194 protein-coding genes, 9 tRNA genes, 5 rRNA genes, 1 pseudogene and 1 riboswitch (2 of these 210 only partly in view) are annotated in these 230,686 nt (G+C 54.2%); of the genes and pseudogenes, 119 read left to right on the top strand and 90 right to left on the bottom strand.

The genetic code is table 11. The features are described from left to right. The 5 genes from ACMYSL_RS28695 to rhaB form a co-directional block, all read right to left on the bottom strand. A protein-coding gene (locus ACMYSL_RS28695) for a sugar ABC transporter ATP-binding protein (RefSeq protein ID WP_434660914.1) crosses the window boundary here: on the bottom strand, positions 1–234 show its start. The gene continues 1,278 nt to the left of window position 1, outside the view; 234 of the gene's 1,512 nt are visible here — the first part of the coding sequence; its start codon is at positions 232–234; the stop codon falls past the left edge of the window. A gap of 107 nt (positions 235–341) precedes the next feature. Beyond that, entirely contained in the window at positions 342–1,328 is a 987-nt protein-coding gene (rhaS, locus tag ACMYSL_RS28690; protein WP_110276125.1) for a rhamnose ABC transporter substrate-binding protein, read from the bottom strand. A gap of 81 nt (positions 1,329–1,409) precedes the next feature. After that, positions 1,410–2,240 (bottom strand): rhamnulose-1-phosphate aldolase, encoded by an 831-nt coding sequence (gene rhaD / locus ACMYSL_RS28685; RefSeq protein ID WP_181484227.1) that lies wholly within the window; start codon positions 2,238–2,240, stop codon positions 1,410–1,412. Positions 2,241–2,538: 298 nt separating this feature from the next. Beyond that, the gene (rhaA, locus tag ACMYSL_RS28680; protein WP_434660912.1) at positions 2,539–3,798 is read right to left on the bottom strand and encodes an L-rhamnose isomerase; all 1,260 of its coding nucleotides are present in this window, start codon (positions 3,796–3,798) and stop codon (positions 2,539–2,541) included. Further along, positions 3,795–5,261, bottom strand: a complete 1,467-nt coding sequence (rhaB, locus tag ACMYSL_RS28675; protein WP_434660910.1) for a rhamnulokinase — start codon at positions 5,259–5,261, stop codon at positions 3,795–3,797. The genes rhaA and rhaB overlap by 4 nt, the downstream gene beginning before the upstream one ends. 311 nt (positions 5,262–5,572) lie before the next feature. Here rhaB and rhaS (ACMYSL_RS28670) point away from each other — a divergent pair, with 311 nt between their 5' ends. Then, positions 5,573–6,409, top strand: a complete 837-nt coding sequence (rhaS, locus tag ACMYSL_RS28670; protein WP_110276129.1) for an HTH-type transcriptional activator RhaS — start codon at positions 5,573–5,575, stop codon at positions 6,407–6,409. Between the two features lie 73 nt (positions 6,410–6,482). Continuing rightward, positions 6,483–7,331, top strand: a complete 849-nt coding sequence (gene rhaR, locus ACMYSL_RS28665; RefSeq protein ID WP_434660909.1) for an HTH-type transcriptional activator RhaR — start codon at positions 6,483–6,485, stop codon at positions 7,329–7,331. Between the two features lie 418 nt (positions 7,332–7,749). Here the strand turns inward: rhaR and ACMYSL_RS28660 are convergent, their stop codons facing one another. Then, on the bottom strand, positions 7,750–7,884 hold the full coding sequence (locus tag ACMYSL_RS28660; protein WP_434660907.1) for a hypothetical protein: 135 nt from the start codon (positions 7,882–7,884) through the stop codon (positions 7,750–7,752). A gap of 64 nt (positions 7,885–7,948) precedes the next feature. Between ACMYSL_RS28660 and ACMYSL_RS28655 the strand changes: the two genes are divergently transcribed. The 6 genes from ACMYSL_RS28655 to ACMYSL_RS28630 all read left to right on the top strand — a co-directional run bounded on the left by ACMYSL_RS28655 (position 7,949) and on the right by ACMYSL_RS28630 (position 17,565). Then, a complete protein-coding gene (locus ACMYSL_RS28655; protein WP_110276132.1) occupies positions 7,949–8,263 on the top strand; it encodes a PTS fructose transporter subunit IIB in 315 nt (104 codons plus the stop codon). Continuing rightward, the gene (locus ACMYSL_RS28650) at positions 8,256–9,383 is read left to right on the top strand and encodes a PTS fructose transporter subunit IIC (RefSeq protein ID WP_110276133.1); all 1,128 of its coding nucleotides are present in this window, start codon (positions 8,256–8,258) and stop codon (positions 9,381–9,383) included. Before ACMYSL_RS28655 ends, ACMYSL_RS28650 begins: the two co-directional genes overlap by 8 nt. A 95-nt stretch (positions 9,384–9,478) precedes the next feature. Beyond that, positions 9,479–12,076, top strand: coding sequence for a glycoside hydrolase family 38 C-terminal domain-containing protein (locus tag ACMYSL_RS28645; RefSeq protein ID WP_434660905.1), 2,598 nt, complete (start codon positions 9,479–9,481; stop codon positions 12,074–12,076). Between the two features lie 4 nt (positions 12,077–12,080). Beyond that, positions 12,081–14,567 carry a phosphoenolpyruvate--protein phosphotransferase gene (ptsP, locus tag ACMYSL_RS28640; protein ID WP_434660904.1) on the top strand — a complete coding sequence of 829 codons (2,487 nt, stop codon included), beginning with the start codon at positions 12,081–12,083 and terminating at the stop codon, positions 14,565–14,567. A gap of 173 nt (positions 14,568–14,740) precedes the next feature. Further along, positions 14,741–15,448 (top strand): oligogalacturonate-specific porin KdgM family protein, encoded by a 708-nt coding sequence (locus tag ACMYSL_RS28635; RefSeq protein ID WP_434660903.1) that lies wholly within the window; start codon positions 14,741–14,743, stop codon positions 15,446–15,448. Positions 15,449–15,477: 29 nt separating this feature from the next. Continuing rightward, complete coding sequence (locus ACMYSL_RS28630) at positions 15,478–17,565, top strand: metallophosphoesterase (RefSeq protein ID WP_434660901.1); 2,088 nt, start codon at positions 15,478–15,480, stop codon at positions 17,563–17,565. Between the two features lie 34 nt (positions 17,566–17,599). On the opposite strand, the gene rhaT is transcribed toward ACMYSL_RS28630, so the two are convergent. Then, positions 17,600–18,634, bottom strand: a complete 1,035-nt coding sequence (gene rhaT / locus ACMYSL_RS28625) for an L-rhamnose/proton symporter RhaT (RefSeq protein ID WP_110276138.1) — start codon at positions 18,632–18,634, stop codon at positions 17,600–17,602. Positions 18,635–18,926: 292 nt separating this feature from the next. Here rhaT and sodA point away from each other — a divergent pair, with 292 nt between their 5' ends. The 5 genes from sodA (at position 18,927) to ACMYSL_RS28600 (ending at position 23,566) form a co-directional block, all read left to right on the top strand. After that, positions 18,927–19,547, top strand: coding sequence for a superoxide dismutase [Mn] (sodA, locus tag ACMYSL_RS28620; protein WP_110276139.1), 621 nt, complete (start codon positions 18,927–18,929; stop codon positions 19,545–19,547). A gap of 71 nt (positions 19,548–19,618) precedes the next feature. After that, positions 19,619–20,293, top strand: coding sequence for a 6-hydroxyaminopurine reductase (gene yiiM / locus ACMYSL_RS28615; RefSeq protein WP_434664311.1), 675 nt, complete (start codon positions 19,619–19,621; stop codon positions 20,291–20,293). 228 nt (positions 20,294–20,521) lie between these two features. Next, positions 20,522–21,226, top strand: coding sequence for a UTRA domain-containing protein (locus ACMYSL_RS28610; RefSeq protein WP_434660900.1), 705 nt, complete (start codon positions 20,522–20,524; stop codon positions 21,224–21,226). Between the two features lie 8 nt (positions 21,227–21,234). Then, complete coding sequence (locus ACMYSL_RS28605; protein WP_434660898.1) at positions 21,235–22,191, top strand: sugar phosphate isomerase/epimerase family protein; 957 nt, start codon at positions 21,235–21,237, stop codon at positions 22,189–22,191. 124 nt (positions 22,192–22,315) lie between these two features. Further along, positions 22,316–23,566 (top strand): MFS transporter, encoded by a 1,251-nt coding sequence (locus tag ACMYSL_RS28600; protein WP_434664309.1) that lies wholly within the window; start codon positions 22,316–22,318, stop codon positions 23,564–23,566. Positions 23,567–23,606: 40 nt separating this feature from the next. On the opposite strand, the gene cpxA is transcribed toward ACMYSL_RS28600, so the two are convergent. Next, a complete protein-coding gene (gene cpxA / locus ACMYSL_RS28595; RefSeq protein WP_110276143.1) occupies positions 23,607–24,980 on the bottom strand; it encodes an envelope stress sensor histidine kinase CpxA in 1,374 nt (457 codons plus the stop codon). Beyond that, a complete protein-coding gene (gene cpxR / locus ACMYSL_RS28590) occupies positions 24,977–25,675 on the bottom strand; it encodes an envelope stress response regulator transcription factor CpxR (protein ID WP_110276144.1) in 699 nt (232 codons plus the stop codon). Before cpxR ends, cpxA begins: the two co-directional genes overlap by 4 nt. Before the next feature lie 149 nt (positions 25,676–25,824). Between cpxR and cpxP the strand changes: the two genes are divergently transcribed. The 3 genes from cpxP (at position 25,825) to pfkA (ending at position 28,549) form a co-directional block, all read left to right on the top strand. Beyond that, a complete protein-coding gene (cpxP, locus tag ACMYSL_RS28585) occupies positions 25,825–26,328 on the top strand; it encodes a cell-envelope stress modulator CpxP (protein WP_181484219.1) in 504 nt (167 codons plus the stop codon). A gap of 158 nt (positions 26,329–26,486) precedes the next feature. After that, positions 26,487–27,383, top strand: a complete 897-nt coding sequence (fieF, locus tag ACMYSL_RS28580; RefSeq protein ID WP_112216337.1) for a CDF family cation-efflux transporter FieF — start codon at positions 26,487–26,489, stop codon at positions 27,381–27,383. A gap of 203 nt (positions 27,384–27,586) precedes the next feature. Next, positions 27,587–28,549: a 6-phosphofructokinase gene (gene pfkA, locus ACMYSL_RS28575; RefSeq protein ID WP_182235499.1), complete on the top strand. Its 963-nt coding sequence runs from the start codon at positions 27,587–27,589 to the stop codon at positions 28,547–28,549. Between the two features lie 60 nt (positions 28,550–28,609). On the opposite strand, the gene rraA is transcribed toward pfkA, so the two are convergent. From rraA to priA, 7 genes are all read right to left on the bottom strand, one after another. Beyond that, on the bottom strand, positions 28,610–29,095 hold the full coding sequence (gene rraA / locus ACMYSL_RS28570; protein ID WP_181484216.1) for a ribonuclease E activity regulator RraA: 486 nt from the start codon (positions 29,093–29,095) through the stop codon (positions 28,610–28,612). 92 nt (positions 29,096–29,187) lie between these two features. Next, positions 29,188–30,114 carry a 1,4-dihydroxy-2-naphthoate polyprenyltransferase gene (menA, locus tag ACMYSL_RS28565; RefSeq protein WP_182235500.1) on the bottom strand — a complete coding sequence of 309 codons (927 nt, stop codon included), beginning with the start codon at positions 30,112–30,114 and terminating at the stop codon, positions 29,188–29,190. Positions 30,115–30,306: 192 nt separating this feature from the next. Continuing rightward, positions 30,307–31,641 carry an HslU--HslV peptidase ATPase subunit gene (hslU, locus tag ACMYSL_RS28560; protein ID WP_110276150.1) on the bottom strand — a complete coding sequence of 445 codons (1,335 nt, stop codon included), beginning with the start codon at positions 31,639–31,641 and terminating at the stop codon, positions 30,307–30,309. A gap of 9 nt (positions 31,642–31,650) precedes the next feature. Next, the gene (gene hslV / locus ACMYSL_RS28555) at positions 31,651–32,181 is read right to left on the bottom strand and encodes an ATP-dependent protease subunit HslV (RefSeq protein ID WP_110276151.1); all 531 of its coding nucleotides are present in this window, start codon (positions 32,179–32,181) and stop codon (positions 31,651–31,653) included. A 90-nt stretch (positions 32,182–32,271) separates the two neighbouring features. Next, positions 32,272–33,243, bottom strand: a complete 972-nt coding sequence (ftsN, locus tag ACMYSL_RS28550; RefSeq protein ID WP_182235501.1) for a cell division protein FtsN — start codon at positions 33,241–33,243, stop codon at positions 32,272–32,274. A gap of 91 nt (positions 33,244–33,334) precedes the next feature. Next, on the bottom strand, positions 33,335–34,363 hold the full coding sequence (cytR, locus tag ACMYSL_RS28545; RefSeq protein WP_110276153.1) for a DNA-binding transcriptional regulator CytR: 1,029 nt from the start codon (positions 34,361–34,363) through the stop codon (positions 33,335–33,337). A gap of 150 nt (positions 34,364–34,513) precedes the next feature. Further along, a complete protein-coding gene (gene priA / locus ACMYSL_RS28540) occupies positions 34,514–36,709 on the bottom strand; it encodes a primosomal protein N' (RefSeq protein ID WP_181484212.1) in 2,196 nt (731 codons plus the stop codon). Positions 36,710–36,950: 241 nt separating this feature from the next. Between priA and rpmE the strand changes: the two genes are divergently transcribed. Next, complete coding sequence (gene rpmE, locus ACMYSL_RS28535; protein ID WP_110276155.1) at positions 36,951–37,166, top strand: 50S ribosomal protein L31; 216 nt, start codon at positions 36,951–36,953, stop codon at positions 37,164–37,166. 46 nt (positions 37,167–37,212) lie between these two features. On the opposite strand, the gene ACMYSL_RS28530 is transcribed toward rpmE, so the two are convergent. From ACMYSL_RS28530 to metJ, 3 genes are all read right to left on the bottom strand, one after another. Beyond that, complete coding sequence (locus tag ACMYSL_RS28530; protein WP_434660894.1) at positions 37,213–37,878, bottom strand: TIGR02117 family protein; 666 nt, start codon at positions 37,876–37,878, stop codon at positions 37,213–37,215. A 6-nt stretch (positions 37,879–37,884) separates the two neighbouring features. Beyond that, complete coding sequence (locus tag ACMYSL_RS28525) at positions 37,885–38,493, bottom strand: YiiX family permuted papain-like enzyme (protein ID WP_434660893.1); 609 nt, start codon at positions 38,491–38,493, stop codon at positions 37,885–37,887. A 188-nt stretch (positions 38,494–38,681) separates the two neighbouring features. Then, positions 38,682–38,999, bottom strand: a complete 318-nt coding sequence (metJ, locus tag ACMYSL_RS28520) for a met regulon transcriptional regulator MetJ (RefSeq protein ID WP_004869405.1) — start codon at positions 38,997–38,999, stop codon at positions 38,682–38,684. 266 nt (positions 39,000–39,265) lie between these two features. Between metJ and metB the strand changes: the two genes are divergently transcribed. Both metB and ACMYSL_RS28510 read left to right on the top strand, forming a co-directional pair. Continuing rightward, a complete protein-coding gene (metB, locus tag ACMYSL_RS28515; RefSeq protein WP_110276157.1) occupies positions 39,266–40,426 on the top strand; it encodes a cystathionine gamma-synthase in 1,161 nt (386 codons plus the stop codon). Between the two features lie 2 nt (positions 40,427–40,428). Then, a complete protein-coding gene (locus ACMYSL_RS28510) occupies positions 40,429–42,861 on the top strand; it encodes a bifunctional aspartate kinase/homoserine dehydrogenase II (RefSeq protein ID WP_182235504.1) in 2,433 nt (810 codons plus the stop codon). Here ACMYSL_RS28510 and ACMYSL_RS28505 read toward each other — a convergent pair. Continuing rightward, a complete protein-coding gene (locus ACMYSL_RS28505) occupies positions 42,836–43,972 on the bottom strand; it encodes a cytoplasmic protein (RefSeq protein ID WP_434660891.1) in 1,137 nt (378 codons plus the stop codon). The two genes, ACMYSL_RS28510 and ACMYSL_RS28505, sit on opposite strands and share 26 nt — an antisense overlap. A 136-nt stretch (positions 43,973–44,108) precedes the next feature. Here ACMYSL_RS28505 and ACMYSL_RS28500 point away from each other — a divergent pair, with 136 nt between their 5' ends. Further along, complete coding sequence (locus ACMYSL_RS28500) at positions 44,109–45,665, top strand: bifunctional metallophosphatase/5'-nucleotidase (protein WP_434660889.1); 1,557 nt, start codon at positions 44,109–44,111, stop codon at positions 45,663–45,665. 37 nt (positions 45,666–45,702) lie between these two features. Here the strand turns inward: ACMYSL_RS28500 and ACMYSL_RS28495 are convergent, their stop codons facing one another. Next, positions 45,703–46,074 (bottom strand): carboxymuconolactone decarboxylase family protein, encoded by a 372-nt coding sequence (locus ACMYSL_RS28495; RefSeq protein WP_434660888.1) that lies wholly within the window; start codon positions 46,072–46,074, stop codon positions 45,703–45,705. Between the two features lie 91 nt (positions 46,075–46,165). Between ACMYSL_RS28495 and ACMYSL_RS28490 the strand changes: the two genes are divergently transcribed. Next, on the top strand, positions 46,166–47,074 hold the full coding sequence (locus ACMYSL_RS28490; protein ID WP_434660887.1) for a LysR family transcriptional regulator: 909 nt from the start codon (positions 46,166–46,168) through the stop codon (positions 47,072–47,074). Positions 47,075–47,078: 4 nt separating this feature from the next. On the opposite strand, the gene malI is transcribed toward ACMYSL_RS28490, so the two are convergent. The 3 genes from malI to ACMYSL_RS28475 form a co-directional block, all read right to left on the bottom strand. After that, positions 47,079–48,089 carry a Mal regulon transcriptional regulator MalI gene (gene malI / locus ACMYSL_RS28485; protein WP_110276161.1) on the bottom strand — a complete coding sequence of 337 codons (1,011 nt, stop codon included), beginning with the start codon at positions 48,087–48,089 and terminating at the stop codon, positions 47,079–47,081. A 91-nt stretch (positions 48,090–48,180) separates the two neighbouring features. After that, positions 48,181–49,680: a PTS transporter subunit EIIC gene (locus ACMYSL_RS28480; RefSeq protein ID WP_112216352.1), complete on the bottom strand. Its 1,500-nt coding sequence runs from the start codon at positions 49,678–49,680 to the stop codon at positions 48,181–48,183. Continuing rightward, entirely contained in the window at positions 49,562–49,999 is a 438-nt protein-coding gene (locus ACMYSL_RS28475; RefSeq protein WP_434664336.1) for a hypothetical protein, read from the bottom strand. The genes ACMYSL_RS28480 and ACMYSL_RS28475 overlap by 119 nt, the downstream gene beginning before the upstream one ends. A gap of 76 nt (positions 50,000–50,075) precedes the next feature. On the opposite strand from ACMYSL_RS28475, the gene metF reads away from it, so the two are divergent. Further along, the gene (gene metF, locus ACMYSL_RS28470; protein ID WP_181484205.1) at positions 50,076–50,963 is read left to right on the top strand and encodes a methylenetetrahydrofolate reductase; all 888 of its coding nucleotides are present in this window, start codon (positions 50,076–50,078) and stop codon (positions 50,961–50,963) included. 136 nt (positions 50,964–51,099) lie between these two features. Further along, positions 51,100–52,005 (top strand): DMT family transporter, encoded by a 906-nt coding sequence (locus tag ACMYSL_RS28465; protein WP_434660885.1) that lies wholly within the window; start codon positions 51,100–51,102, stop codon positions 52,003–52,005. A 163-nt stretch (positions 52,006–52,168) separates the two neighbouring features. Here the strand turns inward: ACMYSL_RS28465 and nagE are convergent, their stop codons facing one another. The 9 genes from nagE to ACMYSL_RS28420 all read right to left on the bottom strand — a co-directional run bounded on the left by nagE (position 52,169) and on the right by ACMYSL_RS28420 (position 63,645). Continuing rightward, positions 52,169–54,184, bottom strand: coding sequence for an N-acetylglucosamine-specific PTS transporter subunit IIBC (nagE, locus tag ACMYSL_RS28460; RefSeq protein WP_434660884.1), 2,016 nt, complete (start codon positions 54,182–54,184; stop codon positions 52,169–52,171). A gap of 272 nt (positions 54,185–54,456) precedes the next feature. Then, the gene (nagA, locus tag ACMYSL_RS28455) at positions 54,457–55,599 is read right to left on the bottom strand and encodes an N-acetylglucosamine-6-phosphate deacetylase (protein ID WP_434660882.1); all 1,143 of its coding nucleotides are present in this window, start codon (positions 55,597–55,599) and stop codon (positions 54,457–54,459) included. 9 nt (positions 55,600–55,608) lie between these two features. Further along, complete coding sequence (nagB, locus tag ACMYSL_RS28450) at positions 55,609–56,346, bottom strand: glucosamine-6-phosphate deaminase (RefSeq protein ID WP_434660881.1); 738 nt, start codon at positions 56,344–56,346, stop codon at positions 55,609–55,611. A 9-nt stretch (positions 56,347–56,355) separates the two neighbouring features. Further along, complete coding sequence (locus ACMYSL_RS28445; RefSeq protein WP_304254873.1) at positions 56,356–57,270, bottom strand: glycyl-radical enzyme activating protein; 915 nt, start codon at positions 57,268–57,270, stop codon at positions 56,356–56,358. Between the two features lie 12 nt (positions 57,271–57,282). Beyond that, positions 57,283–59,706 carry a glycyl radical protein gene (locus ACMYSL_RS28440; protein ID WP_434660879.1) on the bottom strand — a complete coding sequence of 808 codons (2,424 nt, stop codon included), beginning with the start codon at positions 59,704–59,706 and terminating at the stop codon, positions 57,283–57,285. Between the two features lie 161 nt (positions 59,707–59,867). Next, on the bottom strand, positions 59,868–60,617 hold the full coding sequence (locus ACMYSL_RS28435) for a DeoR/GlpR family DNA-binding transcription regulator (protein WP_112216359.1): 750 nt from the start codon (positions 60,615–60,617) through the stop codon (positions 59,868–59,870). 136 nt (positions 60,618–60,753) lie between these two features. Beyond that, the gene (gldA, locus tag ACMYSL_RS28430; protein ID WP_110276170.1) at positions 60,754–61,857 is read right to left on the bottom strand and encodes a bifunctional L-1,2-propanediol dehydrogenase/glycerol dehydrogenase; all 1,104 of its coding nucleotides are present in this window, start codon (positions 61,855–61,857) and stop codon (positions 60,754–60,756) included. A 56-nt stretch (positions 61,858–61,913) separates the two neighbouring features. Further along, complete coding sequence (gene fsa, locus ACMYSL_RS28425; protein WP_112216360.1) at positions 61,914–62,576, bottom strand: fructose-6-phosphate aldolase; 663 nt, start codon at positions 62,574–62,576, stop codon at positions 61,914–61,916. Between the two features lie 205 nt (positions 62,577–62,781). Further along, a complete protein-coding gene (locus ACMYSL_RS28420; RefSeq protein WP_434660876.1) occupies positions 62,782–63,645 on the bottom strand; it encodes a helix-turn-helix transcriptional regulator in 864 nt (287 codons plus the stop codon). A gap of 151 nt (positions 63,646–63,796) precedes the next feature. On the opposite strand from ACMYSL_RS28420, the gene zinT reads away from it, so the two are divergent. Next, on the top strand, positions 63,797–64,444 hold the full coding sequence (gene zinT / locus ACMYSL_RS28415; RefSeq protein WP_304254881.1) for a metal-binding protein ZinT: 648 nt from the start codon (positions 63,797–63,799) through the stop codon (positions 64,442–64,444). 190 nt (positions 64,445–64,634) lie between these two features. On the opposite strand, the gene ppc is transcribed toward zinT, so the two are convergent. Beyond that, positions 64,635–67,286 carry a phosphoenolpyruvate carboxylase gene (gene ppc, locus ACMYSL_RS28410; protein ID WP_181484195.1) on the bottom strand — a complete coding sequence of 884 codons (2,652 nt, stop codon included), beginning with the start codon at positions 67,284–67,286 and terminating at the stop codon, positions 64,635–64,637. A 256-nt stretch (positions 67,287–67,542) separates the two neighbouring features. Continuing rightward, complete coding sequence (gene argE, locus ACMYSL_RS28405) at positions 67,543–68,694, bottom strand: acetylornithine deacetylase (RefSeq protein WP_181484194.1); 1,152 nt, start codon at positions 68,692–68,694, stop codon at positions 67,543–67,545. A 184-nt stretch (positions 68,695–68,878) separates the two neighbouring features. Here argE and argC point away from each other — a divergent pair, with 184 nt between their 5' ends. The 4 genes from argC (at position 68,879) to oxyR (ending at position 73,318) form a co-directional block, all read left to right on the top strand. Beyond that, positions 68,879–69,883, top strand: a complete 1,005-nt coding sequence (argC, locus tag ACMYSL_RS28400) for an N-acetyl-gamma-glutamyl-phosphate reductase (RefSeq protein ID WP_434660873.1) — start codon at positions 68,879–68,881, stop codon at positions 69,881–69,883. 6 nt (positions 69,884–69,889) lie between these two features. After that, positions 69,890–70,666 carry an acetylglutamate kinase gene (argB, locus tag ACMYSL_RS28395; protein ID WP_110276177.1) on the top strand — a complete coding sequence of 259 codons (777 nt, stop codon included), beginning with the start codon at positions 69,890–69,892 and terminating at the stop codon, positions 70,664–70,666. A 90-nt stretch (positions 70,667–70,756) separates the two neighbouring features. Beyond that, entirely contained in the window at positions 70,757–72,130 is a 1,374-nt protein-coding gene (gene argH, locus ACMYSL_RS28390) for an argininosuccinate lyase (protein ID WP_182235518.1), read from the top strand. A 270-nt stretch (positions 72,131–72,400) separates the two neighbouring features. Continuing rightward, a complete protein-coding gene (gene oxyR, locus ACMYSL_RS28385) occupies positions 72,401–73,318 on the top strand; it encodes a DNA-binding transcriptional regulator OxyR (protein WP_112216369.1) in 918 nt (305 codons plus the stop codon). Here oxyR and sthA read toward each other — a convergent pair. Continuing rightward, a complete protein-coding gene (sthA, locus tag ACMYSL_RS28380) occupies positions 73,301–74,701 on the bottom strand; it encodes a Si-specific NAD(P)(+) transhydrogenase (RefSeq protein WP_182235519.1) in 1,401 nt (466 codons plus the stop codon). The two genes, oxyR and sthA, sit on opposite strands and share 18 nt — an antisense overlap. 196 nt (positions 74,702–74,897) lie before the next feature. Here sthA and fabR point away from each other — a divergent pair. Then, a pseudogene (gene fabR, locus ACMYSL_RS28375) lies at positions 74,898–75,532 on the top strand (HTH-type transcriptional repressor FabR). A gap of 15 nt (positions 75,533–75,547) precedes the next feature. Next, entirely contained in the window at positions 75,548–75,907 is a 360-nt protein-coding gene (locus ACMYSL_RS28370; protein ID WP_181484189.1) for a YijD family membrane protein, read from the top strand. Positions 75,908–75,955: 48 nt separating this feature from the next. Here the strand turns inward: ACMYSL_RS28370 and trmA are convergent, their stop codons facing one another. After that, positions 75,956–77,056 (bottom strand): tRNA (uridine(54)-C5)-methyltransferase TrmA, encoded by a 1,101-nt coding sequence (gene trmA / locus ACMYSL_RS28365; RefSeq protein ID WP_434660870.1) that lies wholly within the window; start codon positions 77,054–77,056, stop codon positions 75,956–75,958. 116 nt (positions 77,057–77,172) lie between these two features. Continuing rightward, a riboswitch (cobalamin riboswitch) is annotated at positions 77,173–77,354 on the top strand. Between the two features lie 67 nt (positions 77,355–77,421). On the opposite strand from trmA, the gene btuB reads away from it, so the two are divergent. The 9 genes from btuB to ACMYSL_RS28320 all read left to right on the top strand — a co-directional run bounded on the left by btuB (position 77,422) and on the right by ACMYSL_RS28320 (position 85,904). Beyond that, positions 77,422–79,305: a TonB-dependent vitamin B12 receptor BtuB gene (gene btuB / locus ACMYSL_RS28360; RefSeq protein ID WP_434660869.1), complete on the top strand. Its 1,884-nt coding sequence runs from the start codon at positions 77,422–77,424 to the stop codon at positions 79,303–79,305. Next, positions 79,250–80,101: a glutamate racemase gene (murI, locus tag ACMYSL_RS28355; protein WP_182235522.1), complete on the top strand. Its 852-nt coding sequence runs from the start codon at positions 79,250–79,252 to the stop codon at positions 80,099–80,101. Before btuB ends, murI begins: the two co-directional genes overlap by 56 nt. A 381-nt stretch (positions 80,102–80,482) precedes the next feature. Then, positions 80,483–82,022, top strand: a 16S ribosomal RNA gene (locus tag ACMYSL_RS28350). A gap of 70 nt (positions 82,023–82,092) precedes the next feature. Then, positions 82,093–82,169, top strand: a tRNA-Ile gene (locus tag ACMYSL_RS28345). Between the two features lie 109 nt (positions 82,170–82,278). Continuing rightward, a tRNA-Ala gene (locus tag ACMYSL_RS28340) sits at positions 82,279–82,354 on the top strand. A gap of 200 nt (positions 82,355–82,554) precedes the next feature. Further along, positions 82,555–85,460 (top strand): 23S ribosomal RNA (locus ACMYSL_RS28335). A 66-nt stretch (positions 85,461–85,526) separates the two neighbouring features. After that, positions 85,527–85,642: ribosomal RNA gene (rrf, locus tag ACMYSL_RS28330) — 5S ribosomal RNA — on the top strand. Together the 16S, 23S and 5S rRNA genes with 4 tRNA genes alongside form the textbook arrangement of a ribosomal RNA operon. Before the next feature lie 56 nt (positions 85,643–85,698). Then, a tRNA-Asp gene (locus ACMYSL_RS28325) sits at positions 85,699–85,775 on the top strand. Between the two features lie 53 nt (positions 85,776–85,828). Further along, positions 85,829–85,904: transfer RNA gene (locus ACMYSL_RS28320), tRNA-Trp, on the top strand. Between the two features lie 92 nt (positions 85,905–85,996). Here the strand turns inward: ACMYSL_RS28320 and hdfR are convergent. Continuing rightward, positions 85,997–86,818 (bottom strand): HTH-type transcriptional regulator HdfR, encoded by an 822-nt coding sequence (gene hdfR, locus ACMYSL_RS28315; RefSeq protein WP_182235523.1) that lies wholly within the window; start codon positions 86,816–86,818, stop codon positions 85,997–85,999. A gap of 118 nt (positions 86,819–86,936) precedes the next feature. Here hdfR and ACMYSL_RS28310 point away from each other — a divergent pair, with 118 nt between their 5' ends. Next, the gene (locus ACMYSL_RS28310; protein ID WP_110276913.1) at positions 86,937–87,275 is read left to right on the top strand and encodes a DUF413 domain-containing protein; all 339 of its coding nucleotides are present in this window, start codon (positions 86,937–86,939) and stop codon (positions 87,273–87,275) included. A gap of 24 nt (positions 87,276–87,299) precedes the next feature. Here the strand turns inward: ACMYSL_RS28310 and ACMYSL_RS28305 are convergent, their stop codons facing one another. Continuing rightward, positions 87,300–88,820: a YifB family Mg chelatase-like AAA ATPase gene (locus ACMYSL_RS28305; RefSeq protein ID WP_304254902.1), complete on the bottom strand. Its 1,521-nt coding sequence runs from the start codon at positions 88,818–88,820 to the stop codon at positions 87,300–87,302. A gap of 351 nt (positions 88,821–89,171) precedes the next feature. Between ACMYSL_RS28305 and ilvL the strand changes: the two genes are divergently transcribed. The 7 genes from ilvL (at position 89,172) to ACMYSL_RS28270 (ending at position 96,537) form a co-directional block, all read left to right on the top strand. Continuing rightward, positions 89,172–89,270, top strand: coding sequence for an ilv operon leader peptide (ilvL, locus tag ACMYSL_RS28300; RefSeq protein WP_001311244.1), 99 nt, complete (start codon positions 89,172–89,174; stop codon positions 89,268–89,270). Between the two features lie 139 nt (positions 89,271–89,409). Then, positions 89,410–91,056 (top strand): acetolactate synthase 2 catalytic subunit, encoded by a 1,647-nt coding sequence (gene ilvG, locus ACMYSL_RS28295; protein ID WP_434660865.1) that lies wholly within the window; start codon positions 89,410–89,412, stop codon positions 91,054–91,056. Beyond that, entirely contained in the window at positions 91,053–91,310 is a 258-nt protein-coding gene (gene ilvM / locus ACMYSL_RS28290; RefSeq protein WP_110276910.1) for an acetolactate synthase 2 small subunit, read from the top strand. Before ilvG ends, ilvM begins: the two co-directional genes overlap by 4 nt. A 17-nt stretch (positions 91,311–91,327) precedes the next feature. Next, positions 91,328–92,257, top strand: a complete 930-nt coding sequence (locus ACMYSL_RS28285; RefSeq protein WP_181484182.1) for a branched-chain amino acid transaminase — start codon at positions 91,328–91,330, stop codon at positions 92,255–92,257. Positions 92,258–92,318: 61 nt separating this feature from the next. Next, on the top strand, positions 92,319–94,169 hold the full coding sequence (gene ilvD / locus ACMYSL_RS28280; RefSeq protein WP_110276908.1) for a dihydroxy-acid dehydratase: 1,851 nt from the start codon (positions 92,319–92,321) through the stop codon (positions 94,167–94,169). A gap of 2 nt (positions 94,170–94,171) precedes the next feature. After that, positions 94,172–95,716 carry a threonine ammonia-lyase, biosynthetic gene (gene ilvA / locus ACMYSL_RS28275; protein ID WP_434664308.1) on the top strand — a complete coding sequence of 515 codons (1,545 nt, stop codon included), beginning with the start codon at positions 94,172–94,174 and terminating at the stop codon, positions 95,714–95,716. 119 nt (positions 95,717–95,835) lie between these two features. Further along, positions 95,836–96,537 (top strand): DUF2461 domain-containing protein, encoded by a 702-nt coding sequence (locus ACMYSL_RS28270; protein ID WP_182235528.1) that lies wholly within the window; start codon positions 95,836–95,838, stop codon positions 96,535–96,537. A gap of 3 nt (positions 96,538–96,540) precedes the next feature. On the opposite strand, the gene ilvY is transcribed toward ACMYSL_RS28270, so the two are convergent. Further along, positions 96,541–97,449 (bottom strand): HTH-type transcriptional activator IlvY, encoded by a 909-nt coding sequence (gene ilvY / locus ACMYSL_RS28265; protein WP_434660864.1) that lies wholly within the window; start codon positions 97,447–97,449, stop codon positions 96,541–96,543. 151 nt (positions 97,450–97,600) lie between these two features. Here ilvY and ilvC point away from each other — a divergent pair, with 151 nt between their 5' ends. The 3 genes from ilvC (at position 97,601) to ACMYSL_RS28250 (ending at position 100,070) form a co-directional block, all read left to right on the top strand. Beyond that, positions 97,601–99,076, top strand: a complete 1,476-nt coding sequence (ilvC, locus tag ACMYSL_RS28260) for a ketol-acid reductoisomerase (protein WP_434660862.1) — start codon at positions 97,601–97,603, stop codon at positions 99,074–99,076. 192 nt (positions 99,077–99,268) lie between these two features. Next, entirely contained in the window at positions 99,269–99,712 is a 444-nt protein-coding gene (locus ACMYSL_RS28255; RefSeq protein ID WP_182235530.1) for an RrF2 family transcriptional regulator, read from the top strand. After that, positions 99,705–100,070, top strand: coding sequence for a DUF1360 domain-containing protein (locus ACMYSL_RS28250; RefSeq protein WP_434660859.1), 366 nt, complete (start codon positions 99,705–99,707; stop codon positions 100,068–100,070). The genes ACMYSL_RS28255 and ACMYSL_RS28250 overlap by 8 nt, the downstream gene beginning before the upstream one ends. A gap of 43 nt (positions 100,071–100,113) precedes the next feature. Here ACMYSL_RS28250 and ACMYSL_RS28245 read toward each other — a convergent pair whose 3' ends face one another. The 7 genes from ACMYSL_RS28245 to ppiC (ACMYSL_RS28215) all read right to left on the bottom strand — a co-directional run bounded on the left by ACMYSL_RS28245 (position 100,114) and on the right by ppiC (ACMYSL_RS28215) (position 106,040). After that, positions 100,114–100,752 carry a GntR family transcriptional regulator gene (locus ACMYSL_RS28245; RefSeq protein ID WP_000205685.1) on the bottom strand — a complete coding sequence of 213 codons (639 nt, stop codon included), beginning with the start codon at positions 100,750–100,752 and terminating at the stop codon, positions 100,114–100,116. A gap of 164 nt (positions 100,753–100,916) precedes the next feature. Beyond that, complete coding sequence (locus ACMYSL_RS28240; RefSeq protein ID WP_434660857.1) at positions 100,917–101,855, bottom strand: sugar kinase; 939 nt, start codon at positions 101,853–101,855, stop codon at positions 100,917–100,919. 63 nt (positions 101,856–101,918) lie between these two features. Further along, a complete protein-coding gene (locus ACMYSL_RS28235) occupies positions 101,919–102,575 on the bottom strand; it encodes an RraA family protein (RefSeq protein ID WP_434660856.1) in 657 nt (218 codons plus the stop codon). Positions 102,576–102,606: 31 nt separating this feature from the next. Further along, a complete protein-coding gene (locus ACMYSL_RS28230; RefSeq protein ID WP_434660855.1) occupies positions 102,607–103,566 on the bottom strand; it encodes a C-terminal binding protein in 960 nt (319 codons plus the stop codon). A gap of 112 nt (positions 103,567–103,678) precedes the next feature. Next, positions 103,679–105,016: an MFS transporter gene (locus tag ACMYSL_RS28225; RefSeq protein WP_434660854.1), complete on the bottom strand. Its 1,338-nt coding sequence runs from the start codon at positions 105,014–105,016 to the stop codon at positions 103,679–103,681. Between the two features lie 409 nt (positions 105,017–105,425). Then, complete coding sequence (gene ppiC / locus ACMYSL_RS28220) at positions 105,426–105,707, bottom strand: peptidylprolyl isomerase PpiC (protein ID WP_110276900.1); 282 nt, start codon at positions 105,705–105,707, stop codon at positions 105,426–105,428. A gap of 51 nt (positions 105,708–105,758) precedes the next feature. Next, positions 105,759–106,040 (bottom strand): peptidylprolyl isomerase PpiC, encoded by a 282-nt coding sequence (ppiC, locus tag ACMYSL_RS28215; RefSeq protein WP_110276899.1) that lies wholly within the window; start codon positions 106,038–106,040, stop codon positions 105,759–105,761. A gap of 194 nt (positions 106,041–106,234) precedes the next feature. Here ppiC (ACMYSL_RS28215) and ACMYSL_RS28210 point away from each other — a divergent pair, with 194 nt between their 5' ends. The 4 genes from ACMYSL_RS28210 (at position 106,235) to rep (ending at position 110,561) form a co-directional block, all read left to right on the top strand. Further along, entirely contained in the window at positions 106,235–106,939 is a 705-nt protein-coding gene (locus ACMYSL_RS28210) for a Crp/Fnr family transcriptional regulator (protein ID WP_434660852.1), read from the top strand. A 26-nt stretch (positions 106,940–106,965) separates the two neighbouring features. Continuing rightward, a complete protein-coding gene (locus tag ACMYSL_RS28205) occupies positions 106,966–107,715 on the top strand; it encodes a nucleoside phosphorylase (RefSeq protein WP_434660850.1) in 750 nt (249 codons plus the stop codon). After that, complete coding sequence (pnuC, locus tag ACMYSL_RS28200; RefSeq protein WP_182235538.1) at positions 107,715–108,443, top strand: nicotinamide riboside transporter PnuC; 729 nt, start codon at positions 107,715–107,717, stop codon at positions 108,441–108,443. Before ACMYSL_RS28205 ends, pnuC begins: the two co-directional genes overlap by 1 nt. A gap of 99 nt (positions 108,444–108,542) precedes the next feature. Continuing rightward, positions 108,543–110,561 (top strand): DNA helicase Rep, encoded by a 2,019-nt coding sequence (gene rep / locus ACMYSL_RS28195; protein ID WP_434660848.1) that lies wholly within the window; start codon positions 108,543–108,545, stop codon positions 110,559–110,561. Positions 110,562–110,564: 3 nt separating this feature from the next. On the opposite strand, the gene ACMYSL_RS28190 is transcribed toward rep, so the two are convergent. From ACMYSL_RS28190 to ACMYSL_RS28180, 3 genes are read right to left on the bottom strand one after another with little or no spacing between them, the layout of a single operon-like run. Then, positions 110,565–111,527, bottom strand: a complete 963-nt coding sequence (locus tag ACMYSL_RS28190; protein ID WP_434660847.1) for a PfkB family carbohydrate kinase — start codon at positions 111,525–111,527, stop codon at positions 110,565–110,567. Continuing rightward, a complete protein-coding gene (locus ACMYSL_RS28185) occupies positions 111,511–112,926 on the bottom strand; it encodes a purine-cytosine permease family protein (protein ID WP_434660846.1) in 1,416 nt (471 codons plus the stop codon). Before ACMYSL_RS28185 ends, ACMYSL_RS28190 begins: the two co-directional genes overlap by 17 nt. Before the next feature lie 18 nt (positions 112,927–112,944). After that, the gene (locus ACMYSL_RS28180; protein ID WP_434660844.1) at positions 112,945–113,961 is read right to left on the bottom strand and encodes an ADP-ribosylglycohydrolase family protein; all 1,017 of its coding nucleotides are present in this window, start codon (positions 113,959–113,961) and stop codon (positions 112,945–112,947) included. A gap of 220 nt (positions 113,962–114,181) precedes the next feature. Here ACMYSL_RS28180 and ACMYSL_RS28175 point away from each other — a divergent pair, with 220 nt between their 5' ends. Next, positions 114,182–114,934: a GntR family transcriptional regulator gene (locus tag ACMYSL_RS28175; RefSeq protein WP_434660842.1), complete on the top strand. Its 753-nt coding sequence runs from the start codon at positions 114,182–114,184 to the stop codon at positions 114,932–114,934. 63 nt (positions 114,935–114,997) lie between these two features. Here the strand turns inward: ACMYSL_RS28175 and ACMYSL_RS28170 are convergent, their stop codons facing one another. From ACMYSL_RS28170 to rhlB, 5 genes are all read right to left on the bottom strand, one after another. Then, positions 114,998–115,720: a DUF554 domain-containing protein gene (locus tag ACMYSL_RS28170; RefSeq protein WP_434664307.1), complete on the bottom strand. Its 723-nt coding sequence runs from the start codon at positions 115,718–115,720 to the stop codon at positions 114,998–115,000. 75 nt (positions 115,721–115,795) lie between these two features. Next, the gene (locus ACMYSL_RS28165) at positions 115,796–116,794 is read right to left on the bottom strand and encodes an amidohydrolase family protein (protein WP_434660841.1); all 999 of its coding nucleotides are present in this window, start codon (positions 116,792–116,794) and stop codon (positions 115,796–115,798) included. A gap of 138 nt (positions 116,795–116,932) precedes the next feature. Continuing rightward, positions 116,933–117,853: a LysR family transcriptional regulator gene (locus ACMYSL_RS28160; protein WP_434664305.1), complete on the bottom strand. Its 921-nt coding sequence runs from the start codon at positions 117,851–117,853 to the stop codon at positions 116,933–116,935. Positions 117,854–117,871: 18 nt separating this feature from the next. Further along, on the bottom strand, positions 117,872–119,380 hold the full coding sequence (gene gppA / locus ACMYSL_RS28155; RefSeq protein ID WP_181484169.1) for a guanosine-5'-triphosphate,3'-diphosphate diphosphatase: 1,509 nt from the start codon (positions 119,378–119,380) through the stop codon (positions 117,872–117,874). Between the two features lie 125 nt (positions 119,381–119,505). Continuing rightward, a complete protein-coding gene (rhlB, locus tag ACMYSL_RS28150; RefSeq protein WP_110276892.1) occupies positions 119,506–120,771 on the bottom strand; it encodes an ATP-dependent RNA helicase RhlB in 1,266 nt (421 codons plus the stop codon). Between the two features lie 340 nt (positions 120,772–121,111). On the opposite strand from rhlB, the gene trxA reads away from it, so the two are divergent. The 19 genes from trxA (at position 121,112) to ACMYSL_RS28055 (ending at position 138,225) form a co-directional block, all read left to right on the top strand. Continuing rightward, positions 121,112–121,441, top strand: coding sequence for a thioredoxin TrxA (trxA, locus tag ACMYSL_RS28145; protein WP_004097507.1), 330 nt, complete (start codon positions 121,112–121,114; stop codon positions 121,439–121,441). 331 nt (positions 121,442–121,772) lie between these two features. Then, positions 121,773–123,032 carry a transcription termination factor Rho gene (gene rho / locus ACMYSL_RS28140; RefSeq protein ID WP_110276891.1) on the top strand — a complete coding sequence of 420 codons (1,260 nt, stop codon included), beginning with the start codon at positions 121,773–121,775 and terminating at the stop codon, positions 123,030–123,032. Positions 123,033–123,275: 243 nt separating this feature from the next. Further along, complete coding sequence (gene wecA / locus ACMYSL_RS28135) at positions 123,276–124,370, top strand: UDP-N-acetylglucosamine--undecaprenyl-phosphate N-acetylglucosaminephosphotransferase (protein ID WP_110276890.1); 1,095 nt, start codon at positions 123,276–123,278, stop codon at positions 124,368–124,370. Positions 124,371–124,391: 21 nt separating this feature from the next. Then, positions 124,392–125,438, top strand: coding sequence for an ECA polysaccharide chain length modulation protein (gene wzzE, locus ACMYSL_RS28130; RefSeq protein ID WP_182235546.1), 1,047 nt, complete (start codon positions 124,392–124,394; stop codon positions 125,436–125,438). A 56-nt stretch (positions 125,439–125,494) separates the two neighbouring features. Beyond that, positions 125,495–126,625 (top strand): non-hydrolyzing UDP-N-acetylglucosamine 2-epimerase, encoded by a 1,131-nt coding sequence (wecB, locus tag ACMYSL_RS28125; protein ID WP_112216131.1) that lies wholly within the window; start codon positions 125,495–125,497, stop codon positions 126,623–126,625. Continuing rightward, positions 126,622–127,884: a UDP-N-acetyl-D-mannosamine dehydrogenase gene (gene wecC, locus ACMYSL_RS28120; RefSeq protein ID WP_434660837.1), complete on the top strand. Its 1,263-nt coding sequence runs from the start codon at positions 126,622–126,624 to the stop codon at positions 127,882–127,884. The genes wecB and wecC overlap by 4 nt, the downstream gene beginning before the upstream one ends. Beyond that, positions 127,881–128,948 (top strand): dTDP-glucose 4,6-dehydratase, encoded by a 1,068-nt coding sequence (gene rffG, locus ACMYSL_RS28115; RefSeq protein ID WP_434660836.1) that lies wholly within the window; start codon positions 127,881–127,883, stop codon positions 128,946–128,948. The genes wecC and rffG overlap by 4 nt, the downstream gene beginning before the upstream one ends. 17 nt (positions 128,949–128,965) lie before the next feature. Next, a complete protein-coding gene (gene rfbA, locus ACMYSL_RS28110) occupies positions 128,966–129,847 on the top strand; it encodes a glucose-1-phosphate thymidylyltransferase RfbA (RefSeq protein WP_182235549.1) in 882 nt (293 codons plus the stop codon). Next, positions 129,825–130,499 carry a dTDP-4-amino-4,6-dideoxy-D-galactose acyltransferase gene (gene rffC / locus ACMYSL_RS28105; RefSeq protein ID WP_434660834.1) on the top strand — a complete coding sequence of 225 codons (675 nt, stop codon included), beginning with the start codon at positions 129,825–129,827 and terminating at the stop codon, positions 130,497–130,499. The genes rfbA and rffC overlap by 23 nt, the downstream gene beginning before the upstream one ends. 4 nt (positions 130,500–130,503) lie before the next feature. After that, positions 130,504–131,634: a dTDP-4-amino-4,6-dideoxygalactose transaminase gene (rffA, locus tag ACMYSL_RS28100; RefSeq protein ID WP_110276883.1), complete on the top strand. Its 1,131-nt coding sequence runs from the start codon at positions 130,504–130,506 to the stop codon at positions 131,632–131,634. A 1-nt stretch (position 131,635) separates the two neighbouring features. Then, the gene (wzxE, locus tag ACMYSL_RS28095; protein ID WP_304254969.1) at positions 131,636–132,886 is read left to right on the top strand and encodes a lipid III flippase WzxE; all 1,251 of its coding nucleotides are present in this window, start codon (positions 131,636–131,638) and stop codon (positions 132,884–132,886) included. Then, a complete protein-coding gene (locus ACMYSL_RS28090) occupies positions 132,883–133,962 on the top strand; it encodes a TDP-N-acetylfucosamine:lipid II N-acetylfucosaminyltransferase (RefSeq protein WP_434660832.1) in 1,080 nt (359 codons plus the stop codon). The genes wzxE and ACMYSL_RS28090 overlap by 4 nt, the downstream gene beginning before the upstream one ends. Further along, on the top strand, positions 133,959–135,305 hold the full coding sequence (wzyE, locus tag ACMYSL_RS28085; RefSeq protein ID WP_434660830.1) for an ECA oligosaccharide polymerase: 1,347 nt from the start codon (positions 133,959–133,961) through the stop codon (positions 135,303–135,305). Before ACMYSL_RS28090 ends, wzyE begins: the two co-directional genes overlap by 4 nt. An 11-nt stretch (positions 135,306–135,316) precedes the next feature. Then, positions 135,317–136,057 (top strand): lipopolysaccharide N-acetylmannosaminouronosyltransferase, encoded by a 741-nt coding sequence (gene wecG / locus ACMYSL_RS28080; protein WP_181484160.1) that lies wholly within the window; start codon positions 135,317–135,319, stop codon positions 136,055–136,057. Between the two features lie 241 nt (positions 136,058–136,298). Continuing rightward, on the top strand, positions 136,299–137,684 hold the full coding sequence (thrP, locus tag ACMYSL_RS28075; RefSeq protein WP_182235555.1) for a bifunctional threonine/serine APC transporter ThrP: 1,386 nt from the start codon (positions 136,299–136,301) through the stop codon (positions 137,682–137,684). A gap of 102 nt (positions 137,685–137,786) precedes the next feature. Then, positions 137,787–137,863, top strand: a tRNA-Arg gene (locus ACMYSL_RS28070). 55 nt (positions 137,864–137,918) lie between these two features. After that, positions 137,919–137,994: transfer RNA gene (locus ACMYSL_RS28065), tRNA-His, on the top strand. A 22-nt stretch (positions 137,995–138,016) separates the two neighbouring features. Beyond that, a tRNA-Leu gene (locus ACMYSL_RS28060) sits at positions 138,017–138,103 on the top strand. A 45-nt stretch (positions 138,104–138,148) separates the two neighbouring features. Continuing rightward, a tRNA-Pro gene (locus tag ACMYSL_RS28055) sits at positions 138,149–138,225 on the top strand. A gap of 457 nt (positions 138,226–138,682) precedes the next feature. Here ACMYSL_RS28055 and hemY read toward each other — a convergent pair. Genes hemY through hemC form a run of 4 tightly spaced genes read right to left on the bottom strand, consistent with a single transcriptional unit; the run spans position 138,683 to position 142,770 of the window. Next, on the bottom strand, positions 138,683–139,879 hold the full coding sequence (gene hemY / locus ACMYSL_RS28050; protein ID WP_182235556.1) for a protoheme IX biogenesis protein HemY: 1,197 nt from the start codon (positions 139,877–139,879) through the stop codon (positions 138,683–138,685). A gap of 3 nt (positions 139,880–139,882) precedes the next feature. Continuing rightward, the gene (gene hemX, locus ACMYSL_RS28045) at positions 139,883–141,070 is read right to left on the bottom strand and encodes a uroporphyrinogen-III C-methyltransferase (protein ID WP_304254979.1); all 1,188 of its coding nucleotides are present in this window, start codon (positions 141,068–141,070) and stop codon (positions 139,883–139,885) included. A gap of 21 nt (positions 141,071–141,091) precedes the next feature. After that, the gene (gene hemD, locus ACMYSL_RS28040) at positions 141,092–141,832 is read right to left on the bottom strand and encodes a uroporphyrinogen-III synthase (RefSeq protein ID WP_434660827.1); all 741 of its coding nucleotides are present in this window, start codon (positions 141,830–141,832) and stop codon (positions 141,092–141,094) included. Continuing rightward, the gene (hemC, locus tag ACMYSL_RS28035; protein ID WP_434660826.1) at positions 141,829–142,770 is read right to left on the bottom strand and encodes a hydroxymethylbilane synthase; all 942 of its coding nucleotides are present in this window, start codon (positions 142,768–142,770) and stop codon (positions 141,829–141,831) included. The genes hemD and hemC overlap by 4 nt, the downstream gene beginning before the upstream one ends. Positions 142,771–143,116: 346 nt before the next feature. On the opposite strand from hemC, the gene cyaA reads away from it, so the two are divergent. Next, positions 143,117–145,666, top strand: coding sequence for a class I adenylate cyclase (cyaA, locus tag ACMYSL_RS28030; protein ID WP_110276873.1), 2,550 nt, complete (start codon positions 143,117–143,119; stop codon positions 145,664–145,666). Positions 145,667–145,795: 129 nt separating this feature from the next. Here the strand turns inward: cyaA and cyaY are convergent, their stop codons facing one another. The 4 genes from cyaY to ACMYSL_RS28010 form a co-directional block, all read right to left on the bottom strand. Beyond that, the gene (cyaY, locus tag ACMYSL_RS28025) at positions 145,796–146,116 is read right to left on the bottom strand and encodes an iron donor protein CyaY (protein WP_182235560.1); all 321 of its coding nucleotides are present in this window, start codon (positions 146,114–146,116) and stop codon (positions 145,796–145,798) included. 46 nt (positions 146,117–146,162) lie between these two features. Continuing rightward, positions 146,163–147,746 carry an MFS transporter gene (locus ACMYSL_RS28020; RefSeq protein ID WP_434660824.1) on the bottom strand — a complete coding sequence of 528 codons (1,584 nt, stop codon included), beginning with the start codon at positions 147,744–147,746 and terminating at the stop codon, positions 146,163–146,165. A gap of 85 nt (positions 147,747–147,831) precedes the next feature. Further along, positions 147,832–149,508, bottom strand: a complete 1,677-nt coding sequence (locus tag ACMYSL_RS28015) for an MFS transporter (RefSeq protein ID WP_434660823.1) — start codon at positions 149,506–149,508, stop codon at positions 147,832–147,834. Between the two features lie 78 nt (positions 149,509–149,586). Continuing rightward, complete coding sequence (locus tag ACMYSL_RS28010) at positions 149,587–151,233, bottom strand: amidohydrolase (RefSeq protein ID WP_434660821.1); 1,647 nt, start codon at positions 151,231–151,233, stop codon at positions 149,587–149,589. Positions 151,234–151,364: 131 nt separating this feature from the next. Here ACMYSL_RS28010 and ACMYSL_RS28005 point away from each other — a divergent pair, with 131 nt between their 5' ends. Beyond that, entirely contained in the window at positions 151,365–152,825 is a 1,461-nt protein-coding gene (locus ACMYSL_RS28005) for a PLP-dependent aminotransferase family protein (protein WP_434660820.1), read from the top strand. A 150-nt stretch (positions 152,826–152,975) separates the two neighbouring features. Here the strand turns inward: ACMYSL_RS28005 and ACMYSL_RS28000 are convergent, their stop codons facing one another. The 4 genes from ACMYSL_RS28000 to ACMYSL_RS27985 are packed head-to-tail and all read right to left on the bottom strand — an operon-like array spanning position 152,976 to position 158,458. Continuing rightward, positions 152,976–154,370 (bottom strand): hypothetical protein, encoded by a 1,395-nt coding sequence (locus tag ACMYSL_RS28000; protein WP_434660818.1) that lies wholly within the window; start codon positions 154,368–154,370, stop codon positions 152,976–152,978. Between the two features lie 4 nt (positions 154,371–154,374). Further along, positions 154,375–155,697 (bottom strand): DKNYY domain-containing protein, encoded by a 1,323-nt coding sequence (locus ACMYSL_RS27995; protein WP_434660816.1) that lies wholly within the window; start codon positions 155,695–155,697, stop codon positions 154,375–154,377. Beyond that, entirely contained in the window at positions 155,694–156,968 is a 1,275-nt protein-coding gene (locus ACMYSL_RS27990) for a DKNYY family protein (protein ID WP_434660814.1), read from the bottom strand. The genes ACMYSL_RS27995 and ACMYSL_RS27990 overlap by 4 nt, the downstream gene beginning before the upstream one ends. 29 nt (positions 156,969–156,997) lie before the next feature. Beyond that, positions 156,998–158,458, bottom strand: coding sequence for a DKNYY family protein (locus ACMYSL_RS27985; RefSeq protein WP_434664303.1), 1,461 nt, complete (start codon positions 158,456–158,458; stop codon positions 156,998–157,000). A gap of 183 nt (positions 158,459–158,641) precedes the next feature. Between ACMYSL_RS27985 and lptM the strand changes: the two genes are divergently transcribed. The 8 genes from lptM to corA all read left to right on the top strand — a co-directional run bounded on the left by lptM (position 158,642) and on the right by corA (position 165,564). Continuing rightward, positions 158,642–158,845 (top strand): LPS translocon maturation chaperone LptM, encoded by a 204-nt coding sequence (lptM, locus tag ACMYSL_RS27980; RefSeq protein ID WP_110276916.1) that lies wholly within the window; start codon positions 158,642–158,644, stop codon positions 158,843–158,845. Positions 158,846–158,874: 29 nt separating this feature from the next. Next, the gene (gene dapF / locus ACMYSL_RS27975) at positions 158,875–159,699 is read left to right on the top strand and encodes a diaminopimelate epimerase (RefSeq protein ID WP_434660812.1); all 825 of its coding nucleotides are present in this window, start codon (positions 158,875–158,877) and stop codon (positions 159,697–159,699) included. Beyond that, on the top strand, positions 159,696–160,403 hold the full coding sequence (locus tag ACMYSL_RS27970; RefSeq protein WP_181484145.1) for a DUF484 domain-containing protein: 708 nt from the start codon (positions 159,696–159,698) through the stop codon (positions 160,401–160,403). The genes dapF and ACMYSL_RS27970 overlap by 4 nt, the downstream gene beginning before the upstream one ends. After that, positions 160,400–161,302: a tyrosine recombinase XerC gene (gene xerC, locus ACMYSL_RS27965; protein WP_304254989.1), complete on the top strand. Its 903-nt coding sequence runs from the start codon at positions 160,400–160,402 to the stop codon at positions 161,300–161,302. The genes ACMYSL_RS27970 and xerC overlap by 4 nt, the downstream gene beginning before the upstream one ends. Beyond that, the gene (yigB, locus tag ACMYSL_RS27960) at positions 161,302–162,018 is read left to right on the top strand and encodes a 5-amino-6-(5-phospho-D-ribitylamino)uracil phosphatase YigB (protein WP_181484143.1); all 717 of its coding nucleotides are present in this window, start codon (positions 161,302–161,304) and stop codon (positions 162,016–162,018) included. The genes xerC and yigB overlap by 1 nt, the downstream gene beginning before the upstream one ends. A 77-nt stretch (positions 162,019–162,095) precedes the next feature. Then, positions 162,096–164,258 carry a DNA helicase II gene (gene uvrD, locus ACMYSL_RS27955; protein WP_181484142.1) on the top strand — a complete coding sequence of 721 codons (2,163 nt, stop codon included), beginning with the start codon at positions 162,096–162,098 and terminating at the stop codon, positions 164,256–164,258. A 148-nt stretch (positions 164,259–164,406) separates the two neighbouring features. Continuing rightward, on the top strand, positions 164,407–164,463 hold the full coding sequence (ysgD, locus tag ACMYSL_RS27950; RefSeq protein ID WP_350494802.1) for a YsgD/CorL family protein: 57 nt from the start codon (positions 164,407–164,409) through the stop codon (positions 164,461–164,463). Between the two features lie 150 nt (positions 164,464–164,613). Continuing rightward, complete coding sequence (gene corA, locus ACMYSL_RS27945; protein ID WP_110276862.1) at positions 164,614–165,564, top strand: magnesium/cobalt transporter CorA; 951 nt, start codon at positions 164,614–164,616, stop codon at positions 165,562–165,564. A gap of 27 nt (positions 165,565–165,591) precedes the next feature. On the opposite strand, the gene rarD is transcribed toward corA, so the two are convergent. Together rarD and yigI are read right to left on the bottom strand one after the other, a co-directional pair. Beyond that, the gene (gene rarD, locus ACMYSL_RS27940) at positions 165,592–166,485 is read right to left on the bottom strand and encodes an EamA family transporter RarD (protein WP_304254994.1); all 894 of its coding nucleotides are present in this window, start codon (positions 166,483–166,485) and stop codon (positions 165,592–165,594) included. 49 nt (positions 166,486–166,534) lie between these two features. Continuing rightward, positions 166,535–166,999 carry an acyl-CoA thioesterase YigI gene (yigI, locus tag ACMYSL_RS27935; RefSeq protein WP_181484139.1) on the bottom strand — a complete coding sequence of 155 codons (465 nt, stop codon included), beginning with the start codon at positions 166,997–166,999 and terminating at the stop codon, positions 166,535–166,537. A 154-nt stretch (positions 167,000–167,153) separates the two neighbouring features. Here yigI and pldA point away from each other — a divergent pair, with 154 nt between their 5' ends. From pldA to rhtC, 3 genes are all read left to right on the top strand, one after another. After that, positions 167,154–168,026: a phospholipase A gene (pldA, locus tag ACMYSL_RS27930; protein ID WP_434660808.1), complete on the top strand. Its 873-nt coding sequence runs from the start codon at positions 167,154–167,156 to the stop codon at positions 168,024–168,026. A 67-nt stretch (positions 168,027–168,093) separates the two neighbouring features. Then, positions 168,094–169,920, top strand: coding sequence for an ATP-dependent DNA helicase RecQ (recQ, locus tag ACMYSL_RS27925; protein ID WP_434660806.1), 1,827 nt, complete (start codon positions 168,094–168,096; stop codon positions 169,918–169,920). A 61-nt stretch (positions 169,921–169,981) separates the two neighbouring features. Next, complete coding sequence (gene rhtC / locus ACMYSL_RS27920) at positions 169,982–170,602, top strand: threonine export protein RhtC (RefSeq protein ID WP_182235565.1); 621 nt, start codon at positions 169,982–169,984, stop codon at positions 170,600–170,602. Positions 170,603–170,644: 42 nt separating this feature from the next. Here rhtC and ACMYSL_RS27915 read toward each other — a convergent pair whose 3' ends face one another. Together ACMYSL_RS27915 and rhtB are read right to left on the bottom strand one after the other, a co-directional pair. Continuing rightward, a complete protein-coding gene (locus ACMYSL_RS27915; protein WP_434660804.1) occupies positions 170,645–171,565 on the bottom strand; it encodes an Rpn family recombination-promoting nuclease/putative transposase in 921 nt (306 codons plus the stop codon). Between the two features lie 162 nt (positions 171,566–171,727). Continuing rightward, entirely contained in the window at positions 171,728–172,348 is a 621-nt protein-coding gene (gene rhtB, locus ACMYSL_RS27910; RefSeq protein ID WP_434660802.1) for a homoserine/homoserine lactone efflux protein, read from the bottom strand. 108 nt (positions 172,349–172,456) lie between these two features. On the opposite strand from rhtB, the gene pldB reads away from it, so the two are divergent. The 3 genes from pldB (at position 172,457) to ACMYSL_RS27895 (ending at position 175,281) form a co-directional block, all read left to right on the top strand. Next, positions 172,457–173,449, top strand: coding sequence for a lysophospholipase L2 (gene pldB / locus ACMYSL_RS27905; RefSeq protein ID WP_182235568.1), 993 nt, complete (start codon positions 172,457–172,459; stop codon positions 173,447–173,449). A gap of 43 nt (positions 173,450–173,492) precedes the next feature. Continuing rightward, complete coding sequence (gene yigL, locus ACMYSL_RS27900; RefSeq protein WP_434660801.1) at positions 173,493–174,293, top strand: sugar/pyridoxal phosphate phosphatase YigL; 801 nt, start codon at positions 173,493–173,495, stop codon at positions 174,291–174,293. Positions 174,294–174,381: 88 nt separating this feature from the next. Beyond that, entirely contained in the window at positions 174,382–175,281 is a 900-nt protein-coding gene (locus ACMYSL_RS27895; protein ID WP_434660799.1) for a carboxylate/amino acid/amine transporter, read from the top strand. On the opposite strand, the gene metR is transcribed toward ACMYSL_RS27895, so the two are convergent. After that, complete coding sequence (gene metR / locus ACMYSL_RS27890) at positions 175,169–176,122, bottom strand: HTH-type transcriptional regulator MetR (protein WP_434660797.1); 954 nt, start codon at positions 176,120–176,122, stop codon at positions 175,169–175,171. The two genes, ACMYSL_RS27895 and metR, sit on opposite strands and share 113 nt — an antisense overlap. 117 nt (positions 176,123–176,239) lie before the next feature. On the opposite strand from metR, the gene metE reads away from it, so the two are divergent. The 9 genes from metE (at position 176,240) to lacA (ending at position 190,379) form a co-directional block, all read left to right on the top strand. Next, positions 176,240–178,501, top strand: a complete 2,262-nt coding sequence (metE, locus tag ACMYSL_RS27885; RefSeq protein ID WP_434660796.1) for a 5-methyltetrahydropteroyltriglutamate--homocysteine S-methyltransferase — start codon at positions 176,240–176,242, stop codon at positions 178,499–178,501. Positions 178,502–178,737: 236 nt separating this feature from the next. Continuing rightward, entirely contained in the window at positions 178,738–180,153 is a 1,416-nt protein-coding gene (locus ACMYSL_RS27880; RefSeq protein WP_182235572.1) for a PTS transporter subunit EIIC, read from the top strand. Positions 180,154–180,175: 22 nt separating this feature from the next. After that, entirely contained in the window at positions 180,176–181,921 is a 1,746-nt protein-coding gene (locus ACMYSL_RS27875) for a sulfatase (protein WP_434660794.1), read from the top strand. 43 nt (positions 181,922–181,964) lie between these two features. Next, on the top strand, positions 181,965–182,687 hold the full coding sequence (locus ACMYSL_RS27870) for a GntR family transcriptional regulator (protein WP_182235574.1): 723 nt from the start codon (positions 181,965–181,967) through the stop codon (positions 182,685–182,687). Between the two features lie 40 nt (positions 182,688–182,727). Further along, positions 182,728–184,023, top strand: coding sequence for an anaerobic sulfatase maturase (locus tag ACMYSL_RS27865; protein ID WP_434660792.1), 1,296 nt, complete (start codon positions 182,728–182,730; stop codon positions 184,021–184,023). A 123-nt stretch (positions 184,024–184,146) separates the two neighbouring features. After that, positions 184,147–185,229, top strand: a complete 1,083-nt coding sequence (locus ACMYSL_RS27860) for a LacI family DNA-binding transcriptional regulator (protein ID WP_434660790.1) — start codon at positions 184,147–184,149, stop codon at positions 185,227–185,229. Between the two features lie 120 nt (positions 185,230–185,349). Further along, complete coding sequence (locus ACMYSL_RS27855) at positions 185,350–188,433, top strand: beta-galactosidase (protein ID WP_434660788.1); 3,084 nt, start codon at positions 185,350–185,352, stop codon at positions 188,431–188,433. Between the two features lie 51 nt (positions 188,434–188,484). Beyond that, positions 188,485–189,738, top strand: coding sequence for an MFS transporter (locus ACMYSL_RS27850; protein WP_182235578.1), 1,254 nt, complete (start codon positions 188,485–188,487; stop codon positions 189,736–189,738). A gap of 29 nt (positions 189,739–189,767) precedes the next feature. Continuing rightward, a complete protein-coding gene (gene lacA / locus ACMYSL_RS27845; protein WP_434664300.1) occupies positions 189,768–190,379 on the top strand; it encodes a galactoside O-acetyltransferase in 612 nt (203 codons plus the stop codon). Positions 190,380–190,461: 82 nt separating this feature from the next. On the opposite strand, the gene ACMYSL_RS27840 is transcribed toward lacA, so the two are convergent. The 13 genes from ACMYSL_RS27840 to ACMYSL_RS27780 all read right to left on the bottom strand — a co-directional run bounded on the left by ACMYSL_RS27840 (position 190,462) and on the right by ACMYSL_RS27780 (position 205,143). After that, complete coding sequence (locus ACMYSL_RS27840; RefSeq protein ID WP_181484123.1) at positions 190,462–191,307, bottom strand: fumarylacetoacetate hydrolase family protein; 846 nt, start codon at positions 191,305–191,307, stop codon at positions 190,462–190,464. After that, the gene (locus ACMYSL_RS27835; RefSeq protein WP_434660785.1) at positions 191,307–191,930 is read right to left on the bottom strand and encodes a hypothetical protein; all 624 of its coding nucleotides are present in this window, start codon (positions 191,928–191,930) and stop codon (positions 191,307–191,309) included. Before ACMYSL_RS27835 ends, ACMYSL_RS27840 begins: the two co-directional genes overlap by 1 nt. 184 nt (positions 191,931–192,114) lie before the next feature. Beyond that, a complete protein-coding gene (locus tag ACMYSL_RS27830) occupies positions 192,115–193,416 on the bottom strand; it encodes an oxaloacetate decarboxylase subunit beta (RefSeq protein ID WP_434660783.1) in 1,302 nt (433 codons plus the stop codon). 15 nt (positions 193,417–193,431) lie between these two features. Further along, positions 193,432–195,198 (bottom strand): sodium-extruding oxaloacetate decarboxylase subunit alpha, encoded by a 1,767-nt coding sequence (gene oadA, locus ACMYSL_RS27825; protein ID WP_434660781.1) that lies wholly within the window; start codon positions 195,196–195,198, stop codon positions 193,432–193,434. A gap of 15 nt (positions 195,199–195,213) precedes the next feature. Then, positions 195,214–195,465, bottom strand: coding sequence for an oxaloacetate decarboxylase subunit gamma (locus tag ACMYSL_RS27820; protein ID WP_434660779.1), 252 nt, complete (start codon positions 195,463–195,465; stop codon positions 195,214–195,216). Between the two features lie 131 nt (positions 195,466–195,596). After that, positions 195,597–198,194 (bottom strand): bifunctional aconitate hydratase 2/2-methylisocitrate dehydratase, encoded by a 2,598-nt coding sequence (gene acnB / locus ACMYSL_RS27815; RefSeq protein ID WP_434660777.1) that lies wholly within the window; start codon positions 198,192–198,194, stop codon positions 195,597–195,599. An 11-nt stretch (positions 198,195–198,205) separates the two neighbouring features. Further along, on the bottom strand, positions 198,206–199,120 hold the full coding sequence (citG, locus tag ACMYSL_RS27810) for a triphosphoribosyl-dephospho-CoA synthase CitG (RefSeq protein WP_434664297.1): 915 nt from the start codon (positions 199,118–199,120) through the stop codon (positions 198,206–198,208). 2 nt (positions 199,121–199,122) lie between these two features. Then, the gene (gene citF / locus ACMYSL_RS27805; RefSeq protein WP_434660775.1) at positions 199,123–200,616 is read right to left on the bottom strand and encodes a citrate lyase subunit alpha; all 1,494 of its coding nucleotides are present in this window, start codon (positions 200,614–200,616) and stop codon (positions 199,123–199,125) included. 6 nt (positions 200,617–200,622) lie between these two features. Further along, complete coding sequence (gene citE / locus ACMYSL_RS27800; protein ID WP_112217086.1) at positions 200,623–201,519, bottom strand: citrate (pro-3S)-lyase subunit beta; 897 nt, start codon at positions 201,517–201,519, stop codon at positions 200,623–200,625. Continuing rightward, a complete protein-coding gene (gene citD, locus ACMYSL_RS27795) occupies positions 201,519–201,812 on the bottom strand; it encodes a citrate lyase acyl carrier protein (protein ID WP_181484115.1) in 294 nt (97 codons plus the stop codon). Before citD ends, citE begins: the two co-directional genes overlap by 1 nt. After that, positions 201,809–202,867: a [citrate (pro-3S)-lyase] ligase gene (citC, locus tag ACMYSL_RS27790; protein ID WP_434660772.1), complete on the bottom strand. Its 1,059-nt coding sequence runs from the start codon at positions 202,865–202,867 to the stop codon at positions 201,809–201,811. The genes citD and citC overlap by 4 nt, the downstream gene beginning before the upstream one ends. A 22-nt stretch (positions 202,868–202,889) precedes the next feature. Continuing rightward, complete coding sequence (locus ACMYSL_RS27785; RefSeq protein WP_434660770.1) at positions 202,890–204,191, bottom strand: SLC13 family permease; 1,302 nt, start codon at positions 204,189–204,191, stop codon at positions 202,890–202,892. A 157-nt stretch (positions 204,192–204,348) separates the two neighbouring features. Beyond that, the gene (locus ACMYSL_RS27780) at positions 204,349–205,143 is read right to left on the bottom strand and encodes an amidohydrolase family protein (RefSeq protein WP_434660768.1); all 795 of its coding nucleotides are present in this window, start codon (positions 205,141–205,143) and stop codon (positions 204,349–204,351) included. A 145-nt stretch (positions 205,144–205,288) separates the two neighbouring features. Between ACMYSL_RS27780 and ACMYSL_RS27775 the strand changes: the two genes are divergently transcribed. Continuing rightward, the gene (locus ACMYSL_RS27775; RefSeq protein WP_434660766.1) at positions 205,289–206,014 is read left to right on the top strand and encodes a GntR family transcriptional regulator; all 726 of its coding nucleotides are present in this window, start codon (positions 205,289–205,291) and stop codon (positions 206,012–206,014) included. Between the two features lie 141 nt (positions 206,015–206,155). Continuing rightward, positions 206,156–206,827 (top strand): transporter substrate-binding domain-containing protein, encoded by a 672-nt coding sequence (locus ACMYSL_RS27770; protein ID WP_434660764.1) that lies wholly within the window; start codon positions 206,156–206,158, stop codon positions 206,825–206,827. 87 nt (positions 206,828–206,914) lie between these two features. On the opposite strand, the gene ACMYSL_RS27765 is transcribed toward ACMYSL_RS27770, so the two are convergent. Then, a complete protein-coding gene (locus ACMYSL_RS27765) occupies positions 206,915–207,727 on the bottom strand; it encodes a dienelactone hydrolase family protein (protein WP_304255015.1) in 813 nt (270 codons plus the stop codon). A gap of 270 nt (positions 207,728–207,997) precedes the next feature. On the opposite strand from ACMYSL_RS27765, the gene udp reads away from it, so the two are divergent. From udp to tatD, 9 genes are all read left to right on the top strand, one after another. Beyond that, positions 207,998–208,759, top strand: a complete 762-nt coding sequence (gene udp / locus ACMYSL_RS27760; protein WP_003828923.1) for a uridine phosphorylase — start codon at positions 207,998–208,000, stop codon at positions 208,757–208,759. 138 nt (positions 208,760–208,897) lie between these two features. Further along, positions 208,898–210,346 carry a DNA recombination protein RmuC gene (gene rmuC, locus ACMYSL_RS27755; RefSeq protein WP_434660761.1) on the top strand — a complete coding sequence of 483 codons (1,449 nt, stop codon included), beginning with the start codon at positions 208,898–208,900 and terminating at the stop codon, positions 210,344–210,346. A 70-nt stretch (positions 210,347–210,416) separates the two neighbouring features. Further along, positions 210,417–211,172 carry a bifunctional demethylmenaquinone methyltransferase/2-methoxy-6-polyprenyl-1,4-benzoquinol methylase UbiE gene (gene ubiE, locus ACMYSL_RS27750; protein ID WP_110277498.1) on the top strand — a complete coding sequence of 252 codons (756 nt, stop codon included), beginning with the start codon at positions 210,417–210,419 and terminating at the stop codon, positions 211,170–211,172. A 13-nt stretch (positions 211,173–211,185) separates the two neighbouring features. Beyond that, the gene (ubiJ, locus tag ACMYSL_RS27745; protein ID WP_434660759.1) at positions 211,186–211,791 is read left to right on the top strand and encodes a ubiquinone biosynthesis protein UbiJ; all 606 of its coding nucleotides are present in this window, start codon (positions 211,186–211,188) and stop codon (positions 211,789–211,791) included. Then, entirely contained in the window at positions 211,788–213,428 is a 1,641-nt protein-coding gene (gene ubiB, locus ACMYSL_RS27740) for a ubiquinone biosynthesis regulatory protein kinase UbiB (RefSeq protein ID WP_434660757.1), read from the top strand. Before ubiJ ends, ubiB begins: the two co-directional genes overlap by 4 nt. A 77-nt stretch (positions 213,429–213,505) precedes the next feature. Continuing rightward, complete coding sequence (tatA, locus tag ACMYSL_RS27735) at positions 213,506–213,757, top strand: Sec-independent protein translocase subunit TatA (RefSeq protein ID WP_434660755.1); 252 nt, start codon at positions 213,506–213,508, stop codon at positions 213,755–213,757. A gap of 3 nt (positions 213,758–213,760) precedes the next feature. Further along, on the top strand, positions 213,761–214,297 hold the full coding sequence (gene tatB / locus ACMYSL_RS27730) for a Sec-independent protein translocase protein TatB (protein ID WP_434660753.1): 537 nt from the start codon (positions 213,761–213,763) through the stop codon (positions 214,295–214,297). A gap of 2 nt (positions 214,298–214,299) precedes the next feature. Then, a complete protein-coding gene (gene tatC, locus ACMYSL_RS27725; protein ID WP_181484099.1) occupies positions 214,300–215,073 on the top strand; it encodes a Sec-independent protein translocase subunit TatC in 774 nt (257 codons plus the stop codon). A gap of 30 nt (positions 215,074–215,103) precedes the next feature. Next, on the top strand, positions 215,104–215,898 hold the full coding sequence (tatD, locus tag ACMYSL_RS27720) for a 3'-5' ssDNA/RNA exonuclease TatD (protein WP_434660750.1): 795 nt from the start codon (positions 215,104–215,106) through the stop codon (positions 215,896–215,898). Positions 215,899–215,906: 8 nt separating this feature from the next. Here the strand turns inward: tatD and rfaH are convergent, their stop codons facing one another. Further along, positions 215,907–216,395, bottom strand: a complete 489-nt coding sequence (gene rfaH / locus ACMYSL_RS27715; RefSeq protein WP_110277484.1) for a transcription/translation regulatory transformer protein RfaH — start codon at positions 216,393–216,395, stop codon at positions 215,907–215,909. Between the two features lie 177 nt (positions 216,396–216,572). Here rfaH and ubiD point away from each other — a divergent pair, with 177 nt between their 5' ends. Both ubiD and fre read left to right on the top strand, forming a co-directional pair. After that, positions 216,573–218,042 carry a 4-hydroxy-3-polyprenylbenzoate decarboxylase gene (gene ubiD, locus ACMYSL_RS27710; protein ID WP_434660748.1) on the top strand — a complete coding sequence of 490 codons (1,470 nt, stop codon included), beginning with the start codon at positions 216,573–216,575 and terminating at the stop codon, positions 218,040–218,042. 55 nt (positions 218,043–218,097) lie between these two features. Then, complete coding sequence (gene fre / locus ACMYSL_RS27705; RefSeq protein WP_181484096.1) at positions 218,098–218,799, top strand: NAD(P)H-flavin reductase; 702 nt, start codon at positions 218,098–218,100, stop codon at positions 218,797–218,799. Positions 218,800–218,843: 44 nt separating this feature from the next. Here fre and ACMYSL_RS27700 read toward each other — a convergent pair whose 3' ends face one another. From ACMYSL_RS27700 to fadB, 3 genes are all read right to left on the bottom strand, one after another. Continuing rightward, positions 218,844–219,155: a hypothetical protein gene (locus ACMYSL_RS27700; protein WP_304255037.1), complete on the bottom strand. Its 312-nt coding sequence runs from the start codon at positions 219,153–219,155 to the stop codon at positions 218,844–218,846. 100 nt (positions 219,156–219,255) lie between these two features. Then, positions 219,256–220,419, bottom strand: coding sequence for an acetyl-CoA C-acyltransferase FadA (fadA, locus tag ACMYSL_RS27695; RefSeq protein WP_181484091.1), 1,164 nt, complete (start codon positions 220,417–220,419; stop codon positions 219,256–219,258). 9 nt (positions 220,420–220,428) lie between these two features. Next, complete coding sequence (gene fadB / locus ACMYSL_RS27690; RefSeq protein WP_434660745.1) at positions 220,429–222,618, bottom strand: fatty acid oxidation complex subunit alpha FadB; 2,190 nt, start codon at positions 222,616–222,618, stop codon at positions 220,429–220,431. Positions 222,619–222,809: 191 nt separating this feature from the next. Here fadB and pepQ point away from each other — a divergent pair, with 191 nt between their 5' ends. From pepQ to ACMYSL_RS27655, 7 genes are all read left to right on the top strand, one after another. After that, positions 222,810–224,141, top strand: coding sequence for a Xaa-Pro dipeptidase (pepQ, locus tag ACMYSL_RS27685; protein WP_182235588.1), 1,332 nt, complete (start codon positions 222,810–222,812; stop codon positions 224,139–224,141). Next, complete coding sequence (locus ACMYSL_RS27680; protein WP_181484088.1) at positions 224,141–224,755, top strand: IMPACT family protein; 615 nt, start codon at positions 224,141–224,143, stop codon at positions 224,753–224,755. Before pepQ ends, ACMYSL_RS27680 begins: the two co-directional genes overlap by 1 nt. 41 nt (positions 224,756–224,796) lie before the next feature. Then, positions 224,797–226,248, top strand: coding sequence for a Trk system potassium transporter TrkH (gene trkH, locus ACMYSL_RS27675; RefSeq protein WP_112217112.1), 1,452 nt, complete (start codon positions 224,797–224,799; stop codon positions 226,246–226,248). Positions 226,249–226,259: 11 nt separating this feature from the next. Continuing rightward, a complete protein-coding gene (gene hemG, locus ACMYSL_RS27670) occupies positions 226,260–226,793 on the top strand; it encodes a menaquinone-dependent protoporphyrinogen IX dehydrogenase (RefSeq protein ID WP_182235590.1) in 534 nt (177 codons plus the stop codon). Positions 226,794–227,184: 391 nt separating this feature from the next. Beyond that, positions 227,185–228,724, top strand: a 16S ribosomal RNA gene (locus ACMYSL_RS27665). An 87-nt stretch (positions 228,725–228,811) separates the two neighbouring features. Next, a tRNA-Glu gene (locus ACMYSL_RS27660) sits at positions 228,812–228,886 on the top strand. Positions 228,887–229,097: 211 nt separating this feature from the next. Next, positions 229,098–230,686: ribosomal RNA gene (locus ACMYSL_RS27655) — 23S ribosomal RNA — on the top strand (it continues 1,318 nt past the right edge of the window).

The raw sequence follows: 230,686 nt of genomic DNA, 5'->3' as shown, positions 1-230,686 counted from the left end.
CGACTCCGGGTTCGGCAGCTGGATTGGGATCGCTTTATAGAGAATTTCGCCCTCTTCGGGCTGATAAATACCGGTCATCACTTTGACCAGCGTGGATTTTCCTGCGCCGTTTTCGCCGATTAAGGCAGTCACTTTGCCGGGCCAGAGATCGAGCTGCACGTTCTCAAGGGCATGTACACCGGGAAAAATCTTGGTGATGCCCTTCAGCGACAGCAGTGGGGTGGATGCTGACATGATAGTTCTCCGTAAAATCGCTCCTCACCCTAACCCTCTCCCAAAGGGGCGAGGGAATGGTTTGCGCCCTCTCCCTTTGGGAGAGGGCCGGGGTGAGGGAACAGGGATTAGAAAATCTTCGAGAACTTATCGATGTTGCTGGCATCGTAGACGAACGGCTCGGCCATCGCGCCGTTACCGTCGGCATCCAGCTTCACTTTGCCCAGCTTGCCCATATTGGCTTCGGTTTTGGTCGCCGTGCCTTTGACTAAATCATCCGCCAGGTAAGTGGCGGCGTAACCGAGGTCAATCGGGTTCCAGATGGCAAAGCTTTTGCTGGCGCCGGACTTAATCGCCCCGGCCATTTCCGACGGCAGCCCCAGCCCGGTCACGTACACCTTGCCGATTTTGCCCTGATCCTTCACCGCCTGCGCGGCGGCAACAATGCCCACCGATGACGGGGAAACAATCACTTTCAGGTCAGGGTATGATTTCAGCAGACCCACCGCTTCGCGGTAGCTTTTATCGGACAGATCGTCACCGTAGGCGACGGTGACCAGATTGACGGACGGGTACTGCGGCAGCACCTTTTTCATCTCCTCAATCCAGATGTTCTGGTTAGTGGAAGTTGGCGTGGCGCTTAAAATCGCCACATCGCCTTTTTCCACATTGAGCGCTTTCAGCGCATCGGCGGCGAGCTTGACGTTGGTTTCGCCAATCAGCGCGTTGTTGGACGGATTCAGATGGATCTGGCGGCCCGCAGGCGCGACGCCGGAGTCCCAGGAGACCACCTTAATGCCGCGCTGCATTGCTTTTTTCAGCACCGGCACCACGGCGTCGGGATCGTTAGCGGAAATCGCGATCGCATCCACCCCCTGGGCGATCAATCCATTCAGCACTTCGATCTGCGCTTCGGCTGTGGTGGTGGTCGGGCCGGTATAGATAACTTTTACATCGCCTAACTCTTTGGCCGCCTCCTGCGCGCCAACGTTCGCTGCTTCGAAGAATCCATTTCCCAATGATTTTGCCACGAGGGCAATTTTAACTTCAGCTAAAGCGGAACCGGACAACGCCATGGCGGCAACGGTGAGGATCAAGCTTGTCTTTATTTTCATTGCTTTTACTCCACATGAGTCAGTTTTGTAGGGTTTGCAGGTGATTTTTCGCCCCGTCTCAGTGAGCGGGGCGCGATGTTGTTATTGATAAAGGTCTAACGCGGACTGCATGGGTTGAACATTGAAGCGTTTGCCAAGGGCGACCAGCTCTTCACGGGTGATGGTTTGTTTCATGCCACCCATTGAATAGACTTTCACCAGTACCTCAGCGGATTTCTCGGCGGTATCGATCAGGCCGAAAGTTTCGTCCAGATTTGGGCCGCTGCCGAAGACGCCGTGGAACGGCCACAGCACCAGCGAGTGTTTCTGCATGGCCTCAGCGGTAGCCTGGCCGATTTCGTCGGTACCCGGCACCATCCACGGCAAAATGCCGACGCCGTCCGGGAATACCACCAGGCATTCGGTGCTGCCTTCCCACAGTTTGCGGGTGAACAACTCGCTATTGTTCTCCAGCACGTAGGTCAGGGCGATCAGGTTGGTGGCGTGGCAGTGCATGATCACACGGTCTTTGCCGTTGGTCAGCTTGATGCGCTCGCTGTGCGACAGGAAGTGCGCTGGCAGTTCGGAAGTCGGTACCGCGTCGTGAGTCAGGCCCCACAGAATATGGTATCCCGCGCCGTCGCTGTCGACTTTTACTACGCCGAGGTTAGCGGCCGGGTCGAGCTGGACATTGCGGAAGAATTTGCCGGAACCGGTCACGATAAACGGCTGGTTGGCCAGCGTCGGCATCGGCTGGCTCAGGGCGATATAGCGCGGTTTCGCGTGGAAATCCGCTGCATAAGGTTCGATATCCGCCTCATCGAGGCGCAGCGTCAGGTTGCCGCCGTTGCGCTCGTCCCAGCCTTTCAGCCAGGCGTCGGAAGTGGCTTTAATCATGCCCTGGACGAACCAGGAGTCGATAATGGTCTGCATAGTCTTGTGTTTCCTGTTAATTCGGTGCGGGGTTGTCCCCTCACCCTAACCCTCTCCCCAAAGGGGCGAGGGAACTGTTCGGTGCGCTCTGGCAGCATCGCGCAGAAGGCCTGGTTTTCTCCCCCTCCCCAAAGGGGCGAGGGAACTGTCCGGTACGCTCTGGCAACATCGCGCAGAAGGCCTGATTTTCTCCCCCTCCCCAAAGGGGCGAGGGAACTGTCCGGTACGCTCTGGCAACATCGCGCAGAGGGCCAGATTTTCTCCCTCTCCCTTCCAGGGAGAGGGCGGGGGTGAGGGTTTACCCGCGCTGGCTCAGAACTGCATTCTCATAAGCCCGCACGCTATCCAGCCACTGGCTCCCCGCCGGAGTATCGTTACGCTGGCAATACATCTCCCAGATGGCCTGCCACGGCAGACACTTCTGTTCTTCCAACAGCGCCAGGCGGGCGGTGTAATCGCCGTCAATTTCCAGCTGACGCAATTGTTCGGTCGGCTCCAGCAGGGCGCGCAGCAGCGCTTTCTTCATATTGCGGGTACCAATGACCCATGCCGCGATGCGGTTGATCGAGGCATCGAAGAAATCGAGGCCGATATGCACGCGGTCGAACAGGTCGTGACGGATAATTTCGCTGGCAATGGCCTGAGTTTCGTCATCCAGCAGCACCACGTGGTCGCTGTCCCAGCGTACCGGGCGGCTTACGTGCAGCAGCAAGCGTGGGATATAGAGCATCGCGGCGGAGATTTTGTCGGAGATCACTTCCGTCGGGTGGAAGTGGCCGGCATCCAGACACAGGGCGGTCTGGCGGCTGGTGGCGTAACCCATATAGAACTCATTGGAGCCGACGGTGTAGCTCTCTGCGCTGATCCCGAACAGCTTGCTCTCCACGGCGTCGATGTGATGCGCCGGGTTGAATTTTTCGCTGATCACTTCATCAAGCGCATTCAGCAGACGCTGGCGCGGAGCGAAACGGTCAACGGTGATATCTTTCATGCCGTCAGGGATCCAGATATTCATCACCGACGGCGTGCCCAGCTGCTCGCCAAACCAGGCGGAAACGCGGCGGCTGGCCTTGCAGTGGTCGATCCAGAACTGGCGGATCTCATCGTTAGCGTGCGATAGCGTAAAGCCGTCGGCGCTTAGCGGATGCGAGAAGCAGGAGGGGTTAAAATCCAGCCCCAGCTTGTTGGCTTTCGCCCACTCAACCCAGTTTTTAAAGTGTTCCGGCTTGATTTCATTACGCGGTACCGGCGTTTCGGATTCCAGATAGAGCGCGTGCAGGTTCAGGCGTTTTGGCCCAGGGATCAGGCTCAGCGCCTGCTCAAGGTCAGCGCGCAGCTCGGTGGCGTTACGCGCTTTGCCCGGATAGTTACCGGTGGCCTGAATACCGCCGGTCAGGCTCCCTTCCGGGTTTTCAAAACCGACGACGTCATCGCCCTGCCAGCAGTGCATGGAAACAGGCAGGCGGTCCAGCTGGCGCAAGGCCTCCTCGACGTCCACGCCGATGCTGGCGTAGCGCTGTTTGGCAATTTCCCAGGCTTGTTCAAGTTGAGTGGTCATGCGCAAAGCTCCTTGGTCTGTTGTGGCTGAAACTGCGCGACGAAGCGGGCAATTTCACTTTCAGGATTAGGGGTAAAGGTGGTGAGGGCGCAGTTTTGCCGCACCACCTGACGGAATTCATCGACGTTATGCAGCTCGTCGAGGGTCATTAACTGGATGCCGATATTGCCCAGCGTAGAGGCCTCAATGGGGCCCGCGACCACGGTGATGCCGCAGGCGTCGGCGCACAGCTGGTTAAGCAGTTCGTTCTGGCAGCCGCCGCCGACGATATGCAGCTGACTGAATGGCTGGTCGCGAAGTGCCGCCAGTTCGTTGAGCACCCGGGCGTAGAGCAGCGCTAAGCTGTCGAAAATGCAGCGCGCCAGTTCGGCGTCGCTGGCAGGAACCGGCTGCCCGGATTCGCGGCAGGCGGCCTGAATTTCAGCGCTCATGTTGTCCGGGTTGATAAAGCGGTCGTCGTTGCAATCAATAACGAAACGGCAGGCTGGAAGCGCTGCCGTGCGGGCGATCAGCGCCGACAGATCTCCGACGTTTTGCTCTTTCAGCACCCGCTGGAGCAGCCACAGGCCCATGATATTTTTCAGTACCCGATAGCGGCCTTCAGCCCCGCCTTCGTTGGTGATATTGGCCTTCAACGCTTCGTCGCTGGTGCAGGGGGTTTTGCTTTCAAAGCCCATTAGCGACCAGGTGCCGGAAGAGAGGTAGGCGGCATTTTTGCTGGCCAGCGGCGAGGCGATAACCGCGCTGGCGGTATCGTGGCTGGCGACGGCAACGACCGGAATATGATTTCCCTGCGGGCAAATCCAGTGGCCGATAACGTTGCCCGGATGCGTTGGCGTACCGAACCACTCGCGCGGCGCGCCGGTCCAGTTCAGCAGCTCTTCATCCCAGTTATCGCTATTAATATTGACCAGCTGTGTGGTGGTGGCGTTGGTGTATTCCCAGTTCATTTGGCCGGTCAGGCGAAAGCTAAGGTAGTCCGGGATCAGCAGCGCGTGCGCGGCCTGGCTGACCAGTTCCGGCTGCTGTTCAACCAGCGCGCGCAGCTGATAAAGGGTGTTAAACGGCAGAAACTGAATGCCGCTGCGGCGATAGATTTCCGCCCGACCCATTTGCTCTTCAGCATGGCGCATCAAGCCCTGGGTGCGAGCGTCGCGATAAGAGACCGGCAGACCAACGCGCTGACCCTGTTTATCCAGCAGGACATAATCCACGCCCCAGGTATCAATACCGATGCTATCGATCAGGATGCCCTGTTCGCATACTTTCACCAGGCCGCAGCGAATTTCAGCTTCCAGGCTATCGATATCCCAGCAGTCGAAGCCATCTACCTTCTGTAGGCTATTGGTAAAGCGGTGAATTTCGCGCAGCGCCAGCGTTTGCTGCCCGGGTTCATAACTGGCGAGCATCACCCGCCCGCTGGAGGCGCCTAAATCAACCGCGACACAATGACGAAAACTCATGGGAAGATCCTTGTGAAAATCATTGCAAGCAGTCTAAAAAAGTCGCGCCTGACTCACCTTCTTGTTACTGACAGGGAAAATTCGCCGCTGGCAAGAAAGCAAAGGTGACCGTGAGGAAGGTCACAGTTTCGTTTGATCAGTGGCTCACTGAGGGATGTGATGTTGTCCGCAGTTCCCGATCTTTCCCGCCATTTCTTGAAAAAGCGGCAGGCTTTACGAACTTTGTAGTCAAAAATTGAAGGCCGGATTGCCGACCCTTAATTACTATTTGCACCACTGATTGATAATTTTTCTCATTTCGAGGAGCGGCTATGACCATGTTGCACAGTGTGGATTTCTTTAAGTCCGGCGTTTCTGCTGTTGCCATTGAACCGCGGCTCCCGCAATCGGCATTTCCTGAGCATCATCATGATTTTCATGAAATTGTTATCGTCGAACACGGTACGGGAATTCATGTTTTCAACGGTCAGCCCTATACCATCAGCGGCGGGTCGGTCTGTTTTATTCGCGATCACGATCGCCATCTCTACGAGCACACGGATAATTTATGCCTGACCAATGTGCTTTATCGAGCGCCGGACGCGTTTCGCTTTTTGTCCGGCCTGAATGAACTGCTGCCGCAGGAGCAGGAGGGGAATTACCTCTCACACTGGCGGGTTAACCAAAGCGCGTTGCAGCAGGTTCGCCAGATTGTCGGCCAGATGGAAAATGTTGGTGCGGATTCGGACATGCATTCCATCGCCAGCCGCGAGATTTTCTTTATGCAGTTGCTGGTGCTACTGCGTAAAAGCAGCCTTGCTGAAGGAAGCGCCGATAACGATGCGCGATTGAATCACCTGATGGCCTGGCTGGAAGATCATTTTGCCGAAGATGTCTGCTGGGAAGAGGTGGCGGCGCAGTTTTCGCTATCGCTGCGCACTCTGCATCGCCAGTTAAAACAGCAAACTGGCCTGACGCCGCAGCGCTATCTGAACCGGGTGCGGCTGATAAAGGCACGCCATCTGCTGCGCCATAGTGATGACAGCGTGACCGATATCGCGTATCGCTGTGGTTTTGGCGATAGTAACCACTTTTCGACGCTTTTTCGCCGGGAGTTTGACTGGTCTCCGCGCGATATTCGCCAGGGGCGCGACGCGATTCTTCAGTAACGCGAGAGCAGTCAACGTATTAACAGGTATAAACGCGAATAATGATGCGTTTGTTCGTGTCTGGAGTTGATGAGTGGAAGGTCAGCTGATTCTTCGCAAAAATGAATTTTTTGCTTCCCCCGCCCAGGCGGTGGCGGTGGCGGATCGCTATCCGCAAAATGTCTTTGCCGAACACACTCATGAATTTTGTGAACTGGTGCTGGTGTGGCGGGGAAACGGTCTGCACGTCCTCAACGATCGCCCGTGGCGCATAACCCGCGGCGATTTGTTCTATATCCGCGCCGAAGATAAACACTCCTACGCCTCGGTGAACGATCTCGTTCTGCAAAACGTGATTTATTGCCCGGACCGGTTACGGCTTAATTTTGACTGGGCGGCGCATATCCCTGGCCTGTTCGGCACCCCGTGGGTCCCGCACTGGCGGATTGGCAGCAGCGGTATGGCTCAGGTCCGTCAGGTGATAACCCAGCTGGAACACGAGAGTAGCCGTAGCGATGCGCAGGCCAATGACATGGCCGAGCTGCTGTTTGCTCAACTGGTGCTTATCCTCCAGCGCTATCGCTATGCCACCGATAATCTGGCGGCAACCCAGAGCGAGGCGCTGCTCGATAAGCTGCTTACCGAACTGGCGGGTAGCCTGAACCGGCCTTTCTTTCTGGATAAATTTTGTGAGCGGGAAGGATGCAGCGAACGCGCGCTACGCCAGCAGTTTCGCCAGCAGACGGGAATGACCATCAACCACTATCTGCGCCAGCTGCGGATTTGCCACGCTCAGTATCTGTTACAGCATACGGAACGCCTGATTGGCGAAGTGGCGATGCAGTGCGGGTTTGAGGACAGTAACTACTTTTCGGTGGTGTTTAACCGTGAGATTGGCATGACGCCGGGGCAGTGGCGGCAGCGCAGTCGTATAGCGGTATGATTGGTTAGTTTTTCTAATGTAATATCTGAAATTTTTATTCTGTATTTAATGAAAAATAGAACAAATATTTAATGCTCTGTGCAATAAATCACAGTTATTACCCTTTTTTTACCTTACACTTTCCGTACTATTTTATGGAGGCCTTATGTTAACCTCAGTTATATCGCGAGTATTAAAAAGCATAACTTTAATTTTGCTATCAATCGATAGCAAAATTAAAGTTATGCTTGCTGATTCATGCTGGTTTAATTCCGTCAACGACCTGGCTGAAAGTGATATTGCTCCCGTGCTTTGTGCCGAAAGCCAAATAACCCAAAATTGGTCCCAGCTTTGGGATTGCGCGGGTCAGGCGCTGTGTTCCGGCTTTAGCCAGTCGGGCCAGAAAGAGGGCCATTCCCGCCGCTTGCTGCCGCAGGGTTTACTGTGCTCGCGTAAGCGTGATGAGCTGGCGTTCAGCTTCCGTATTTCCAGCCTGCATCAGCTTGTGGTGTGCCGCCACGCCAGCGGTGCCGATAGTGACAGCGTCGCGAATAACCTGATTTATCTTCCTCAAAGCACAATGCGCGTTTTCGCCATTGTGCTTTTTTTATTGCCTGAATCGACCAGAAGGATGCGTTATGTACATTGTTTGTGTAGCCGCTTGCCCAACGGGCGTAGCCCATACCTATATGGCTGCGGAAGCGCTTGAAATGACGGGTAAAAACCGCGGTCATGAAGTGAAGGTAGAGACTCAGGGGAGTCTCGGTGCGGAGAATGTCATTACCGATGACGACCTGGAGCGGGCGGACGCCGTGATTATTGCCGCCGATGTTGCTATCGATGGTAAAGAGCGTTTTGACGGCATGATTAAGCTGGAGTGCGCGGTTTCCGATCCGATTAAATTTGGCGATGCCGTGTTTGAAGCGGTGGAGCAGGAGGTAGCGAATGGCTAAATTTCAGGGGGGAGGAAAGGCTTCGGCAGGTGCGGAAGTGAAAAATGCGATTATGACCGGCGTTTCCTGGATGCTGCCGTTTGTCATTGCCGGAGCGGTGTTAATGGGGATCGCCCGCATTGGCGCTTCTGCCTGGGGTATCGATAATATCTGGGACGCCAGCCATGAGCAGGCCGCCAGCATTGTGGTGCAGGCCTTGCATAAGTTCGATGGTTTTGGTGGTCTGGCGCTGTCCCTGATGCTGCCGGTGGTGGCGGGATACATCAGCTTTGCGCTGGCAAACAAGCCGGGGCTGGCACCGGGTATGGTCGGTGGACTGCTGGCCAGCAATCTGGGAACCGGCTTCCTGGGGGCGCTGGCGGCGGGATTTGTCGCGGGCTATATCGTGCGGGCGCTAAATCGCTACGTAAAACTACCCAAGGCGCTGGCGTCGGCCGGGCCGATTTTTATTCTGCCGGTGGGCGGGACGCTGCTGACCTGCATCATTATGGCCTTCGTGATCGGTGCGCCGCTGGCGGCATTGAATCACGGCATGGAAAGCTGGCTGCTGTCGATGTCGGGGACGAATAAGGTTCTGCTGGCGGCGGTGATTGGCGGGATGGTGGGGTTCGACCTCGGCGGGCCGGTCAACAAGGCGGCGGTCACGACGGCGATGGCGCTGCTGGCTTCCGGTATATACGATCCCAATACCGCCGCGCAGGTCGCGATAATTGTGCCGCCGATTGGTCTTGGCGTGGCGACGTTAATCTGGTCATCGCGTTTTCCTGAATCGCTGCGTGAAGCGGGGAAAGCCTCGACGCTCATGGGACTGATTGGCGTGTCAGAGGGGGCAATACCTTTTGCGCTGGCTAACCCGCGCATCATTATCGTTAACGTTATTGGCTCTGCCGTTGGGGCGGCGATGGCGGTAGGGTTGGGTTCGGTAAACCACGCGCCGATCTCTGGATTCTACGGCTGGCTGGCCGTCGAGAGCTGGCCCGTTTACGTCCTGTCTATCGCCTGCGGCTCAGCGATTATCGCGGTCGGATCGTTGCTTATTTTTCGCGGCGTTGCAGAGAATGCAGAGAAAGACAGCGTGAAAAAAAACTCACCGGCGCCGAAATTTAAAGCCAGCCGATAGATGCGCGCTGTGCGCATCTGAATTTACATTTTCTCTATTCAGTGTGGATAAATATTTGCACGGGATACGCATGTCTGAACACAGGAATATAAATAATGAAAACCGTTCATTTAATTCAGCATACGCACTGGGATCGCGAATGGTATTTTACGGAGAATGATTCTCAGGTTCTGCTCTATTATTTTATGGCCGATCTGCTGGCTCGTCTGGAAGCGGATGAAACATTAGGTCCATTTATGCTTGATGGGCAAACGGTGGTCCTCGAAGATTACTTTCAGTTGGCGCCGGAAAATCGCGAGCGGGTGCAGGCGCTGGTGGCGGCAGGGCGGTTGCTCATTGGCCCGTGGTATACCCAGACGGATTTTCTGGTGGTCGGAGCGGAGTCCATCACCCGCAACCTGCTGCTGGGAGCGCTGGACTGCGAAAAAATGGGGCCGCGTATGGCCGTGGGCTATGTCCCGGACTCCTTCGGCCAGAGCGCGCAGTTGCCGATGTTTCTCAATCAGTTCGCCATCGAGCATGCCGTGATCTGGCGAGGCTGGAGTGAATACGATAGCGCAAACAGCGAGTTTTGCTGGCGTAGCCAGGACGGCAGCAGCGTCACAACGGCGGTATTACCTCAGGGATATGGCTGTGCGAAATGGCTGCCAACTGAGCCGGAGCAGGCCTGGCCGCGGTTGTCCGCGATCCTGGAAAAGCAGGGCCTCTTTAGCCGGAGCTCGCAACTATTGCTGCCCAACGGCAACGATCAGTCGCCTTTTGAATATGGCGTACCCGCGATGCTGGAGGCGCTGAACGCGCAGCAAACGCATTATCGGTTTATCCGTAGTGATTTTAAGCGCTATTTTGCCGCGCTTGCGCAGTCTGATACGCCGCTGGACACCTTCGAAGACGAGCTGCTCAGCCCGAAATATATGCGTATCCATCGGGGGATCTTCTCTACGCGGATGGATATTAAGCAGGCGAATGCCCGGCTGGAGGACTTCCTCAGTCGCCAACTTGAGCCGCTGCTCAGCGTCGCCTGGCGTTTGGGGCTACCGTATCCGCAGCAGGCGGTGGAAACCATCTGGCGCGAGATGATGAAATCCCATGCTCACGATAGCATCGGCGGCTGCAACTCTGACCGGGTTAATGCGATGGTAAAAGCCCGTCTGCTGTCCGGCCAGGAGAAAGCAAACCAGCTCTATGAGCTGAATATGCAGATGTTGGCGAAGGGCATTAGCGCTCAGCAGCAGGGCAAGAAAATCCTGATTTTTAACGCATTGCCCTATACACGTGATGGCCTGGTGGCGCTGACGTTGTACCTTCCCGGCGCTGATTTCCGCATCGTGGATGGCGACGGGCAGCCCTGCCGCTGGCAAATCATGCGCGAAACCTCGCAGGATATGTCGGTAATTGTCCAGGAGCTGTCGAACGGTAGCGAAGCGGTTTTTTATCGTAAATGCGAGATCTTACTGGAGGCTTCCGCTCTGCCTGCCTGCGGCTATACGACGTTTTATCTGCAGGAAGGGCTGGCGTGCGGTTTTGCCGCTCCGTCATCGGCAGACAGCGCGCTGGAGAATTCCTGGCTGCGCCTGACGCTTGAGCAGGGGCGCGTTGTTTTGCTGGATAAACGTAGCGGCAAGCGCTGGGCGGACTTAATTCAGCTAGTTGATGGCGGCGACGCGGGCGATACCTATAACTATTCACCGCCGGAAACTGACTGGCGAATAAGTGCTGAAGGGGCGTTGGTGTCCGTCGACTGGCAGCAGGGCGCGCTGGCCGATACGCTGGAGCTGACGTGGTCTATTGCCGCGCCGCTAACGCTGGAGGATCGCCTGCGTCGTCAGCGTAATGCGCGGCTCGACGTGAGCATGTTGATTACGCTGGAGCATCAGCGGCCCGCGCTCGATGTGCAGGTCAACGTCAACAATACCCTGCGCGATCATCGCCTGCAGGTTGAAATTTCCACCGATGTCGCGCAAAGCGTCCATTTCGCCGATCAGCCGTTCGGTCTGATTCGCCGCGATAATCGGCCTTCAACGCTGGATGTCTGGCAGCAGGAAAACTGGAGCGAAGCGCCGACCGCGCTCTGGCCGATGCAAAGTCTGGCCATGATGCACGATGGTCAGCAGGGCATGAGCGTGGTGACGGAGGGGCTGCGCGAATATGAGATCCCCGAACAGCGCCCTTCTGTACTGGCAATCACCTTGCTGCGCAGCGTGGGATGGCTGGGTAAAGCCGGCATGCCCTGGCGGCCGGGCCGGGCTTCCGGCATGGCTCTCCCCTCGCCGGACTCGCAAATTCCGGGGGAATTTACCGCGCGATTTTCACTGATTCCGCTGCATGATGGCGAAAGCCCGGACTTCTGGCGCGCAGTGGAGGCCTGGCGTACGCCCGCCATCGGCTGGCTGGATTCCGGCTGGGCGCGATTCAAAACCAATCCGGTCGACCTGACCTTCCCGTCGACGTACAGCCTGCTGAGCTGGGATACGCCGCTGCATTTCAGCACCCTGAAAAAGGCACAGTACGAAGAGGCGCTAATTTTGCGCGGCTGGAACCCCGGTTCTCAACCGGTTAGCAGCCCGATGCCTGAAACGGTTGATGAGCTACGTGAGGTCACGCTCGCCGAGCAGCCTGGCGCCCTCCCTCGTACGCTGGCGTCTGCCTGTGCACCTGTAACCTGGCGCATTGCGTCGAATTCCAGAGGATAACGTTGTGTTGAAAATTCCTTTTATCTGCCCGCTGGAAAACGGGCTCCATGCCCGGCCGGCCAGTGAACTGGAGCAACGCGTCAGCACATTTGATGCCCGAATTGAGCTGTGTAATTTGCGTAACCAACGACGGGCGGACGCGCGCAGCGTACTGGCGATGATTGGCGCGGATGTGATCTATCAGGACCCGTGTGAACTGTTGATTGACGGTCATGACGAAGACGCGGCGTACCAGGCGCTGAGCCGGTTTATTCATGATGAATTTGCCGGATGCGATACGCCCGTTGCGGCGGTCGCCGATCGCTCTGAGCAGCCTTTACCGGTGTTCCTTGCACAGACGACATCGCCGTTTGTGCGCGGCAACGGCGTGAGTCCGGGGCTGGCTCAGGGCAGGACGCTGCTGCTGGGGACGGTTGATCTGCAGGCGTTGGCGCAGCAGCAAGAGTCTGAAGAACCCGCAATTCAGCATAAAGCAATGCAACATGCGTTGGCTCAGGTTCGCCAGCAGCTGCGCCAGGAGCATCATCATGCGCAAGGCGACGCGGCGGCGGTATTGCTGGCGCACAGTAAACTGCTTGATGACGCACTGCTGGAAAGCACATTACTTGCGCCGCGCCAGCAGAGAAACGCCGTGGCGGCGTTGGCCCAGGCGTTGGATGAACTCTGCGCTCCGCTGCGTGAAAGCCGAAGCGCCTATCTACGCCAGCGGGTGCTGGATCTGCAGGACCTCGGGCTGCGCCTGGCGGCTTATCTGACAGCGCAACCGCTCATCACGCTTGCGCCTCTGCAGCAGGATACGATTGTGATAAGCCCGACGCCGATGACCCCCGGCCAGCTTCTGGCGCTGCGCGGCCCGAGGCTGAAGGGGATTGTTATGGGCGATGGCGGCGAAACGTCGCATACGGTGATTCTGGCGCGTTCGTTTGGTATCCCGCTGCTCAGCGTGGTAACGGCGGATTCAGGGCAGATCCCCGGCGGTGAAGTACTGCTGCTTGATGCTCGCCATGGCGTAGCGATTCTCTCCCCGGACGCGCTGGCGCAGCGCTGGTATCAGCTGGAAACGGAAAAACATCAGCGTATTGCTAACCGGTTGCAGCCGTTTATCGACCAGCCAGGAGTCACGCAGGATGGCGAGTGCATAGCGCTGCTGGCGAATATTGCGCTGGCCGCGGAAGCCGATGCGGCGTTTGCTGCCGGAGCGCAGGGGATTGGGTTGTTCCGCACGGAAATGCTGTTCTGCGAGCGTAGCTCATCGCCTGACGAAGAAGAGCAGTATCAGGCTTATCGCCATGTCCTGGAACAAGCTCAGGGCCGCAAAGTCGTGATCCGTACGCTGGATATTGGCGGCGATAAACCCTGCGACTACCTGAATTTACCCGAGGAAGAGAACCCGTTCCTCGGCTGGCGCGGCATTCGTCTTTATCCCGCGTTTATGGCGCTTTTCACCTCCCAGATGCGGGCGCTATTGCGCGCCAGCGCCGCCGGGCCGTTGCATATTATGGCCCCGATGGTGGCGACGCTGGAGGAAGTTAAGTGGTTACATACGCAGTTCCAGCAGACTCAGGCTGAGCTGACGACCCAGGGCGTGGCGACCGGAACCTGGTCGCTGGGCATTATGGCTGAAGTCCCCTCAGTGCTTTACTTACTGGATAAAGCGGCCGCCTGGATTGATTTTATCTCTATTGGCAGCAATGACCTGGCGCAGTACTTTCTGGCCTGCGACCGGGGTAATGCCAGCGTGCGGCATCTTTACAACTATTTCGATCCGGCATTTTTGCAACTGCTGCAAGAGATGGTGGCGCGGGCGCATCGTGCGGGCCTGGAGATTAGCCTGTGCGGTGAAATGGGTGGCGATCCGCAGGCGCTGCCGCTGCTGCTAGGAGCCGGGCTGCGCCATGTCAGTATGTCCGCCAGTCGTATCGGTAGCGCGAAAGCGCAGCTGGCTACGCTTTCCGCCGTTGAATGCCAGCAGAGGCTGCAGCTGGCCGTGACGGGCGAGAGTGCGCAAGAGGTGGCGGCCCTTGTGAAAAAACAGTCGACAACCACCTTCCCGGTGTTCGATCCCCGTCTGATCTTGCTCGATCGGGCCGTGGACTCCAAGGCCGAAGTGATTAAGCGCCTGACCGATAACCTTGAAATTGAGCAGCGCGCCTGCTGCGGGGCGGAAGTAGAAGCGGCCATCTGGCAGCGTGAGGCTATTTTTTCTACCGCGTTGGGTTTTGCTATCGCGCTCCCCCACTGCAAATCGCCCGCCGTTACCAGCAGCAGCGTGTCGGTTATGCGTCTCGCTTCGCCGCTAGCGTGGAATGAGGAGGTTTCTGTCTCATTGGTGATCATGCTGACGGTGAGCGAACAGGAGAAAGGCGATCACATGAAGATATTTTCGCGGCTGGCAAGAAAATTAATGCATGCTGATTTTCGCCAGCAATTGCTGGAGGGTAATAATCCGCAGGCGGTTGCTGAATTACTGCAACGGGAGATTGCGATGTAATTACTTTGGCCGTTGCTGAACGATAATTTATTTATGTACTGATTTTTATCTGCTCTCAGGGCAGCGGCATCGTGCTGCCTTTATTTATTAATAACATTTTTTCGCAGCCAAGAGGAGGATCATTTTTAGTTGGTTCTTTTTATTTTAATGAATTAATAAAATGGATAATTCTTATGAAAAAACAATACCTCTGTGGACTATTTTTAGCAGCAAGCTTTTCCTCGCACGCAACCTATATTGATTATCGGCATGAGTGGTTGGGCGATCAGCATAAACAAGAAGATCGTATTAAAATGGGTCATTCTTTAAATAACGGTATTTACTTTAGCGTTGAAGGGAAGTGGGAAAGTAAACAAGGCGGTTTTCTGGATAATCTCTCTTCTAAAGGCAATGAATTTGAGCTTGGCTACAAATATAAGCTTCTGGGCAATCTCTCCATCACTCCCTCCTTCGCGCTGGATTCAGGGGAGCGTGATACGGCTTATAAGTTTAGTGTGAAGAGCGTCTATAACTGGACTGACGCATTCTCCAGCGGGCTTCGGCTGCGCTACGCTGTCCGCGACTATGAGCGTGAGTATGACCCGGATAGAGCCAGCCAGCACTACTGGCAGGCAAACTTATATCTTGGTTATCGGATTTATGATGTCTCTTTTGATTACGATTTTGAATATAAATTCGATACCGACTACCCGGCATTGCGCGGTAAAGAAAAAGACTATGTGCATAATGTGACGGTAGCCTGGAGAGGAAACAAAACCTGGGTGCCGTATGTCGAATTAGGGTATGTTTCATATGATGATGGCTCCTATGAAAAAGATGGCAAAACTTATCGTGATGCCTGGGAGATGCGTTATCGCGTAGGTATTACCTACAACTTCTAATTATTTTTTGATAAAAATAAGGAGATGTAATGAGAGTAATTTCCATTGCCGGAATAGCGGCATTTATGCTCTGTAGCCATGTCGCTTCGGCTACAGAGAATTATCAATACCGTGTCGCATTTATGCCGGATATCCATTTTCATGATGTGTACGGCGAATTTCAGGATGGCGCATTTAGCGGGCTGAAGAATAGCAAAAGTGGGCAGAATGCAATGATTCGCACCATGTATGCGCAGCTTACGTCAACGCGATTATTCAATGAAAACTACTTTGCCCTGCGCGCGGCGCTGGACGATGCCGGGAAAAAGGGGATCAAACTGATCGCGCTTCCTGGTGATTTTAGCGATGACGGGCAGTCTGTGCATATCCGTGGATTGGTGACCTTGCTGAAGGAGTATGAGCAAAAATATGCCATGCGATTCTTTGCAACACCGGGCAATCATGATCCTAACCGGCCCTTTGATTTACCCGATGGAGAAGAGGATTTCTTAGGGCAGGGAGGAAAAACGCAGCGTATTTTTAGTTTTGGCGCCAAAGAGTGTACGGGCTATCAAGGGAAAACCGCGCTTATCCCGACAGGTGCGGAACTGCCAACCATCTGCAGCGAGGAGATGGTGAGCCGCGGTTATGAGTACATCATGAACATGATGGCTCCATTTGGTATCGATCCGCAGCCTGAAGATATTTACTGGGAAACGCCTTATTCATCCTACGGGCAGCAGGATTACACGTTTGACAAAGCAAAACAGGCCAGCGACTTCCGCCAGCGGCAATATGAGATTTGCGCCCAGGGAACCGGAGGTTCATATCGACAACCAGGTTATGGCCCTTGTTTTACCGTCGCTGACAGCAGCTATCTTGTTGAGCCGATACCGGGTCTATGGCTGTTGGCCGTTGATGCGAATGTCTATGTGCCGCGCGAGGATGCGGATATGGCGAATCCGCAGTCCGCTAAAAACTTCGCGGGTTCAGGTGATGCTGGTTACAACAAAATGCTCACTCACAAGCAGCAGGTCGTGGCGTGGATGACGTCCGTTGCCAGGCGAGCAAAGGAGCAGAACAAGACGCTGATCACCTTCAGCCATTTCCCGATGGTGGAGTTTGATAACGGCGCTGCCAGCGATCTGGAGTCCATCTTTGGCGAAGGCAAATTTCAGTTGAAGCGAGCCCCGAAGGAGGATACCAGCCATGCGTTAGCGAAAACGGGTATTGGCGTTCACGTTGGCGGACATATGCACTTTAACGATACCGGCGTGCGCAAATATCCTGACGGCAGCCTGCTATTTAACATTCAGGCACCTTCCATGGCGGCCTATGTTCCAGCGTATAAAATCCTCAATTTCGCTAACCGTAGCGAAATTGATGTTCAGACCGTTATCCTGGACAGCGTACCGCGCTTTAATGAGCTTTTTGAACATTATCAGCAAGAGTGGGAGCATCTGAAAGCGACAGGATCTGCGCATTTATGGAACAAAGCGGTGCTGGGGGCGAAGGATTATTATGACTTTACTAACTGGCACATCACCGAGCTTACCCGGCTGCGCTTTATTCCTGAAGAGTGGCCGTGTGAAATTCGGCAGATGCTTTTTAGCCTGAACGGCGCGGAAATGCTGACGCTGAGTCAGTTGAGCAGTCATACCTCCTGGCAAGATGTTCTGACCGTACCGATGAGCAGCGATCGTGCCGTGTGCGCTAAAGGAGATGAGCCTCCTGTCAGGGCTATCGGGCAAATCTATCTGCAAAAAAATGCTGGAGCATGGCAGTTGGCGCAGCAAAAAGCGCAAGCTTTGGCTCGGGATGCTGGCATGACGCTTGATCAGTTTGCATCCTGGAACGGCTTTGATTTGGCGGTGGATTTTTATCGCCTGCGCAATGCCGATGAGCTGGCGCTACGCGATATTTCCGCGCAACGCTTACGCGAATATCAGTTGCTAACCCGCACGCTGGCGCAGTCCTTACCTGCTGAGGCTTCAGCAGTGATGGCGGATAGCGATTTCGAGTCCATTTTCCGCCTGCGTTTTGGCAGTATTTTTAGCGTTATCGATAAATACCTTCGGGGAAACCCTTCACGAAATTTCCACCTGAATAGCGAAACGGGGGAAATCTCCGCGCGTTAAAACCTTGCCCCTGCCGATGCGGCAGGGGCAAGAATTAGTTCGCCATTCCCAGGCCGACGATGTTTGCAGCGATGATAATCACCACGCAGCCGAGGCTCAGTACGCCAACCGGGCGACGTCCTGCGTTTTTCCACTCTTTCAGCACCAGGCCAACCAGCCCACCGCACAAGACATAGAAGCTCATATGCAGCATCCAGCTCATGTAGTCGTACTGTGCCGGAATGCTGGCGTGGCCCCAGGCGTAGAAGAAGAACTGGAGGTACCACATCAGGCCGCCCAATGCGGAAAGCAGGATATTGCTGATGATCAGTGGTTTTGCTAGCGAGAAGTCGGCTTTTATCGACAGATTCTTCACTTTTGCCAGGCGGATAAAGCAGAAACCGAGGTTGACCAGCGCACCGCCGCCCATAATCACCACGTAGCTTGGCAGCGCGGTGTAGAGCGGGTCAACGCCGAGCGCGGCGGCGGCTTCATGCATCGGTTTTGCGGCGTTCATCGCAAAGGACATACCGGCCGAGAAAATGCCGCACATTACCGCCAGTACCAGCCCCTTTTTCAGGTTGAAGTCTTCGGCTTTGATGCCCATTTTGCGCTCTTTGAGCTGGCCTGCGCGAGTGACTATCCCCACGCCAATCACCGCAACCAGCACGCCGAGCAGCGTCATTTGGCCGCCTTTGGTGTTAATTAAGACATCGAACTGACCGTTGAGGATTGGGGTCATTAGCGTGCCGACAATCAACGTAATGCCAATGGCGATACCGATCCCCATCGACATGCCGAGATAGCGCATGGTCAGGCCATAGTTGATATTGCCGATACCCCACATCGCGCCGAACAGGAACACCGGCAGGAGCGTGGAGGCATTAAAGGAGCCGTAGTAGGCCCAAAAATCAGGGAGCAGCATGGCGCTGATGGCCCAGGGCAGTATCAGCCAGGAGACAATCCCGCCGATAGACCACATGGTTTCCCAGGACCAATGTTTAACTTTTTTGAACGGGGCATAGAAACAGGCTGCACTGGCCGCACCTATCAAATGCCAAAAAATACCCATCGTAATCGCGTGATTCATTGATTCTATCCTCATCTATTTTTTTATCGGATAAATCATTTTCCGACCCGATGAGTGTAAAAATCGGTCAGTTTTACTGCCTTCAGCCTGTTGCCACGTAACATCCTTCTTTGGCAACCAGAAGCTTAATTCGTTGTTCTACATCACAAAACCACGTGTATAACCGTCTGTTATAACCTTATTAAAAATACGGCATTGATAAGCGTTTTCAATATCATTTAATTAACTATAATGAACCAACTGCTTACGCGGCATTAACACCTTCCGCCGCTCGACAATAATGGAGATGATTATGAGTTATACACTGCCAGCCCTGCCGTACGCTTATGACGCCCTGGAACCGCACTTTGACAAGCAGACGATGGAAATCCATCACACTAAACACCACCAGGCCTACGTTAACAATGCCAACGCTGCGCTGGAAAGCCTGCCGGAATTCGCTAGCCTGTCTGCTGAAGAACTGATCACCAAACTGGATCAGCTGCCGGCTGACAAAAAAACCGTTCTGCGTAACAACGCTGGCGGCCATGCTAACCACAGCCTGTTCTGGAAAGGCCTGAAAACCGGTACCACGCTGCAGGGTGACCTGAAAGCGGCTATCGAGCGCGATTTCGGTTCCGTTGATAACTTCAAAGCGGAATTTGAAAAAGCGGCTGCTACCCGTTTCGGCTCCGGCTGGGCGTGGCTGGTGCTGAAAGGCGATAAGCTGGCTGTAGTTTCTACAGCGAACCAGGATTCCCCGCTGATGGGCGAAGCTATCTCCGGCGCTTCCGGTTTCCCAATTGTGGGTCTGGACGTGTGGGAACACGCTTACTACCTGAAATTCCAGAACCGTCGCCCGGACTACATCAAAGCGTTCTGGGACGTGGTTAACTGGGACGAAGCTGCAGCGCGTTTTGCCGCCAAAAAATAAGGTTGCATTGTGCTGAGTGAGAAGCGAGTCTGATGACTCGCTTTTTTTATGTCCGCAGCAAGGAGCAGCAGATGCACTATCCGCTAAATGTCTACATTGGGCGCATTCGCGACTATCCCGGCAGCCGCCCGAGCGCAATAAGCAAAATTCAGGTCGATGGTGAATTAACCCTCGGCGATCTCGGCCTTGAGGGCGATGAGCAGGCGGAGAAGAAAATTCACGGCGGGCCGGACCGCGCGCTGTGCCACTATCCGCGTGAACATTATGCACACTGGGCTCGCGAGCTGCCTCAGCAGGCGGACCTGTTCTGCGCTCCGGCGTTTGGCGAGAATCTCTCGACCGAGGGACTGACGGAGCAAAACGTCTTTATTGGCGATATCTTCCGCTGGGGAGAGGCGCTGATTCAGGTGACGCAGCCACGTTCGCCGTGCTTTAAGCTCAACTATCACTTTGCCGTCAGCGATATGGCGCAGCTGATGCAGAACAGCGGCAAAACCGGCTGGCTGTATCGGGTGGTGGCGGGCGGGAAGGTATCCAGCGATACGCCGCTGGTACTGGTCTCCCGGCTAAGCGATGTTAGCGTGCACGAGGCTGGCGCGATCGCCTGGTCTATGCCGTTTGATGATGAACAGTACCACCGCCTGCTATCGGCGGCGGGGCTATCGGTGAGCTGGAGTCGTACCATGCAGAAACGGCGTTTAAGCGGGCAGATCGAAGACCATTCCCGGAGATTGTGGGGGAAATAGCTCGCCCGCTCGTTAGTTTTCCTCTTCTCATATAGGGGCCGATCGCCCCTGCTTTTCCTCTACGCTTTGCCTCATCTATTTAGCGTGGCAACAGGTTTGTGGCCACGTACTTCAGAGCCATTCTTGTTACCTGGTCCACAAAAAAAGCCTTGGTTACGAAAAAAAACTTGAGTATTCCCTGCACTCAAATATCTTATGTGGAAATTGGTTTAAACCAGATTGGGCGATATGAAAGAGAAAAACTATGTTGATGTCCTCAGAGAGCGCTTCGAAAGCTGGCTGAATGAGAAAAATTTACCGGCTGGCGCAAAGTTACCTTCTGAGAGGGAACTTTGTGAGTTGTTGGATGCGAAGCGTATGACCTTACGTCAGGTTCTTATTGAACTTGAAGTTGACTCACGTATTTTTAGAAAAAACCGTAGTGGTTGGTTTATTTCGTCGAAGCGATTCATTTATAACCCTAAATCACTTTCAAGCTTTAATGCTGAAGCACGAGCTCAGGGACGCAATCCATTTTGGGGGTATTTATCAAAAGAGGCCGTTGAGACCGTTCCGCACCATGTTGATCAGGTTTTTCAGGCTTCGGGTAAACAATACCTTATTACTGGGTGGTGTGGCCTTGACGAGCACAAAGTATTTTATCATGAGTCTTATATTAACGCTGAAATTGCTCCGGGTTTTATCCAGAAACTGGAAGATAAATCTTTTGCCAGAGTCTGGGAGGAGGAGTTTGGTTACGTGTTAAATATTAAAGAAATGGTCTTTAAACCGGTCAATATGCCGGAAATGGCTTGTAAGGAATTGGGGGTTGCGCCTAATACCTACGGTATTTTGGTAGAAAAACATCGTGCGACTCATGATAAAAAGGTGGTTCAGATTGACTTTGAATACTGGCGCCTTGAGTCCGTGGAACTTGTTATTCGTGATGAATGAGAAAGATTATGGAAAATATGAATAGAGAATGTCTTGTTGAACGAGCTAAAAATATACGGCTCTATCTCCATGCTTATGCTTTTCATTTAAATATGCGTTATGAACGTATTCTCCCTGGCGATTTGTTGGATATTGCTCATCAACAAGAATTAAAAGGGGTAAAAGTCCATGTCGAAGATGGTGAATCTCAAGCACTACAGAATATGAATAGCCAGCAATTGCAGTGCTTTAAGGAAAAAGCGGCAAACTATGGTCTGGATGTTCATATAGAAACGAGCGCATCTGATCGGGAAACATTGGCTGACGCCATCCGCATCGCGCAGGCAACCGGCGCAACCTCGGTGCGCTTCTACCCTCGATACGAAGGCTATCTAAAGGATGTACTGGAGAAAATTGCCAGTGATATCGCCTGGTTGTCACAGTTTGATGATTGTGGGTTGAGCTTTACTATTGAACAGCATGAAGATTTGCAGGGCCATGAACTGGTGGCGCTGGTGAGAAATAGCGGTATGCAGAACCTCTCTATTTTGTTCGATTTTGGCAATATGATTAATGCCAATGAGCAACCCCTTGCGGCATTAGAGGTGATGTCACCATTAATTACTCAGGTACATATCAAGGATGCCCGAATTATTAAAGAAGGAAAGGGTTGGGGGCATGAAGCTTGTCGTTCCGGGTATGGCGATTTACCAATGAAAGAGATGCTCAGGGCATTGTTGCTTTTAGGCGAGGATAAACCGCAAGTCCTCTCTTTTGGTCTTGAAGAAGAAGTGGAATATTATGCGCCCGCATTTCGTTTCGATGATGAGGGTGATAATCCCTGGATCCCGTGGCGAGACGCGAGCTATACCCCTTTACCTGATACTCATCTGGTTGATGCTCGCCTGGCACAGGAAAAAGAACATGCCCTTGCGCAAATTAAATACATTCGTGATCTATGCGGTGAATTTATAAATATCCAATAATTTGTAATTAATTAGTGAAGAACTATGCAGGCGCACCATTATTTATGGTTGGCTGTATGATTGGTTATTCATTTGATTAATTGAGCTTTTCTCTCAACCAGCAATGAGGGTGTGAATTATGTTCATGAATAAATGGGCACGGCTGTGTTTTTTGATTTTGGGGGGAGGTACAATATTCAAGCTCTCCAGTATGAAGGATGTGTTTTATGTACCAATGCAAAATGACTGGGGATTAACAAATACGCAAATTGGTCTGAGCTTTACGGTATATACAATCGTTCAGACCGCAGGGCTTTTTCTCTCGCTATATATCGCAGATCGTTACTCTAAAAAGATACTATTACCCTTTGGTTTAATCGGTGTTGGTTTATGTGGTCTGTATTTATCGACTTTGCCATCCTTCACCGGGTATCTGGTCTGTTTTGCCGCCATGGCCTTTTTTGCTGATGTAGTTTATTGGCCGGTCTTGCTGAAAGCGGTTCGCTTGCTCGGTACGCAAGAAGAGCAGGGACGTATGTTTGGCTTTTTAGAGGCCGGACGCGGTGTGGTGGATGTTATTGTTGCCTCCGGTGCGCTATTTGTTTTTGTCCATTTCGGCGAAGGAAAAGCGGGCATGCAGGCTGGTCTGCTGTTCTATACGATAATCACGCTGGCGGCGGGCGTTATTACTTACTTTATTGTCGATGATGACAAAGTAAAAGGCGGCGAAAAAGCCAGCGCCAACATCGAAGTGTTAAAAGGCATTAAACATATTTTATCCTGCCCGAATGTCTGGCTGGCTGCTTTTGGTATCTTCTTCGTGTACGCCGCTTATTGCGGGCTGACGTACTTTATCCCGTTCCTGAAAGATATCTATATGCTGCCGGTCGCGTTGGTTGGGGCGTACGGCATTATTAACCAGTATGCGTTGAAAATGGTCGGTGGACCGATTGGGGGATTGCTGGCTGATAAGGTTGCCAAATCACCCACGGTTTATCTGAAGTGGACGTTCCTGATCTCTGCTATCGCCATGATTATCTTTATGCAGCTGCCCCATCAGTCTATGAATGTGTACGTGGGAATGGCGGCAACGTTAGGATTTGGGGCGATTATTTTCTCGCAGCGCGCCATTTTCTTCGCACCAATGGATGAGATTGGTACACCGCGTGAGTATGCTGGTTCTGCCATGGCCTTTGGCTGCATTATTGGTTATATGCCAGCGATGTTTGCCTATACGCTGTATGGCTGGCTGCTGGACACCCACAGCGGCATCACCGGCTACAACTACGTTTTTAGCGTGATGGTTGCGTTCAGCTTAATGGGGTTTGTCTGCTCGACGCTGCTGGTTAAGCGGATTAAGAAGCAAAAACTCACGGCAACAACTGCGGCAGCATAAGATCTGAGCTTCCCCGGAAATGGTATTCCGGGGAAGTCCGTTATGAACGTTTGTACAGCGGCAGCCAGATGGTTAAGCGCAAACCGCCCAGCGGGCTGTCGTCGGCTTTCACCCAACCGCGGTGCTGCTGAATGGCGGCTTCAACAATCGCCAGCCCCAGGCCGGTACCGCCAGACTCGCGATCGCGCGCCTCGTCGGTCCGGTAGAACGGACGGAAAATTTGCTCGCGATCTTCCGGACTGACGCCCGGACCGTCGTCATCGACGTTCACCGTAATCCCGTCTTTATCCACCGAGAAGCTCACTGAAATCTTCGTATGCGAGTAGCGCAGCGCGTTACGCACGATATTCTCCAGCGCGCTTTCCAGCGCGTTGGGGTTACCGTACAGCGGCCATGGCCCTGGCGGATACTCCACAGTGAACGATTTCCCTACCTGCTCGGCTTCAAATGCGGCGTTATCCAGCACTTCACCCCAAAGCTGATTAGCTTTTACCGTCTCGCTGACCAACGCGTTGTTAGCCTGATTACGCGACATCACCAGCAAATCGTTGATCATGCTGTCCAGCCGGTGCGCTTCCATTTCGATGCGCTCCAGTTCTTTGCTCTCCCCACTGCGGCGGCGCAGCAATGCGGTGCCTAACTGCAGGCGCGTCAACGGCGTGCGCAGCTCGTGGGAGATGTCGGACAGCAGACGATGCTGGCTGGTCATCATGCGTTCCAGCGCGGTCACCATTTGGTTAAAGCTGGTCCCGGCGGCTAAAAACTCCTGCGGGCCGGCTTCCAGTTCCGGATGTTGACGCAGGTTGCCCTGAGCGACTTCATCGGCGGCGTTTTTCAGCTTACGCGCGGGCTTAGCCAGACTCCATGCGAGCCATAGCAGCAGCGGGGCGCTGACTAACATCGTGACGATCAGCAGCAATAACGGCCGGTCAAAGAGCAGATTGATAAAGTCTGATTGCGACGTGTTGGCAGGGCGGATCAGATAGAGCTGGTAGTTATCTTCGCCATCCCGCACGGAAAAGGGCCCGACCATTTCCAGACGACCATAGCGCTTTTTCTGCGGATGGTCGGCGTTATCCGCCTGGCCGATAAAGTTGCGGATAATCTGCATCTCGTTGCGTTCAGCACCGATAACGCGTCCTTCGCTGGTCACCAGCAGCAAGCGCTGGCCCGGCGGAGCCCACTTATCGATGGCACGAAACAGACGACGCCACCACATCAGGTCGTTTGGCGGATCGGTCGCCAGTTCGGCCTCGACGTGCTGTTCAATCATGATGCCCTGACGTTGCTCGCTCTCCAGCAGCTCGGTCATCTGGCGCGAGTCCAGCTTGGGCAGCATCAGAACCAGCATCAACACCAATGCCAGCGTGAGCCAGAAAATAGCGAAGATGCGTGCGGTTAAACTTCCAATCATGAAGCCGATACCATCAGATAGCCGCGTCCGCGCAGAGTTTTAAACCACGGATGGCCGTCTTTGCGCTCTGGCAGCTTACGCCGCAAGTTGGAGATGTGCATATCGATAGCGCGGTCAAACGGCGTTAGACGTTTGCCCAGCACTTCCTGGCTCAAGTGTTCACGCGACACGACCTGGCCGAGATGCTGCGCCAGCAGGTAGAGCAGGGTGAACTCGGTGCCGGTCAGCTCCAGAGTCTGTCCATCGAAGCTGGCTTCCTGGCGACCCGGGTTAAGGCTTAGGGCATCCACTTCCAGCGTCGGCGAACCAGCTTCGGTCACTTGCTGCTGCTCGCTCCAGTGGGAACGGCGCAGAATAGCGCGTATACGCGCCACCAGCTCGCGATCGTTGAACGGCTTAGGCAAATAATCGTCCGCGCCCAGCTCAAGGCCAAGAACGCGATCCAGCTCGCTGCCGCGGGCCGTTAGCATGATAACCGGGGTCTGGTGTGTCTGACGCAACTCTTTGAGCGTATCGATACCGTTTTTCTTCGGCATCATCACATCAAGCAAAAGTAAATCGACGCTGTCGTCAAGAAGGGCCAGCGCCTGTTCCCCGTCATGGGCGACAAGCACATTAAAACCTTCCATATCGAGCAGCTCTTTTAACAGGGAGGTGAGCTCCCGGTCATCATCTACTAACAGGATTTTATTCATTGTTTAAATACCTCCGAGGCAGAAATTACGTCATCAAGGCCCGCTAATCCATGACTTTACGTTGTTTTACACCCCCTGACGCATGTTTGCAGCCTGCATCGTAAACTGTCTCTCGTTGAATCGCGACACAAACGTTTTGGGAGTATGTGATGCGCAATGTTATCGCTGCCGTCATGGCCTCAACGCTGGTGCTAAGTGCATATAGCCAGGCTGCTGAAGTCGTCACCAGCGTTAACTGGCTACCCGGAGATGTCGGGGCACAGCGCAGCGGCCAGAGCCATATGTTTGACGGCATAAGTTTAACCGAACACCAACGACAGCAGTTACGTGATCTTATGCACCGGGCACGCCACGACAGGTTACCCGTTAATGTTAGCGAAATGGAGACAATGCATAGCCTTGTCACCGCAGAAAATTTTGATGAAAACGCTGTACGCGCTCAGGCAGATAAGATGGCGCAGGAACAGGTTGCCCGCCAGGTTGAAATGGCAAAAGTTCGCAACCAGATGTACCACCTGTTAACGCCAGAGCAGCAAGCGGTTTTAAATGCTAAGCACCAGCAACGAATGGATCAGTTGCGTGAGGTTGCAAGGATGCAAAAAGGCTCAGCGATGATGCTTTCCAGTAGTAGCAATACCCTGCAACCCCAGTAACAAACCCTGTTTTCCTTGCCATAGACACCATCCCTGTCTTCCCCCACATGATGTGGGGGTTTTTTTTGCCTGTCATTCGGCCAAATGGCCTCTCCCTTGCTCCCCGTCCCGGCAAAAGATCGGGTTATACTAAGCGCATCGCGAAGTAAGGAGCGTTTATGAATCAATCCTATGGGCAGCTGGTGAGCCGTGCGGCTATTGCGGCAACGGTGATGGCCTCTGCGTTACTTTTGATCAAAATTTTTGCGTGGTGGTATACCGGCTCAGTGAGTATTCTGGCGGCGTTGGTTGATTCGTTAGTCGATATTGCAGCCTCGTTAACCAATCTGTTAGTCGTGCGTTATTCGCTACAACCTGCCGATGAAGAACATACTTTTGGCCATGGTAAGGCGGAGTCGCTGGCCGCGCTGGCACAAAGTATGTTTATTTCCGGCTCGGCATTATTTCTGTTCCTGACCGGTATTCAGCACCTGGTGCGCCCTGAACCGATGCAGGCGGCGGGGGTCGGGATGATTGTGACGCTCATTGCGCTGATAAGCACTCTGGTCTTGGTGACGTTCCAGCGCTGGGTGGTGAGAAAAACCCAAAGTCAGGCAGTACGGGCGGATATGCTTCATTATCAGTCTGATGTTATGATGAACGGCGCAATTCTGGTGGCGCTCGGCCTCTCGTGGTATGGCTGGCATCGTGCCGATGCGCTGTTTGCATTGGGTATTGGCGTCTATATTTTATATAGCGCGCTGCGCATGGCTTATGACGCCGTCCAGTCGTTATTAGACCGCGCGCTTCCTGATGAGGAACGCCAGGACATTATCAATATCGTGACCGCATGGCCCGGAGTCAGCGGGGCGCACGATCTACGAACACGGCAGTCAGGGCCGACTCGCTTTATTCAGATACATTTGGAAATGGAAGATAATCTCCCGCTGGTTCAGGCTCATGTGATTGCCGACCAGGTGGAGCAGGCGATTCTGCACCGTTTTCCGGGTTCTGATGTGATTATTCATCAGGATCCGTGCTCTGTAGTGCCGTTAGCACAGCAGGGTGTTTTATGAGCTTTCGGTTATAGTCTGTAAACTCGATGTAAAAATGTGGGGCGGATCGGCATTATTTGTATAAATTACCGCCATTTGGTCTGACCTGAATCAATTCAGCCAGAAGCGTTTGATATACTATTGCAATTATCGATGGGCACTCCTGGTGAGGGGGCGCTTCAGGCAACAGGATTATTTTTTGCTTCCTAAGTTCAGAGGTAGTCATGATTAAGAAAATCGGTGTGTTGACAAGTGGCGGTGATGCGCCGGGCATGAACGCAGCAATTCGTGGCGTTGTGCGCGCGGCATTAACGGAAGGTCTGGAAGTTTTTGGAATCTATGACGGTTACCTCGGCCTGTATGAAGATCGTATGGTTCAGCTCGACCGCTATAGCGTTTCCGACATGATCAACCGTGGCGGCACCTTCCTGGGATCGGCGCGCTTCCCGGAATTCCGCGAAGAACACATTCGCGCAGTTGCTCTTGAGAATATGAAAAAACGCGGCCTGGATGCGCTGGTCGTTATCGGTGGTGACGGTTCTTATATGGGGGCTGTGCGCCTGACTGAAATGGGCTTCCCGTGCATCGGTTTGCCGGGCACTATCGACAACGATATTAAAGGTACTGACTACACTATCGGTTTCTTTACTGCGCTGAGCACCGTTGTTGAGGCGATTGACCGCCTGCGTGATACTTCTTCCTCTCACCAACGTATTTCCGTTGTTGAAGTGATGGGCCGTTACTGCGGCGACCTGACCCTGGCAGCAGCAATCTCCGGCGGCTGTGAATTCGTCATGGTTCCTGAAGTTGACTACACCCGTGATGATCTGGTGACAGAAATTAAAGCCGGTATCGCCAAAGGGAAAAAACACGCGATCGTGGCCATTACTGAACACATGTGCGATATCCACGAACTGGCTGAGTACATCGAGAAAGAGACTGGTCGTGAAACCCGTGCAACCGTACTGGGCCACATCCAGCGCGGTGGCTCCCCGGTTCCTTATGACCGTATTCTGGCATCCCGTATGGGCGCATATGCTATCGACCTGCTGCTGCAGGGCTTTGGCGGTCGCTGTGTTGGTATTCAGAATGAGAAGTTGGTTCATCACGATATCATTGACGCCATCGAAAGCATGAAGCGTCCGTTCAAAAGTGACTGGCTGGATTGCGCTAAGAAGCTGTACTAATCTCTTGTGTGAAATAAAAAGGCCTTCTCAGAGAGAAGGCCTTTTTTATGAACGAGGGTGTTACTCAATATCCAGAGCATCCTCTGAGAGAATTATCCCGGTATTATCAGCGTACAGATGGTCACCAGAGAAGAAGGTGACGCCGCCGAAGTTGACGCGAACGTCGCTTTCGCCGATACCTTCACCTGCGGCTCCCACGGGAATGGCGGCCAGCGCCTGGATGCCGATATCCATCTCCTCCAGATCGTCAACCTGGCGCACTGCGCCATAGACCACTAACCCTTCCCATTCGTTTTGTACGGCCAGACGCGCCAGGTCGGCGTCGATTAATGCGCGTCGAACGGAACCACCGCCATCGATTAACAGGATATGACCACGGCCGTTCTGCTCAAGCATATCGTAGAGCAACCCGTTATCCTCGAAACATTTCACCGTGATGATTTGTCCACCAAACGACGACCGTCCCCCAAAGTTGGAGAACAGAGGTTCCACGACGTTGACATCCTCCTGGTAGATGTCACAAAGCTCGGAAGTATCGTATTTCATAGGCTTAACGTTCAGTTGCTGCGAGAATTTTCAGTATATCTCGGGAATCGTGTTGTTGGCAAAATCATCAATTGTTAATTGATATTTGTCAGTTAACCTGCCAGCTTGCTGAGAATAATTCCGATAACAAACAGCAGGTTGGTCAGCAGCGCGCCTTTTACCGTTCTTTCCAGCATCGGGCGCATGGCCACAGGCTCGCGCTCGCGCATCACAAAACGCGCCTGCTTAACCAGCAGCGGCGTAGCCAGCAGGAACAGCCAGCCCCAGGGATTATGCAGCGAGATGAGATTAAACAGCGCCAGGCACAGCGGAGCGCCAATGAGGAGACAGGCATGGTAACGACGAGCGTTAACGGGCCCCAGACGTACGGCGAGGGTGTTTTTGCCGTTATCACGGTCGCTGTCGATATCACGCAGGTTATTAATATTTAATACCGCAGCAGCCAGCAGGCCGCAGGCTGTCGCGGGTAAGAAAATGACCGCTTCAATGCTGTGCGCCTGAAGGTACCAGCTTCCGACAACGCTAAGCCAGCCGAAGAAAACCAGCACGGAAATATCGCCGAGACCAATGTATCCGTAAGGTCGGGTGCCGACGGTGTAGGTAATGGCTGCGATAATTGCCAGCACGCCAAGCACCATAAAGCCGATAAAGTCGGCCATGGTTTGCCAGGCTGAGAACAGCAGCGCCAGGCCAGAGAGGCAAATCAGCACCACGGTCAGAATTAACGCGCGTTTCATTTGTGCCTGAGTAATTGCCCCTTTCTGCATACCGCGCAGGGGGCCGATGCGATCGGGTTTGTCGCTGCCTTTGACCGCATCGCCATAGTCATTGGCGAGGTTGGAGAGTATTTGCAGTAAACCGGCGGTAATGATTGCCAGCAGGGCAACCCAGGGATCGAAACTGCCCTGATGCCAGGCAAGAGCGGAGCCGACAATGATGGCGGCAAAGGCCAGAGGTAACGTTTTGGGGCGCAGGCTTTCCAGCCAGGCCTGGGTTTTGTTTATCGGTTGTTCAGTCATAGGTTCCGGCCAATAAAAATGGGGCTCTACCCTTCATACTTCAAGCTGCAGGTACGTTGGCTATAATCATTCACCCCAGTCACGTACTTATGTACGCTCCTGGGGATTCATTCCTTTGCCGCCTGCCTGCAACTCGAATTATTTTGGGTATCTATAGCCCCATCTATAGTGATGAAAATATATTGAACCGGATTATAGGATAAAACGACTCAGATCTTCATCTGCCACCAGAACATCCAGATGTTTACCGACATATTCTGCATCGATAGTCACGCTTTGACCGTTCATTTCGCTGGCGTCGTAGGAGATATCTTCGATCAGACGCTCCAGTACGGTATGCAGGCGACGCGCACCGATGTTCTCAGTGGTTTCGTTGACCTGCCAGGCGGCCTGAGCAATGCGTTTGATGCCATCTTCCGTGAACTCGATATTAACGCCTTCAGTCGCCATCAGCGCTTTATACTGCACGGTGATAGAGGCGTTCGGCTCAGTCAGGATGCGCTCGAAGTCATGGGTGGTCAGTGCTTTCAGCTCAACGCGAATCGGCAGACGCCCCTGCAACTCTGGGATCAGGTCAGACGGACTGGCCACCTGGAACGCGCCGGAGGCGATAAACAGAATGTGGTCAGTTTTCACCATCCCGTGCTTGGTGGAGACGGTGCAGCCTTCAACCAGCGGCAGCAGGTCGCGCTGTACGCCTTCGCGTGAAACGTCAGGGCCTGAAGAGTTGCCGCCACGTTTACAGATTTTGTCGATTTCGTCGATAAACACGATACCGTGCTGCTCAACCGCATCGATAGCATCCTGCTTCAGCTCTTCCGGGTTGACCAGCTTCGCCGCTTCTTCTTCAATCAACAGCTTCATCGCATCTTTGATTTTCAGCTTACGCGGTTTTTGCTTCTGGCCGCCCAGATTCTGGAACATTGATTGCAGCTGGCTGGTCATCTCTTCCATGCCCGGAGGGGACATGATTTCAACGCCCATCGGCGCAGCCGCGAGATCGATTTCAATCTCTTTGTCGTCGAGCTGCCCCTCGCGCAGTTTTTTGCGGAAAGACTGGCGCGCGGCAGAAGGTTCCTGAGGCTGTTCAGCCTGGCCCCAGTTATTTTTTGCCGGAGGGATCAGCACATCAAGGATGCGCTCTTCCGCCAGCTCTTCTGCACGGTAGCGGTTTTTGTCGATGGACTGCATGCGGACCATTTTGATCGCTGCATCGGTCAGATCGCGGATAATCGAATCCACTTCTTTACCAACATAGCCTACTTCGGTGAATTTAGTTGCTTCAACCTTGATAAACGGCGCGTTGGCCAATTTTGCCAGACGACGGGCGATTTCGGTTTTACCGACGCCGGTTGGGCCGATCATCAGAATGTTTTTCGGCGTGACTTCGTGGCGCAGCTCTTCGTTAAGCTGCATACGACGCCAGCGGTTACGCAGAGCGATGGCGACGGAGCGCTTGGCTGCGTCCTGGCCGATAATGTGTTTGTCCAGTTCGCTGACAATTTCGCGTGGGGTCATTTCAGACATGGGAGATCCTTACGCTTTGGAGGTCAATTCTTCGATGGTATGGAAGTGGTTGGTATATATGCAGATATCACCTGCAATATTCAACGCTTTCTCTGCGATATCGCGTGCGCCCAGTTCGGTATTTTCCAGCAGGGCGCGGGCTGCGGCCTGGGCGTAAGGACCGCCGGAGCCGATAGCAATCAGGTCGTTTTCTGGCTGCACCACGTCACCGTTACCGGTGATGATAAGCGATGAGTTTTCGTCAGCCACGGCCAGAAGCGCCTCCAGCTTGCGCAGCATGCGATCGGTACGCCAGTCTTTCGCCAGTTCAACGGCGGCTTTCACCAGGTGGCCTTGATGCATTTCGAGCTTACGTTCAAACAGTTCGAACAGGGTGAAGGCGTCAGCGGTACCGCCAGCAAAGCCTGCAATCACTTTGTCGTTGTACAGACGGCGAACTTTCTTCACGTTGCCCTTCATTACGGTGTTGCCCAGTGTAGCCTGGCCATCACCGGCAATAACGACATGGCCGTTACGGCGAACACTTACAATTGTAGTCACGAGCAGACCCCTTGGTTGCAAAAGCGGAATAGAGGCCCCGCGTTTACGCGGGGCAGAATGCAATTATAAATGGGGGGGATTTTGAGGGTTTCAACCCCTGGCGGCGAGACGAATGCAGTTTGCGTGTCCGGCCATCTTCAGGCGTTCAATCATGTTGCTGGCGTTGTCTTTGCCTTTCAGTGGCCCGATCACTACCCGGTTCCAGCCGTTGTTGGTGGTGATGTGCGAGGAAAAGCCTTCAAATGCCAGCTGTGCGCGAACGGTTTCCGCCTGCTCGGCGCCTTTAAAGGACCCGCACTGAATCATCCAGCTGCGATCGTCTTTTTTCTCCGTCGCGGCGGTTTTCGGTGCTTCCTCGACGCGGGTCACCGGTGCGGCGGCCTGCGTTTTAGGCTGCGCAGTACTGGTATGCGCTGGCGTTTGCAGCAGATCCTGATACGGCTGCTGGGTTGAAGCGGTTTGCTTCGGCTGCTGTACCTGTTTGGGCTGCTCCACAACTCGTGGTTGAGTTCGCGGCTGCTGAACCTGAGTTTGCTGTTGGGTCTGTGCTAACTGCTGTTGCTGCACCTGCTGCTGAGCTAAACGCTGGCGCTGTAGGGTTTGCTGGCGCTGCGCCGGGGTTTGTTCATTCCACGGCACTTCGGTCAGCTGCGTGGGCTGCTGACGCATATCGGCCTGCATTTGCGCTAGCAGCTGGCGCTGTTCGTTAGTCAGCTGTTCCGGCTTCATGACTTCACCACCGGCTGTCGGCTCAGTAGGCGCACGAACGCCAGGCTGGCGACTTTCCAGCTCTTTAATATAGCGCCAGCGTTCTTCCGGCTTCGGCGGTAAGCCGTTACCTGCCGCCTGGCGGTTTTGCAGCGCTTCAGCTTCTTCTTTTTTGTGGTGCGTGATGAAGTACAGTCCACCGATAAAAGCCACCAGCACTGCCGCCGCGATCGCAACCATAGTGGGCGAAACCGCTGAAAGGCCGCTTTGCTTGTTCCTTGAGCTTCGGGTATTGCTCTTTTTGCGCCGCGAAGAAGCCGGTTGGCTGCGGCGTACATAATCTCGTTGTGCCACTATCGTTTCGCTGTCTTATTCGTTTTTCAGCCCGCCATGTTACTTAAGCGGCGGGCCTTTGACCAGAAGAGCAGGCCCGAAAGCCTGATGGTTATGTTCGGATTTTGCGCGTACTGCCGCGAACGATGAGCTCGCAGTCGAGTAATCGAGAGCCGCTGCTGACGTTGTGCCCGTGCAACTGATCCAGCAAAAGCAGCATCGCTTCGCGGCCAATATCAAAACGCGGTTGCGCGACGGTCGTCAATGGCGGATCGCAAAATTCAGACAAAGAGATGTTATCAAAGCCAATAATAGACAGATCTTCAGGAACTTTCAGCCCGCGACGTTTCGCCAGCGAGAGTGCGCCCAGCGCCATAATGTCGCTATGACAGAAAACAGCCGTTGGCGGTACAGGTAATGACAGAAGCTGTTCCAGCGCATTGGCTCCGGCTTCGTAGGTGAAATTACCGCGAGCGATATAGTGTGGATCGACGGTCATTCCACTGCGGCGCAGCGCCTGAACGTAGCCTTGCAGGCGATAATGGCAAAGCGGCATCTCTTCCGGACCAGCGATACAGCCAATGCGGCGATGACCTAGCTCTTGCAGATAGTTAACGGCGTTGAATGCGGCGGTGAGGTTATCGATATGCACCGTCGGCAGCTCCAGCTCGGGCGCGAACTCATTAGCCATCACCATCGGCGGCAGATTACGCTGTTCTTCTACGCCCGCATCGAAGGGCAGGCGCGAACCCAGCAGCAGCATACCGTCGATCTGCTTGGTAATAATCAGATCGATAAAGGTTTTTTCCTGACGGTTCTGATGAGCACAATCGCCAATCAGCACCAGATACTCTTGTTCCGCAGCGGTGACTTCGATGCCGCGAATAATCTCGCTAAAGAAGGGATCGCAAATATCCGGCACAATCACCAGGATAGTGCGCGACTCATTGCGCTTCATGTTGCGCCCGAGCGATTGTGGTAAATAGCCGACTTCAAGCGCCGCCTGTTCTACCCGGTTACGGGTGCTCTGCGAAACCTTATCGGGGTTCATTAACGCTCGGGATACAGTTGCCGTAGAGACGTTTGCCTTCTCGGCAACGTCTTTCATCGTGGCGGCAACCACCTGTTTTTTGGGCTTCACCTGTTTTCTCCTCGCTGACTGGCGCAGACACATCCCTTGCGTTCTGACATCAGCAACATTTTTAACAGATAGTACATCCAGAGAGTTACAGAATTTTCATGAAAAACGTGATGGCGGTTGAATTTTTCGATCCGCCTCGCAAGAGAAGCTTTAACCTTCAATAGGATCGACATCCAGGACCCACTTCACTTTGCGCGCTTCCGGTAAGGTATTAATCAACGCCAAGGTCCCGCTGACGATGTGCTGCAGACGAATGCGTGACGGATGCTGGAGCAGAATCTGCCAGCGCCAGCGGCCTCCACGCTTCGGTGCCAGCGCCGGTACCGGGCCGAGCACCCAGAGCTTATCGTCAGCCAGCGGGCTGGCCTGTAGTAGGTTACGCAACTGCTGTAAAAATAGCGGAGCTTGCTGATTATTATGATCTTCCGCGCGAATCAGAACGTGGCTGGTCCACGGCGGCAGTTGCATACTCTGCCGCTCCGCTAGCGCCTGCTCGGCAAACGCGTCGTATCCTTTATAGAGCAGCGTTTGCAGCAGCGGGTGCTCCGGGTGATGAGTTTGAAGGATCACTTCACCCTGCTTACCAGCGCGGCCTGCGCGTCCCGAAACCTGCGTATAGAGCTGAGCAAAACGCTCCGCTGAGCGGAAATCAGCGGAAAACAGCGCCCCGTCAACGTCCAATAGAGAGACCAGGGTGACATCCGGGAAATGATGGCCCTTCGCCAGCATTTGGGTACCGATAAGAATGCGCGCGCCGCCGCGATTAACGTCGGCAAGGTATTGTTCAAGCGCGCCTTTACGGCTGGTGGTATCCCTGTCGATACGGGAAATCGGCACATCGGGAAACATCGGTGCCAGCGCTTGCTCAAGCTGCTCGGTTCCAAGCCCCACCGGTACCAGGTGCGTTGAGCCGCAGGAGGGGCACTGGCGTGGAATCGGCCTTTGGCTGTCGCAGTGGTGACAGCGCAGATGATGCTGGGCCTGATGCAGCGTGTAGTAGCTGTCGCAGCGTGGGCATTCCGCAATCCAGCCGCAGTCGTGACACAGTAGCGCAGGCGCGAAGCCGCGGCGATTTAAAAATAGAATCACCTGGTTATCGGCCTGCAGATGCTGACGCATGCGGCCGATCAGCGCCGGAGAAAGCCCGGCCTGGAGCTGCTGCCCTTTTAAATCCAGAACATGTTGTTGGGCCGGGCGCGCATTGCCCGCACGTTTGGTTAGCTTCAACTGGTGATACTTGCCCTGACGAACGTTATAAAGCGTTTCCAGCGCTGGGGTCGCCGAACCAAGAATAATCGGAATCTGCTCGCTATGTGCGCGCCAGACCGCCAGATCGCGAGCGTGGTAGCGCCAGCCTTCCTGTTGTTTGTAAGAACTGTCGTGCTCTTCGTCGATAACGATCACCCCAAGGTCTTTGAATGGGGTGAACAGCGACGAACGGGTGCCGATCACAATCGCCGCTTCGCCGTTTTTGGCTTTTAGCCACGCCGAAAGACGCTCGCTGTCGTTAAGACCTGAGTGCAGCACTTCTACCGGAGCGTTAAAACGGTGGCGGAAACGGGCGATAGTCTGCGGCGTCAGGCCGATTTCCGGTACCATCACCAGCGCCTGGCGACCCTGCGCCAGCACGTTTTCCAGAACGCTCAGATAAACTTCCGTTTTCCCGGACCCGGTGATCCCGGCCAGCAGCCAGGCGGAAAAGCTGTCTGAGGCGCTGTGAATCGCGCCAACGGCGGTCGCTTGTTCAGTATTGAGACGCAGGCGTTCTCCGGGTACCGAGAAGCTTGTTCGCCAGTCGGTGATACCAGGCGCTTCGCTGGCCAGCTCAGTAAGACCTTTACCCCGCAGCGCCTGTAGCGCGGCGTCGTTAAATTCCAGCTCGGCAACCTGATGACGCCAGATTTTCCCCTGACGCAGTGCCGCCAGCGCCTGCTGTTGTTTTGGTGAGCGTTTAAGACTATTGATATCAACCGCTTGCCCTTGCTCGGTGGCAAACCAGTACCACATCGGCGTCGCGCTGGCGGGTTTCCCCTGGCGCAACATGATCGGTAGCGCGTGGAATAACACATCGCCAATCGGATGATGATAGTAATCCACTGCCCACAGCAGTAGTCGCCAGACGGAAGAGGAGAAGACGGGCTCGGCGTCGAGGACTTCAGCAACCGGTTTGAGCTCATTGAGCGGTAATTCGCTCCGCTCGCTGATCGCCGTTACGATGCCGATGCGCTCCTGCTTGCCGAACGGAACGCGCACGCGACAGCCCGCTTTGACCGGCATACCGTCAGGCAGCAAATAGTCAAAAGTGCGGGGCAGCGGAACGGGCAGGGCAACGTGAGCGACGGGCATTTAATCTTCCTGACTTGAAATCTGGCGGGTTAGTATACACATTGTGATAAGGGCTCGCGGATCAGTTTGCATATGCTGGTCAAATTCTGTATGATTCGCCGCCTTTGATGTGCTTTGTGCAGCATCAAAATCTATTACCCGGGGATTTCGCATAGCGGAATAGCGACGGGAAATTATTAACATCGCGTGGTGTCTGGCGTTAGGGCTGGAAGAGCGACGCGGCCTTAACTGAGGTTCTCCCATGAAAAAAGATATTCATCCGAAATACGACGAAGTTACTGCAAACTGCTCTTGCGGTAACGTCATTAAAATCCGCTCTACCGTTGGTCACGACCTGAACCTCGACGTGTGCGGTAAATGCCACCCGTTCTACACCGGCAAACAGCGTGATGTTGCTACCGGTGGCCGTGTTGACCGCTTCAACAAGCGCTTCAGCGTGCCGGGTACCAGCAAGTAATTTGCTGAAGAAGAAGCCGCCTCAGGGCGGCTTTTTTGTCTCTGTTTTACAGAGGATAGCAGTATAAATTCAGACAAGCCTTATTCTTCTCCACTGCCTTCATCACGCTTCCCGCCGTCAGTTTTAGCGAGGGATTAATCGTCATCCCCGCGCTTTCCAGCCCCTTTGCCGTCCATTTATTACAGGTATTGAGTATCCCATAACGGCCATTTGCCGCGTAAAACTGGCTGTCGCCGTAGATCCCTTTTTTTAACGGTATCAGCTTGCCTGTTTCATCGCGGGCAAAGCTGCGGCCAATGTAGCGCAGTAGACTGCTGTTCTGGCTTGTGCTCAGGCTTAATTCAGCCACCGTGCTGCCGGAAAAATAGCGTCCGGGCGTCCCGGTAAAGGCGACAACGTGCATCACCGCACCGGATGACCAGAACATCGCCTGGAGCGTAAGCCGGCTGGTTATCTCCTGAGACTGGTAAAAGCCCTTATCGCCCCAGCCGATTTCATACCATTGTACCTCTTGGGGGAAACGCGTTTTAAGCTGCGGCAGAATCGTGTTTACATCGTCAGCAGACAGGATAATCCCTGTATGCCAGCCGTGATTGACGATATAGATTTCTGGCCCGAGCGACGGTTTTTCTGCCGTGGGTTTGATGGCCTGCGGGTAGGTGGTGCAGCCATACAGTAGAAAGCACATCCATGCGATGAACAGGTTTTTCATGATCGGTTACCAGGAGAACAGCGGCCAGTTTTTTTCTACGGTTTCCAGCTGCGGGGCGTCAAATACCGCCTGCGGCGAGATCACGGTTTCGTTCAGCGGGATATGCTGACCATAACGCTCTTTGAGTTTGGCGCGAACGGCCGGGGAGCTGAGATCGAACTCACTCAGCTTTTGCAGTTTACCCACCTGTAGCGCCAGGGCGCGGTGATACACCTTCCACACGACCTCGGAGCAGTACTGACGCTCGTCGCTCCATGAGAAGAAGAGATCGTAAGGTTGACCGAGGTAGTGCTTTGCCGTTTGCGCCAGCTGTTTTTGCTGCGTAGCGGTAAGCCCACCGCGCACGCGTCGGACGACGTATTTGCCGTCCTCACCCTGCGCGACCCACTTTTGCAGCGGCGTGTAAACCACCGGCCCAACGGCTTCAAAGACATAGGGTTTTTTATTGCGAATCACGACCATGCCGGTGTGGCTGTAATCGGAATGAGTCGCCAGCTGGATAGCTTTGCTTTGTGATGACCGGGAGATTTGAAAAACGATATCGCCAGTCTGCGGTTCCCAGGCATGCGCGGAGAAGGTCAACGCCAGGCTAAGCGCCAGAACACAATACTTCATGGCATAACATCCTTGTTATACCCGTCATACTTCAAGTTGCATGTGCGTTGGCTTTCCTCGCTCACCCCAGTCACTTACTTCAGTAAGCTCCAGGGGATTCCCTGCGTCGCCGCCTTCTTGCAACTCGAATTATTTAGGGTAAATACAACTAAAAAGAGCGGCTGGTTTCCCTGGCCGCTCTCAGTGATTTAGTATTCCCACGTATCCGGGTCGATACCCATTTCACGCATAATCTGTTTCGCCGCTTCCGGGATTTCATCGCTGCGCTCTTTACGCAGGTCTTCATCGTTAGGCAGCGGCTGACCGGTAAAGGCATGCAGGAACGCTTCACACAGCAGTTCGCTGTTGGTGGCGTGACGCAGGTTATTCACCTGACGACGCGTGCGTTCATCGGTGAGGATTTTTAACACCTTCAGAGGAATGGAAACCGTAATTTTCTTTACTTGTTCACTCTTCTTACCGTGCTCAGCGTATGGGCTGATATATTCGCCGCTCCATTCAGCCATGAGTTACCTTTAATCCTCTATTCATTAGTTAAGGGCCAGGAACGCGAGTTCAGGCCATAATTGCGCGTAGTTTACCGTAGAGGGGCGCGTCTGGCACCAAACAAGCCGCTACGGATGTGCGCTAATGCATATAATTTTAACGGCTATTTCCTATTTGCTCAATCTATACGCAAAGAAGTTTAGATGTCCAGATGTATTGACGTCTATTATAACTATGTTTACTCTGAAGCCTGACTTTTCACCGATTCAGCCAGGAACTCCCCAACATGACGCGTAAACAGGCCACCATCGCAGTGCGTAGCGGTTTAAATGACGACGAGCAGTACGGTTGCGTTGTCCCGCCGATTCACCTCTCCAGCACCTATAACTTCACCGGATTTAACGAACCTCGCGCTCACGACTATTCTCGTCGCGGTAACCCGACCCGTGATGTGGTGCAGCGTGCGCTGGCAGAACTAGAGGGCGGCGCGGGGGCGGTTCTCACCAATACCGGGATGTCGGCGATTCTGCTGGTCACCACGGTATTCCTGAAACCAGGCGATGTGCTGGTGGCGCCGCACGACTGCTACGGCGGCAGCTATCGTCTGTTTGATAGCCTGGCGAAACGGGGTTGTTACCGCGTGCTGTTTGTCGATCAGAATGACGAGCAGGCGTTGAGCGCCGCGCTGGCGGAAAAACCCAAGCTGGTTCTGGTCGAAAGCCCAAGTAATCCATTGCTGAGAGTTGTGGATATTGCGAAAATCTGCGGGCTGGCGCGTGAGGCTGGCGCGGTAAGCGTAGTGGATAACACCTTCCTGAGCCCGGCATTGCAGAATCCGCTGGCGCTGGGTGCCGATCTGGTGTTGCATTCATGCACCAAATATTTGAACGGCCACTCTGATGTGGTGGCCGGGGTGGTTATCGCTAAAGATCCGGCGATTGTCACCGAACTGGCATGGTGGGCGAATAATATCGGCGTCACCGGCGGCGCATTTGATAGCTACCTGCTGCTGCGCGGTTTACGTACGCTCTCTCCGCGTATGGAAGTGGCGCAGCGCAATGCGCAGGCGATTGTCGATTATCTGCAAACCCAACCGCTGGTGAAAAAACTGTACCATCCGTCCTTGCCGGAAAACCAGGGGCATGAGATTGCGGCGCGTCAGCAAAAAGGTTTTGGCGCGATGCTAAGCTTCGAGCTGGATGGCGATGAGCAGACGCTGCGTCGTTTCCTGAGCGGATTATCGCTGTTTACACTGGCGGAATCGCTGGGTGGCGTAGAAAGTCTGATTTCCCATGCGGCGACGATGACCCACGCGGGCATGGCGCCTGAGGCGCGTGCGGCGGCGGGGATCTCAGAAACGCTTCTGCGTATTTCGACCGGTATTGAAGATGGTGAAGATTTAATTGCCGACCTGGAAAATGGCTTCCGGGCAGCAAACGAGGAATAAACATGAGTGTGATTGCGCAGGCAGGGGCGAAGGGTCGTCAACTGCACAAATTTGGTGGGAGTAGTTTAGCGGATGCGAAATGTTACCTGCGCGTCGCGGGGATCATGACGGAGTATTCGCAGGCGGGCGATATGATGGTCGTGTCCGCCGCCGGCAGTACCACCAACCAGTTGATCAGCTGGCTGAAGCTCAGCCAAACCGATCGTCTCTCTGCGCATCAAGTGCAACAGTCGCTTCGTCGTTACCAGACGGAGCTGATTTCCGGGCTGCTGTCGGCAGACGCTGCCGACGCGCTGATCGCCACGTTTATTCACGATCTTGAGCGCCTGGCCGGGCTGCTTGATAGCGGCGTGACGGACGCGGTATATGCCGAAGTCGTCGGCCATGGCGAAGTCTGGTCGGCTCGCCTGATGGCGGCGGTGCTGAATCATCTCGGCGTGGAAGCCGCATGGCTGGACGCGCGCAGTTTCTTACGCGCCGAACGCTCCGCGCAGCCGCAGGTGGATGAAGGTTTATCTTATCCGCTTTTACAGCAGCTGATGGCGCAGCATCCGAACAAACGTCTGGTGGTGACCGGCTTTATCTCGCGTAACAACGCCGGGGAAACCGTGCTGCTGGGGCGTAACGGATCCGACTACTCCGCTACCCAAATCGGCGCGCTGGCCGGGGCGACTCGCGTCACTATCTGGAGCGACGTGGCCGGGGTCTACAGCGCTGACCCGCGTAAGGTGAAAGATGCCTGCCTGCTGCCGCTGCTGCGCCTTGATGAGGCCAGCGAACTGGCCCGTCTGGCGGCCCCGGTACTGCATGCCCGTACATTACAGCCGGTATCCGGCAGCGATATCGATTTGCAATTACGCTGTAGCTATACGCCGGATCAAGGCTCTACGCGTATCGAACGCGTGCTGGCTTCCGGCACCGGGGCGCGGATTGTCACCAGTCATGATGATGTCTGCCTGATTGAGTTTCAGGTGCCCGGTGGTCAGGATTTCAAATTGGCGCATAAAGATCTGGATGCGATTTTAAAACGCGCCCAGCTGCGCCCGCTGGCGGTGGGTGTGCACGCCGACCGTAAGCTGCTGCAGTTCTGCTACACCTCTGAAGTGGCCGACAGCGCGCTGAAACTGCTCGATGAAGCGGGGTTGCCGGGCGAACTGCGCCTGCGCCAGAAGCTGGCGCTGGTGGCGATGGTTGGTGCTGGCGTGACCCGTAATCCGCTGCACTGCCACCGTTTCTGGCAGCAGCTCAAAGGCCAGCCAGTGGAGTTTACCTGGCAATCTGAAGAGGGCATCAGCCTGGTCGCGGTGCTGCGCGCCGGACCAACCGAAAGCCTGATTCAGGGCCTGCATCAGTCGCTGTTCCGCGCGGAAAAGCGCATTGGTCTGGTGCTGTTTGGTAAAGGCAATATCGGTTCCCGCTGGCTGGAGCTGTTTGCCCGCGAGCAGACTACGCTCTCCGCTCGCACCGGTTTCGAGTTTATTCTCGCCGGGGTAGTGGATAGCCGCCGCAGCTTGCTCAATTATGAAGGTCTGGACGCCAGTCGCGCGCTGGCTTTCTTTAATGATGAGGCCGTTGAACAGGATGAAGAGTCGCTGTTCCTGTGGATGCGTGCGCATCCGTACGATGATTTAGTGGTGCTGGACGTGACCGCCAGCGAGCAACTGGCCGATCAGTACCTCGATTTCGCCAGCCATGGCTTCCACGTTATTAGCGCCAATAAGCTGGCGGGTGCCAGTAGCAGCAGTAAATATCGGCAGATTCATGACGCGTTCGAGAAAACGGGCCGTCATTGGTTGTACAACGCCACCGTCGGTGCCGGACTGCCGGTCAACCACACGGTGCGCGATCTGATTGATAGCGGCGATAATATCCTGGCGCTGAGCGGCATTTTCTCCGGCACGCTTTCGTGGTTGTTCCTGCAATTTGACGGCACCGTGCCGTTCACCGATCTTGTCGATCAGGCCTGGCAGCAGGGGCTGACCGAGCCCGATCCGCGCGTGGACCTTTCAGGGAAAGACGTGATGCGTAAGCTGGTGATCCTGGCGCGTGAAGCCGGTTACAACATCGAGCCGGATCAGGTGCGCGTGGAGTCGCTGGTGCCAGCCCACTGCGAAGAGGGCTCCGTCGATCACTTCTTTGAGAATGGCGAAGAGCTGAACGAGCAGATGCTACAGCGTCTGGAAGCGGCTCGTGAAATGGGCCTGGTGCTGCGTTATGTCGCGCGTTTCGACGCTAATGGTAAAGCCCGTGTCGGCGTTGAAGCGGTGCGCGAAGAGCATCCGCTGGCGGCGCTGCTGCCGTGCGATAACGTCTTTGCTATCGAGAGCCGCTGGTATCGCGATAACCCGCTGGTGATCCGTGGGCCAGGCGCCGGTCGTGATGTGACCGCTGGGGCGATTCAGTCCGATATTAATCGTCTGGCGCAGCTGCTGTAAGCGCCGCGTTATACTTCTGAGCCAGTGAGACCAGTATTTGCGTCACCCGCCCTGCGGAAAACAGGGCGCTTTGCGTGAATTCTGGTCTCTTTTCCAGCCATTTCGTGAAACGTCGGCTGGCCGTCAGCGCGGGTATCGTTTGCTTTTCTCTCCGGGAATGAGCCAGAGAGCAAACCATCTTTCGATTTTCCCCTTGCTGCCAAAGCTGCCACTGATTTTGCCACCAACCATGCCAGGTTTTTCCTTGTAGCTGCCATGGCTCAACGCCATCGTCACTTGTTATCTCCTCCTCCACATACCAGAGCTCACTTTGCTGCTGACGAAACTGCCGCGCCCAGGCGGTAATGACCGCACCGCGAAGAAAACACTCATGGGCGATTATGTGTGTTTTGACTTCGGGGAACAGGCGGCTGAGCAGCTTAAAGTGGCCGTGCGCGGCGATGACCGGGCGTAGCATCGCGCCGCGGCAATTACGTTTAGATAACGCGCTGCCATACTGTATTTCATCGAACTGACTGCGGCGTAAAAAGATATTCTCTTTCATGGTGATACGGTTAGCGATATCTCCGCCGACATCATGAGGCTCTTTTATGCCCCGCCACCGATAATGCAACGATGTGCCTACCGGGTGAGGGGTGAAATTGCTGGAAAGATGTAAAACGTTGCCGCGACGCGCATCGAAACTTAAAAGAATATAGAGATTTTCCCCAGCGTGATTTCCCTGAAAAGGGACCACTAAAGGAGTGCTGCAAATTTGTTCCGGTGGTTTTATTGGGCTCAACGCTTGATGCTTCGGCGTCCAGACTTTTTCGCAGCAACGGCACTGGAGGCGCTGCGTCCCGCGCGGGTTATAGCCGTAGCGAATAATATCCCGCTGGTAACAAACCGGGCAGAAAAGGCCGCGCTCATGGGCATACGCCGTCAAATAAGCCGATAACCAGAATCCGAATTCCGCATCATTAAATAAAGGCGGGTAGCTGCCGCAAGCTTCGCAGCAGAGTGCCGGATAGCCCAGCCGATAGTCCGGATAATGGTAGTCAGCGGAATTCGCCAGCCCCAAGTTGCGGCAGCCGAACGTTTTGCAGGCGTTAATGGTAAAAAGATGATCCATTTGCAGGCGAATACCAACGATTTTTACAGGTCGTTAATTCTGCCGTGCTCGTGTGGTATTGAGATGTGAGAGCACTCACATAAAAAAGTCTTTCAGAACGTAACTTAGCGGTTCTTTACTTCTGAAAGGAACTCCGATGAAATTAAAAACAATTAGCGCCGCCATCCTGCTGACTTTGCCTTTCTGGGCATGCGCCAAAGATGTCACCATTATTTATACCAACGACCTTCATGCCCATGTTGAACCCTATAAAGTGCCGTGGATTGCAGACGGTAAACGGGATATTGGCGGTTGGGCGAATATCACGACGATGGTGAAACAAGAAAAAGCAAAAAATAGCGCGACCTGGTTTTTTGATGCTGGAGATTATTTTACCGGCCCCTATATCAGCAGCCTGACCAAAGGCAAAGCGATTATCGATATTATGAATACCATGCCCTATGATGCGGCAACCATCGGTAATCATGAATTCGATCACGGCTGGGACAATACGCTTTTACAACTTAGCCAGGCCAAATTCCCGATTGTGCAGGGCAATATTTTTTATCAAAACAGTCAAAAATCGTTCTGGGATAAACCGTATACCATTATCGAAAAAGATGGCGTGAAAATCGGCGTGATTGGCCTGCACGGCGTTTTTGCCTTTGATGATACGGTGTCCGCCGCGACGCGGGTCGGTATTGAAGCGCGCGATGAGATTAAATGGTTGCAACACTATATCGATGAACTTAAGGGAAAAGTGGATCTGACCGTTGCGCTGATTCATGAAGGCGTTCCGGCGCGTCAGTCGAGCCAGGGTGGCACCGATGTGCGTCGTGCGCTGGATAAAGATATTCAGACCGCAGGTCAGGTAAAAGGGCTGGACGTTTTGATTACCGGCCACGCTCATGTGGGGACGCCAGAGCCGATCAAGGTCGGCAATACGCTGATCCTCTCCACCGATAGCGGCGGCATCGACGTCGGTAAGCTGGTGCTGGATTATCAGGAGAAGCCGCATCAGTTCGCGGTGAAGAGCTTCGAGCTGAAAACCATTTATGCCGATGAGTGGCAGCCCGACCCGCAGACGAAGCAGGTCATTGATGGCTGGAATAAGAAACTGGATCAGGTGGTGCAGCAAGTTATTACTCAGTCACCCGTCGAACTGACCCGTGCTTATGGCGTCTCTTCGCCGCTGGGCAATCTTGCCGCAGATGCATTGATGCAGGCGGCAGGTAAGGAGACGCAGTTGGCGTTAACTAACTCGGGTGGTATTCGTAATGAAATTCCTGCCGGGGCGGTAAGTATGGGGGCCGTTATCAGCACCTTCCCATTCCCTAATGAACTGGTGACAATGAATCTGACCGGGAAGCAACTGCGTAGCCTGATGGAGCACGGTGCAGGGCTGAGCAACGGCGTACTGCAGGTCTCTAAAGGTCTGGAAATGCACTACGACAGCAGCAAACCAGTGGGTCAGCGCGTTGTATCATTCATGTTAAACGGCAAACCGGTTGAGGATGCGGCGGTTTATCATATTGCTACCAATAGCTTCCTTGCCGATGGTGGCGATGGATTTGCTGCGTTTACCCAAGGGCAGGCGCGTAACACTTTCGGCGGCTACTACGTTTCGAATGCGGTCGTGGATTACTTCAACGCCGGAAATAAGATAACAGATGAACAGCTTAACGGGATGCGCATCGTCGATGTGAAGAAATAAGAACCTCAGGCCGGGCAGTTAGCCCGGCCTGAAACGATCAGTGCGTTGCGAAAACCTCTTTGGCGGCAAACAGGCCATTCAGGGCTGCCGGGAACCCGGCATAGACTGCCATCTGCATAATGACTTCCGTGATTTCTTCTTGCGTCAGGCCGACATTTAATCCGGCAGCGATATGCACTTTTAGCTGCGGTGCGGCATTGCCTAGGGCCGTTAGTGCGGCGATGGTGGCGATTTCCCGGCTACGTAAATCAAGCCCCGGCCTGGCGTAAATGTCGCCGAAGGGAAACTCGATCAGATAGCGGGCAAAATCGGGGGCGATATCTTTCAGGCTGTTGACGACGGCATCGCCGCCTTTGCCATCCACGCGCTGCAGCATCTCAAGTCCGGTGGTAAAACGAACGCTGGTCATAACTTTTTCCTCATGGTGATTATGCGTTGTGAGCAAGATTAGGGAAGTTCGCCGGGCTTGAGTAATACCCTTTTCGTGATACCTTTTCAGTATGACAAATTCACGCTTATACACTCTGGATATTCGCCTGCTGCGCTACTTTGCCGTCGTCGCACAGGAGAACAACATCAGTCGGGCGGCGCAGCGGCTATTTATTTCGCAGCCGCCGCTAAGCCGTCATATCCGCCATCTGGAAACGCAGCTGGGGGTGACGTTGTTTTTGCGTCACACCAAAGGCCTGATTCTTACCGATGAGGGGCGGCGGGTGCTGGATATTATTCAGCCGCTGCTGGATCTTCAGGACCGCACTCTGGTCGCGCTGGGCCAGCTCTCTGAATATTCGCATCAGCCCCTGCGTCTGGGGCTAACGACGGCCTTTGAGCAAGGTATTTTTGCCGCAGTAGAGTCCGCACTGAGTGATTATTCGAGCGCTTTGCATATCACCCGGCAATCATCACCGGCCCTGGCCCAACGGGTGCGAAAAGGCAAGCTTGATGCGGCGCTGGTGGCGCTGCCGCTGAATACCGAAGGGCTGAGTCTGCATCCTTTGCCGTATCGCGAACCGCTCATTGCGGCGTTACCTGTATCCTGGCCAGAGTCCGAACGGGCAAATCTCACGTTAAACGCGCTTAATCATCGACCGCTGTTTTGGTTTAAGCGTGAGCGTAATCCTGACTTTTTTGACTATACGCGGCGCATTTTTGACCGCGCAGGCTATACGCCGGGCTACGTGGAGGAACCAGCAGAGCATGATGTCCTGCTGGCGCGTATTGCGCGTGGCGAGGGGATGATCCTGCTGCCGGCGTCATTTTCTGCTATTCAGCGTCAGGGCGTGGTTTTTTGCCAACTGCATGAAGGAGAGCGGATGCCGCTGGGTCTCGGCGTCATTTACGCCCCGCACAATCATGAATCCGTTCAAAAATGGCTTCCTCTGCTGGATAACTGCCTGGCGGCTCGCTAGCGCGTCAGGCGGATTCTCTCGCCACCAGTTGCCCGGAAAGCGTGATGCTCTGCGTTTGCAGCGTTGGCTCTTTGATCTTCCGCGTTATCAGGGTTGCCGCCTGACGCCCGGTTTCTTCGCTAGCCGAAGAGACGTAAGTAAAGGAGGGTGAGGTCAAATTCACGTGCATCATGTCTTCAAAGCCGACCAGCGCAACCTGTTGGGTAAGGAATACATCTTTACCGACGGTTCGCCCCACCTGGTTAATCCCGCTGAGGCAGCCGATCATGGCGTCCGGGGAGTGGCAGAGCAACGCGGTGATGGCGTTGTTTTTCTCGAGCAGTTGGCGCGTGGCAACGCTGGCGGCCTGGGTATCGTTACTGCATGCCGGCATGAATTCGTCGCGCATCGTCATGTCGTACTTGTCCAGCACGGAGCGAAAACCCAACAGGCGCTGCTGGCGGATGAGATCGTTTTCCTGACCGCCAATATAGGCAATGTAACGGTGCCCGCGTTCGATCAAATAGCGCGTGGCAAGGCTCGCCGCCTGGCGGTTATCGCGAACAACCTGATTGCAACTTTCTGCCAGCGGCGTCTGTGACACGATAACCAGCGGAAGCGGGTACTGAAGCAGCGGGGTGGGCAAGGTCGCGGAGTCGGAGGCCAGATAAATTACCCCTGCGACGCCCTGCTGTTTGAAAGAGAGTAAGCAACGTTCGAGATATTCACTATCGTCGCGCGGCTGGCCGAGGAAAACCATATAACCCTGAGTTTCCAGCTCCTGCACGATGCTGGCCATGACTTTGATAGAAAAGCTGTCGCTGAAATCGCGCAATATCAGGCCGATAAGATTGGAGGTATTCGAGCGCAGGTTCGCAGCGGCAACGTTATGGACGTAGCCCAGTTCGTTGATAACAGCATTGACTTTTTCAATGGTGGCTTCGGAGATTTTCCCTTTCTGACGCAGTACTAACGATACCGTCGAAACGGAAACCCCCGCCATTTTAGCGACATCAATGATGCTGACTTTCTTCAAAATCTCTCCCTGAAAACTCTTTTATGACAGTCAGATAGAAGAAGATCGCCTGCCAGGGACGGGCGATCTTCCACACCATAACACCTTCTGATTATTTGCCAATCATCCCCGACATGGTTTGTGCGATAAATTGCGCTCTGGCACCAAAAATAACCTGGATGCCATTATCGCCGACAAATACCACCCCGCGTGCGCCAATTCCATTCAGGCCATCTTTATCGACAGCGTCTCGCTGGGCAACTTCCAGGCGAAGTCGGGTGATGCAGGAACCGACAGAATCAATATTTTTCGCGCCGCCGAGCAGGTTGATGATCTCCGTTGCCAGTTCGGCATCGGTTTTGTCATCAGCGGTCACGGTCACTTCAGTTCTGCCCGGTGTTTTAACATCAAAACGACGGATGACGAAACGGAAGGTGAAATAATAAATCAGCGCCATCGGCACGCCAACAAACACTGCGCTCAGGAAGTTGGTCTGGTAGCCATTCAACGATGGCAGGATGCCAAAGGAGATGTAGTCGATAAGTCCGGCAGAAAAAGATTTGGCGATATGTGCGTGCAGCAGGTACATGGCCATATAGGACAGACCCGCCATGATGGCGTTGAACACATACAAAATCGGTGCGACGAAAATAAAGGTGAATTCAACCGGTTCGGTAATACCTGTCAGGAAGCAGGTCAGGGCGGCGGAAAAGAGAATACCGGCCGCGATTTTCTTATTTTTGGTATGCGCTTCATGATACATCGCCAGGCAGGCTGCCGGCAGCGCGAACAGCATCAGCGGGAATTCGCCCTGCATGAATTTACCCGCATTTTGATAGCTATCGGAACTGAACGATTTCACGCCTTCTTCCAGCATTTTGAACCAGATGGTCTGGTCGCCGTGGATCATTTGGCCGCTCTGGGTCGTAAAGTCGCCGAAAGAGTACCAGAAAGAGGGATACCAGATATGGTGCAGGCCGAGCGGGATGAGCGCACGTTCAACAAGACCAAAAATAAAGGTCGACGCCGCCTGGTTATCGCCGTTGATGACTACCGATAATGCATCGATGCCCGACTGGATATGCTCCCAGATATACGGCAGCAGCAGGCCGAGGATAAATGACAGGAAGGCGGTGGCGATTGCCACAAAACGTTTGCCGGAAAAGAAACCCAGGAACTCAGGCAGCTGCAATGAGTGGAAGCGGTTGTAGCACCAGGCGGCAAGGATGCCGCAAATTAACCCGCCAAAGACCCCCATTTGCAGCGTGGGGATGCCGACGACCATGGCATATTTTCCGCCCTGGGACGCCATCTCCGGCGTAATGCTCAGCACGGTACCGATGGTGATATTGGTGACGAAAACGGAAACGGCGGCGGAAAGCGCGGCGATACCGGATTCCGATGCCAGACCAACCGCAGAACCGATAGCGAACAGCATCGGGAGGTTATCAAAGATGACCCCGCCTGCGTTCATCATCAGCGGTAAATGGAATTTATCGCCGAAAGCCAGCAGTAAGCCCGCCGCGGGCAGAAGTGAAATTGGCAGCATTAATGCCCGGCCAATCATCGACAATTTTGATAATGACTTTATGAACCCTGATATCAGACCCATGCTGATTCCCCCGATGAAGACGCAATGTTGCGTTATTTTTATTAAGTAGAACGTTGTAGTAGAACGTTCTACTTATCGTGGGACAAGGCAGATTACATCGCAACCTCATTTTCATCATCGGATCGGGGGAAATTGTGATTATTTGAAGTGCTTCAAAATTGTGCGGATAAAAAATCCTAATTTGCTGAGAGTTTGCTGCTGCCGGTTGACAGGAGCAGGTAAAGCGGCTCGAAAACAGATGAGCTTTTTTCAACTTGCCTGAATATTCCTCACTCTTTACGCAGATTTTTCTATTGACGCCTGCGCTCTTTTCCGTCATTTTTACATCTGGACGTCTAAACGTATAGAAGTTCGCGAACACAACAAACAATAAAATGCGATTGATGAGGTAAGGTATGAGCTTTTTTCACGCCAATCAGCGGGAAGCCCTGAATCAGAGCCTGGCGGAAGTGCAGGGTCAGATTAATGTGTCCTTTGAATTCTTTCCGCCGCGCACCAGTGAAATGGAGCAAACCCTGTGGAAATCCATCGATCGCCTGAGCAGCCTGAAGCCGAAGTTTGTCTCCGTTACCTACGGCGCTAATTCCGGTGAACGTGACCGTACCCATAGTATTATCAAAGGCATTAAGGATCGTACTGGTCTGGAAGCCGCGCCGCATCTGACCTGTATTGATGCCAGCCGCGATGAGCTGCGCGCCATTGCCCAGGATTACTGGGATAGCGGAATCCGCCATATCGTTGCTCTGCGTGGCGACCTGCCGCCGGGCAGCGGTAAGCCGGATATGTACGCGGCCGATCTGGTCACTTTGCTAAAAGAGGTGGGTGACTTTGATATTTCCGTTGCGGCCTATCCGGAAGTCCACCCGGAAGCCAAAAGCGCCCAGGCTGACCTGCTCAACCTGAAACGTAAAGTGGATGCGGGTGCAAACCGCGCGATCACCCAGTTCTTCTTTGATGTCGAAAGCTATCTGCGTTTTCGCGACCGCTGCGTCTCTGCGGGAATTGACGTGGAAATTATCCCGGGCATTCTGCCGGTCTCGAACTTTAAACAGGCGAAAAAGTTTGCCGATATGACCAACGTGCGGATCCCGACGTGGATGTCGAAAATGTTCGAAGGTCTGGACAATGACGCCGAAACCCGTCAGCTGGTGGGCGCGAACATCGCCATGGACATGGTGAAGATTTTAAGCCGCGAAGGGGTCAAGGATTTCCACTTCTATACGCTGAACCGCGCGGAAATGAGCTACGCGATTTGCCACACCCTGGGCGTGCGCCCGGCGTAAGTAAGATTTAGATTTATCCCCGCTTTCTCTGCTCTGCGGCGACGAAAACACCCTTCGTCGCCGCTTTTGGTTTATCGCCCCGTCAGTAAAGCGAGTATAGTGCCCGCAAAATCTTCATAACGGATAGATGATAACTATGGCAGGGAACAGCAGCCTGCGGGCCTTCGGCGGCCTGATTATTCTGACGCTTATCTGGAGCTACAGCTGGATTGCGATGAAGCAGGTGACGCTCTATATCGGCGCGTTCGATTTCACCGCGCTACGCTGTATTTTGGGTGCCGCTTTGCTGCTTATCGTTTTGTTCCTGCGCGGGCGTGGGATGCGGCCAACACCGTTTGGCTATACGCTGGCGATTGCCCTGTTGCAGACCTGCGGTATGGTGGGGCTGGCGCAGTGGGCGCTGGTCAGCGGTGGGGCCGGGAAGGTCGCAATTCTGAGCTATACCATGCCGTTTTGGGTGGTGATTATGGCGGCGCTGTTTTTAGGCGAGCGCATGCGGCGGTTGCAGTATGCTGCGATTGGGGTGGCGGCATGCGGTTTATTGCTGGTGCTGCAACCGTGGCAACTTGATTTTTCATCGATGAAAAGCGCGCTACTGGCGATCCTCTCCGGGATGAGCTGGGGAGCCAGTGCGATTGTGGTAAAGCGGATGTATGTCCGCTATCCGCATGTTGATTTGCTGGCGTTGACGACCTGGCAGATGCTGTATGGCGCGCTGGTGATGAGCGCGGTGGCGTGGCTGGTGCCGCAGCGCAGCATTGACTGGCAACCCGGCGTGTTTTGGGCGTTGGGATATAGCGCCATTCTGGCGACAGCGCTGGCCTGGTGTCTATGGCTGTTTGTATTGCGTAATTTGCCCGCCAGCGTCGCGGGGTTGAGCACCCTGGCGGTGCCGGTCTGCGGTGTACTTTTTTCCTGGTGGCTGTTAGGGGAAAACCCGGGTCTGGTGGAGGGCGCAGGTATCGTGCTTATCGTGCTGGCGCTGACCATTATTAGCCTGAAAAAACGCGAAGCTCAGGTACAGAGTGTCTCAGATTGCTAACAAAGTGTGCGTCTCAGAAATTGCCCGGTGGCGGCTAGCGCCTTACCGGGCATACGGGGAGTGCATAACCTGATGATATTGATGGTTTTGTAGGTCGGGTAAGGCGTCAGCCGCCACCCGACAAGAATACGGCACCCTATCTAAACCAAGTTTGTCTGTAAGTTTATCCCTTAATCTCATAGAGCAACGTTTGCCCGGCAATAACCTGGCCTTGTGCCTTGATTTCCAGACAGGCGAAGTCTTCAACGTTGCTACACACCACCGGGCTAATCATCGAACGCACATTCGCATTGAGAAACTCGAGATCCATCTCAAGGATGGGTTGTCCTGCGACGACTTCTGCGCCTTCCTCAATTAACCGCTTAAAGCCCTGACCATCCAGCGCGACGGTATCCAGTCCCATGTGAACTACAATCTCCGCACCCTTTTCGGTTTCAAGGCAGAACGCGTGATTGGTATTGAAGATTTTGACGATCGTACCCGCAGCAGGAGAGACTACGATAGGGCTGGTCGGTCTGATAGCGATACCGTCACCGACCGCTTTGCTGGCAAAAGCTTCGTCTGGCACCTGTTCTAAGGCGACAACTTCGCCGCTGACCGGGGAGAGCAGTTCGGCGATAACCGTGGTGGCTGTTGTCGTACGTGGTTTGGATGCGGTAGGTGCCGCGGCGACCGGCAGAGCTTCTGCTGCGTCGACGTGACCGGTGGTTTTCATCTCATTGGCGATTTTCTCTGCTACAAATCCGACGATAATCTGCACATTGGTGTTGTTCAGACGAATTACGCCGCTGGCACCTAAACGTCTTGCCAGCGCGTCGTTCACCAGAGCGGCGTCTTTAACGCCTAAACGCAGGCGAGTGATGCAGGCATCAATGTTGGTCAGGTTATCTGACCCGCCGATAGCCGCAATATACTGGCGGGCCAGCGCTGCGGCGCTTTGCTCTTTGTTTGCGCTAATATTCAGGTCTTCGCCATCGGCGCAACTCCCGTCTACAGCCAGTTCGCGGCCCGGCGTCATCAGGTTAAATTTGATGATGGTGAAGCGGAAGACCAGGTAGTAGATAACAAAGAACACCAGACCCGTTGGGATCAGCAGATACCATTGCGTGGCTAGCGGGTTGCGGGAGGCGAGCACCATATCGACCAAACCAGCGCTAAAGCCAAAACCGGCAATCCAGTGCATGCTGGCAGCGATAAACACTGAGAGTCCGGTCAGGACCGCGTGGATAAGGTACAGCACCGGCGCAACGAACATGAAGGAAAATTCCAGCGGTTCGGTGATGCCGGTAAAGAAGGCGGCAAAGGCACCGGCCATCATAATACCCAGCACTTTGGCTTTGTTTTCCGCCCGTGCGCACTGATAAATCGCTAATGCTGCGCCCGGCAGGCCGAACATCATAATGGGGAAGAAACCTGCCTGGTATCGGCCAGTGATACCGAGTACCGCTTTGCCTGAGGCAAGCGACTGCGCGCCGCCGAGGAAGTTGGGAATATCGTTAATTCCAGCGACATCAAACCAAAACACCGAGTTGAGCGCGTGGTGTAAACCGACCGGAATCAGCAGGCGGTTGAAGAAGGCATAGATCCCGGCACCGACCGATCCAAGTTTCTGGATATGCTCGCCAAAGCTCACCAGACCGCTAAATACCACCGGCCAGATAAACATCAGGGCAAAGGCTACGACGATCATGGCGAAGGAGGTGACGATGGGCACCAGTCGGCGGCCGCTGAAGAAGGAGAGCGCTTTTGGCAGTTCGACGCTGCTGAAGCGGTTATAAAGTTCGGCGGCGATGATACCAACCATAATGCCGATAAACTGGTTTTTAATCTTACCGAAGGCGGCAGGCACCTGATCCGCCGGAATCTTCTGGATCATGGCGACGGCGGCCGGTGAACACAGCGTGGTTAAGACGAGAAAACCAACGAAACCCGCCAGCGCAGCCGCACCGTCTTTATCTTTTGACATACCATAAGCGACACCTACCGCAAAAAGTACGCCCATATTATCGATAATGGCGGCCCCGGATTGAATGCATAACGCCGCAAGGGCGTTAGAACTTCCCCAACCATTGGGATCAATCCAATACCCGATACCCATTAAAATCGCTGCGGCGGGCAATGTGGCGACCGGCACCATTAGCGCGCGGCCAACCTTCTGGAGATAACCCAATATATTCATAGTTGTTCCCTTAGAAATAAAAATCCTGAAGCCAGTATGACCAATAGGACATGTATACTGACTGACCCGGCGATGGGTATTACGGTATTAATAACCATATTATTTTTGTGGTTTTATTTTTAAGGGAATTTATCAAGGCTTAATGTTAGCTCTGTCGCATTTTATTAAATCCTTTAACGGATTAATTTTTAATTAAATTTTGGCAATAAGAAATTAGCGGTTATTTTTCAATAACCGCTTAATTATGTGATGCCAGGAAGGTAAAGCTATTCTTAATTTACGGAATAGGCGATGACTCCTTTGCAATAAGTTGTATTAACCTGGTAATCATCTTCTAATACGACGATGTCGGCATCAAAACCGCGCTGTAATTTACCTTTATGATTATCTAACCCTAAAAGTCGGGCTGGATTAAGCGTGCAGGATTTTAATGCCGCGCCAAAAGGTACCATCGCGCCTTCGACCATATTATAAAGGCCGCGATTAAGTTTTAACGTGCTGCCGACCAGCACGCCGTTTTCACGTCGCGTTGCGCCATCTTCACATAAAATCATCGGCTCTCCGCCGAACATATAGCGACCGGGTGGACAACCTTTTGCTTTCATTGAATCGCTGATCATAATGACGTCATCATCATTTTTTATGCGATACAGATGGGAAGCGGAGACCAGGCTGACAAAAATGCCGTCAGCAATCACTTCTCCGTACAGGCCGTCAAGGCGCAACGCGGCGCCTAACAGGCCGGGCTCGCGGTTGACATATTTCGCCATTCCGTTAAACACGTGGGTCACATTTTTTGCGCCATTGGCAACGGCTTCCACCGCCTGCTCAAAGGAGGCATCCGAATGGCCCATATTGACCACGATCCCTTTTTGCGCGCAGTAGCGCGTTAGGGCAAATCCGGCGTCTTCTTCCGGCGCGAGGCTGATGGCGATAATGCGCCCGTGGGCGGCACGTTCAAAAGCCTGAAACTCGCTGACGCTGGCCGGGCGAATCTGCTTTTCCGGCTGCGCGCCGCGATATAGCTGGCTAAGAAACGGCCCTTCCAGGTGGATGCCAAGAATTTCCGCGCCCTGGTAACCTTCATCCATCACGCGGGCGATATTTTCCAGCGCGGCCAGTAAGGTTGTGTCTTCATCGGTGACCGTAGTGGGGCAAAATGCGGTAACGCCCTCTTCCGGCAGACGCGATGTCCAGCGCCGCAGCCCTTCGGGGTCGTTTTCGTTAGTATCGTAGTTCCAGGCTCCGTGGGCGTGGGTATCGATAAGGCCCGGTATGATGCGTAGGGAACCATAGTCGCGATCGGCATTTGCGCTCAGCCCCAGCGTAATGTCGCTGATCAGGCCATTTTCCAGCGTTAACTGCGCCGGATAGAATCCACCGGCCAGCCAGACGCGTTTACTCTGGATTTTCATATGCCCACCTTACGCGTTGATAAGCGACGCCGCCTCGCGGTCGCAAATAATGGTGACGTCAGGATGCATCAGTAAGAATGATGCAGGGAATAACGGGTCGATGCGGGTGCAGTCGTGAAGCTGTTTCATCACCGCCGCCTTCGATTTTCCGTTAGCAATCAGGACAATCTCTTTACTTCTCAGGATAGTCCCCATCCCGAGGGTAATCGCCTGTTGTGGAACATCTTCTTTACGTGAGAAGAAACGCGCATTGGCTTCGATAGTTTCTTCATTAAGATCAATAATGTGGCAGACCGGGCTGTGGGTAGCGTGAGGTTCGTTAAAGCCAATATGCCCATCATGACCAATGCCGAGAATAGTGATATCAAAATCGCCGTGCGCCTGGATGGTTTGTTCGTAACGCACGCATTCGGCGGTTAAATCATCGGCCAGAATATCCGGGACAAAGGTGTTTTCAATGGAAATATTCGCATGCTGATAAAAATAGTGATTGAGAAACCAATAATAGCTCTGCGGGTCATCTTTTTTCAGCGGAATATATTCATCAATATTAAATGATTTGGCGCTGGAAAAATCAGCCTCGCCGCTTTTTGCCATTCGACTCATCTCTTCCAGAAGACCAACGGGGGTTCCTCCGGTAGGCAGCGCCATAACTAAATCCGGCTTTTTGGTTAGCGCATTCGCAATCCGTTCAGCCGTCAGTTCACTCATTTCTTTGTAGGTTTCGGTAATAATAAATTTCAACATGTTCATCCTTTATCCGCCTATGGTGGCTTTCAGGCCAATCTCTTCGGCGTAATGTTTTATTTGTTCCGTCATTTCTCGCTGGCAGGCCGGAATATTGTTAAGAAGATAAGGCATGCCAAGTTTTTGATACTTTCCGACTCCGTAGATGTGATATTCCAGAATATCGACCTGCAGCACGGCACTGCCAAGCTTGCGGATAAAATCGAGGCGTTTACGAATATCTTCCGGGTCATCATTGCGCGTTGGAACAATGACCATACGGGCAAGCATCGGTGTGCCCATTGCCGCGATTGCTTTGGCATTTTCAAGGATCAGGCGATTATCTACGCCGGTGCAGGCAAGATGGGTTTCGGGATTAAAGGCTTTAAAGTCGTAAGAGACCAAATCGACCGTTTCAATCAGCGGGCGTAATTTCTCCCAACGGATATGCCCTGCGGTATCAAGGCAAACATGTACGCCAGCTTCTTTTAACAGCAGGGCGGTTTCCCTGACGAACTCAGCTTGTAGCGCCGGTTCGCCGCCGGAAAAGGTCACGCCGCCGTGGCTGGAATCGTAAAACGACTTATCGCGCAGCAGCAGATCGGCCAGCTCGCGGGAAGTCATCTCTTTTCCCACCTTTTCGTAACCGTCATAGGGGCACATATCGACCATATCCAGCAGGTTGGTGCAGTTTTTCCGGTCGATATTCACGCCATTACCCGGCTTCGCCATGGTGATGGTGTTATTGACTGCGGCCTGAGTGCAGGTGCCGCACTGGCGGCATCGCTCTTTAAACCAGAAAACGTTAAAACCTGGCCTGATGGTTTCCGGATTCGCACACCACTGGCAGCGTAAATTACATTGCTGCATAAACACGGTCGTTCGTATCCCCGGACCATCCTTGGTCGAGTAGCGTTGAATACGGGAAATCAGGCCAGTCTTCATGTTACCTCACACTTACCATGCCAGTTCTGTACGGGCAATAATCGCGTCCTGCGCTTCCGGCATCAGCGTCGAGAACAGGGCGCAGTAACCAGCCACGCGGACCATCAGGTTCGGATAATCTTCCGGGTGCTCTTTGGCGGCGCGCAGAATATTCGAGTCGATGATGTTGAACTGGTTGTGGAAGATATTCTTCTCGCGGCTGGCTTCCATGAAGTGGGTGAATTTCTCCAGGTTGTCGTCACCTTCCAGCGCGCTCGGCGTGAATTTCATGTTCAGCAACTGGCCGCCAGCGATTTTCTGGTTTGGCAGCTTCGCCACGGAGTTGATCACCGCCGTCGGGCCTTCTTTATCTGCACCAAGGCACGGTGATGCGCCCTCGTTCAGAGGCAGGGTTGCCAGACGGCCATCCGGGGTCGCGCCAACGTCAAAACCATTCGGTACGTAAGAGGTGATGTTGGAGGTGGACATGGTGTATCCACAGCCCTTCGGACCTTTGCCATAACGGTCGGTTTTGTATTTTGGCAGCAGCTTCAGATAGGACTCGAATACGTCAGCGACGATGTAGTCAACGTAGTCGATATCGTTACCAAACTTCGGCGCGTTGCGGCACAGCTTACGCACGCGGGCTCCTTCGATGCCTTCAAAGTTGCAGTCCATGGCGTCGCGCAGTTGTTTGAGCGTCAGAACTTTGTCATCAAAGACCAGTTTTCTCACGGCGGCCAGGCTGTCGCCTACCACGGAAGGACCGATGTTGGAGGAGCTGACGAAGTCATACTCTGCGCCGCCGTTTTTCAACGTTTTACCGCGCTCCAGCGAACAGTTGATGGTCGCAGAGGCAAAGGCGTCGGCATCGTGATATTTCAGCGCACGGTCGCAGACCAGGTCACAGTCCACTGCCAGGTCGGAGTAGAACTCCAGCAACTGGTTCCACGCGGCCCACACTTCGTCGTATGACTCGTAGTTAATCTCGCGGCCTTCTTTGCCGTTTATTTTAACCAGTTGTACGCCGGTTGCTGGATCGCAGCCGTTGTTCATCACCAGCTCAAGGATTTTGCCGAAGTTGACGTAGGTCATACCGGTGGCGCGGTGGCCCCAGCGGCCCGGAATGGCGGTTTCCACGCAGCCCATTGAGGCATATTCACGCGCGACTTCTTCGCTCAGACCGAGGGTCATCATCGCCGGGATAACCACTTCGTCACAGAAGATGGACGGCATACCGAAGCCTTTACGGATCAGTTTTGCTGAATCCTGCATCAGTGAGTGCGGAGTATCTTTGGAGAAGCGTACGCTCAGGTTTGGCTCCGGCAGGCCGGTCAATGCCATGGCTTCCAGCGATAAATAAGAAAGGTCGTTGGTGCCGTCGGTACCGTCCGGCTTCATGCCGCCAACCATCAGGTTGGAGTAGAGCGGGTAGCCGCCGCTGTACTGGGTGTGACCCCATGGGCGAACTTTGTTCAGGCTGTTGGTCATGATGAAGAAGTGGGTCAGGATCTCCAGCGCCTTCTCTTTGCTGATTTTGCCGGAGTTGATATCGGCTTCGTAGAACGGCCAGACGTACTGGTCAAAGCGACCAAAGGAGAAGGAGTGACCGTTACTTTCGATCATCATCAGCAGGTGAGTCAGATAGACAGTTTCGACAGCTTCGTAGAAATTCTGCGCTTTGCCTTCCATCAGGTGAGCGAACATTTCGCTCATCGCCAGCAGCTCATCGCGACGTTTAGCGTCGGCGGTTTGTGCGGCTTCTTCTTTTGCCAGCAGCGAGAAACGTTTGCAGTAATTCAACGCCGCATCCATGGTGATGATGACGGCCTGGTAGAAATCGGTCTGCTCTTCCGTCAGGTCTTTGTCTTCGGCCAAGTGCTGTTTTGCGATATCGCGCATGCCGCCGTAGCCGACTTCCAGCACGAAGTCATGGTTAGGAATGATGTGACCGTCGCCGGACATACTGATGCCGCCGCGGTGCAGCACGCCCTGTTTTTCCGCCAGGCGGTTCATCTGAGGCAGATTGGTCAGCACTTCATCCTGGTGAGTTTTCCCCTGCCAGTAATCTTGCAGTACGCGTAGACGCGCTTTGGTCTCTTCGGCAACCTGGAAGCTGTCGCCAGAGCGTTTGTCGAACTCGTCCAGCTCGTCAATCACCCAGTTGAATGAGTATTCCGGGAACACCGGCGCGGCGAAGTTCGCGCTTGCCTGGTTGCCGACAATCAGCATGTCCGGCTCGATATAGATGGTCATTTTTTCCAGAATATCGGCCATCGCCAACGCCCGGCGAATGACAATCGATTTGCCTTCGGAACGTTTAAAGGATTCGGTGATGATCTCAGCACGTTCCGGGCAAATGGTTGCTACGCGGTGGAACATCTGATCTTGCTTTTTGGCGATACGATCGAAATCACAATCGTTGTTGGTGGGTTTGAAGCTTAGTAATCCGTTCATAAAGACCTCAATTCTGGAGTGGGTATCCCTATTCCACGCTTGAGGTGTGTTTTTGTCAACTTAAAAATGATCTTTTTTGTTTCTTTGTCCTTTAAAGGATACTAAAAGAACATTCTGGGGATGTGAAAAAACACAGACGCCTGTTGTCAGACGTCTGAAAGTCAGAGGCTGCTATCAGCCAGCAGAAGTTCTACGTTTTGTTTATTAAGTTGCGTGAGGATGTCGGCAGGGAGGCCAGTTTGGCTGATAACGAGATCAAGGTCTGCCAGACGGGCGTGGCCTGCGAGGAAGGTTTGACCGAATTTACTTTTATCAGCCAGCAGGATCTTTTGCCGTCCGGCCCGCATCAGCGCTTGTTTTACATGGGCATCGGTCATTTTGGGGACCGTTAATTCACCCAGTTCGTTAATGCCCTGGGTACTGAGGAAGACCTTGTCGGCGTGGATATTGCTATAGAAGTCAGCGGTGCTAAAAGAGATCATCCCCTGGGTATCGTCTTCATACTCGCCGGGCGCCACGATCAGCTTAATGTTTTTTCGCCCCTTCAGCAGATTAACTACCGGAACGGAGTTGGTTATCACCATGATTTTTTTATCGAAAATAAACTGAGCGAGGGCCAGCGGCGTGGTCCCGCAGTCTATAATAATCGTGTCGCCATCTTCGACCAGTTCGGCAGCTTTTTGGCCAATCAGATGCTTATCATCAACCATTTGTATCGATTTCAGCTGAAAGCTGGGCTCTACGCTGGCGCCGCTGGTGAGATAGGCTCCGCCGTAGGTTGTTTTGACAATGCCTTGTTTTTCAAAGAAAGAGAGGTCGCGGCGGATGGTCATTTTGGTGACGCCGAATTTCTCGGCAAGCTCATTAACGACGACTTTTTTGTCCTGTTGCAGAATGGCATAAATGCTCATTCTTCGATCTGATGATTGCATATTTACGACTCACCCAGAGGAAAATCGCACTATAAAACACATCGTTTTGGCTGGCAATGGGGCGGAGAAAGAACATAAAAGAACACACCCGCCGGAAGCGGGTGTGGGCAGGAGGTTATTCCCACTCTTGCAGGAAGCGTTGACCGTACTGGTCGGCGACCAGCAGAGCCGCATAGACCTGATCCGGCGTCGCACCACCAGGCATATTGTGGATGGTTTCGCCTTCTGCACAGGCAGCTTGCGCCACTGTACGCATTTTGCCTGGGATATCGGCTTTAATGTCCAGCTGCGCCAGGGTGATAGGCAACCCAACGCTGTGGCACAGCGCCGCCACGGTTTCGATCTCTTCCACTGGGGCGTTTTCCAGTACCAACTGCGTGAGCGTGCCGAAAGCCACTTTCTCACCGTGATAGTAGTGGTGAGCGTCCGGAATAGCGGTAAGACCGTTGTGAATAGCGTGTGCTGCCGCCAGGCCGCCGCTTTCAAAGCCAACGCCGCTCAGGTAGGTATTGGCTTCAACGACGCGTTCCAGCGCCGGAGTGACGACGTGCTGCTCCGCCGCCAGCATCGCTTTTTCACCTTCTTCAATCAGCGTGTTGTAGCACAGTTCGGCCAGCGCCAGCGCCGCCTGGGTACATTTGCCGCCCGCCATGGTGGTTGCGCCGCTACGGGAGCAGGCACGGGCTTCAAACCACGTTGCCAGCGCGTCGCCGATGCCTGCAGCCAGCAGGCGTGCCGGAGCTCCGGCAACGATTTGCGTATCGACAATGACCATATTCGGGTTACGCGGCAGCATCAGGTAGCTATCAAATTCACCGTCATCGGTATAGATAACCGAGAGTGCGCTACACGGTGCATCGGTAGAGGCAATCGTCGGAGCAATAACTACCGGCAGATTCATAAAGTGTGCTAATGCTTTCGCGGTGTCCAGCGTCTTACCGCCGCCAATTCCCAGCACGGCGGTACACTGAGCTGAGCCCGCAATATCGCGTAACCTATTGATTTCATTATGTGAGCATTCGCCGCCAAACGGCGCGATTTCGGCAACCAGGCCAGCATCTGCCAGGCTTTTACGCAATTTTTCTTCGGCAAAGCCGAGTACGAATTTATCACCAACGATGAGCCAGCGTTCAGCCAGCGGTTTGAGGTACCCACCAAGGCGAGCAATTGCGTCTGCGCCCTGAATATACTTACCGGGTGATTGAATAATGCGATCCATTTCTATTCCTCCTGGATGACCGTGATGCCACCCCCCTGGGCGGCTCGCCGATCGGGTTACAGGTTCAGAGTTCCAAAAGCGTTATTCCAGTCCTGCTCAAACTTCTCAATGGCTGACTCTACCGCAGGGGTGCCGAGCATTTGTTGCGCTACATCTAACGGAAGGGTGATAGCTTCGCAACCGGCTAACAGGCAATCCAGCGCCTGACGCGGGGTTTTGAAGCTGGCGGCCAGCACTTTGCTTTCCGGCGCGTGCATTTCCAGTAGGGATTGCAGCTCCTGCACCGTGCGAATGCCGTCACCGCCCTGGGCGTCGACGCGGTTCACGTAAGGGGCAACATATTTGGCACCCGCCAGCGCGGCCAGCAGGCCCTGAGAGGCGCTGTAGACGGCGGTACCAAGGGTAGTGATACCTTCTTTTTTCAGCAGCTTAATAGCGGCAAGGCCTTCAGCGGTGACCGGGATTTTGACCACGATGCCGGGAACGGCGTTGCTCAGACGTTTGGCTTCTTCAACCATCCCCTGAGCGTCGCGGCTCATAGTCTGAGCGAACAAAATACCTTCCGGACCGACGGCTTTTTGCAAGCGCGGTAGTACGTCCCAAACCGAGGCTTTGCCAGCGGCGATAATGCTTGGGTTGGTGGTAACGCCAGCCAGCGGGTAGATACGTGCCAGGCGTTCAACTTCGGCTACGTTTGCGGTGTCCAGATAGAGTTCCATAGTACTTTCCTCAATGCTTAATTCGATAGTGTCGTTGAGGTAAGAATACGGCTTTCACATGAAGGGTCGCCAGATGACAAATTTGCCAAATACTGGATAAATGTACGCATTGCTATTAAGGGTGATTTAGATCACGTTTATCCCGTGTTGTAGGGAAATTTAAGCAAAAAAGAGCGTACAAAAGTCAGGCTTAACACACAAAAATCTAGTTTTTTGCAGGCGATGTTTTTTCCGTGAGCTGGCTATGATACTGGCGGCGATACTCTGATGGTGAGCGCTCGGTGTTCTTGCGAAACAGGCGGCAAAAGTAGTTACTGTCGGCAAAACCACAGGCGTGAGCGACATCTTTGACCTTCATATCATGGCCCTTTAGCAGCATTCTGGCCTGCTCCAGGCGGATGTGATTCAGGTACTCATTAAAACCCATTGGTCCGCATTTCTGGAACAGATGCGAAAGATAGTTTGGTGAGAGATAAAATTCCTGCGCCACCGACTCGCGGGTTAAAGGATCGGCAAAATGGGCATCAATATATTTACGAATGGCCTCGAAAAGCGCCTGGCTGCGTGAGGAGGTTTGTACCTGGCTCCCCAGCAGATCGGCACAGTGGCTGAGCAGGCTGATGACAATACAGCGCGCGGTATGCTGCTCCTGCGGCTGCATTTGCATTTCATTGAGCGCCTGGAGCAGAAAAGATCCCACTCGAGGGCCACGGCGGGGAACTTGCTGTTTATCCAGCACGTTAAGCGCGTTGCCGTCCCAGTTGCGCAGGACGAATTCCAGCTGCTGCTTACCAAATAAGATGGTTAACAGAGTCGAGGGCACCAGCCATTGTGGGTCATTCCACCCGCCAGCAGGAATGTACAACACATCGTGTGGCGTGAGCTGGGCTGGGTCGGCCTTCACCGCCGGATCGCGGACCTGCCCCTCAAGCATGATTTCGAGGCGCGGAAAATCGACGCTCACGGCTTTCTCTGAAGCCGGCCTGCCTTCTGTGGAAAAGCGGACCTTCCCGATGACTGCCGGGCCTTTAATAAAAGAATCAATGGCCTGATTGATGTCGATATCCATTCTTGCTCCGCATAGCGCGCTCTCTTTTCATCATACCTAACAAATCGACCGAGGGAAAAGCCGAGCGGATTTTCTGCGAAGGGTATTGTAAGATTTGATTGATATGTTATATCGTAACATATTATTGCAGCCGTTAACTCAGGAGAGAGTCATGACCAAAAAGATTTCCGCCCTTGCGCTTGGTATCAGCATGTTACTGGCGGGTAGCCAGGCCTTTGCCCACGGCCACCATAGCCATGGGCCTGCATTAACTGAGGCGGAGCAAAAGGCGAGTGAAGGTATTTTTGCCGATCAGGATGTCAAAGACAGAGCGTTAAGCGATTGGGATGGTATCTGGCAGTCGGTTAACCCCTATCTGCTGAACGGCGATTTGGATCCTGTGCTCGAACAGAAGGCTAAAAAAGCGGGTAAAAGCGTGGCCGAATATCGGGAATATTATAAGAAGGGCTATGCCACCGATGTGGACCAGATTGGTATCGAAGATAATGTGATGGAGTTTCACGTTGGGAAAACCGTCAATGCCTGCAAATACACCTATTCTGGCTATAAAATTCTGACCTACGCATCCGGTAAGAAAGGCGTGCGCTACCTGTTCGAATGCTCACAGGCGGATTCAAAAGCGCCGAAATTTGTTCAGTTCAGCGACCACACTATCGCGCCGCGTAAGTCTCAGCATTTCCACATCTTTATGGGTAATGAGTCGCATGAGGCACTGCTGAAAGAGATGGATAACTGGCCAACCTATTATCCTTATGCACTGCATAAAGAGCAGATTGTCGACGAGATGCTGCACCATTAATAAAAATAGCTCCGGTAAACGGAGCTACGAGATTGATGACAAATCTGTTTTAGCTATGGTGCTCGCATTTTTGCCGGGTGGCGGCTAGCGCCTTACCCGGCCTACAAAATCTACGAGTTCAGTACCGTCTGCGGGCTGGTAGCCCGGACAGGCGCAACGCGCCGCCTCCGGGGATACCTCGTCCGGCAAATTAGCCGGTGTTGCGCATACCTGCCGCAACGCCTGCAATGGTGACCATCAGCGCTTGCTCAACGCGAGGATCCGGTTTTTCACCTTTCTCTTCCGCCAGACGTGAACGATGCAGCAGTTCGGCCTGGAGTACGTTCAGCGGGTCAGTATAGATGTTACGCAACTGGATTGACTCGGCGATCCACGGCAGGTCGGCCATCAGGTGGGAATCGTTGGCGATTGCCAGCACCACATCGATATCAGCAGACAGCAGTTCGCGCAGCTCTGTACCTAACTTCCACAGCTCAGGTTTCACCAGGCGCTGATCGTAATATTCTGCCAGCCACAGGTCCGCTTTCGAATAGACCATCTCCAGCATGCCGAGGCGAGTAGAGAAGAACGGCCAGTCGCGACACATGCTTTCCAGTTCGCTCTGCTTGCCGCCTTCGACGACTTTTTGCAGCGCCGCACCGGCACCCAGCCAGGCGGGCAGCATCAGACGGTTTTGCGTCCATGCGAAGATCCACGGGATCGCACGCAGTGACTCAACGCCGCCGGTCGGGCGACGTTTTGCCGGACGCGAGCCCAGCGGCAGTTTGCCCAGTTCCTGCTCCGGTGTTGCGGAGCGGAAGTAAGGAACAAAGTCTTTATTTTCACGTACGTAGCCGCGATACATCTCGCAGGAGACGTCGGACAGCTCGGCCATGATATCGCGCCATTGCGGTTTTGGCTCCGGCGGCGGCAGCAGGTTGGCTTCCAGAATTGCGCTGGTGTAGAGCGACAGGCTGCTGATGGTGATTTCCGGCAGGCCGTATTTGAAGCGGATCATCTCGCCCTGTTCAGTGACGCGCAGCCCGCCTTTCAGGCTTCCTGGAGGTTGAGAGAGCAGAGCCGCATGAGCCGGAGCGCCGCCACGACCGATAGAACCGCCGCGACCGTGGAACAGCGTCAGCTCAATACCCGCTTTCTCGCAGGTCTTGATTAAGGCATCCTGCGCCTGATACTGCGCCCAGGATGCGGCCATTACGCCTGCATCTTTTGCCGAGTCAGAGTAGCCAATCATGACCATCTGCTTGCCCTGAATAAAGCCGCGATACCAGTCGATATTCAACAACTGGGTCATGACGTCGTCGGCGTTGTTCAGGTCATCCAGGGTTTCGAATAGCGGTGCGACCGGCAGCGCGAAGCCGATACCGGCTTCTTTGAGCAACAGATGTACCGCCAGCACGTCAGACGGCGTTTTCGCCATCGAAATCACGTAGGCGGCAATGGAACCGCGCGGCGCTTCGGCGATCACTTTGCAGGTTTCAAGCACTTCGCGAGTTTCTTCGCTCGGCTCCCACTGACGTGGTAGCAGAGGACGTTTGGAATTCAGTTCGCGGATCAGGAAGGCCTGTTTGTCGGCTTCCGACCAGCTTTCATAATCGCCGATACCGAGATAGCGGGTCATCTCGCCCAGGGCTTCGGTATGACGGGTGCTTTCCTGGCGGATATCGATACGCACCAGCGGTACGCCAAAGGCTTTTACGCGACGCAGAGTATCCAGCAGCTCGCCGTTGGCGATGATGCCCATGCCGCAGGCTTGTAGTGATTGATAGCAGGCGTAAAGCGGTTCCCACAGCTGTTCATTTTGCGTGAGCAGACCTGCTGGTTTCGGGAGTCTCTGCCCTTTCAAGCGCGCTTCCAGCCAGGCCTGTGTTTCCATCAACTGCGTGCGCAGTTTTTTCATCAGGTAGCGATAGGGTTCTTGCGCGCCTTCCGCACCCGCCAGTTCGCGCAGCTCGTCGGTACACTCGACCATCGACAGCTCGGAAATCAGCAATTGGATATCTTTCAGGAACAGATCGGTCGCTTTCCAGCGGCTAAGCAGCAGGACGTGGCGGGTAATATCGGCGGTCACGTTTGGGTTGCCGTCGCGGTCACCCCCCATCCAGGAGGTAAAGCGAACCGGGACAAAATCGACCGGTAAGCGATAGCTGAGGTTATCTTCCAACTGTTCGTTCAGCTCGCGCAGGTAGTTCGGCACACCTTCCCACAGGCTATTTTCGACAACAGCAAAGCCCCATTTGGCTTCGTCGACCGGAGAAGGTCGGTGCTTACGGATTTCATCGGTATGCCATGACTGGGCAATCAGCTGGCGCAGACGGCGCATCACCTGGTGGCGTTCATAGTCAGCGATATCGTTGTTATCAAGCTGTTTCAGGCAGTTGTTGATTTCACCCATCTTGTGGATCAGGGTACGGCGGGTAATCTCGGTTGGGTGAGCGGTTAAAACCAGCTCCAGAGACAGGGACTCCACCGCTTTTTTAATAATGTCTTCGTTGAGATTGGGTTGGTCTTTGAGCTTTCTCAGGGTACGAGCAATCACTTCCGGATTGCTAGCCGCTTCGCCCTTTGGCGAAATGCTGTGGTATTGCTCAGCGGTATTCGCCAGGTTCAGAAACTGGCTGAAGGCGCGCGCCACTGGCAGCAGCTCGTCGTTGGACAAGTTTTGCAGCGTGGTGAGCAGTTCCTGGCGGTTGGCTTCATTGCCTGCGCGAGAAGATTTGGACAACTTACGGATAGTTTCGACACGATCAAGAATGTTTTCTCCTAGCGCATCCTTGATGGTGTCGCCCAGCACCTTACCGAGCATACTGACATTACTACGCAAAGCGGAATATTGTTCGTTCATGTTACCCCAGACACCCCATCTCATTTTATTTTGTTATATCCGGCGCTCGATAATTTGAGCAGTGGATAAGCAACCGTCTTTTATAAAGCCACGTAAAAACCCCCACGTCAATTGTTGCGAAATCGCTTCAGCAAACGAATAAATAGCGGCAATTTGCGAAATTTAACTCAGAGGTCGCTTGATAAGTGTTGCTTATGAAAGTGTGATAATTGTCACTCTCCCGCCCTGATACAAAAGAGCGGAAGAATGCGTATTTTTAATGCCAGCAAAAATGGTGGACCACCTGAGTGATAAGCTCACGAGTCGGCTTAATAAAGCGCGTTTCCAGGTACTCATCCGGCTGGTGGGCCTGGTTGATGGAGCCAGGGCCTAATACCAGCGTTGGGCAGAGGGTCTGAATAAATGGCGCTTCGGTGCAGTAGTTCACGACTTCGGTTTGCGCGCCGAGCAGTTTTTCGACAACCGCAACCAGTTTATGGTCCGGCGGGCATTCATAGCCGGGGATCGGCGGATGCAGTTCGGAAACGGTCAGACGCCCAGGCCAGCGTTCGCTTACCGGTGCCAGCGCTTCTTCAAGGAGTCCGTTAAGATCGTTGAGCGTCATACCCGGCAGCGGGCGAATATCCATATGCAGTTCGCAGCAGGCGCAAATGCGGTTGGAGGCATCGCCGCCGTGAATCGCTCCGAGGTTAAGTGTGGGGTACGGGACGGTAAACGCAGCGTAGTGATAACGCTCTTTTAAGTCGTCGCGTAGCTGCATGATGCGACCAATGGCATCGTGCATCAGCTCAATGGCGTTGACGCCGCGTGCCGGGTCGCTGGAGTGGCCGGATTGCCCCTGGACGCGAACCGCGTTGGACATGTGGCCTTTGTGCGCACGCACCGGCTGCAGTGACGTAGGTTCGCCGATAATGGCGCAATCCGGTCGCAGCTGGGTAGTTTCGGCAAAGTAGCGGGCACCGGCCATGCTGGTTTCTTCATCGGCAGTTGCCAAAATATAGAGCGGTTTTTTCAGCTTAGTCACATCAACATCGCGCAAAGCATCGAGAATAAAAGCGAAGAAGCCTTTCATATCCGCGGTGCCAAGGCCGTAAAGTTTGTTGTCGTGCTCGGTCAGAGTGAAGGGGTCGCGAGTCCAGCGACCATCATCAAACGGGACGGTATCAGTATGCCCGGCTAGCAGCAGGCCGCCAGCACCGTTGCCGGTACTGGCCAGCAGATTGAATTTATTGCGTGTACCCGGCACCGGTTGAACTTCAACGTTAAAGCCAATATCGCGGAACCAGCCTGCCAGTAAATTGATTAAAGACTCATTGCTTTGATCCAGCGCCTCTTCGGTTGCGCTGATGGAAGGTGTGGCGATCAACGCGCGGTAAATCTCGATAAAGGGCGGTAAATTGTTTTTCATTGTTGACACACCTCGGGTCATGATAGTATCAATATTAATGCATTATTTGTGAATAAAAATACATTATCGCTGAGCCTAAGAAAACCTATTTAATGTAGGGATGATGTTCTTACGGCTTAACAGGGTGGGGAAGGCAACGGTCTTCCAGAGCAAATATACGTAAGCAAGAAGGTGAAGAGCCCCAATGTTGAACACGCTGATTGTGGGCGCCAGCGGTTATGCCGGCGCAGAGCTAGTGGCCTATGTAAATCGCCATCCTCATATGACCATAACCGCTTTGACGGTCTCCGCGCAAAGCAATGATGCGGGAAAATTAGTTTCCGATTTGCATCCGCAGCTAAAAGGGATTGTTGACCTGCCGCTGCAGGCAATGTCCGATATTAGCGAGTTTAGCGCTGGGGTCGATATCGTTTTTCTCGCTACCGCCCACGAAGTGAGCCATGACCTGGCGCCGCAGTTTCTCGCGGCGGGTTGCGTGGTGTTCGATCTTTCCGGGGCGTTCCGCGTTAACGATGGCGCTTTCTACGAAAAATATTATGGTTTCACTCACCAGCACCCTGAGCTGCTGGAACAGGCGGTTTACGGCCTGGCCGAGTGGAGTGTCGATAAGCTGAAAGAGGCGAATTTGATTGCGGTGCCGGGTTGCTACCCGACGGCGGCCCAGCTGTCGTTGAAACCGCTGATCGACGCGGACCTGTTGGATCTTAACCAGTGGCCGGTGATCAATGCGACCAGCGGCGTTAGCGGCGCCGGGCGTAAGGCTTCCATCGGCAACAGCTTCTGTGAAGTCAGCCTGCAGCCCTATGGCGTCTTCAACCACCGCCATCACCCTGAAATATCCACTCATCTGGGTGCGAACGTTATTTTTACCCCGCATCTGGGCAACTTTAAGCGTGGGATTCTGGAAACCATCACCTGCCGCTTGAAGCCTGGCGTGAGCAAAGAGCAGGTGGCGGCGGTGTTCCAGCAGGCCTATGCGAACAAACCGCTGGTGCGTTTATATGATAAGGGCATGCCCGCATTGAAAAATGTCGTGGGTCTGCCATTCTGTGATATCGGTTTTGCGGTCCAGGATGAACATATCATCGTCGTGGCGGCGGAAGATAATCTGCTGAAAGGCGCGGCGGCCCAGGCCGTACAGTGTGCAAATATCCGTTTCGGCTTCGCTGAGACGCAGTCTCTTATTTAAGGTGTGATGATGAATCCTTTAATTATCAAACTCGGCGGCGTCCTGCTGGATAGCGAAGAAGCGCTGGAGCGCCTGTTTACCGCGCTGGTGAATTATCGCGAGACGCATCAGCGTCCGCTGATTATTGTCCACGGCGGCGGCTGCGTGGTGGATGAGCTGATGAAGCAGCTTAATCTGCCAGTGAACAAGAAAAACGGTCTGCGAGTGACCCCTGCGGATCAAATCGACATTATTACCGGCGCGCTGGCGGGGACTGCCAATAAAACGTTGCTGGCGTGGGCGAAAAAACACGGCCTGGCTTCCGTTGGACTATTCCTTGGTGATGGCGACAGCGTTAAGGTGACTCAGCTTGACGCCGCACTGGGCCATGTGGGGCTTGCACAGCCGGGCTCTCCGGCCCTGATTAACACGCTGTTGGCTGGAGGTTACCTGCCGGTCGTCAGCTCTATCGGTGTCACCGATGAAGGCCAACTGATGAACGTCAACGCTGACCAGGCGGCTACCGCACTGGCGGCAACGCTTGGTGCAGACCTGATTCTGCTGTCGGATGTAAGCGGTATTCTTGACGGCAAAGGTCAGCGTATTGCCGAGATGACTGCGGCGAAAGCAGAGCAGCTGATTGAGCAGGGCATTATCACCGACGGGATGATCGTCAAAGTGAATGCGGCTCTGGATGCGGCACGCACGTTAGGTCGCCCGGTGGATATTGCCTCCTGGCGTCATGCTGAACAGCTGCCAGCGCTGTTTAACGGAACATCGATCGGTACACGTATTCTGGCTTAATATTTTATGCCCGGCGGCGCTTTGCTTGCCGGGCCTACAAGACTGTAGGCCGGTTAATCCGGCGGAACTAACGAATAAAGGAAGCATGTTATGGCACTTTGGGGCGGGCGTTTTACTCAGGCAGCGGATCAGCGGTTCAAACAGTTCAACGACTCTTTGCGCTTTGACTATCGCCTGGCGGAGCAGGATATCGTTGGCTCTGTTGCCTGGTCCAAAGCGCTGGTGACGGTTGGCGTATTGACCGCTGATGAACAGCTGCAACTGGAAGAGGCGCTGAATATTCTGCTGGAAGAAGTGCGGGCTAACCCGCAACAGATCCTCGAAAGTGATGCGGAAGATATTCACAGCTGGGTTGAAGGCAAGCTGATCGACAAGGTCGGTCAGTTGGGCAAAAAGCTACACACCGGGCGCAGCCGTAACGACCAGGTCGCGACCGACCTGAAGCTGTGGTGTAAAGATACCGTGGTGGAACTACTGTCGGCGAATCGTCAGCTGCAAAGCGCGCTGGTGGAAACGGCGCAGAACAATCAGGACGCAGTGATGCCGGGTTATACCCACCTGCAGCGCGCGCAGCCGGTGACTTTCGCTCACTGGTGTCTGGCCTACGTCGAAATGCTGGCGCGTGACGAAAGCCGTCTGCAGGATGCGTTGAAACGTCTGGACGTCAGCCCGCTGGGCTGCGGCGCGTTGGCGGGCACGGCCTATGAAATCGATCGTGAACAGCTGGCTGGCTGGCTGGGCTTTGCTTCAGCCACTCGTAACAGCCTGGATAGCGTCTCTGACCGCGATCATGTCCTGGAACTGTTGTCCGACGCCTCAATCGGTATGGTCCACCTGTCGCGTTTTGCTGAAGACCTGATTTTCTTTAATACCGGCGAAGCGGGATTTGTCGAGCTGTCCGATCGCGTGACTTCTGGCTCATCGTTGATGCCGCAGAAGAAAAACCCGGACGCACTGGAACTGATCCGCGGTAAATGTGGCCGCGTACAGGGCGCGCTGACCGGCATGATGATGACCCTGAAAGGTCTGCCGCTGGCATATAACAAAGATATGCAGGAAGACAAAGAAGGGCTGTTCGATGCGCTGGATACCTGGCTGGACTGCCTGCATATGGCGGCGCTGGTACTTGATGGTATTCAGGTGAAACGTCCGCGTTGTGAAGAAGCCGCGCAGCAGGGTTATGCGAACGCGACCGAGCTGGCGGATTATCTGGTCGCCAAAGGCGTACCGTTCCGTGAAGCACACCATATTGTCGGTGAAGCGGTGGTAGAAGCCATTGCTCAGGGTAAACCGCTGGAAGATTTGTCTCTGGTCGATTTGCAGAAATTCAGCAGCGTGATCGCCGATGACGTCTATCCGATACTGTCGTTGCAATCGTGCCTTGATAAGCGAGCGGCTAAAGGTGGTGTCTCACCGCAGCAGGTTGCTCAGGCTATTGCTGATGCCAAACAGCGTCTGATTTAAACGTCAGCCACGCCGATGTTGAGGCGGTGAGTAAACGAAGCTCGGGTAACCCCCGGGCTTTTTTATGCAAAAAAAAAGCGGACACAAGGTCCGCAAAAGTTCACGTTGGCTTTAGTTATCCGGGTAGAGAGAATCTATGAGGCAGCTCAATGATTTTCAGAGGGTTGCCTCGTTTGTGGGTTTATTATTGAACAGAAAACTTGATAGGGATAATCGTTCATTGCTATTCTATCTATCGCCATGGACTATCGTGGCAATGGAGGATGAATAATGAATATTCGCGATCTTGAATACCTGGTAGCGCTAGCCGAACATCGCCACTTCCGGCGTGCGGCAGACTCCTGCCACGTTAGCCAACCCACTCTCAGCGGACAAATCCGTAAGCTGGAGGATGAGCTTGGCGTCATGTTGCTGGAGCGCACCAGTCGTAAGGTTCTGTTCACCCAGGCCGGGCTGTTGCTGGTGGACCAGGCGCGTACTGTGTTACGCGAAGTCAAAGTGCTCAAGGAAATGGCAAGCCAACAGGGAGAGTCCATGTCCGGGCCGCTGCATATTGGCCTGATCCCGACAATTGGGCCTTATCTGTTGCCACTGATTATCCCGATGCTGCACCAGACCTTTCCAAAACTGGAAATGTATCTGCATGAAGCGCAAACCCATCAGCTGCTGGCGCAACTCGACAGCGGTAAGCTCGACTGCGCGATTCTGGCATTGGTCAAAGAGAGCGAAGCCTTTATTGAGGTACCGCTATTTGATGAGCCGATGCTGCTGGCTATCTACGAAGATCACCCATGGGCGAACCGTGACCGTGTGCCGATGTCGGAACTGGCTGGGGAAAAGCTGCTGATGCTGGAAGATGGCCACTGTCTGCGCGATCAGGCGATGGGTTTTTGTTTTGAAGCTGGTGCTGATGAAGATACCCATTTTCGGGCAACCAGTCTCGAAACGCTGCGTAACATGGTTGCTGCCGGTAGCGGTATAACCCTGCTGCCTGCCCTTGCCGTGCCGCAGGAGAGAAAACGCGATGGTGTCGTCTATGTGCCGTGCATTAAGCCGGAACCACGACGTACCGTCGGGCTGGTTTATCGTCCTGGTTCGCCGCTGCGTAGCCGCTATGAACATCTGGCGGAGGCCATCCGCGGTAAGATGGATGGCCATTTCGATACAGCGTTAAAACAGGCGGTTTAAGCCATTCAACGCGGCTACCCGATAGGCTTCTGCCATTGTCGGGTAGTTAAAGGTGGTGTTAACGAAGTACTCAATGGTGTTACCACCACCTTTCTGCTCCATAATCGCCTGGCCGATGTGAATAATTTCGGCCGCGCGCTCGCCAAAGCAATGAATGCCGAGGATCTCTTTCGTCTCGCGATGAAACAGGATCTTTAGCGTCCCAACGCTCATGCCGACAATTTGCGCTCGCGCCAGATGTTTGAACTGCGCACGTCCCACCTCATAAGGTACCTTCATGGACGTGAGCTGCTGTTCGGTTTTGCCGACGGAGCTGATTTCCGGAATGGTGTAAATCCCGGTAGGGATATCTTCAATTAAATGCGCGGAGGCTTCACCTTTGACCAGCGCCTGGGCAGCGATACGCCCCTGATCGTAAGCGGCGGATGCCAGGCTCGGATAGCCAATCACATCACCTACGGCATAAATATGCGGCAGGGCGGTTTGATACATACTGTTGACCTTCAGTTGACCGCGGCTATCGGTTTGCAGGCCGATGTTTTCCAGCGCCAGCGAGTCGGTATTCCCGGTGCGGCCGTTGGCATACAGCAGGCAGTCCGCTTTCAACTTTTTGCCGGATTTCAGATGCATGATGACGCCGTCGTCAACACCTTCAATTTTCTCGTACTCTTCATTGTGACGAATCACCACTCCGCTGTTCCAGAAGTGATAGGAGAGCGAGTCGGACATCTCTTGGTCGAGAAACGCCAGCAGGCGATCGCGGGTATTGATCAGATCGACTTTGACTTCCATACCGCGGAAGATCGATGCATATTCGCAGCCGATCACTCCGGCGCCATAGATGATCACATGCCGTGGTTCATGGTGCAGGCTGAGGATCGAGTCGCTGTCATAAACGCGTGGGTGTGAGAAATCGACATCCGTAGGGTGGTAGGGACGTGAACCACAGGCAATGACGAATTTTTCCGCCGTGACCGTTTCAACGGTGCCGTCGTGGCATTCAAGCGCAAGCGTGTGTTCATCGACAAAGTGCGCATTGCCCTGCAGGATTTCACAGTGGTTGCGCTCATAGAAACCCTGACGCATGTGGGTTTGCTGGTTAATGACGCTGTCGGCATGGTTCAGAATGTCGGCGAAGGAAGAACGAAGAAGACGGGAATGGTCGCTGTAGAGAGGGTTCTGGTTAAATTCAATAATACGGCTAACGGCATGGCGGAGGGCTTTCGATGGGATGGTGCCCCAGTGGGTACAACCGCCGCCGACGTTATGGTAGCGCTCAATGACGGCAACGCGTGCTCCCTGTTTCACCAGCCCCATAGCAGCACCTTCTCCGCCAGGGCCTGAACCAATCACAATTGCATCATAATCCCAAGAGTGTGACATGGCATTACTCACCTGTTTTATACATAAAATAAACACGATGATAACATTCGGTGGGCTTTAACCCAATTATCGTTGTGCTTTTTTGCGTCATAAAAGCAGAAACAGCTCGTAAACAATCATTCACAATCCAGTGTAAACCGATTAGTTCTAATCTCTGGTATAGTGCCGACAGGGCCTTTGGAAGGATTCAGACAACGTGATGGGCGTAAGAGCGCAACAAAAAGAAAAAACCCGGCGTTCGCTGGTGGAAGCCGCATTTAGCCAGCTAAGTGCTGAACGGAGTTTTGCCAGCTTGAGCCTGCGTGAAGTTGCGCGGGAAGCGGGGATTGCCCCGACGTCCTTCTATCGACATTTTCGTGACGTCGATGAACTCGGTCTGACGATGGTAGATGAAAGCGGGCTTATGCTACGCCAGCTGATGCGCCAGGCGCGACAGCGTATTGCTAAAGGCGGCAGTGTGATTCGCACTTCCGTTTCTACCTTTATGGAGTTCATCGGCAATAACCCAAATGCCTTCCGTCTGCTGTTGCGTGAGCGCTCTGGTACGTCCGCCGCGTTTCGTGCCGCAGTCGCCCGCGAAATTCAGCATTTTATCGCGGAACTTGCTGACTATTTAGAAATCGAAAACCACATGCCGCGCGCCTTTACTGAAGCGCAGGCTGAAGCTATGGTCACCATCGTATTTAGTGCTGGCGCCGAGGCTCTGGATGTAAGCCCGGAATTGCGTCGACAGCTTGAAGAGCGACTGGTACTCCAGCTCAGAATGATCTCGAAAGGCGCGTATTATTGGTATCGCCGTGAACAAGAAAAAAATCAAATCATTCCGAATAACGTGAAGGACGAGCAATGAAACACTCAGTTCAAGATAAAGGTACGCTGCTGCTGGCGCTGATCGCAGGGTTATCCATTAATGGAACCTTCGCTGCGCTGTTCAGCTCAGTAGTCTCATTTTCTGTTTTCCCGATTTTATCGTTAGTGCTGACGGTTTACTGTCTGCATCAGCGCTATCAAAACCGCAGTATGCCCGTGGGTTTACCGGGGCTGGCCGCCGCGTGCTTCATTCTTGGCGTGCTGCTTTATAGCACCGTAGTGCGTGCGGAATATCCGGACATCGGTTCTAACTTCTTCCCGGCCGTACTGTCGGTGATTATGGTGTTCTGGATCGGCTACAAGGTGCGTAACCGTAAGAGCGCGGTTGCGGAGTAATTCTGCTGAATTTTCCCGGCAACCATGATGTTGCCGGGTTACTGACATCTACTTCTTCGTTAACAGTACGCCGCATTCCATATGATGGGTATATGGGAACTGATCGAACAGCGCCAGGCGCGTGACTTCGTGCGTCTCGTTGAGCGTTTCCAGGTTCTTGCATAAGGTTTCTGGATTGCAGGAGATATACAGGATCCGCGGATAGGCCTGCACCATTTTCTCCGTTTCACTATCCAGCCCGCTGCGCGGTGGATCGACAAAAATCGTCTCACACTGATAGCTTTTCAGATCAATACCTTGCAGACGGTTAAACTCCCGCACGCCGTTCATCGCCTGGGTGAACTCTTCTGCCGCCATACGGATAATCTGCACGTTATCAATATGGTTAGCCGCAATGTTGTATTGCGCCGCCGCCACGGACGGTTTGGCGATCTCCGTTGCCAGCACGCGTTCGAAATTCCGCGCCAGCGCCAGAGAAAAGTTGCCGTTACCGCAGTACAGCTCAAGCAAATCACCGGTTGCGCCTTTAGTTGATTCGACAGCCCATTCCAGCATTTGAATGTTCATCGCCGCGTTTGGCTGGGTGAAGCTATTCTCAACCTGGCGATAGACCATTTCACGCCCGCCGACCGGCAGACGCTCATCTATATAGTCCTGATCCAGCTCGATTTTGGTCTTAGTCGCGCGGCCAATCAGATGCACGTTCAGATTTTGCGCGCGTAGCGCATCGCGGAAGATTTCTGCTTGCTGACGCCACTCGTCGTCGAGCTTTTTATGGTACAGCAGCGACACGATGGCCTGATTGCTCATCGTGGTCAGATAATCGACCTGGAACAGCTTATGGCGTAGCACCAGATTGTCGCGCACGCCCTCAATTACTGCGGTCATCAGCTGATTAATCAGTTCGCTGGCCGCCGGGAAGGTATCGACGCGAATACGGGATTTGGTCTGCTGATCAAACATGATGTGGTACAGGTCATCGCCATCGTGCCAGATGCGGAATTCTGCGCGCATACGATAGTGGCTGACCGGTGAACGAAACACTTCCGGAACCGGGGCGGCAAAAGGGGCCATCATTTTCTGCAAACGGACGACTTTTTCTGCCAGCTGCGCTTCATATTGTTCGGTAGGAAGGTGTTCGGGGGTCATGATGCATCCTGAATAAAATAAGTACGCGGGGATTGTAGGGAAAGTGTCGGGGATGTCCAGCTCTGATGATATTCAGAAATATAACGATAGAAGTCTGGACATCTATATGTTTCTAATTATAGCATCATGTTACCGGTCCTATGTGTTAATAGGGAATCCAGTGTAAATCTGGAGCTGACGCGCAGCGGTAAGGAACAGTGGGATGAGCGCATTATGCAGACACTGCGGTGGTTTAGCGGGAAGTCTTCATCCATAACACACCCCAAGCCCGAAGACCTGCCGGAACACGTCGCATTTGGTTTCTATCATCGCGTACTACTGATAGCAGCCGGCGGCATCCTTTGTATATTACGGATGCTTTTAAAATGATTAAAAAGGCTTCGCTGATGACGGCCCTGTCCGTCACGGCATTTTCCGCTTGGGCGCAAGACAGCAATTCAGATACGTTAGTGGTGACGGCAAACCGTTTTCAACAGCCGGTCAATACGGTCCTTGCGCCAACGGATGTTGTTACGCGGGAAGATATTCAGCGCTGGCAGTCAAAAGATCTTAATGATGTGATGCGTCGCCTGCCGGGGGTGGATATTTCGCAGACCGGCGGGATGGGGAGCAGTTCTTCTCTCTACGTTCGCGGTACGGAAGCACGTCATGTGCTGGTGCTGATTGATGGGATCCCAATGGCGCGGGCAGGTATTGGTAACGCCATTGACATTAGCCAGATTCCGGTATCCCTGGTGCAGCGTGTTGAGTATATCCGCGGGCCGCGTTCTGCTGTTTACGGTTCGGGGGCGATTGGTGGTGTGGTCAACATCATTACCATGAGTGACGATGAACACGCGCAGATCAATGCCGGGATGGGGTCGAATGGCTACCAGACTTATGATGGAGCGGTAAATAAACGTTTTGGCGACACGATGGTGACGGCGGCAGGCGCCTATCAGACGGCCAAGGGCTTCAACGTCAAACCAGATTCCCCTTACAGCGGCGACAGCGACCGTGATGGTTATCGCAACAAACTGTTCTGGGGTGCCGTACAGCACAAGTTTGACGAGAGTTTCTCGGGTTTCTTCCGTGGTTATGGATACACGGCTAACAACGATTACGATCAGGATACGATGTATGGTTCTCCTGCTGGTAACGACGAGAGTCAGAACTATAACCAATCCTGGGACACTGGACTGCGTTATAACTCGGGCATCTATTCCTCTCAGCTAATTGCGAACTATCAGCACCTTAAAAATTATAACTACAGTAGCAACCTTGGCCGCTATGCGGGTGATGCTACGCTGGATGACATGGAACAGCGTTATATTCAGTGGGGTAACAACTTTGAAGTAGGACATGGTTCAGTAAGCGGTGGTGTTGACTGGAAACAGGAAAAGCTGACTTCCAGCAGTACGACGAAATCTGATATCTACAAACGCGATACCACAGGGCTTTATTTGACCGGGCAGCAACAGATCAATACCGTCACGCTGGAAGCCTCGGGTCGTGAAGATCACGATGAGCAGTTCGGCTGGCACGGCACGTGGCAAACTGCGGCGGGCTGGGAATTTGTTGATGGTTATCGCGCAACGCTTTCTTATGGTACTAGCTTCCTGGCGCCATCTTTAGGGCAGCAATTCGGCGCGACGCGTTATGCATCGCAATATTATTCAGGTATTGCAGCAAACCCGGATCTAAAACCGGAAGAGTCTAAACAGTGGGAAGCGGGAATTGATGGGATTACGGGGCCACTGGATTGGAAAATCTCAGCATACCACTATGAAATTCAAAACCTGATTGATTATAAAAGCACGAACAACGTCAACCAGTATATCAATGTGAAGTCGGCCACCATTAAAGGTCTGGAGTGGACAGGGAACATCACGACTGGCCCGGTAGAGCATCACCTGACGCTGCAATATACTGATCCTCGTGACGATGAAACCAACCAGGTTCTTGCTCGCCGAGCGAAACAGCAGGTGAAGTATGAAGTCACCGGGCAGGTTTATGACCTCGGCTGGAATATCGCTTACCAATATCTGGGTCAGCGCTATGACAACGACTATGATGAGACAACAGGCTCCTCTAGTCGCGTTAAACTGGGTGGCGTAAGCCTATGGGATGTCGGATTGTCATATCCTGTCACCTCACACCTGACAGTTCGTGGTAAAATAGCCAACCTGTTCGATAAAGATTACGAGACAGCATATGGCTACTCAACTGCAGGACGGGAATACACCTTGTCTGGCAGCTACACCTTCTAAACCACGTCCCACCGTGCTGGTGTTTGATTCCGGCGTCGGTGGGTTGTCGGTATATAATGAGATTCGGCATCTCCTGCCGGAACTCCATTACATCTACGCTTTCGATAACGTCGCTTTTCCATACGGTGAGAAAAGCGAAGAGTTTATTGTTGAACGAGTCCTTGAGATCGTGACCGCTGTTCAGCAGCATTACCCGCTGGCGCTGGCCGTTATTGCCTGTAATACCGCAAGTACCGTTTCCCTCCCCGCACTGCGCGATAAATTCGCATTTCCCGTCGTTGGTGTTGTCCCGGCAATAAAACCGGCAGCACGCTTGACGGCGAATGGTATTGTGGGTCTGCTGGCAACGCGCGGGACGGTAAAGCGTCCTTATACACGCGAACTTATTGCCCGTTTTGCTAATGAGTGCCGGATCGAGATGCTGGGGTCGGCGGAGCTGGTGGAACTGGCGGAAGCTAAACTGCATGGTGAGCCAGTCCCGCTGGATGAGCTGCGTCGTATCCTGCGGCCCTGGCTGAGGATGCAGGAACCTCCAGATACTGTTGTGCTGGGCTGTACGCACTTCCCTCTATTACATGACGAGTTGCAACAAGTTCTGCCTGAGGGGACGAGAATGATCGACTCCGGTGCGGCCATTGCGCGTCGAACGGCCTGGCTACTGGAGCATGAAGCGCCGGATGCAAAATCTAGTGATGCGAATATTGCGTACTGCATGGCGTTGACGGCAGAAACTGAACAACTTTTACCCGTTCTGCGGCGCTATGGCTTCGAATCGCTGGAAAAACTGCCGCTCTAAGGGTGTTTTGCGCAAAAAAGAGACGGTTGAAAGATTTTTTGAAAACAGGGCTTGTCAACTTCTCAGAACTCCCTATAATGCGCCACCACTGACACGGAACAACGGCTTACAGGCCGCCGGGTTAGCGGGGTTCAGCGATGAACGCCGGCAGAGAAAAGCGAAATTAAACGCTTGACTCTGAATGAGGAAAACGTATTATACGGGACCTCGCAACGGTGAGCAAAAGCCGCGTTGCACTGCTCTTTAACAATTTATCAGACAATCTGTGTGGGCACTCAAAGTGACATGGATTCTTAACGTCGCAAGACGAAAAATGAATACCAAGTCTCTGAGTGAACATACGTAATTCATTACGAAGTTTAATTCACGAGCATCAAACTTAAATTGAAGAGTTTGATCATGGCTCAGATTGAACGCTGGCGGCAGGCCTAACACATGCAAGTCGAGCGGTAGCACAGAGAGCTTGCTCTCGGGTGACGAGCGGCGGACGGGTGAGTAATGTCTGGGAAACTGCCTGATGGAGGGGGATAACTACTGGAAACGGTAGCTAATACCGCATAACGTCGCAAGACCAAAGTGGGGGACCTTCGGGCCTCATGCCATCAGATGTGCCCAGATGGGATTAGCTTGTTGGTGAGGTAACGGCTCACCAAGGCGACGATCCCTAGCTGGTCTGAGAGGATGACCAGCCACACTGGAACTGAGACACGGTCCAGACTCCTACGGGAGGCAGCAGTGGGGAATATTGCACAATGGGCGCAAGCCTGATGCAGCCATGCCGCGTGTATGAAGAAGGCCTTCGGGTTGTAAAGTACTTTCAGCGAGGAGGAAGGCATTGAGGTTAATAACCTTAGTGATTGACGTTACTCGCAGAAGAAGCACCGGCTAACTCCGTGCCAGCAGCCGCGGTAATACGGAGGGTGCAAGCGTTAATCGGAATTACTGGGCGTAAAGCGCACGCAGGCGGTCTGTCAAGTCGGATGTGAAATCCCCGGGCTCAACCTGGGAACTGCATTCGAAACTGGCAGGCTAGAGTCTTGTAGAGGGGGGTAGAATTCCAGGTGTAGCGGTGAAATGCGTAGAGATCTGGAGGAATACCGGTGGCGAAGGCGGCCCCCTGGACAAAGACTGACGCTCAGGTGCGAAAGCGTGGGGAGCAAACAGGATTAGATACCCTGGTAGTCCACGCTGTAAACGATGTCGACTTGGAGGTTGTTCCCTTGAGGAGTGGCTTCCGGAGCTAACGCGTTAAGTCGACCGCCTGGGGAGTACGGCCGCAAGGTTAAAACTCAAATGAATTGACGGGGGCCCGCACAAGCGGTGGAGCATGTGGTTTAATTCGATGCAACGCGAAGAACCTTACCTACTCTTGACATCCAGAGAACTTAGCAGAGATGCTTTGGTGCCTTCGGGAACTCTGAGACAGGTGCTGCATGGCTGTCGTCAGCTCGTGTTGTGAAATGTTGGGTTAAGTCCCGCAACGAGCGCAACCCTTATCCTTTGTTGCCAGCGGTTCGGCCGGGAACTCAAAGGAGACTGCCAGTGATAAACTGGAGGAAGGTGGGGATGACGTCAAGTCATCATGGCCCTTACGAGTAGGGCTACACACGTGCTACAATGGCATATACAAAGAGAAGCGACCTCGCGAGAGCAAGCGGACCTCATAAAGTATGTCGTAGTCCGGATCGGAGTCTGCAACTCGACTCCGTGAAGTCGGAATCGCTAGTAATCGTGGATCAGAATGCCACGGTGAATACGTTCCCGGGCCTTGTACACACCGCCCGTCACACCATGGGAGTGGGTTGCAAAAGAAGTAGGTAGCTTAACCTTCGGGAGGGCGCTTACCACTTTGTGATTCATGACTGGGGTGAAGTCGTAACAAGGTAACCGTAGGGGAACCTGCGGTTGGATCACCTCCTTACCTTAAAGAACCTGCCTTTGTAGTGTCCACACAGATTGTCTGATGAAAAATTAGCAGTAAAAATCTCTGCAGGCTTGTAGCTCAGGTGGTTAGAGCGCACCCCTGATAAGGGTGAGGTCGGTGGTTCAAGTCCACTCAGGCCTACCAAATTTGCCCTGATACTGTGTTGTGAAACGACTCGCATACGTCAGTATGCTTCGTCATTTCACGCCTTGTCTCAGGACAAATTATCGGTACAGAGATAAGTTTTTACGATGGGGTTATAGCTCAGCTGGGAGAGCGCCTGCCTTGCACGCAGGAGGTCTGCGGTTCGATCCCGCATAGCTCCACCATCCTTTTACTGCAAAAAACAAGAAAACTTCAGAGTGTACCTGAAAAGGTGCACTGCGAAGTTTTGCTCTTTAAAAATCTGGATCAAGCTGAAAATTGAAACGACACGCTGCGTCTGTTCTCCGTAATAAGAACAGCATGATGGTGTGTTCGAGTCTCTCAAATTTTCGCAATCATGAAGTGAAACATCTTCGGGTTGTGAGGTTAAGCGACTAAGCGTACACGGTGGATGCCCTGGCAGTCAGAGGCGATGAAGGACGTGCTAATCTGCGATAAGCGTCGGTAAGGTGATATGAACCGTTATAACCGACGATTTCCGAATGGGGAAACCCAGTGTGATCCGTCACACTATCGTTAAGTGAATACATAGCTTAACGAAGCGAACCGGGGGAACTGAAACATCTAAGTACCCCGAGGAAAAGAAATCAACCGAGATTCCCCCAGTAGCGGCGAGCGAACGGGGAGGAGCCCAGAGTCTGAATCAGTTTGTGTGTTAGTGGAAGCGTCTGGAAAGTCGCAGGGTACAGGGTGATACTCCCGTACACAAAAACGCACAGGCTGTGAACTCGAAGAGTAGGGCGGGACACGTGGTATCCTGTCTGAATATGGGGGGACCATCCTCCAAGGCTAAATACTCCTGACTGACCGATAGTGAACCAGTACCGTGAGGGAAAGGCGAAAAGAACCCCGGCGAGGGGAGTGAAACAGAACCTGAAACCGTGTACGTACAAGCAGTAGGAGCCCACTTGTTGGGTGACTGCGTACCTTTGTATAATGGGTCAGCGACTTATATTCTGTAGCAAGGTTAACCGTATAGGGGAGCCGCAGGGAAACCGAGTCTTAACTGGGCGTTAAGTTGCAGGGTATAGACCCGAAACCCGGTGATCTAGCCATGGGCAGGTTGAAGGTTGGGTAACACTAACTGGAGGACCGAACCGACTAATGTTGAAAAATTAGCGGATGACTTGTGGCTGGGGGTGAAAGGCCAATCAAACCGGGAGATAGCTGGTTCTCCCCGAAAGCTATTTAGGTAGCGCCTCGTGAACTCATCTTCGGGGGTAGAGCACTGTTTCGGCTAGGGGTCATCCCGACTTACCAACCCGATGCAAACTACGAATACCGAAGAATGTTATCACGGGAGACACACGGCGGGTGCTAACGTCCGTCGTGAAGAGGGAAACAACCCAGACCGCCAGCTAAGGTCCCAAAGTCATGGTTAAGTGGGAAACGATGTGGGAAGGCACAGACAGCCAGGATGTTGGCTTAGAAGCAGCCATCATTTAAAGAAAGCGTAATAGCTCACTGGTCGAGTCGGCCTGCGCGGAAGATGTAACGGGGCTAAACCATGCACCGAAGCTGCGGCAGCGACGCTTATGCGTTGTTGGGTAGGGGAGCGTTCTGTAAGCCGTTGAAGGTGGCCTGTGAGGGTTGCTGGAGGTATCAGAAGTGCGAATGCTGACATAAGTAACGATAAAGCGGGTGAAAAGCCCGCTCGCCGGAAGACCAAGGGTTCCTGTCCAACGTTAATCGGGGCAGGGTGAGTCGACCCCTAAGGCGAGGCCGAAAGGCGTAGTCGATGGGAAACAGGTTAATATTCCTGTACTCGGTGTTACTGCGAAGGGGGGACGGAGAAGGCTATGTTAGCCGGGCGACGGTTGTCCCGGTTTAAGCATGTAGGCGGATGTTCCAGGTAAATCCGGAACGTTATTCAACGCTGAGGTGTGATGACGAGGCACTACGGTGCTGAAGTAACAAATGCCCTGCTTCCAGGAAAAGCCTCTAAGCATCAGGTAACATCAAATCGTACCCCAAACCGACACAGGTGGTCAGGTAGAGAATACCAAGGCGCTTGAGAGAACTCGGGTGAAGGAACTAGGCAAAATGGTGCCGTAACTTCGGGAGAAGGCACGCTGATGGTAGGTGAAGTGACTTGCTCATGGAGCTGAAATCAGTCGAAGATACCAGCTGGCTGCAACTGTTTATTAAAAACACAGCACTGTGCAAACACGAAAGTGGACGTATACGGTGTGACGCCTGCCCGGTGCCGGAAGGTTAATTGATGGGGTTATCCTCGCGGAGAAGCTCTTGATCGAAGCCCCGGTAAACGGCGGCCGTAACTATAACGGTCCTAAGGTAGCGAAATTCCTTGTCGGGTAAGTTCCGACCTGCACGAATGGCGTAATGATGGCCAGGCTGTCTCCACCCGAGACTCAGTGAAATTGAACTCGCTGTGAAGATGCAGTGTACCCGCGGCAAGACGGAAAGACCCCGTGAACCTTTACTATAGCTTGACACTGAACACTGGTCCTTGATGTGTAGGATAGGTGGGAGGCTTTGAAGTGTGGACGCCAGTCTGCATGGAGCCATCCTTGAAATACCACCCTTTAATGGCTGGTGTTCTAACGTGGACCCGTAATCCGGGTTGCGGACAGTGTCTGGTGGGTAGTTTGACTGGGGCGGTCTCCTCCTAAAGAGTAACGGAGGAGCACGAAGGTTAGCTAATCCTGGTCGGACATCAGGAGGTTAGTGCAATGGCATAAGCTAGCTTGACTGCGAGCGTGACGGCGCGAGCAGGTGCGAAAGCAGGTCATAGTGATCCGGTGGTTCTGAATGGAAGGGCCATCGCTCAACGGATAAAAGGTACTCCGGGGATAACAGGCTGATACCGCCCAAGAGTTCATATCGACGGCGGTGTTTGGCACCTCGATGTCGGCTCATCACATCCTGGGGCTGAAGTAGGTCCCAAGGGTATGGCTGTTCGCCATTTAAAGTGGTACGCGAGCTGGGTTTAGAACGTCGTGAGACAGTTCGGTCCCTATCTGCCGTGGGCGCTGGAGAATTGAGGGGGGCTGCTCCTAGTACGAGAGGACCGGAGTGGACGCATCACTGGTGTTCGGGTTGTCATGCCAATGGCATTGCCCGGTAGCTAAATGCGGAAGAGATAAGTGCTGAAAGCATCTAAGCACGAAACTTGCCCCGAGATGAGTTCTCCCTGACTCCTTGAGAGTCCTGAAGGAACGTTGAAGACGACGACGTTGATAGGCCGGGTGTGTAAGCGTAGCGATACGTTGAGCTAACCGGTACTAATGAACCGTGAGGCTTAACCTTACAACGCCGAAGATGTTTTGGCGGATTTGAGAGAATTTCAGCTTGATACAGATTAAACAGAATTTGCCTGGCGGCAATAGCGCGGTGGTCCCACCTGACCCCATGCCGAACTCAGAAGTGAAACGCCGTAGCGCCGATGGTAGTGTGGGGTCTCCCCATGTGAGAGTAGGGAACTGCCAGGCATCAAATTAGCAAGTGAAACCGGGGCATTAAACCGGTGGTTGTAAAGAAATTCGGTGGAGCGGTAGTTCAGTCGGTTAGAATACCTGCCTGTCACGCAGGGGGTCGCGGGTTCGAGTCCCGTCCGTTCCGCCACTTATTAGAAAATTAAGCCTGCTAATCTAGCAGGCTTAATGATAAGAAAATTTAGGGGCGTAGCTCAGTTGGTAGAGCACCGGTCTCCAAAACCGGGTGTCGCGAGTTCGAGTCTCTCCGCCCCTGCCATATAATAATCCTTTGCTTAGGCAAAGGATTTTTTTTGTCTTTAATTTTCCTCGTTATTATTCCTCATATCCCCCATCCATGGAGGATTGATCTTATCCTAAAATACTGCTTTTCAGGATCTCGCGAATCTGCGTCTGTTTATCGCTGTTTTGTAGCCAAATTGCATACAGAGGGCGTGAAAGCGTCACGCTATCCGTAACCGTATACAAGCCGCTTTTCTCCTGTGCCCACCGTACTGGCAGCCATGTGCATCCCTTGAGCGCACTGAGCTGCCGGTAGGCTAATTCTGCAGAACTGGTCGTTAGCAGAGGTATATCGTCATTACCGATCAATCCTACTTCATTTTGTTGAAAATCAGGTCCCCATTCCAGGCGTAGATAATTCAATTCATTTTTGTTTTTAGTCGGCGATGTGCAATAAAGTGCGAGTGTAAAATTGCCAAGTAACTGGCTGCTTAGTTCATCCATCTTCGGCGATTCTGTCGTGATCAGCAGATCAAGCTGGCGCTCGTGCAGCTGTTTGACCAGCGATTGCCGCTGTGCAATCCGCGCCTCAAACTGCAGGTTATAGGGCTCAGTGTAGAGCTTCCCAAGCCATTCATTGAGTAGGCACTCCCAAAGAGAAGCACTGGCACCTATCGAAAATTCATTATGCCGGGAAGAATTTGCGACCTCCTTACGCGCGGCCTGCCAGGTATTCATCAGGGTTTCAGCATAGGGCAGCAGTTTTTCTCCAGCTGGAGTCAGGCGGATGTTGTTACGATGACGGGTGAAAAGATTCACGCCCAGCTGGTTCTCCAACTGGCGAATACGAAAGCTAACTGCTGACTGTGTCAGATAAAGCGCCTCCGCAGCCCGGCCAAAGTGACGAGTTCTGCTCACCTCAAGAAAAGTCTTGAGCAATTCCGTATCCACACTCTTCTCCACAAAATTATTTGTCGTGATGATTTAAATGTTTTGTTTGACGCTCTGTCAAGCGTAACTAATACTCCGCGCCATAAATAGCTCGGCCAAAGAATCAGGAGCGTGTAGGATGGCGGAAAGCTTTACGACAACTAATCGTTTTTTCGACAATAAAAATTATCCGCGCGGGTTTTCCCGTCATGGAGATTTCACCATCAAAGAGGCGCAACTGCTGGAACGTCATGGTTATGCCTTTAATGAACTCGAATTGGGTAAACGCGAGCCCGTTACCGAAGATGAAAAACAGTTTGTTTCGGTATGTCGCGGCGAACGTGAGCCAGCAACTGAGATAGAACGCGTCTGGATTAAGTATATGGCGCGTATTAAGCGTCCAAAACGTTTTCATACTCTGTCCGGCGGGAAACCGCAGGTGGAAGGTACGGAAGATTACACAGAAAGCGATGATTAAGAAAAAAGGGCGTAAGCCCTTTTTTTATGCAATTAGTTTTTGTAGATGGATCAACATCCGGTCTATAGCTCGATAGCCGAGGGCTTCCTGCAAATGATAGCGTTTGATGTGTTCCACCTGCTCAAGATCGGCAATGGTCCGGGCAACTTTGAGTAGACGCTGCCAGGCTCGTATCGAGAGTCCAAGTTGCGACAAGGTCTGCTCCAGCCACATAGCATCGTCTTTATGTAGCTGACACCAGACTTTCATTTCGTTATTCCCCAGGTGCGCATTAAGTTTCTTCTGTCGGGATAACTGCCTTTCGCGTGCCGCCAAAACCCGCAACCGTACGCTGGCGCTGTCCTCTTCTTCGTTTGTACCCTGACTTAATACCCCCGGTGGCGGAAGTGGGATTTCCAGAGAGAGATCAAAGCGGTCAAGAAAGGGGCCGGATAAACGCCCCAGGTAACGCAGAATCTGTTCTGGTGATGTTCGATTATGCTGGCCTTGATAATGCCCTGTCGGGCTAGGGTTCATTGCGGCGATGAGTTGGAAACGCGCTGGATAATCGATTTTTGCGCGGGTACGAGAAATATGAATGATCCCTGACTCAATTGGCTCTCGCAATGCATCCAGTACCCTACGTTCAAACTCGGGTAGCTCATCAAGGAACAGAATCCCATTATGGGCAAGGGAAATCTCCCCTGGCGCGGGGATTGACCCTCCGCCCACCATGGCGGCAAGAGATGCGCTGTGATGTGGGGCGCGGAACGGCCTACGACGCCACTGTTTCGTTGCATGGCTGGAATTGACCAGACTGAGTATCGCTGCGCTTTCCAGCGCCTCCTGGTTACTCAGCGGCGGCAGCAGACCCGGTAGACGACTGGCGAGCATTGTTTTACCAGTGCCTGGCGGGCCTATCATCAGCAAGTTATGGCCACCTGCAGCGATGATTTCCAGCGCACGTTTCCCTTGCTGTTGACCAATGACATCACGAAGGTCCACTAATGTCTCATTCGAACATTCTCCTTCCTGGATAGGGAAATTCAGAGGGTTTATTCCTTCGAGAAAAGCACAGACCTCCTGTAGATGTCCTGAAATAAGGCAGTCGCTACCGCCGATTAAGCCAACTTCCGTAGCATTCTCGTCAGAGACAATTATTTTTCGACCCGCCTTTATTGCTTCCATCGCGCTGGATATAGCCCCAGGAACGCCACGTAGGGCGCCTGTAAGCGCCAATTCACCGACAAACTCATATTGATTCAACTTGGTAGCATTTAACTGCTCTGATGCCACCAGAAGCGCGAGAGCGATAGGTAAATCGTATCGTCCCCCTTCTTTTGGCAGATCGGCTGGCGCCAGATTGATGGTGATTTTCTTTGCAGGCCAGGTGTAGCCGCTGTTAATAATTGCACTACGCACTCGGTCACGGGCTTCTCTAACCGTTGTTTCGGGAAGTCCCACCATCGTCAGGCCAGGGAGTCCGTTGCTGATATGCACTTCAATCGTGATAAGCGGAGCACCGATCCCGAGAGCAGCGCGTGTGTAAACTATGGCAAGTGACATAAAACCTCCTGATAGCAGGAATTATGTCGGGGATTTTTTGCTGAGTAATCCAGCAATATTGAATTTTAGATGCCTCCTTCCAATCGATTCACTGCCAGTTGTTACGCTTCAGGCATTTTTGGAAACTGACTCGCAGAAGGCAATCGTGGGTCAGCGGTATGAGAAAGTGCTGTGGTATGCTCCACAAATTGAAATATTTTCATTTCATATTTTTCTTATTAAAAACAATTATCTTCTCAGAAATGGTTAGCAGAGTAATAAACTCAGCCATAAAAAAATCTTGTGTTTAATGTGATGTCTGTGGTACCTCTTTAGGTATTCCTTCGAACATGAAGCCAGAAAGAACATAAAATGACAGCCCTTCTACGAGTGATTAGCCTGGTCGTGATTAGCGTGGTGGTGATTATTATCCCACCGTGCGGGGCTGCACTTGGACGAGGAAAGGCTTAAAAAACAAGCCTTAACGAACTAAGACCCCCGCACCGAAAGGTCCGGGGGTTTTTTTATAACTTAAAAACAGAAGTGAGGAGCAGATGATGATGAGTAGCATAATGTTCTGTTTCTCTCGATCTATGACGGGGAAGTAACTATGAATGGAGCACGGTGGGTTGTACATGCTTTGCGAGCACAGGGAGTCGACACGGTATTTGGCTATCCGGGTGGCGCAATTATGCCGGTTTACGATGCGTTGTATGACGGCGGCGTGGAACACTTACTGTGCCGACATGAACAAGGAGCGGCGATGGCGGCCATCGGCTATGCTCGTGCTACCGGAAAAACTGGGGTGTGTATCGCCACCTCTGGTCCCGGCGCCACAAACTTGATAACCGGCCTTGCAGACGCACTGCTCGACTCTGTTCCTATTGTTGCTATCACCGGCCAGGTTTCTGCTCCATTCATTGGTACGGACGCATTTCAGGAAGTGGACGTTCTTGGGTTATCACTGGCTTGCACCAAACACAGTTTCCTGGTGCAGTCGCTGGAAGAACTGCCGCGCGTTATTGCTGAAGCTTTCTATGTAGCAAACTCAGGGCGTCCAGGCCCGGTATTGGTTGATATTCCAAAAGATATCCAGCTGGCTCAGGGGGATCTCGACCCGCATTTCTCCATGGTAGCCGATGATGTTGACTTTCCATATGCAGATATCGAATACGCTTTGCAGATGCTGGCTCAGTCCCAGAAACCTATGTTATACGTTGGCGGCGGCGTGGGTATGGCGCAGGCGGTACCCGCGTTACGTGAATTTCTAGCCGTGACGCAAATGCCAGCGACCAGTACCCTGAAAGGTTTGGGTGTTGTGGACGCCGACTATCCGTACTATTTGGGTATGCTGGGAATGCACGGTACTAAAGCGGCTAACCTGGCGGTACAGGAGTGCGATCTACTGATCGCAGTGGGCGCGCGTTTTGACGATCGCGTGACTGGCAAGCTGAATACCTTTGCGCCGTATGCCAAAGTTATCCATATGGATATCGACCCGGCTGAATTGAACAAGCTTCGTCAGGTGCATATTGGCTTGACGGGCGATCTGAATGCGATGCTGCCAGCACTGCAGCAGCCGCTGTCCATCGATACCTGGCGTCAACGTAATGCTGATTTGCGTGCTGAGCATGCCTGGCGCTACGACCATCCTGGCGATGCTATCTACGCCCCGCTGTTGTTAAAGCAGCTTTCCGATCGCAAGCCAGCGAATTGCGTGGTCACCACCGATGTGGGTCAGCATCAGATGTGGTCAGCGCAGCATATGTCCTACACGCGTCCTGAAAACTTCATTACCTCCAGCGGTTTGGGCACGATGGGCTTCGGCTTACCCGCTGCGGTTGGCGCGCAGGTGGCTCGTCCGGATGATACGGTTATCTGTATCTCCGGTGACGGCTCTTTCATGATGAACGTGCAGGAACTGGGCACCGTAAAACGTAAACAGTTGCCGCTGAAGATTGTGCTGCTGGACAACCAGCGCTTAGGAATGGTTCGCCAATGGCAGCAGCTGTTTTTCCAGGAACGTTATAGCGAAACCACTCTTACCGATAACCCCGATTTCCTTACTCTGGCCAGCGCCTTCGGCATCCCTGGTCAACACATCACCCGTAAAGACCAGGTTGAAGCGGCACTCGACACCATGCTTTCGAGCCAGGGGCCTTATCTGCTTCATGTCTCAATCGACGAACTTGAGAACGTCTGGCCGTTGGTGCCGCCCGGTGCCAGTAACGCAGAAATGCTGGAGAAATTATCATGATGCAACATCAAGTCGCTTTACAGGCTCGCTCTAACCCAGAAACTTTAGAACGTGTGCTGCGCGTAGTGCGCCATCGCGGATTCCAGATTTGCGCCATGAATATGGAAACGGCTGCCGACGCCCGGAATATTAATATCGAGTTGACCGTTGCCAGCCAGCGGCCCGTCGAATTACTGTTTAGTCAATTAAGCAAACTGATCGACGTTGCCTGCGTCGAGATCCAGCAACCTACATCACAACAAATTCGCGCCTGAGCGCAAAAGGAAAAGAAATGACGACGAAAAAAGCGGACTACATCTGGTTTAACGGTGAGATGGTACGTTGGGAAGACGCGAAGGTACACGTCATGTCCCACGCGCTGCACTACGGTACTTCTGTATTCGAAGGCATCCGCTGCTACGATTCACACAAGGGCCCGGTAGTTTTTCGTCATCGCGAGCACATGCAGCGCCTGCGTGACTCCGCCAAAATCTATCGTTTCCCGGTCTCTCAGAGCGTTGATGAACTAATGGAAGCCTGCCGTGAAGTGCTGCGTAAAAATAATCTCACCAGCGCCTATATCCGTCCGCTGGTCTTTGTTGGTGATGTTGGCATGGGCGTTAACCCACCAGACGGCTATACCACTGACGTTATCATCGCGGCGTTCCCGTGGGGTGCCTATCTGGGTGCCGAAGCGCTAGATCAGGGGATCGATGCGATGGTTTCTTCCTGGAATCGTGCTGCACCAAATACTATCCCAACAGCGGCAAAAGCAGGCGGTAACTACCTCTCTTCTCTATTGGTCGGCAGCGAAGCGCGCCGTCATGGCTATCAGGAAGGGATCGCGCTGGACGTCAACGGCTACATCTCTGAAGGCGCAGGTGAAAACCTGTTTGAAGTAAAAGATGGCGTGTTGTTTACTCCGCCGTTCACCTCTTCTGCGCTGCCGGGGATCACTCGCGACGCTATCATCAAGCTGGCGAAAGATCTGGGCCTTGAAGTGCGCGAGCAGGTATTGTCTCGTGAATCCTTGTATCTGGCTGACGAAGTCTTCATGTCCGGTACTGCCGCTGAAATCACGCCGGTACGTAGCGTCGATGGTATTCAGGTCGGCGAAGGCCGCTGCGGCCCGATCACCAAACGTATTCAGCAAGCATTCTTTGGCCTCTTCACCGGTGAAACCGAGGATAAATGGGGTTGGTTGGATCAGGTTAATCAATAAGCATAAAAAGATGGGGCGACACGCAACGCCCCATTTAACAGAAACTGGGAGTAACTAAAGCATGCCTAAGTACCGTTCCGCCACAACCACTCACGGCCGCAATATGGCGGGTGCCCGCGCGCTGTGGCGCGCCACTGGAATGACCGACGCCGATTTCGGCAAGCCGATTATCGCCGTCGTTAACTCCTTCACCCAGTTCGTGCCGGGCCACGTTCACCTGCGCGATCTTGGTAAGCTGGTTGCGGAGCAAATTGAAGCCTCTGGCGGCGTCGCCAAAGAATTTAACACCATCGCCGTGGATGATGGGATCGCCATGGGCCACGGGGGTATGCTTTATTCACTGCCATCCCGCGAGCTGATCGCCGACTCGGTGGAGTACATGGTTAACGCACACTGCGCCGACGCCATGGTCTGTATCTCCAACTGCGATAAAATCACCCCAGGGATGCTAATGGCGTCTCTGCGCCTGAACATTCCGGTGATTTTCGTTTCTGGCGGCCCGATGGAAGCGGGGAAAACCAAACTTTCCGATCAGATCATTAAACTCGATCTGGTTGATGCCATGATTCAGGGCGCTGACCCGAAAGTCTCCGATGACCAAAGCGACCAGGTTGAACGTTCTGCCTGTCCGACCTGCGGCTCTTGCTCAGGGATGTTCACCGCGAACTCCATGAACTGCCTGACCGAAGCGCTGGGCCTGTCGCAGCCGGGTAACGGCTCGCTGCTGGCGACTCACGCCGATCGTAAGCAGTTGTTCCTGAATGCGGGCTCACGCATCGTTGAGCTGACCAAGCGTTATTACGAACAGGATGATACCTCCGCGCTGCCACGTAATATTGCCAGCAAAGCGGCGTTCGAAAACGCGATGACCCTGGATATCGCCATGGGCGGCTCTACCAACACCGTACTGCATCTGCTGGCGGCGGCGCAGGAAGCTGAAATCGACTTCACCATGACGGATATCGACAAGCTGTCCCGTAACGTGCCGCAACTGTGCAAAGTCGCCCCGAGCACCCAGAAGTATCATATGGAAGACGTCCACCGCGCAGGCGGCGTGTTGGGTATTTTGGGCGAGTTGGATCGTGCCGGGCTGTTGAATCGCGATGTGAAAAACGTCCTCGGCCTGACCCTGCCGCAAACCCTCGATCGCTATGATGTCATGCTGACGAAAGACGAAGCGGTGAAAGAGATGTTCCGTGCTGGCCCTGCGGGTGTACGTACTACTCAGGCGTTTTCGCAGAACTGCCGCTGGGATACGCTGGATGATGATCGTGCCGAAGGCTGTATCCGCTCGCTGGAACATGCCTACAGCAAAGACGGTGGTCTGGCCGTGCTGTACGGTAACTTTGCGGAGAACGGCTGCATCGTTAAAACCGCCGGCGTTGATGACAGCATTCTGAAATTTACCGGTCCAGCTAAAGTGTATGAGAGCCAGGACGACGCGGTCGAAGCGATTCTTGGCGGTAAAGTGGTGGCTGGCGACGTGGTGGTGATTCGCTATGAAGGACCGAAAGGCGGGCCAGGCATGCAGGAAATGCTCTATCCGACGACCTTCCTGAAATCAATGGGGCTGGGCAAAGCCTGTGCGCTAATCACCGACGGTCGTTTCTCTGGCGGCACATCAGGTCTGTCTATTGGCCACGTTTCACCGGAAGCGGCCAGCGGCGGCAATATTGCCATTATTGAAGATGGCGACATGATTGCTATCGACATCCCGAATCGTGGCATTCAGCTGCAACTGAGCGATGCTGAGATTGCGGCACGTCGTGAAGCACAGGAAGCCCGCGGTGATAAAGCCTGGACACCGAAAGCTCGTGAACGTCAGGTTTCCTTCGCCCTTCGTGCCTATGCCAGTCTGGCAACCAGTGCTGACAAAGGCGCAGTGCGTGATAAATCAAAACTTGGGGGTTAATGATGGCCGAGTCACAACCCCTATCCGCCGCCCCTGAGGGGGCGGAATATCTCAGAGCGGTGCTACGCGCACCGGTCTATGAAGCGGTGCAGGTTACGCCGCTGCAAAAAATGGACAAGCTGTCGTCGCGCCTCGATAACGTGATTCTGGTGAAGCGCGAAGACCGTCAGCCGGTACATAGCTTCAAGTTGCGTGGCGCTTACGCGATGATGGCGGGGCTGACTGAAGATCAGAAATCTCATGGCGTAATTACCGCTTCGGCGGGCAATCATGCTCAGGGCGTCGCTTTCTCAGCTTCTCGTCTGGGGGTGAAGGCGCTGATCGTCATGCCAACCGCAACTGCGGATATCAAAGTCGATGCCGTTCGCGGTTTCGGCGGAGAAGTACTGCTACACGGTGCTAACTTCGATGAAGCGAAAGCCAAAGCCATTGAGCTGTCGCAGCAGCAGGGGTTCACCTGGGTACCGCCGTTCGATCATCCGATGGTGATCGCCGGGCAGGGGACGCTGGCGCTGGAGCTACTGCAGCAGGATGCTCATATCGACCGGGTATTCGTACCTGTCGGCGGCGGCGGCCTGGCGGCAGGAGTAGCGGTGCTGATCAAACAGTTGATGCCGCAAATCAAAGTGATTGCAGTTGAAGCAGAAGACTCTGCCTGCCTGAAAGCCGCACTGGACGCGGGCCATCCGGTCGATTTGCCCCGCGTCGGGCTGTTTGCTGAAGGTGTGGCGGTAAAACGCATTGGCGATGAAACTTTTCGCGTTTGCCGGGAGTATCTCGACGACATCATTACCGTCGATAGCGATGCGATCTGCGCGGCGATGAAAGACCTGTTTGAAGACGTGCGTGCTGTGGCAGAGCCTTCCGGCGCGCTGGCGCTGGCGGGGATGAAAAAATATATCGCTCAGCACAATATTCGCGGTGAACGCCTGGCGCACGTGCTTTCCGGTGCGAACGTTAACTTCCACGGCCTGCGCTACGTTTCCGAGCGTTGCGAGCTGGGTGAGCAACGCGAAGCGCTACTGGCGGTAACTATTCCGGAAGAGAAAGGTAGCTTTCTCAAGTTCTGTCAGCTGCTGGGTGGGCGTTCGGTCACCGAGTTCAACTACCGCTTCGCCGATGCGAAAAACGCCTGCATATTTGTCGGTGTGCGCCTGAGCCGCGGTCTGGAAGAGCGTAAAGAAATTCTTAATCTGCTGCATGAGGGCGGCTATAGCGTAGTGGATCTCTCCGACGATGAAATGGCCAAGCTTCATGTGCGCTACATGGTCGGCGGACGTCCGTCGCAACCGCTGCAGGAACGCCTGTTTAGCTTCGAGTTTCCGGAATCCCCCGGTGCTTTGCTGAAGTTCCTGCATACGCTGGGCACCCACTGGAATATTTCTCTGTTCCACTATCGCAGCCACGGAACCGATTATGGTCGCGTGCTGGCGGCATTCGAGCTTGCCGATCATGAACCTGATTTTGAAAGCCGGTTGCATGAGCTGGGCTACGACTGTCACGATGAGAGTAATAACCCAGCGTTCCGCTTTTTCCTGGCGGGTTAGTCCTTATGATGGCCGGAAAACGAGGTATTGGCTTTTCGGTCATCTTTCTGAATTGCGTAGACAGTGTATGAACGGGTGCGATAATGCGCTAATCATCTTCTCGCTAAAAGGGCAAACAGATGGCAGGACGCTTCCAGGGATTTGCACAAGAAGGGCTCGATTTTCTTCAACAGGTGCGGATTGAAAATGATAAAACGTGGTTTGAAGAGCACCGTTTTATTTACGATCGCAGTGTCCTTACACCGTTTCGCGCGCTGGTGGATGATTTAGCACCTGCGATGCTGGAAATTGACCCACTGCTGGAAACCCGTTCCGCAATCGGCAAAACCTTATCACGCGTTCATCGTGATACCCGTTTTTCGCATGACAAATCCCTTTATCGTAGCCGGATGTGGCTGACCTTTAAGCGTTCTGCGAAAAACTGGACGGATGCCCCAGCGTATTTCTTTGAAATCAGTCCGGATACGTTGCGCTATGGGTTAGGGTATTACAGCGCCAGCAAGCCAACCATGGACCTGTTCCGTCATACTTTAAAGCAGCGCCCTAAGCAGTTTCTGGACGTCGCCGAATGTTGCCGGGCTCCGTTTGAACTGGTCGGGGAAAGCTATAAGCGGCTGTTGGTAAAAGATCTCGAACCAACTATTTCAGACTGGTACCACCGCAAATCTTTTGCCGCCATGGTCACCGATAACGATGTCGAAAAATTGTTCCATGCCGATTTGGTCACCTTGCTGGCAGACGGATTCCGTCAGTTGGAACCGCTGTATCAGTGGTTGATGACGGTAGAGACGATGAAGCAAATCGATCCGGCTGATTTGTAAAAGTCATTTTCCTTCTTCGATTTTTCTCTCCAGCACAATCTTCCAGAAGGCATCAATCAGCGGCTCATGCAGCCGCTTTTTGGGCGCGCAGACACCCAGTTCAAACGGTGTTTTCTCATCGCTACGCTCTAAAATCATCACGCGGTTGCGTACCGGTTCCGGGCTGTTTTCCAGCACCACTTCAGGCAGCAGCGCCACGCCGCAGCCCAACGCCACCATCGACACCATCGCCTCGTGACCACCGACCGTGGCATAAATTGACGGATTGCTGATTTTATTACGGCGAAACCACAGCTCAATGCGGCGGCGTACTGGCCCCTGGTCGGCCATGATAAACGGCACCGTTGACCAGTCGGGTTCGTCGGTGGAGACCTGATTGCGCACCGGGCAGGGTAACGCCGGGGCGATCAGTACCACTGCCAGATTTTCCAGCATGGAGAACGCCACCGCGCCGGGCAGCGTCTCTGGCTTACCGGCAATCGCCAGGTCCGCTTCTCCGGTGACCACTTTTTCCATCGCGTCGGCGGCATCGCCGGTGGTGAGCTTAATCTCCACCGACGGGTGTTCGGCGCGAAAACGGTCGAGAATGGGCGGCAGATGGCTATAGGCGGCGGTCACCGAGCAGAAAATATGTAGCTCGCCCGAGAGCGACGGCCCTTGCTGATCGATGGTGTGGCGTAATTGCTGATACTGCAACAGCGTCTGTTGGGCAAAGACGCGTAGTTCTTCGCCCGCTTCGGTGAGCGTTACCGTGCGGTTATCGCGAATAAACAGCGCCTGACCGAGATCCTCTTCCAGACGTTGAATTTGCCGGGAAAGCGTAGAGGGGCTGACGTGCATCGCCCGCGCGCTGCGGCCAAAATGGCGGCTTTCCGCCAGATGCAGAAAGGTTTTTAGATCGCGTAAATCCACGGCTTGTTCTCCACGTTTTTACATTGCATAAATTGCAACGTGACGTTGTGAATATATCAATTTCCGCAATAAATTTCCTGTCATATAGTGGGTTCATTCTCGCAAAAGCGAACCGAACAATAAGACACACAACATCACGGAGTACACCATCATGGCTAACTACTTTAATACACTGAACCTGCGCCAGCAGTTGGCGCAACTGGGCAAATGTCGCTTTATGGGTCGCGACGAATTCGCCGACGGCGCGAGCTACCTTCAGGGTAAAAAAGTGGTCATCGTCGGCTGTGGCGCTCAGGGCCTGAACCAGGGCCTGAACATGCGTGACTCCGGTCTGGATATCTCTTACGCCCTGCGTAAAGAAGCGATTGCCGAGAAGCGCGCTTCCTGGCGTAAAGCGACTGAAAACGGCTTTAAAGTCGGTACCTACGAAGAGCTGGTTCCGCAGGCAGATCTGGTGGTTAACCTGACTCCAGATAAACAGCACTCCGACGTTGTGCGTTCTGTTCAGCCGCTGATGAAAGACGGCGCGGCGCTGGGTTACTCTCACGGTTTCAACGTCGTGGAAGTGGGCGAGCAGATCCGTAAAGACATCACCGTAGTGATGGTTGCTCCGAAGTGCCCGGGTACCGAAGTACGTGAAGAGTACAAACGTGGTTTTGGTGTGCCGACGCTGATCGCGGTTCACCCGGAAAACGACCCGAAAGGCGAAGGTATGGCGATTGCCAAAGCCTGGGCTGCTGCAACCGGCGGTCACCGTGCGGGCGTACTGGAATCCTCTTTCGTCGCGGAAGTGAAATCTGACCTGATGGGCGAGCAGACTATCCTGTGCGGTATGCTGCAGGCCGGTTCTCTGCTGTGCTTCGATAAGCTGGTGGAAGAAGGTACTGACCCGGCATATGCTGAAAAACTGATTCAGTTCGGCTGGGAAACCATCACCGAAGCGCTGAAGCAGGGCGGCATCACCCTGATGATGGACCGTCTGTCCAACCCGGCTAAGCTGCGTGCTTACGCGCTGTCAGAACAGCTGAAAGAGATCATGGCGCCACTGTTCCAGAAACACATGGACGATATCATCTCCGGTGAATTCTCCTCCGGTATGATGGCTGACTGGGCCAACGACGATAAGAAACTGCTGACCTGGCGTGAAGAGACCGGTAAAACCGCGTTCGAAACCGCTGCACAGTTCGACGGTAAAATCGGCGAGCAGGAGTACTTTGATAAAGGTGTCCTGATGATCGCGATGGTGAAAGCGGGCGTTGAGCTGGCGTTCGAAACCATGGTTGATTCCGGCATCATCGAAGAGTCGGCTTACTACGAATCACTGCACGAGCTGCCGCTGATCGCCAACACCATCGCCCGTAAGCGTCTGTACGAAATGAACGTAGTTATCTCTGATACCGCAGAATACGGCAACTACCTGTTCTCTTACGCTTGCGTACCGCTGCTGAAAGAGTTTATGACCACGCTGCAGACCGGCGACCTGGGCAAAACGATTGCTGAAGGCGCTGTCGACAACGCCCAGCTGCGCGATGTGAATGAAGCCATTCGTAGCCATGCGATTGAAGAAGTAGGCCAGAAACTGCGCGGCTATATGACCGATATGAAACGCATTGCCGTCGCTGGCTAATAAAACCTCGTTATCATCCGGCCCGGTTAGCGCCTCGCTACCGGGCCGTTTTTTTATCTGCGTTTGACGGGATCTCTGAATCCACACTCTTATCATATAAATTCATCTGGTTATCATGTAGATAGCTTTTATTTGTACAGATTATCCTTTCTGGGATTGCTCACACCTATCTTATGTAATATTGTAAGTTACATGAAAATAAACAACTCATTCTCAGCCACGCTGCACATCTTGCTTCACCTGGAGCAGATGGATAAGCCCCTGACCTCGGAACAGATGGCCTCTTTTATTGACGGCAATCCGGCGTTCATCCGCAAATTGCTTGCCGGACTCAGGGAAAACAATATTGTCTGTGCCACGAAGGGGCACCACGGCGGCTGGCGGCTCTGCCGACCGGTTAGTGACATTACGCTTTACGACATCTATATGGCGCTCGGCGAACCGGCGCTGTTTGCGCTTGGCAACCGCAGTGAAAACCCGCAGTGCCTGGTGGAACAGGGGGTAAACCGGGTGATGTCAGAGACGCTCGCCGACGCGCAGACGCTAATCCTCGATCGCTTTAAGCGCCTGACGTTGCAGGATATTGGCAGCGAATTTATCAGCTACTTCAACGACAAAGGCCACGACCATGATTGAAACCTTAACCACCTGCCTGATGATTGCGATGGCGGCGAGCAGTATTTCGATGACGGTGACGCAGACTGAGCTGTTTGCTGCGTTTCGTGAATGGACGACGAAGAAGAACGCGCTGATGGGGCATCTATTTCACTGCTTCTACTGCCTGAGCCACTGGGTAGTGTTTGGCGGGATGGCGGTATATCACCCGGCGCTGCTGAACAGCGGCTTTGCGCTGATTGACTGGGTAATGACGGCGTTTATCGTTATTACCATCACCACGCTGATTAACGGCCTGATGTTTAAAGTTTTCCAGGCTGCCGTCAGCACACATGTGATGAAACACGAAGCGCAGAAGCTTCTTCAGCCGCATAAATAAGGTTTAATTACCAATACCGCGTTCGGTCAATCTGTTCGCGGTATTAGCCGAATTGTCCCCAATACGCGCCTTTTTCTGGAAGGATATGTTCCTGTAATGCCTGGAGCGCTTTTTCAGCATCCGCATCCTGGATGGCCTGAATGATTGCGACATGCTGTTGATGAGAACGATGCATATGTTCGTCATTGCTGCCAAGGTAATTACGAATTGTCGCCATCTGCGCGGAAATAAGCACGTAGGATTGCTGTAAATAGGCATTGCCGCAATAGGTGAATAATGCCTCGTGGAACAGATTATCGAGGCGAATATATTCATGCGTGGAATTATTTTCCAGACAAAACGTCATGTGGTCGAGATAGGAAGATAATGCTTGTACCAGCTGGCGCTGATTGCGATGCAGGGACAGCCTCAGCGCTTTTGCCTCGACAAAATAACGAAACTCCAGCAGCCCATTGAACTCAATATCGCTCAGATTGAAAACAAAAGTTCCGCTTTTCGGGCGGATATGTACCAGCCCCTCGCTTTGCAGACGTCTCAAAGCGTCGCGTACCGGCGCTTTAGTGGAAGATAAACGCGTCGCCAGGGCGGATTCAGATATTTTGCAGCCCATCGGTAATGTGCCGTTAATGATCATATCTCTGATACGACGATAAATAACGTCTTTGAGTAAGTCCGTTGTCATATTGATTGAAAATTCCGGCATGTTAACTCGGTGAGCGGCCGTTTGCGGCCAGCAATAGAGGTGACTGTATAACAGATTTGCGGGAATGGGAAAATGATATATGGCAACAAGTTGCCGCTGGCGTAACCTGCGAAAATGTGCCGCGCTGGCAGGCGCGGCGGAGATTACTGTGATTGAGTTTGCTGGATCAATACTTCAACTTGTGGCTGGCGAGGAATGGGCGCGACGGCACCATAACCGGTTGTCGTGAGCGCAGCGGCGGCATTGGCGTAGCACAGCGCATCTTCCGGCGAGTCGCCTTTAATAATGCGATAAAGGAAAGCGCCTGAGAAACAGTCCCCGGCTCCGGTAGCATCGACGGTGGCGACTTTATGGCCGGAATAGATGACCCGCCGGTTCTCATTGGCAAACATCGCGCCTTCCGCGCCCATTTTTAACACCACATTCTTTGCTCCAAGCTGGAGATAGAAATCCGTAATTTCATCTGCATGGTGTTTCCCGGTGAGCAGACGGGCTTCATCAAGGCTGGGCATGCAGTAATCTACATGACGGATCGTTTCATGAATGATGGCGCGGGCGCGGGCTAATGGCCACAGTTTGAGCCGCAGATTGGTGTCGAAGGAAGTCAGTGTTTGGTGTTTTTTGCATAATTCAATCGCGTGAAAAAGCGCATCGCTGACATTATTACCAGTGGCGTGGGTGATGGCTGAGCTGTGAAATAAGCGTGCGGCAGCAATCGCGGACTCATTGATATCATCGACAGTCATCGTCGAGGCCGCAGAGCCTCTACGATAAAAGGTAAAGTGATGGCCCTGTTCGTTGTGCGAAATAAAATAGATACCCGTCGGGGCCGTTTTATGCGCGCCAACCCATTGATGATCGACCTTTTCTTCGTCCCATAATGCCCTGAAATTCTGACCAAATACGTCGTCACCGAGGCGGGTTAACATGGCAACCTGAGCACCTTGTCGCGCTGCGCTGATGGCGAAATTCGAGGTGTCACCGCCAAATCCGCTAAGATAATGCTGCTCAGAGCGCTCCGTGGGAAGCTGATTGAATTCAAAAAGGGGTTCACCAAATGAAAGAATATCGAACTGCTTCATTGCGTTCTCCATGTGATAGTCCGGGTACGCCATCAGCTGGTTTGGCTGATGGCGTCGGGTTGATTAGATCCGGCCGTATTTCGCCAGGCCTTCACGCAGAGAACCGGACTGAATAATCAGTTTGGCTTGTTCCAGCTCGCGGCTGTCAATGGATTGCGCCAGTGCTAATACTTCTGCTGCGACCGCCTGCGGTACGCACACCACGCCGTCGATATCCCCGACGATCAAATCCCCTGGGTTCACCGTCACGCCGCCAATCACCACGGGTTGGTTGGCTGAAATGGTCTTGAAACGACCAAGCGTAGTGCCTGGGGTTACGGTTTTTGCGTAAACCGGGAAATCGTAATCACGACGGATCTCCGCCAGGTCACGGACTCCGCCGTTCAACACTGCGGCCTCATGTTTATTGGCAACAGCCCCGGCGGTCATTAACCCGCCCCAGACGGCAACGGTTTCCAGTGATGGGTTGCCGGTAATGACGATGACCGAACCGCTGGCGGATTCGTCAATGGCATCCAGCGCATGCTGCGGCGGTACTTTTTCGTCAGTGACGTCTTCATAAATAGTGACAGCCGGACCAACGATTTTTTTGTCGTTGATGCGGTTTTTGATTTCAAAAGGCAGGAACATAGTCTTGCCGAGGATCTGATCGCAGGCATCAGCGACAGAAGCGGTGGAATAAATGGCGCGAAAACCGTCGATAATCTCTTTGCTGTACATAACACTTCCTCTTTTTATAACGAATACGGATCTATGGGTTAACCCAGTTAAGCGGCTGTTGGCCTTCAAATGCCCGACGTACTTCATATGCGGCTTTACTTTGCAGCTCGATCACCGACTCTTCGGTAAACCAGGCTGTGTGGTCCGTGCATAGGGTGTTATCCATTTGTAGTAATGGACTTTTTGCACTGAGGGGTTCGGATTCAAAAACATCGAGTCCGGCGGCGAAAATACGTTGTTGCAGCAAGGCGTTGATCAGCGCCTGTTCATCGATAAGCCCGCCGCGCGAGGTATTGACCAGAATGACGCTGGGCTTCATTTTTGCCAGTTCGGCCTCACCAATAAGGTGATGGGTGTCCGGGGTTAATGGTGCGTGAAGGGAGATGAAATCCGCTTCATGGCACAGCGTGTCGAGACTGACCCGGGTCACGCCAGCCAGTAACGCCTGCTCATCGGTAAGCAGCGGATCGACAACCAGAATGCGCTTAAAGCCGATCCCGGATGCTTTTTGCACAAAGCAGCGGGAGATACGACCAAACCCAATGACACCGAGCGTTTTTCCTGCCAGACGGAACATAGGTTCGCGTTGACCAACTCCCCATTGGCCACCGCGAACGTCGCGATTGCGGGTGGCGATGCGGCGCGTTGCGGCAAGGAGCAGCGCCAGAGCGTGCTCGGCAACGTCTTCAGACCCATAATCCGGAACGTTGGCGACATAGATTCCTTTCTCTCTTGCCGCCTGGCTATCGATATTGTCTACGCCGACGCCGTAGCGCACGATGATGCGGCACTGAAGCATCGCTTCAATCATGGGGCGACTGACGGTTGCTTCGCGGACCATGACGGCATCAGCATCGCTTACCTGGCGTAACTTCTCTTCCTGAGAGGCATTTGCCGGAACGACAACAAACTTCGGGTCCCACTCGCGTAAAATACTTTCTTCTGCGGAGTAATTTAAATATCCGGGTTCAATAACAACTATCTTCTTCATAATATCTACCACGCTTAATTATAAAATTAAGGATTTAATTTTTATGGCTGTAGTTCGCCGCACCCTGAAAATAGGATGTGAAATTAGTGAGTATTTTTCAGGCTTTATGTAATTACTGCGTAACGGGTTTAGCGTCCCTGATGGCGATGTTCTTTAACCAGCGAATAATTAATATTGTAATAATGCCGCCGATAAGCATAACTGCGCTTAAATATAACATTGGGGCAGAGTCGCTTTTTTCTAAATCGCGTACCAGAGGAATGGTATTTTGCGCGAAGAATCCGCCCAGGTTTGCCAGTGAGTTAATAATAGCAATGCCTGCTGCCGCCGTTGCGCCTGAAAGAAACTTAGTTAAATTCCAGAAGCAAGGTTGAATCGCAAATACTGATAATACAACACCGCAAATACAGATGAAGCTAATAACGGGCTGTGTGAATGTCCAGACTGAGAGCAGCAGGCATATTGCGGCGGTGAACATAGGTAATGCAACATTAATATAAGGGTTCTCGGTGCGTTCTGGTTTACTGGTTATCCAGCGTAGCATTACGATAACCATTGCCCACGGGATCATGTTCACTAAGCCATTCATCATATCGGTGGCACCGAACGTTTTAACGATAGTCGGCATCCAGTAACTGATTCCGTAGGCGCCAAAACAGATGAATCCGTATACCAGCGCCAGGGCCAGCACGCGCCAGTCGGTTAGTGACTTACCTAAGCTATTGACCGATTTATCGGTGTTGGCATCCTGTTCAGCCGCCAGTTTTTTAATTAACCAGCTTTTCTCTTCTTTGTTTAAGAAGCGAGCCTGCTCCGGGCCTTGTGGGAACCATAGCAACACCGGGGCAATCAGCAGAAGCGCCAGCACTCCGGTTGCCAGAAATAACCATTGCCATCCTTCCAGTCCCATAAAACCATGCATACTAAGCAGAGAGCCATTAATTGGGGCGCCAATCATATTTGCGACCATACTTGCCGTGACTAAATAACCGACAATACGTGGTCGATACTTTAAAGGGAACCATTTAGTGGAGTAGTAAATTAACCCAGGATAAAAGCTGGCTTCGGCAACGCCAAGAATGAAACGTAAGGCGTAAAACGTTGACATTTTTTCGGTCCACGCCAGCGCCATGGTAATGACTCCCCATGACAACAAGCTAATAGTGAACCAGCGCTTAGCACCTACTTTTGATAATATTAAATTTCCGGGAACGCTGAAAACTAAATAACCGATGAAAAAAAGCGATGCGCCGAGTCCAAAAGCCGCTTCACTCCATCCGAGGCTATCTACCATTTGTAATTTAGCAAAACTAATATTCTGACGATCTATATACGCCACGATGTACATCAATACCATCAGTGGAACAAGTTTCCTGGTCGTTTTTGTTACGATGATTTTTTCTAAATCATTTTTCGCATCCAGGGACTGTTGTTGTATTGAATGACTCATAACACGTGTTTCCTGAATAAAGTCATAAGGTCTGGTGCGCGTCTCCACACCATGGCATGGAGTCCCGGGTTTGTCTTCATAGAGACGCCGCTGTTTTAGTCAGTTGAGACAACACCACTCAATCTGACATGTCACATAAGATATCACTCATTTTTTATATGACGACAGAGAGCGTAATAAATTGACGTTTAGATCACGAAAAATGGCGATAAAAATGCTTTATAGTGTGATTTTCATCACAAAAAAGTGAGAAGCATGAATGTTTTTGACATGTCAGATTTGAGAATTGGATGTGATGATGGTTCTGCCATTGCAGAAAAAGTCAGTATTCGTTATGAGGAGTGGGAATTTTTTCGCATAACTAACATGTCAGATGTTGGCCCTTTACGAAAGAAAAGGGCCAAACTGGTTATTTGCGGTACAGCACTTTGATGATGTGATAGCCGAACTGGGTGTGCAGTGGGCCGGTAGGTTCCAGCTCCGGGCAGGAGAACACGACTTTATCAAACGCAGGAACCATCTGGCCCTGTTTGAATTCACCTAAGTGGCCGCCTTTTTTGCCTGAAGGGCAAGTAGAGTGTTTCTTCGCCAGTTTCTCGAAATCGCCGCCGTTTTTAATCTGCTCCAGCAGGTCGAGGGCCAGTTTCTCTTCTTTAACCAGGATGTGCATTGCTGCCGCTGTTTTAGCCATGATCGCGCCTTGATTGAATGGGGATGAATCAGGGCGCAATAGTAGCATGGGCTAGCGGCGATATAGCACCTTAATGATGTGGTAGCCGAACTTGGTTTTGACCGGCCCGTAAGGCTTTAGCAGCGGGCAACTGAAGACGGCTTTATCAAACGGCCCGACCATTACCCCTTGATTAAACTCACCAAGATCGCCGCCGTTACGACCGGATGGGCACTTTGAATAGCGCTTTGCAAGGTGATCAAAACTCACGCCGCGCTCCAGCTTCGTAAGGATCTCCTGCGCCAGCTTTTCGTCTTTTACCAGGATGTGCAGGGCTGCTGCGCTCTTTGCCATTATTTTGTTCTCACTTCTCAAAGATGTGCCGTTACTTTACCACCCGTCCTGGGCCTGGACATATACTCTTCGCCATCCCAGGACAGATGTCCCGCCTGGTTAATGGAAGCGGGAGATGAGCGACATTTTTACCCGGTGTATTCCTTCTTGCCCAGGACAGCCGTCCTGTCCTTCCCGTCGTGGAGAGAGATAACATGGATGCAATGAAAAAAGCTGAGTTTTCAGTCGCCTGGCTTGCCGGGCTTAGCGAGATTGTTGGCGATCCGCAGCTGTATGAATTACTGAAATATTGCCCACTGGAAATTATGCAGCGTTGGCGCTTTGAAGAAATTCCGCGCGGCGCGTTTATCTGTCGACAGGGTGAAGTATGCCAGCGTTTTTCGCTGATTATCGCCGGTGAGGTCGATGTCTTTTATGAGGCGGAAGATGGGCGTCGTTACCAGCAGGCTCGCTACGGTAAGGGCGACATGCTGGGTGAACTCGAAATCTTCGAGTCGCGCCAGTACATCTGCTCGGTTGTCGCAGTTGGCCATGTACAGCTGCTGAGTTTGTCGCAGGAGCATTTTTGCCGTTGGCTGGCGTTAGATAACCATTTTAACCAGCGGATGCTGCGCTTTTTTAGCCAGCAATATTACCAGCTGTCGAAAAAGGCCAGTAGCGACAACCTCTACTCGCTGCATCAGCGGATGTGCCAGGCATTATGGCAGCGCTACCAACAGAGCGGTGCGCGAGAAATCTTGCTCGATAAGCAGAATCTCAGCCAGGAATTTGCGGCAACCACCCGCAGTATTAACCGTATTTTGCACGACCTGAAAACGCTACAGATTATTGATACCGATGGCGAACGCATCGTGATATTAGCCCCTGAAAAACTAAAGCAGGAGGCTGATATCGGATAACAGCAAAGAGTTAAGGAGACGGGAGAATGGCGCTGCAACCCCATATTCAATTGAGCAAAGAAATGACCGGCGCGCGGTATGCGCTGTTGCCGGGGGATCCGCAGCGGGTGGATCGCATTGTCAGTTTTCTTGATAACCCGGAGTTGCTGGGCCAGAACCGGGAGTTTCGCGCCGCGCGAGGCTGGTATCAGGGCATTGAAATTCTGGTCGTCTCCACCGGCATCGGCGGACCATCCACGGCTATCGCCATTGAAGAGTTACGCCAGATTGGCGTGACCACCTTAATTCGCATCGGAAGCTGTGGGGCATTGCAGGATAACCTTGCGCTCGGCGATGTGATTATCGCTCATGCTGCGGTTATGGATGATGGTACCAGTCGAACCTATGCGCCAGCGGGCTACCCGGCCTGCGCCGACCCGCGGCTTACCTGGGAACTGATGGCGCAGTCACTTAAAATGAATATCCCCGCCGTTTGCGGTCTGGTGCGTAGCCATGACAGTTTTTATACCGACCGCGAAGCAGAACTGGATGTGCAGTGGTCGGCGCGCGGTATTCTGGGGGCGGATATGGAAAGCGCCGCTTTGATGACTATCGGTACATTACGCGGGCTACGAACCGCCTCATTACTCAACGTAGTTGTTGCCCACAACGGTTGCCTGGACAGCAGTATCAATGATTATGTCCAGCAGGAAACGCTGTGCCAACAGGGCGAAGAACGACAAATTACTTTGGCGCTGCGCGCCATTTATTCCGATAGCCAGCAAGGGGGTCAGTGATGGACTTTTTTAGCATTAACAATGTGATGGTCGACATTCCTCTCGGCGAAGGCGGCTATGCGCTATCGTGGATTGAAGCCATCGGTACCGTGTTTGGCCTGTTGTGCATCTGGTGCGCCAGCCGGGAAAAAATTATCAACTATCTGTTTGGCCTGATTAACGTCACCCTGTTTGCGGCGATTTTTTTCCAGATTCAGCTCTACGCCAGCCTGCTGTTGCAGGTGTTTTTCTTCGCCGCCAATATTTACGGCTGGTATGCGTGGAGCCGTCAGAATGATGAGAAAGAAGCCGCGTTGAAGGTACGCTGGCTCTCCCGGCAGCAGACGTTAATGTTGGGCGGCGTCTGCGTGGTAGCGATTGTGCTGATGACGCAGTTTATCGATCCGGTGTTTGCGACGTTAACCCGTATCATGATCGCCCTGCTGCAAATGACCGGCATGCAGGTTGCGATGCCGGAATTGCAGCCTGACGCGTTCCCGTTCTGGGACTCCACGATGCTGGTGTTGTCCATTGCGGCGATGGTGCTGATGACGCGTAAATACGTGGAAAACTGGCTGCTGTGGGTGCTTATCGACGTGATTAGCGTGGTTATTTACGCGGTGCAGGGCGTTTACGCCATGTCGCTCGAGTACGTCCTGCTGACGGCGATTGCAGTGATGGGATCCTACAGCTGGATCAAAAGTGCGCAACGCAACGGTTACACGCCGCTTGCCGGGACGGCTTCCTGATTTACAGATTACAGGCTGCCTGAAAGGGTAGCCTGTTGCTCTCTCCGCCTCTCTTTCTGCTACAATCCTCACCCCGTTCGAAGATTGAGCAATATTCCCATGCGTTTAAACCCTGGCCAACAACAAGCCGTCGAATTCGTTACCGGACCGTGCCTGGTGCTGGCGGGTGCCGGTTCCGGTAAGACCCGTGTTATTACCAATAAAATCGCCCATCTGATCCGCGGCTGCGGCTATCAAGCACGTCATATCGCGGCGGTGACTTTTACCAACAAGGCGGCGCGAGAGATGAAAGAGCGCGTCGGGCAAACGTTGGGACGTAAAGAAGCCCGTGGTTTGATGATCTCCACTTTCCATACGCTGGGACTGGATATTATTAAGCGCGAGTACGCGGCGTTAGGGATGAAATCTAACTTCTCGTTGTTCGACGATACTGACCAGATAGCATTGTTAAAAGATCTTACTGAAGGATGGATCGAAGATGACAAAGTGGTGTTCCAGCAGCTGATCTCGACGATCTCAAACTGGAAAAACGATCTGCAAACCCCTTCACAGGCTGCTGCAAATGCGAAAGGCGAACGGGATCGGATCTTTGCCCATTGCTATAGCTTGTACGATGCGCATATGAAAGCCTGCAACGTACTGGATTTTGACGATCTTATCCTGCTGCCAACGCTGTTGTTGCAGCGCAATGAAGAAGTGCGTGAACGCTGGCAGAACAAGATTCGCTATCTGCTGGTGGATGAATATCAGGATACCAACACCAGTCAATATGAACTGGTGAAATTGCTGGTGGGACAACGGGCGCGCTTTACCGTGGTGGGTGACGATGATCAGTCGATCTACTCCTGGCGCGGCGCGCGGCCGCAGAACCTGGTCCTGCTCAGTCAGGATTTCCCGGCGCTGCAGGTGATTAAGCTGGAGCAGAACTACCGCTCTTCCGGGCGTATCCTGAAGGCGGCCAACATCTTGATTGCCAATAACCCGCATGTCTTCGAGAAACGCCTGTTTTCCGAGCTGGGCTATGGCGTGGAACTGAAGGTACTCTCCGCCAATAATGAAGAACATGAAGCTGAACGCGTAGCCGGTGAACTGATCGCCCATCACTTTATTAATAAAACCGAATACAAGGACTATGCGATCCTTTATCGCGGCAACCACCAGTCGCGGGTTTTTGAAAAGATGCTGATGCAAAACCGCATCCCGTACAAAATTTCCGGCGGCACGTCGTTTTTCTCCCGCCCAGAGATTAAAGACCTTCTGGCTTATCTACGCGTGCTGACCAATCCGGACGACGACAGCGCTTTCCTGCGTATCGTTAATACGCCAAAGCGTGAAATTGGTTCGGCGACCCTGCAAAAATTGGGCGAGTGGGCTATGGGGCGTAACAAAAGCATGTTTACCGCCAGCTTCGATATGGGACTGAACCAGACGCTAACCGGGCGCGGCTATGAGTCGCTGACCCGCTTCACCCACTGGCTGCGGGAGATCCAACAGCTCTCAGAGCTTGAGCCGATTGTCGCCGTCCGCGACCTGATCCGCGGGGTGGATTATGAATCCTGGCTCTACGAGACCTCGCCTAGCCCGAAAGCCGCCGAAATGCGGATGAAAAACGTCAATATGCTCTTCACCTGGATGACCGAAATGCTGGAAGGGAGCGAAATCGATGAGCCGATGACGCTCACTCAGGTTGTCACCCGCTTCACGCTGCGCGATATGATGGAACGAGGGGAGTCTGATGAAGAGACAGATCAGGTTCAGCTGATGACGCTTCATGCCTCAAAGGGGCTGGAGTTTCCGTATGTTTATCTGGTCGGCATGGAAGAGGGGTTGCTTCCCCATCAAAGCAGCATTGACGAAGACAATGTCGATGAGGAACGACGCCTTGCTTACGTTGGCATCACTCGAGCACAGAAAGAACTGACCTTTACGCTATGTCGGGAACGCCGACAGTACGGTGAGCTAGTACGTCCGGAGCCGAGCCGCTTCCTGCTGGAGCTGCCGCAGGACGACCTGATTTGGGAGCAGGAGCGCAAGGTTATCTCGGCGGAAGAGAGGATGCATAAAGGCCAGGCGAACGTCGCCAACATCCGGGAGATGCTGGCGAAGGCGCGTAAATAGCAGTTAGCGATCGTTTTCCTGCCGAAGCTGGAACTGGCGTAGCTCCTGACGAGTGGGAGCGCCGTCTGAGCCTGGCCTGCTGACAACGATAGCTGCCACCTCATTGCCCAGCAGCGTCGCCTGACGCAGATTCATCCCGCAGGCCAGCCCGGCAATCGTTCCCGCACAGTGGCTGTCTCCTGCGGCAATTGTATCGTGAACTTCCACGCGGCAGGCTGGGATATGCTGCGGCCCTGCGTTGGGTTCAACTACCCACGCGCCATCCTTATCAAACCGACAAATCGCCCGCAGCTGCCAGTCGCTGACGAGTCGAGAAGCTGACTCAAGCGTGGCGTTCTCCTGGTGGTATAAACGTGCGCTTAGCGCGCTGAGTTCGTCGCGATTTAGGGTGAGTACGGGACGTTTGCGCAACAATGCCTGAATAAAATCAATATCCATATCGCACAGGCGAGGGCCAAAATCGACAAACAGTGTTTTATCTTCCGTAAGGCCCAGAATCCACTGGCGCAGCATTTCGCTGGCCAGCTCGTAGCCTGAGACGTAAATAATCGCGTCCTTCGGCTGCGGGATTTGCGCCAACAGCTCGGTGCTCCAGTGCTGCTCGCAGCCCTCAACGGTGATAAACGTCCGCTCTTTGTTGGCCTCTACGAGGGCCAGACACCAGCCGTTATCGTGGGTGGGATGGCGCAAGAGAACCGGTAAACTTTCCTGCGCCATTTTTTGCGCAACGGCTTGCCCCCAGTCGCCATTGCCCACCGGGATGGCGTTAACCGGGGCCAGGCCGAGGCGTGCGAGCGCACGTGCGACGTTAAACGCGCAGCCGCCAATCTGCCGTCCACCATCGCTGGCGGAGACATCGCTACCGCTTTGCGGTAGCGTATCGAGGTGGAGAATAAGGTCGCCAAAAGCAGCGCCGATAACCACTATCGGCCGCTGGGGCGATAGCCGGTCAGCAGTTATTGTCACGGCAAGCCCCCTTTCTGGCTCCGAACACGAGATACAGCACCAGGCTCAGAATAAAAGAAACGAATAATCCCAGGCTTGAGTCCGCGAAAATCCCGACCGCGAAAGGCCCATCGATAAACCCGGTTTTGGATACCATCAATCCCGCCAACGCGCCGACAATCCAGCAGCCCAGCGCGGTTCGGTTCGCGCCGCTTTCCCTGAATAAGTCAGCTTCCGAATATCCGGCATGGCGGCGGATCCGGTAGAAATCGATGATGAAAATGGCGGCCCAGGCGGCCAGGAATACGCCGCAGAAAATCAGAAACGCAATAAACGGCCCGAGAAAATCTTTCGAGACAAACAGCACGTAGAGCGCGATCCCCAGAACCAATACGGCATCGATGGCCACGGCGGAACGCTGCTGTAGCTTAATCCCCATGCTTAACAGATTAAGGCTAGCGGAATAGAGGCTCAACACAGCGATGGTCACGACCCCGGCGGTAGCCGCGGCAAGATAGGGGATTGCCATCCAGGAAGGCAGTAGTTTGCCGATCGCGGAAATTGGATTTTCGCTGGACGCCAAATCAGGGATTTGGGCGGTAAGCAGTATCCCGGTGAGCATCAGCAGCAGTAAGGGAAGGGCGGCGCCGCTAACAACGGCGAGAAAAATGCTCTTTTCACCGGAATCAGGGCGCTGATCCCGACTATAGTCGGCACCGGCAATAGCCCAACTGATGCCGGTGCCTGCGGCGATAATAGAGACTGCCGGGAGAAAACCGGTCAGCCAACTGCCTGAAGGCAGGGCGAGGATGGCCTGCCAGTCCGCGGTGAATAGCAAATAAATCACTACCAGTAGCGTCATGGCACCAAAGATTCGGGTGATCCATTTTTGCATCATCAGCACGGCATTTTGGCCGAGTACGCTGACCAGCACGGTCAATCCGCCAAACAGGAAAAGCGATAGCGAAGTGGTCGTCAGGCTCTCTTCAAAACCCATGGCGGCAAACAGCGCGACGAGAGTGAGCGTGCCGGTAATGATATTGACCGATTCCCAGCCCATCAGGTTCACCCAGCAAAAGCTGGTGGGCGCGATATTACCGCGTTTGCCAAATATGACGCGGGAAAGTGTCAACGTTGTGGTGCGTCCAATTTTTCCGGCGATGCTGGTGACGCCGACCAGCGCAAAGGAGGCGACTCCTGCGATGGCAGCAAGAATTGACTGCCAGAATGAGAGACCGAATGACACAATAACTGCACCGTAAACAACCCCAAGAATGCCGATATTCGCCGCGCACCAGACGAAAAAGAGCTGTACCGGCTTTTGGTTTTGGTGAATTGGGGGGACCAGACCGATCCCCAACTCCGCCATTCCGGGATCCGCCGTTTGGATATTGCCATCGTATGAAGCTTTGTTGTCCATATTGATGCCCTCTGTGAATTATGCGAAGCGGTAGCCTGCAAGCCGCTGTGCGTAAGGCGCGAAGTTGATGCCGTTGGCCTGATTAATCTGTTGTATATGTTCTTCAGGGAAAGCTTCTATACCATGAAGCGCGCCGCAGATAGCCGTTGCTATCGCACCAATGGTGTCGGTGTCGCCGCCTAAATTTGCCGCCAGCATGGCGCATTTCATGGGCTGCGTTCCTGACAGTTCGACAAGCGCAATTGCTGCCGGGACGGATTCGATAATATCCATGCCGGCACCGATATCTTCGTAAATACGTTCAATGCCTGTCAGGTGGTCAGCCTCTCTGGTCATCATATCTAACGCTAAGTGGATGCGATTCCCGAGAAGTGGACTAAAAGTGGACTCATAATGGCGCTGGGTTTCATTTGCGAGTGATGCCAGCTCGGTTTTGATTAACGGCCACCCGGCACCTTCAATGGCGCGGCTGATGGCCCAGGCAATCACCACCGCGCCGGCAATCGCGATATCTGATTTGTGCGTCGGGAGGCAGGATAGCCGTACTTGCTCAATGAAAAATGTTCTGTCCCTGGTTGGTAGTAGACAGCCCATCGGCGCCACGCGCATTGCTGCACCGTTGGTCACGCCGTTGGCCGCTATCTCATCCAGCACCTGCCCCTGCTCGAGCGCGAGCAGGGAAGCTTTCGAAGTCGGGCCGAGAATATTCTTCTCAAATGCCTCATAGCGTCTGGCCCACAGCAGTATATGTCTGGCGATAGCGAGTGGATCGGTGACGCCGTTGGTTTCATTGAGCGCATCCATCAAAGCGATGCATTGATGCGTGTCATCGGTAAACTCCGCGGCGCTAAATTCACTGGCCGCAATATTCTCTTTCGGTCCGGGAAGGAAACGTTCAATCCAACCAAAATGGTTGATGATTCGACGTTTAGGCCACAGCTCGGAAGGCATTCCCATTGCATCACCCACGGCTTGCCCATAAAGACAGCCAAGGATGCGGCGTTCGGCGGTATAGGTAGGGCGAATATCAGTCATCGACGACTCCCAGCGAGAGGTGAATAAAAGTTGTACTAAAAATAGATCCAGATTAAGTCCAGTTAAAGTCCTTTATAATCACTCTGTGATCGATAGCGCATTCTGATAGCAAATTAGGATCTGGGAGAGCGCGGAGGGGCGTTATGATGGGGCTATAGATTCCAGTATGGATCCACTATGATAAATCCACTGCTGCTTAATCCCTTAAGGCCACTAAATTATGTCGCAACCGCTGTTTGAGTATATAAAAAGGCGCCTGAATGCTGAGGCGCCTGCGCCGCTTTATATTCAATTAAAACAGGCTATTGAAGCTGCAATAGCGGATCGGTTACTGGCTCATGGCAGTATTTTGCCCTCTGAACGCAAAATGTCTCAGGCTCTTGAGCTATCGCGCGTGACGGTGGTTAAAGCGCTGGAGGCGCTACTGGAAGCCGGCTTGGTTATTAAGCGCCACGGGAAAGGCACCGAGGTGAATCTGCCGGTAAGCTATAATCTTGCCAGCGGCGGATTTTCTGCTCAGCTACAAAATTCAGGGATGGTGTCCAACCGGTGGTTGGTGAGGGAAAAATTGGCGGCGGACGATATTCTGGCTCGCGAACTGGAGATCTCGGTCGGAGATCGGGTGGCGAAAATAAAACGCGTGCGTTTAGTTGACGCCCTTCCGGTTTCCATCGAAACCATGTTTATTCCTGAACGTTTTTTGCCTCGCCCGGATTTACTCGAAGGCTCTCTGTATGTCCACTGGGCTGAAAACAATATTTTTCCCGATCTTCAGGATTACTCTCTGACGGTGCATATCCCTTCGGGTGAAGAGCTGAATTTGCTCGATTTACCCCAAGGAGTACCGTTGATGAAAATTACGCTGAAAAGCCGTAACGCTCATGGGGAGGTGCTTGAGTACGGCACCGCGTTTTGCCTGAGTAACTACTTTAATTTTGATTTCAGAGTAAAGCTTCAGTCGTTGCGGGCATAAGCACTGTAGGCACAGTCTGGAAAGATGATACCAGCATCCGGGCGATGCTGGCGTTATTAGCTTTCAGGCGATGAATTGCTGCCACACGGCGGAGAAGGGCATTACCAGTATTAGCGATGGCAGCATATTCGCCGTAGGAAAGGCGCGAATTCCGCAGAGCCGAAAACCTGTCGCCAGCATGATGATGCCCCCGCAGGCCGTAAAATCGGCCACCATCGAGGGATTAATCATCGTCATGATAAAACTGGCGGCAAAAAAGAGAATAACGAAGACAATAAGCTGAGGCACAAAGATGACGGCGATAATGTAGCCGAGTGCGGAGGCAAAAATCGCGGCGGTGAAGAAATCGAGGATAGATTTTGTAAACAGTATCGTTGCATCTCCGGTCATACCTTCCGTTAAGGCACCGAAAATACCGGTGCCGCTGGCGCAGAACAAAATCAATACGGCGATAAATTGATTAGTAAAATCCTCCGCATTGATGCCTGCATCCCCTTTGGTGGGGAATATTTTCTCAATCGGGCCGCGCAGCTTAACGCCTGCGTTTTCGATATGTTTTTCAATATGCGCCAGGCTACCAATAATGGTGCCGACAATGACCGCCAGGGCGATGGGCGGAAGGTTTACCAGTTTGTTGAGGAAAAATACGCCCATGCTGATCGAAATTAATCCGGCAATTAAAGGTAAGGTCTTTTTTAAATGCTCAGGAATAAATCGGTTGAGAGAGGCACCGAAAATTGCACCGACAAGCAGTGAGCCGCTGCAAACAAAAATACCCACTGGCATAGCATCTCCTCCTTTTTGTGTGGCGGATAAATAAAAGGGCCTGATTGCAGGCCCCTTTATCATAATCATGCTTAATTATTTAATATTGAATACGCGGCTGGCGTTGCCCCAGGCGATTTTATTTTTCAGTTCCGTCTCCATTTCCAGCGGATCAAACCAATCGCAGGCTTGATGGATATCTTCGTACGGATAATCGACGGAGAACATCACGCGATCCGGGCCCATAATATCCAGCGCATTTTGCAGAGAATAGGTATTGAAGTGACCGCTGGTGGTGACGATGAAGTTATTCTGCAAATAGTGCATTAACGGTTTTTCCGCTTTACCTAAACCGCAACCGAAGCGCTGACGGTAGAGACGATGCTGAGTACGCGGCAGCATGTGAACCAGGCCTTCACCTAAATGCCCCAGCACCAGATTCAGATTAGGATAACGGTCAAACAGGCCGCTCATCATCAGGCGAATAGCGTGAACTGCGGTTTCCTGGGCAAAACCCCAGGCTGAGCCGATCAGGCTTTCATAGCCGGTGTAGATCCCGCGAGCCGGGCCTTCCAGAGGTTCGCGAGGATGCAGGTAAACCGGGACGTTAAGCTCATTCACTTTATCCCAAAATACCAGCATGGATTCATCATCCAGGTACAGGCCGTGTTCGCTATCCTGAACATTGGTGTAACCGTTAATCAGTGCGCCTTTCATGCCGAGTTTTTTAACCGCACGCTCCAGTTCTTCAGCAGCGGCTTCCGGGTTTTGCAATGCCAGGGTAGCAAAAGCGCTGAATTTATCTGGATTGGGTTTCACATAGCTTTCGACAATGTAGTCGTTAGTTTCACGAGCGAAGGAAACCGCCTCGGATTTATTAAGAATAGACTGCGCGCCAGGTGAAGTTAATGACAAAATAACGTGATCAATATTACGTTGAGCCATTTCGTCAAGCTGGTAACTGCGATCTAATAAACGACGCTCAACGTCTTTCATATAATCAGAGCCATTTCTTGCCGCTTCGCCGGTAGAATCCCAAAGGCTGTTATTTTTAGGTGTTGAAACGTGTTCTTCTAAAGCGATTTTTCCACGCATGATATATTCCTCTGAACTGTTTTTTCGTATGACTTGATGCGAGGAGAATAAGTTTTTTTAGGTATTGATGGCAATAAGAGGAATGTAATACGGGTTATCAAAAAAACTAATACAGTATTATTTTTGAAAGCTTAAAAATTAATAAAGGATGGTATTGCTACCCGTCATAGCAAAGTTGGCGATCAGTGACCGTAACCAGATGTGGCCGGGATCGCGGTGCAGGCGCTGATGCCAGACCTGGCGAATTGCAATTTCCGGCAGTGAGAACGGCAGCGGCCAGCTGCGGCAGGGATAGCGATGGATGATATGGCGCGCCAATTGCTCCGGTACGACGGCGATCAGCTCGCTGCCTGCAACCAGCTCACCCGCGCCTAAAAAGCTGGGCAGCGTAAGGGAGATACGACGTGGCATACCGTACTCATTGAGCAACTTATCAATATCGCCATGTCCGGTACCGTTAACGTGAACCGCCAGATGCTTTTCCAGCCGCCAGTTTTCAGCGGTAAACGTGGAGCAGATTCTGGGGTGATTTTCTGCCGCGAGGCAGACATATGATTGATTAAACAGGCGCTGTTGGTAAACGCTATCCGGTAGCTGCATCAGATAACCGATGGCTAAATCACACTTACCTGACTCGAGAGCACCCAGCGTTTGATCATCAATATTCAGCACTGAAAAGGTAATCGCTTCCGCATTCTGCTGCTGTAATTGCGCTTGCAGCGGCGGTAACAACGTCATCTGGCTGATATCGGTCATGCCGATGGTGAAATTACGCGTGCTGGTTTGCGGGATAAATTCAGGGTTACCAGGCAGTTCGTTATCGACCAACTGAAGAATGGTAAAAATGGTCTGTGCAATATCGTCAGCTCGCGGCGTGGGTATCATTCGCTGCCCGATGCGCACGAACAAGGGGTCGTCAAAATGGTCGCGTAGCTTTTTCAATAGCAGGCTACCGGTAGGCTGACTGATGTTCAGCGCTTCGGCGGCAGACGAAACATTCCCCAGGCGGAATAGGGCGGAAAAAAAACGCAGCGATTTGAAATCCAGTTCTTCCCGCATCATCTCTTCCTGTCAGGACTATTTTGTCGCGCTATCCCCGTTGAGCAGCAGCGGCCAATGGACATAACTTTGCCACTGGCACTCTTGTTCTACCATCTCCCGCCCCAGCGGATGATTTTCCAGCCAACCCTCCGGCAGCGTCAGCGTGAGTTTCTCGCCTTCGGCGGCCAGCGCGATCATCGGCAGCAGGTCGTCGCGTCGACGGCTGGCAAACAGGATCGCCAGACGCAGCAGACGGCACATGTGCTCAGCCACCCTCGGCGGAACTGCGTTCTGTTGATGAATCGAAGAGAGATCGACCGCGTTGGTTTGGTTTAATAACAGCGTTGCGAGCAGCTTTTTTTGCGCAGGTGTGAAACCGGGCAGGTCGAGATTTCGAACGAGCCAGGCCGCGTGCAGAGGCGCTTGCTTATACTCTACGCTCAGGCCTATTTCATGCAGCTGACAGGCACTTTGCAGCAGATCGAAGCATAATGGCTCAATATCCCAACTATTTTCCACCTGACGAACAAAATGCGCGGACAGCTGTGCAACGCGCTGCGCCTGCTCGGTATCCACCAGAAACCGACGCTGAATATTACGCAGCGTGCGGCTACGAATATCCTGATCGACCGACAGATGCAGCATGCCGTAGACAAGACCTTCACGCAGTGCCCCACCCGCGAGGGTCATACACTGAATGTTCAGCTCACTGAAAATGGCCATCAGTATTGCCAGACCGCTCGGGAAGACTAACGCCCGTTCGAGCGTTAAGCCTTCAATCTCAAGCTCTTCCAGACGACCGCACTGAATCGCGCGCTGTTTGAGCTGTTGTAGTTTGGCTAAGGTGATGCGTTCATCCATCCCCTGCGCCATCATGATTTCCTGCAAGGCCTGAACGGTGCCTGAGGCACCGACGCACACTTTCCAGCCGTGATAGCGCAGAACATCGGCCACGGGGCGCAGCACTTCGCGCGCGGCGGTTTCGGCAAGGTCAAAATTTTCTTTGGTGAGACTGCGATCGGCGAAGTAGCGCTCCAGCCAGGTGACGCAGCCCATCGACAGGCTGAAAAGCGAGGTGGTTTGCGCGCCGGTTCCGGTAACCAGCTCAGTACTGGCTCCGCCGATATCCACGACCAGACGCTGGTCCGCGCCGCCAGTGGTATGCGCAACGCCCTGATAAATCAGACGTGCTTCCTCTTCTCCGCTGATGACCTGCACCGGGCAGCCGAGGATTTCCCGCGCTTTTTCCAGAAACTCTCCGGCGTTCACTGCCAGGCGCAGCGTCGCGGTGGCGACCACGCGAATTTGCGCTGGAGGTATATCTTGCAGGCGTTCGGCAAACAGACGTAAACATTGCCAGCCGCGCTCCATTGCTTCTGCGGAGAGCGTATTGTCGCTATTCAGACCGGCAGCCAAACGCACTTTGCGTTTAATACGACTGAGGGTCTGGATGCTCCCCGCCACCTCGCGTACAACCAACATATGAAAGCTATTGGAACCCAGGTCGATAGCTGCATAGAGCGAGGTGGAGCTCATACACTTCATCCTTCAAATTGCCTCTGTGTTGGCTGCGTTCTCTTACCCGAATCACTCACCAGAGTAAGCTCATCGGGATTCGTTCTCTTGCCGCCTTGATGCAACTTGAATGATTTTGTGTACGGCATATTGCTTTAACCTGAACGACGACGGTTACGTGGCGGACCGTTACGGCGTGGACCGTTACCCGGACGCGGACGCGTCAGGCGAAGCGCCCTTGGCAGATCGGTCATGAGCGCATCTGGATTGTATTTGCTCACCGGAATCGAATGTCCAATATAGGTTTCGATAGCCGGCAGGTTCAACGCGTACTCTTCACAAGCTAGGCTGATTGAGTGACCGCTAGCGCCAGCGCGTCCGGTACGACCGATGCGGTGAACGTAGTCTTCACAATCGTCCGGTAGGTCGTAGTTAAAGACGTGAGTAACCGCTGGGATATGCAGACCACGTGCGGCTACATCTGTCGCCACCAGGATATCGATATCGCCACGGGTGAACTCTTCGAGAATTCGTAGACGTTTTTTCTGCGCGACGTCACCGGTCAACAGGCCGACGCGATGCCCGTCTGCTGCCAGATGGCCCCAGACATCCTCACAGCGGTGTTTGGTATTGGCGAAGATAATTGCACGATCGGGCCACTCTTCTTCCAGCAGCGTCTGCAGCAAGCGCATTTTTTCTTCGTTGGAAGGATAGAATAACTCTTCTTTAATACGGTGACCTGTTTTCTGCTCCGGCTCGACTTCAACGTATTCGGCGTTGTTCATTTGCTCGAACGCCAGTTCACGCACGCGATAAGAAAGGGTGGCAGAAAACAGCATGTTCAGGCGCTGATTGGCCGGCGGCATACGACGGAACAGCCAACGAATATCTTTAATAAAGCCGAGATCGTACATGCGATCGGCTTCGTCGAGGACAACAACCTGAATGGCGCCGAGGTTGATATGGTTCTGTTTGGCGTAGTCGATAAGGCGACCGGTGGTACCGATCAGAATATCAACGCCGCTTTCCAGTACTTTCAACTGCTTGTCGTAGCCGTCGCCGCCGTATGCGAGGCCGAGCTTCAGACCGGCAGTCTGTGCCAGCGGTTCTGCATCAGCGTGGATCTGCACTGCCAGTTCACGGGTCGGAGCCATGATCAGCGCGCGCGGCTGGTTGACCTGGCGGTCAGCAATGGCCGGGTGAGTGAGAAGATAATGAAACGTTGACGTAAGAAACGCCATCGTTTTACCGGTACCGGTTTGCGCCTGCCCGGCAACATCACGACCTTCCAGCGTCAGCGGGAGAGCGAGTGCCTGGATGGGTGTGCAATTATGAAACCCTTTTGTTTCAAGGGCTTCAATCACTGCCGGGTGCAGGGCGAAGTCGGAAAACTTCTGTTCTGTTAAGTGTGTTTTGCTCATAGTGTGGTAGAATATCAGCTAACTATTGCATTAAGAAAGCGTATCCGGTGAAATAACGTCAACCTTTCGTTGGCTATGCATGAAATGACTCAAGGTGCGTCTGCGGCAACTGAACGAATCCTCGAAAGCTTAGACTACTTAAGCGAGCCGGGGTGACAAATCTGCGATAAGCCGGTTTGAATACAGATTGCTTTGACTCCTGAGCGGCGAGGTCCATGATGGGCCGTGTCGCGCAGGTGGCTTAAAGGGGCATCCTGAAAATAGCGTGCATAACGTAGCATCGACACGTCGTTGATGACTGCGACACCAACACACCAGGCTTATTCCTGTGGAGTTAAATATGAGCGATAAAATTATTCACCTGACTGACGACAGTTTTGACACGGACGTACTCAAGGCTGACGGGCTAACCCTCGTCGATTTCTGGGCAGAGTGGTGTGGTCCGTGCAAAATGATCGCCCCGATTCTGGATGAGATCGCTGAAGAGTATCAGGGCAAACTGACCATTGCGAAACTGAACATCGATCAGAACCCGGGTACTGCGCCGAAATACGGCATTCGCGGCATCCCGACTCTGCTGCTGTTCAAAAATGGCGAAGTTGCAGCAACCAAAGTTGGCGCGCTGTCCAAAGGCCAGTTGAAAGAGTTCCTCGACGCCAACCTGGCGTAAGCGATTTGCTATTCCGGCGTCCAGACTCCTATTTTTTGCGGATCTCTGGACGCCCGGCAAGAGTCGTGCTAAGTTAATTCCAGACTTCGTTTTAAACATACCTTTGTTTGAATCTTGTTTTACCCAAAGCATCCCGCAAAAAATGCGCGTGAAGCTAATAATTCCGGGCTTATCACTCATTCCGTCTAGTCGTTTCAGTTCTGCGTTCTTTCCTGTGACCAGGCGACGTACAGACACGAGATGAAAGCCGTTAACAGGCATGGATGTTCCTGCCATACCATTCACAACATTAAGTTCGAGTTTTACCCCGAGTTTAAGAACCCACACCATTATGAATCTTACCGAATTAAAGAATACGCCGGTTTCTGAGCTGATTACTCTCGGCGAAAATATGGGTCTGGAAAACCAGGCACGTATGCGCAAGCAGGACATCATTTTTGCCATCCTGAAGCAGCACGCAAAGAGTGGCGAAGATATCTTTGGCGACGGTGTGCTGGAGATACTACAGGACGGATTTGGTTTCCTCCGTTCTGGAGACAGCTCCTACCTCGCCGGTCCTGATGACATCTACGTATCCCCTAGCCAAATCCGCCGTTTCAACCTCCGCACTGGTGACACCATTTCCGGTAAGATTCGTCCTCCTAAAGAGGGTGAGCGTTACTTTGCATTGTTGAAAGTTAACGAAGTTAACTACGACAAGCCGGAAAACGCGCGTAATAAGATTCTGTTCGAGAACTTAACGCCGCTGCACGCAAACTCACGTCTGCGTATGGAGCGTGGTAACGGTTCTACGGAAGACTTAACTGCTCGCGTCCTGGATCTGGCATCGCCGATCGGTCGTGGTCAGCGTGGTCTGATTGTTGCACCGCCGAAAGCGGGTAAAACCATGCTGCTGCAGAACATTGCGCAGAGCATTGCGTACAACCATCCTGATTGTGTGCTGATGGTACTGCTGATCGACGAACGTCCGGAAGAAGTAACCGAGATGCAGCGTCTGGTGAAAGGTGAAGTTATTGCTTCCACCTTTGACGAACCAGCATCCCGCCACGTTCAGGTTGCGGAAATGGTTATCGAGAAAGCGAAACGTCTGGTTGAACACAAGAAAGACGTTATCATCCTGCTCGACTCCATCACCCGTCTGGCTCGTGCCTACAACACCGTCGTACCGGCTTCCGGTAAAGTTTTGACCGGTGGTGTTGACGCCAACGCCCTGCATCGTCCGAAGCGTTTCTTCGGTGCTGCGCGTAACGTGGAAGAGGGCGGCAGCCTGACGATTATCGCTACGGCTCTGGTCGATACCGGCTCTAAAATGGATGAAGTTATCTATGAAGAGTTTAAAGGTACCGGCAACATGGAACTGCACCTCTCGCGTAAGATCGCTGAAAAACGCGTCTTCCCGGCTATCGACTACAACCGTTCCGGTACGCGTAAAGAAGAGCTGCTCACCACTCAGGAAGAGCTGCAGAAGATGTGGATCCTGCGTAAAATCATCCATCCGATGGGTGAAATTGACGCGATGGAGTTCCTCATCAATAAACTGGCGATGACCAAAACTAACGATGACTTCTTCGACATGATGAAGCGCTCGTAAGTTAAAAAAAACCAGAGAACGCCACGCTATTGCGTGGCGTTTTGTTTTCTGGGTTTGTATGATCCAGAAAGGGAAAACAAAGCGGGTGTTATCGTATGATGTGTGCGGCACAATATCAGGCAGAGAGAACTTTAACAGACTAAAATCTATACAATAAATTTGTAATGTTCTGCTTTACCCCTTCAGGAGTTGAGACATCATCGTTATACTTCCCGGATTAACTATGCTGAGAGCACATGCGTTGTGAATTTACTCACTGCTATTACTGAATTAATCAGTATTTTCTTATTCACTACCCTATTTATATTTGTTGCTCGTAAGGCGGCAAAAAGAGTTGGGTTGGTGGATAAACCTAACTATCGCAAACGGCATCAGGGTTTGATTCCGTTAGTCGGTGGTATCTCAGTTTATGCAGGTATTTGTTTTACGTTTGCTATCGCAGATTATTATATCCCCCACGCGCGGTTATATCTGTCTTGCGCCGGGGTGCTTGTGCTGGTTGGTGCACTGGACGACCGCTTTGATATCAGTGTAAAAATTCGCGCGGTTATTCAGGCCGCCATCGCCGTCATTATGATGACGGTCGGTAATCTTCATCTTAGTAGCCTGGGTTTTATTTTTGGTTCGTGGGAGCTGGTGCTCGGCCCTTTCGGATTCTTCCTCACGCTTTTCGCCGTTTGGGCTGCGATCAATGCCTTCAATATGGTTGATGGTATTGATGGTCTGCTTGGCGGTCTCTCCTCTGTCTCTTTCGCGGCGACGGGCATCATTCTGTGGTTTGATGGTCAATACAGCCTGGCGATGTGGTGTTTTGCGATGATCGCCGCCATTTTGCCCTATATTTTACTTAACCTCGGTGCGCTTGGTCGTCGCTACAAGGTCTTTATGGGTGATGCCGGCAGTACCATGATTGGCTTCACTATCATCTGGATCCTGCTGGAGACCACGCAAGGCAAAACGCACCCCATTAGCCCGGTTACCGCGCTGTGGATTATTGCCATTCCGTTGATGGATATGGTGGCGATTATGTATCGCCGCCTGCGTAAAGGGATGAGTCCGTTCTCCCCGGACCGTCAACACATTCATCATTTAATCATGCGTGCCGGGTTTACTTCCCGCCAGGCATTCGTGCTGATCACCCTGGCTGCCGCGTTGCTGGCGCTGGTAGGCGTGGTGGCGGAATACACCCGTATTGTTCCTGAGTGGGTGATGTTGATACTGTTTTTGTTAGCCTTCTTCCTTTATGGCTACTGCATTAAACGCGCCTGGAAAGTGGCGCGTCTGGTTAAGCGCATTAGACGCAGAATACGGCGACACAGCAGCAATAATCCAAATTAACCAAGTAAGTCTGGGGACGTGATGACTCAACCATTACCGGGAGCACGAGCAGTGAACGTTGAGAATGAGCTGGATATTCGCGGGTTGTTTCGCGCCTTATGGGCAGGAAAAAGCTGGATAGCAGGTACGGCAGTGCTCTTTGCGCTGATTGTTCTGGTTTATACCTTTTTTGCTCGCCAGGAGTGGAGCGCAACGGCGATTACTGACCGGCCAACAGTGAATATGCTGGGCGGCTACTATTCGCAGCAGCAGTTCTTACGCAATCTCGACATCAAGGCCAATCTTGTATCGGTCGATCAACCTTCGGTAATGGACGAGGCGTACAAAGAGTTCATTATGCAGCAGGCGTCCTGGGATACCCGGCGCGACTTCTGGCTGCAAACGGATTACTACAAACAGCGCCAGTCGGGCAACGCTCGCGCGGATGCTGCATTGTTGGATGACCTGATCAACGACATTCAGTTTATGCCCGGCGATGCGCTAAAAAGCGTCAATGATAGCGTGAAGCTAACGGCCGAAACGGCACCGGATGCTAACAACTTGCTGCGTCAGTATGTCGCTTTCGCCAGCCAGCGTGCGGCAGGGCATCTGAACGATGAACTGAAAGGTGCATGGGCGGCGCGGACCGTGCAGATGAAAGCGCAGGTAAAGCGACAGGAAGAGGTGGCTCGCGAGATTTTCAATCGCCGCAACCATAGCGTGGAGCAGGCGCTGAAAGTCGCACAACAGCACAACATTTCTCGCAGCGAAACCGATGTTCCGCCTGACCAACTGCCAGATTCGGAACTGTTTTTACTGGGGCGGCCGATGCTGCAGGCTCGACTGGAAAACCTACAGGCAGTGGGGCCGGAATACGATATCGACTATGACCAAAGCCGAGCAATGCTAACAACATTGAACGTTGGGCCAACGCTGGACCCGCGTTTTCAGACTTACCGGTATTTGCGAACACCTGAAGAACCTGTAAAACGCGATAGCCCGCGCCGCGTATTTCTGATGGTGATGTGGGGGATTGTGGGCGCGCTCATCGGCGCAGGCGTTGCGTTATCGCGTCGCCGTATCCAGTGAATGCAGCCTGTGATGAAGGACATTCGGCCTTCATCACCTAATCGAAGAGAATCGATGTGAAAGTACTAACCGTATTTGGCACGAGACCAGAAGCCATCAAGATGGCGCCTCTGGTACATGCGCTGGCAAGGGATCCTCATTTTGAGGCGAAAGTTTGCGTGACCGCGCAGCATCGGGAGATGCTCGATCAGGTGTTGAAACTTTTTTCTATTGTTCCGGATTATGACCTCAACATAATGCAGCCGGGTCAGGGGTTGACGGAGATTACCTGCCGCATCCTTGAGGGGTTAAAGCCGGTGCTGGAGTCATTCAAACCGGACGTCGTGCTGGTGCATGGCGACACTACCACCACGATGGCGGCGAGCCTGGCGGCTTTCTATCAACGTATCCCGGTGGGTCATGTCGAAGCAGGGTTACGCACGGGCGATTTGAATTCGCCGTGGCCGGAAGAGGGGAACCGCACGTTAACCGGACGGTTGGCGACGTACCATTTTGCGCCGACGGAAACCTCGCGACAGAACCTGCTGCAGGAGAACATTGCGGATGCTCAAATTACGGTCACGGGTAACACGGTGATTGATGCGTTGTTCTGGGTACGCGATCGCGTGTTGAGCAACGAAGCGTTAAGCAGTGAACTGACCGAGCGCTATTCCTTCCTTGGCAATGGCAAGAAGATGATCCTGGTTACCGGGCATCGTCGGGAGAGCTTCGGTCGCGGTTTTGAGCAAATCTGCCATGCGCTGGCGGAAATTGCTGCTAATAACCCGGACGTACAAATTGTTTACCCGGTTCATCTGAACCCGAACGTCAGCGAACCGGTTAACCGCATTCTCGGCCATGTTGATAACGTCATGCTGATTGAGCCGCAGGACTATCTGCCGTTTGTCTGGTTGATGAATCGCGCATGGCTGATTCTCACAGACTCCGGCGGTATTCAGGAGGAAGCGCCGTCGCTTGGCAAGCCGGTGCTGGTGATGCGTGAAATGACTGAGCGCCCGGAAGCCGTCAGTGCTGGCACCGTGCGCCTGGTGGGTACTGACAGCCAGCGCATCGTCGATGAGGTCACGCGCTTACTGCAAGATGAGTCCGCGTATCAAGCCATGAGCCGGGCGCATAACCCGTACGGCGATGGACAAGCGTGTCATCGTATTTTGTCCGCACTTAAAAATAATCAGGTAACGCTATGAGCTTTTCTACCATTTCGGTAATTGGCCTTGGGTATATTGGCCTGCCAACTGCAGCCGCCTTCGCCTCCCGGCAAAAGCGGGTGGTCGGCGTTGATATCAATCAACATGCCGTGGAGACCATTAACCGTGGTGAAATTCATATCGTGGAGCCGGATCTGGCGAGTGTCGTCAAAACGGCGGTCGAGCAGGGTTATCTGAGCGCCACCACCGCGCCGGTGGAAGCCGACGCTTACCTGATTGCGGTACCGACGCCGTTTAAAGACCTGCATGAGCCAGATATGGTTTTCGTTGAATCGGCGGCCAAATCTATCGCGCCGACGCTGAAGAAAGGCTCGCTGGTGATCCTCGAATCCACTTCCCCTGTCGGCTCAACCGAGCAAATGGCAGGCTGGCTGGCGGAAATACGCCCAGATCTGAGCTTCCCGCAGCAGGTCGGCGAAGCGGCGGATGTGAATATCGCCTACTGCCCGGAGCGCGTACTGCCGGGACAGGTCATGGTTGAGCTGATTAAGAACGATCGCGTGATCGGTGGAATGTCCCCGATTTGCTCCGCCCGCGCCAGCGAGCTGTATAAAATTTTCCTCGAAGGGGAATGCGTGGTGACCAACTCGCGCACCGCCGAGATGTGCAAGCTGACCGAAAACAGCTTCCGCGACGTCAATATTGCGTTTGCCAATGAACTCTCGCTGATTTGCGCCGATCAGGGGATTAACGTCTGGGAACTGATTCGCCTGGCGAATCGCCATCCGCGCGTCAATATTCTCCAGCCCGGTCCGGGCGTTGGCGGCCACTGCATCGCGGTCGACCCGTGGTTTATCGTGGCGCAGAACCCGCAGCAGGCGCGGCTTATCCGCACCGCGCGCGAGGTGAACGACCATAAACCAGAATGGGTGATCGACCAGGTTAAAGCGCGGGTTGCCGACTGCCTTGCGGCCAGCAATAAGCGCGCCAGCGAGCTGAAAATCGCCTGCTTCGGCCTCGCATTTAAACCCAATATCGATGACCTGCGTGAAAGTCCGGCTATGGCGATTGCCGCGCAAATCGCCCGCTGGCATGGCGGCGAGACGTTGGTTGTTGAACCGAATATTCATCAATTGCCGCAGAAACTCGACGGTCTGTGCACTCTGGCGCAACTGGACGATGCGCTGGCGAACGCCGATGTGCTGGTGATGTTGGTCGATCATAATGAGTTTAAAGCAATTAGCGGAGATAGCGTCAGCCAGCAGTTTATCGTCGATACCAAAGGGGTCTGGCGGTGAGAACGATTCTGGTCACCGGCGGAGCCGGGTTTATCGGTTCGGCGGTGGTACGCGAAATTATCACTGAGACCGCCGATAACGTGGTGGTCGTTGATAAGCTGACCTACGCCGGGAATCTGATGTCGCTGGCACCTGTTGCTCAGGATGCTCGCTTTGCCTTTGAGCAGGTGGATATCTGCGATCGAGCGGAGCTGGATCGCGTATTTAGCCATCATCAGCCCGATATCGTGATGCACCTGGCCGCCGAAAGCCACGTTGACCGCTCAATCGATGGTCCAGCGGCGTTTATTGAAACCAATATCGTCGGTACCTATACGCTGCTGGAAGCGACGCGGGCTTACTGGAATGGGCTCAAGGATGACCAAAAATCGGCCTTTCGCTTCCACCACATCTCGACGGATGAGGTCTATGGCGACTTGCATGATAGCAATGCCTTTTTTATCGAAACCACGCCTTATGCGCCAAGCAGCCCCTATTCGGCGTCGAAGGCCAGCAGCGACCATCTGGTGCGCGCATGGCAGCGCACCTATGGCCTGCCGACGCTGGTCACCAACTGTTCGAATAACTACGGCCCCTATCATTTCCCGGAAAAACTCATTCCGCTGACCATCCTCAATGCGCTGGCTGGCAAGCCGCTGCCGGTTTACGGCAACGGGCAGCAGATTCGCGACTGGCTGTATGTGGAAGATCACGCCAGGGCGCTGTATCGGGTGGCGACGAGCGGTGAGCCGGGCGAAACTTACAATATCGGCGGCCATAACGAACGGAAGAATATCGAGGTGGTGGAAACCATTTGCGATCTGCTGGAGGAGCTAGCGCCGCACAAACCGAATGGCCTGGGGCGCTATCGCGATCTCATCACCTTCGTTGCTGACCGTCCTGGACACGATCTGCGTTATGCCATCGATGCGACGAAAATTGAGCGTGAGCTGGGCTGGACGCCGGACGAAACGTTTACCAGCGGGATGCGCAAAACCGTTCAGTGGTACCTGGCCAATGAAGCCTGGTGGCAGCAGGTGCTGGATGGCAGTTATCAAGGCGAACGCCTGGGGCTGCAAGCCTGAGTGCTTGAGGGGGAAAAATGAAAGGTATTATCCTGGCAGGCGGTTCTGGTACCCGCCTGCATCCGATCACGCGCGGCGTCTCAAAGCAGCTGCTACCCATCTACGACAAGCCGATGATCTACTACCCGCTCTCGGTGCTGATGCTGGCCGGGATCCGCGAAGTCTTGATTATCACCACGCCGGATGACCAGCGCGATTTTCAGCGCCTGCTTGGCGATGGTTCGGAGTTCGGCGTGCAGTTAAGCTATGCCGCCCAGCCTAGCCCGGACGGATTAGCGCAGGCGTTTATCATCGGCGAGGAGTTCCTCAACGGCGAACCCTCATGCCTGGTGCTGGGCGACAACATCTTTTTCGGTCAGGGTTTTAGTCCGAAGCTGCGCAGCGTAGCGGGCCGCACAACCGGGGCGACGGTGTTCGGCTATCAGGTCATGGATCCTGAACGCTTTGGCGTGGTGGAGTTTGATGACGATTTTCGCGCAATCTCGCTGGAAGAGAAGCCAAAGCAGCCCAAATCCAACTGGGCGGTGACCGGTCTCTATTTCTACGACGGCAAAGTGACGGAGTACGCGAAAAAGGTTAAACCCTCGGCGCGCGGCGAACTGGAGATTACCTCCATCAATCAAATGTACCTCGACGATGGCGCATTGACAGTGGAGTTACTGGGCCGTGGTTTTGCCTGGCTGGATACCGGCACGCACGACAGCCTGATTGAAGCCAGCATGTTTGTACAAACCGTTGAAAAACGCCAGGGTTTCAAAATTGCCTGTCTGGAGGAGATCGCCTGGCGTAACGGTTGGCTGGACGACGACGGCGTCAAACGTGCGGCGAAGCAACTGGAAAAAACCGGCTACGGCCAATATTTACTGGATCTTCTCCGTGCCCGCCCGCGCCAGTATTGATCCCCTGGCGTGGGAAAACCGCTTCTTTGGCGTCAACAGCGCTATTTTGCGTTTTGGCACTGACGCGCCGCTGCTGACCGCGCAAGCGTTGTCCGGATGGTCGCGGGTGCAGGCGAAAGTCGCGGCGGATGATACCGCCCGCCTGGATGCGCTGCAGGCATTAGGCTTTCGGCTGGTGGAGGGGGAGGTCGATCTTGCGCTTGCGCTGACTGCCTCTGATGATGTCGGAGCTGAGCTGGCGACAGAGGCGGATATTCCCCGGCTGCGCGAGCTGGCGGCGCTGGCCTTTGCTCAGAGCCGTTTTCGCGCCCCCTGGTATGCTGCCGATGCCAGCGGTCGTTTCTACGCCCAGTGGATTGAAAACGCGGTGCGGGGGACTTTCGATCACCAGTGCCTGATTTTTCGCGCGCCCGATGGCGATATCCGCGCGTTTGTCTCTCTGCGCCAGCTCAACGAAGGCGAGGCAAGGATTGGCCTGTTAGCCGGACGCGGAGCCGGAGCGGAACTGATGCAGGCGGCACGGCACTGGGCCGCGCTGCGTGAACTGACTACATTGCGGGTGGCGACCCAGATGGGCAACACCGCCGCGCTTAAACGTTACATTCTTAGCGGTGCGAATGTGGAAAGCGCCGCGTACTGGTTATACAGGTGAAATGATGATTCCATTTAACGCGCCGCCGGTGGTGGGAACCGAACTTGATTATATGCAGTCCGCAATGGGCAGCGGCAAGCTGTGCGGCGATGGCGGTTTTACCCGCCGCTGCCAGCAGTGGATGGAGCAGCGCTTCGGCACGGTAAAAGCGTTGTTGACGCCGTCCTGCACGGCCTCATTAGAGATGGCCGCGCTGCTGCTGGATATCCAGCCGGGCGATGAAGTGATTATGCCGAGCTACACCTTCGTCTCCACCGCCAACGCCTTCGTGCTGCGCGGAGCGAAAATCGTCTTTGTCGATATTCGTCGCGATACCATGAATATCGATGAAACGCTGATTGAAGCGGCAATCACCGAAAAAACCCGGGCGATTGTGCCGGTCCACTATGCGGGCGTGGCCTGCGAGATGGACACTATTATGGCCATCGCCAACAAACACGACCTGTTTGTGGTGGAAGATGCCGCCCAGGGCGTGATGTCGACTTACAAAGGCCGGGCGCTCGGCACCATCGGTCATATTGGCTGCTTCAGCTTCCATGAAACCAAAAACTACACCGCGGGCGGTGAAGGCGGCGCGACGCTGATTAACGATCGTAAGCTGGTGGAGCGTGCGGAGATCATTCGCGAAAAAGGCACCAACCGCAGCCAGTTCTTCCGTGGTCTGGTGGATAAATACACCTGGCGCGATATTGGCTCCAGCTACCTGATGTCCGATCTACAGGCGGCCTATCTATGGGCACAGCTGGAAGCGGCGGAGCGTATTAACCAGCAGCGCCTGACGCTATGGCAGAGCTACTATGACGCGCTGTTGCCGCTGGCGCGCGCCGGTCGCATTGACCTGCCGACTATCCCGGCTGATTGCGGGCAAAACGCGCACATGTTTTATATCAAGCTGCGCGATATTGACGATCGCAGCAAGCTGATCGCCTGGCTGAAAGAAGCGGAGATTCTGGCAGTGTTCCACTATATTCCACTGCATAGCTGCCCGGCGGGGGAGAACTTCGGCGTGTTCCACGGTGCGGATCGTTATACCACCCAGGAGAGCGAGCGCCTGCTGCGCCTGCCGTTGTTCTACAATTTGTCGGCGGTAAACCAGCGTACAGTGATTAACTCGCTGCTGAGCTATTTCTCCTGATATGTCGCTGGCTAAAGCTTCTCTGTGGACAGCCGCGTCCACGTTGGTCAAAATCGGGGCGGGACTGCTGGTAGTTAAACTGCTGGCGGTATCGTTCGGCCCGGCAGGGGTGGGTCAGGCGGGTAACTTCCGCCAACTGGTGACCGTACTTGGCGTGTTGGCTGGCGCCGGGATCTTTAACGGCGTGACTAAGCTGGTGGCTCAGCATCATGACGATCGTCAGCAGCTGAATAAAGTCGTTGGTACCTCTTCGGCGATGGTGCTCGGTTTTTCAACTCTGCTGGCACTGATTTTTCTGCTGGCGGCTGCGCCGATAAGCCAGGGACTATTTGGTCATCAGCAATACCAAAACATGGTCCGCCTGGTGGCGCTAGTGCAGATGGGAATTGCCTGGGCGAACTTCCTGTTAGCGCTGATGAAAGGTTTTCGCGATGCGGCGGGCAACGCGCTATCGCTGATCGCCGGGAGCCTGATTGGCGTGGCGGCATACTATGCCTGCTACCGTTTCGGTGGCTATCAGGGCGCATTGCTCGGCCTGGCGCTGGTGCCTGCTCTGGTGGTGGTTCCGGCGGCTATCGTGCTGTGGCGGCGCGGTAATATCCCGCTGAGTGCGCTGCGTCCGCGCTGGGACAATGGCCTGGCGGGACAGCTGTCGAAGTTTACCCTGATGGCGCTGATCACCTCGGTGACGCTGCCAGTCGCCTACGTGATGATGCGTAACCTGCTGGCGGCCCATTATGGCTGGGAGGCGGTGGGGATCTGGCAAGGCGTCAGCAGCATTTCCGACGCCTATTTGCAGTTTATTACCGCTTCGTTTAGCGTGTACCTGCTGCCTACGCTCTCTCGCCTGACTGCCAAAGCGGACATTACCCGCGAGATTGGCAAATCGCTGAAATTTGTCCTCCCGGCGGTAGCGGCCGCGAGCTTAACCGTGTGGTTGCTGCGCGACTTCGCCATCTGGCTACTTTTTTCTGACCGCTTTACGGCGATGCGCGATCTCTTCGCCTGGCAACTGGTGGGAGATGTGCTGAAGGTTGGGGCGTATGTTTATGGCTATCTGGTGATCGCCAAGGCCTCGCTGCGTTTTTATATTCTGACGGAAATCAGCCAGTTCACGCTGTTGACCGCATTCTCGCACTGGCTTATCCCGGCGCACGGCGCAATCGGCGCGGCGCAGGCGTATATGGCTACTTATATTGTTTATTTCGCTCTCTGTAGCGGCGTGTTTTTACTTTGGCGTAAACGGGTATGACAGCACTGATACATGTATTGGGATCGGATATCCCTCACCATAACCAGACCGTTCTGCGGTTCTTTAATGACGAGCTGGCCGTCGATGACGAGCAGGCTCGTACGTTTATGGTCGTCGGTGATGCGACAGGAATTCGCGAAGCGTATCCCGCGCTATCCATCACCTGCTTTGCAGGGAAAAAGTCGCTGGCACAGGCGGTTATTGCGCTGGCAAAGGCCAACCGGCAGCAGCGCTTTTTCTTTCATGGCCAGTTCAATACCGGGCTGTGGCTGGCGTTGCTCAGCGGTGGGATCCGCCCGGCGCAGTTTAACTGGCATATCTGGGGCGCGGATCTGTATGAGAATTCCGCCAGCCTGAAGTTTCGCCTGTTTTATCCGCTACGGCGTATGGCGCAGGGGCGAGTAGGGCGAGTATTTGCCACCCGAGGCGACCTGAGCTGGTTTGCTGCGTGTCATGCGCGCGTGCCCGGTGAATTGCTTTACTTCCCGACCCGTATGGACCCGGCGCTGAATTCTCTGGCGGATAGCGCCCCGCGCGGCGAGACGCTGACTATTCTGGTGGGCAATTCCGGCGATCGCAGCAATGAACATATTGCGGCGCTGCGCGCGATTCACCAGCAGTTTGGCGATACGGTCAACGTTGTCGTGCCGATGGGCTATCCGGCCAATAATAGCGACTACATCAACGAAGTCCGCGAGGCCGGCGCGGTGCTGTTTAGCCCGCAGCATCTTCAGGTGCTGGGTGACAAGCTGGCGTTCGATGATTACCTTGCCCTGCTGCGCCGCTGCGATCTCGGCTACTTCCTGTTTGCCCGCCAGCAGGGTATCGGTACGCTGTGCCTGCTGATTCAGGCGGGGATCCCCTGCGTACTGAATCGGGATAACCCATTCTGGCAGGATATGTCAGAGCAGCATATTCCGGTACTCTTTACCGGCGATACGCTGGATGTGGGCGTTGTACGTGAAGCGCAGCGGCAACTGGCCAGTGTGGATAAAAATCAGATTGCCTTCTTTCGTCCAAATTACCTGGCGGGCTGGCAACGAGCGTTGCGGATTGCCGCGGGGGAGGGCGCATGACATTAATGCAATTTAGCGGGCTGCTGATGGTCTGGCTGCTGTCGACGCTATTTATCGCCACCGCGACTTACTTTGAATTTCGCCGCGTACGTTTCAACTTCAACGTCTTTTTCTCGTTGCTGTTCTTGCTGACCTTTTTCTTCGGCTTCCCGTTGACCAGCATTCTGGTGTTCCGTTTCGATGTGGCAGTGGCCCCGCCGGAAATTCTGCTGCAAACCCTGCTGGTCGCAGTCTGTTTTTACGCGGTTTACTACGTCACCTATAAAACGCGGTTGCGCCCGGCGACCCAGAGTCATCAGCATCGCCCATTGTTTACCATGAACCGCGTGGAGACCCATCTGACCTGGGTCATTCTGCTGGGCCTGGCCCTGCTTTGCGTCGGGATCTTTTTTGCGCATAACGGCTTCCTGTTATTCCGGCTCAACTCCTATAGCCAGATCTTCTCCAGCGAAGTCTCCGGCGTGGCGCTAAAACGCTTTTTCTACTTTTTCATTCCGGCGATGCTGGTGGTCTATTTTCTGCGTCAGGATTATAAGGCGTGGATTTTTTTCCTCGTCAGCACCGTCGCGTTTGGCCTGCTGACCTACGCTATCGTCGGTGGCACCCGTGCGAACATTATCATCGCTTTTGCCATTTTCCTGTTTATCGGCATTATTCGCGGCTGGATTAGTTTGTGGATGCTGGCGGCGGCGGGCGTGCTGGGTATCGTCGGTATGTTCTGGCTGGCGCTCAAGCGCTATGGCATGAACGTGAGCGGTGACGAGGCGTTTTATACTTTCCTCTATCTGACCCGCGATACCTTCTCGCCGTGGGAAAATCTGGCTTTGCTGCTGCAAAACTACGACAAGATTGAGTTCCAGGGCCTGGCGCCAATCATTCGCGATTTTTACGTCTTTATCCCCAGTTGGTTATGGCACGGTCGTCCGACAATGGTGCTCAATACCGCTAACTATTTCACCTGGGAAGTGCTGAATAACCATTCTGGCCTGGCGATTTCGCCGACTCTGATTGGCTCACTGGTGGTGATGGGCGGCGTCTGGTTTGTACCGCTGGGCGCGGTGGCGGTTGGGCTAATCATTAAATGGTTTGACTGGCTTTACGAGCTTGGCAACCGGGAGACGAACCGCTATAAAGCGGCGATCCTGCACAGTTTTTGTTTCGGCGCTATCTTCAATATGATTGTGCTGGCGCGCGAAGGGCTGGATTCATTCGGCTCCCGCGTGGTTTTTTTCCTTGTTATCTTTGGTCTCTGCTTGCTGGCGGCAAAGCTGCTGTACTGGTTCCTGGATAGCGTAGGACTGATTCATAAGCGGGTTAAACCGCTGACGCAACCTCAAGTCTGATAAGGGTGTACATGACTGGGACTACATCCGCGCCGTTGTATCTGCTGAGAGGCTTGCAACTCATTGGTTGGCGCGATATGCAACACGCTCTGGATTATCTGTACGGCGATGGTGAGCTCCGCAAGGGGACGCTGGTTGCAATTAATGCAGAGAAGATGCTGGCGGTAGAAGACAACCCCGAGGTTCGGGCGCTGATTGAAGCCGCAGAATTTAAATATGCTGATGGCATCAGCGTGGTGCGCTCATTACGTAAAAAATATCCTCAGGCACAGGTATCGCGCGTGGCCGGAGCCGATTTATGGGAAGCGCTGATGGAGCGCGCTGGCGTTCAGGGAACGCCGGTGTTTCTGATTGGCGGCAAGCCGGAAGTGCTGGCGCAAACCGAGCGGCAGCTTCGCCAGCGCTGGAACGTGAATATCGTCGGTAGCCAGGACGGCTATTTCGCCGCAGATCAACGTCAGGCGCTGTTTGAACGCATTCGCGAGAGTGGGGCGAAAATTGTCACCGTGGCGATGGGCTCGCCGCGTCAGGAGATCCTGATGCGCGATTGCCGGAATGTTTATCCGCAGGCGCTGTATATGGGGGTCGGCGGGACCTACGATGTCTTTACTGGTCACGTACAGCGGGCACCAAAATTCTGGCAGGACCTTGGGCTAGAATGGTTTTATCGCCTGGTGTCGCAGCCGAGCCGGATAAAAAGACAGGCCCGACTGCTACGCTATTTACGCTGGCATTACACCGATAAGCTTTGACATTCCACTACGTTCTGGCGAGTTTACCTGGGTATTCTGTGTAATGTATTCACTCGCCTGATACTTTATTTGCCATTTCCATAAAATTCATTAACCATTCGCATGCTTAATACGCGACGGGCAGGTTTTGCCGTTGCTCAGGCAGGGCTTTCCATTTTATTTATTCATAAAAATAACCGGGATATATACACCTTCGTTTGGGGTGCAATAAATCCGGAGCAGGGCAAACACAAGAGGCTATATGACTGAGAAAAAAGCGGAACTTCAGCGTGGGCTGGAGGCGCGGCATATTGAGCTAATCGCCCTTGGCGGCACGATTGGCGTGGGTTTATTTATGGGAGCGGCAAGTACGCTGAAGTGGGCTGGGCCTTCGGTCCTACTGGCGTACATTATCGCGGGATTGTTTGTCTTCTTTATCATGCGCTCGATGGGCGAAATGCTGTTCCTCGAACCGGTAACCGGCTCGTTCGCCGTTTACGCACATCGCTATATGAGTCCGTTTTTCGGCTATCTCACCGCCTGGTCCTACTGGTTTATGTGGATGGCGGTCGGGATATCGGAAATTACCGCAATCGGGGTTTACGTCCAGTTTTGGTTCCCGGATATGGCGCAGTGGATACCGGCGCTGATTGCCGTTGGGCTGGTGGCGCTGGCGAATCTGGCGGCGGTGCGGCTATATGGTGAAATCGAATTCTGGTTCGCGATGATTAAAGTCACCACCATTATCGTGATGATTGTGGTTGGGCTGGGCGTTATTTTCTTTGGCTTTGGCAACGGCGGACACTCCATTGGCTTTGGTAACCTGACCGAGCATGGCGGCTTCTTTGCCGGCGGCTGGAAAGGCTTCCTGACGGCGCTGTGCATTGTGGTCGCCTCCTACCAGGGCGTTGAACTTATCGGTATTACTGCCGGTGAAGCTAAGAACCCGCAGGTCACTCTGCGCAGCGCGGTAGGGAAGGTGCTGTGGCGTATCCTGATTTTCTACGTCGGTGCGATTTTCGTTATCGTGACTATTTTCCCGTGGGATCAGATTGGCTCCAACGGCAGTCCGTTTGTGCTGACCTTTGCCAAAATCGGCATTACCGCGGCGGCGGGAATTATTAACTTTGTGGTGCTGACGGCGGCGCTTTCCGGCTGTAACAGCGGTATGTACAGCTGTGGGCGTATGCTTTATGCGCTGGCAAGAAATCGCCAGTTGCCTGCGGCGATCGCCAAAGTCTCGCGTAATGGCGTGCCGGCGGTGGGTGTTGCGCTGTCGATACTGATTTTGTTAGTTGGTTCTTGCCTGAACTATGTCATCCCTAATCCACAGCGGGTCTTCGTCTATGTCTACAGCGCCAGCGTGCTGCCGGGTATGGTGCCGTGGTTTGTGATTCTGATTAGCCAACTGCGTTTTCGCCTTGTGCATAAAGAAGCGATGGCCAGCCATCCGTTCCGTTCTCTGCTGTTCCCTTGGGCGAACTATTTAACGATGGCGTTCCTTATTTGCGTGCTGATAGGTATGGGATTTAATGACGATACCCGCATGTCGCTCTTCGTCGGGATTATTTTTCTGGCGGCTGTCACGCTCATTTATAAGGTTTTTGGCCTCGGACGACGCGGAAACGTTGATAATGTGGCGGAATAAGCGACAAAATGCACAAAGCATGAGCAAACGGTAATTTTCTTTAAAAAGGCACTAGACAGCGGGGTAGGAAGTCCGTAATATCCGACCCCGCAACGGCGCTAAGCGCCCGTAGCTCAGCTGGATAGAGCGCTGCCCTCCGGAGGCAGAGGTCTCAGGTTCGAATCCTGTCGGGCGCACCATTTACCCGGTGCTGGAGCTGCGGTGGTTTAATACCGCGTAAAAAGATTTGTAGTGGTGGCTATAGCTCAGTTGGTAGAGCCCTGGATTGTGATTCCAGTTGTCGTGGGTTCGAATCCCATTAGCCACCCCATTATTTAGAAAGTTGTGAACATGCGATGGTGGCGGAATTGGTAGACGCGCTAGCTTCAGGTGTTAGTGTTCTTACGGACGTGAGGGTTCAAGTCCCTCCCTTCGCACCACGACTTTATAAAGAATTGAACTAAAAATTCAAAAAAGCAGTACATCGGCGAGTAGCGCAGCTTGGTAGCGCAACTGGTTTGGGACCAGTGGGTCGGAGGTTCGAATCCTCTCTCGCCGACCAATTTTGAACCCCGCTTCGGCGGGGTTTTTTGTTTTCTGAATTTGCCAAAAACTCTCTTATCCCCATGATCTTACTAAAAATATCTCGCTGATTGTGACGCGATTTATTATGCGGAATACTCCCAATTCATTACTCTCATAGATGCAATTTCCGTAGATCCTGTGCGATAATGAACGGGTAGATGCTCATTCCATCTCTTATGTTCGCCTTAGCGCCTCATAAACCCAGGAATGATGCAGAGCCGTTTACGGTGCTTATCGTCCACTGACAGATGTCGCGCAAGCCTCATCAAACACCATGGACACTACGTTGAGTGAAGCACCCAATTTGTTGTCAAACAGACCTGTTTTAACGCCTGCCCTGGTTTCAGAGCAGGCGTTTTTTTATTTGGAAGCGTGAAGCATTTGCAGAAGGGGAGTGCTATCGCCCCCAGTGGAGGCGATAGTGAAGATCGAGCTTACTGCTGTGGATTGTTTTGTAACGTCAGCAGCAGACCGTCGCGGCGCATTGTTGCGGCTTCTTCCGGTTGATTCAGACGATCGAGAGTATCGGCCAGCCACGCGTAATCAAACGCATCCGGACGTTGCTTGAGCGCGGCGCGGAACGCGATGCTGGCTTCCTGCCACTCGCCGTGACGCATTAACGACTGTCCCAGCGTGCTCCACAGCAGCGGGCGGTCACCGACCGTTTTGAGCTGCTGGCGCAGCACCTTCTCCAGTTGCTCTGGGTTATTGGTTTTCAGCCGCGGAATCGGCATCACCAGACGGTCGTCGTAGTGCTTTTTCAGGCCGTCGATAATAATCTGCTGAGCGGTATCATGGTCATCGCTTTCGATAAGGCGATTAGCCATTGCCACCTGTAGTGCCACCTGGCTGCGAGTTTTACGGCTCTGGCTTTTCCACCAGTCGCGCAACCCTTCGCTGCCGCCATCGGCCAGCGCTTTATCCATCAGGCCAATCCACGCCAGCTGTTCCAGCTCAGCGCGATGCTCTTCGTCGCTGACGTTGGCTTTTGCCATTGATGGAATGATATCCAGCAGTGAATTCCAGGCTCCGGTGCGGATATAGGCCTGCTCGGCCAGACGCAGCACTTCTGGATGACGCGGCGTGATTTCCAGCAGTTTGTCGATGCCGTGACGCGCTGCGTGGTTTTCATTGCGCGCCAGCTGCAGACGTACGCGAGTGATTTCGACCGGGATCAGATCGTCACCGGCCAGTTCGGTTGCGCGTTCCAGATGCTGGTTGGCGCGAGCTTCATCACCACGCTGCTGGGCCGCTTCCGCCGCCAGCAGGTAGTTCACAACCGGTTGTTCCGCGTGATCGGCATTTTTTGCCATCAGCTTCTCAACCTGCTGATAATCGCCTTCTGCCAGCTTCAGCAGCGCCTGTTCGGTTTGCTTGCGGGCGCGACGACGTTTACGGCCAACGAACCAGCCGCGGGTATGCGCGCCGGTGCGGAAAATACGCCGCAGCAGCCATTCAATCGCAAACAGGACCACCATGGTGAGGATCAGAATGATCGCTAACCCGGTGACGCTGGTTTCGATATTGTAGTTGTCGGTCTGGATCAGGACGTAGCCCTGATGTCCGGCGATCATCGGTCCAACGATAATTCCAGCGAGCAACAGCGCGAAGAGTAAGAGAATTTTCAACATGCGTTACTCTCCTTGTGGCGCAGGCGTTGGCGCGGGGGCTGCTGGCGTCGGTGCCGGGGCGTTGCTCTGCGGCGCGACGGGCTGCGCCATCAGATTACGGACCCGCGTCTGCATGAGTTTTTCAAGCAGGCCCTGGCTCTGCAGGGTTTCCGGTACGTCCATAGTGATGCTTTGCTGACTGAGCTTATCCACATCCTCAAGGAAGGCTTTGGTAGTGGCATCGTCAGTATCGTAGTAGGCGCGAACCCAGGTGGAGACGTTATCCAGCGCTTGCTTGTAAGTCTCTTCCTGATGGCGCGGAACTGCCTGCGCCGCGACTAGCAGACGTGAGCGAATGTTCTCACGCAGGTAGACATCCTGATTCGGTGCCAGCAACGGCACGGCCGTTTCATCACGACGACGAACGGTAATAAAGCTGTCCATAAAGTTCTGCCAGCTTTTTTGCAGATTCACTCGCCACTCGCTGATGGAACTGGAAAGTTCATCGCTATCGGAATCCATCGGGGAGTCATCATCGTTATTGTCTGCCAGACGCAAATTATCGATTTGATTGGCAAGCTGGTTCACTTTCAGGATGATGCCGTCATAGTCCACCTGACTCACGGCGGAAAGCGAAGCGATATCGTCGGTGATGGCGCGGCGGGCGCTAATCAGGCTCGGGTCGTTCATATCGGCGAGGCTGGCGTCGGCACTTTTCAGCAGCGCGGCGGCGGTCGTCACGTCCTGATCGCTCCACAGCTTGCGTCCGGCCAATTTCACCAGAAAATCAGCCTGCGCCAGCAGCCAGGTTTTGGCGTCGCTACCGGAGATAATGGCAACTTTTTCCTGTACCTCTTCAAGCTTCTTCGTTAGCGAATCTTGTTGGCGCTGGGCTTCCGTCAACTGGTCGGCTTGCTGCTTAATAATGCCTTCGAGTTCGCTTTTTTGGCTTTCCTGCGCTTTTTGCAGCGTGGCGATCTGGCTGGATAGCTCGGCGCTGGTTTCGCTCTGACGGGTTGCCTGAGTTTTCGTGAGGCCGTAAAGGCCTACGCCAGCGGCGAGGGCGATAGCAATCGCTATTGCGCTCAGGGCGAGACTGGTTTTACTGCCGCCGTTTTTCTTTTCTACATTATTCTTTTCTGGCTGTGGTGTCTTTTCCACGGCCTCCCTGGTCTCTTCAACCACGGCGGATTGATTCTGTTGTTCCGTCATTATGGCTTCCAATGTTGAGAGTTATTGTAATGCGCGTAGCAGCGCATCGTTGTCGGCGCTATCGGCAACCTGGATATCCTGCCAGCCCAATTCCCTGGCTTGTTCGGCCAGACGTTCACTGACAACTAAAATGCGACAGCTCAGGAGCCAATGTTCGCGGTACCACTGCGGTATTAGCGTCCAAAGCTGCTGCAGCATCTCACCGCTGGTAACGACCAGCGTTGAAACTCCGCGATTCTGCCAGCGCATTGCTTCTTCTGCGCCATCATAGTGCCTTGCACTACGTTGATAACATTCACAAAAAGTGACATCCGCGCCGCGTTCACGGAGCGTTTCACCGAGTAATTCTCGCCCACCATTGCCGCGCAGAATGAGGGCTTTTTTCCCCGCAATGTTTTGTAATTCAGGTAATTGTAGCAAGACTTCACTGATTTCCCGATCTAACGGATAGCGAATATCATGATTGCTGACTTTGTGCAGGGCTAGCGCAGTGGTGCGACCAATTGCAAAATAATCAGGTGCAGAGGGCCAGCGCAGGCCCTGTTGTTGCAGGCGGGCGTGGGCAAACTCTACAGCATGCTGCGATAGTGCGAAGAGTAAATCGCCTTCCGTCAACCTTGCCAACTGGTCGCTCAGTGTGGGGAGCTGACGACCGGGGGTAAACTCAATGAGCGGAAAGCTCCAGGCCACACGTCCCTGCGCGCGCAGGCGACTGACCAGCTCTTCGCCTTGCGGCAGAGGACGGGTGACCAGAATGCTCATCGAGGCGCAACTCCTGCATATACAGCGGCGAGAATGTCGCGAGCGCCGTTATCCAGCAGTTCTTCAGCGAGGGAGACGCCGAGGGTTTCGGCATCTTCCGCACGACCGCGCCGTTCGCCGCGAACCATCCGCGAGCCATCCGGCGCACCGACCAGCGCGCGTAACCAGAGTTCGCCGTTGATAAGCTCAGCATAACTGCCGATTGGGACCTGACAGCCGCCTTCAAGACGGGTGTTCATCGCCCGTTCGGCGCGTACGCGTATGGCCGTTTCCGTATGATTCAGTGGGGCCAGCAGCGCTTTAGTCCACTCATCGTCAAGACGGCATTCGATACCGACCGCGCCCTGACCCACTGCGGGCAGGGATTGCTCTGGTGACAGCGGCTGGCGAATCCGTTCTTCCAGCTTCAGGCGCTTAAGTCCCGCCGCCGCAAGAATAATGGCGTCATACTCACCGCTGTCCAGTTTACCCAGGCGCGTGCCGACGTTACCGCGCAGAGAGCGGATCACCAGATCCGGACGATCGGCGGCCAGCTGGCACTGACGGCGTAAACTTGACGTGCCAACAATGCTGCCGTGCGGCAGTTCATCAATGGACGCATAGTGATTTGAGACAAACGCATCGCGCGGGTCTTCACGTTCGCAAATGGTGACCAGCCCCAGTCCCTCGGGAAATTCCACCGGGACATCTTTCATGGAATGGACGGCAATATCGGCGCGACCGTCCAGCATGGCCAGTTCTAATTCTTTGACAAACAGGCCCTTGCCACCCACTTTTGCAAGGGGAGTATCAAGGATCACGTCGCCGCGGGTGACCATTGGCACCAGTTCGACCGAGAGCTGCGGATGGCAGGACTCCAGGCGTTCTTTCACATAATGTGCCTGCCATAGCGCAAGCGGGCTTTGCCGTGTGGCAATTCTCAAAACTTTGTCTAACATGCTTGTTACCGTCATTGTCGACCACTAACCATCCTAACATTGTTGTCTTAGGGATGTTAGTTTTGTGGGGAAAGGGTCTCGGCCTTCTTTTTTAGCCTTTCATGCGCCAGCCGATTACCGCAAACGTAGTGAAGAATTTACACGTAGTAAACGATGCTACACTTGTATGTAGCGCATCTTTCTTTACGGTCAATGAGCAAGGTGTTAGATTGATCACGTTTTAAACCATTTGTCAGTCAGCAGTTCATCACAACCACACCGACGACGAATGGTGACGGTTTTTGTTGAAATACTGAAATCCTCCGTACTATTGTACGTCGGGTTTTTGAACATCAGGCGATATGTCTTGTACCTCTATATTGAGACACTGAAACAGAGACTGGATGCCATCAACCAATTGCGCGTAGATCGCGCCCTTGCTGCTATGGGACCCGCTTTCCAGCAGGTTTACAGTCTACTGCCGACATTACTACATTATCATCACCCGTTGATGCCGGGTTACCTTGACGGTAACGTTCCCCGAGGCATTTGCCTCTACACGCCTGATGAAACCCAACGCCACTACCTTGACGAGCTTGAACTGCACCGTGGAATGCTGACGCAGGAGCCGCCGAAAGGCGAACTGCCGATCACCGGCCTTTACTCCATGGGCAGTACTTCATCCGTCGGTCAAAGCTGCTCTTCCGATCTCGACATCTGGGTTTGTCACCAGGCCTGGCTGGATACCGATGAGCGTCAACTGTTACAGCGTAAATGCAGCCTGCTGGAAAGCTGGGCGGCATCGCTGGGCGTTGAAGTTAGCTTCTTCCTGATTGATGAAAACCGCTTCCGTCATAATGAAAGCGGTAGCCTCGGCGGCGAAGACTGCGGTTCAACCCAACATATCCTGCTGCTGGATGAGTTTTACCGTACCGCCGTGCGTCTCGCCGGGAAACGTATTCTGTGGAATATGGTGCCGTGCGATGAAGAAGAGCATTACGATGATTACGTGATGTCGCTGTACTCGCAGGGGGTCCTGACGCCGAACGAATGGCTGGATCTCGGCGGCCTGAGCTCGCTGTCGGCGGAAGAGTACTTTGGCGCTAGCCTGTGGCAGCTCTACAAAAGTATCGACTCGCCGTATAAAGCGGTGCTTAAAACGCTGCTGCTGGAAGCTTATTCCTGGGAATATCCCAACAACCGCCTGCTGGCGAAAGATATCAAACAGCGCCTGCATGACGGCGAGATTGTCTCGTTTGGGCTCGATCCGTACTGCATGATGCTGGAGCGAGTAACCCTCTATCTGCAAGCCATTGAAGACGAAACGCGCCTTGACCTGGTGCGCCGATGTTTCTATTTAAAAGTCTGCGAAAAGCTGAGCCGCGAGCGCGCCTGCGTCGGCTGGCGTCGTGAAGTGGTTAGCCATCTGGTGAAAGAGTGGGGCTGGGATGAAAAGCGTCTGATGATGCTCGACAACCGGGCCAACTGGAAGATTGACGAAGTCCGTAAAGCGCACAACGAGCTGCTTGATGCGATGATGCAAAGCTATCGTAACCTGATTCGCTTTGCGCGCCGCAATAACCTGAGCGTTTCCGCCAGTCCGCAGGATATTGGCGTGCTGACGCGTAAGCTGTACGCCGCATTTGAAGCGCTGCCGGGGAAAGTCACCCTGGTAAACCCGCAAATTTCACCGGACCTGTCTGAACCGAATCTGACCTTTATCCACGTGCCGCCGGGCCGTGCCAACCGCACCGGTTGGTATGTCTATAACCGCGCGCCGGATATGGAATCGATCATTAGCCATCAGCCGCTGGAATATAACCGTTATCTTAATAAGCTGGTGGCCTGGGCCTGGTTTAACGGCCTGCTGACGTCACGAACTCGCCTGTTTATTAAGGGCAACGGCATTGTCGATCTGGCTAAATTGCAGGAGATGGTGGCCGATGTGTCGCACCACTTCCCGCTGCGCCTGCCTTCCCCAACGCCGAAAGCGCTGTACAGCCCTTGCGAAATTCGCCATCTGGCGATCATCGTTAACCTGGAATATGACCCGACGGCGGCCTTCCGCAATCAGGTGGTGCATTTCGACTTCCGCAAGCTGGATGTTTTCAGCTTTGGCGAAGAGCAAAAATGCTTGATTGGCAGCGTTGATCTGCTGTATCGCAACTCGTGGAACGAAGTGCGTACGCTGCACTTCAACGGCGAGCAGGCGATGATCGAAGCGCTGAAAACCATTCTTGGTAAAATGCATCAGGATGCCGCGCCGCCGGACAGCGTGGAAGTGTTCTGCTATAGCCAGCATCTGCGCGGGTTAATCCGCACTCGCGTGCAGCAACTGGTTTCCGAATGCGTCGAGCTGCGCCTCTCCAGCACCCGCCAGGATACCGGTCGCTTTAAAGCGCTGCGCGTTTCCGGGCAGACCTGGGGACTGTTCTTCGAACGTCTTAACGTCTCAGTGCAGAAGCTGGAAAACGCCATTGAGTTCTACGGTGCGATTTCGCATAACAAACTGCACGGCCTGTCGGTACAGGTGGAAACCAATCATGTCAGGCTGCCGCAGGTGGTGGATGGCTTTGCCAGCGAAGGGATTATTCAGTTCTTCTTTGAAGATGCGGATAACGATAACGGTTTTAACATCTATATCCTTGATGAGAGCAACCGCGCTGAGGTGTATCACCACTGCGAAGGCAGTAAAGAGGAGCTGGTGCGCGACGTCAGCCGCTTCTACTCGTCATCCCATGACCGCTTTACCTACGGTTCGAGCTTTATCAACTTTAACTTGCCGCAGTTCTATCAGATTGTTGATGTCGATGGCCGCGAACAGGTGATTCCCTTCCGCAGCCAGGTGATTGCCGCTGCGACCCTTGCTGCAGGTGAGGATTCCGCGACATCATCGATGTTGCAGCACTACTCTTAACCTGCCGCGTAGACCTGCCATTCGGCACGGGTTAATTTCCCATGGGCCCGGGCTACGAGTACGTGCGGTATCGTGTAGCCCGGACAGATGCGTTAGCATCGCCTCCGGGGAAAATTGAAGCTTGCCGCCTTAACGAAAACTCACTTCTTCACCGGCCTGATTCGTTGCCGCCTGTTCCAGTAGATCCCAGAAGGTTTCGCCGCTGCGGTCGCAAATCCACTCATCGCCTTTTAGGTCGAAATGATAGCCGCCTTGCTTGGTTGCCAGCCACACCTGATGCAGCGGCTCCTGACGGTTAATAATGATTTTGCTGCCATTTTCAAAACTGATGGTCAGCACGCCGCCGTTGATTTCACAGTCGATATCGCTGTCGCCGTCCCAGTCATCCAGACGTTCTTCGATGGTCATCCACAAGGTATCGGCCAGGCGATGGAATTCACTGTCGTTCATGGTTCAGTTCCGCTTTTTTTTGATAGTGGCGGCAGTATAGCGCAATCTACGATGACTTCGGCAGGTCACGCAGGCGGATAAACAGGAACAAAGTCACGATCGCCATCGCCAGTAGCCCATAGCGCGTGCTCTGCATTCGGCTCTGCTGATAATGACTCAGGATGTTCATCAGATCGCTGGAGGCCAGGTTTTGCGTTTGTATAAACTGATGAAAAGCGCGATCGCTTATCCAGGGAATGAAGTTGAGATGCTCAACGATTTGCCGGGCGGGCAGGCTGATGGCCAGGTCGTGCTGTACCTGGTATTTCATCAGGAAGGTTAACACGGTCAGCATAACGGTACTGATCAGCGCCATTCCCAACGCTTGCCCGATATCACGCGAAGCCGCCTGAACGCCACCTGACTGCTCGGCGTGATGATTTCCCGCGCCCGTAGTGACCAGTATCGGGGCATTGGCCGCGATTGTCCCCATTCCCGCGCCTATCAAACACAGCCCCAACGCCATAAGCGCAGGGGTAAACCCGGTTACGTGCAGCGCCACGGCGGCAATAAGAGCGCCGGACATCCCCGCAATCAGCCCCATTTGGCACTGACGACGCGGGTTTCGCTGCTGGATAAACAGCGGCAGTCCCAGAGAACAGGCGGCGAGGCAAATCGCAAAAGGGAGTATCAGCAACCCGGTTTCCATTGCCGATACGTTTTTGACGATTTGCGCAAAACTCACTACGGTGAAAATAGCGGAGCTGTAGGCAAAAAATATCCAGCCTGTGAGATATAGCCCATGACGCACCAGGCGAGTTTTCAAGAAAACGGAGGGAAGGAGCGCGTGGCCCGTTTTAGCTTCAAAATAGCGCTCCCAGCGCAGCATGATTAAAAGCACGATAAGACCGCAGAGCGTGACGAAAGGGGCGGGGCTCAGGCCGAGAACGCTTACTGAGGCATCAAAGGGCATAATCAGCCCCCAAACCGGGATGCGCAGAATACCGAAAATCGTCAGGAATAACCCCAGGGTGCCTAACAGAAATCCCGGCGTATCGAATGGGATCGACGTCCGTTTCTTATCGGCGCTGGGGATGACGGTGGAGCAGAGTAAAATAAGCAGCGCCAGCAGACCAAGCGAGGCAAACGCCACGCGCCAGCCGACGTGATCGAGTAAATATCCGCATAATATTGGCCCGCAGGCGAATGAAATACCGCTGGAGGCACCCAGCGCGCCAAATGCGGTGACGCGTTGTCGCTGTTGATAAAGTGAGGAGATCAGGCCGAAAACGGCAGGGATCATCAGGCTGCCGCCAATCCCGGCCGTCAAACGCGCACCCCAGGTAAAGACGGTGATAGACGGTGAGAAAAATGCGCCAGCCTCAGCAAGGATAAAAATCAGGCACCCGATACGGAACAGCATTCGCCAACCCCAGATGCACCCCAACATGCCTCCTGCGACCATAAACGTGCCCGCAATAAGCGGGTACATCGTATTTGCGGTACTGATTTGTCCCAGCGTGGCGTGCAGGTCGCTCATCAGTGCCTGAGTGGCAATGCTGAGCGTGACGTTATCGGCAGAGGCCAGAAACTGTGCGCAGCACAGGACAATCAGGGGTAACCAGCTTGTCTTCGTGGGGTTATCGACCACAGGGGATTTCCTTGTTGATAGAAACGACAAAACGCGCCCTTCCTTGCGGGGGGCGCGTTGTTGCTAGTTATTTTCAGGTCTTAAATCAGGTTCTGGACTTTTTCGCACGTGGTTCTTCTCCTGCGACGTCATCGGAACCTTTGGCGCGAACGGGCAGATTCCGCGTTCCGAATAAAAACAGTAGCGTCATCACAGCGGTGGCCATCATGCCCGCCCGCGTGGCTTTCAGGCGCGCGGTTTTATACACCTGATTGAGTTCAGTGACATCTTTTTGCTTAACACCCTGATCCAGCATCAGCTTAGTAAAACCGCTGTCGCTGAGGTAAGGGATCACGGACATATTCGCCACCTTCTGCTGTGTATCCTGGCTTAGCGATGTGTCGTTGCTTGCCATTCCCTGTACCGTCATGGTGATCGCCGTCAGCATCACCATACCGCAGACCGCAACGCCGATGGCCTGGCCTACGTTACGCGATGTTGCCTGTACGCCACCGGACTGTTGTGCATCTCGTGCTGGCAGAGCGCTGGTTACAATATAGCTGGAGTAGGCGGAAACGATGCCCATGCTGACGCCTATCAGACACATCCCTACCGGCACGATCATGCTGAAATCAGATGGACCGAAGCCGAAGATACACAGGACGGAACCGAGTGTACCGATCAGCAACGCGCTCTGGCACATCCGCTTTGGATTGGCGTTTTTCCACACAATCGGCAGACCCAGCGAACACACCACCACGCCCAGCGCAAACGGCAGGATCATCAGGCCGGTTTCGATACCGTTCAGCCCGGCGACAACCTGCACAAAGCTCACGGTAACGAAAATGCCGGAACCATAGGCAAGGAAGATAAATGCGGTCAGATAGAGGCCGTTACGCACCTGCGGCGTGGTAAGGAACGACAGCGGGATCAGCGCGCTGCCGGTCGTGGCTTCACGATGGCGCTCCCATTTCAGCATAATCGCCAGCACGATCAGGCCAAACAGCACCAGGAACGGCGCCGGGCTCATGCCCATAATCGTGAACGGTGCGTTAAACGGCGTGAACAGACCCCAGCTCGATACTTTCAGGAAACCGAGGATCACGCTGAACAGGCCGATAACGGTCAGAACCACGCCCGGCAGATCGAACACTACTTTACGCTCCGGTTTCGCAGGCGTCGGGACCAGAAATGAGCCGCTGAAGATGACGATGCACAGGCAGGCAATGGCGGCAAAGGCCGCGCGCCAGCCGAGATGGTCAACCAGCAGGCCGCAAATCAACGGCCCGGCGGCGAAGGAGACCCCGCTTGCCGCACCGATGGCACCAAAGGCGATAGCCTGCTGACGACCCTGATAGTTACTGGCGATAAGCCCCAACACGGACGGGATCATAAAGCTCCCGCCAATACCGGAAAGCAGGCGAGCGCCGTAGGTGAAGACGATCATATTCGGTGAGAAATAGGCGGTCAGCTCGGCAAGGAACAGCAGCGCGCAGCCGATGCGGAAGGTTTTTTTCCAGCCAACGATAAGCCCGGCCATACCGGCGGCGACCATCAGGGAACCTGCGGCCAGTGAGTACATGGCGTTGGCGATGCTGATAAGATCCATCGAGGCGTGAAGGTCTTTCACCAGCGCGCCGGTAGCGATGCTCAGGGTGGCGTTATCGCCGGATGTCGATAGCTGGGCGAGACACAGCACCAGCAGCGGCAGCCACTTCATGGCGGTGTCAGCGGAGGCATTATGCGATGCTCCCGCAGAGTAATTAACGGATTTCTTTGTCATAACTGTGTTCTGTGGTTAATTTCAGGCAATAGCTATCCACCCAACGCTGGCGCCGGGTGGATAAAGCTCGCAAAAGGTTTACTGGATTGGCTGTTTCTTACCGCCCAGCACGGTGCCCCATACCTTCACATCTTTAAGCTGGACCGGCTCGATGGCCTGCGGATCGTCTTCCAGCACCGTGAAGTCGGCGTATTTGCCGCATTCGATGCTGCCGATCAGATGATCCATTTTCATGGTCCACGCTGCGCCCAGAGTCATGGCGTACAGGGCTTGATCAACGGAGATTTTCTCCGCTTCGCCCAGGACGCGTCCGGAAGCGGTGAGGCGGTTAACTGCGCACCAGCCGGTGAACAGCGGGTTGATAGGCGTGATACCGCAGTCGCTGTGGAAAGCGAAAGGAATACCGTGACGTACCGCGCTGCCGCAGGCATCCATGCGCATCGCGCGCTCTGGGCCCATGGTTTTGCTGTAGTGCTGATCGCCCCAGTAATAGACGTGATTGCTGAAGAAATTCACGCACATACCGATCTCTTTAATGCGCTTGAACTGATCTTCACGCAGCATCTGCGCGTGCTGCATCACTGCGCGGTGGTTAACTGCCGGAATGCGGTTCAGGGTCTTCTCAACAGCTTTAATAAACGCTTCCGAAGCCTCGTCGCCGTTACAGTGGCAGTGAACCTGGTAGCCGCGGGACATAATGTCGTAGACCTGCTGCTCCACCTCTTCCGGGGTGGCGTTCCACGCGCCGTTATGGCCATCCAGATAATAGAACGGTTCCAGCATACGTCCGGACCCGCCCTGGATAGAGCCGTCGAGGAAGATTTTCATCGGGCCGAAATGCATTTTTTCGTGACCGTGGCGCATCACGTCCGGGGCGAAATCCAGCGCTTGCTGGAAGGGTTTCTTCACGAACGGAGGACCGTAGGCTACCAGCAAGCGAATCGGGAAATCCTCTTCGCGGGTCATGCGGATGTAGTTGGTCATCAGCTCAGGATTGCTGAAATCGGTCAGACCCATATCCGCCGCGCTGGTACAGCCCGCGCGAAACGCTTCCTGGCCGAAATTGGCGATGGCGATTTCGGTGGTCAGCTCGTCCCAGAAACCATATTTATTTAGAATCGGCCCCATGGCGGCAAATTCCACCAGCTCGCCGTGCAGTGTACCGTCTTCGTTTTTCACCACACCTTCAATCTGGCAGTCGTCAAAAATCCCGCAATCGTGCAGCGCGGCGGTGTTGGCGCCCATCAGGTGGATGCTCATATGGATAACGGCGACCGGACGGGTAGTGGAGACGCGGTCCAGATGCTCGCGGCCCAGCTTCTCGCTGCCGAAATAAATCGGGTCAACGCCCCAGGCGATCAGCGGCGCGTGCGGGTCGGTCATCGTGCGCTCAACGGCCTGCAACGCGCTGACGACGTCATCAAAAGAACGGCAACCCTGCCAGATTTTACCCGTATGGTCCGGGCGGTCGTAATATCCGACGTAAGGGAACTGCCACATGCCGCCGCCGGTGACGTGTGAATGGGCTTCAATCAGGCCAGGCATCAGCACTTTGTCGGCAAAAGTGTTGTCCAGTTGGTATTCGCCAAAACCGGTGAGTTCTTCAAGCGTGCCGGTGCCTAAAATACGGTCGCCGCGCACCGCCACATGGGTGGTTTCCGGGCGATTCGGGCACATCGTAATGATTTTCTTCGCGGCAAAAATCGTGATTGCTGATGCTGACATAGTAGGCTCAATCATTCTGGGTTCTGAGAGTGATGAAAGACGTGCTTTCATCATGAGTATTAATACATCTATGCTAATTGTCATATTGGATGTATAACAGGGCCAAAAACCCACGATATTAAGGTGCCAATTTGTCGGTCACTCTGCCTTTTGATTTAACTGGGATTAAGCTGGATGCTGGGCGAAAACGTAGCGAGCAGCTCTATCGGGCGCTGAGAGAGAAGATGATGAGCACGCCCGGTCTCCACGGCGCGAAGCTGCCTGCCACGCGTGAGCTGGCGCGGCTGCTGGGCGTTTCGCGTAATACGGTGGTATCGGTCTACGAACGTTTATATGCCGACGATTTGATTGAGACCCGGCAGGGCGATGGCACCTATATTCGTTTTCGGGGTCAGGAAGTGGAAGAAGGCCCGGAGGTTCCGGAAATTCCCGCTTTGCGCGTCGACTCGCGTTTACCCCTGACGGCGCGGTTTAACCGCCATTTTGTTCACGATGGCCCGCCGAAGGCATTTCGCATTGGTATGCCAGCGATTGACCATTTTCCGTTTGAGACCTGGTCCCGGCTGCAAAACCGCTTCTGGCGGCGTCGGCCTATCGCGCAAATGGGCTATGGCGTACCGGCAGGCGATTTACAGCTGCGAGAGCTTATCGCCAGCTATCTGCATACTTCGCGCGGCCTGAAGTGCGATCCGGCCCAGGTGATTATTACCCTTGGCGCGCAGCAGGCGATTATGCTGTGCTCCGCATTACTGCTGCGTGCGGAGCAGGATGTGATCATGGAAAACCCCTGCCACTGGGCAGCGGCGGGCGTATTTTCCTGTTTGGGTTTGAATATTAAAGCGATCAACGTGGATGATGAGGGGCTTCAGACGCAACAGCTGGCGGATTATCCCGATGCCAGGATGGTCTACGTCAGTCCGTCATGTCAGTACCCGACCGGTGCGACGCTCTCGCTGCCGCGGCGCATGGAACTGCTGGAGTGGGCCAGACAGCATCAGGCGTGGATTATGGAAGATGATTACGACGGTGAGTATCGCTATAACGGCACGCCGCTGATGCCGCTCGCCGCGCTGGATAACCGCCATCGGGTTATTTATATCGGTTCGTTTTCCAAAGTGATGTATCCCGCGCTGCGCCTGGGCTACATGGTCGTTCCGCAACAGCTGGTGGAGCCGCTGAACCTGCTGCGCACGCTATCGACCCGCCAGCCGCCAATGAATGACCAGCAGGTCATGGCGAGCTTTATTTCGGAAGGTCATTTCCAGCCTCATATCCGCCGGATGCGCAGAATCAGCAAAAGCCGTCGCGATCTGCTGTTGGCCGAGTGGAATCAACATCTGAGCCATATTGGCGTGATGCCGGAGGTGGCCTCGGGGCTGCATGCGGCGATTACGCTGGACGATGCTGAAACCGAAAATCGCCTTGTGAGCCAGGCTCAGGCGGCTGGGGTTGAGATTACGCCGCTGAGCGCGCTGTGGATCCCGGGTACCCCGGAAAGCCGCCACCATTACGGTATCGTGCTGGGATTTGCTGGCGTCATGGAGGCGGATATTGTGCAGTCGATACAAGTGCTCAAAAAATGCTGGGAGTAAGTCTCGGAAGCGGCGTTGCGCGCTGGTACCCGGAGGCGATGCTGCGCATCTGTCCGGGCTACCGGTCCGCAAACGACGGTAAACCTGTAGGCCCGCCGCCCGGCAGAATTGCGAGTACGATGTTCAAACCAGGTTTGTTATCAGCCTCGCTTATCTCTTTTTCTCCGCTGTGCTGTGGGGGATGAATCCTCTTTCGGCACCGTAGCGACTATATTTACCTTCATCGATAATCAAATCGTCAAAATCGTCTATATATGCCGCCTCAGGCCGCGCCGTTTTATAGCGCCACATATCGCCTTCCAGGAATGCATAGACATAGCGATCGTCATGAGCGAATAGTTGAGAAAACTCGCCGTCGGACCGTTTTATGCGCACCATCTTGCCAGCGGTCCGGACGGTTAAAACGCTATCCTCGCTCACCACATAAGCGCGATTGCTATCGGTAACGTTAATCCCGGTATCCAGCTCTAACTCCGGGTCGGCAATTTTGATAATGCTCAGGCGCTGGTCCAGAAAATCGCGGTCTTTCACGATATAAACCCGATCTTTGTACTGCGCTATCGCGCGGCTAATAACGTTAAAATTTTCTGGGTCGACGTCAGGCAGCGTTTCTACCCGGCAATCGTTGCCGCGCGGGGTGGCGGTGCGGGTACGCCACGTGACTTTGCCCAGTTGCATATCAAAAATATCGGTGCAGTTCCGGCCATACGAAAGGCGCTTTTCGCCGTGTTTATCGCGATAAATCAGCAGCGAGCCGGGCATCCAGCGCACTACCTCAAAGGAATCGGGATCGGCGTTAATCGGTTCGCCGTTGATAAACACGCGGTTGGCGTTGCGTACGAGGGTATCCCACGGCCCGGCGTTACGAGCCGGTTCGCAGGTGCTGTAGCTGATGAGCGACCCGCGCTGATCCCATGATTTTAAGCCCAGCAGGACGAAGCCGTCAGCATTATCCAGGCGGCGGCCGTGATAGTAGAGATTGTGCCGATCTTTCACGATGTCGCTGGCGTCACTTTCAGCTAAATTGCCGCCGATCTCTTCCAGCGTTGCCATATCCAGCGGGTTGTCTGCGGGGTTATCGTCAGTACGCTCGCCGTCAAAGTAGAGGCTGTATTTATCGGCGGCGAAGCGGCCATAGGCACGAAAGCTGGCGGCATCGACTGCTGGCGCGCCCGGCGGGTTGCGGACAATTTTCCCTGCCCACAGAATGTGGCGGCCGTCGGTCATCCAGTTAAAATACCAACCGATATGCTCTATGTATGAACGCCCGATTGCAGCAAAGTAACCATCGTAATCGCGTTCTTTATCCGGGTTCGCCAGATCGGGAATGTGGCGTAGCTGGCGCCAGAGTACATTGGGCTGCCGGGAGAGATAACGGTCGATAACCTTTTTATGAAGTTGCCTGTCATAGTATACGCTTACGTATGCCGTCCCCTTGCCCCATTGCCGATATTCAAACAGAGTCTCTTCCCGCCCTGAACACGCCAGCGCGCTGGAACTCAACAGCAGGAAAACCCCGGCGGAAATCACGCTTTTTTTTAACATAACATCATCCCTGATTGCGCTGCGACGGCGTCCATGTTTTCTCCTGCGGATCGTATAGCTCTTCAACGGCATCCATTTTTTGGCGCGTGGCGGCGTTGTACACATCCGCGCTGGCGGGGAGCGTCATACGATAGCGATACAGCATATCGTCGGGTTCGAAGGCGTAAATATAGCGGTCATCATGGGAGAAGATATAGCCATAGCGCGGTTCCTTCTTACCCATTGTCGCCAGCCTGCCGTGGGTCTTCACCACCAGCATCTCGTACCTACCGATAAAGTAACCGTGATTTTTTCCACCGTTGGTGCGTTCACTTAGCGTCATATGCGGATCGTCCAGCGCCATAACGCTAAGTTGCTTGTCCTCAGCGGCGGTTGATTTCATCTGATACAACCATCCCGGCGACGAGGCCATCGTGGTGTTTATGCGGTAAAACTGTTCAGGATCGACGCCGGGCAGCGTCTCAACCTGGCAGTTGCCGCGATTGGTGGCCGTGCGCTTGCGCCACGTCACCTGTCGCGACTGAATATCGAAGTTCTGGCTGCAATCCTGCTCTTCGTTGTCGATGACGTAGTGGTGCTCGCCGTTTTTATCGCGATAAATCAGCAATGCTCCCGGCAGCCAGCGTACCACCTTGAAAGAAGCGGGAGCGGCGGCAATGGCGACGCCGTTCACGATAACCTGCTGCGCGGTCAGTACGATAAAATCCACGCCCCAGCGGGTCCGTAGCGGGTTTGCCTCGTGCGAACCATCGCTGGCCCAGCTTTTCCAGCCCAGAATATCGAAGCCGTCTGCGCGGCCCAGCCAGCGTCCCTGGTAGTAAAGATTGCGTTTGTCCTTGAGCATATTCTCGACTTTGGTGACGACGAGCGTTGCCATGTCGACCTGTTTTTCGCCGCGATTATCATCGGTACGCTGGCCGTCGAAATAGAGGCTATTTTTATCAGCGGCGAATTTGCCGAAGGCGCGAAAGCTGGCAACGTCCGCGCCAGCCACTTTTTTACCCGCCCACAGGATTTGTTGGCCATCGCTCAGCCAGGCGTGGTGATAATCGCAGATCGCCGGGATGCCGCTGAGAGTTGTGCTACAGGAAGAGGTATCGGTATTGATATTGTTCAGCGGTCTCGTTTCTTTCGGCAGCGCTAAATCAGCAATGCGCTGAAAATGGGCAAAGTCGACGCTGGTAAGGCGGGAAATAATCTCCGGCGGTTCACTTTGGGCGGTATACAGCGTCTCTTCACCCTGCTGCTGGTAGTGAAATTCTGCTGCGTGAGCCAGCGGTATTGCCAGCGACAAAAAGGCGGTAAACGCCAGGTGCGGCTTTTTCATAAGCCATCCTGACCTGAATTTTTAAGACACTGGTCAACGAGAGTGAGTTTTGAATCTCCCTCTGCATCTGTGTCAAACCTGGACTCCTGTGGGCAACCGCTGGCGCGACGATAAAGCTGGCTACGGCTCCAGGTATACACGTAGCGATCGTCATAATCTGGCGCGTTGTTGCGAATATGCAACGTTCCGGCGGTGGTAAACACCTGAACATCCCCGAACTGGCGAATAAAATAGCCGTGGCTTTTGCCCGCGCTGAGACGGCTATTCATCACCAGGTCCGGTGAGTCCAGGGTAATGGTCTCCAGCTGTTTTTCGCCGAAGAACGACAGTTTATCCACGAACAGGCGGTCGCGATATTGCGCGACGTTATTGGTGAGTAAACGAAAATGCTCCGGGTCAACGCCGGGTAAAACCTCCGCCTGTTCCTCCCTTCTACCCGTTTTTTGCCATCGCACATCGGTTTCGCCGACGATAAAAGCAGCTTCGCAATCGACAGTTTTACCTTTTCGGCCGCCAAAGATATGACGTGTAGTCCCGTTTTTATCGCGATAAGTCAGCAGCGAATTGGGTATCCAGCGCACGACTTGAAAACTGTTCGCGTCGGCGTTGAGTGGTTCGCCGTTCAGGTAAATGTGGTTAGCAAAACGGATAAGGACATCAGAAGGCTTGTTTTCCAGATTCGCAGCGATCTGACCGCACGCATCCCAGCTTTTCTCACCTAGCCACACGACGTTGTGCGCAGAGCCAAAGCCCTGTGGCAGGCCTTTCAGGTAAAGCGTGTTGTTATCCGTTAGCGTGGTGGAGTTTCTGCCGGCATTCATTTTGAGCGTGGCAAGATCGATATGTTGGCTACCGAGGTTGCTGGCGACCCGCTTGCCGTCGAAATAAACACTGTATTTATCCACGGCAAAGCGGTCGTAAACGCGAAAGCTGGCGATATCGATGCTGGGCGTTATGGGCGGATTAATGACCCGCTGCCCGCGCCAAAGCATCGTGCGGCCATCGGTCACCCAGTAAAAGAATTCATCGTCTTCGGTAGAACGGTCGCTATAAAAGTATTCTTCTTGTTTTCCTTTTAAATCAGTCGCCTGGCGTAGATCATCATATTTAATATCGTCGAAACGCGCTTGTTCGCTATCGACGCCCTCGCTGTAGACTAAGACTGCTGGCGCATTTCTCAATGACGCTGAGCTATAGCTCCAGGTGGTGGCCTGCGCCTGCGGTATAAGCAGGAAGAGCGAAGTGGTTAGCAGCGTAAATTTTATATGCATTACCTCATCCTTGCGTTTTTTTGTCCCGGTTACTTATTTTTCCGTGGGACAAATTGATCCTGATAGTAATAGCCTTCCAGCGTCACCAGCTTGCCGCCGATTCTGGAATAGGCAAAGCCGTAACCGCCTTTATCCTGCAGGCCTGTGACATGTGCATATTGCGGCCAGGCCGTTTCATAGCGGTAGAGTTGTGCGCCTGTGAAGACGTAAACATAGCGATCGTCGCGGGCAAACCAGTTAGGGGAGTATTCACGGTCTTCGGTATGCGCTTCCTGTTCATCGGGAACACGTGCATCTAAAAGCACCAGCGGCCCGGCGGAATCAAAGACCTCCAGTTCCTCCTTGGTGGTCAGCAGATATCCATGACGTTTATCGGCGCTAAAGCGTTTGTTGATAACCAGATTCGGGTCGTCCAGCGTGATGACTTCCAGGTAATCTTCGCCGAATTCCGACGTTTTCACCGAGTACAGGCGGTCCTGGTACTGCGCCACGCTGTTGTTCAGCGGATGAAACTGTTCTGGATCGAGGCCCGGGAGGGTTTCGACCTCGCAATCTTCCCCTTCCCACGTTTTGCGCCACGTGACCTTATCTTCGAGCATATTAAAGGTGGCTGAACAGTCTTTGCTGCCCAGCGCGTGATTCGGCGTCCCGGCGTTTTTGTCCTTCAGATCCAGATTGAGTCGCCTGACTCCGTTTTTATCGCGGTAGATGAGCAGGGTGCCGGGGATCCAGCGCACAACGGTAAAAGAGTCAGGATCGGCGTCCAGCGCCAGACCATTGATGATAACCTGCGTTGCGGTGCGCGCCAGCGTGTCCCACGGGCCGATAGGCACGTCTGCGCAGGCGTTGATAGAATAAAAAATTCCCCGCTGATCCCATGGCTTTTGCGCCAGAACGCGAAAGCTGTCGGGGTTATCTGCCCTATGTCCGCGCAGGTAAAGATGATGTTTGTCGCGTAAAACGGTTGCGGATGGGCCGCCATAGCCATACCACGGCTCACCAGGTGGTACTGCTGCTAAGGTGGCCATATCCACGCCCTGATTGGCTTCGGTGCGTTTTCCGTCGAAATAAAGACTGTGTTTATCCGCGGCGAAACGGCCAAAAACGCGGAATGTGGCGACATCCACGGGGGGCGTATTGGCAGGGTTGCGCACAATTTCCCCCGCCCATATAACATAGCGGCCATCTGAATAATAAGAGGCAGTGAGCCGCGTGGCGTTCACACCTTCGTAGATATAATCAGACTCCAGCGGTTCTTCAACATAACGCCATTCCTCAGGGCGCGCCTGGTCCTGTAGAAGTTGCAGTTTGCTGAAGTTCACTTCCGGTAGATGGGTGAGGATGGACGAATTTCGATAGTTTACCCCACTCACATAAACAACATCGCTCCCCTGTTTCTGATACGCATTAGATATTGGGCTTACGCGACACCCCCACGCGGTTGGTATTGCTAACGCCCCAACAAGTACGCAAAGCAGCTTTTTCTTCATCACCTGGTCATCCTGACAACACAAAGGTTAATGAATCACTAGAGCATATCTGGCAACGTTTTAGTGCTTTAACCATGGTGGAAAGCCGCTTTTCAGATTTCATAAAGCTGCCCTAAACGCTTGCTTTTACGTCTTCTCCTGCGATGATAGAAAGCAGAAAGAATGAATCACGGGCAACTATCCATGAAAAACGTTTTCCCAACGCTTGCCGTTTTATTAGCGGTCCTCAGCCTCACTGGCTGTGGCCTGAAAGGTCCGCTTTATTTCCCGCCAGCGGAAAAAACGGCACCCCCGCCGACCAAACCGGTTGATAGCGGTATCCAGAGCTCTACGCCGGATCGTAACGATCGCGGTGATAGCGGCGGCCCGACCCAGGTAAATTACTAACGTTCTGTTCCGCGCAACTGGAGTAGATAATGCAGTTTTCTAAAATGCATGGCCTTGGCAACGACTTTATGGTCGTTGACGCGGTAACGCAGAATGTTTTTTTCTCACCGGATCTGATTCGCCGCCTGGCGGATCGGCACCTTGGCGTGGGTTTCGATCAACTGCTGGTTGTTGAACCACCTTACGATCCCGAACTCGATTTCCATTATCGTATTTTCAACGCTGACGGCAGTGAAGTGGCGCAGTGCGGCAACGGTGCGCGCTGTTTCGCCCGCTTTGTACGCCTGAAAGGCCTGACCAATAAACGTGACATTCGCGTGAGCACGTCAAACGGTCGTATGGTATTAAGCGTAACGGAAGACGATCTGGTGCGCGTGAATATGGGCGAGCCGAACTTCGAGCCATCACAGGTGCCGTTCCGCGCCAACAAAGCGGAAAAGACCTATATTATGCGTGTCGCTGAACAGACAGTATTGTGCGGCGTGGTGTCGATGGGTAACCCGCACTGCGTTATTCAGGTCGATGACGTGGAAACCGCGCTGGTGGAATCGCTCGGCCCGGTGATGGAAAACCACGAACGCTTCCCGGAACGGGCGAACATCGGTTTTATGCAGGTGGTCAGCCGTTCCCATATTCGTCTGCGCGTGTATGAACGCGGCGCGGGTGAAACTCAAGCCTGCGGAAGCGGTGCCTGTGCGGCGGCGGCAGTGGGTATCCAGCAGGGATTACTGGGTGAGGAGGTTCGCGTGGAATTACCCGGCGGGCGTCTTGATATCGCCTGGAAAGGCCCGGGCCAACCGTTGTATATGACTGGCCCGGCGGCACATGTCTATGACGGATTTATTCATTTATGAAACAAGTCGGGGAAGAACAGCAGGAAATCATCGGCACGCTGAATGACCGCGCAGTGGTGGACTATCTGTTGCAACATCCTGAATTCTTTATTCGTAATGCGGCTCTGGTGGAGCACATGTCTGTTCCGCATCCGGTGCGTGGTTCGGTCTCGCTGGTGGAGTGGCACATGGCGCGGGCGCGGAATCATATCAACGTTCTGGAAGAGAATATGACGCTGCTGATGGAGCAGGCGACGGCGAACGAAAGCCTGTTTCAGCGCCTGTTTCACCTGCAAACGCGGCTGGCTGCGGCCGAGAGCCTTGATGATATGCTAAACCGCTTTCATCGCTGGGCGCGTGAGCTGGGGCTGGCGGGCGCGACGGTGCGTCTGTTTCCGGATTGCTGGCGGCTTGGTGCACCATCCAAATTCACTCATCTGGCGCTGAGTCGCCAGGCGTTTGAACCTATCCGTATTCAGCGTCTTGGGCAGCAACGCCATTATCTTGGTCCGTTGAACGGCCCTGAACTGCTGGTCGCGCTGCCGGAAGCGAAAGCCATCGGTTCGGTCGCAATGTCGCTGCTCGGCGGCGATGATGCTCCCGGCGTCATGTTCTTCAGCAGTCGCGATCCCCAGCACTATCAGCAAGGTCAGGGAACGCAGCTGTTGCAGGAGATTGCTTCAATGCTCCCCGGATTGCTGGCGCGTTGGATTGAACGCGCATGACCGATTCTCCTCTGTTTGCCTCCGTAGAGCGCTTCTTACGTTATCTCGGCGTGGAGCGTCAGCTGAGTCCGATTACGCTGCTGAACTACCGGCGTCAGCTGGATGCTCTTATCGCGCTGGCGGAAAATACTGGGCTTAAAAGCTGGCAGCAGTGCGATGCTGCCCAGGTTCGAGGTCTTGCGGTGCGCAGCCGCCGTCAGGGACTGGGGCCTGCCAGCCTGGCGCTGCGGCTTTCTGCCTTACGTAGCTTTTTTGACTGGCTGGTGAGCCAGGGTGAACTGACGGCCAATCCGGCGAAGGGCATCTCCGCGCCGAAAGCGCCACGCCACTTGCCGAAAAATATCGATGTCGACGACGTTAACCGACTGCTGGATATCGATCTTAACGATCCGCTGGCAGTGCGCGATCGGGCGATGTTGGAAGTGATGTACGGTGCCGGGCTGCGTCTTTCGGAGCTGGTGAATCTCGACATTAAGCACCTTGACCTGGAGTCAGGCGAGGTGTGGGTGATGGGCAAAGGCAGCAAAGAGCGCCGCCTGCCAATTGGCCGCAACGCGGTGGTGTGGATTGAGCACTGGCTCGACCTGCGCGGCCTGTTCGGTACCGATGACGACGCGCTGTTCTTATCCAAACTGGGTAAGCGAATTTCCGCGCGTAACGTGCAAAAGCGCTTTGCCGAATGGGGCATTAAGCAAGGACTCAACAGCCACGTGCATCCGCATAAGCTGCGTCACTCCTTTGCCACCCATATGCTGGAGTCGAGCGGCGATCTGCGCGGGGTGCAGGAGCTGCTGGGCCATGCCAACCTCTCTACCACTCAAATCTATACCCATCTTGATTTTCAACACCTTGCCTCGGTGTATGATGCGGCGCATCCGCGCGCCAAACGGGGGAAATAATGCGTTTTTACCGACCTCTGGGCCAGATTTCAGCGCTGACGTTTGACCTGGACGATACCCTTTATGACAACCGCCCGGTGATTGATCGGACGATGCATGAGTCGCTGAGCTTTGTGCGCAGCTACCATCCTTCTTTAAGCCAATTTGACGCCAGCGAACTGAACCAACTGCGCCAGACCCTGCTGGCGACAGAGCCGGAGATTTACCACGATGTTACCGAATGGCGGCGTCGCGCGCTGGAGCTGGGGATGATCAACGCCGGGCTTTCTGCGGCGATGGCGAAAACCGGTGCCGACGAGGCGATGGCTAGCTTTGCCTACTGGCGAAGCCTCATCGACATCCCGCAAGAGACGCACGATACGCTGGCTAAACTCGCTGAAAAGTGGCCGCTGGTGGCGATTACCAACGGTAACGCCCAGCCGGAACTCTTCGGCCTGAGCGACTACTTCCGCTTCGTACTGCGCGCGGGCCCGGATGGGCGCTCTAAACCCTTTGCCGATATGTATCATCTTGCGGCAGAACGGCTGACGCTTCCGCTGGGGGAAATTCTTCACGTCGGTGATGACTTAACGACCGATGTGGCAGGCTCGATTCGCTGCGGCATGCAGGCTTGTTGGATCAAACCGCAGGGCGCAGACCTGATGCACACCGCCGACAGCCGCCTGCTGCCGCACATCGAAATTTCACGGTTGGCATCTCTGACCTCGCTGATATAATCGTCAGTAGTTCTGTATAAATTAACAGTAGCCCGGTGAACTGAACGTTGCCGGGCGTCTCATTTCCGGCGGTGCCAATGGACGTTTCTTACCTGCTCGACAGCCTCAATGACAAACAGCGTGAAGCCGTTGCGGCAACACGTACTAACATGCTGGTGTTGGCCGGGGCGGGCAGCGGTAAGACGCGCGTGCTGGTACACCGCATCGCCTGGCTGCTGAGCGTTGAGAACTGTTCGCCTTACTCCATTATGGCGGTGACCTTTACCAACAAAGCGGCGGCGGAAATGCGCCACCGTATCGGCCAACTAATGGGCACCACCCAGGGCGGCATGTGGGTCGGCACCTTCCACGGGCTGGCGCACCGCCTGCTGCGCGCTCATCACCTTGATGCTAACCTGCCGCAGGATTTCCAGATCCTCGATAGCGAAGACCAGCTGCGCCTGCTTAAACGCCTGATTAAGGCGATGAATCTTGATGAGAAGCAGTGGCCGCCGCGTCAGGCAATGTGGTACATCAACGGTCAGAAAGACGAAGGGCTGCGCCCGCATCATATTCAGAGTTACGGTAATCCGGTTGAGCAGACCTGGCAGAAGGTTTATCAGGCCTATCAGGAAGCCTGCGATCGTGCCGGGCTGGTAGATTTTGCCGAACTGCTGCTGCGCGCTCATGAGCTGTGGCTCAACAAACCGCATATTCTCCAGCACTACCGCGAGCGTTTTACCAATATCCTGGTGGACGAATTCCAGGATACCAACAACATTCAGTATGCGTGGATCCGCCTGCTGGCGGGCGATACCGGCAAGGTGATGATCGTCGGCGATGACGACCAGTCCATTTACGGCTGGCGCGGTGCGCAGGTGGAAAACATCCAGCGCTTCCTCAACGACTTCCCGGGCGCTGAAACTATCCGCCTGGAGCAGAACTATCGTTCGACCAGCAATATCCTCAGCGCGGCGAACGCCCTGATTGAGAACAATAGCGGGCGTCTGGGCAAAAAGCTGTGGACCGACGGTGCCGACGGTGAGCCGATTTCGCTCTACTGTGCGTTTAACGATCTTGATGAGGCGCGCTTTGTCGTCAACCGCATCAAGACCTGGCAGGAAAACGGTGGTCAGCTGGCGCAGTGCGCGATTTTGTATCGCAGCAACGCCCAGTCGCGCGTGCTGGAAGAGGCGCTGCTACAGGCCAGCATGCCGTACCGTATCTATGGCGGTATGCGATTCTTCGAACGCCAGGAGATCAAAGATGCGCTCTCCTACCTGCGCCTGATTGCCAACCGTAATGACGACGCGGCGTTTGAACGCGTGGTGAATACCCCAACGCGCGGTATCGGCGATCGTACCCTGGATGTGGTGCGTCAGACCTCGCGCGACCGCCAGCTGACGCTGTGGCAGGCCTGTCGCGAGCTGCTTAAAGATAAAGTTCTCGCCGGTCGTGCCGCCAGCGCCTTACAGCGCTTTATGGAGCTGATTGACGCTCTGGCGCAGGAAACCGCCGATATGCCGCTGCACGTGCAGACTGACCGGGTCATCAAGGATTCCGGCCTGCGCACGATGTACGAGCAGGAGAAGGGCGAGAAAGGCCAGACGCGTATCGAAAACTTAGAGGAACTGGTGACGGCAACGCGCCAGTTCAGCTACAACGAAGAAGATGAAGACCTGATGCCGTTACAGGCGTTCCTTTCCCACGCCGCGCTGGAAGCGGGCGAAGGGCAGGCGGACACCTGGCAGGACGCGGTACAGCTGATGACCTTGCACTCGGCGAAAGGGCTGGAGTTCCCGCAGGTGTTTATCGTCGGCGTGGAAGAGGGGATGTTCCCGAGCCAGATGGCGCTCGATGAGGGCGGTCGCCTGGAAGAGGAACGCCGCCTGGCCTACGTTGGCGTGACGCGTGCGATGCAAAAACTGACTCTGACCTATGCCGAAACCCGCCGCCTGTATGGCAAAGAGGTTTATCACCGTCCGTCACGCTTTATCGGCGAGCTGCCGGAAGCGTGCGTGGAAGAGGTGCGGCTGCGCGCGACGGTCAGTCGCCCGGTGAGTCATCAGCGCATGGGCACCCCGATGGCGGAAAACGACACTGGATATAAGCTGGGCCAGCGCGTGCGCCATGCTAAGTTTGGCGAAGGCACCATCGTGAACCTCGAAGGCAGCGGCGAACACAGTCGTCTTCAGGTCGCGTTTCAGGGGCAGGGGATCAAGTGGCTGGTTGCTGCCTATGCCCGGCTGGAAACAGTGTAACATTAAGAAAAATATCATTATTTTGTAATATTCTGCTACCTTTGTACGTTAAGGCGCTTGATTTGCTCTTTAGCGTTCCGTTGCGTGTTGACGCCGTTTTGGCGCTGGCGTAACATGCGCGCACGATTACGCTAAGAGGACATTCGCCTTGGACACACCCAGTAGATGCTGGCTCAACTTCCTGTCCATCAGGAACAACTCCTAAGGCTATCCTCTTATGCTGATAGCCTTAGCGGTTGTCGGCGACCCGTTCTATTCCCGTCGCTCTGAGTCAGGCTTTATGGTCTGAAACCCAAATTGTTTCTGTGTGCCCACCGAACTGTCCGATAATTTTTTTGCATTGGGAGTCCCGGTCATGCTGAGCGCATTTCAACTGGAAAATAATCGTTTAACGCGTCTGGAAGCCGATGAGATCAAGCACCTCGCCAGTTCGGTGTGGGTCGATCTGGTCGAGCCTGACGATGAAGAACGAAGCCGCGTGCAAACGGAATTGGGCCAGAACCTGGCAACGCGCCCGGAGCTGGAAGACATCGAAGCGTCAGCGCGTTTCTTTGAAGATGAAGACGGTTTACACATCCACTCATTTTTCTTTTTTGAAGATGCAGAGGATCACGCCGGTAACTCGACCGTGGCGTTTACTATCCGCGAAGGGCGTCTGTTCACCCTGCGCGAGCGGGAGCTGCCCGCTTTCCGCCTGTATCGTATGCGCGTGCGCAACCAGTCGATGGTTGATGGTAATGCCTACGAGCTGCTGCTTGACCTGTTCGAAACCAAAATCGAACAGCTGGCGGATGAAATTGAAAACATCTACAGCGACCTGGAAAAACTCAGCCGGGTGATTATGGAAGGCCGTCAGGGCGATGATTACGATGAGGCGCTCTCTACCCTTGCTGAGCAGGAAGATATCGGCTGGAAAGTTCGCCTGTGTCTGATGGATACCCAGCGCGCGCTGAACTTCCTCGTGCGTAAGGCGCGCTTACCGGCGGGCCAGCTGGAGCAGGCGCGTGAGATCCTGCGCGATATCGAATCCCTGCTGCCGCACAACGAATCACTGTTCCAGAAAGTTAACTTCCTGATGCAGGCGGCGATGGGCTTTATCAATATCGAGCAGAACCGCATCATCAAGATCTTCTCGGTGGTTTCCGTGGTGTTCCTGCCGCCGACGCTGGTGGCTTCCAGCTATGGGATGAACTTCGAATTTATGCCCGAGCTGCACTGGAGCTTCGGTTACCCAGGCGCGATTGTCTTTATGATGCTCGCCGGTCTGGCTCCGTATCTGTACTTTAAGCGTAAAAACTGGCTGTAAAAAAAGGAGCTTCGGCTCCTTTTTTCGTTATGCCTTACGCGTTCTGCGTATGGTGTAAATCGCATCCATCACGAAAATCGCCAGCGCCACCCAGATAAACGCGAAGGTCACCATCTTATCCGCGCCCGGCACTTCGCCGTAAAACGTCACTGCCAGCAGGAACATCAGCGTCGGGCCGATATACTGGAAAAAGCCCAGCGTGGAGAGGCGCAGACGCGTCGCCGCACCGGTAAAGCACAGCAGCGGGATTGTGGTCACCACGCCCGCCGCGATTAACAGCAGGTTCAGCGACCATGGGTTCTGACCCATATGGCTGGTTGGGCTATCGGCAATGCCAAACAGATAGATAGCGGCGACCGGCAGCAGCCACAGGGTTTCGAACAGCATCCCGGTTTGCGCATCAACGGCGATCTTCTTACGCACCAGGCCGTAGAAGGCGAAGCTGAAGGCCAGGCCCAGCGCAATAATCGGCAGTGAGCCGAAAGTCCAGAGCTGCACCAGCACACCGCAGGCGGCCAGCAGTACCGCCAGCCACTGCATCCGGCGAAAGCGCTCCCCGAGGAAGATCATCCCCAGCACGATGTTCACCAGCGGGTTAATAAAATAACCGAGGCTGGCTTCCAGCATATGATGGTTGTTGACCGACCAGATAAACAGCAGCCAGTTGCCGCCGATCAATACGGCCGACAGTGCCAGCAGAAATACCTTTTTCGGTGTTTTAAGCAGCCTTTTGACCTGCGGCCACTGGCGGCTGATGCTGACCAGCGCCACCATAAAAAAGAAGGACCAGATCACGCGGTGAGTCAGAATTTCATCGGCGGGAACATAGTAGATAAGCTTGAAGTACGCAGGCGCGATACCCCAGATAAAATAGGCGGCCAGGGCCAGAAGAACCCCTACCCGCGTTTGTTTCGCATCCATCGGTACAAATCCATTGCCAAAGAGAGTGATGTTACTCGATTTAGGCTAATCAACCCACCATATACGTCGCCGTGGCGCTGGCGATATAAACCTGCTCTTCGTTATGTAGCTCGACGCGGGCCACCGCGACTTTGTTACCAGCACGCAGCAGGCTGCTGGTGGCGGTGAAGCGTTCCCCTCGGCCCGGGCGCAAATAATCAACGCGCAGATCGATGGTTCCCATCCGCGACAGACGCTGGCGCAGCTCTTCTTCATTGATCGTGTCATGACGAGTCAGCGTACTACCCACACAGACCAGCCCCGCGGCAACGTCCAGCGCGGAGGCGATAACGCCGCCGTGTAAAATGCTTTGCGCCCAGTTGCCAACCATCATCGGCTGGTTATTAAAGCTGATCTGAGCAAACTCTTTTTCGTAGCGCTCCAGCTCCAGCCCTAAGGCACGGTTATAAGGCATATGATAAACAAAGATTTCTCCCACCAGCTTAAGGGCGGCGGCGGCGGTCAGTTCAGACATAACAATATTCCAAAAGTTAACGAAATGTTGATTTTATGCTTCTAAAATATTGATTTCTACTTTAAGAACGGATAACAGGTCAGAAGACGCATAAATAGGTAGAATGCTGGCTGGGTTAAACAGAAATAATAATTATCCATCCAGGAGAACAGTAATGCGTATCTCTTTGGCCTGCCTGCTGGCGCTTGTTGCGCTTCCGGCTGGCGTTCTGGCGCAGGACGCGCCTGTAAATAAACAGGTCCATGACACCCCTGCCGTTCGCGGGAGCATTATCGCCAACCTGTTACAGGACCATGATAATCCATTCCTGCTGTATCCCTATGAGAGCAACTATCTGCTCTATACGTGGACCAGCGATCTCAATAAAGAAGCGATTCGCAGCTACGACTGGGCCGAGAATGCGCGTAAAGATGAAGTGAAGTTTCAGCTTAGTCTGGCGTTTCCGCTATGGCGGGGGATCTTCGGCGATAACTCGCTGCTGGGCGCTTCTTATACGCAGAAATCCTGGTGGCAACTCTCCAACAGCAAGGAGTCCGCGCCGTTTCGCGAAACCAACTATGAGCCGCAGCTGTTTCTCGGTTTTGCGACCGACTATTCGTTTGCTGGCTGGACGCTACGCGATGTTGAAATGGGCTACAACCACGACTCCAACGGCCGATCCGATCCCACGTCCCGTAGCTGGAACCGTCTCTATACCCGGTTGATGGCGCAGAACGGCAACTGGTTGGTGGAGGTGAAGCCCTGGTACGTGATTGGCAGCACTGACGATAACCCGGATATCACCAAATATATGGGCTATTACCGCCTGAAAGTGGGTTATCAACTTGGCGAGGCGATTCTCAGCGCTCAGGGGCAATATAACTGGAATACCGGTTACGGCGGAGCTGAGCTTGGGGTGAGTTATCCGGTCACCAAACATGTGCGCGTCTATACTCAGGTCTATAGCGGTTATGGCGAGTCGCTCATCGATTATAACTTTAACCAGACCCGCGTCGGCGTCGGGCTGATGCTCAACGATCTGTTTTAATCGTTGCACTCTGGCTCTCAGGCGCTGAAAATAGCGCCTGTTTTCTTTTCAGGCATATGGGGTCAACGTGGCACAGGCGGAAGTATTAAATCAGGAATCGCTGGCTAAGCAGGTTTTACAAGAAACCTTCGGCTACCAGCAGTTTCGCCCGGGCCAGGATACCATTATCGATACGGCGCTGGCAGGGCGCGATTGCCTGGTGGTGATGCCGACCGGCGGCGGAAAGTCGCTGTGTTATCAGGTTCCGGCGCTGGTGCTGGGCGGCCTGACCGTCGTGGTATCGCCGCTTATCTCACTGATGAAGGACCAGGTCGATCAGCTACTGGCTAACGGCGTGGCGGCAGCGTGCCTGAACTCAACGCAGAGCCGTGAGCAGCAGCATGAAGTGATGGCTGGCTGTCGCAGCGGGCAAATTCGTCTGCTGTATATCGCCCCGGAACGCCTGATGCTGGATAACTTCCTTGAGCATCTCAGCCACTGGAATCTGTCGATGCTGGCGGTTGATGAAGCCCACTGTATTTCCCAGTGGGGCCACGATTTCCGCCCGGAATACGCCGCGCTCGGCCAACTGCGTCAGCGGATACCGCAGATCCCGTTTATGGCGCTCACCGCCACCGCCGATGATACTACCCGTCGCGATATCGTCCGTCTGCTGGGGTTGAATGACCCGCTGATTCAGGTCAGCAGCTTCGATCGACCTAACATCCGCTATATGCTGATGGAAAAGTTTAAGCCGCTGGATCAACTGATGCGCTACGTGCAGGATCAGCGCGGCAAGTCGGGAATCATCTACTGCAATAGCCGTTCGAAAGTGGAAGATACCGCCGCGCGTCTGCAAAGCCGAGGCGTTAGTGCGGCTGCGTATCATGCGGGCCTGGAACACCAGGTTCGTGCTGATGTGCAGGAGAAATTCCAGCGCGATGACCTGCAAATCGTGGTGGCGACGGTGGCCTTTGGCATGGGCATCAACAAACCGAACGTGCGTTTTGTGGTGCATTTCGATATCCCCCGCAATATTGAATCCTATTACCAGGAGACCGGGCGCGCCGGGCGCGATGGCCTGCCTGCCGAAGCCATGCTGTTTTACGATCCGGCAGATATGGCGTGGCTCAGGCGCTGCCTTGAAGAGAAACCCGCCGGGCCGTTGCAGGATATTGAGCGTCATAAACTGAACGCGATGGGGGCGTTTGCCGAAGCGCAAACCTGCCGCCGTCTGGTGCTGCTCAACTACTTTGGCGAAGGGCGTCAGGAGCCGTGCGGAAACTGCGATATCTGCCTCGACCCGCCGAAACAGTACGACGGTTTAATGGATGCGCGTAAGGCGCTGTCGACGATTTATCGCGTCAATCAGCGTTTTGGTATGGGCTACGTGGTGGAAGTGCTGCGTGGCGCTAATAATCAGCGTATTCGCGATATGGCGCACGATAAGCTGCCGGTCTACGGTATTGGTCGCGAGCAAAGTCACGAGCATTGGGTCAGCGTTATCCGCCAGCTTATCCATTTAGGCCTGGCCACGCAGAATATTGCCCAGCACTCCGCACTACAGCTCACCGAAGCTGCTCGCCCGGTTCTGCGCGGCGACGTTACGCTACAACTTGCCGTACCGCGCATTGTGGCGCTGAAGCCGAAGGCGATGCAGAAATCCTTCGGCGGTAATTACGATCGTAAACTGTTCGCGAAGCTGCGCAAATTGCGTAAAGCGATCGCCGACGAAGAGAATATCCCCCCATATGTCGTGTTTAACGATGCGACTCTGATTGAGATGGCCGAACAAACGCCGTTGAGCGCAGGTGAGATGCTCAGCGTGAACGGCGTCGGCACGCGTAAGCTTGAGCGTTTTGGTAAAGAGTTTATGGCTCTGATCCGTGCGCACGTGGATGGCGATGATGAGTAGTCAGCCAGACGAAAAAGTGCAAATATAGTTTTCGTCCTTACTATTTTCCTGCGAGTTAATCATGTTGACGCTTTTCCTCACCGTGGCGCTGGTGCATATCATTGCGCTGATGAGTCCGGGACCGGATTTTTTCTTTGTTTCACAAACCGCTGTTAGCCGCTCCCGCAAAGAGGCGATGATGGGCGTCCTGGGGATCACCTGCGGCGTGATGGTGTGGGCGGGCGTAGCGCTGCTCGGCCTGAACCTGATTATCGAGAAAATGGCCTGGCTGCACACCATTATCATGGTCGGCGGCGGGCTGTATCTATGCTGGATGGGCTTCCAGATGCTGCGCGGCGCGCTGAAGAAAAGCGACGTAGCGGCGGCGGAGCCACAGGTTGAGCTGGCGCGTAGCGGTCGCAGTTTCCTGAAGGGGCTACTCACCAATCTGGCGAACCCGAAAGCGATTATTTACTTCGGTTCTGTGTTCTCGCTGTTTGTTGGCGACGACGTTACCGCCAGCGCGCGCTGGGGCATTTTCCTGCTGATCGTGCTGGAGACGCTGGCCTGGTTTACGGTAGTCGCCAGCCTGTTTGCCCTGCCGGGGATGCGCCGCGGCTATCAGCGGATGGCGAAGTGGATCGACGGCTTCGCCGGCACGCTATTTGCCGGTTTTGGTATTCATTTGATTATTTCACGCTAAGTCTCCTGCGGCCCGTCCAGGGGTTTATGGGCGGGCCGGGTATTAATGACGGAGCTGCTGCAAATCGTCAGGTGTGAGACCGGTCATTTCCATAACCGCAGTATCATCGATGCCCCGGTTGAGCATTGCTTTTGCGACTTCCATAAAGGCGGCGCGCTTGCCATTTTTTATGCCTTCCTTCATGCCTTCCTTGATGCCCTTCTGCATACCTTCCTCGAGCCACTTTTCTGCCAGAGTCATCAGTACTTCTCCATGCTGCGGCACCCGCTGTGCCAGCTCATATAATAGCGGCCGAACGTCCTGCTCTTCTCCCGCCTGGGTCATATATTTTATCAGTACGGTAATTTGTTGTCTGCTCATCTGTTCGAGCATCAGCAGGCTGGTGAGCTTGTCCAGAAGCTCAGCCATCTCACGCTGGCGAATGTGCTTTTGCACCAGCGTCAGGGCCGCCATGCTGCGGTGCTGCATGATTTCGTCGTCGGGGATAACGGTGATATCCACCAGCGGAAAGGCATTGGCGTAAAGCTGACGCGCAGTATCCGGATCGGCAAAGCTTTCCAGCCAATTCAGGGACCAGGGGTAGGGGCTTCGCCGTCCCTGATAAAAGAGTATCGGGATCACCAGCGGCAGCGTCTTGTGCCCATTCTCGAGATGCCTCTGCATGGCGGCGATGGCGTAACGCATCAAGCGAAACGCCATCAGTTTATCGGGCGAGCTTTGGTGTTCAATCAGGACATGCACGTAGCCCTGACCGCTGGTGGTCTCCAGTGAATAGAGTATATCGCTGTAATAAGGCCGCAGGTCGTCTTCAATAAAGCTCCCTGATTCCAGGCGCAGCGTATCCAGTTTGCAAATCTGAATGAGCGAGGGCGGCATGTGGATCTCAATAAAGTCCCGCGCGGTTTCCACGCGGGAGAGAAAGGTTCTGAATACCGCATCATGTGGAGTTGCCGCTTCCGCCATTGTTTTCGTCCATGAATAAGAGCATCTGACGGCATTCTGGCATTGGCGCTGCGGAGTCGACAGTACGCAAAAGAATTATCTTCTCTCTTTGCGTGCACCCTCGAGTGACGGTGTTGCTGCGTCCACAAGGTGAACCTCAAATTGCGAGCGTGATTCCATTCATCAGGCGTGACGGGCGGAAGCCAGCAGCGCCCCGACCAGCATAAACAGCGAGCCGAATACCTTGTTCAGCGCCTTCATCTGTTTCGGCCCCTTAATCCACGCCGCGATGCGTTGGGCCAGCGTCGCGTAGCCTATCATCACAATGATATCGACCACGATAGTGGTGGTGCCGAGTACGAGGTACTGCATCACCTGAGGCTGATTGGGCACGATAAACTGCGGGAAGAGCGCGGCGAGAAACACGATGCTTTTCGGGTTGGTCAGGTTGACGAACACCGCGCGTTTAAAGAGTTTCCCACGAGTTTGCGCTTTCGCCAGGGTATTGAGATCGATTGAACCCGCGGCCCGCCATTGCTGAATCCCAAGCCAGATAAGATAGGCAGCACCCGCCCATTTGAGGATTTCAAAGGCTAACAGCGAGCGGGAAAATAGCGTACCCAAACCGACGCCGACCAGCACGATATGAATGCCCAGCCCGGTCTGTAGACCAGCAATAGAGGCCGCCGCACCGCGATAGCCATGGTTAATTGAGGTGGTCATGGTATTAATCGCCCCGGAACCCGGCGACAGGCTGAGAATAATAGATGTCAGCAGATAGGCACACCACCACTCGAACGTCATGAGAACTCCCTGATTGTCTGTTTTTATGCCACAATACGCTATTGTGTAAGCATTGTGTGATGCACGATAAAAAAACGATTTTCAGCGGTTATCAGGGGTGTAAGCCCGATGTTTTTGCAGCAAAAGGACTGGGAAACACGAGAAAACGCGTTCGCGGCCTTTACCATGGGGCCACTGACCGATTTCTGGCGTCAGCGAGAAGAAGCGGAGTTCAGGGGCGTGGATAATGTTCCGGTGCGCTTTGTTCGCTTCTGCGCCAAAAGTAATGACCGGGTGATTGTTATCTGTCCGGGTCGCATTGAAAGCTACGTTAAGTATGCCGAGCTGGCTTACGATCTCTTCCATTGCGGTTTTGATGTGATGATTATCGATCATCGCGGGCAGGGTCGTTCCGGACGGATGCTTTCTGATAGCCACCGTGGACACGTCGTCAATTTCAGCGATTACGTTGATGATCTTGCCGCATTCTGGCAACAGGAAGTGGTTCCGGGGCACTGGCGGAAACGGTATATACTGGCTCACTCGATGGGCGGAGCTATTGCGACGCTATTTTTGCAGCGTCACCAGCAGCATTGTGACGCGATAGCGCTCTGCGCGCCGATGTTCGGGATTGTCATGCGTTTTCCTGACTGGATGGTGCGCCATATTCTCGATTGGGCTGAGGGCCATCAGCGCATTCGCGAAGAGTATGCCATCGGTACCGGCCGCTGGCGGGCGTTGCCCTATGCGGTCAACGTGCTGACGCATAGCCGTCAACGTTATCGTCGCAACCTGCGTTTTTATGCCGATGACCCGCAGCTGCGGGTCGGCGGGCCGACGTTCCACTGGGTGCGTGAGGGGATCCTCGCGGGCGAAGAGGTGTTGGCTGGGGTAGAAAAAGACGTCACGCCAACTTTGTTGCTCCAGGCTGAAGAAGAGCGGGTGGTTGATAACCGTATGCACGATCGCTACTGTGAACTCCGTGCCGCTGCCGGTCATCCCTGTGAAGGGAATAAGCCGTTTGTCATAGAAGGGGCATACCATGAGATCCTTTTTGAAAAGGACGCCCTGCGCTCAGTCGCGCTGAATGCTATCGTCGATTTTTTCCGTCGACATAATTAATCTGGCGAAACGCTAGTCGCCCTGCTTAGAGGTTAAAATTTTTATGTACCAGGTTGTTGCGTCTGACTTAGATGGCACGCTGCTTTCCCCCGATCACTGCTTAACTCCCTACGCTAAAGATACGCTGAAGCTGCTTACCGCACGCGGTATCAACTTTGTGTTCGCGACCGGCCGCCATTACATTGATGTTGGGCAAATTCGCGATAATCTCGGCATTAAATCCTACATGATCACCTCCAATGGTGCGCGGGTGCACGATAGCGAAGGGAATCAGATCTTTGCTCACAACCTTGACCGCGATATCGCCACCGACCTGTTTGAGATGATGCGCAACGATCCGGCGATTGTGACCAACGTTTACCGTGAAGATGAGTGGTTTATGAACCGCCATCGTCCTGAGGAGATGCGTTTCTTCAAAGAGGCAGTGTTCAACTACAAGCTGTATGAGCCGGGCGAGCTGGACCCTGAGGGGATCAGCAAGGTCTTTTTCACCTGTGATAAGCATGAGCAGCTACTGCCGCTGGAGCAGGCGATCAACGCGCGCTGGGGTGACCGCGTAAACGTGAGTTTCTCTACCGTGACCTGCCTGGAAGTGATGGCAGGCGGCGTATCGAAGGGTCATGCGCTGGAAGCAGTGGCGAAAATGCTCGGCTATAGCCTGAAAGAGTGCATCGCCTTCGGCGACGGCATGAACGATGCGGAAATGCTGTCGATGGCGGGTAAGGGCTGCATTATGGTTAACGCGCACCAGCGCCTGAAGGACCTGCATCCTGAGCTGGAAGTGATCGGCAGCAACGCCGATGACGCCGTACCGCACTATCTGCGTAAACTGTATCTCGACTAAAAAAGATTGACAACTGCTCTATAATTGAGCAGTTGTCAACTGACCTCTTCGCTACAATGAGTGTTCTTTAATCTACGAGACATTCATTGTGGCGCTACTGATTATCACCACCATTCTGTGGGCCTTTTCCTTTAGCCTGTACGGCGAATATTTGGCGGGTCATGTCGATAGCTATTTCGCGGTGCTGGCGCGCGTTGGCCTGGCGGCGCTGGTGTTTTCACCCTTCCTGCGTACGCGTGGACAAAGCCTGACAACTATTGGCTTGTATATGCTGGTGGGCGCGATGCAGCTTGGCATCATGTATATGTTGAGCTTCCACGCCTACCTCTATTTGACGGTCTCTGAGCTCCTGCTATTTACCGTTCTGACGCCGCTCTACATCACCCTAATCTACGATCTCATGAGCCGACGTCGCCTGCGCTGGGGCTATGCCTGCAGCGCGCTGCTGGCGGTTATTGGCGCAGGAATTATTCGTTATGACCAGGTGACCAACCATTTCTGGACCGGTCTGATCCTGGTACAGCTCTCCAACATCAGCTTCGCTATCGGGATGGTGGGCTATAAGCGCCTGATGGAAACGCGCCCGATGCCGCAACATAACGCTTTCGCCTGGTTCTATATCGGGGCGTTTCTGGTGGCGGTAGTTGCCTGGACTCTGATGGGTAACGCGCAGAAAATGCCAGAAACGTCGCTACAGTGGGGCATTCTGGCCTTTCTTGGCGTGGCGGCGTCGGGAATCGGTTATTTTATGTGGAACTACGGTGCCACCCAGGTGGATGCTGGTACGCTCGGCATCATGAACAATATGCACGTGCCTGCCGGGCTGCTGGTGAACCTTGCCATCTGGCAGGAGCAGCCCCGCTGGCCGAGCTTTATTATTGGAGCTCTGGTGATCCTGGCCTCGCTATGGGTCCATCGGCGTTGGGTCGCTCCGCACTCCTCACAAACGGTAAGTGGTCGCAAGCGTGGTTCCGCGCTGAGCGAATAAACGCCTCGGTGGCCGGCTGCCGCTGCTCGCCATCGCGCACTGCGGCGTACAGCCGGCTCCACAGTCCCTCGCCCAGGGTTTTGGTCACCACCAGGCCCTGGCGTTCAAAGTTTTCTACTACCCAGTGCGGCAGGGCAGCGATACCCATCCGTGCGGCCACCATCTGAATTAACAGTAACGTATTGTCGACGCTCTTCAACTGCGGGCTGATCCCTGCAGGCTGTAAAAAGTGACGCCAGATATCCAGGCGCGCGCGCTGCACCGGGTAAATCAGCAGCAGCTCGGTGGCTAAATCCTCAGGCGCAATCCGCGTTTTTGCCGCTAGCGGATGATCCGGCGCCATCACCAGACGCACTTCAAAATCAAACATCGGTGAATAGTGCAGACCGCTGCGCGGCAGAATATCAGAGGTCATCACCAGATCCAGCTCACCCTGCTGCAACCCCGGCTGCGGGTCAAAGGTGACTCCGGACTGAAAATCCACTTCCACATGGGGCCAGCGGGTGCGGAAATTCTCCAGAGCCGGGGTGAGCCATTGAATACAGCTATGGCATTCGATGGCGATACGCAGACGGGTTTGCTGCGGTTCATTGCAATCCTGCAAGGCGCGGCTAATTTGCGGCAGTACCTGATTGGCTAGCTGTAGCAGGATCTCTCCCTGTGGGGTAAAGCGCAGCGGCTGGCTCTTACGCACAAATAGACGAAAGCCAAGGCGCTGTTCCAGATCGCTGAACTGGTGGGACAAGGCGGATTGGGTCTGGTGCAGGGCCGCAGCCGCGCCTGCCAGAGAACCGCTATTCCGCAACGCCTGGAGCGTTTTCAGGTGTTTAATTTCGATCATGAAAGTCCTTCACTTCGGCATGAATAATTTGCGCTTGAGGAATATACAGTAACTGCCAATTATGGATGTGTAAACATCTGGATGGCTAAATACAAAAAATTCCATAAGAGGCATAACATGACAATCCTGAATCACACCCTCGGTTTCCCTCGCGTTGGCCTGCGTCGCGAGCTGAAAAAAGCGCAAGAGAGCTACTGGGCGGGCAACAGCTCCCGCGAAGAGCTGCTGGCGGTTGGGCGTGAGCTGCGTGCTCGCCATTGGGATCAGCAGAAGCAGGCAGGCGTTGATCTGCTGCCGGTGGGCGATTTCGCCTGGTACGACCATGTTCTGACCACCAGCCTGCTGCTCGGCAACGTGCCGGCTCGTCATCAGAACAAAGACGACTCCGTCGATATTGATACCCTGTTCCGCATTGGCAGAGGTCGCGCACCGACCGGTGAACCGGCTGCCGCCGCGGAGATGACCAAATGGTTTAACACTAACTACCACTACATGGTGCCGGAGTTCGTGAAGGGCCAGCAGTTCAAACTGACCTGGACTCAGCTGCTGGATGAAGTGGACGAAGCGTTGGCGCTGGGCCACAAGGTCAAACCCGTTCTGCTGGGGCCGGTCACTTACCTGTGGCTCGGTAAGGTGAAAGGCGAGCCGTTCGACCGCCTGAGCTTGCTGAACGATATTCTGCCGGTTTACCAGCAGGTGCTGGCTGAGCTGGCAAAACGCGGCATTGAGTGGGTACAGATTGATGAACCAGCGCTGGTGCTCGAGCTGCCGCAGGAATGGCTAGCGGCCTTCCAACCGGCTTATGAGGCGCTTAGAGGCCAGGTTAAGCTGCTGCTGACCACCTATTTTGAAGGCATTACGGCGAACCTTGAGACCATCACCGCGCTGCCGGTGCAGGGTCTGCACGTTGATTTTGTTCACGGTAAAGATGACGTAGCAGAGCTGCATCAACGTCTGCCTGCCGACTGGCTGCTCTCTGCGGGGCTGATCAATGGTCGCAACGTCTGGCGCGCCGATCTCACCGAGAAATACGCGCAGATTAAAGACATCGTCGGTAAACGCGATCTGTGGGTGGCTTCTTCTTGTTCCCTGCTGCACAGCCCGATCGACCTGAGCGTGGAGACTCGTCTGGATGCGGAAGTGAAGAGCTGGTTTGCCTTCGCCTTGCAAAAATGCGCCGAGCTGGCGCTGCTGCGTGATGCCCTGAACAGCGGTGATACTGCCGCAATTACCGAATGGAGCGCGCCGATCCAGGCCCGTCGCCACTCGACTCGCGTGCATAACGCGGCGATCGAAAAACGCCTGGCGGCGATTACCGCTGAGGACAGCCAGCGCGCGAGCGCCTATAAAGTGCGTGCCGAAGCGCAGCGGGCGCGCTTTAAGCTCCCGGCCTGGCCGACCACCACTATCGGCTCTTTCCCGCAAACCACGGAAATTCGCGGCCTGCGTCTGGACTTCAAAAAGGGCAATCTCGATGCGAATAACTATCGTACCGGCATAGCAGAGCACATCAAGCAGGCGATTGTGGAGCAGGAGCGCCTGGGGCTGGACGTGCTGGTGCACGGTGAAGCTGAGCGTAACGACATGGTGGAATATTTCGGTGAACACCTGGACGGTTTTATCTTCACCCAGAACGGCTGGGTGCAGAGCTACGGCTCCCGCTGCGTTAAACCGCCAGTAGTGATCGGCGATGTTAGCCGCCCGCAAGCGATCACCGTTGAGTGGGCAAAATACGCCCAGTCGCTGACCGACAAACCGGTAAAAGGAATGCTGACCGGTCCGGTGACCATTCTTTGCTGGTCATTCCCGCGCGAAGACGTGACTCGTGAAACCATCGCGAAGCAGATTGCGCTGGCACTGCGTGATGAGGTAGCAGACCTGGAAGCCGCCGGGATCGGTATTATCCAGATTGACGAACCGGCGCTGCGCGAAGGTCTGCCGCTGAAGCGCAGCGACTGGGATGCCTACCTGGCGTGGGGCGTCGAAGCTTTCCGCATCAACGCCGCCGTGGCGCAGGATGACACCCAGATCCACACCCATATGTGTTATTGCGAGTTTAACGACATTATGGATTCCATTGCCGCGCTGGATGCCGACGTCATCACCATTGAGACCTCGCGTTCCGACATGGAGCTGCTGGAGTCGTTCGAAGAGTTCGACTATCCGAACGAAATCGGGCCGGGCGTCTACGATATTCACTCGCCGAACGTCCCAAGCGTGGAGTGGATTGAAGCCCTGCTGAAGAAAGCGGAGCAGCGTATCCCAGCAGAGCGCCTGTGGGTGAACCCGGACTGCGGCCTGAAAACCCGCGGCTGGCCGGAAACCCGTGCCGCGCTGGCTAACATGGTCAAAGCCGCGCAGAACCTGCGTCAGGGGTAATGTAGAATTACCCGTCTCTCAGACGATGGTGAACCCGTAGGTCGGGTAAGGCTCTAGCCGCCACCCGACAAAATGCAGCACACGCTATAAATCAAACTGTGGGAGGCTTCGGCCTCCTTTTCTCATTATTCCCCCGCCAAAAACGATCGTTAATTCGCCTTTATGATCGTCCTCACAAACGTAATAACATTATATTGTTATAACAATTGCCACCAAAATAATAAAGGAACCTCTGTATGGACTACAACCAGGTGGGAAATGCGATTGTGAAGCACTGCGGTGGCCTGTCGAATTTGCTGCATGTCACCAACTGTATGACCCGCGTCCGAATGACCATCGGTGAGCAATCACAGGTGGATATCGCCGCGCTCAAAAGTATCGACGGCGTGCTCGGCGTAGTGGAGGACGATACCTTGCAGGTGATCGTCGGGCCGGGGAAATCGACCAAAGTTGCGAATGTGATTAACGCGCTGCTGAAAGACCAGCCTGCGGGTGACGCGCCGCTCAGCAGCGTAGAGCAAAAAGCAAAGCTCGCGCGGGAGAAAGCGAAAAAGCAGACCCGCACTAAAGTTATCCTCAAACATATCGCCAATATCTTTGTACCAATTCTACCGTCGCTGATTGCGGCCGGTATCCTGATGGGCATTAACAACGTGCTGGTCAACTCCGCTGCTTCCTGGGCGCTGGCGCATCACGTCGCGGCGCTGGGGGATCTGTCGCCGACTCAGGTAGTACTCGACCAGCGGCACATGCTGGGCGTGAGCCAGTTTCTCGATATCGTCTCGAAGGCGCTGTTCGGTTTCCTCGCCATCTATACCGGGGTGACGGCGGCGAAGGAGTTTGACGGCAACGCGGTGATGGGAGGCCTGCTGGGGGCGATCACTATTGTGCCGCAGATTACCGCGCTGGGGCTGATCCCGGGGCAGGGCGGGCTGATTGGCGTCATTCTCTGCGCCTGGCTAATGTGCCTGCTGGAAAAACAGGTTCGGCGCTTTGTGCCGGATATTGTGGATGTGGTGGTGACGCCGACTATTGTGCTGGTGGTGATGGCTGCGGCGCTGCTGCTGGTGATTATGCCCGTGGCGGGCGTGGTTTCTAACGGCATTCTGCATGGGCTGAACGGCCTGCTTTCTACCGGCGGCATCGCAGCGGGCTTTGTGCTCTCGGCGCTGTTCCCGTTCCTGATTTCGCTCGGCCTGCACCACGGCTTGTTCCCTATTCACCTGGAGATGATCAACGCCACCGGCCACGCGCCGCTGTTCGCCATCCAGATCATGTCCAATGCCGGAATGGTCGGGGCGGCGACGGCGGTACTGCTGCTGACCCGCGATCCGGTGATGAAGAAAATCGCTAGAGGCGCAATCCCAACCTCCATTCTGGCAGTAGGCGAACCCACCATTTTCGGCGTCAATATTCCGGCCGGATTCGCCTTTATTACCGGCTCCATCGGTGCCGGTTTTGGCGGAATGATGGTGGTGCTGCTGGGCGTCTCGACCAACGGCGTTGGCGCAGCCGGGCTATCCGCGCTGCCGCTCATCGCTGACGGTAAATATTTGCAGTACATCATTTCCTGGCTGGTCGGCTGCGCCGCGGCTTTTGTACTGACTTACATCGTTGGCAAAATGCGCGGTTACGATAAAGAAACGGCGTGAAGGAAGGATTAAGGAGTAAAGCATGAAAGCGATTATGTTGATGTTTGATTCGCTGAATAAGCGCCTGCTGTCGGCCTACGGCAGCGATCGGGCGATTACGCCGAATTTTCAGCGGCTGAAGGAACGCACGGTCCGTTTCGATAACGGCTACGTCGGCAGCATGCCCTGTATGCCCGCCCGCCGGGAGTTGCATACCGGACGCTATAATTTTTTACACCGCGGCTGGTCGCCGATCGAGCCGTTCGATGATTCGGTTCCGGAGCTGCTGAAGAAAAACGGCATTCACACTCATCTGGTGACGGACCACAAGCACTACTGGCGCGACGGCGGGGCGACCTATCATTCGCGCTACAGCACCTACGAATTTGTGCGTGGTCAGGAAGGCGACGCCTGGAAAGGCGTCGTTGATAAGCCAGAATATCGCTACGAATCCGGCGAGCCGGAGGAGATCAAGCAGCGGAAGATCGCCAGCCGGGTACAGCATCAGATCAACGTGCAGTTTATGCACAACGAAGAAGATCATCATCTGGCGCGGACGATCGGCAAAGGGCTGGAGTTTATTGATACCAACCACGCCAGCGATAACTGGTTTTTACAACTGGAGTGTTTCGATCCGCATGAGCCGTTTTTCGTGCCGGAAAAGTACCTGAAGATGTACGGCATTGACGATCCTTCGCAGTTCGACGGCTGGCCTCCGTACTACTTTGTTACCGAAAGCGCCGAACGCAAGAGCATGATCCAGAAGTATTATATGGCGCTGCTAACCATGGTCGATGCGTATGTTGGCAAGGTGCTGGATCATATGGATCGCTACGACCTGTGGCGTGATACGATGCTGATCGTCAATACCGACCACGGTTTTCTGCTCGGTGAGCACGAGTGGTGGGGAAAAAATATCATGCCGCTGTATAACGAAGTGGCGAATATTCCTTTATTTATCTGGCACCCGCAGTACGGCGGTGCGGGCGAATCCCGCCAGGCGCTGGCGCAAACAATTGATATTCCGGCGACGCTGCTGGACTGCTTCGGTCTGGATAAACCGGCGGATATGCAGGGCATGTCGCTGCTTCCCGCGCTGTGCGACGATACGCCAGTGCGTGACTATGCCCTGTTTGGCTATCACGGCTGCCATATCAATATTACCGATGGTCGCTATGTTTATATGCGCTCGCCCATTGAACAAGGCATCGATGGCCTGTACGAATACACGCTGATGCCGACGCGCATTAATCGCCGTTTTACGCCGCAGGAGCTGCGGGAGACGACGCTGCATCCGCCATTTAGCTTTACCAAAGGCTGCCCGGTGATGAAAATCCCCGCCGAGTCGGTGATGACCCGCGGCGCCGATCGCTTTGGTCATCGTTTGTATGACTTAGAGTCCGACCCGACGCAGCAAACCCAGTGCCGTGATGAACAGGTCGCGCGGCGGCTAGTGGAGCAGATGATTCGCATGATGCAGGAAAACGATGCGCCCGCTGAGCTGTACGCGCGCTATGGTCTGGATGATGCGCAAAGTCCGCTGCTGGGGCTGGATCCGCATCTGCTGCCGGAGCTGGCCGTCTTTGCGCCGCAGGTGCGCTACGGCCTGTTTGCGCTGCTGCAGCATCTGGAAGGTAGCGGTCAGCATGCGCTCGCAGAGAAGCTTCAGTCATCCTGCCAGCCAACATGGGATAGGGAAAATTTGTGGGCTTTCGTGCAGAACGATGTTCCAGAGGAGCAGCATCAGAGCGTGTACTATAAGATGGCGCTAGAAATGCGACTTGATTAAGGGGTAGCCCCGGCTTCGGCCGGGGAACAGGAGTGCCAAGTTAATGAAAGAAGAACTGGACTATTCTCGCGGTGCGAAGCCTTTATACGCTCAGCTTTACGACATTCTGCTGGAGAAGCTGAGAAGTGGGGCCTATAAGAAGAATGATGTCCTGCCTACCGAAGCCGAGTTTGAAGAGCTTTTTGGCGTCAGCCGCATTACGGCGCGGCGCGCGCTGGCTGAACTGGCTGCCAAAGGGCTGGTAAAACGCCAGGCCGGTATCGGCACGATGGTCATCAGCACCTCCGAGAAACAGGGAGTAAAGACCCGCATCCGGCTGGTCGACGGCCAGCAGCAACACTCTATTTCGCGACACAATCTGACACTGGAACATCTTTTGCCGCCGCCGGACGTGGCGCAGGCATTCGCTCTCCCGGCGGAGCAGAAAATTCAGCGTCTCACCCGCACGATTTATCGGCAAAATGAACTCCCCGCGCAGGTAAACTACATCTGGCTAACGCCGCGTCTGGGCGAATTGACGTTAGAAGCGTTTAAAGAAGGGTTGTACAGCGCGCTGGAGCTGCGCGGCGAGAACATCGAAGGCTATAAAGATACGATTACCGCCGAGCTGCCCACCGCGCAGGACTGCGATATTTTGCAGGTTGCCGCAGGGGAGCCGCTGTTGGTGAAGACCCGTCTGGGCTTTAACGATCGTGGCGAGCTGGTGGAATACACCATCGCCCGCCATATCGCCAGCTGCTATCAGTACGTTGTCGAGAATAACTAATGGCAGAGTATACCGGGCCATCGAATCAGGGAAAATCAGCATGATCAATGGCTGCCACGTGATGGCAAAACCAAGCGGCTCGGTGTGTAACATCGATTGCACCTACTGCTTTTATCTGGAAAAAGAAGCGCTTTATCCAGAACGCAATAAAAACTGGCGCATGTCCGACGAGACACTGGAAAACTATATTCGCCAGCATATCGAGGCCCAGTCTGGCGATGCGGTGACCTTTGCCTGGCAAGGCGGTGAGCCGACGATGATGGGGCTGGCGTTCTTTCGCCGCGTCGTTGAGCTTTGTGGTAAATACGCCAACGGCAAAAAGATTGATCATGCCCTGCAAACCAACGGCGTGCTGGTGGACGATGAGTGGGCGCAATTTTTTGCCGAGCAGCGTTTTCTGGTGGGCTTGTCGATAGACGGCCCTGCGCATCTGCATAACCAGTACCGCGTCAACCGCGCCGGAAAGGGAACTCACGATAAGGTCGTTGAGGCAATGGCGCTGCTGAAGGCGCATAACGTCGAGTTCAACACCCTGACGGTGGTCGGCAAGCATAACGTCGATCACGCCCGAGAGGTCTATGACTTCCTGCTGGCGGCGGGCTCACGCTATATGCAGTTTATTCCGCTGGTCGAGCGCATGAGCAGCGACGCCTCGTCGCCGCTGCAGCTGGTGCTGCCGGGAGAGAGCGCGGCAAGGCTCGCGCCCTGGACGGTGCCCTCCTGGCAGTTCGGTGAATTCCTGAACCAAATTTTCGATATCTGGGTACGACGCGACGTCGATAGCGTCTACGTGCAGATGTTTGACGTTGCATTAGCGGCGTGGACCGGTCAGCCGCCGGTACTGTGCGTGCATTCCCAAACCTGCGGACATGCTTTCGCGCTGGAATCGAACGGCGATTTGTATAACTGCGATCACTTTGTTTATCCAGAACATAAGCTGGGTAATATTCACCAGCAGAGCATTCGTGAGTTAAACAATAGCGAACAGGCCATCGCCTTTGGTCAGGCCAAAAAAGAGACGCTGACGGCGGATTGCCGCAGCTGCGAGTTCCGCTTTGCCTGCCATGGCGGCTGTCCGAAGCACCGTTTTGCCGTTTCGCCGAGCGGGCGTCCTGGCCACAACTATCTGTGCGCGGGCTATAAGCACTTTTTCAAGCACGTGACGCCTTATATGAACGTCTGGCGGCAGCTTCTGGACAGTGGCTATCCGCTTCCGGCGATTATGCAGTGGCTGGCGAAAGAGGCGCAGCAGCAGCCGAAATCGGCTACCCGCAACGACCCTTGTCCGTGCGGCAGCGGGCGTAAATATAAAAAATGCTGCGGAGCGCAGCATTGAGGTTGCCAGAAGGTCTATAGAAACCCCTATGTATCATGCAATTCACTCGCCAGCGACATAGTGAAAGCCTGGTGGAGTATGGCATCATAGCGTGCAGACAACAGTAAAATCAGGGTGATGAATGTGAAACAGGTAACGCTATACGATGTCGCAGATCACGCGGGGGTCTCCTACCAGACCGTTTCCCGTGTGGTGAATCAGGCTGACCATGTTTCCGCTAAAACCCGTGAAAAAGTTGAAGCCGCGATGGCGGAGCTGAATTACATTCCCAATCGCGTTGCGCAGCAGCTGGCGGGAAAACAGACGCCGCTTATTGGCGTAGCGACTGCCAACCTTGCGCTGCACGCGCCGTCACAGATTGTCGCGGCCATCAAATCTCGCGCCGACAGATCAGGCGCCAGCGTCGTGATTGCCATGGTGGAGCGCAACGGTGTTGAAGCCTGCAAAGCGGCGGTACATAACCTGCTGACGCAACGGGTAACCGGTTTGATCGTTAACTATCCGCTCGATGAAAATGACGCTATTGCGGTGGCGGCAAGCTGCGGCAACGTGCCGGTACTCTTTCTCGACGTTTCCGACCAGTCCCCCATTAACAGCATTATTTTTTCTCACGATGACGGCGCGCGTCTGGGTGTTGAACATCTGGTAGAGCATGGGCATCAGCGCATTGCGCTACTGGCCGGGCCGCATTCTTCGGTTTCCGCGCGGCTGAGACTCGCAGGCTGGCATAAATATCTGGCGCACTATCAGCTACAGCCGGTTGCTGAAACAGAAGGCGACTGGAGCGCGATGTCCGGTTTTCAGCAAACTCAGCAAATGCTTAATGACGGGACGATCCCCTCCGCCATACTGGTGGCTAACGATCAGATGGCGCTGGGCGCGATGCGGGCGATTAGCGAATTTGGTCTACGCGTGGCGAGCGACATTTCCGTTATTGGTTATGACGATACTGAGGATAGCGCCTGCTATATCCCACCGCTGACGACCATCAGGCAGGATTTTTCGCTGCTCGGCAAAACGAGTGTAGACAAACTGCTGCAACTCTCTGGCGGAGAACCCGCGACTAACAACCAGCTACTGCCCGTGTCATTGATTCAACGTAAAACCGTTCGGCCTCCCAACAACCACACGACCTCCCCTGAGGTCCTCGCCGATTCACTGATTCAGCTTGCTCGTCAGATTTCCCAGCTATCGCCCAAAATATGAACGGGTAAAATTGTGTGAGTGAGTTCACTCATTGCTCATCTCATCCTTTACAGAAATAACGTTATACGCCTATTTTGATTTAAATTGTGAGCGGATAACAATTTCTATAAGGATACAGATATGTCCCTGAATACAGATTCACTCGTCGCGGTGCTGGCTCGACGCGACTGGGAAAACCCAGGCGTAACGCAACTCAACCGCCTGGAGGCGCGCCCTCCTTTTTACAGTTGGCAAAATGCTGATGACGCTCGCGCTAATCGGAAATCTGCGCAGAAATTCAGTCTGAACGGACAGTGGCAATTTGCCTGGTTTGCCTCGCCTGAAGCGGTGCCGGAAAGTTGGCTGACAAGCGATCTGCCGCAGGCGGATACCATCAACGTACCGTCCAACTGGCAGATGGACGGTTATGATGCACCGATTTATACCAACGTCACCTATCCCATTCCGGTTAACCCGCCATTTGTACCGACTGACAATCCTACTGGCTGTTACTCGCTCACATTTTGTATTGACGAGGCCTGGCTTCAGGAAGGACAAACGCGAATTATCTTTGATGGTGTGAATTCCGCGTTCCATCTGTGGTGCAACGGGCGCTGGGTGGGCTATGGGCAGGACAGCCGCCTGCCGTCTGAATTTGATCTTAGCGATTATTTGCACAGTGGCGAAAACCGTCTGGCGGTCATGGTGCTGCGCTGGAGCGATGGTAGCTATCTGGAAGACCAGGACATGTGGCGGATGAGCGGGATTTTCCGCGATGTTGCTTTGCTGCATAAACCCACCACGCAAATCAGCGACCTGCGGATCAACACCCGTTTCAACGATGACTTTAGCCGCGCGGTTCTGGAAGCGGAAGTCCGGGTGAAGGGCGAGCTGCGCGATAATTTACGCGTGACGGTACAGCTGTGGGATGGCGAAACGTTAGTCGGCGAAAAAAACGCCCCATTAGGCAGTGACATCATTGATGAGCGCGGCGCTTACCATGACCGAATCACCCTGCGTCTGAACGTCGAAAACCCAGCATTATGGAGCGCCGAGACGCCGAATCTGTATCGTGCCGTGGTGCAACTGCATACCGCCGACGGTACGCTGCTGGAAGCTGAATCCTGTGACGTTGGCTTCCGTCAGGTCAGCATTGAAAACGGCCTGCTGCTGTTGAACGGCAAGCCATTGCTGATTCGCGGCACCAACCGTCATGAACATCACCCGGAGAACGGTCAGGTGATGGACGAGGCGACGATGGTGCAGGACATTCTCCTGATGAAGCAGAACAACTTTAACGCCGTGCGCTGCTCTCATTACCCGAACCACCCGATGTGGTACACATTGTGCGATCGCTATGGCCTGTATGTGGTGGATGAAGCCAACATCGAAACTCACGGAATGGTGCCGATGAATCGCCTGACCGACGATCCCGACTGGCTGCCCGCCATGAGCCAGCGCGTGACGCGGATGGTGCAGCGCGATCGCAACCATCCGAGCATTATTATCTGGTCATTGGGTAACGAATCGGGTCACGGTATAAATCATGACGCGCTGTATCGTTGGTTGAAATCAGAAGATCCGTCCCGCCCGGTGCAGTATGAAGGCGGCGGAGCCAACACTGCCGCCACCGATATTATTTGCCCGATGTACGCCCGCGTCGATCAGGATCAGCCTTTTCCTGCCGTGCCGAAATGGTCAATCAAAAAGTGGCTGTCGCTACCCGGAGAGCAGCGCCCGCTGATCCTCTGCGAATATGCTCACGCGATGGGTAACAGTTTCGGCGGCTTCGCCAAATACTGGCAGGCATTCCGCCAGTATCCGCGTCTGCAGGGGGGCTTCGTTTGGGACTGGGTGGATCAGTCGCTTATCAAACACGATGCTGATGGCAAGCCGTGGTCTGCGTATGGCGGTGATTTTGGCGACACGCCTAACGATCGCCAGTTCTGCATGAATGGCCTGGTATTTGCCGATCGCACGCCGCATCCGGCATTGTATGAAGCCAAACATGAACAGCAATTTTTCCAGTTTGCGCTGCTGCCGGGGGCCGAACGTAAGATTGAAGTCACCAGCGAATACCTATTCCGCCACAGTGATAACGAGGTTCTGCACTGGTCGCTGGCGCTGGATGGTAATCCACTGGCTTCAGGCGTGGTGACGCTGGATATCCCGCCGCAGGGGCGTCAGGTCATCGCGCTACCTGACTTCCCGAAACCGGAAACCGCAGGCCAGCTGTGGCTGACCGTTCGCGTTGAACAGCCTCAAGCAACCGCATGGTCGCAGGCCGGACATATTTGCGCCTGGCAACAATGGAAGCTCGACGAGAAACTCTGTACGCAGCTGCCGCAGCCCGCCAACCACGCGCCAAAGCTCGATGCCAGCGAGAGCACATTCAGCATCACAGTGAACGAGAAGCGTTGGGAGTTTAGCCGCCAGCAGGGCGTATTGACGCAGTACTGGATTGGCGAAGAAGCACAACTGTTGACGCCGCTTATTGACCAGTTTACGCGCGCGCCGTTGGATAACGACATCGGCGTGAGCGAGTCAACCCGCATTGATCCTAACGCCTGGGTGGAGCGCTGGAAGGTCGCCGGTCACTACCAGGCTGAAGCCACATTGCTGCAATGCGATGCCGACGCACTGGCCAATGCAGTACAGATAACCACCGCACATGCCTGGCAGTATCAGGGGGAAACGCTGTTCGTCAGCCGTAAAACGTACCGTATCGACGGCAACAGCGAGATGCGAATAGAGGTCGACGTTGACGTTGCCAGCGGCACGCCTCACCCGGCACGTATCGGTCTGAGCTGTCAGCTCTCGCAGGTGGCTGAGCGGGTTAGCTGGCTGGGATTAGGGCCACATGAAAACTATCCGGACAGGCTTTCCGCTGCCTGCTTTGACCGCTGGGATCTGTCGCTGGAGGAGATGTATACCCCGTATGTTTTCCCGACTGAAAATGGTCTGCGCTGTGGAACCCGTGAACTCAAATACGGCCCGCACTGCTGGCGTGGTGATTTCCTGTTCAACATCAGCCGCTATGGTCAGAAACAGTTGATGGAGACCAGCCACCGCCATCTGCTACAGCCGGAAGCTGGAACCTGGCTCAATATTGATGGTTTCCATATGGGCGTCGGCGGCGATGACTCGTGGAGTCCTTCGGTTTCGCCGGAATTCCTACTTAGCGCCGGACGCTACCACTACCAGCTGGTCTGGGGTCAAAAGTAAAAACACTCGGGCAGGTTCACGCCTGCCCGCATTCAGGGTAAGGAAGTCCATATGTACTATTTAAAAAATACTAACTTTTGGATGTTCGGCTTTTTCTTCTTCTTCTACTTTTTTATCATGGGTGCTTATTTCCCCTTCTTTCCTATCTGGTTACACGATGTAAACCATATAAGCAAAGGAGATACGGGGATCATTTTCGCCTGTATTTCACTATTTTCGCTTCTGTTCCAGCCAGCCTTCGGTTTGCTATCCGATAAGCTTGGCCTGCGAAAACATCTGCTGTGGATCATCACCGGGATGCTGGTGATGTTCGCCCCGTTCTTTATTTACGTTTTTGGTCCCTTATTACAGGTAAATATTTTACTGGGGTCGATTGTTGGCGGGATCTACCTTGGCTTTATTTACAATGCCGGCGCACCGGCGATTGAAGCCTATATTGAAAAAGCCAGCCGCCGGAGCAACTTTGAATTTGGCCGCGCCCGCATGTTTGGTTGCGTAGGCTGGGCGCTATGCGCCTCGATTGCCGGAATTATGTTCACCATCAATAACCAGTTTGTCTTCTGGCTGGGTTCCGGTTGCGCCGTTATTCTGGCCTTGCTGCTGTTCTTTTCAAAAACAGATGCGCCTTCTTCTGCGAAGGTCGCCGATGCGGTGGGGGCCAACAACTCAGCTTTCAGCCTGAAGCTAGCGCTGGAGTTATTTAAACAGCCTAAACTCTGGTTCCTCTCGTTGTACGTGGTCGGCGTCTCCTGTACTTACGATGTATTCGACCAGCAGTTTGCTAACTTCTTCACTTCTTTTTTTGCTACCGGTGAACAAGGCACTCGCGTATTCGGCTACGTCACCACCATGGGGGAGTTACTGAATGCCAGCATCATGTTCTTTGCGCCGCTGATTGTGAATCGTATTGGTGGAAAGAACGCTTTGCTGCTGGCAGGCACGATCATGTCGGTAAGGATTATCGGCTCGTCTTTCGCCTCCTCCGCACTGGAGGTCGTGATCCTCAAAACGCTGCATATGTTTGAAATACCGTTCCTGATCGTCGGCTGCTTCAAATACATCACCAGCCAGTTTGAAGTCCGTTTCTCCGCCACGATTTATCTGGTCTGTTTCTGTTTCTTCAAACAGTTAGCGATGATTTTTATGTCCGTTCTGGCCGGGAATATGTATGAGAGTATTGGCTTCCAGGGGGCTTATCTGGTGTTAGGGATAATTGCGCTGAGCTTTACGCTGATTTCTGTATTTACCCTTAGCGGGCCGGGACCTTTTTCCCGCTCTTTCGCACAATCGGGTAAACAGGCATGAATACAAAAAATAAAGAGGGAATGCCATCGATGAACATTTCTATGAGAGATAAAATAAAAGCAGGAGAACTGTTTACCGATATGTGCGAGGGCCTGCCAGAAGAGAGATTACGTGGCAAAGAACTCATGTACGAATTTAATCACACGCGTCCATCAGAGGTGGAAAAAAGAGATAAACTGATTCGTGAGATGTTTGGAAAAGTGGGAAAGCATGTGTGGGTAGAACCGCCGGTTTATTTCTCTTACGGAACTAATATCCATATTGGCGATAATTTCTACGCGAACTTTAATTTTACCATTGTGGACGATTACACGGTCACCATTGGCGATAACGTTTTAATTGCGCCAAATGTGACGATCTCTGTCACAGGGCATCCCGTTCATCACGAGTTGAGAAAAGCCGGAGAGATGTTCTCCTTTCCGGTCACCATCGGCAATAACGTATGGATTGGCAGCAATGTAGTTATCAATCCAGGTATAACGATTGGAGACAATTCGGTTATTGGCGCGGGTAGCGTTGTCACCAAAGATATCCCGCCGGATGCCGTTGCCGTCGGTGTTCCTTGTAAGGTGATCAGAAGTATTAATGAAAGAGATAAAATATTTTATTATAAAAACTACACCGTCGGCTCAGAGGAATAATGACGCTATTATGCCGTCAGTTTCCCCGGTCTTACGACGCTGACCGGGGCCCTGTGGTGGTGTTTGTTGCCGGAGGCCAGCGTTACGCTTCCGGCACCTCGTCAACGATGCGGTTACGCAGGCAGCCGATATTTTCAATTTCCACTTCAATCGTATCGCCATCCTGCAGGAACAGCGGCGGGGTGCGTTTTTTCCCCACACCGCCCGGTGAGCCAGTCAGAATGACATCACCCGGCGTCAGAACGCAGAAGGTGCTGATATAGGCAATCAGCTCCGGAACGCTGTGGATCATGCTGGCGGTATTGTCGTTCTGTACTTCCATGCCGTTGAGCCGGGTTTTGATCGCCAGCGCGTTAGGGTCGGCGATTTCATCCCGCGTCACCAGCCAGGGGCCAAAACCGCCGGTCGATGGCCAGTTTTTTCCGGCAGTAAACCAAGCGTGCTGCCAGTCGCGGGCCGAGCCGTCCATATAGCAGCTGTACCCGGCAACGTGCTCCAGCGCCCGCTCCGCGGGAATATTGCGCCCGCGTTTACCGATCACTAGCGCCAGCTCTCCCTCGTAATCAAACTCGTGGCTGGCAGCCGGTTTAATGATGTCGCCCAGGTGCCCGCACTGGGAATCCGGAAAGCGGATAAACAGCGTCGGGTCGGGATCCTGCTCGTCAAATTCCAGTCGTTTGGCCTGGTAGTTCATCCCGACGCAGAGGATCTTTTGCGGGTCGGGGATCAGCGGCAAAAATTCGATCTCATCGAGGGCGTAATCGATCGCCATATGCGACAGCATTTCTGCTGGAATGTTGTCCATGGCCGCCAGAAAAGACTTCAGCGACGGATATTGCAGAAAATGCCGGGTTAAATCGACAACGCCGCCCTCCCGCAGCAGACCATAGCGGGGGATATTGCTTACGCAAAAACTGATTAACTTCATTAATAACTCTCAGTATTTTCATCACAAAACAGAGGTCCCGCCGGGAAGTGGACTAAAAAACCGGTGGTGGTCAGTAGTTCACTCAGCCCGCGGAACACGATGCATCGGAGGGCGGCTTCATCGTCGAGGGATGTTAACACGGCCTCTCCTTTTTCACCCAACACGCCGCCCTGCCAGAGTATTCGCTGCGCCTGATCCTGTAGCCATGGGGAATCGCTTCGCCAGGCGAGGATGTGCAGCAACGTCTGGCGAATGGCGATATCGTCGCCGTGTCCGTCGCGGTGCAGGCGTGACCAGACCGGCAGCGCTACGCTGCGTACGGTCTCAACCAGATCGGGTAGGTCAGCCGTCAGGCCGGGAGCCTGGCGAAAGCGCCGCAATACGTCGTCGCAGAGCGGGTTCTGCGCCAGAGGCTGTTGGCGGGCAAGACGCAGCCCGGCGGCGGCGTAGACCGGCTCCGTCAGCACCGTTGCGGCCCGGCGGGTGTCGTCCACCGGTAGCTGGAGTATTTTTAGACCGGAGGCCAGTTTGCTGGCCAGTTCCAGTGACTGGTGAAGATAGCCGGCCAGCGTGGTTCTGCTTATCCGGGCGGCGGTATATTCAGGTATTGCTGTTTCAGACATCTCTTTCTCCTTGTAGGGTATTCCGGCTTGCAGACGGCTGTGAACCCGTAGCCCGGCTCAGCGCAGCGCGAGCCGGGAGAACATATTTCCCGGAGGCGATGCTGCGCATCTGTCCGGGCTACAGATCCATGCAATCCGGTAGCCCGGACAGGCGCAACGCGCCGCCTCCGGGAATAACGCGGTGTTACAGCGATACGATATATTTGAGCATCACCCCGGCGGCAATCGCCGAGCCAATCACTCCGGCCACGTTCGGGCCCATCGCGTGCATCAGCAGGAAGTTCTGCGCATCCGACTCCAGGCCCACCTTGTTCGACACCCTGGCCGCCATCGGCACCGCCGAGACCCCGGCGGAACCAATCAGCGGGTTGATTTTGTTTTTACTGAACAGGTTCAGCAGCTTCGCCATCAGCACTCCGGCCGCCGTCCCGATACCGAATGCAATCACCCCCAGCACCAGAATGCCCAGCGTCTGCGGCTGCAGGAACTTGTCCGCCACCAGCTTCGCGCCCACCGACAGCCCGAGGAAAATGGTCACGATATTAATCAGACCGTTCTGCACCGTGTCGCTCAGACGCTCCACCACGCCGCTCTCGCGCATCAGGTTGCCGAAGCAGAACATCCCCAGCAGCGGGGCCGCGTCCGGCAGCAGCAGCGCCACCAGCAGCAACAGTACCGCCGGGAAGAGGATTTTTTCCCGCCTGCTCACCGTGCGCAGCTGCACCATGCGGATTTTCCGCTCCTTCTCTGTGGTCAGCAGCTTCATAATCGGCGGCTGGATTAACGGCACCAGCGCCATATACGAGTACGCCGCCACCGCGATGGCCCCCAGCAGCTCTGGTGCCAGCTTGCTGGCGAGGTAAATCGCCGTCGGGCCGTCCGCCCCGCCGATAATGCCTATCGCCGCCGCCTGCGGCAGGGTGAAGTGGATAAAGCCGAGGTAGTTCAGCCCCAGCGCCCCGAGCACCGTGGCGAAGATACCGAACTGCGCCGCCGCCCCCAGCAGCAGGGTGCGCGGGTTAGCCAGCAGCGGGCCGAAGTCGGTCATCGCTCCCACGCCCATAAAAATCACCAGCGGAGCAACCCCTGAGCCTATCGCCACCTGATAGAAAATCGCCAGTACGCCCGGCGTGTAGCCCATATCGGTAGCCAGACTCTCCATCTGGTGTTGCACCGACGGCAGCGCCAGCGCTAATGCTTCCTTGATGGCATGCACGTCCGGCAGACAGTTGAGCTTCGCGGCAATCACCGCCAGCTGTCCGGCATCGTGATGGGCCAGCAGGCTCTCCAGCGCGGTCATCGCCATCCCGGCCTCCGGGATATTCGACAGCAGGCCGCCGAAGCCAATCGGCAGCAGCAGCAGCGGCTCGAACTTCTTCGCGATGGCCAGCCACAGCAGCAGCAGGCTCACCAGCAGCATCAGCGCCTGGCCGATGCTAAGGTGCATCAGGCCCATGCCCTGAATCAGGGCGTTCAGACTTTCCATTTCCGTTCCTCTTCCTTACGCAAGCGTCATCAGGGTGTCGCCCACGGCGACCGCATCGCCGGACTTCACCGCGATACCGCGTACGGTCCCGGCCTGTGCGGCGCGGATTTCGGTTTCCATCTTCATGGCTTCCAGAATCAGCAGCACGTCGCCTTCCGCCACCGTCTGGCCCTCGGTGGCAATCACCTTCCAGATGGTGCCCGCCAGCGGCGCGGTCACCGGGGTGCCTGCGCCTGCCGGAGCGGCTACCGGAGCCGGTGCAACTGATGTGGTGGCAGTGAGCTGGCTGATATCGCCGCCGTCGCTGACCTTCACCACAAAGGCTTTACCTTCCACTTCCACGGTATAGACGCCGGAGGCGGCAGGTTTTTCTGCTTTTGCCACCGGCTGCGCGGCTTCCGCCTGCGGCACCGGCTCAAACGCCGCCGGGTTGTGGCGGTTCTCAAGGAACTTCAGGCCGATTTGCGGGAACAGGGCCACGGTCAGCACGTCGTCGATGGCGTTTTCCGCAAGCGTAATGCCCTTCTCCTGCGCCTGGCGCTTCACGTCGGCTTCCAACTGGGCCAGCTCCGGTTTCAGCAGGTCCGCCGGGCGGCAGGTCACCGGGGCAGCCCCTTCCAGCACACGGGCCTGCAATGCCGCATTCACCGGTACCGGAGTATGGCCGTATTCGCCCTTCAGAATGCCCGCCGTCTCTTTGGCGATGGTTTTGTAACGCTCGCCGGTCAGGACGTTGAGCACCGCCTGGGTGCCGACAATCTGCGAGGTCGGGGTGACCAGCGGGATAAAGCCGAGGTCCTCGCGCACGCGGGGGATTTCCGCCAGCACCTCATCCAGCCTGTCGGCGGCGTTCTGCTGCTTCAACTGGCCCTCGAGGTTGGTGAGCATCCCGCCCGGTACCTGGGCCACCAGAATGCGGCTGTCGTAGCCCTTCAGATGGCCTTCAAAGGCGTGGTACTTCTTGCGCACCTCACGGAAGTACGCCGCGATGCTCTCCAGCTTCAGAATATCCAGCCCGGTGTCATACTGTGTTCCGGCGAGAGTGGCGACCAGCGCCTCGGTGGCAGGATGACCGTAGGTGGCGCTCATCGAGGAGATGGCGGTGTCGACGCCGTCAACGCCCGCTTCGATGGCCTTCAGCAGGGCCATCTCCGCCATCCCGGTGGTGGCGTGGCAGTGCAGATGCAGGCGAACGTCGTGGCGTTTCTTGATTTCGCTCACCAGCTCAAAGGCGGCAGACGGGGTGAGGATGCCGGACATGTCCTTGATGGCGATGGAATCGACGCCGGTTTCCAGCAGCTGTTCGGTCAGGTCCAGCCAGGTCTGCAGCGTGTGCGCCGGGCTGGTGGTGTAACTCAGGGTCCCCTGGGCGTGCGCGCCGTGGCTGCGCACGGCTTGTAAAGCCGCCTTCATATTGCGCGGGTCGTTCATGGCGTCGAAGACGCGGAACACGTCCATGCCGTTTTTAACGGCGCGCTCAACGAAGCGCTCCACCACGTCATCGGCGTAGTGGCGGTAGCCGAGCAGGTTCTGGCCACGCAGCAGCATCTGCAGCGGGGTCTTCGGCATGGCCTTTTTCAGCTCGCGCAGGCGGACCCACGGGTCTTCGCCGAGAAAGCGGATGCAGGCGTCATAGGTGGCGCCGCCCCAGCATTCGAGGGAGCCGTAGCCGACGTCATCGAGCTGAGCGGCGATGGGCAGCATATCGTCAAGACGCAGGCGGGTGGCGAAAAGGGACTGGTGGGCGTCGCGCAGGACGACATCGGTAATGGCAACGGTCATGGAATGCTCCGTGAATTAAGGGTTAAGGCGGCGATGGTGGTGGATAGCGGCGGCAATCACCGGCTTTAAGCGGGCGAAGTCGTCAGCGGGCGCGGCGGCGGCGGGTGCCGCTTTGGGCGCCGGGGCCGGTTCAGGGAAGAAGCGGTTGACGGCGACGGACATGCCCTGGATGGCGAAAATCAGCAGGAACAGAAACGCCAGCACGAATCCCATGCCGAGGAACATCAGGGTGAAGCCTTCTTTTAGTAATAGTGCGTTATCAGTCATTGTATTTTCCTGGATGCGCAGCAGCGTCGCGTCAGAGGGAGAACAGTCGTTGGCATTTTGGATTTCCCTTCACCCTCGCAGGTGATGACCATTGCCCACTCTTCCGCCGGCGCTGCCGCGCAGATACAGAATTAAAGAGTTATCTGGAAAAGGGTGTTATTTGCTTTTTCCTTGTACTGACCCAGCTGATCGAAGTTCAGATAGCGGTAGGTGTCTGCCGCCGTCTTCTCTACCTGCGCAACATAGGTCTGGTACTCTTCCGGCGTCGGCAGCTTACCGATAAGCGCCGCGACTGCCGCCAGCTCCGCAGAAGCCAGGAAGACGTTCGCACCGGTACCTAAACGATTCGGGAAGTTACGGGTTGAGGTCGAAACGACCGTCGCACCGTCCGCTACGCGCGCCTGGTTACCCATGCACAGGGAGCAGCCTGGGATCTCGATACGCGCACCGCTCTTACCAAACACGCTGTAGTAGCCTTCTTCGGTCAACTGAGCCGCGTCCATACGAGTTGGCGGAGCCACCCACAGGCGGGTTGGCAACTGCCCTTTGTGGCTGTCCAGCAGCTTACCGGCAGCACGGAAGTGGCCGATGTTGGTCATGCAGGAACCGATAAACACTTCGTCGATCTTCTCGCCCTGCACATCGGACAGCAGGCGCGCATCGTCCGGATCGTTCGGCGCACACAGGATGGGCTCTTTAATGTCAGCCAGATCGATGTCGATCACCGCCGCATATTCGGCATCCGCATCGCCTTCCAGCAGTTCAGGTTCCGCCAGCCATTTTTCCATGCCCTGCACGCGACGTTCCAGGGTACGACGATCGCCGTAGCCTTCTGCGATCATCCACTTCAGCAGCACGATGTTGGAGGTCAGGTACTCAACGATCGGCTCTTTGTTCAGTTTGATGGTACAACCGGCAGCAGAACGTTCGGCGGAAGCATCGGTCAGTTCAAACGCCTGCTCGACTTTCAGATCCGGCAGACCCTCGATTTCCAGGATGCGGCCGGAGAAGATGTTTTTCTTACCTTTCTTCTCAACGGTCAGCAGGCCCTGGCGAATCGCGTACAGCGGGATCGCATGAACGAGGTCACGCAGGGTGATACCCGGCTGCATCTTGCCTTTGAAACGAACTAAAACGGATTCCGGCATATCCAGCGGCATCACGCCGGTCGCGGCAGCAAACGCCACCAGACCCGAGCCCGCCGGGAAGGAAATGCCAATCGGGAAACGGGTATGGGAGTCACCGCCGGTACCGACGGTATCCGGCAGCAGCATACGGTTCAGCCAGGAGTGGATAACGCCGTCGCCCGGACGCAGGGAGACACCGCCACGGTTCATAATGAAGTCTGGCAGCGTGTGGTGCGTGGTCACGTCAACCGGCTTCGGATACGCCGCCGTGTGGCAGAAGGACTGCATCACCAGGTCAGACGAGAAGCCCAGGCACGCCAGATCTTTCAGTTCATCACGGGTCATTGGACCGGTGGTGTCCTGAGAGCCGACGGAGGTCATCTTCGGCTCGCAGTAAGCACCCGGACGAATACCGGCCACGCCGCAGGCACGACCGACCATTTTCTGCGCCAGAGAGTAACCACGGCTACTTTCCGCAACGTCTTTCGCCTGACGGAAAACGTCGCTGTGCGGCAGACCCAGCGCCTCACGCGCTTTGGTGGTCAGGCCGCGACCGATAATCAGCGGAATACGGCCACCGGCACGCACTTCGTCAACCAGCACGTCGGTTTTCAGTTCGAAGTTAGCCAGCAGTTCGTTGGTTTCGTGGTTACGCACTTCACCTTTGAACGGATAAACGTCAATCACGTCACCCATGTTCAGTTTGTTGACGTCCACTTCAATCGGCAGCGCGCCCGCATCTTCCATGGTGTTGAAGAAGATAGGGGCAATTTTACCACCGAGGCACAGACCGCCGCCGCGCTTGTTCGGCACGTTCGGAATGTCATCGCCCATAAACCACAGCACCGAGTTGGTGGCCGATTTGCGGGAAGAACCGGTTCCCACCACGTCTCCAACGTAGGCCAGCGGAAAACCTTTCTGCTGTAACGCTTCGATCTGTTTGATCGGGCCAACAACGCCCGGCTGATCCGGGTCGATTCCTTCACGGGCGTTTTTCAGCATCGCCAGAGCGTGCAGCGGGATATCCGGGCGGGACCAGGCATCAGGGGCCGGAGACAGGTCATCGGTGTTGGTTTCACCGGTGACTTTAAAAACGGTGACGGTGATTTTGTCAGCCAGCTGCGGACGGTTCAGGAACCACTCGGCGTCGGCCCAGGATTGCATCACCTGTTTGGCATATTCATTGCCCGCTTTGGCTTTCTCTTCTACGTCGTAGAAGTTATCGAACATCAGCAGGGTATGGGACAGCGCTTTCGCGGCAATCGGCGCCAGTTTTGCGTCGTCCAGCGCATCAATCAGCGGATGAATGTTGTAACCGCCCTGCATGGTGCCCAGCAGTTCGATGGCTTTTTCAGGGGTAACCAGCGGGGAAGTCGCTTCGCCTTTGGCGATGGCGGCAAGGAATCCGGCTTTAACATAGGCGGCTTCGTCGACGCCCGGCGGTACGCGATTAATTAACAGATCTAACAGGAATTCTTCTTCGCCAGCAGGCGGATTCTTCAGCAGCTCAACCAGGCCGGCCATTTGGGTTGCATCTAAGGGTTTCGGTACAATCCCAACGGCTGCACGCTCAGCGACGTGCTTACGGTATTCTTCCAGCACAGTGATAATCCTTATTCTTGAGTAAAATGAGATAAAAACCAGGTCAGGATGAGTAAATCAGCGCTGCCGCCTGGGCTAAGGTTGCGGGAAATACAGAGGTCATCGAGCTGCTGCAACAGAGAGAGGTTCTCGGGCGAGCGGATCCCTCCGACGTTGAGCAACTGCTGCGCCTGACGCTGTAGCCAGCGCAGTCCCTTGCTTCCGCCACGCGACGCAACACAGGTATCGTCGTTGCGCGACATAATGAGCAGCAGGGTATTGAGCAGCGCCAGCTCCTCGCTTAGCCCTTCGCGTCGCAGCTGGCGATAGCGGGGTAGGGCGTGATCGATAACCAGCGGGTATCCCGCCTGTGCCTCACCGCGTGCGCCGGTTAAGCCGAGGGTGATAAACAGCCGCTGTCCGGCGGTCAGCGGCGTCCGCCCGTGAAGCTCAACCAGTTCGCGCTCGACAATACCGTGGCAAAACTCACTCACGGTGGCGGCCAGCGCGGCGGGCGCGAGCGGTTGCCCGTTTGCTTCATGACGCCCCAGCGCCGCGCAGAACAACCCGAGCGTAAAGATGGCCCCTTTATGGGTGTTGACGCCTCCCGTGGCGCGCAGCATTGCCGTTTCGCAACGTAAACCGATGGGCTTCAGGCGAGCCAGAACGCCGTCGGTATTGAGCGCCGCACTGGCGCTCCCCTCTTCGACAAACAGGTGTAGCTCGTTGGCGATGGCGTTAGCGCTGCACAGAAAATCAGGCAGCGCCATGTCCTGATGGGCACCGGTATTTCGCCCGTCAACCAGACCGGGTTTCGGCGTCAGCCGGGCTTCCGTCTGCATCGCCCGGCAGGCGAGCCTGGCGTAATAGCGGCTGAGGTAAGCCTGCGGCAGCTTTTCCTGACGCGCGACGGGCGCGCCCCAGGATTCGAGAGGCATCGGGCGCATCATTAGTCGCGGACCTGATAAACGACGTCGATCACCGAGCCATCCCGATAGCGCACGATGGCGATGGGTTTATCGGTAAAGGCGATCGGCTGCGGTTCATCCGTCAGCTGGCGTGCGCGGTCACAGAGCCATTCCACGGTAACGGTTTTTAGTCCTGCCGCCTGGAGACGCTGTGCCAGCTCGGGCCGCGCCGGGTTGACCGCCACGCCGTGGTCGGTCACCAGCACATCTACGCTGGAGCCTGGGGTGATGCGGGTCAGCACCTTATCGACCACGGTCGGAATGCGCCCGCGAACCAGCGGAGCGACGATAATCGACAGCGCCGAGCCGACCGCCGTGTCGCAGTGCCCGCCTGATGCGCCGCGCAGCACGCCGTCCGAGCCGGTCAGCACGTTGACGTTAAAGCCGGTATCGATTTCCAGCGCGCTCAGCACCACCACGTCCAGTTTGTTGACCGACGCGCCTTTGGAGCTGAAGTTGGCGTATTCGTTGGCGCTGATTTCAATATGATTCGGGTTACGCGCCAGCGAGCGCGCGGCGACGCTGTCAAAACCCTGTACGTCAAGCAGGCGACGGATGTAGCCCTCTTCGTGCAGACCAACGATGGTGGCGGTAATGCCGCCGAGGGCGAAATCGGCACGGATATTCTTGCGGCGCATTTTCTCGCCGAGGAAGCGCGTCACCGCCAGGGCCGCGCCGCCGGTACCGGTTTGCAGCGAGAAGCCTTCGCGGAAATAACCTGAAGCCTCAATGACCTGCGCGGCATTCTGTGCAATTTGCAGCTCGCGCGGGTTGGAGGTCATACGGGTCGCATCGGCGCCGATTTTTTCCGCATCGCCCACGCACTCTACCTGTACTACCAGGTCGACCTGATCCTGTCTGATGCTGGCCGGGTGGTGCGGGTAGGGCAGGATATCTTCCGTCAGCAGTATGACCTGGTCCGCGTGCTGTGCATCGACCATCGCGTAGCCCAGCGAGCCGCAGGTGGCGCTACCGGTATAGCCGTTGGCATTGCCCATATCATCGCAGGCCGGAACTCCGAGGAAGGCGACATCGATACTCAGCTCACCGCTTTTCACCAGGTGGGCACGACCGCCATGGGAGTGAATTTGCACCGGGTTCGCCATTAGCCCACGGGAAATCTCTTCCGCCAGCGGCCCGCGTAGCCCGGAGGTATAAATGTGGCTGACTACGCCATTGCGGATGTGGCCGACTAGCGGCGCGTGGCAGGCGCTCAGAGAGCTGGAGGCCAGGGTCAGGTTTTTAAAGCCCATTGCCGCCAGCTGGCCCATCACCAGGTTCAGCGTCAAGTCACCGCCGCGAAAGGCGTGATGGAAGGAGATAGTCATGCCGTCGCGCAGCCCGCTGCGGCGCACGGCCTCTTCCAGTGAAGCGCAGGTTTTAGCCCGGTGCTGCTGGCGCTGGGTTTGCTTGTCGGTGTCGGCAAATGGCGTCAGTTCACCAATGATCTGGGATAAGTCTTGAGTGTGGTTCATGGCGGTTTACTCCTCACGGACGCCGGAAAGTTCAGCGCGGGACAGCACCAGGTGGGCGCGAGCGATAATCGGACTGTCGATCATCTTGCCGTTGAGAGAGACGACCCCCAGGCCTTCGCGTTCTGCGGCTTCTGCCGCTTCAACCACGCGCCGTGCGTGATCGACATCTTTTTGCGTCGGGGCGTAGAGGTTATGCAGCAGGGTGATTTGTCGCGGGTTGACCAGCGATTTGCCGTCAAAGCCGAGCTGTTTGATGTGCGCGGCTTCGTGCAGAAAGCCCTCTTCGTTGTTGGCGTCGCTGTAGACCGTATCAAATGCCTGAATGCCCGCCGCGCGCGCCGCTTGCAGGATGGTGCAGCGGGCAAACAGCAGCTCGATACCGTCAGCAGAGCGTTCGGTACGGATATCGCGCACGTAATCTTCCGCCCCCAGCGCGATGCCGATTAAGCGCGGAGAAGCCAGAGCGATAGCTGGAGCCTGCAGAATGCCTTTTGCCGATTCAATCGCCGCCAGCATCCCGGTGCTGCCGGGCTTACGCCCGCATTCCTGTTCGATGCGGGCAATCTCTTTTTCCATCGCAATAACATCATCTGCGGTGTCGGTTTTCGGCAGACGGACGATATCGACCCCGGCGCGCACCACGGCCTCCAGGTCATCGATACCCCACTGCGAATCCAGGGCGTTAACGCGAACAATGGTCTCGATATCGCGGTACAACGGGTGCTGCAACGCGTGGTAAACCAGGCGGCGGGCAGCGTCTTTCTCACGCACGGCAACGGCGTCTTCAAGATCAAACATCAGCGCGTCGGCTGGGTAAATAAAGGCGTTGCTCAGCATGGCGGCGTTAGCGCCGGGGACGAACAACATGCTGCGGCGCAGGCGATTTTTACGTTCTGGCGTCATTATTTTTCCCCCCAACACAGCGTCAGCGCGCCCGCGCGCATCAGGGCAGTTTCCAGCCGTGCGCGCAGCACGCAGTCCAGCGCGCCTTTGTCATCAACGATCACGGCGACGCCGCGGATTGCGTGTTGTTGCAGTACCGCAGCCAGGGTGGCGCGAATGGCATCGCCAAACTGCTTCTGAACCGAGCTGGATATTTCAATTTCCGGCGGTTGCTCCGGGGTCAACGGTTCGATGCGAATCATCACATCGCTGGACTCCAGAGTCCCGGCAACGGCGGGGACTATCTGTTTCATAATGCTCCTGTGGGGGTCTTGGTCGTGTTCGCCAGGGCAGTGTTCTGCTGGCGTTTCAGATAACGTAGGGTGGCGTCAGGTACCAGCGGGGCGACCTCAGCTAAACGATTTTGCTGTAGCAGGCGGCGAACCCGGGATGCGGAAACGGGCGTGCCTTGCCATTGCAGCCGCGAAATTTCAACGAGCTCGACCGGCGCGAAGGGGAGCTCTGGCGTGCTTAACCAATGGCGCATGTCCTGGTTATAGCGCGCGGTGATTGGGCAGAAAGGTTCGTTCCCGACGATGCGGTGCGTGATACCCAATACCGGGGCGATATATTGGCGAAAAAGCGTGATATCGATTTGCGTGTAGCAGCGTTCAACCAGCGCCTGCTCTTTCAGGAAGTAGGCCGGAAACGTGGCGCGCGAAATCATATATTGCGAGCCGGGATGCACCGTCAGTTTCGCGATACCCTGCGTCGCGTCACGCACCAGTGCGAGGCGGTCGGCGAACGGAAACTGGGCGGCATCTTCGTTGACCAGAAACAGATGTAGCCAGTCAAAATGCGTCGCGGCATAGCGAATAAGATGCAGATGGCCGTTGGTAAAGGGATTGGCGTTCATCACGATGGCGGCAATACGCTTGCCGGGCTTACGCCATTGCGCCAGTTGTTGTAAATAACGTGTCAGGTGCGAGCCGCTATTTTCCATTAACACCATGCAGTCAGGAATAGAAACCAACGTGGTGAAACCGCAATGGCGAAATAGATGCTCGTTATGGCTACGGGTATAAACGAATAATGTGCTATTGCCGCCCTCTATGGCGATATTAATCAGTTCGGTGACCAGTTTGAGCAATACGCCCTGGCCGCGGAGCTGCGGGGAAATAGCGACGCATTTAATGATTTCGCCATCTACTCCGCCGCAGGCGACGATATTCCCCTGCTGGCGAAGTACCACGAAATCTGCAACGTGAGGGTCGATATCCAGATTATTAGCCTGAAGAAAACGAGCCACTTCGGCTATTTTGGCAGCGTTCTTGCTGTTCACTCTGCTCATTATCGTGGTGGCGTTCATTATCGACCCTCTTTTGCCTTAATTAAAAAAACATCATCATGATGGCGACGCTGATAAGCGCGAAAATGACGCACATCGGTACCGCTTTAAATAAAAGCGTGGGAAACAGTTCATTACGCTCCTTGTCCTCTGAGCATGAACCCAGCAGCAAACTGCCGCCGGAAGAGAACGGTGATATTGCCGTTGCCTGCGCGCCAATAACCGTGGCAGTAAACAGCACCATGGCGTTAATACCGGTGGAGGCCGCAATTGACGGAATAATCGGGAACAGGGCCGGACAGACGACGCCGAGGGTACTGCTGAAGAAAGACATCATGCCGCCGATAATTGCCAACGCGAAGGGAACAACGGTCGCAGGCAGGCTTGAACCTACCCAGCTCGCCAGCATATCGATGGTCCCGGCTTTGATGGCGATCTGAATCAGCATCCCGACGCCGCAGATCATGATCAGCGTATTCCACGGCACCAGGGCAATGGCTTTTTTCTCATCGCCAAGCTTGAGGAACAGAGAGATCACGGCAAACACAATCGAGACCAGGCCGACATCCACTCTGGCATTGATAAATTTGATGTTTGCGGAATCAGGCATGATGAGATGCATCACCGGGAACGCCAGAACCACCACCAGCATGGCAAAGATAAGCAGCAGGTTTAGCTTCTGTTTGCTATCGAACGCGTCCGGCTTTTCAACCTGCAATGAGCCGGTAATGCCTTGATTTCCGCGGTTGGTCAGGAAGATTAATAGTAAAATAACGACTATCGGTAAGAGGAAGGAAACCAGGAAAATAGATGACGCGTAAACAAAGGAGTTTGCGCTGTAGCCTGCGGTATCGATAAGCCCACGGAATACGACGCCGCTGGCGCTGGTCATAAAATTCGCCCCGCCCAGGGCGCCATAGTTGACGGCGACGGCGGCGACCAGCTTATTCATCCCCGTTTTACGGCACAGCAGCAGCGTCAACGGTGCGAAGAAAGCGAGAACGGTGAAGAAACCCGCCCCCAGGCTGGCGACAAAAGTAGCGGCAAAGTAAATGACCAATGGCAAAAATTTAGGAAAGTGGCGGCATAAGTAGAGCAAATGCATGGCCAGCTTTTCTAAGGTACCGTTAATTAACGCGAAGTTATAAAAAAGTGAAACGGCAAAAATAACAAAGAAAATACTGATCGGCCATGTTTTGATAACTTCCCCGGCCTTCATATCCAGCAGGAAACAACCTATAAGGTACGCGAATACAATTGCGAATAAACCGGTGTTTATTTTTGTGCGGTAACCTAACGCAATAGAGATCACAATAGAGAGTATTACTATCATGCTGATGTTCATGATAAGTCCTTTTACCGTGTTATCGGAAATGGGGCAGCAACCGAAAATAACGGCTTTGATATCGGTTTTTATTCATATATTTTGTGAATGGGAGTTCAACCCTTACCAAAATATATATTATTGTAATGATATATGCTGTGTTGTTTTGGGTTAATACTCAACCATTAATAAGTTCTATAACGCTTTGGCAAAAAATATTATCGCGTTGAGTATTTGTTAATTCCCAGTTATATATTTCATCTATTGCTTTCGTATAGGTCATACTGTCTTCGTAGCGCGTATGCGGCCAATCACTACCCCACATTAATCGTTCAGGACTAAAGTGTTTTAATAGTAGTGGAACTAGCATCTTCGTATTATCTGTCGGCTTTTTATCACTACCATTTCGATAGCTGGCAGAGATTTTTATCCATATTTTACCGGTTTCTGCATGATTGAGAAGATAAATGAAACCTGGATCTTTCTCTTTTTCAGCAGGCAGACCAAAGTGGTCGATCACAATTTTTACATCGGCGGCGAGCAGTACGCCAAGTAGGGGGACTAAATCCGCCACTGGGCGATGAAGTTCAATATGCCAGCCAAGCGCTTTTATATTACGCAGATGCTGCTGCCAGACCGATGTTGTTAAGTCTGGAAGATCCTGACCAATAAGATTCAAACGTACGCCGATAATGCCCTGCTGTTTAAGCGCTTCCATGGTATCAAATGGCGTATCAGGGTCGATAACCGCAACGCCGTAAAAACGCTCCGGCGACTGGCGAATTGCGTCCAGCATATAGCTATTATCGGTACCCAGAAAACTGGGCTGGATCAGAATCGCTTTATCGATATGGTGCTTATCCAGTTGCGCAAGGTATTGCGCTGGTGCTGCATCGTACTCCGGTACATAGCGGCAATGCTCTGCCAGCGGTAAACCGGTGGTAAAAACATGAGCATGAGTATCAAAATGCATCTAAATTTTATCCTTTTTCAGTGAGATAACGATAAAATGGCTGTTGCTGGCTCTGTAGAGAGCCTGAATGTCCACCTTTGAGTTGCGTAGTTGACTATACAACTTTGAGTTGACTATACAACCTGGCAAATAGAGATACTTCTACATGGCTCACGTTTTACCGATCTATGTGCAGATCCAGGAACAACTTCGCAACGGCATTAAGCGGGGGGATTATCCACCTGGTCATAAGCTGCCGTCCGAGAATGAACTGGCCCAACAATTTTCCACCACTCGCGCCACCGTGGTTCATGCGATGCACGGCTTACTAAGCGAAGGGCTTATTGAGCGCGTGCGCGGCAAAGGAACGTTCGTCAAGACTGCGCCGATTGTGACGCGCGTCAGAAAGCAAGAACTTGGCTTTTTCGAGAAAGATTTGCAGGAAAGTAATCTTTCTATTCAGTACCAGGTTTTCTTCTTTGGCGAAGTCCCGTCAACACCTGCTTTACTGGCAAATTTACGGCTTGATGCCGGTGCGAAAATATACCGTCTGGTTCGTTTACGCCTTATCGACGGGAAGCCGCTGGCGGTCGAAATTCGCTATCTTGATGCCGAAATAGCGGCCAATATTGCCGTCGCCTCGCTGGAAACGCTGGCGTTACAGACGCTATTTGAGCAACAGCTGGGCATTATTATTCATACCATTCATAACCAGGTTCGCGTCGCGCTGCCGGGGCAAGAAGTGGCAAAATTTCTGGATATTAAACGCAGCCGACCGGTGATGGTGCGTCAACATACTTGCCTGGCAGGCGATGACAAACTGATCCTGTGGGGCGAAACCTGGTATCGTGAAGAATATGAATTCCAATACAGCACTTATCGGGATAAATAGAGATTAAACAACCACCTCTGTTATCTGACATGTAGGGCAGGGTGCCATAATTAAGTTATTAAAAGTGGATTTGAAAAATCACTTCAGCGGCTTTCTGCGCATAGCTATCAAGACGATCGAGTTGCCGATAAGGAACGAGCCATGCCATCATCAGCTTTACGTTTTGCGATTAACTTAGGCAATGCTTTGCTCGCTGAACAGTTAACCGACGGATCGTTACAGGGACTCACAGTCGATCTGGCGCGAAAAATTGCGCACTCTTGCCAGCAGCCGGAGCTGCTGAAACCTTACCCCGCAGCAAAACATATCGTTGACGATGCTTCGAATAATCAATGGGATATTGCTTTTCTGGCGGTGGATCCGGCACGTGAAAATGAGCTGAGTTTTACCTCACCCTATCTCACTATCGACTGTACCGTTCTGGTGCGTCGCGATAGCGAGGTCCATTCGGTTCATGAGATGGACCGTGAAGGCGTGACGATTAACGTCGGAAGGGGTTCTGCCTATTCATTGCCATTGACCCGCACCTTAAAACATGCCCGACTTTGCGAATATCCCACCACCCAGCAGGCGCTCAGCGCTTTCCTTGCCAGTGAGGGGGATATGGTGGCGAATATTCGTCAGCTGCTGGAAGCCGCCGCCCTGGGGCAAGATAGCGTTCGTGCGCTACCTGATAGCTACAGCCAGATTCAGCAGGCAATCTGCGTGCCGCGCGCGGCCCCGCACTATTATGAAAAAATGGAAACGTTGGTGAGACGGTGGCAGCAGGATGGGACGCTGGCGGCGCTGATCGCCCGCCATATTTATGCTTAATGCCTTCATTGATATATCAGGCCCGGTATATTTTCCCGGAGGCGGCGCTTGACGCGCCTGTCCGGGCTACCAGTCCGCAGACGGTGGTTAACCTCGCTTCCCGCCATATTGCGCAAACCATGCCAGCATTCGCTGCCAGCCGTCCTTCGCCGACTCTTCATGATAGCTGGCGCGATAGTCGGCGTTAAAGGCGTGGTCGGCCTGCGGGTAAACCACGATTTCTGCCGTAGCGTTGGCGGCCCGCAGCGCCTGACGCATGGTTTCAATCGTATCCTGCGGGATGCTGTCATCTTTCGCGCCGTAAAGCCCTAAAACCGGGGCGTTCAGATCAACGGCAATGTCCACCGGATGTTTCGGTGAGTTTAATGTTTTCTCACCGACCAGCTTGCCGTACCAGGCAACGGCGGCTTTTAGCTGCGGGTTATGTGCGGCGTACAGCCAGGTGATGCGACCGCCCCAGCAGAAACCGGTAATAAGCAGACGATGGGCATCGCCACCGTGGCGGGAAGCCCAACTGGCGACGTGATCGAGGTCAGCCAGTACCTGAGAATCCGGTACCTTTTTGACCAACCCCTGAAATAAAGAAGGAATATCGTTGTAATCATTGGGATCGCCCTGGCGGAAGTACAGCTCTGGTGCGATAGCCAGATACCCTTCCTGCGCCAGACGGCGACAAATATCGCGGATATGTTCATGCACGCCGAAAATTTCCTGTACAACGATGACGACCGGTAGCGGACCGTCGACGTTGCCCGGACGGGCATGGAAGGCTGGCATGTTATCCCCCTGAGAAGGGATTGATGTCTCCCCGGAGATGATATTTTCATCTGACGTGTGAACAGCAGTTGAGGCATGCGGCGTGGCTGCAGGTGCAAAGCCGGGTTGCTTAGTTGTGGTCATGGTATTCTCCGTACCCTTATTAATGTATTAGCGCATCGATAACTATAGACGTTTTAGACCGGACGTTAACAAACCACAGTGCCCGAAACAGGCTATCTTTTGTTCAGTACTCTCCAGATTAACTTATTAATGTGATTTGTATCACCATTCAATGGCAATCTATTGCAATGAATTTCATTCATGGTGATTGGTGTCACAAAATAGTCTCAGCAGCTTCTGTAAAGTACCGTTTTGCTTCTGCTGATAATTCGACCCACAGAGGAGTTTTTTATGTCTAAGTCTGATGTTTTTCATCTCGGCCTCACCAAGAACGATTTACAAGGGGCTACGCTGGCTATCGTCCCTGGCGATCCGGAGCGTGTGGAAAAGATCGCCGCGCTGATGGATAAGCCGGTCAAACTGGCATCTCATCGCGAATTCACTACCTGGCGTGCTGAACTGGATGGTAAAGCAGTGATTGTCTGCTCTACCGGTATCGGCGGCCCATCTACCTCTATTGCCGTGGAAGAACTGGCCCAATTGGGTATCCGTACCTTCCTGCGCATTGGCACCACCGGCGCTATTCAGCCGCACATTAATGTGGGCGACGTTCTGGTGACCACCGCTTCCGTTCGTCTCGACGGTGCAAGCCTGCACTTCGCGCCAATGGAATTCCCGGCGGTAGCCGATTTCGAATGTACTACCGCGCTGGTTGAAGCGGCGAAATCCATTGGTGCGACCACGCATGTCGGCGTCACTGCCTCTTCCGACACCTTCTATCCGGGCCAGGAGCGTTACGACACCTTCTCTGGCCGCGTGGTGAGCCGCTTTAAAGGTTCGATGGAAGAGTGGCAGTCGATGGGCGTGATGAACTATGAAATGGAATCCGCCACTCTGCTGACCATGTGCGCCAGCCAGGGCCTGCGTGCCGGGATGGTTGCCGGGGTTATCGTCAACCGTACCCAGCAGGAAATTCCAAACGCGGAAACCATGAAGCAAACCGAAAGCCATGCGGTGAAAATCGTCGTGGAAGCAGCGCGCCGCCTGCTGTAGTTCTTATCCTTTCTGTCAAAGGCCGGGCTCTCCGGCCTTTCTTTTTTGCGTTGCTCCTCGCAGGAAAAACCTTTCCAACTGGACGTTTGTACAGCACAATTCTATTTTGTGCCGTAAGTGGTTGCCGCAGGGGGCGTTGTGGATATCTCGATTATTATTAGTGCCGTTGTGGCGCTGGCCGCTGGGCTGATTGTGGGCTGGCTGGCGACCAAAGCGCGCGCCGACCAAATCCGAGCCGACCTCATCGAAGAGCGTCGCGAGCTGGATATTGAGCTGAGCGCTGCCCGCCAACAACTGGTGCAGGAGTCCCACTGGCGCGAAGAGTGCGAGCTGCTCAATAACGAATTGCGCAGCCTGCGCGATATCAATACGTCGCTGGAGGCCGATCTCCGTGAAGTGACCACCCGCCTTGAATCCACGCAAATGCATGCGGAAGATAAAATTCGCCAGATGGTCAACAGCGAGCAGCGCCTTAGCGAGCAGTTCGAGAATCTGGCAAACCGAATATTCGAACACAGCAACCGACGGGTGGATGAGCAGAATCGCCAGAGTCTGCACGGGCTGCTGACCCCGTTACGTGAGCAACTGGATGGTTTCCGCCGCCAGGTTCAGGATAGCTTCGGTCAGGAGGCGCGGGAGCGTCATACCCTGGCTCATGAAATCCGCAACCTTCAGCAGCTTAATGCGCAAATGGCGCAGGAAGCGCTAAACCTGACGCGCGCGCTGAAGGGTGATAACAAAACTCAGGGCAACTGGGGGGAAGTGGTATTGACCCGCGTGCTGGAGGCTTCCGGGCTGCGGGAGGGTCACGAATATCAAACGCAGGTGAGTATCGAAACCGACAACCGTTCACGGATGCAGCCGGATGTGATCGTGCGTCTTCCGCAGGGCAAAGACGTGGTTATTGATGCCAAGATGACTCTGGTCGCCTATGAACGCTACTTTAATGCCGATGATGATTACACCCGCGAGACGGCGTTACAGGAGCATATTGCTTCCGTACGCAATCATATGCGTCTGCTGGGGCGTAAGGACTATCAACAGCTGCCGGGGCTACGTTCACTCGACTACGTCCTGATGTTTATCCCAGTTGAACCCGCCTTCCTGCTGGCGATTGACCGTCAGCCGGAGCTGATTAGCGAAGCGCTGAAGAACAACATTATGTTGGTTAGCCCGACTACGCTGCTGGTCGCACTGCGTACCATCGCCAACCTGTGGCGCTATGAGCATCAGAGCCGTAACGCGCAGAAAATTGCCGAAAGAGCGGGGCGCCTGTATGACAAAATGCGCCTGTTTGTCGACGACATGTCCGCTATCGGCCAGAGCCTGGATAAAGCACAGGATAACTATCGTCAGGCGATGAAAAAGCTCGCTTCCGGGCGTGGCAATCTGCTCGTTCAGGCAGAATCGTTCCGTGGCCTGGGCGTGGAAGTCAAACGTGGGATTAATCCTGACTTAGTCGAACAAGCAACCGCGCAGGATGATGAATACCGTCTTGAGGACGAAGACAACCCACGGGAAGATAAAGATTTTTCATCAGATTCCGCAGCTGCTGCAGTGTACGATGGTCGCTCTCAGCCGCGTTGAAGCGTATGGGAAGCGCGCTAAACCTGTTACACTCGACGAACATTTTCTTGATAAGCAAGCAGGCATTGAGATGGTTGAGGATTCACAAGAAACGACGCATTTTGGCTTTCAGACTGTCGCCAAAGAACAGAAAGCTGACATGGTGGCGCATGTATTTCATTCTGTAGCTGCAAAATATGATGTGATGAACGATTTGATGTCGTTCGGTATTCATCGTTTGTGGAAGCGTTTCACCATCGATTGCAGCGGCGTCCGTCGTGGGCAGACCGTGCTGGATCTGGCCGGCGGTACCGGCGACCTGACGGCGAAATTCTCCCGTCTGGTGGGCGAAACCGGCCGCGTGATGCTGGCGGATATCAATGATTCTATGCTGAAGATGGGCCGCGAAAAGCTGCGTAATATCGGCATTATCGGTAACGTGGAATATGTCCAGGCTAACGCCGAAGCGCTACCTTTTGCAGATAACACCTTTGACTGCATCACCATCTCTTTCGGCCTGCGTAATGTCACCGATAAAGAAAAAGCGCTGCGCTCTATGTATCGCGTGCTCAAACCGGGCGGTCGCCTGCTGGTACTGGAGTTCTCGAAGCCAATAATGGAGCCGCTGAGCAAAGCCTACGATGCCTATTCCTTCCATATCCTGCCGCGCGTGGGCGAGCTGGTTGCGAAAGATGCCGAAAGCTATCGCTATCTTGCTGAATCTATTCGAATGCACCCCGATCAGGACACTCTGAAAGGCATGATGCAGGACGCAGGTTTCGAAAGCGTCGATTACTACAACCTGACGGCCGGTATCGTTGCGCTGCACCGTGGTTACAAGTTCTGACAGGAGGGACGCTATGCCTTTCAAATCACTGGTTTCCGCCGGTATTGAGACAGTCCTGAATACTTTCCTCTGGCGCGACCAGGCGCTTAAACCCGCCCGGCAGCGGCTGCTGGGGAAAGTGCTGCGCATCGAGTTGCAAGAGCTTTCCGCACCCGTGGTGCTGGTTTTTAGCGAGCGTCAGGTAGACGTGCTGGGCGCGTGGGAAGGCGAAGCCGATTGTACCGTGATTACCCGCCTTAGCGTGCTCCCGCAACTACGTAACCGCCAGCAGCTGACGGCGCTGATTCGCAGCGGCGATCTCGAAGTGCAGGGAGATTTGCAGGTTGTGCAAAATACCGTCACTCTGTGCGATCTGGCTGAATTCGACCCGGCTGAACTATTGGCCCCGTATACTGGCGATATCGTTGCGGAAGGCTTCAGTAAAGTATTACGCGGCGGCACTCGCTTTCTTTTACAGGGCGCTCAGCGCCAGCAGCGTTATGTCGCGGAGACGATCACCGAAGAGTGGCGTCTGGCACCGGGACCGCTGGAGCTGGCCTGGTTTGTTGAGGAAACCGCTGCTGTGGAACGAGCCCTGGCCGCGCTGGAAAAACGGCTGGAAACGCTGGAGGGCAAATGACGCCAGGAGAACTACGGCGCCTGTATTTCATCATCCGCACCTTTTTGAGCTACGGGCTTGATGAGCTCATTCCCAAAATGCGCATCACGCTGCCGCTGCGAATCTGGCGACGTATGCTGTTCTGGATGCCAAACCGCCACAAAGAAAAACCTCTCGGCGAGCGCTTGCGTCTGGCGTTGCAGGAGCTGGGACCGGTGTGGATTAAGTTTGGTCAGATGCTCTCAACTCGTCGCGACCTGTTTCCGCCGCAAATCGCCGATCAGCTTGCTATGTTGCAGGATCGCGTCGCACCGTTTGACGGTCTGCAGGCCAAAAAGCAAATTGAGCAAGCGATGGGCGGCCTGCCGGTGGAGGCCTGGTTTGACGATTTCTCCATCGAGCCGCTGGCTTCTGCCTCTATCGCCCAGGTACACACTGCGCGCCTGAAAGAGAATGGCAGAGAGGTGGTCATCAAGGTGATCCGCCCGGATATTGTGCCGGTTATCAAAGCGGATATGAAACTCATCTATCGCCTCGCGCGCTGGGTACCGCGTCTGCTGCCGGACGGTCGTCGTCTGCGCCCACAGGAAGTGGTTCGCGAATACGAGAAAACGCTGCTGGATGAACTCAACCTGCTGCGTGAATCGGCCAACGCCATTCAATTGCGCCGCAACTTTGAAGACAGCCCAATGCTCTATGTCCCTGAGGTTTATTCAGACTACTGCAGCGAAGGCATGATGGTGATGGAGCGGATTTACGGCATCCCGGTTTCCGATGTCGTTGCTCTGGAAGCGCAAAATACCAACATGAAGCTGCTGGCCGAGCGCGGCGTGCAGGTCTTTTTCACTCAGGTCTTCCGCGACAGCTTCTTCCATGCCGATATGCATCCGGGCAATATTTTTGTCAGCTATGAACACCCGGAGGACCCGCAGTACATCGGTATCGACTGCGGTATTGTCGGCTCGCTGAACAAAGAAGATAAGCGCTACCTGGCGGAAAACTTCATCGCCTTCTTTAACCGTGATTATCGCAAAGTTGCGGAGCTGCACGTTGATTCCGGCTGGGTACCTGCGGATACCAACGTTGAAGAGTTCGAGTTTGCCATCCGCACCGTCTGCGAGCCTATTTTTGAAAAGCCGCTGGCGGAAATCTCCTTTGGCCATGTGCTGCTGAACCTGTTTAACACCGCGCGACGCTTCAATATGGAAGTGCAGCCGCAGCTGGTTCTGCTACAGAAGACATTACTTTACGTAGAAGGTGTAGGTCGCCAGCTCTATCCTCAGTTAGACTTGTGGAAAACGGCGAAACCGTTCCTGGAGTCGTGGATTAAGGATCAGGTTGGCATTCCGGCGCTGGTGCGAGCGTTTAAAGAAAAAGCGCCGTTCTGGATTGAGAGAATGCCGGAAATACCTGAACTGGTGTACCAAAGCTTGCAACAAAGCAAGCAGTTGCAGAATAGCGTCGATACCATCGTTCGTGACATCCAGGTGCGGCACGTACGCCAGGGGCAGTCTCGTTACTTGTTTGGTATAGGTGCGGTTTTACTGCTGAGTGGTACGCTGCTATTCGTCCACCGTCCGGAATGGGGCATGATGCCCGGCTGGCTGATGGCCGCTGGCGTCGTAACGTGGCTTATCGGCTGGCGAAAGACGAACTGACGGCAGTCGCCTTTATCACTGCGCATAATATGTATAATGCGTCCTATTAATTCATCATCTGTCATAGGGGAATGTGTATGGGTGGTATCAGTATTTGGCAGTTACTCATTGTTGTCGTCATCGTGGTTCTGCTTTTCGGGACAAAAAAGCTGAGCTCGCTCGGTTCGGATTTAGGCGCGTCGATCAAAGGCTTTAAAAAGGCCATGAGCGACGAAGATAAACCGGAGAAACCCGCGCCTGATGCCGATTTTGCGGCGAAAACCCTCGCTGAAAAACCGGATGAAGCAAAGAAAGACGAGACCAAACGCCACGACAAAGAGCAGGTGTAATTCGTGTTCGATATCGGTTTTAGTGAACTACTGCTGGTGTTCGTAATTGGCCTCATCGTTTTGGGGCCACAGCGACTGCCTGTCGCGGTAAAAACGGTAGTCAGTTGGATCCGCACGCTGCGGTCTCTGGCGGCTACCGTGCAAAATGAAATAACCCAGGAATTAAAGCTGCAGGAGTTCCAGGAAAGCCTGAAGAAAGTGGAAAAGGCCAGCCTGGATAATCTGACCCCTGAGCTAAAGGCATCGATGGACGAACTGCGCGAAGCAGCTGAATCCATGAAGCGCTCCTATACCGCCAACGATCCTGAAAAAGCCAGCGACGAAGCCAACACGATTCATAACCCGGTAGTGCAGGGTAGTGAAGAGCAGCGCAAAGACATCACGCCAGCGACGGCTGAACATCAGGCCAGCGCGCCAGAGCATGCCCCAGAAAGCGTTGCTGAAGAACCCCTTGTTTCGCAGGTAGAACTTCCGTCTGCGAAAGAGAAAGTCGCCGTGACAGCTTCCGATACCTCTCCCGCATCGAGTGATAAACAGTAAACATGGGCGTAGACGATACACAACCGCTAATTACGCATCTGATTGAGCTGCGTAAACGCTTGATCAACAGCATTCTCGCGATTCTGGTGATTTTCCTGGCGTTGGTTTATTTCGCCAACGATATCTATCAACTGGTTTCTGCGCCGCTTATTCGGCAGATGCCGGTTGGCGCAACGATGATCGCCACGGACGTGGCCTCGCCTTTCTTCACGCCGATCAAGCTGACCTTTATGGTGTCGATCATTTTGTCGGTGCCGGTCATTTTGTACCAGGTCTGGGCCTTTGTGGCGCCTGCGCTGTATAAGCATGAACGTCGGTTGGTGATGCCGCTGCTGGTCTCCAGCACGCTGCTGTTTTACATCGGTATGGCCTTTGCTTACTTCGTTGTGTTCCCGCTGGCGTTTGGTTTCCTGACGCACGCAGCGCCGGAAGGGGTGCAGGTTTCAACCGATATTCGCAGCTATCTCGATTTTGTCATGGCGTTATTTATTGCTTTTGGCGTCTCGTTCGAAGTGCCGGTGGCCATCGTGCTGCTGTGCTGGATGGGGGTAACAACCCCGGACGATCTGCGTAAGAAAAGGCCTTACGTGCTGGTGGGCGCATTCGTCGTTGGGATGTTGCTGACACCGCCGGATGTATTCTCGCAAACGCTATTGGCGATCCCGATGTACTGTCTATTCGAAGTCGGGGTTTTCTTCGCCCGGTTCTATACAGGCAAGCGCATGACGCGTGATGAAGATGCCGCCGCCGAAGAGGCGCAGGGCAAAGAAGAATAAATACCAGCCGCCCGCAAGGGCGGTTGTCATATGGGAGTAGTGATGTTTGATATCGGTGTAAATCTGACCAGCCCGCAGTTTTCTCGTGATCGCGATGAGGTTGTTTCCCGTGCGCAGGCGGCAGGAGTCACCGGCATGCTGCTGACGGGAACGAACCTGCATGAAAGCGCTCAGGCGCAGCAGATGGCACGCCGCTACTCTGGCTGCTGGTCAACCGCCGGGGTTCATCCACACGACAGTAGCACCTGGACGGAATCCGTCGCGGCGGCAGTCTTTGCGTTGGCCCGCGAGCAGGAAGTCGTCGCGATTGGTGAATGCGGACTGGATTTTAACCGTAACTTTTCGACGCCGCAGGAGCAGGAAGCGGCGTTTAGCGCTCAGCTGGCTCTGGCGGCGGAGCTGTCGATGCCGGTGTTTTTGCACTGCCGCGATGCGCACGAGCGCTTCCTGGCCCTGCTGACGCCCTGGCTCGATAAATTACCGGGGGCAGTGGTGCATTGTTTTACCGGTACGCGCGAAGAGATGCGTGAATGTGTGGATAGAGGTTTATCCATTGGTATCACCGGCTGGGTGTGCGATGAGCGTCGAGGGATGGAGCTGCGAGAGTTGCTGGTTGATATTCCGGTCGACCGTCTGCTGGTTGAGACCGATGCGCCTTATCTACTGCCGCGCGATATGCGCCCGAAACCCTCTTCCCGCCGTAATGAACCTGCTTATTTGCCGCATATTTTGGCGAGTATCGCAGGGTGGCGTGGGGAAGACGCGAAGTGGCTGGAAGAAGTCACCGATACTAACGTCAGAAGACTCTTTGGCGTGCGCTTTTAAGCGCGTCGTCAGATTTTATAAAAGTCCGTATTTTTGACGCTCTGCAATACCTGCTTGTTAAGCAGATTTAGCAGCAGCATAGAACGGGCTTCGCCATCCGGTTCGGTAAAGATTGCCTGTAGACCTTCAAAGGCACCGTCAGTGATTAGTACGTTGTCGCCTTCATGGGGCGTTTCCGGATCGGTAATGCCTTCCGGCTTGTAGATGGAGAGCTGATGAATGACGGCGGATGGCACGATAGCGGGCAGTGCGCCAAAACGCACAAAGCTGTTCACACCGCGAGTCGCGTTGATGGTGGTGGTATGAATAATTTCTGGATCAAACTCGATAAACAGATAGTTTGGGAACAGGGGTTCGCTGACCGTCGTGCGTTTACCGCGGACAATTTTTTCCAGTTCGATCGTTGGCATCAGGCAATTGACGGCCTGCCGTTCGAGATGTTCCTGGGCGCGTTCAAGTTGCCCACGTTTGCAATAAAGTAAATACCAGGCTTGCATAATGACTCTTTCCACAGCTACTGGTAGCAAGCATAACAAAAGCCCGATGCGATCGCGAAATCATTGCGGATGAAAACGAAATTTCAGCGTTCTTTCACGCTAATTTAACAAAAATACAGCATCGCCCTGATGAACGCCGTATAATCAGCCGCCTGTATAGAGGTCAATAACAACTCCATGAAATACCACGATCTACGCGATTTTCTGACATTACTGGAGCAGCAGGGGGAATTGAAACGGATCTCCCTGCCGGTCGATCCTCACCTGGAAATTACCGAAATTGCCGATCGCACTTTGCGTGCTGGCGGCCCAGCCCTGCTGTTTGAAAACCCGAAAGGCTACTCCATGCCCGTGTTGTGCAACCTGTTCGGCACGCCGAAACGCGTTGCGTTGGGGATGGGTCAGGAGGACGTCAGCTCGCTACGGGAAGTGGGTAAACTTCTGGCTTTCCTGAAAGAGCCGGAACCGCCAAAAGGCTTTCGCGATCTGTTCGATAAGCTGCCGCAGTTCAAACAGGTACTGAACATGCCGACTAAGCGCCTGCGCGGCGCGCCATGTCAGCAGAAAATTATCCAGGGCGATGATGTAGACCTGACCCGAATCCCGATCATGACCTGCTGGCCGGAAGATGCCGCACCGCTTATTACCTGGGGGCTCACGGTCACTCGTGGTCCGCATAAAGAGCGGCAAAATCTGGGCATCTATCGCCAGCAGCTGATTGGCAAGAACAAGCTGATTATGCGCTGGCTGTCCCATCGCGGCGGCGCGTTGGATTTCCAGGAGTGGTGCGCAGCGCATCCTGGCGAACGTTTCCCGGTCTCCGTGGCGCTGGGTGCCGATCCGGCGACCATTCTCGGTGCGGTGACGCCCGTTCCGGATACCCTTTCTGAGTATGCGTTTGCGGGCCTGCTACGGGGAACAAAAACTGAAGTCGTGAAGTGCGTTTCTAACGACCTGGAAGTGCCGGCCAGCGCGGAGATCGTGCTGGAAGGTTATATCGAATCCGGGGAACTGGCTCCCGAAGGGCCGTATGGCGATCACACTGGCTACTACAATGAAGTGGATAGCTTCCCGGTGTTTACCGTCACACATATCACCCAGCGGGAAGATGCGATTTATCACTCCACCTACACCGGACGCCCGCCGGATGAACCAGCAGTATTGGGCGTCGCGCTGAACGAAGTCTTCGTGCCGATTCTGCAAAAGCAGTTTCCTGAAATTGTCGATTTTTACCTGCCGCCGGAAGGGTGTTCCTATCGCCTGGCGGTGGTCACCATGAAGAAACAGTACGCTGGTCACGCTAAGCGCGTGATGATGGGCGTCTGGTCGTTCCTGCGGCAGTTCATGTACACCAAGTTCGTGATTGTCTGCGATGACGATGTTAACGCGCGCGACTGGAATGACGTGATTTGGGCGATTACTACCCGTATGGACCCGGCGCGTGATACGGTATTGGTAGAAAACACGCCAATTGATTACCTGGACTTTGCCTCACCGGTTTCCGGTTTGGGTTCAAAAATGGGGCTGGATGCCACAAATAAATGGCCTGGTGAGACCCAGCGCGAGTGGGGTCGTCCCATTAAGAAAGATCCCGAGGTGACGGCACGTATTGACGCCATCTGGGATGAACTGGCCATCTTCAAATAACAGTAAGCGGGGCTAACGCCGCTGTTTTGCACAATAGACCCGATAGAGGGGACGCATGACAACCTTAAGCTGTAAAGTGACCTCGGTGGAGGCGATTACCGATACTGTGTATCGCGTTCGATTAGTGCCGGAAGCGGCGTTTTCCTTCCGTGCTGGTCAGTATCTGATGGTCGTGATGGACGAGCGCGACAAGCGTCCGTTCTCCATGGCCTCTACGCCGTCGGAACACGAGTTTATCGAGCTACATATCGGCGCATCTGAACTCAACTTGTATGCGATGGCGGTGATGGATCGCATTTTGAAAGAACGTGAAATCGAGGTCGATATCCCGCATGGCGAAGCCTGGCTGCGCGATGATGAGGATCGTCCGCTGATTCTGATCGCCGGGGGGACGGGCTTCTCCTATGTGCGTTCCATTCTGCTCACCGCGCTGGCGCGCAATCCGAACCGTGATATCGCTATCTACTGGGGCGGGCGTGAAGCCAAGCATCTCTATGATCTGTCCGAGCTGGAAGCGTTAAGCGTGAGACACCCTGGTTTACGCGTTGAGCCGGTTGTTGAACAGCCTGAAGAAGAGTGGCGTGGTCGTACCGGAACCGTACTTACGGCGGTTTTACAGGACTACGGAACGCTGGCCGAGCATGATATCTATATTGCTGGCCGCTTCGAGATGGCTAAGATTGCCCGCGACCTGTTCTGTAATGAACGCGGCGCGCGTGAAGATCGTCTGTTTGGCGATGCTTTTGCGTTTATCTGATAGTTATTATAAAAGCATCCGGGATTTTGGCCCGGATGCTTTATTTATTTGGCATCGCTAAAGTAAACGTACAGTGGTCGATCGTTCTCCAGCAAACAGAGCATTTTTCCGACGGTTTTTCCCTCTTTTTCCAGCGTAGCGGCTAACTGCGTCGCGATATGCTGGCTACCTATCTTCTCATCGTAGCGTTCGGTATTGATATTGGTGATGACCAGGTTCTTTAGCTGTTCGCTTTCCGGATTCTGCACCATTTTATTCATTCCCCAGGAGAGACATGCCTGAGCGTTATCTTGCTCATCGGCGAGAGCTGCACCAGAGAATGTAGCAAGCAGAAGAATGAGTGGGAGTGTTTTCATAAGTTGTTATTATCCTTAATAATCGTTACCTTCCTGGTGATCATAACTGAATAGCAGAAATAAAAAACCCGCCCCTGACAGGCGGGAAGAACGGCAACGATTAAACCCGCTCAAAGACGGTGGCGATGCCCTGGCCTAAACCAATACACATGGTAGCCAGGCCGAACTGCGCGTCTTTGCGCTCCATCTGATTAATTAACGTTGTGCTAATGCGCGCGCCGGAACAGCCGAGCGGATGGCCCAAAGCGATCGCGCCGCCGTTGAGGTTGATCTTCTCATCTATCTGCTCCATCAGCCCCAGATCTTTAATGCACGGCAGGATCTGTGCGGCAAAAGCCTCGTTCATTTCGAAAACGTCGATATCGCTGGTAGAGAGTCCGGCCTTTTTCAGCGCCAGCTTTGAAGCTGGAACCGGGCCATAACCCATGATTGATGGATCACAGCCGACGACAGCCATAGAACGCACTCGCGCGCGCGGTTTCAGGCCCAGCTCGCGAGCGCGGCTTTCACTCATTAACAGCATTGCGGCAGCACCGTCGGAGAGTGCGGAAGATGTTCCCGCCGTTACCGTACCCGTGACCGGATCGAATGCGGGCCTCAGCGCAGCCAGCGCCTCTACCGTCGTTTCAGGACGAATAACTTCATCATAATTGTATGACTTCAGCACGCCGTCAGCATCGTGACCACCGGTAGCAATGATTTCCGTCTTGAACGCACCAGACTGCGTGGCGGCCCAGGCGCGAGCGTGGGAGCGGGCGGCGAACTGGTCCTGCATTTCACGGCTGATGCCGTGCAGACGCGCCAGCATTTCTGCAGTTAGCCCCATCATACCGGCGGCTTTAGCGACGTTACGGCTCAGGCCCGGGTGGAAATCCACGCCGTGGCTCATCGGGACGTGGCCCATATGTTCCACGCCGCCAATCAGGCATACGCTGGCGTCACCGGTCATGATCATGCGCGCTGCGTCATGCAGCGCCTGCATCGAAGAACCGCAAAGGCGATTGACCGTGGTGGCCGGTACCGAGTGCGGGATTTCCGCCAGTAGCGCGGCATTGCGGGCAATGTTAAAGCCCTGCTCCAGGGTCTGCTGCACGCAGCCCCAGTAGATATCGTCAATCGCGCTTGCTTCAAGCGATGGGTTGCGCGAAAGCAGGCTACGCATCAGGTGCGCAGAGAGGTCTTCCGCGCGCACGTGGCGAAAGGCGCCGCCCTTCGAACGGCCCATCGGGGTGCGAATTGCATCGACAATGACAACTTGTTCCATTGTGACTCCTTAAGCCGTTTTCAGGTCGCCTACCGGGCGGGCAGGTTCAACCGGGGGATAGTACGCTTCGTTATGGCGTGCTTTACTGCGCAGGCCTTCCGGCACGTCATACAGTGGGCCGAGGTGCTGATATTGCTGCGCCATATCGAGATATTTTGCGCTGCCGAGCGTATCCAGCCAGCGGAATGCACCGCCGTGGAATGGAGGGAAGCCGAGGCCGTAAACCAGCGCCATATCCGCTTCCGCCGGGCTGGCAATAATGCCTTCTTCCAGACAACGCACCACTTCGTTAACCATAGGGATCATCATGCGGGCGATGATTTCTTCGTCGCTGAAGTCGCGTTTCGGCTGGCTGACGTCTGCCAGTAGGCTATCCACAACCGCATCTTCTTCTTTCTTCGGCTTACCCTTGTTGTCTTCTTTATAACGCCAGAAGCCGAGGCCATTTTTCTGACCGAAACGGTTATCCTCGAACAGGGCGTCGATCGCGTCGCGATAATCTTTCTGCATCCGCTGCGGGAAGCCTGCGGCCATGACTGCCTGGGCGTGATGTGCGGTATCAATACCGACCACATCCAGCAGATACGCCGGGCCCATCGGCCAGCCAAACTGCTTCTCCATCACTTTGTCGACTTTGCGGAAGTCCGCACCGTCGCGCAGCAGCTGGCTGAAACCGGCGAAATAGGGGAACAGCACACGGTTAACAAAGAAGCCGGGGCAGTCGTTAACCACAATCGGCGTCTTGCCCATTTTGCTTGCCCAGGCGACCACTTTGGCGATAGTGTCATCCGAGCTTTTCTCGCCGCGAATGATCTCAACCAGCGGCATCCGGTGAACCGGGTTAAAGAAGTGCATGCCGCAGAAGTTCTCCGGGCGCTTCAGGACGCTGGCCAGTTCGCTAATCGGAATGGTGGAAGTATTTGACGCCAGCACGGTGTCCGGACGCACTTTATCTTCAGTCTCCGCCAGCACCGCTTTTTTCACTTTCGGATTCTCAACGACCGCTTCGACCACCACATCCACGCGTTCAAAACCGGCATAGTCAAGCGTCGGCTGAATGGTTGAAATGACGCCAGCCATCTTCAGACCGTCGATCTTGCCGCGCTCCAGCTGTTTATTCAGCAGCTTGGCGGCTTCGGTCATACCGAGCGTCAGCGATTTGTCGTTGATATCCTTCATCACCACCGGTACGCCTTTCCAGGCCGACTGGTAAGCGATGCCGCCGCCCATAATACCCGCGCCCAGTACGGCAGCGTGTTTTGGCGTTTCGGTATCTTTGGTGAGCTTCTTCGCTTTCGCTTTGACGTACTGATCGTTGAGGAAGATGCCGACCAATGCGCGAGCTTCGCTGGTGTGCGCCAGCGGCACAAAACTCTGGTTTTCCAGGTTCAGCGCTTCTTCACGACCAAAGCGTGCGGCAGCTTCAATGGTTTTCACTGCGGTACCAGGAGCTGGATAATGTTTACCCGCGGTTTGTGCGACCATGCCTTTGGCGATGGTAAAACTCATCGTGGCTTCAATTTTACTGAGGTGAAGAGGCTCCAGCTTCGGCTGACGCTTGGCCTTCCAGTCGAGATCGCCGTTAATCGCCTGGTGCAGAATGGCTATCGCGCCATCGATCAGCTTCTCATGCTTTACCACACCGTCGACGAGACCGATTTTCAGCGCCTGATCGGCACCAACATCTTTCCCGGCGGCAATAATTTCCAGCGCGCTGTCCGCACCAAGCATCCGCGGCATACGCACCGAGCCGCCAAAGCCCGGCATAATGCCCAGCTTCGTTTCCGGCAGACCAATACGCAGGTCAGGCGTCGCCAGGCGATAATCGGTTGCCAGAACGCATTCGCAGCCGCCGCCCAACGCATAGCCGTTAACTGCGGCAATGGTAGGGACTGGCAAATCCTCCAGACGATTGAAGACACTATTGGCAAAATGCAGCCACTGGCTGAGCTGTTCTTGAGGAACCAGGAACAGTGAAAGGAATTCGGTGATATCCGCGCCGACGATAAAGGCTGCTTTCTCAGAGCGGAGCAGCAACCCTTTAAGATCTTTTTGTTTTTCGAGCACATCCAGCGCCTGGCCGAGGCTGGCTACGGTTGCGGTATCGAGCTTATTGACCGAACCGGGGGCATCGAACACCATTTCGGCAATGCCGTCTTCCCGCCAGTCGAGGTACAGGGTGTCGCCTTTGTAGAGCATGTCAGTCTCCTGAATCCAGCAATATGATCTGGTCGTACCAGATGAGATGGAGTGTGGAATTTATGTTAATAAATTGCAAATAACTCTTTAAATAAATGCTGGTCGGATCACACCCGGTAGAAATCACCCCGCCTGAGGCCAATGTGCTAAGATGCGAAGAATCACGATCCAATAAAATCAAAGGATAAAAGATGGAATCACTGGCCGGTCTCTATAAAAATCATATCGTTACCCTACAAGAACGTACTCGCGATGTTCTGGCCCGTTTTAAGCTGGATGCGCTGCTGATTCACTCTGGTGAATTGGTTAATGTCTTTCTTGACGATCATCCGTATCCGTTCAAGGTCAACCCACAGTTCAAAGCCTGGGTACCGGTAACGCAAGTCCCTAACTGCTGGCTGCTGGTGGACGGCGTCAACAAACCGAAACTGTGGTTCTATCTGCCGGTTGATTACTGGCACAACGTAGAACCGCTGCCGACCTCATTCTGGACCGAAGAGGTGGAAGTGATTGCCCTGCCGAAAGCTGACGGTATTGGCAGCCAACTGCCCGCAGCCCGCGGCAATATTGGCTATATCGGTCCGGTTCCGGAACGTGCGCTGGGTCTGGAGATTGCGGCGGATAAGATCAACCCGAAAGGCGTTATCGATTATCTGCACTACTATCGCTCCTATAAAACCGATTATGAGCTGGCTTGTATGCGTGAAGCACAGAAATCGGCGGTTAATGGCCATCGTGCAGCGCATGAAGCATTCCTTTCAGGGATGAGCGAGTTTGATATTAACCTTGCCTATCTGACGGCGACCGGCCATCGTGACACCGACGTGCCATACAGCAATATCGTGGCGTTGAACGAACATGCCTCCGTGCTGCACTACACCAAACTGGATCATCGCGCGCCGGCTGAAGCGCGTAGTTTTCTGCTGGATGCTGGTGCGGAATATAATGGTTACGCGGCCGATCTGACGCGCACCTGGGCGGCGCATAGTGATAATGACTATGCTCAACTGGTTAAAGACGTCAATGACGAACAGCTGGCGCTGATTAGTACCATGAAGGCGGGCACCAGCTATGTGGATTATCATATTCAGTTCCATCAGCGTATTGCCAAACTGCTGCGTAAGCATCAGATAGTCAAAGATATGAGCGAAGAGGCGATGGTGGAGAACGACCTGACCGGGCCGTTTATGCCACACGGCATTGGCCATCCGCTGGGCTTGCAGGTTCATGACGTTGCGGGCTTTATGCAGGATGATACTGGCACCCATTTGGCGGCGCCGTCAAAATATCCCTACCTGCGCTGCACGCGCGTGCTGCAACCAAGAATGGTACTGACCATTGAGCCGGGCATCTACTTTATCGAATCTCTGCTGGCCCCGTGGCGCGAAGGGCAGTTCAGCAAGCACTTCAACTGGCAGAAAATCGACGCATTGAAGCCGTTTGGCGGGATTCGTATCGAAGACAACGTGGTTATCCACGAGAATAATGTCGAAAATATGACGCGTGACCTGAAACTGGCGTAATGGAAAGTTGGTTGATACCGGCTGCGCCGGTGACCTTTGTTGAAGAGATCAAAAAAAGCCGCTTTATTACGCTGTTGGCGCATACCAACGGCGTAGCGGCGGCAAAGGCGTTTGTTGAATCCGTCAGAGCTGAGCACCCGGACGCCCGCCACCATTGCGTGGCGTGGGTAGCCGGGCCGCCGAACGACTCACAACAGTTGGGCTTTTCCGATGATGGCGAACCGGCTGGCACGGCGGGGAAACCGATGCTGGCCCAGCTTATGGGCAGCGGCGTTGGGGAGATAACCGCTGTTGTCGTGCGTTACTACGGTGGTATTCTGCTGGGCACCGGCGGCCTGGTGAAAGCTTACGGCGGCGGTGTCCATCAGGCGCTTGCTCAGCTAACAACGCAGCGCAAGACGCCGCTGACCGCATATACTTTGCAGTGTGAATATGGGCAGTTGGCCGGGATTGAAACGCTGTTAGCTCAGTTCTCAGGGAAAATTGTCGAAAGCGAATATCAAGCCTCTGTTCAGCTGCGCGTGGCGCTTCCTCAAGCTGAAGTGGCGCTATTCTCAGCAAAGCTGGCTGATTTTAGTCGTGGTTCGTTGCAATTACTGAAGATTGACGAATAATCCCCACCTGATTTTTTTGCATACCAAAGGAAGCGCCAGAGATGCATTTTCGCGCGATAACCCGAATCGTTGGACTGCTGGTCATTCTATTTTCGGGAACTATGATCCTCCCGGGATTAGTAGCCTTAATATACCGCGATGGTGCGGGGCGGGCGTTTACCCAGACCTTTTTTGTCGCGCTGGCGATCGGCTCGCTTCTGTGGTGGCCTAACCGTCGTGAAAAGGGCGAACTGAAATCCCGCGAAGGATTTCTGATAGTCGTCCTCTTCTGGACCGTATTGGGCAGCGTGGGTGCGCTGCCATTTATTTTCGCTGAACAGCCGAACCTGACGGTAACGGATGCGTTTTTTGAATCCTTCTCGGGCCTGACAACGACCGGGGCGACTACGCTGGTGGGGCTCGATTCGTTACCCCATGCCATCCTTTTTTATCGTCAGATGCTGCAATGGTTTGGCGGTATGGGGATCATCGTGCTGGCGGTAGCGATACTGCCAATCCTTGGCGTCGGCGGTATGCAGCTATATCGGGCGGAGATGCCGGGACCGTTGAAGGACAACAAGATGCGCCCGCGAATTGCGGAAACGGCGAAAACGTTGTGGCTTATCTATGTCTTGCTGACTGTGGCCTGCGCGCTGGCGCTGTGGTTTGCCGGAATGCCGGCATTTGACGCTATTGGACATAGCTTCGCTACTATCGCGATTGGGGGGTTCTCTACCCATGATGCCAGCGTCGGCTATTTTGACAGCCCGACGATCAACACCATTATTGCAGTCTTTCTGCTGATCTCCGGCTGTAACTATGGTCTGCACTTCTCTTTACTTAGTGGCCGCAACCTGAAGGTTTACTGGCGCGATCCGGAATTCCGCATGTTTATCGGGGTGCAGTTGACGCTGGTAGTGATCTGTACCCTGGTGCTGTGGCTACATGATGTCTATGCCTCGGCGGTTACCACGCTGAACCAGGCCTTCTTCCAGGTGGTGTCGATGGCGACGACTGCAGGTTTCACTACCGACAGCATTGCGCGTTGGCCGTTATTCTTGCCGGTGTTGCTGCTATGCTCGGCTTTTATCGGCGGTTGCGCCGGTTCGACGGGCGGCGGCTTGAAAGTTATTCGTATTCTGCTGCTCTTTAAACAGGGTAACCGTGAGCTTAAACGTCTGGTACACCCTAATGCGGTATACAGTATTAAGTTGGGTAACCGAGCGCTGCCGGAACGTATTCTGGAAGCCGTCTGGGGATTTTTCTCCGCTTATGCGTTGGTATTCATCATCAGTATGCTGGCGATCATCGCTACCGGCGTGGATGACTTCTCTGCTTTTGCTTCAGTTGTCGCGACGTTAAACAACCTTGGTCCTGGGCTGGGCGTTGTGGCGGATAACTTTGCGACGATGAACCCGGTCGCGAAATGGATATTGATTGCTAACATGCTGTTTGGTCGTCTGGAAGTGTTCACCTTGCTGGTGCTATTTACTCCGACTTTCTGGCGCGAATAACAGGAGTGCCTGTGAAAACTTTGATTCTATTCTCTACCCGCGACGGACAAACGCGTGAAATCGCCTCCTTTCTGGCATCTGAATTAAAAGAGCAAGGAATTGATACGGATACGATTGACCTTAATCGCACCAATGAGATCGATTGGCCTTTATACGATCGCGTAGTGATTGGTGCATCAATCCGTTATGGCCATTTTCATCCGGCGCTGGAGCGGTTCGTGAAAAAACACCTTCAGGCGCTGCAGGCGCTGCCGGGTGCTTTTTTCTCGGTCAATCTCGTGGCGCGTAAGCCAGAGAAGCGAACGCCGCAGACGAACAGCTACACGCGTAAGTTTCTGCTCAACTCTCCGTGGCAACCTCAACGTAGTGCCGTATTTGCTGGGGCACTCCGTTACCCACGTTATCGTTGGTATGACCGCTTTATGATTCGTCTTATTATGAAGATGACCGGAGGCGAAACGGATATCACTAAAGAGGTTGTCTATACCGACTGGCAGCAGGTCACGCTTTTTGCCCGTGAAATCGCACAAATGACCAGCAAATAGGGTGTTAAAACACCTTGATGATGGAAAGTTGAGCGAACAAAAGAAAATTTGAAATTTCCTCTTGTCACGTCGGAATAACTCCCTATAATGCGCCACCACTGACACGGAACAACGGCTTACAGGCCGCCGGGTTAGCGGGGTTCAGCGATGAACGCCGGCAGAGAAAAGCGAAATTAAACGCTTGACTCTGAATGAGGAAAACGTATTATACGGGACCTCGCAACGGTGAGCGAAAGCCGCGTTGCACTGCTCTTTAACAATTTATCAGACAATCTGTGTGGGCACTCAAAGTGACATGGATTCTTAACGTCGCAAGACGAAAAATGAATACCAAGTCTCTGAGTGAACATACGTAATTCATTACGAAGTTTAATTCACGAGCATCAAACTTAAATTGAAGAGTTTGATCATGGCTCAGATTGAACGCTGGCGGCAGGCCTAACACATGCAAGTCGAGCGGTAGCACAGAGAGCTTGCTCTCGGGTGACGAGCGGCGGACGGGTGAGTAATGTCTGGGAAACTGCCTGATGGAGGGGGATAACTACTGGAAACGGTAGCTAATACCGCATAACGTCGCAAGACCAAAGTGGGGGACCTTCGGGCCTCATGCCATCAGATGTGCCCAGATGGGATTAGCTTGTTGGTGAGGTAACGGCTCACCAAGGCGACGATCCCTAGCTGGTCTGAGAGGATGACCAGCCACACTGGAACTGAGACACGGTCCAGACTCCTACGGGAGGCAGCAGTGGGGAATATTGCACAATGGGCGCAAGCCTGATGCAGCCATGCCGCGTGTATGAAGAAGGCCTTCGGGTTGTAAAGTACTTTCAGCGAGGAGGAAGGCATTGTGGTTAATAACCGCAGTGATTGACGTTACTCGCAGAAGAAGCACCGGCTAACTCCGTGCCAGCAGCCGCGGTAATACGGAGGGTGCAAGCGTTAATCGGAATTACTGGGCGTAAAGCGCACGCAGGCGGTCTGTCAAGTCGGATGTGAAATCCCCGGGCTCAACCTGGGAACTGCATTCGAAACTGGCAGGCTAGAGTCTTGTAGAGGGGGGTAGAATTCCAGGTGTAGCGGTGAAATGCGTAGAGATCTGGAGGAATACCGGTGGCGAAGGCGGCCCCCTGGACAAAGACTGACGCTCAGGTGCGAAAGCGTGGGGAGCAAACAGGATTAGATACCCTGGTAGTCCACGCTGTAAACGATGTCGACTTGGAGGTTGTTCCCTTGAGGAGTGGCTTCCGGAGCTAACGCGTTAAGTCGACCGCCTGGGGAGTACGGCCGCAAGGTTAAAACTCAAATGAATTGACGGGGGCCCGCACAAGCGGTGGAGCATGTGGTTTAATTCGATGCAACGCGAAGAACCTTACCTACTCTTGACATCCAGAGAACTTAGCAGAGATGCTTTGGTGCCTTCGGGAACTCTGAGACAGGTGCTGCATGGCTGTCGTCAGCTCGTGTTGTGAAATGTTGGGTTAAGTCCCGCAACGAGCGCAACCCTTATCCTTTGTTGCCAGCGGTCCGGCCGGGAACTCAAAGGAGACTGCCAGTGATAAACTGGAGGAAGGTGGGGATGACGTCAAGTCATCATGGCCCTTACGAGTAGGGCTACACACGTGCTACAATGGCATATACAAAGAGAAGCGACCTCGCGAGAGCAAGCGGACCTCATAAAGTATGTCGTAGTCCGGATCGGAGTCTGCAACTCGACTCCGTGAAGTCGGAATCGCTAGTAATCGTGGATCAGAATGCCACGGTGAATACGTTCCCGGGCCTTGTACACACCGCCCGTCACACCATGGGAGTGGGTTGCAAAAGAAGTAGGTAGCTTAACCTTCGGGAGGGCGCTTACCACTTTGTGATTCATGACTGGGGTGAAGTCGTAACAAGGTAACCGTAGGGGAACCTGCGGTTGGATCACCTCCTTACCTTAAAGAACCTGCCTTTGTAGTGCTCACACAGATTGTCTGATGAATGTAAAGAAGCAAGACGGCTGCGAAGTCGCGACACCTCGTGTCCCCTTCGTCTAGCGGTTAGGACTCCGCCCTTTCACGGCGGCAACAGGGGTTCGAATCCCCTAGGGGACGCCACTTGCTGGCTGTGAGTGAAAGACACAACCCACCGATATCTCAAAACTAACTCAGTGAGTTACGTTTGAGATATTTGCTCTTTAAAAATCTGGATCAAGCTGAAAATTGAAACGACACGCTGCGTCTGTTCTCCGTAATAAGAACAGCATGATGGTGTGTTCGAGTCTCTCAAATTTTCGCAATCATGAAGTGAAACATCTTCGGGTTGTGAGGTTAAGCGACTAAGCGTACACGGTGGATGCCCTGGCAGTCAGAGGCGATGAAGGACGTGCTAATCTGCGATAAGCGTCGGTAAGGTGATATGAACCGTTATAACCGACGATTTCCGAATGGGGAAACCCAGTGTGATCCGTCACACTATCGTTAAGTGAATACATAGCTTAACGAAGCGAACCGGGGGAACTGAAACATCTAAGTACCCCGAGGAAAAGAAATCAACCGAGATTCCCCCAGTAGCGGCGAGCGAACGGGGAGGAGCCCAGAGTCTGAATCAGTTTGTGTGTTAGTGGAAGCGTCTGGAAAGTCGCAGGGTACAGGGTGATACTCCCGTACACAAAAACGCACAGGCTGTGAACTCGAAGAGTAGGGCGGGACACGTGGTATCCTGTCTGAATATGGGGGGACCATCCTCCAAGGCTAAATACTCCTGACTGACCGATAGTGAACCAGTACCGTGAGGGAAAGGCGAAAAGAACCCCGGCGAGGGGAGTGAAACAGAACCTGAAACCGTGTACGTACAAGCAGTAGGAGCCCACTTGTTGGGTGACTGCGTACCTTTTGTATAATGGGTCAGCGACTTATATTCTGTAGCAAGGTTAACCGTATAGGGGAGCCGCAGGGAAACCGAGTCTTAACTGGGCGTTAAGTTGCAGGGTATAGACCCGAAACCCGGTGATCTAGCCATGGGCAGGTTGAAGGTTGGGTAACACTAACTGGAGGACCGAACCGACTAATGTTGAAAAATTAGCGGATGACTTGTGGCTGGGGGTGAAAGGCCAATCAAACCGGGAGATAGCTGGTTCTCCCCGAAAGCTATTTAGGTAGCGCCTCGTGAACTCATCTTCGGGGGTAGAGCACTGTTTCGGCTAGGGGGTCATCCCGACTTACCAACCCGATGCAAACTACGAATACCGAAGAATGTTATCACGGGAGACACACGGCGGGTGCTAACGTCCGTCGTGAAGAGGGAAACAACCCAGACCGCCAGCTAAGGTCCCAAAGTCATGGTTAAGTGGGAAACGATGTGGGAAGGCACAGACAGCCAGGATGTTGGCTTAGAAGCAGCCATCATTTAAAGAAAGCGTAATAGCTCACTGGTCGAGTCGGCCTGCGCGGAAGATGTAACGGGGCTAAACCATGCACCGAAGCTGCGGCAGCGACGCTTATGCGTTGTTGGGTAGGGGAGCGTTCTGTAAGCCGTTGAAGGTGGCCTGTGAGGGTTGCTGGAGGTATCAGAAGTGCGAATGCTGACATAAGTAACGATAAAGCGGGTGAAAAGCCCGCTCGCCGGAAGACCAAGGGTTCCTGTCCAACGTTAATCGGGGCAGGGTGAGTCGACCCCTAAGGCGAGGCCGAAAGGCGTAGTCGATGGGAAACAGGTTAATATTCCTGTACTCGGTGTTACTGCGAAGGGGGACGGAGAAGGCTATGTTAGCCGGGCGACGGTTGTCCCGGTTTAAGCATGTAGGCGGATGTTCCAGGTAAATCCGGAACGTTATTCAACGCTGAGGTGTGATGACGAGGCACTACGGTGCTGAAGTAACAAATGCCCTGCTTCCAGGAAAAGCCTCTAAGCATCAG

The sequence above is a fragment of the Klebsiella sp. MISC125 genome (assembly GCF_051131775.1).
Taxonomy (GTDB): Bacteria; Pseudomonadota; Gammaproteobacteria; order Enterobacterales; family Enterobacteriaceae; genus Klebsiella.
This window is presented reverse-complemented; position numbering and strand designations above follow the sequence as displayed.

What these genes read in the sequence shown, in the direction of transcription:
- ACMYSL_RS27875 (WP_434660794.1), top strand. Translation starts at nt 180,176, where the DNA reads ATGAAAGCGATTATGTTGATGTTTGATTCGCTGAATAAGCGCCTGCTG.
- btuB (WP_434660869.1), top strand. Translation starts at nt 77,422, where the DNA reads ATGATTAAAAAGGCTTCGCTGATGACGGCCCTGTCCGTCACGGCATTT.
- gldA (WP_110276170.1), bottom strand. Translation starts at nt 61,857, where the DNA reads ATGGATCGCATTATTCAATCACCCGGTAAGTATATTCAGGGCGCAGAC.
- ACMYSL_RS28445 (WP_304254873.1), bottom strand. Translation starts at nt 57,270, where the DNA reads ATGAAGACTGGCCTGATTTCCCGTATTCAACGCTACTCGACCAAGGAT.
- ubiJ (WP_434660759.1), top strand. Translation starts at nt 211,186, where the DNA reads ATGCCTTTCAAATCACTGGTTTCCGCCGGTATTGAGACAGTCCTGAAT.
- ACMYSL_RS27820 (WP_434660779.1), bottom strand. Translation starts at nt 195,465, where the DNA reads ATGACTGATAACGCACTATTACTAAAAGAAGGCTTCACCCTGATGTTC.
- fieF (WP_112216337.1), top strand. Translation starts at nt 26,487, where the DNA reads ATGAATCAATCCTATGGGCAGCTGGTGAGCCGTGCGGCTATTGCGGCA.
- cpxA (WP_110276143.1), bottom strand. Translation starts at nt 24,980, where the DNA reads ATGATTGGAAGTTTAACCGCACGCATCTTCGCTATTTTCTGGCTCACG.
- ACMYSL_RS28525 (WP_434660893.1), bottom strand. Translation starts at nt 38,493, where the DNA reads ATGAAGTATTGTGTTCTGGCGCTTAGCCTGGCGTTGACCTTCTCCGCG.
- ilvA (WP_434664308.1), top strand. Translation starts at nt 94,172, where the DNA reads ATGGCCGAGTCACAACCCCTATCCGCCGCCCCTGAGGGGGCGGAATAT.
- yigL (WP_434660801.1), top strand. Translation starts at nt 173,493, where the DNA reads ATGTACCAGGTTGTTGCGTCTGACTTAGATGGCACGCTGCTTTCCCCC.
- ACMYSL_RS27785 (WP_434660770.1), bottom strand. Translation starts at nt 204,191, where the DNA reads ATGAACATCAGCATGATAGTAATACTCTCTATTGTGATCTCTATTGCG.
- ppiC (WP_110276900.1), bottom strand. Translation starts at nt 105,707, where the DNA reads ATGGCTAAAACAGCGGCAGCAATGCACATCCTGGTTAAAGAAGAGAAA.
- ACMYSL_RS27775 (WP_434660766.1), top strand. Translation starts at nt 205,289, where the DNA reads ATGGCTCACGTTTTACCGATCTATGTGCAGATCCAGGAACAACTTCGC.
- ACMYSL_RS27780 (WP_434660768.1), bottom strand. Translation starts at nt 205,143, where the DNA reads ATGCATTTTGATACTCATGCTCATGTTTTTACCACCGGTTTACCGCTG.
- ACMYSL_RS28255 (WP_182235530.1), top strand. Translation starts at nt 99,269, where the DNA reads ATGAAAATAAACAACTCATTCTCAGCCACGCTGCACATCTTGCTTCAC.
- ACMYSL_RS27855 (WP_434660788.1), top strand. Translation starts at nt 185,350, where the DNA reads ATGTCCCTGAATACAGATTCACTCGTCGCGGTGCTGGCTCGACGCGAC.
- ACMYSL_RS27700 (WP_304255037.1), bottom strand. Translation starts at nt 219,155, where the DNA reads ATGAAAACACTCCCACTCATTCTTCTGCTTGCTACATTCTCTGGTGCA.
- pepQ (WP_182235588.1), top strand. Translation starts at nt 222,810, where the DNA reads ATGGAATCACTGGCCGGTCTCTATAAAAATCATATCGTTACCCTACAA.
- lacA (WP_434664300.1), top strand. Translation starts at nt 189,768, where the DNA reads ATGAACATTTCTATGAGAGATAAAATAAAAGCAGGAGAACTGTTTACC.
- murI (WP_182235522.1), top strand. Translation starts at nt 79,250, where the DNA reads ATGGCTACTCAACTGCAGGACGGGAATACACCTTGTCTGGCAGCTACA.
- thrP (WP_182235555.1), top strand. Translation starts at nt 136,299, where the DNA reads ATGACTGAGAAAAAAGCGGAACTTCAGCGTGGGCTGGAGGCGCGGCAT.
- citE (WP_112217086.1), bottom strand. Translation starts at nt 201,519, where the DNA reads ATGACGCCAGAACGTAAAAATCGCCTGCGCCGCAGCATGTTGTTCGTC.
- ACMYSL_RS28610 (WP_434660900.1), top strand. Translation starts at nt 20,522, where the DNA reads ATGAAAGAGAAAAACTATGTTGATGTCCTCAGAGAGCGCTTCGAAAGC.
- metB (WP_110276157.1), top strand. Translation starts at nt 39,266, where the DNA reads ATGACGCGTAAACAGGCCACCATCGCAGTGCGTAGCGGTTTAAATGAC.
- ACMYSL_RS28635 (WP_434660903.1), top strand. Translation starts at nt 14,741, where the DNA reads ATGAAAAAACAATACCTCTGTGGACTATTTTTAGCAGCAAGCTTTTCC.
- ACMYSL_RS28370 (WP_181484189.1), top strand. Translation starts at nt 75,548, where the DNA reads ATGAAACACTCAGTTCAAGATAAAGGTACGCTGCTGCTGGCGCTGATC.
- ACMYSL_RS28270 (WP_182235528.1), top strand. Translation starts at nt 95,836, where the DNA reads ATGGCAGGACGCTTCCAGGGATTTGCACAAGAAGGGCTCGATTTTCTT.
- udp (WP_003828923.1), top strand. Translation starts at nt 207,998, where the DNA reads ATGTCTAAGTCTGATGTTTTTCATCTCGGCCTCACCAAGAACGATTTA.
- fsa (WP_112216360.1), bottom strand. Translation starts at nt 62,576, where the DNA reads ATGGAACTCTATCTGGACACCGCAAACGTAGCCGAAGTTGAACGCCTG.
- wzyE (WP_434660830.1), top strand. Translation starts at nt 133,959, where the DNA reads ATGACATTAATGCAATTTAGCGGGCTGCTGATGGTCTGGCTGCTGTCG.
- rhlB (WP_110276892.1), bottom strand. Translation starts at nt 120,771, where the DNA reads ATGAGCAAAACACACTTAACAGAACAGAAGTTTTCCGACTTCGCCCTG.
- ACMYSL_RS28310 (WP_110276913.1), top strand. Translation starts at nt 86,937, where the DNA reads ATGGCGGAAAGCTTTACGACAACTAATCGTTTTTTCGACAATAAAAAT.
- ACMYSL_RS27880 (WP_182235572.1), top strand. Translation starts at nt 178,738, where the DNA reads ATGGACTACAACCAGGTGGGAAATGCGATTGTGAAGCACTGCGGTGGC.
- rraA (WP_181484216.1), bottom strand. Translation starts at nt 29,095, where the DNA reads ATGAAATACGATACTTCCGAGCTTTGTGACATCTACCAGGAGGATGTC.
- rho (WP_110276891.1), top strand. Translation starts at nt 121,773, where the DNA reads ATGAATCTTACCGAATTAAAGAATACGCCGGTTTCTGAGCTGATTACT.
- rffA (WP_110276883.1), top strand. Translation starts at nt 130,504, where the DNA reads ATGATTCCATTTAACGCGCCGCCGGTGGTGGGAACCGAACTTGATTAT.
- ACMYSL_RS28490 (WP_434660887.1), top strand. Translation starts at nt 46,166, where the DNA reads ATGACAAATTCACGCTTATACACTCTGGATATTCGCCTGCTGCGCTAC.
- ACMYSL_RS28245 (WP_000205685.1), bottom strand. Translation starts at nt 100,752, where the DNA reads ATGACAACGGACTTACTCAAAGACGTTATTTATCGTCGTATCAGAGAT.
- trxA (WP_004097507.1), top strand. Translation starts at nt 121,112, where the DNA reads ATGAGCGATAAAATTATTCACCTGACTGACGACAGTTTTGACACGGAC.
- ACMYSL_RS28505 (WP_434660891.1), bottom strand. Translation starts at nt 43,972, where the DNA reads ATGGATCATCTTTTTACCATTAACGCCTGCAAAACGTTCGGCTGCCGC.
- argB (WP_110276177.1), top strand. Translation starts at nt 69,890, where the DNA reads ATGATGAATCCTTTAATTATCAAACTCGGCGGCGTCCTGCTGGATAGC.
- yigI (WP_181484139.1), bottom strand. Translation starts at nt 166,999, where the DNA reads ATGTCTGAACTGACCGCCGCCGCCGCCCTTAAGCTGGTGGGAGAAATC.
- tatA (WP_434660755.1), top strand. Translation starts at nt 213,506, where the DNA reads ATGGGTGGTATCAGTATTTGGCAGTTACTCATTGTTGTCGTCATCGTG.
- rhtB (WP_434660802.1), bottom strand. Translation starts at nt 172,348, where the DNA reads ATGACGTTCGAGTGGTGGTGTGCCTATCTGCTGACATCTATTATTCTC.
- trmA (WP_434660870.1), bottom strand. Translation starts at nt 77,056, where the DNA reads ATGACCCCCGAACACCTTCCTACCGAACAATATGAAGCGCAGCTGGCA.
- rhtC (WP_182235565.1), top strand. Translation starts at nt 169,982, where the DNA reads ATGTTGACGCTTTTCCTCACCGTGGCGCTGGTGCATATCATTGCGCTG.
- rhaD (WP_181484227.1), bottom strand. Translation starts at nt 2,240, where the DNA reads ATGCAGACCATTATCGACTCCTGGTTCGTCCAGGGCATGATTAAAGCC.
- dapF (WP_434660812.1), top strand. Translation starts at nt 158,875, where the DNA reads ATGCAGTTTTCTAAAATGCATGGCCTTGGCAACGACTTTATGGTCGTT.
- nagA (WP_434660882.1), bottom strand. Translation starts at nt 55,599, where the DNA reads ATGAAAATCCAGAGTAAACGCGTCTGGCTGGCCGGTGGATTCTATCCG.
- ACMYSL_RS28605 (WP_434660898.1), top strand. Translation starts at nt 21,235, where the DNA reads ATGGAAAATATGAATAGAGAATGTCTTGTTGAACGAGCTAAAAATATA.
- ACMYSL_RS27770 (WP_434660764.1), top strand. Translation starts at nt 206,156, where the DNA reads ATGCCATCATCAGCTTTACGTTTTGCGATTAACTTAGGCAATGCTTTG.
- ACMYSL_RS28650 (WP_110276133.1), top strand. Translation starts at nt 8,256, where the DNA reads ATGGCTAAATTTCAGGGGGGAGGAAAGGCTTCGGCAGGTGCGGAAGTG.
- metR (WP_434660797.1), bottom strand. Translation starts at nt 176,122, where the DNA reads ATGATCGAAATTAAACACCTGAAAACGCTCCAGGCGTTGCGGAATAGC.
- tatC (WP_181484099.1), top strand. Translation starts at nt 214,300, where the DNA reads ATGGGCGTAGACGATACACAACCGCTAATTACGCATCTGATTGAGCTG.
- metJ (WP_004869405.1), bottom strand. Translation starts at nt 38,999, where the DNA reads ATGGCTGAATGGAGCGGCGAATATATCAGCCCATACGCTGAGCACGGT.
- ACMYSL_RS27915 (WP_434660804.1), bottom strand. Translation starts at nt 171,565, where the DNA reads ATGGCGGAAGCGGCAACTCCACATGATGCGGTATTCAGAACCTTTCTC.
- wzxE (WP_304254969.1), top strand. Translation starts at nt 131,636, where the DNA reads ATGTCGCTGGCTAAAGCTTCTCTGTGGACAGCCGCGTCCACGTTGGTC.
- argC (WP_434660873.1), top strand. Translation starts at nt 68,879, where the DNA reads ATGTTGAACACGCTGATTGTGGGCGCCAGCGGTTATGCCGGCGCAGAG.
- rhaA (WP_434660912.1), bottom strand. Translation starts at nt 3,798, where the DNA reads ATGACCACTCAACTTGAACAAGCCTGGGAAATTGCCAAACAGCGCTAC.
- ACMYSL_RS28510 (WP_182235504.1), top strand. Translation starts at nt 40,429, where the DNA reads ATGAGTGTGATTGCGCAGGCAGGGGCGAAGGGTCGTCAACTGCACAAA.
- fre (WP_181484096.1), top strand. Translation starts at nt 218,098, where the DNA reads ATGACAACCTTAAGCTGTAAAGTGACCTCGGTGGAGGCGATTACCGAT.
- ppiC (WP_110276899.1), bottom strand. Translation starts at nt 106,040, where the DNA reads ATGGCAAAGAGCGCAGCAGCCCTGCACATCCTGGTAAAAGACGAAAAG.
- ilvL (WP_001311244.1), top strand. Translation starts at nt 89,172, where the DNA reads ATGACAGCCCTTCTACGAGTGATTAGCCTGGTCGTGATTAGCGTGGTG.
- ACMYSL_RS28645 (WP_434660905.1), top strand. Translation starts at nt 9,479, where the DNA reads ATGAAAACCGTTCATTTAATTCAGCATACGCACTGGGATCGCGAATGG.
- cpxR (WP_110276144.1), bottom strand. Translation starts at nt 25,675, where the DNA reads ATGAATAAAATCCTGTTAGTAGATGATGACCGGGAGCTCACCTCCCTG.
- metE (WP_434660796.1), top strand. Translation starts at nt 176,240, where the DNA reads ATGACAATCCTGAATCACACCCTCGGTTTCCCTCGCGTTGGCCTGCGT.
- ilvM (WP_110276910.1), top strand. Translation starts at nt 91,053, where the DNA reads ATGATGCAACATCAAGTCGCTTTACAGGCTCGCTCTAACCCAGAAACT.
- oadA (WP_434660781.1), bottom strand. Translation starts at nt 195,198, where the DNA reads ATGACCGTTGCCATTACCGATGTCGTCCTGCGCGACGCCCACCAGTCC.
- ACMYSL_RS28440 (WP_434660879.1), bottom strand. Translation starts at nt 59,706, where the DNA reads ATGAACGGATTACTAAGCTTCAAACCCACCAACAACGATTGTGATTTC.
- ACMYSL_RS27840 (WP_181484123.1), bottom strand. Translation starts at nt 191,307, where the DNA reads ATGAAGTTAATCAGTTTTTGCGTAAGCAATATCCCCCGCTATGGTCTG.
- ubiB (WP_434660757.1), top strand. Translation starts at nt 211,788, where the DNA reads ATGACGCCAGGAGAACTACGGCGCCTGTATTTCATCATCCGCACCTTT.
- rhaB (WP_434660910.1), bottom strand. Translation starts at nt 5,261, where the DNA reads ATGAGTTTTCGTCATTGTGTCGCGGTTGATTTAGGCGCCTCCAGCGGG.
- cpxP (WP_181484219.1), top strand. Translation starts at nt 25,825, where the DNA reads ATGCGCAATGTTATCGCTGCCGTCATGGCCTCAACGCTGGTGCTAAGT.
- ACMYSL_RS28165 (WP_434660841.1), bottom strand. Translation starts at nt 116,794, where the DNA reads ATGCGTGGAAAAATCGCTTTAGAAGAACACGTTTCAACACCTAAAAAT.
- ilvG (WP_434660865.1), top strand. Translation starts at nt 89,410, where the DNA reads ATGAATGGAGCACGGTGGGTTGTACATGCTTTGCGAGCACAGGGAGTC.
- menA (WP_182235500.1), bottom strand. Translation starts at nt 30,114, where the DNA reads ATGACTGAACAACCGATAAACAAAACCCAGGCCTGGCTGGAAAGCCTG.
- ubiE (WP_110277498.1), top strand. Translation starts at nt 210,417, where the DNA reads ATGGTTGAGGATTCACAAGAAACGACGCATTTTGGCTTTCAGACTGTC.
- rhaT (WP_110276138.1), bottom strand. Translation starts at nt 18,634, where the DNA reads ATGAATCACGCGATTACGATGGGTATTTTTTGGCATTTGATAGGTGCG.
- ACMYSL_RS28250 (WP_434660859.1), top strand. Translation starts at nt 99,705, where the DNA reads ATGATTGAAACCTTAACCACCTGCCTGATGATTGCGATGGCGGCGAGC.
- ACMYSL_RS27970 (WP_181484145.1), top strand. Translation starts at nt 159,696, where the DNA reads ATGAAACAAGTCGGGGAAGAACAGCAGGAAATCATCGGCACGCTGAAT.
- citD (WP_181484115.1), bottom strand. Translation starts at nt 201,812, where the DNA reads ATGAAACAGATAGTCCCCGCCGTTGCCGGGACTCTGGAGTCCAGCGAT.
- wecC (WP_434660837.1), top strand. Translation starts at nt 126,622, where the DNA reads ATGAGCTTTTCTACCATTTCGGTAATTGGCCTTGGGTATATTGGCCTG.
- ACMYSL_RS28160 (WP_434664305.1), bottom strand. Translation starts at nt 117,853, where the DNA reads ATGCGGGAAGAACTGGATTTCAAATCGCTGCGTTTTTTTTCCGCCCTA.
- sthA (WP_182235519.1), bottom strand. Translation starts at nt 74,701, where the DNA reads ATGTCACACTCTTGGGATTATGATGCAATTGTGATTGGTTCAGGCCCT.
- gppA (WP_181484169.1), bottom strand. Translation starts at nt 119,380, where the DNA reads ATGAAGTGTATGAGCTCCACCTCGCTCTATGCAGCTATCGACCTGGGT.
- oxyR (WP_112216369.1), top strand. Translation starts at nt 72,401, where the DNA reads ATGAATATTCGCGATCTTGAATACCTGGTAGCGCTAGCCGAACATCGC.
- rfaH (WP_110277484.1), bottom strand. Translation starts at nt 216,395, where the DNA reads ATGCAAGCCTGGTATTTACTTTATTGCAAACGTGGGCAACTTGAACGC.
- wecG (WP_181484160.1), top strand. Translation starts at nt 135,317, where the DNA reads ATGACTGGGACTACATCCGCGCCGTTGTATCTGCTGAGAGGCTTGCAA.
- ppc (WP_181484195.1), bottom strand. Translation starts at nt 67,286, where the DNA reads ATGAACGAACAATATTCCGCTTTGCGTAGTAATGTCAGTATGCTCGGT.
- cyaY (WP_182235560.1), bottom strand. Translation starts at nt 146,116, where the DNA reads ATGAACGACAGTGAATTCCATCGCCTGGCCGATACCTTGTGGATGACC.
- hemD (WP_434660827.1), bottom strand. Translation starts at nt 141,832, where the DNA reads ATGAGCATTCTGGTCACCCGTCCTCTGCCGCAAGGCGAAGAGCTGGTC.
- tatD (WP_434660750.1), top strand. Translation starts at nt 215,104, where the DNA reads ATGGGAGTAGTGATGTTTGATATCGGTGTAAATCTGACCAGCCCGCAG.
- ACMYSL_RS28435 (WP_112216359.1), bottom strand. Translation starts at nt 60,617, where the DNA reads ATGAGCATTTATGCCATTCTGCAACAGGACAAAAAAGTCGTCGTTAAT.
- ACMYSL_RS27850 (WP_182235578.1), top strand. Translation starts at nt 188,485, where the DNA reads ATGTACTATTTAAAAAATACTAACTTTTGGATGTTCGGCTTTTTCTTC.
- fadA (WP_181484091.1), bottom strand. Translation starts at nt 220,419, where the DNA reads ATGGAACAAGTTGTCATTGTCGATGCAATTCGCACCCCGATGGGCCGT.
- ACMYSL_RS28015 (WP_434660823.1), bottom strand. Translation starts at nt 149,508, where the DNA reads ATGACAAAGAAATCCGTTAATTACTCTGCGGGAGCATCGCATAATGCC.
- sodA (WP_110276139.1), top strand. Translation starts at nt 18,927, where the DNA reads ATGAGTTATACACTGCCAGCCCTGCCGTACGCTTATGACGCCCTGGAA.
- yigB (WP_181484143.1), top strand. Translation starts at nt 161,302, where the DNA reads ATGCGTTTTTACCGACCTCTGGGCCAGATTTCAGCGCTGACGTTTGAC.
- ACMYSL_RS28305 (WP_304254902.1), bottom strand. Translation starts at nt 88,820, where the DNA reads ATGTCACTTGCCATAGTTTACACACGCGCTGCTCTCGGGATCGGTGCT.
- ACMYSL_RS28495 (WP_434660888.1), bottom strand. Translation starts at nt 46,074, where the DNA reads ATGACCAGCGTTCGTTTTACCACCGGACTTGAGATGCTGCAGCGCGTG.
- ACMYSL_RS28010 (WP_434660821.1), bottom strand. Translation starts at nt 151,233, where the DNA reads ATGTCAGCATCAGCAATCACGATTTTTGCCGCGAAGAAAATCATTACG.
- ACMYSL_RS28530 (WP_434660894.1), bottom strand. Translation starts at nt 37,878, where the DNA reads ATGAAAAACCTGTTCATCGCATGGATGTGCTTTCTACTGTATGGCTGC.
- pnuC (WP_182235538.1), top strand. Translation starts at nt 107,715, where the DNA reads ATGGACTTTTTTAGCATTAACAATGTGATGGTCGACATTCCTCTCGGC.
- citG (WP_434664297.1), bottom strand. Translation starts at nt 199,120, where the DNA reads ATGCGCCCGATGCCTCTCGAATCCTGGGGCGCGCCCGTCGCGCGTCAG.
- ACMYSL_RS28185 (WP_434660846.1), bottom strand. Translation starts at nt 112,926, where the DNA reads ATGGACAACAAAGCTTCATACGATGGCAATATCCAAACGGCGGATCCC.
- ACMYSL_RS28480 (WP_112216352.1), bottom strand. Translation starts at nt 49,680, where the DNA reads ATGGGTCTGATATCAGGGTTCATAAAGTCATTATCAAAATTGTCGATG.
- wzzE (WP_182235546.1), top strand. Translation starts at nt 124,392, where the DNA reads ATGACTCAACCATTACCGGGAGCACGAGCAGTGAACGTTGAGAATGAG.
- ACMYSL_RS28210 (WP_434660852.1), top strand. Translation starts at nt 106,235, where the DNA reads ATGGATGCAATGAAAAAAGCTGAGTTTTCAGTCGCCTGGCTTGCCGGG.
- ACMYSL_RS27835 (WP_434660785.1), bottom strand. Translation starts at nt 191,930, where the DNA reads ATGTCTGAAACAGCAATACCTGAATATACCGCCGCCCGGATAAGCAGA.
- ACMYSL_RS27680 (WP_181484088.1), top strand. Translation starts at nt 224,141, where the DNA reads ATGGAAAGTTGGTTGATACCGGCTGCGCCGGTGACCTTTGTTGAAGAG.
- ACMYSL_RS28170 (WP_434664307.1), bottom strand. Translation starts at nt 115,720, where the DNA reads ATGCCAGTGGGTATTTTTGTTTGCAGCGGCTCACTGCTTGTCGGTGCA.
- ACMYSL_RS27865 (WP_434660792.1), top strand. Translation starts at nt 182,728, where the DNA reads ATGATCAATGGCTGCCACGTGATGGCAAAACCAAGCGGCTCGGTGTGT.
- citF (WP_434660775.1), bottom strand. Translation starts at nt 200,616, where the DNA reads ATGAACCACACTCAAGACTTATCCCAGATCATTGGTGAACTGACGCCA.
- ACMYSL_RS28240 (WP_434660857.1), bottom strand. Translation starts at nt 101,855, where the DNA reads ATGAAGCAGTTCGATATTCTTTCATTTGGTGAACCCCTTTTTGAATTC.
- ACMYSL_RS28235 (WP_434660856.1), bottom strand. Translation starts at nt 102,575, where the DNA reads ATGTACAGCAAAGAGATTATCGACGGTTTTCGCGCCATTTATTCCACC.
- uvrD (WP_181484142.1), top strand. Translation starts at nt 162,096, where the DNA reads ATGGACGTTTCTTACCTGCTCGACAGCCTCAATGACAAACAGCGTGAA.
- ACMYSL_RS28475 (WP_434664336.1), bottom strand. Translation starts at nt 49,999, where the DNA reads ATGACGGAAAAGAGCGCAGGCGTCAATAGAAAAATCTGCGTAAAGAGT.
- pldB (WP_182235568.1), top strand. Translation starts at nt 172,457, where the DNA reads ATGTTTTTGCAGCAAAAGGACTGGGAAACACGAGAAAACGCGTTCGCG.
- ACMYSL_RS27765 (WP_304255015.1), bottom strand. Translation starts at nt 207,727, where the DNA reads ATGACCACAACTAAGCAACCCGGCTTTGCACCTGCAGCCACGCCGCAT.
- pldA (WP_434660808.1), top strand. Translation starts at nt 167,154, where the DNA reads ATGCGTATCTCTTTGGCCTGCCTGCTGGCGCTTGTTGCGCTTCCGGCT.
- ubiD (WP_434660748.1), top strand. Translation starts at nt 216,573, where the DNA reads ATGAAATACCACGATCTACGCGATTTTCTGACATTACTGGAGCAGCAG.
- ACMYSL_RS28090 (WP_434660832.1), top strand. Translation starts at nt 132,883, where the DNA reads ATGACAGCACTGATACATGTATTGGGATCGGATATCCCTCACCATAAC.
- ACMYSL_RS28225 (WP_434660854.1), bottom strand. Translation starts at nt 105,016, where the DNA reads ATGAGTCATTCAATACAACAACAGTCCCTGGATGCGAAAAATGATTTA.
- nagB (WP_434660881.1), bottom strand. Translation starts at nt 56,346, where the DNA reads ATGTTGAAATTTATTATTACCGAAACCTACAAAGAAATGAGTGAACTG.
- hemY (WP_182235556.1), bottom strand. Translation starts at nt 139,879, where the DNA reads ATGTTGAAAATTCTCTTACTCTTCGCGCTGTTGCTCGCTGGAATTATC.
- lptM (WP_110276916.1), top strand. Translation starts at nt 158,642, where the DNA reads ATGAAAAACGTTTTCCCAACGCTTGCCGTTTTATTAGCGGTCCTCAGC.
- ACMYSL_RS27830 (WP_434660783.1), bottom strand. Translation starts at nt 193,416, where the DNA reads ATGGAAAGTCTGAACGCCCTGATTCAGGGCATGGGCCTGATGCACCTT.
- ACMYSL_RS28175 (WP_434660842.1), top strand. Translation starts at nt 114,182, where the DNA reads ATGTCGCAACCGCTGTTTGAGTATATAAAAAGGCGCCTGAATGCTGAG.
- ilvD (WP_110276908.1), top strand. Translation starts at nt 92,319, where the DNA reads ATGCCTAAGTACCGTTCCGCCACAACCACTCACGGCCGCAATATGGCG.
- hslU (WP_110276150.1), bottom strand. Translation starts at nt 31,641, where the DNA reads ATGTCTGAAATGACCCCACGCGAAATTGTCAGCGAACTGGACAAACAC.
- corA (WP_110276862.1), top strand. Translation starts at nt 164,614, where the DNA reads ATGCTGAGCGCATTTCAACTGGAAAATAATCGTTTAACGCGTCTGGAA.
- ACMYSL_RS28285 (WP_181484182.1), top strand. Translation starts at nt 91,328, where the DNA reads ATGACGACGAAAAAAGCGGACTACATCTGGTTTAACGGTGAGATGGTA.
- rhaS (WP_110276125.1), bottom strand. Translation starts at nt 1,328, where the DNA reads ATGAAAATAAAGACAAGCTTGATCCTCACCGTTGCCGCCATGGCGTTG.
- ACMYSL_RS27995 (WP_434660816.1), bottom strand. Translation starts at nt 155,697, where the DNA reads ATGAAAAAGCCGCACCTGGCGTTTACCGCCTTTTTGTCGCTGGCAATA.
- ACMYSL_RS28655 (WP_110276132.1), top strand. Translation starts at nt 7,949, where the DNA reads ATGTACATTGTTTGTGTAGCCGCTTGCCCAACGGGCGTAGCCCATACC.
- ACMYSL_RS28600 (WP_434664309.1), top strand. Translation starts at nt 22,316, where the DNA reads ATGAATAAATGGGCACGGCTGTGTTTTTTGATTTTGGGGGGAGGTACA.
- ACMYSL_RS27990 (WP_434660814.1), bottom strand. Translation starts at nt 156,968, where the DNA reads ATGCATATAAAATTTACGCTGCTAACCACTTCGCTCTTCCTGCTTATA.
- rpmE (WP_110276155.1), top strand. Translation starts at nt 36,951, where the DNA reads ATGAAAAAAGATATTCATCCGAAATACGACGAAGTTACTGCAAACTGC.
- ilvC (WP_434660862.1), top strand. Translation starts at nt 97,601, where the DNA reads ATGGCTAACTACTTTAATACACTGAACCTGCGCCAGCAGTTGGCGCAA.
- ACMYSL_RS28630 (WP_434660901.1), top strand. Translation starts at nt 15,478, where the DNA reads ATGAGAGTAATTTCCATTGCCGGAATAGCGGCATTTATGCTCTGTAGC.
- rfbA (WP_182235549.1), top strand. Translation starts at nt 128,966, where the DNA reads ATGAAAGGTATTATCCTGGCAGGCGGTTCTGGTACCCGCCTGCATCCG.
- argE (WP_181484194.1), bottom strand. Translation starts at nt 68,694, where the DNA reads ATGAAAAACAATTTACCGCCCTTTATCGAGATTTACCGCGCGTTGATC.
- ACMYSL_RS28205 (WP_434660850.1), top strand. Translation starts at nt 106,966, where the DNA reads ATGGCGCTGCAACCCCATATTCAATTGAGCAAAGAAATGACCGGCGCG.
- hemC (WP_434660826.1), bottom strand. Translation starts at nt 142,770, where the DNA reads ATGTTAGACAAAGTTTTGAGAATTGCCACACGGCAAAGCCCGCTTGCG.
- rhaS (WP_110276129.1), top strand. Translation starts at nt 5,573, where the DNA reads ATGACCATGTTGCACAGTGTGGATTTCTTTAAGTCCGGCGTTTCTGCT.
- ACMYSL_RS27870 (WP_182235574.1), top strand. Translation starts at nt 181,965, where the DNA reads ATGAAAGAAGAACTGGACTATTCTCGCGGTGCGAAGCCTTTATACGCT.
- argH (WP_182235518.1), top strand. Translation starts at nt 70,757, where the DNA reads ATGGCACTTTGGGGCGGGCGTTTTACTCAGGCAGCGGATCAGCGGTTC.
- rep (WP_434660848.1), top strand. Translation starts at nt 108,543, where the DNA reads ATGCGTTTAAACCCTGGCCAACAACAAGCCGTCGAATTCGTTACCGGA.
- rarD (WP_304254994.1), bottom strand. Translation starts at nt 166,485, where the DNA reads ATGGATGCGAAACAAACGCGGGTAGGGGTTCTTCTGGCCCTGGCCGCC.
- zinT (WP_304254881.1), top strand. Translation starts at nt 63,797, where the DNA reads ATGACCAAAAAGATTTCCGCCCTTGCGCTTGGTATCAGCATGTTACTG.
- ACMYSL_RS28465 (WP_434660885.1), top strand. Translation starts at nt 51,100, where the DNA reads ATGGCAGGGAACAGCAGCCTGCGGGCCTTCGGCGGCCTGATTATTCTG.
- fadB (WP_434660745.1), bottom strand. Translation starts at nt 222,618, where the DNA reads ATGCTCTACAAAGGCGACACCCTGTACCTCGACTGGCGGGAAGACGGC.
- metF (WP_181484205.1), top strand. Translation starts at nt 50,076, where the DNA reads ATGAGCTTTTTTCACGCCAATCAGCGGGAAGCCCTGAATCAGAGCCTG.
- ACMYSL_RS27985 (WP_434664303.1), bottom strand. Translation starts at nt 158,458, where the DNA reads ATGAAGAAAAAGCTGCTTTGCGTACTTGTTGGGGCGTTAGCAATACCA.
- ACMYSL_RS28230 (WP_434660855.1), bottom strand. Translation starts at nt 103,566, where the DNA reads ATGAAGAAGATAGTTGTTATTGAACCCGGATATTTAAATTACTCCGCA.
- nagE (WP_434660884.1), bottom strand. Translation starts at nt 54,184, where the DNA reads ATGAATATATTGGGTTATCTCCAGAAGGTTGGCCGCGCGCTAATGGTG.
- ACMYSL_RS28000 (WP_434660818.1), bottom strand. Translation starts at nt 154,370, where the DNA reads ATGTTAAAAAAAAGCGTGATTTCCGCCGGGGTTTTCCTGCTGTTGAGT.
- hemX (WP_304254979.1), bottom strand. Translation starts at nt 141,070, where the DNA reads ATGACGGAACAACAGAATCAATCCGCCGTGGTTGAAGAGACCAGGGAG.
- xerC (WP_304254989.1), top strand. Translation starts at nt 160,400, where the DNA reads ATGACCGATTCTCCTCTGTTTGCCTCCGTAGAGCGCTTCTTACGTTAT.
- trkH (WP_112217112.1), top strand. Translation starts at nt 224,797, where the DNA reads ATGCATTTTCGCGCGATAACCCGAATCGTTGGACTGCTGGTCATTCTA.
- citC (WP_434660772.1), bottom strand. Translation starts at nt 202,867, where the DNA reads ATGAACGCCACCACGATAATGAGCAGAGTGAACAGCAAGAACGCTGCC.
- priA (WP_181484212.1), bottom strand. Translation starts at nt 36,709, where the DNA reads ATGCCCGTCGCTCACGTTGCCCTGCCCGTTCCGCTGCCCCGCACTTTT.
- pfkA (WP_182235499.1), top strand. Translation starts at nt 27,587, where the DNA reads ATGATTAAGAAAATCGGTGTGTTGACAAGTGGCGGTGATGCGCCGGGC.
- yiiM (WP_434664311.1), top strand. Translation starts at nt 19,619, where the DNA reads ATGCACTATCCGCTAAATGTCTACATTGGGCGCATTCGCGACTATCCC.
- ACMYSL_RS28180 (WP_434660844.1), bottom strand. Translation starts at nt 113,961, where the DNA reads ATGACTGATATTCGCCCTACCTATACCGCCGAACGCCGCATCCTTGGC.
- ACMYSL_RS28420 (WP_434660876.1), bottom strand. Translation starts at nt 63,645, where the DNA reads ATGGATATCGACATCAATCAGGCCATTGATTCTTTTATTAAAGGCCCG.
- ACMYSL_RS28500 (WP_434660889.1), top strand. Translation starts at nt 44,109, where the DNA reads ATGAAATTAAAAACAATTAGCGCCGCCATCCTGCTGACTTTGCCTTTC.